This window comes from Pantoea sp. C1E2, from assembly GCF_056491465.1.
In genome coordinates this window covers 3,557,688-3,788,373 of record NZ_JBSZHT010000002.1, presented here as the reverse complement: position 1 = coordinate 3,788,373, position 230,686 = coordinate 3,557,688, and the positions used below count along the sequence as shown (strand labels likewise).

Below are 230,686 nucleotides of genomic sequence, written 5' to 3'. Positions count from 1 at the left end.
ATCCAGTGAGCGAATACTAACAATTAACCAGGTATTTCGCGCATGTCTTCACTCTTTCAGGGAATGACCCAGCAACGTCTGTTTAAAGTTGCCATTTTGTCTTCCGCTATTCACGCAGCTTGCAGCTACGCGGCCAGCGACAACACGACACTTGCTGTTTCTTCGGATAAATCTACTCGCAGCGAACCCACGCTGACCGTTACTGCGCCTAAACAGCAGGCGGGCAACAAAACCACCATCACCGCCAGTGAACTGCAAAAACGCGGCGCGAACGATTTCGGATCAATCATGCGTTATGAGCCGTTAATCAGCGCGACAGGTTCCAGCGGTGGCTCATCTTCCGGCAAAAGCGGTTTCGACCGTGCGGGTTACACCGGCTATAACATCCGTGGTCTGGAAAGTAACCGTGTGGGTATGGATATCGATGGTATTCCGATTCCCGATGCTACAGGTCGTCCATACGTCAGCCGTACCGGTAACAATACTTTTGGTATTGGCCGTGACTACATTGACCCTTACATGTTCGGTAGCGTTGATATCGAAAAGGGCGCCACCGCGGTGGATCAGCCAAACACCTCTATCGGGGGTAATGTCTCGTTCCACAATAAAACGGCTGATGATTATCTCAGCAACGTGAAAAATACCTACTTTGGTTATGAGAGCGGATACGACTCTTCGAACCGCAGCTGGCACAACGGTATCACTGCTGCAGCCGGTGATGACGAACTGCGTGGCCTGTTTGTCTACAGCCGCCGCGATGGTCAGGAAACCGAAAACAACAGCGGCGTGATTGATGCCTATCCGTCTAACTGGCACTCAGATGCTTTCATGACTTCAGGCATCTGGCAGCCAAACGATCAGCATAAATTCACTGCGACGTTTGACTACTACCACAAAACTAATCACAGCCATTACGATACCTGGGACTCCAGCGGTAACACCGTTTGGGGTACTGCGCAGCAGCAGAGCGATACTCGCCGTTGGGGCATCAACCTGGCCGATGAGTGGACGCCATACAATGACTTCATTGATACGCTGACCACTCGTGTTTACTGGCAGCAGACTCAGGCGCATGACAATACTTATCTGCCGACCAGCGCCAGCCAGTACGGTTACGTCTACTCTGATTTCAACGTTGATTCTTACGGCTTCGACACTCGCGGGACGAAAACGCTGGGTCGCCATGAGCTGAGCGCCGGTTTCAACGCGCGTCTGGATGACTCTGAGCGTCCATTCCGTCAGGAACCCGCGCCAAGCACCTTCAGTGTCATCACTCAGCCGCAGTCTGACAGCCGTTCCTATGCGGTGGCGGGTTACATTCAGGATAAAATTAATTTCGATTTGGACAGCCACAACTTCGCCATTATTCCAGGCGTACGTGTGATGTATCAAAACACCAAACCGAAAAACCTGGGCGACCTGACCAATGGCAGTGCGGTGTTAACCGCGGATCAGGTTGAAGCGTTGTACGGCAAAACGAACTCCGACACGCAGGTCTTGCCATCACTGACCTTCCAGTACGATCTGACTCCGGCGCTGACCACCTATCTGCAGTACAAGCGTGGTGTAGAATTCCCAACCACCAGCCAGCTGTATGGTTCATGGAACCTGGGTTCGAGCTATGCGGGTAGTGCGCAATATGCGCTGATTGGTAACACCGATCTTAAGACCGAAACCAGCAACAACTTCGAGTGGGGCCTGAAAGGGGAAGCCGTCGAAGGCGTAACGGTTAACACTTCTGTGTTCTACAACCAGTACAAAAACTTCATCGCCTACACGCGCTACAGCCGTGCCACCAGCCCGGCGATGTTCGTCAATGTGCCGAGCAATATCTACACCAGCTACCAGGCTGAAAACCGCGACAAGGCCTACATTTATGGTGCTGAGATTTCCACCAAAGTGAACTACGGCACCTGGTTCCCTGAAGTAGATGGTCTGAGCAGCACCTTCGCGCTGGGTTATAACCAGGGTAAATCTAAGTCCAGTTACTCCGGCGACAAGTACATTGATCTTGATAGCGTCTCGCCAATGAAAGCGATTGTGGGTCTGGCATGGGATGACGTCCAACGCGGCTACGGCGCGGCGCTGACGGCCACCTTCGTCAAAGGCAAGAAAGCCACGGCCACCAACCGTGAAAGCTACACCAACACCGGCAGCGCGCTCACGGATTCTTCTACGGATTACATGCGTGTCCCGGGTTACGGCATGGTGGACGCAACGGCTTACTGGCAGGCGACTAAGAACGTCAAACTGAGCGGCGGCATCTACAACATTACTGACCGTAAGTACTGGGATTACTCCAGCAGCCGTACGCTGACCGGTACCAATGCTCAGACGCGTAATGACATTAACCTGGCTGTGATGCCAGGCCGCACCTTCCAGCTCGGTGTGAACGTCGACTTCTAATCACTTTTTCGCCCTGCGTTCGCGCAGGGCCTTTTCATGGAGCAAGAGCAATGAACCCACGTTACGATCACTACCTGGCGCTGAAAGGCGAACATCCGAAAAAGTACGCACGCGATCTTGCCGCCCTGATGGGCATTGGCGAAGCGCAGCTGTGTGAAGCGCGCGTCGGCCAGGATGCGCAAGCGTTAAAAGCGGATTTCCCGGCGTTGCTTAAAGCACTGGCAGCCGTTGGCGAAACCAAAAGCATCACTCGCAACGAATATGCGGTGCATGAGCAGGTCGGCAAATATGAAAACCTGCACCTCGGCGAACATGCCGGTCTAATCCTCAATCCACGCGCGCTCGATCAGCGTCTGTTCCCGGCACAATGGCACAGCGCTTTCTTCCTGCGTGAGCAGACGGCACGCGGCGAGCGTCAAAGTATTCAGATTTTTGATCGCCACGCGGATGCGGTACTGAAAATCTACACCACTGACAACACCGAGATGGCGGCATGGGATGCGCTGATCGCTGAATTCACCGTTGAAGCCGCTGCGGCACTCGATCCACAGCCTGCCGCCGCGCCAGAACACAGCCGCACCATTGATGCCAGCAAAGTGGAAGCCGAATGGCGCGCCATCACCGATGTGCATCAGTTCTTTGGCTTACTGAAGCGTCATAATATCTCTCGCCAGCAGGCTTTCCATGCCGTACCAGACGATCTGGCGCGCCAGGTCAGCAACGATTCACTGGCTCAACTGCTGGAGCAGGCGCAGCAGGATGGCAACGAAATCATGATCTTTATCGGCAACCGTGGTTGCACGCAGATCTTCACCGGTGCGGTGGAGAAGCTGATGCCGATGGACAACTGGGTCAACATCTTCAACCCAACCTTCACGCTGCACCTGATGGAGGACCACATCGCCGAGAGCTGGGTGACGCGTAAACCGAGTGGCGATGGCTTTGTCACCAGCCTCGAACTGTTTGCCGCCGACGGCACGCAGATCGCGCAACTGTATGGTCAGCGTAGCGAAGGCACACCAGAACAGGCGCGCTGGCGTGAGCAGGTCACCGCGCTGGGAGCGACAGCATGAAACGTCTGACGCTATTACTACTGGGTGCTTTGGCGCTGCCAACGTTTGCCGCTGAACGGGTGATCTCGATCGGCGGTGATGTCACACAAATTATCTATGCGCTGGATGCACAGGCCGATCTGGTGGCGCGCGACAGCACCAGCCAGCATCCGGCGCAGGCCAACAAATTGCCGGATATCGGTTATATGCGCCAGTTGAATGCCGAAGGCATTCTGGCGATGAAGCCGACGCTGGTGCTCACCAGCGAGCTGGCGAAACCGTCACTGGTGTTGCAACAGGTTGAGAGCGCTGGCGTGAAAGTGGTGGATGTCACCGGAAAAACCAGTCTCGATGCCATCCCGGAAAAGATCGCCACCATCGGTAAAGCATTGCATCGTGATGCCGAAGCGAAGGCGCTGATTGAGAAAGTGAACAAGCAGCGCGCGCAGATTCCCCAGCAGCCGCTGCCGGTGAAGGTGCTGTTTGTGATGGCACACGGTGGCATGCGCACTCAGGCAGCAGGCAACCAAACCGGCGCTGACGCCGCAATCCGCAGTGCTGGCCTTGTCAACGCCATGGCGGCGATCCCGCATTATCAGCAGCTGTCACAGGAAGGCGTAGTCGCTGCCGCACCGGATCTGGTGGTGGTGGGTGAAGATGGTCTGCGCACGCTGGGCGGCGAAGAGAAAATCTGGTCGTTGCCGGGTCTGGCACTGACGCCAGCGGGTCAGCATCACGCCTTGCTGGTGGTCGATGAGATGGCGCTGCTGAGCTTTGGTCTCGATACACCGGAGACCATCGTTAAGCTGCGTAAAGCCGCCGAAGCGGTAAAACATGACTAACACCGCGGTGATGCGCTGGCTGTTATTGATGGGCATCAGCATGGTGGTTTGCATGCTGATGGCCGCCAATTTTGGTGCCATGCCGCTGTCAATGCGCACGCTGTTTCACGCACCGCTCAGCGATATGGCGTGGCAAATCTGGCTGAACATCCGCCTGCCGCGCGTGTTGCTGGCGGTGCTACTCGGTATGGCATTGGCGGTGTCGGGTGCGGTGATGCAGGGCCTGTTTCGCAATCCATTGGCCGATCCGGGTTTGCTCGGTATCAGCAGCGGAGCCGGACTGGCGGTAGCAGTTTCGATTGTGGTGCCGCTTAGCTTGCCGCCGCTACTGGCGCTATGGCTGCCATCGATAGCCGCTTTTATCGGTAGCCTGATCGTCACGCTGCTGATCTTTAGTTTCAGCCGTCTGGCGCTGGGGAATTTGTCGCGCCTGCTGCTAATCGGTATCGCCATCAACGCCTTGTGCGGCGCGGCGGTGGGCGTGCTCTCCTGGCTCAGCAATGACCAGCAGTTACGTCAGCTGGCGCTGTGGGGTATGGGCAGTTTGAGCGCCGCACAATGGCCGAGTCTGGCGGTGTGTGCTGTACTGATCCTTCCTGCGCTGATTGCCATCCAGACCCGTGCGCGTCGTCTTAACCTGCTGCAACTCGGTGAAGAAGATGCGCATTACATGGGCATTGATGTGAAGCGCACCCAGCGTGAGTTACTGGTGCTGAGTGCGCTGCTGGTGGGCACGGCGGTGTCGGTGAGCGGGATTATTGGCTTTGTCGGATTAGTGGTGCCGCACGTGATGCGGTTCTGCGTCGGTAGCGATCATCGCTGGATGCTGCCGGGTTCAGCACTGGCAGGAGCCATCTTGTTATTGCTGGCGGATACGCTGGCACGCACGGTGGTGATTCCCGCTGAGATGCCGGTGGGATTGATCACCAGCCTGATCGGTGGACCATGGTTTCTCTGGCTGATTCTGCGCCAGAAAAGGGGGATGAATGAGTGATTCAATGCAGGCTCGCGGCCTGCGCTTTAGTCATGGCACGCGTGCGCTGATTGATGATGTCTCTATCACCTTACAGCCAGGCGAGATGATTTCTCTGATCGGCCCAAATGGCGCGGGCAAATCCACGCTGTTGCGTCTGTTGACCGGATTTCTGACGCCAGAGGCCGGTGAGTGCTGGCTCGGCGATCGCCTTTTGAACGACTGGCCACGTGAACCCCTGGCGCAACGTCGTGCGGTGATGCGCCAGCAAAACAGTGTGACCTTCCCGCTGCCAGCTGAAGAAGTGGTGGCGATGGGGCGTGCGCCCTGGCCTGCCAGCAAATCCAAAGCGGTGATTGAAGAGGTGATGCACATCACCGGCAGTCTGGAACTGGCGAAGCGCGATTATCGTTCGCTCTCGGGCGGCGAGCAACAACGTGTGCAACTGGCGCGGGTGCTGGCGCAGTTATGGCACGACGATGGCCCGCGTGGCTGGCTGTTTCTCGATGAACCGACCTCCGCGCTGGATCTCTATTGGCAGCAGTACAGTTTGCGATTGCTGCATAAGCTGACGCGCAACGGTCGCTTTAGCGTCTGCACCGTGCTGCACGATCTCAATCTGGCATCGCTGTGGTCCGATCGTATTCTGCTACTGCATCAGGGCAAGCTGGTGGCACAAGGTTCACCGCAAGAAGTGATGACGGAAACGACGCTGACGCGCTGGTATCAGGCTGAGCTCCACGTGGTGATGCCGCCAGAGCAGGGCAGGCCGCAGATTCAGCTGCGGGCGTAGACGTATTGCCTGATGCGCATAAATGCGCACCCTACGAAAACCGCACCGAACCTCGTAGTGGCGCCATTTATGGCGCCCTGAACGTTACCGGCAATCTACAATCAGACGGCCACGGACTTCGCCCGCCAGCAAGGCTTCAGCACCTTCACGTGCTTCACTCAGTGGAATCACTTTGGTTAACTGCTCCAGCAGTGCGCCATCCACCAACTCGGCCAGACGCTGCCACGCTTGCTCACGCAACGGCTTAGCGCACATCACGCTATCCACACCGGCCAACACCACGCCGCGCAGAATAAACGGCGCCACGCTGGTGGGGAGATCCAGACCTTGCGCCATACCGCAGGCGGCGACCACACCATCACGCTTGATGCCTGCCAGCACGTTGGCCAGCGTATGGCTGCCGACGCTATCAATCGCCGCAGCCCAACGCTCTTTCGCCAGGGGTTTGCCGGGCGCACTCAGTTCAGCACGATCGATAATCGCGGAAGCGCCAAGGGTGTTAATCAGGTAATCGCTGTCGCTGGCGCGGCCGCTGGAGGCCACCACCTCATAACCTAAACGAGCCAGCAAACTGACGCTAAAGCTGCCCACGCCACCGCTGGCACCCGTCACCAGCACCGGGCCATGCTGCGGCGTGATGCCCTGTTTTTCCAGAGCCAATACGCACAGCATTGCGGTAAAACCGGCAGTGCCAATCGCCATGGTTTGCAACGGGCTTAAAGCCGCAGGCACTTTCACCAGCCAGTCACCGGAAACACTGGCCTTCTGCGCCAGTCCGCCCCAATGCTTTTCACCCACACCCCAACCGGTGAGCAGTGCCACATCGTCCTGCTGCCATTCCGGATGGCGGCTGCCGATCACCCGACCAACAAAATCGATGCCCGGCACCATCGGGAACTGACGCACAATCGGGCCTTTGTTGCAGATGGCGAGCGCGTCTTTGTAGTTGAGGGTGGAGTAGCTGACTTCGAGGGTGACATCCTGATCGGGCAACTGTTTTTCTGACAGATCCTGCAGGGAAGTGCGGTATCCCTGCTCATCATTTTCAATGACTAATGCCTTAAACATGCAGCCTCCGGCTGATTGAGGAAAGTGCGGGTCATATTACTCCTCTGGAAACAGGGAGCAACATGGGTGCGGACACACCTTGCATAAATTCGCATAACATAAAGATATTTAAGCGATTTTATCATGCGATAAATTAATAAAAACTTATTAATCAATTGGTTATAAATTGTTGCTTATGCGTGTCAATCGCGGTGCAACGGGTTGTTCCAGCAAAAAAAAGATGCCATTATTGCGCCCCAGTTAATGACCCATTTCCGCCACTCTGAGGACGCCGCCATGCTCGGTACAATGCGCTTTTGCACTTGTCTCCGTTCGCTTTACGATAAGCGGCCCTCCGTCATCTGTTGTTCGCATTTCTCGCTCACCATGCGGTGAGGCCAGCTTAACGCGCTATGCTGTTGGACATGACTAAAGACAGACGCGATCTGACTTTACTGATGTCTATCGGTTGCGGCGGTTGAACCGCCCGAAGACGTTATTCGCCGGGGAATTTTCCTCATTGCTGTGCCACTGGCACCCACTCATCCTTCATTACGGGGATTTGTGTTATGAATCCATTGAAAATCGCTGCCAGCGTTGCGGTAGCGCCAAGCCTGAGCCTGAACACCGCGCGTGATGTGGTGACGCTCGACAATACTGATTTTACCGATGTGGCGGCTGTGGTCGTCTCACTGGCGGATACACGCAGTGGCGTGCTAACGCTGTTGCGCCAGACCGGCTTTAATTTGCCCGTGTTCGTGGCCAACGCGTTTGATGAAGAAGTACTAAAGCTGCCGGGCGTGACCGGTGAAATCAATGGCGCGCCGGAAGAGTGGGACGCGCTGGAAACCGCCGCGCAGGAATATGAATCTGACCTGCTGCCGCCGTTCTTCGATACGCTGACGCGCTACGTTGATATGCAGAACAGCACCTTCGCCTGTCCAGGCCATCAGGGCGGGGCGTTCTTCCGTAAACATCCGGCCGGGCGTCAGTTCTATGAATTCTATGGCGAGAACGTGTTTCGTTCCGACATGTGCAACGCCGACGTCAAGTTGGGCGATTTGCTGATCCACGAAGGGTCGGCGAAAGATGCACAGAAGTACGCAGCGAAAGTGTTTAACGCCGATAAAACCTATTTCGTCCTAAACGGCACCTCCAGCGCCAACAAAGTGGTGACCAACGCCATGCTGACGCGCGGCGATCTGGTGCTGTTTGACCGCAACAACCACAAATCTAACCATCATGGTGCGCTGATTCAGGCGGGTGCTACGCCGGTGTATCTGGAAGCGGCACGTAATCCGTTCGGCTTTATCGGCGGCATTGATGCTCACTGCTTTGATGAGACCTATCTGCGCGAGCAAGTGCAGAAAGTCGCGCCGCACCGCGCCAAAGATCAGCGCCCGTTCCGTCTGGCGATCATCCAGCTCGGCACCTACGATGGCACCGTTTATAACGCGCGCCAGGTGGTGGATCGCATCGGCCACTTGTGTGATTACATCCTGTTTGATTCTGCCTGGCTGGGCTATGAGCAATTTATCCCGTTGATGGAAGGCTGCTCGCCACTGACGCTGGAGCTTAACGAGAACGATCCCGGCATTTTCGTCACCCAGTCGGTGCACAAACAGCTGGCGGGCTTCTCGCAGACCTCGCAGATTCACAAGAAAGACAACCATATCCGTGGCCAGAAGCGCTTCTGTCCGCACAAGCGTCTCAACAACGCCTTTATGCTGCACGCTTCAACCAGCCCGTTCTATCCGCTGTTTGCCGCGCTGGATATCAATGCGCGCATGCACAAAGGCGAAGCCGGGCGCAGCATGTGGCACGAATGCGTCACCATCGGCATTGATGCACGCAAAGCGATTCTGGAACGCTGCGAGATGATTCAGCCGTTCCTGCCGGAGAAAGTGCACGGCAAGCTGTGGCAGTCGGCGGAAACCGAGTTTATCGCCGCCGATCCGGCTTACTTCAGCCTTGCGCCAGGCGAGAAATGGCACGGCTTTGAAGGTTACGCCAGCGAGCAGTATCTGGTCGATCCCTGCAAGCTGTTGCTGACCACGCCAGGCATTGATGCCGCCAGCGGTGAGTACACCAGCTTCGGTATTCCGGCCACCATTCTGGCGAACTACCTGCGTGAAAACGGTATCGTGCCCGAGAAGTGCGATCTCAACTCCATCCTGTTCCTGCTGACGCCAGCGGAGAACCCGGAGAAGATGGCGCATCTGGTGGCAATGCTGGAGCAGTTTGAGCACCATGTGAAAGAAGATGCGCTGCTGGCTGAAGTGCTGCCGAGCGTCTATCGCAAAAACATGGAACGCTACAAAGGTTACACCCTGCGCCGCCTGTGTCAGGAAATGCACGATCTCTACGTCAGCTACGATGTGAAAGATCTGCAGAAGGCGATGTTCCGCGAGGCCTGTTTCCCGAAAGTGGAAGTGAATCCGCAGGACGCGCATCAGGCGTACATTCGTGGTGAGGTTGAGCTGGTAGCAATTGCGCAAGCAGAAGGGCGCATTGCTGCCGAAGGTGCGCTGCCGTATCCACCGGGCGTACTGTGCGTGGTGCCTGGCGAAGTGTGGGGCGGCGCGGTACAGCGTTACTTCCTCGCGCTGGAAGAGGGCATCAACTTGCTGCCGGGCTTCTCACCGGAGCTGCAAGGGGTTTACACCGAGGAAGATGACAGCGGTCGTAAACACTTAGTGGCGAACATGATGGTGCGCTAACCTGCCCGACGGCGTGTGGTGCAATCACCGCACGCCGTCAGCATCCTGTCAGTGGCGCACCACCTGAATTTTCTCTTTAGCCAGCCTTCCAGCGGGATAAGCTAACTGCTTGCGGCGTTTACCGGTGATGTAAACACCGACGCACAGCACCATAAACGTCACCATCAGCGTCATCAGACTCTCGTAGCGATACTGTGGCAGATAGAACATATAGCCCAGCACACTGACAATCATCAAAATGCTCAGCCAGGTCAGCCACGGGAACAACCACATTTTAAAATCAGGCGTAATGCCCTGTTTTTCCATCGCCGTGCGCATTCTCAGCTGTGAAACGGCAATCACCAGATAGACAATCAGCGCAATCGCTCCGGTGGTGGAGATCAGGAAGGCAAACACCTCTCCTGGAAAAGCGTAGTTGGCAATACAGGCTACGAATCCCGCCAACGTGGAAGCCAATACCGCCACGCGGGGTACGCCGCCGTTTGACACCGTGGCGCAAGAGGCCGGGGCATTGCCGCGTTTACCCAGGGAATAGAGCATGCGTGAAGCGGTATATAACCCGGAATTCATGCAGCTGCACACGGCAATCAGCACCACCAAATCCACCACCAGTTTGGCACCGGGGAAATTCAGCGTGGATAACACATACTGGAAAGTGCCCTGGGCTAACAGCTGCGGATCATTCCAGGCCACCAGTGACACCACGAGGAAAATAGACAGCAAATAAAATAACGCGATGCGGTAAACCACCAGATTAATCGCACGGCTGATTTTTTTACCGGGATCTTTAGATTCCACCGCGGCAATAGTGACAACCTCCGCACCAAAGAATGAAAAAATGGTCAGTAAGATACCGGTTAATACCGCGCCAAAACCGTGGGGCATAAAGCCGATGCTGTTATATAAATGTGCCACACCACTCACATTCGCCAGTGGCCAATATCCGGAAATCGCCAAAATGCCGATGCCAATAAATCCAATAATCGCCACCACTTTGATGATTGCGAACCAGAACTCAAAGGCACCAAAATTTTTAACGCTAAAAAGATTGGTGACGGTGAGCAACAGGATAATCGCGGTGGTAAATTGCCACGAGGCAATGGAAGGGAAATAAGCGTGCAGGATATCGGCACCGGCAATCGCTTCTACCGGGATCAGCAACACCCAAAACCACCAATATAACCAGCCGATGGTGAAACCGGCCCAGGGACCAATGGCTTTCGCGGCGTAGGTTGAAAAGGATCCCGAATCGGGTTGCAGCACGGCCATTTCACCCAGCATGCGCATCACCAGCAGCACCAGCACGCCGGTCATGGCATAGGAGAGCAACACAGCCGGGCCTGCCGTGGCGATGGCATTCGCGGAACCAACAAATAATCCAGCACCAATGATGCCAGCGATGGAGATCATACCAACCTGTCGATCCGACAGGCCGTCGCCTAACGAATCCTGTTTTGCGGGTGAATGGCTCATACATTTCCTCTTAGCAATTCAGGCATGACATTGGATATCCCACGGGACGCAAGCCTCCGTGTTGATGAGATAATGTTGATATGCCCGATGCGATGTTATTTTCCGCGATGAAGTGTGATCTTCATCGATATTTTAATTATGCAAATCAAGGTCAGAAATTATTAATAAGGTGATTCTGGTTGTTATTAATTTGTGTGTGGAGACGTGAAATAATCATTGCACCTTATTTAAAAAAGGGTCAATCAGGACGGAAATGCAGTGTGGGATAAAAAGTAAAGAATATAGAATATAAATGATCGGCAGGTCATCTGTGTTGTTGGAAAAACAAAGCGTTGCAATGGGCAAACTTTCACCATATTGATTTCTTATTTTTGTGAGGTCAGGCGAAATTTATCGACGAGGATTATATCTGCAAGGGTAATGAAAAAAGAGGCAGTCAGAGTCAATCAATTTCTCTCTGTCTGCCCCTAAAATAACTAATGCGTCATCACATCGGGGGATGATTAATACCGGTGATAACTACGCTGTGCCTGATTCACCTTATACAAATAACGGCGTGACTCGCCAGATGGATGGCTGGTGGTCAGCGTCTGATACACTTCATTCGGCGACATGTCGTTAATCTTCGCGAAGGCACGATCTTTATCGCTGGAGAACACGCGCAGTACGCTACCCGCGCCACCGTTGTAGGCGGTGATCACTGCGTAACGGCGTGACACCGGATCCTGAATCCCGCCTAAATAACTCTTCTGCAGCAGCGACAGATAGGCCGTACCCGCATCAATATTATTCTCCGGATCGAGCAGATAGCTGCGGCTTGGTTTGCCCCATTTGCCTTTCATGCGGAACACATCCACGCCAGCGGTATGCTGAACCACCTGCATCAAGCCCAGCGCATCGGAGTTACTGACCGCATAGGGGTTGAAGCTCGATTCGGTCTGCATAATTGCCAGAATCAGCGACGCATCCACGCCGTACTGTTCCGCCGATTTACGCACCAGCGGCAGATACTTGTGCGCACGTTTGTCGAGGTGGTTGGGCACCATCGGAATGGTCACCGACCAGATAACGTGCAGACCGGAAGTGCGTTTTTGCAGTTTGTTCTGAATCAGATAATCGGCAAAGCTGGCGGCGCGGCCCTGCCAGCGGATCGGCTGACCGGTGTTATCCAGTACCTGACCGTAAAGCAGTGGCTCTTTACTGATCTGAATATCGTTGGCATCGGAGTAGAGATCGACATTGCCCGGATCTTCACCAATCAGCAGCGTGGTGATGATCGCCTGGCGTAGGCTGGCCATCGGATCGGTGCCGGCAATGGTCTCAATGGTGATGCTACCGCTGTCGAAGTTGATGTGACTGCGGGTGTAATAGCTGTCGCTGTATTTGACGTAATCTTTCGGTCCGGCGATCAGAACCTCATTGATACCCCAAATATTTTCAATGTTAGCGGCGAACTGCCCCATCAGGATGTCGAAACCGTTGGTGTCCTTGACCCACTCTTCGTGATACTGCGATTTTTTTTGTCCGGAGCAGGAAACCAAAAGTGGAGCAATCACTAACAGCGCTATCAGTTTTTTATTCATTGTAAATGCGTGCCTGATTCGAAAAAGAGGGCCTCAAAGGAAGGCCCTGAACGATTATTTTTCTGGCGGGGTGAAACCTTCGATATGCACATCTTTGCCTTCGAACAGGAAATTGATCATCTCCTTCTCCAGCACTTTGCGATCTTCCGGGTTCATCATGTTGAGCTTTTTCTCGTTGATCAACATGGTCTGCTTGGACATCCACTGCTGCCAGGCTTCTTTGGAAATATCATTGTAGATGCGCTTACCGATCTCGCCTGGATAGAGCTGGAAATCCTGCCCTTCAGCGTCGCGTTGCAGAAACGTACAAAAAATGGTGCGGCTCATTACTCTTCCTCTTGGATCACGCGCGTGTGCAGTGCCAGTTGCTGGGGATGGCGCAATTCATGCAGTAAACGCTCTACTGGCGCAGCCAAACCCACTGACGGTGGTTGCGCTAAGTTATACCAGAGACCGCTCGCTTCATCCATCAGCGACCCGGCAGAAGGCCACGCCAGCCACATAGGCACAATGTCTAAGTGGAAATGGCTGAAGGTATGGCGAAACGCCGTCAGCTGCTGTGGTTTGGCGTGAATACCGCGCTCGGCCAGCCAGTCAGTTAGCGCTTGCTCACTGGTGAACTGCGGGAAGCAGAATAAGCCACCCCATAAGCCCACCGGCGGACGTTGTTCAAGGAACACGTCGTCGCCGTGCTGAATCATCAGGAACCAGCCGGTGCGCTCGGGAATGGTCACTTTCGGTTTCTTACCCGGATATTCAGCCCAGCTGCTGTTGGCGTAAGCCACGCAGCCGCTGCTGACCGGGCAAATCTCACACTTAGGACGTGAGCGAGTGCACACTAACGCACCGAGATCCATCATCGCCTGGTTAAACTGGCTAACGCCTTCAGCAGGTGTGACCTCTTCGCTGATTTGCCATAAACGTTTCTCAACGTCTTTTTTACCCGGCCATCCGCCGACCGCATAACAACGTGCCAGCACGCGCTTGACGTTGCCATCGAGAATCGGGAAGTGCAGGCCGAGCGACAGTGACAGCACCGCACCCGCGGTGGAGCGTCCGACGCCGGGCAGCGCGGCAACATCATCAAAATTGCGCGGGAATTCGCCGCCGTGCTTATCGACCACCTGTTTTGCCGCTTTATGCAAATTGCGCGCACGGGCGTAATAGCCGAGGCCGGTCCACAGATGCAGTACTTCGTCCAGCGGCGCAGCGGCCAGATCGGCAATCGTCGGGAAGCGCGCCATAAAGCGTTCAAAGTAAGGAATAACGGTGGCAACTTGCGTCTGCTGCAGCATCACTTCAGAGAGCCACACCTTATAAGGTGTCTTCTCCTGCTGCCATGGCAGAGTTTTACGGCCAAAGCGGTGATACCACTCCAGCACCTGTTGGCCGAACTGCGGCGCTTGCATCATTTGAAGGAAATATTCCGTGTTTGCTCTACAATCAGGCAGGAATTCCAGCACAGAGACATCGGGGTGTAAACCGGAAGATTGCAAAGGCTTGCTTCTGCTATCTAACTTTGCATAATGCCCGTTTCCCAGAAAAGGCTAACCAGCAGGCTTCAACATGATTAATGACGTCATCACCCCGGAATTTGATGAGAACGGGCGGCCATTACGCCGTATCCGCAGTTTTGTGCGCCGCCAGGGGCGCTTAACGAAAGGACAGCAGCTCGCGCTCGATAATTACTGGCCGGAGATGGGTGTCGAGTTCCAGCAGGAGCCGCTGGATTTGGCAGCACTGTTTGGTCGCGAAGCGCCAGTGGTGCTGGAAATCGGTTTTGGCATGGGCGCCTCACTGGTGACCATGGCGCAAAATAATCCACACCAGAACTTCCTCGGCCTTGAAGTGCATGCGCCGGGCGTCGGAGCTTGTCTGGCTTCTGCCAAAGAAGCGGGCGTGGAAAACCTGCGTGTCATGTGCCACGACGCAGTAGAAGTGTTGCAGCAGATGATTCCGGATAACTCACTGCGCATGGTCCAGCTGTTCTTCCCGGATCCATGGCATAAAGCGCGCCACAACAAACGTCGCATTGTGCAGGTACCGTTTGCCGAGCTGGTGATGCGCAAGCTGAAGCTGGGCGGCGTGTTCCATATGGCCACAGATTGGGAAGACTATGCGACACACATGCTGGAAATCATGAACAGCGTGGATGGGTATAAAAACCTGTCAGAAGGTAATGATTACGTGCCGCGTCCGGAAACGCGTCCGTTAACGAAATTTGAGCAGCGCGGGCAGCGACTGGGCCATGGCGTTTGGGATCTGATGTTTGAGAGGATTAAATAATGGCCGTACAGCGTAGCCGTCGTTTACGTAAGAAACTGCATATCGATGAGTTTCAGGAGTTAGGTTTCTCTGTTGCCTGGCGTTTTGCCGAAGGCACCACCGAGGAGCAGATTGATGCCACGCTGGATCAGTTTATTACTGAAGTGATTGATCCGAATGGCCTGGCGTATGACGGCAGTGGTTATCTGGTGTGGGAAGGTCTGGTTTGCCTGCAGGAAACCGGAAAGTGCACCGATGAGCACCGTGAGCTGGTGCGTAAGTGGCTGGAGAAACGCGAGCTGTCAGACGTTCAGGTGACTGAACTCTTTGACGTCTGGTGGGACTAAGTATTTAACTGGCCTGAGATATCACTTCAGGCTAGCTCACTTGCGCTTTTGGCACCGGGCAGTGTTCGCAATCCACACGTACTTTAGTACGCTCCGGTTGCTGTGCGCTGGCCGTCACCAAATTCGCTGCGCCGCCTACGCCTGACCTGTTCTAACAGTAAGGCGTGGGCGGCTTTTTATTTAAGGGAGATTTCATGATTCGTAAGGCGCTTCTAACCGCACTGCTGCTGGCTGCAGCGACACAGGCGCAGGCTGACTATCAGTGCAGCGTTAATCCTCAGGATGATGTGATCATCAAACCGCAGAGCGTGCAGGTGGTCGGCACCAACGGTAATCTTGAAATCTCACCGCAGGGCGACGTGACCTTCAACGGGCAGAAAGCCAACGTGGATAACGCCACGCGACAGAAAGCCATCGACTATCAGAATGCGTTACGCCGTGATCTGCCATGGGTTGATAACGGGGCCTCGACGCGTCTGGAACGCAGCCGTGTGGCGCTGGACAAAGTGATTGTGGAAAAGCTCGGTGCCAACAGCAACGTGCGCAATCGCCTGACCAAACTGGACGGACAGCTCAAGCAACAGATGAACCGTATTATTGAGCATCGCCCGGATGGTTTAACCTTCCACCATCAGGCGATTGACCAGGTGCGTGCTGACGGCGAGAAGTTGGTGCAAAGCACGCTGGGCGGTATCATGCAGGATAGCCTGAACGAGATGGGCAGCAGCCAGGCCGCTAGCGGTAGTAATCCATTGCAGGCGATTATGGGCAACCTTGGCGGCTTACAGCAGGCGGTTCAGGCGGAATGGAAAAACCAGGAACAAGACTTCCAGAACTTCGGTCATGAGGTGTGTAACCGGGTGACAGATCTGGAAGGGCAGCGTAAAGGTTTGATGCAGAACGTTAAGTAAGTTATGTCGCGGTGCATGAAGGTGCGCCGCTATGCACAGGCTGCTTAACCGCTATGATTACCAGGTTGCAAAGCCGTTTTGAATTAGCCGCCGCCTTGAATGTCAGGGACGGCAGCTAAGCCATTTTAAATGCTACGGGCGGCTCAACCTGGTGACTGCTCAGTGCCGCTTCGTACTGAAGTTTGAGCGTGTTGGCTTTGGCCTACATAAACAGTTCAAGCAGCGAATTCAGGAACAACTTCCCTTTATCCGTAATCTGCCACTGCTCTGCGGTTTCGACCACGTAACCCGCTTTGATCGCTGCATCCATCTGCCCACGAATCACTTGCTCATCCAACCCGGTATAGCGGCTGAAATCTGCACGCGGTGCGGCTTCCAGCAGACGGAAGCGGTTCATAAAGAACTCAAACGGCTTGTCATCCTTCTCCACGTCGTGCTGCTTGTCGAGGTACTTACCTTGCATAAAGCCGCGCGGATGACGGGTTTTCACCGTACGCACAATTCTGCCATCCGGCTGGGTCAGCTTACCGTGGGCACCACAGCCAATGCCGAGGTAATCACCGAAACGCCAGTAGTTGAGGTTGTGCTCACAGCGATAGCCCGGCTTGGCATAGGCCGAGGTTTCATACTGCTGATAACCGGCAGCACTCAGAAGCTCATGGCCTTGCTCATAGATGTCCCACAATGCATCGTCATCCGGCAACACCGGCGGACGCGAGCTGAACATCGTATTGGGCTCAATGGTCAGCTGATACCACGACAGGTGCGGTGGATTGAGTGCAATCGCCTGGCGCAAATCCTCCAGCGCCTCTTCCAGCGACTGATCGGGCAAACCATGCATCAGATCGAGGTTAAAGCTGCGCAGGCCAAGACCCGCCGCGAGATGGGCCGCACGTATCGCTTCTTCAGGGCCGTGAATGCGCCCTAAGCGCTCCAGTTTCTGCGGGCTGAAACTCTGCACGCCAATCGAAATACGGTTAATACCGGCTTTCTGGTAGCCGCTGAAGCGATCCGCTTCCACAGTGCCCGGATTGGCTTCCATGGTGATTTCCGCATCGGCCGCCAGCGGGAGGCGCGCACGCACGCCGTCCATCAGCATCTGCATCGCATTGCTGCTCAGCAGGCTCGGCGTACCGCCACCGATGAATATGGTGCGAACTTCGCGGCCTGCGGTGAGCGGCAGATCCTGTTCGAGATCGCTGAGCAGGTGCTGCACATACTCGATGTGCGGCACCTCGCCTTTTAACGCGTGAGAGTTGAAATCACAGTAAGGACACTTCTGCACACACCACGGAATGTGGATGTACAGGCTTAATGGAGGTAACTCAGGCATTGCGCATCGCATCCAGTAACAGCGTCAATGCTTTGCCACGGTGAGAAACAGCGCGCTTTTCATCTTTACTCAGCTCTGCTGCGGTTTTGCCCAGTTCAGGAACATAGAAAATCGGGTCGTAACCAAAACCGCCTTCACCTGCGGCCGCACGGGTGATTTCGCCCGCCCAGCTGCCGTGAAACACCAGCGGCGTCGGATCTTCAGCATGGCGCAGGTAAACCAGCACGCAGTGGAACTGGGCCTGACGTTGACCCTCTGGCACATTTTCCAGCGCCACCAGCAGATTATCGAGATTTTGCTGATCGCTGGCGTCTTCTCCGGCATAGCGCGCCGAGTAGATGCCTGGCGCGCCGCCGAGCGCATCCACCGCCAGACCTGAGTCATCGGCGATGGCCGGAAGACCGGTGATCTGCGCGGCATGACGCGCTTTGAGAATGGCATTTTCAATAAAGGTCAGGCCGGTTTCTTCCGCTGACTCAACGCCGAGCTCGGTTTGCGCCACGATATCGAGGCCGAAGGCCGCTAACAGATCGGCCAGTTCACGAACTTTGCCCGGATTACCGGTGGCGAGTACGACTTTTTGCATAACAGTTCCAGATTAACGAATTACAGCAAATACCAGAGACCTGGGAACAGGTCCATGCCGAGGAAATTCAGCGCGTACAGCACCAGAATCACAATCATGGCAGAAAAATCGATGCCGCCCATGGCAGGCAAAATACGACGAATCGGTGACATCAGCGGTTCAGTCAGCTGAATCAAAACGTGGTCAATCGGGCCGCGACCCTGACTGATCCAGCTCATCAGCGAACGAATGATAATTACCCAGAACACCAGATAACCGGCGGATTTCACCAGCGACAGCAGGCCTACCAGCAGGTTGGTTGGGTCAACCGAGAACACCCCGACCTGAATGAGCAACAGCACCGGATACTTCAATGTGGTCAGCACAAACGCCAGCACCAGCGAGGCGGTATCAATCGGCCCCAGCGCAGGCAATATGCGACGCAGCGGTTTAATAATAGGCTGCGTAATCTTCACCACGAATTGCGCCAGTGGGTTATAGAAGTCACAGCGTGCCCACTGCATCCAGATGCGCAACAGCAGTACCATCACGTACAGGTCGATCAGCGTTTTGACTAAAAACGTCATTGTTAACATGAGGTTCCTCAATTATTGTTGTGAAGGTCGCGCATAATCCCGCGCGCCAAAAACGGCGGTGCCAATGCGCACCATGGTGCTGCCTGCGGCGATTGCCGCATCCATATCGTCGCTCATTCCCAGAGAAAGCGTATCGACGTCAGGATAATCCTGTTTTAGAGCGTTAAACGCATCAGCCATCTGCTTACAGACCGCTAACTGACGCTCATATTCTGATTCGGGTGCCGGGATCGCCATCAATCCGCGCAAGCGCAGACGCGGCAGTGCGGCTATCTGCGCCGCCAGCGCCGGAATAGCCTCCAGCATGATGCCAGATTTGCTGTTCTCGTCACTGATATTTACCTGAATTAACACGTTAAGCGGCGGTAACGCATCAGGGCGTTGATCGTTCAGGCGTTGTGCAATGCGCTCACGATCCACGGTGTGGCACCAGGCAAAATTCTCCGCCACCAGACGACTTTTGTTGGATTGTAGTGGCCCAATAAAGTGCCATTGCAGTTCAGGATGTGCGGCCAGCTCAGCCACTTTTTCAACCCCTTCCTGCACGTAATTTTCACCGAATGCCTGCTGACCCGCAGCAATCGCTTCTGCGACTGCGCTCGCAGGTTTGGTTTTGCTCACTGCAAGCAGCGTAATTTCTTCTGGCGCGCGGCCGCAACGTGCGGCGGCAGCGGCGATACGCTCGCGCACTTGCTGTAAGTTGTGCTCAATGGAAGTCATAGTCAGGAGAAGTTAAATGGATTTGGATGAAGTTGTGGCGCTTAGTGTAAAGCATAACGCCGCCGATCTGCACCTTTGCAGCGGACATTTACCGCACTGGCGACGGCAGGGCGTGCTGGAGCCGATCCCACAGCAAACGGCACTGGATGGCGACTGGCTGGAAACCTTTATGCAACAGTGGCTCAGCGGCGTGCAACAGGATGAGCTGGAAGCGAGCGGGCACGTAGACTTTGCCATCACGCTACAAAGCGGCGTGCGACTGCGCGCCAACCTGTTTATGCAGCGCCACGGTTTATCGCTGGCGCTGCGCTTGATTGCCAGCCAGGCACCCGATATTGACCAATTGCAGCTGCCCGATGTGGTACAGCAGTTATTGCAGCTGGAAGAGGGGCTGATTTTAATCACTGGTGCCACTGGCAGCGGTAAATCCACCACGCTGGCCGCGCTGGTGGACAGCCTTAATCGCGAGCAGGCGCGCCACATTATTACGCTGGAAGATCCGATTGAGTTTGTGCATCACAGCCAGCGCTCGTTGATACAGCAGCGGGAAGTGGGAGCGCACACGGCGTCATTCCAGCACGGATTGAAAGCGGCGCTGCGTGAAGACCCGGATGTGATTCTTTTGGGTGAGCTACGTGACAGCGAGACCATCCGGCTGGCGTTGACGGCGGCAGAGACCGGGCATCTGGTGTTGGCAACGCTGCACACGCGAGGTGCCACGCAAGCGGTGGATCGCCTGGTGGATGTATTTCCCGCCGAGGAGAAAAACCTGGTGCGCACCCAGCTGGCGGGCAGTTTGAAAGCGGTGCTGGCGCAGCGTTTAGTGCCTGCAAAAAACGGCGGGCGGATTGGATTGTTCGAAGTACTGGTGGCGACGCCTGCGGTGGTGAATCTGATTCGCGAGGGCAAGATGCATCAACTGCCAGGCGTGCTGCAAACCGGGGCTCAGGCAGGCATGCAGACGTTCGCGCAGAGCGAGCAGGCGCGGCAAACGGCGGGAATGATTTGAGTGCTTGTGAGTCGTGATGAATGGCAAGACCACATTACCCGAGCGAGTCACAACCTCGTCTGGTGCATCAATCTGTCAGGTGCGCACTGAAGCGCACCTGAATTCATTCAGTGCGTATCGAACCAGTCTTCCAGAATGATCACCGCCGACTGCGAATCGACCTGGCCCTTCTGCAGTGCACGAAAGCCACCGCGTTCGAACAGATCGGCACGCGCTTCTACGGTGCTCAGACGCTCATCCTGCATCTCAACGCGCACGCCAAAACGGCCATGCAGGCGGTTAGCGAATTTGCGGGCACGTTCAGTTAATGGCTGCTCGGTGCCATCCATATTCAACGGCAAACCCACCACCACATAATCAGGCTGCCACTCTTTCAGCAGCTTCCCAATCAGGTTCCAGTCAGGGATGCCGTCTTGTGCTTTGAGCGCAGACAAAGCACGTGCGGTACCAGTCAGCTGCTGGCCGACCGCAACGCCGATGCTTTTGGTGCCGAAATCGAAGCCCAGCAAAGTTTCACTGGCCATCATGCGTGCCCTGCATCGCTGGTCATATTATGAATATCGATGCCCATGCTGCGTGCAGCTTCGCGCCAGCGCTCGGCTATTGGCGTCTGGAACAGAATGTTGCTGTTGGCGGGTGTGGTCAGCCAGGCATTTTCCAGCAGCTCGTTCTCCAGCTGATCTTTCTCCCAGGCGCAATACCCTAACGCCACCAGCACGTTATCAGGCTGCTCCGAGGTGCCGATCGCTTCCAGCACATCCCGTGAAGTGGTGATCACGGTATTGTCAGAAATACGGATGCTGGAAGAGTAAATTTTCTGGGCAGAGTGCAGGATAAAGCCGCGATCTTCCGCCAGCGGGCCACCGGCGAACACCGGTTTGTCCAGCTTGATGGCAGGGTCACGTTCTGATGGGCTGATTTTAAGTTTCTTCAGGATGCCTTCGACCGTCAGGTTTTCCATCGGTTTGTTTACGATCAAACCCATGGCGCCATCTTCATTGTGCTCGCAGATATACACCACCGAGCGTTTGAAAAGCGGGTCCTGCAGCGACGGCATCGCAATCAAAAAATGATGCTGTAAATTCATTCTCACTCGTATACCAAAAATAACCGGCGTGACCGCAGCCACGTCGGTTTTGGGTTCTCACGGCGCTTACACGCCGTTGACATCAGCCCAGGCGTTTCTCGATGGCATCCATGAGCATGCCGGTGATCGAGATCGGGAATGCAGCCTCGATTTCACGCACGCAGGTTGGGCTGGTTACGTTAACTTCGGTGAGTTTATCACCAATGATGTCCAGACCGACAAAAATCAGCCCTTTGGCTTTCAGCGTTGGGCCAACGCGGCGGGCAATTTCCCAGTCGCTGTCGCTCAGTGGACGTGCTTCGCCGCGGCCACCTGCAGCCAGGTTACCACGGGTTTCGCCGCCCTGTGGGATACGCGCCAGGCAGTAAGGCACCGGCTCGCCATCCACCACCAGCACGCGCTTATCGCCGTCTTTGATCGCCGGCAGATAGTTTTGCGCCATGCAGAAGTTCTGGCCGTGATTGGTTAGCGTTTCGGTGATGACGCCAAAGTTCGGGTCGTCCTGCTTCACGCGGAAGATGGATGCGCCGCCCATGCCGTCCAGCGGTTTCAGGATCACATCACCGTGCTCCTGCCAGAACGCACGCAGTTGCTCTTTATTACGTGTGACCAGCGTGTCTGGCGTCAGGTCGGCGAACCAGGCGGTGTACAGCTTCTCGTTGCAGTCGCGCAGGCTCTGCGGTTTGTTGACGATCAGCGTACCTTGCTCTTCCGCGCGTTCCAGCAGATAGGTGGCATAGATGAATTCGGTATCGAATGGCGGATCTTTACGCATCAGCACCACGTTGAGATCGGCCAGCGGAATCACCTGCTCACTGCCAAAGTTGTACCATTTGTCGTAGTTCTGCTCCACGCTCAGCAGGCGCGTGCGGGCGTAGGTGACGCCACCGCGCAGGGAGAGATCGCCCATCTCCATGTAATGAATTTCGTAACCACGGCGCTGTGCTTCCAGCAACATGGCGAAGCTGGTGTCTTTTTTAATGTTGATGGACGAAATTGGGTCCATAACGATGCCAAGCTTAATCATTATTCTCTCCTCAAAGGGGGAATTTATTGCCCCGTTCCGTGACAGCGCTGCGGCTTTTCACGTGCGTAGTTTTTAAAACCCTAAAAGTATCCCTTAACCCAGGTCACCAAACCTCACCTGAAGTGCCGTAATGGCCGTCAGTGCAGTAGTTTCTGTGCGTAGTACGCGTGGGCCCAACAAAATATCGGTGAAACCCTGCTGCGCGGTCATGGCAATTTCATCTGCGGACAAGCCGCCTTCCGGACCAATCAGCAGGCGAACACGTTCAACCGGCTGCGGCAGGGTATTAATACTGTGGCTGGCACGCGGATGCAGATTGAGCTTTAAACCGCTTTCCTGCTCGGCACACCAGGCTTCCAGCGTCATCGCTTCACGGATTTCCGGCACACGATTACGGCCGCACTGTTCACAGGCGGCAATCGCAATTTTTTGCCATTGCTGAATCTTCTTCGCCAGTCGTTCAGCATCCAGCTTTACGCCGCAGCGCTCCGAAAACAAGGGTGTAATCACGTTCACGCCGAGTTCGATCGATTTCTGGATGGTGAATTCCATCTTTTCGCCGCGCGACATCACCTGCCCAAGATGGAGATGGAGCGGTGATTCACGGTCATCAGACTGACTGGCAAGGACCCTTACTTTTACACGCTTTTTATCAGCCTGGGTGATTTCGGCGTTAAAAGTCAGATTACTGCCATCAAACAGCTCAATTTGTTGACCGGCGGTCATGCGCAGCACGCGCCCGACGTGGTTAGCGGCATCTTCTTCGAGGAAGACTTCACTGTTAACTTCAAGAGATTCGGGATGATAAATGCGAGGTATGCGCATGCGGTTCCTGCCAGCGTTATGCCGTGTCATCGGACACGGCCCAATCGGAAAAAAGCTAGTGTAGGGTAGCGCTTTTAGCGCTGGCAAGCCTGTTGTACATAGGGATTGTGATTTCCCTGTACCTGAGCGATGCGGTTATCGCGTTCACACTCCCACTGGCTCACCGGATATTGCTTGTTCCAGGCGGTAAACAGCTGGGTTTGCTGACGCGAAAGACGCAGCTGATACTGGTCTCGCATATAGAAGTAGGTGCGGGCAATGGCGCCGCGTGCACGCTCGGGTGGCTGGGCCAGCTTCTGCTTGAAATCGACTTTCATTGAGCACTGACCATATTGTGCGTCGCCGCCGTTCCACTGGCTGTACTGGAAGTTGTTGCGGTCGCCATTCACTTCACCAATCGCCGGTTGCAGGTTGTGCAGGTCGCTTTCAATGCGGCGGTAGTCGGCATCTTTACTGCAGTTTTTGCGTCCGCCGTTTTGCCAGCACTGGCGCTGGTGGCCGAACTCCCATGCGGGCATCACATGTTCCCACTCAATACGCTCTGCGCGATTGGCATTTTTACGCACGTTGTAGCCACAGCTACTGAGGTCAGGCACGCCTTTTTTGCCGTGCCAGCTGATTTTGCAGCCGCAGTAAAATTCGGCGGGCGCATCGGCATTGATCTGTGCGGCGACCACTTTGGCCTGCTGGAAGTTGTTCTGATTATAGTGAGTGATACTGAGGCTGAACGCGCTAATGGGTGCAACTAATAAGGAGAGTAACAACAGCGTTTTGCGAGACATATTCCAAAATTAACCTGGTGCGTAAAAAGGCGGCAGGGTAACAGAATGGAGCAGGGTGGGATATCAGATAAATGGATTAAGCTGCTGAAAATTCACCGGGTTGCAGCAACGTGCCACATTGCACACAACGATATTCACTCTCGCCGCGCAGCACACGATTGTGACGGCGCACGGTGAGCTGATGCTGCTGGCAGCGGCAGCGATATGGGAAGGTGTTGCTGCGCACCGAAGCGATTTCGAACTGATGGGTGCGACGTGCCGGAACGCCGAGCACGCTCTCCATCATCCATTTCCACTCTTTGCCGTGCGGCGGCACGCGGCCAAAGGTTTTCCAAACCAGCAGATGCGCCAGCTCATGCGGCACGACTTCATCCACAAATGCCTGCTGATTTTCCAGCAGCAGCACCGGGTTAATACGAATCTCCCATTTTTCCAGCCAAGCGGTACCGGCAGCCGTGCCACGCTGCTGATACACCAGCTTTGGCTCGTCATACTGACGCTCCAGCTTTTCATTGGCGAGCTGCAAATGCTGACGCAACGAGCGCATCACGGCTTGTTGCAGGGCGATGGGAAGACGAGGTGTTTTCATGGACGGCAGCATAAGATCTTGGGAACGGCGAATCAATTTATTGCGCACAAAAAAAGGGCCGCCAATCGGCAGCCCCTGTATCGCTTATCGACCTTACTGCTGGCCGATATCGCGCAATTTTTTGCCTTTCATCAGGTTGCGCTCGATGTGCTCCAGCGAGACGCTTTTGGTCTCCGGAATCAGCATAACAGTCAACAGGATAAAGAACACGTTCAGACCTGCATACACCCAGAAGGTCGGCGCATTGCCCAGCGTATTCAGCATAGTCAGGAAGGTGGCACCGACAATCATGTTCGCAATCCAGTTGGTTGCGGTAGACACGGTGATACCAAAATCGCGGCCTTTCAGCGGCTGAATCTCTGAACAAAGTACCCAGATCAGCGGACCGGCAGACATTGCGAAACCAACAATAAACATCAGCAGCATGCCGACGGCGAAGTACTGCGCCGAAGCAGAGTTGATGCCGATGTGCAGCATGGTACCAAGGATACCCATACCGGCTGCCATCACGATGAAGCCCAGCACCAGCGTAGGTTTACGGCCCCAGCGATCCACCAGACCGATAGCGATAAAGGTCGCCAGTACGTTCACCAGACCGACAATCACCGTGCCCCACATCTGCTGAGTGGTGTTGGCGAAACCGGCAATCTCAAAGATTTTTGGCGCGTAATACATGATGACGTTCATACCGGTGAACTGCTGCATCACCTGCAACAGTACGCCGAGGTAAACCGCACGACGGAAGTTACTGTTGCTCTGGAACAACTGCCAGCCAGACTGCTTGATCTTCAGGCTTTCACGAATCTCATCCAGTTCACGTTTAGCTTGTTCGCTGGTATCACGCAGGCGAGCCAGCACGCGTTCTGCACTGCGGAAATCGCCTTTCGCTGCCAGCCAGCGCGGGCTGTTTGGCAGGAAGAACACGCCCACCAGCAGCAGCACTGCCGGGATGGTGATGATGCCCAGCATCCAGCGCCATGCGCCTGCATCACTGAACGCGGTATCCGACAGATACGCGCCCAGGATGCCGATAGTGATCATCAGCTGATACAGAGAAATCATGCTGCCACGAATCTTTTCCGGTGCGATTTCAGAAAGATACAGAGGAGCCGTGTAAGACGCGACACCCACGGCCAGACCGAGCACCACACGTGCCGCAATCAGCATGTCCGGGCTAACCGCCATGGCTGACCACAATGAACCGATAACGAACAGAATCGCACCCGCCATCAGGCTCTTTTTACGGCCGAGTTTTGAAGACATCCAGCCGCTACCGATAGCACCGACAGCCGCACCGAACATCATGGAGCTGACAATCCACTCTTGCTGATGGGCAGTCACGTTAAAATCTTTTGCGATGAAGGGCAGGGCACCAGCGATAACGCCGATATCCAGACCAAACAGCAGGCCGGCCAGAGCCGCTAAAAAGCAGACAAACAAGGTCATCATCTTGTTCGATGTTCTGCTCTTATGAGTATTACCAGGCATAATGCCTCCGAAGTTTATCTATCGTTGTTTTTATCAATGTTATGAAACCTGCCGGCAGAAAAAAGTGAGGGCGATCACATCAGTGTAATCGGTTACACACGCTGAAACCCTGCAATCCAGCATTTTCCGCCTGAAATAGTTACGTAACCAGTAAGGTATAGCACCCTTTAAGTTTCTGACATCTCTCTAAATACCGGCTATCAGACGACGCTGAAAATAACGCATTTTCATACGAATAACTACGCTGAAAATTCTCTAAATTACAGATTACAAAAGGATTTCAAAATGTAATCGTTAACACTTTGTTGTAAACATAGAAAATGAAGTGTAGACGGCGGGAAAAAACGTGCTGGTCAAAGAATTTGTGAGAGATTAGATGGCTGGAATGACTTTCCACATGAGAGGGTCTGGAAAACCCAGTTCAGAGTAGAAGAGTCGACAGCATGGGTAAAAAAAGAAAAAATGCCAGTCAGATTTAACTGGCTGGCATTACGCAATAAGCGGCCCCAATGAAGTGAGCGGCGGGATTATCTAATTGAATAACTCAGGGAGTACGGGCCGGATTTGTTCTCAATACCGTAAATCTTACCGCTGTAATCAACATGTATCTTATCGCCATCGACCTCAACGGAGGATATTGTTCCACCCCCTGACAGGAATGGGAATTCTGCGTTTAGCTCCTTCACATCTGCGCCGCCGGTGTTATGAAAGTAATAACGGAAAACAGTTGGCACCGTTGCCCCACCATCATTGTTTTGCGTAGTGTAAAGCCATAATCCCGCACTGACTTGTCGCACACTCTGAAGTGAATTTTCCGTGCGGGGATCGGGTTGATGAGTAAACCAAACGAAAGCCAATAGCATAATAGTGATCAGCCAGTGGATAACATTAATAACCGTTCTGGTGCGCATAATTGATGCCCTCTCGAATAGCACGTTGGTCTTCAGGGTCATCACCATAAGGCGGCCCACCTCGCCAGTTTCCCCATTCAGGTCGTGAGGTTCCGGCACGGGACTGTGCCCATCCGGCCCCCATAAGTAAAATCTCAGCTAGAATACCCGCTGCAGTACCTGTCGCACCAAAGTTAAAGTTACCAAATGCGGCCCAGTACGGATCAAATTGTTTATAATCCCATGGCCCACGCCCACGCACCTTCTGGTAGAACCAGTAGTACGTTTGCGGCAACGCCATATTACATCCATAGCCGCGACTGCGAGCTTCTCTCATATTGTTATGTAAAATCTGAATTGCGCCGCTTGGGCCAATGCCAGGTGGTGATGCCATATCCAACTCCCTTTACAGTTTCCATGTGATTTGTATGGGATTATGAAACACATTGAAACAACTTAAAAGGTCGCCACGGGCTCAATTGCGAGTAGTTAAGGATTAGTTGAAAGAGAGACCCTGCACGTTCGAATAAGCATCACCGGGTTACATTTTAAATCGAAAAAATGACGTCTGGTCGATAGTTTGGATGATGAGGCTGCTGGGATGACAGCAACAAAAAAATGCCAGTCAGAATTAACTGACTGGCATTAAGCATGAAGCGGGTTCGCTAAACCGGGCTGGATTACAGGCCCGCTGCCTCGCGCAGTTGAGCAGCTTTATCAGTCTGCTCCCACGGGAAGTGTTCGCGACCAAAGTGACCGTAAGCGGCGGTCTCTTTGTAGATTGGCTTCAGCAGATCCATCATCTGAATCAGACCGTATGGACGCAGGTCGAAGAACTCGCGTACCAGCAGGGTCAGCTGTTCGGTAGAGACTTTCTCAGTACCGAAGGTTTCCACCATGATGGAAGTTGGCTCAGCCACACCAATCGCGTAAGAAACCTGGATTTCGCAACGGTCAGCCAGGCCAGCCGCTACGATGTTTTTCGCCACATAGCGTGCTGCGTAGGCAGCAGAGCGGTCAACTTTAGACGGGTCTTTACCAGAGAACGCTCCGCCACCGTGACGCGCCATGCCGCCGTAGGTATCAACGATAATTTTACGACCGGTCAGACCGCAGTCGCCCATTGGGCCGCCGATCACGAAGCGACCAGTTGGGTTGATGTGGTATTTGGTGCTGGCATTGACCCACTCAGCAGGCAGAACCGGCTTGATGATCTCTTCCATCACTGCTTCACGCAGGTCGGCTGTTGAAACTTCTTCAGCGTGCTGAGTCGACAGCACAACCGCATCGATGCCGACAATTTTGCCACCATCGTACTGGAAGGTGATCTGGCTTTTCGCATCCGGACGCAACCACGGCAGTGAACCGCTTTTACGCACTTCGGCCTGACGCTGAACCAGACGGTGCGCGTAGGTTACCGGAGCTGGCATCAGCACGTCGGTTTCGTTGGTGGCGTAGCCGAACATCAGGCCCTGGTCGCCCGCGCCCTGTTCCAGCGGATCGGTACGGTCAACACCCTGGTTGATGTCAGGAGACTGCTTGCCAATCGCGCTCAGTACGGCGCAAGAGTTCGCATCAAAGCCCATATCGGAATGGACATAGCCGATTTCACGGACGGTATTACGGGTGATCTCTTCGATATCAACCCAAGCGCTGGTGGTGATTTCACCGCCAACCAGCACCATACCGGTCTTAACGTAAGTTTCGCAGGCCACGCGTGCTTTAGGATCCTGTTCCAGGATCGCATCTAACACGGCATCGGAAATTTGGTCAGCGATTTTATCAGGATGTCCTTCTGATACGGACTCAGATGTAAATAGGTGTTTAGCCATTCTGTTCTTTACCTTACAAATGGTTTGAATTCGACTGCATAGCGTAAGTGGACCAGGCCGACTCGACGCCCCTTCAGGCAAAGCCGCGAGCAGTAGGGAGTGTTAACAGCGTGCGCCAACACCGCCTGGATGTTAATCAGTTTAGATGGACAACCATCTGGACGGCTATTCTAGGTCACTCAGTGAGCACTTTTCCAGTGCTTTTTCCGATTCCGCACGTTTACGCAAGCTGCCCACTGGAAGAAATTCCTGACACCTTCCACAGATCGTAGCTAAAGATTTTGCATTTTTCGCGGTCTGGCTGTATAAAACGCCGCTGCACAAAAAGGATGACGCCGTTATGCGTCGCGCCGTCAGAGCTGTTCTCTGACTTTCACCCAAGCCGTTTCTCGTTTGCTGCTGGCAGACGTTGGAGGTGATAAAAGTAATGAACCACATTTCTCTTCTTCCCGGTTCACTGCGCTCAATGGGCGCGCTGGCAATCCTTTCCCAATCCAGTTTTGTTCTTTTCTCTCGCCGAAGTTTTGTGCGTTGCGGTAATTATCCCGACACGAGCGCAGGCTAAGCTATTCCCACATTTCAGTTGCTGTGTTTCACTCGTCTTTGGCGGTGAAAAACGTTGGCTTTTGGCCCGTTTTTTACTCACTGCGGCGTGGTGTTTTACACTTAGAGTCAGCAACGTGCATGGTAACCCGATAAACGGAGCTCAGCAGGATGGGGAAATCTTTACCCGGACTCACAACAGCAAAACCCGGCAACGGTTTCATATTTCAACGGAAAATTGAGGTTCGCGATGTCTGACGACATGAAGAATATCAAGGGTTCGTCAGCTGGCGAACAGGGTGTACTCCGCTCCATGCAGGAGGTGGCGATGAACGATCAGGAAGCAAGCAGAATGCTGCGTACCTATAACATTGCCTGGTGGGGTAATAACTATTACGACGTCAACGAGCTGGGACACATCAGTGTGTGTCCGGATCCGGATCAGCCGGAAGTGCGCGTTGACCTGGCGAAGCTGGTGAAAGAGCGTGAAGCGGATGGCCAACGTCTGCCTGCGCTGTTCTGCTTCCCGCAGATTTTGCAGCATCGCCTGCGTTCGATTAACGCCGCCTTCAAACGCGCGCGTGAATCTTATGGCTATAAAGGTGACTACTTCCTGGTCTACCCGATCAAGGTTAACCAGCATAAGCGTGTCATCGAATCCCTGGTAAATTCTGGTGAGCCGCTGGGTCTGGAAGCCGGTTCGAAAGCCGAGCTGATGGCGGTGATCGCCCACGCCGGTAAAACCCGTTCGGTGATCGTCTGTAACGGCTATAAAGACCGTGAATACATCCGTCTGGCGCTGATTGGCGAGAAGCTGGGTCACAAGGTTTACCTGGTGATCGAGAAGATGACCGAAGTGCGCTTGGTACTGGAAGAGGCGGAGCGCCTGAACGTGATCCCACGTTTGGGTATCCGCGCGCGTCTGGCGTCGCAGGGCTCCGGCAAATGGCAGTCGAGCGGTGGCGAGAAGTCCAAATTCGGTCTGGCGGCATCCCAGGTGCTGCAGCTGGTGGACATTATGCGCAAGGCCGGTCGTCTCGATAGCCTGCAACTGCTGCACTTCCACCTCGGCTCGCAGATGTCCAACATTCGCGATATCGCCACCGGTGTACGTGAGTCGGCGCGCTTCTACGTTGAGCTGGCCAAACTGGGCGTGAACATCAAATGTTTCGATGTTGGTGGCGGTTTGGGCGTTGACTATGAAGGCACCCGTTCGCAGTCTGACTGCTCGGTAAACTACGGCCTGAACGAATACGCCAACAACGTGATTTGGGCGATTGGCGATGCCTGTGAAGAGAACGGTCTTGAGCATCCCACCGTCATCACCGAATCCGGTCGTGCGGTTACGGCGCACCATACTGTGCTGGTCTCCAACATCATTGGTGTTGAGCGCAATGAATTCAGTACGCCAGTGGCGCCGGATGCCGATTCACCGCGTCCTATTCAGAGCCTGTGGGATACCTGGCAGGAGATGCACGAGCCGAACGTTCGTCGTTCGTTGCGTGAATGGCTGCACGACAGCCAGATGGATTTGTTCGATATCCATACCGGCTACTCATCGGGCACTTACGATCTTGGCCAGCGTGCCTGGGCAGAGCAGCTCTATTTAAGCATCTGTCACTACATCCAGCAGCATCTGGACCCAAGCAACCGTGCGCACCGCCCGATCATTGATGAACTGCAGGAACGTATGGCGGATAAGATTTACGTCAACTTCTCGCTGTTCCAGTCAATGCCGGATGCGTGGGGTATCGATCAGCTGTTCCCGGTATTACCACTGGAAGGCCTGAACAAGATCCCACAACGTCGCGCCGTGCTGCTGGATATCACCTGTGACTCTGATGGCACCATCGATCACTACGTGGATGGTGACGGTATTGCCACCACCATGCCGATGCCTGAATACGATATTGATAACCCGCCGATGCTGGGCTTCTTTATGGTCGGTGCCTACCAGGAGATCCTCGGCAATATGCACAACCTGTTCGGTGATACCGAAGCGGTTGATGTATTCGCCTTCCCGGACGGCAGCGTAGAAGTGCAGTTGTCAGATGAAGGCGATACGGTGGCGGATATGCTGGAGTACGTGCAGTTGAATCCAAACGATTTAATGACACTCTTCCGCGATCAGGTTACTCAGCAAAAGGACATCGATGAAGAGCTGCGTGCGCAGTTCCTTGCCGAGTTTGAAAGCGGCTTGTACGGTTACACCTATCTTGAAGATGAGTAATCGTTAAAGCTTCCAATGGGCCCTGATCAGGGCCCATTTTATTTACCAGCCATTCTATTTTCTTATTTCCCCGTTTTTTATTTGAATTGTGATGAAGATCACTCTCAATAAATGTTAACCAGCCATTTATAACGCGTGCCTAAAATACGTGTTTTCTATCCCCTTCATTTTTATTCATAAAGCAAAAAATACGCTGTGCTTCAGGCCGTAATATCCCTGCATTAGTTACTGATTTTGTGAGGATTGGACAGGCAATCTGTTATGTTTTCTTATCGATGCATAATGAAAATTTAAACATTAAGGATTGAATAGTCTCCTTAAGAAACTATGTTTTTTGACGCCTTTTGGGATCATGCATTCCAGATCAAAAAAAATGAATTTTGCGATGTAATTATCTTTATCAGACAAATGTAGAAAAAATTATCCATTAAATTCAAATGATTCATTGTTTTTGAATCTGTCAAGATTGGCACTAACTTAAATTTTTCTAGGAATTATCTGATTATTTTGTGAAAGTAAAATAAATTTACTATGGAAATTGATAGATTTAAACGATTAAAGTGGGGTTAGGTCTTTACTGAAATCTATTTTGCAAACTGTAAGCTGTACGTTAGGCTTCAGTTAACGTGTTAAGTTTTATCGATGTTTCCCTTACATCTCACATGAGCAATCCTGACAGTTCAGGAGTATCAGTAAGTTGCGGAAGGGACCGTGAAATGAGCAATCAACCTGAATACATTTTCTTGCTGGAACCCGTTCACGGTAAAGCCGGCGAGTTGATTGCATGGGAATTGTTAACCCGATTCTCAGATGATGCAGATATTAATAATAAACGTAACCCATGCAGGGATGAAGGGTTCTTCAGTCGGCTTCATGCTGACGAGAAATGGCAGTTATTCCTCCACCAGATCGGAAAACTTATTCAGCTATACCAACAAGGGTTTGATCAGATAGTCAGTGTAAATGTGGATAGAGATATCGTCGCCGGTATTTTTGAAGATGATGAAATACAACAAAAACTGGCGAAATTGACGTTGCTGCGTTTAGAGATATCCGCCTTCTTTACCGCGCGATTTAACAGCGCAGACCTGATGATATTAAAAGGCGTCGCGAAAGTGACGCCCGCCCCTTTATGGCTTGATGACTTTGGTCCGGGTTATTCCAACCTGACCATGCTCGATAGCGGAATATTTGAAATCGTCAAGATTGACAAGAAGTTTTTTTGGCAATTTGGCGACGGTCACATTTTTGACACGCTGCTTAGCCACCTCAACCAATTATGCAACGGCGTGATTGTTGAAGGTGTTGAAAGCCAATCTCACCTCGATTTGCTGGCGCATAAAGCGATCTATGGTATGCAGGGCTATCACTGGCAGAGTGTCTATCTAAATGATTTTATTAAGCAATCCTGAGTTGGTTCGGGTTCGGCCACTACAATCGGGGGCAAAAAATGTCTAAAAATGGGTTCGTTGCATTCAATTTGATTTGTGCTCGCCCAATGGAAATTAAAGGCATTTCCCCCTTTGTTGCGCTGAAAAATAAACCCGGACCGTTTTCAGGATGGAGGCTTAACACGACTCAGCGCGATTTCATCATGAGTTTGTATGAGATCGACCAAGAGAAGAAGTGAATAGTCATCAGGATTATTCGCCATTGAAGCCGGTATCTAAAGATGCCGGGCGTTTTTATGGAATTTAATAACTGCGCGGGATTTCGATAACATGAATAATATCTCTATCACTCCTAAAGGTGGGACCGTCGCCTCTGAAGTTAGCGGCTCACAAGTCAATTTAACCGCGCCAAGTGTGGTTAAACTTCACCTTAATCAATCAGATATTAAGTCTTTCACACGCAATGGTAATGATTTAGTTGTCACCACAAAGTCTGGTGAAGTTGTTGTTATTCATAATTTTTACACCGCAGCAGGCGACAGTGATCTGGTGCTGCAGGACGACAAAGGTGCGCTGTGGTGGGTCGAAGATCCGGGCACTGATGGATTCCAGTACGTCAATATCGACAGTACCGAAGGGCTGTTAGCCGAGAACACCACCAATGACGGCACGATTGCAGCCTTCGGTATCGGTGGTGCGGCACTGGCGGGCTTGGGTGCGATGTTCGCTGGTTCGTCGGGCGGTGGCGGCGGTAATGCAGCGGTCGGCGATGGAAATACCGGCGGCGGCGACAATGGCGGCGGGAATAACGGCGGCGGCAACAACGGTGGGGGCAATAACGGCGGTGGTAACAATGGTGGTGGGGATACCACACCTCCAGCCGCAGTCACTAACCTGGTGGTCAGTGATAACGTCGGCCCCTATCAGGGCGCGATCACCACAGGTGCAGTCACCGATGACAACACACCAACCTTAAGTGGCAACGGCGAAGTCGGGGCCATTATTCGCGTTTATGACGGCACAACGCTGCTGGGCTCCACCGTGGTGGGTGCCAATGGCACATGGTCCTTCACCTCACCAGCGCTGGCGGACGGTTCGCATAGCCTGACCGTCACCGCGACCGATGCAGCTGGAAACACCAGCGCAGCCAGCGATCCGATTACTTTCACCGTTGACACTACTGCGCCAGAAGCGGTTACCGACTTGACCGTAGATAACAACGCTGGCTCAGTGGTGGTGCCAATCTCCAATGGTGGATCCACCAATGACACCACGCCACTGCTAAGCGGCAGAGGAGAGGTGGGAAGTATTATTACCATTCGTGATGGTGATACCGTTCTTGGCAGCGTCACCGTGGGCAGTAACGGCAGCTGGAGTTTCACCAGCCCGGTATTAGGTCAGGGTAGCCATACCATAAGCATTACCTCGACCGATGCGGCAGGTAACACCAGCCCGGCGACAACCATCACCTTCACCGTGGATACGCAAGCACCGGCCAGTGCCACGGGGCTGGCCTTAAGCGGGGATGCTGACGGCACTGCCACACCGGTGACCAGCGGCGGAACGACTGATGACAGCACACCAACCCTGAGCGGAAATGGTGAAGTAGGTGCGGTGATCAGTGTTTATGACAACAACACCCTGATTGGCACGGCGGTGGTCGGCAGCAATGGTACCTGGAGCTTCACCACGCCAGCCCTCAGCAACGGTGCGCACAGTCTGACCGTGACGCAGACCGATGCAGCCGGCAACGTCAGTTCCGTCTCAGATGCGTTTGATTTTAATGTGCAGGCTGGGCTGCCTCCAGCCACCACCTCACTGGAAATTACCGACGACTCCGGCAGCACTCTGGTTCAGCTGACTAACGGATCCAGCACTCATGACACTACGCCAACCCTGAGCGGCCTTGCCTTTGCTGGTGCAGTCATCACCTTGTACAACGGCACGACAGAAATTGGCAGTGTGGTGGCGGGCGCGGATGGACAGTGGAGCTTCACGCCAGCTGCGCTGGCGGATGGCACCTATAACTTCCACGCCTCCGTCACGGATACCGATGGCACCGTGACACAAACGCCAACCATCGTCATCACCATTGATACGGTGGTGCCGGATGCGGCGTCTGGCTTACAACTCAGTGACAACGATAACGGCACCGTTCAGCCGATTGCCTCTGGCGGTGCGACTAACACCACTCACCCAGTGCTCAGCGGAACAGCGGAACCAGGCAGCACGGTGACCGTTCGTGATGGTGATACCGTGCTGGGTACGGCGACGGTGGGCAGTAACGGCAGCTGGAGTTTCACTTCTCCAACGCTGTCCGAAGGAAGTCATAGCCTGACCACCACCGTTACTGATCCTGCCGGCAATATCAGTGCGGCTTCTGATCCTATCACCTTCACCGTGGACACACAGGCCCCTGCGGGTGCCAGCGATCTGGTGGTCAGCGATAACGTTGGCACCGTCACCGGCCCGTTGACAGCCGGATCCACCACTGACGACAGTACGCCAACCCTGAGCGGTAAAGCTGAAGCCAATGGCATCGTTAAGGTTTATGACGGTACCACGCTGCTGGGCAGTGTGGCTGCAGACAGTGCGGGCAACTGGAGCTTCACCACCCCAGCACTGAGTAATGGTGCACATACGCTGAGCGTGACGGTAACGGATGCTGCAGGCAACGTTAGTCCGGCAACCACCGGCTTTGGCTTGACGGTGAATGCGGGTGTGCCGCCAACCACCAGTACGCTGCAGGTGACCGACGATAGCGGCAGTACGCTGAAAGTTCTGCCTGATGGCTCAAGCACGCATGATAAAACACCGGTTCTGAGTGGCCTGGCGGCAGCCGGGGACATTATTACGCTGTACAACGGCACCACTTTGCTGGGCAGCACCACGGCAGGTTCCGACGGTCAGTGGAGCTTCACTCCCTCTACGTTGGCGGATGGTTCTTACTCCTTCCATGCCGTTGCCACTGACAGCACCGGCAATCCAACCAACTCTGTCACCATCAATATTACGATTGATAGCGTTGCGCCAGCGGCGGCAGGCGATCTGCAGCTGAGCAATAACAACGGCAGTACCGTTACGCCAATCGCGGCAGGCGGCACCACCAGTGATAACACCCCAGTACTGAGCGGCACGGCTGAACCTGGCAGCACCGTCACTGTGCGTGATGGCGACAATGTGTTGGGTACGGCAACCGTTGGCAGCGATGGTAACTGGAGCTTTACCTCGCCGGCACTCGGTGAAGGCAACCACAGCCTGACCACCACGGTGACCGATGCCGCGGGCAATACGGGCCCGGCATCTTCTCCGATTGCTGTGACCGTGGACACCACGCCACCTGCCGCAGTGAGTGGCCTCGTGGTCACCGATAACGTGGGTGATTCTCAGGGTGCACTGACTTCAGGGGCGATCACTGACGATAACACACCAACGCTGAGCGGCACCGGTGAGCCGAATGCGCTGCTGAGTATCTATGATGGCACCACACTGCTGGGTAACACCACCGTTGGCGTTGATGGCACATGGACCTTTACCACTCCGGCTCTGAGCGACGGCTCTCATAGTTTCACCATCACCGCCACAGATTCCGCAGGCAATGTCGGTCCTGCCAGCCCTCCGTTTATTGTTGATATCGAAGCAGATTTGCCTACAGCCAGTGATTCTCTGGAAGTGATCGATGATAACGGCAATACCGTTGAGCAACTGGTCGATGGATCCAGCACCAACGATCCTACGCCAGTGCTGATTGGTTCAGCCAGCCCAGGCAACATCATCACGTTGTATGACGGTGACCAAATTGTTGGCAGTACTACTGCCGGCGCAAACGGACAATGGTCGTTCAGAATGGGCACCCTGAGTGATGGCCCGCATGCGATTCATGGCACTATCACTGACGCAGCAGGGAACATCACTGATACGGTCACCATCAATATCACCGTGGATACGGTGGCACCTGATGCGGTGAGCGGCCTGCAGATCAATAACGATGCAGGCAGCACGTCAGTGCCTATTATCAATGGCAGCCTCACCAATGATGCAACGCCAGTCCTGAGCGGCAGCGCCGAAGCGGGTAGTGTGGTGACCATTCGTGATGGCAACACCGTACTGGGTACTGTGACTGTAGGTAGCACCGGTAACTGGAGCTTCACCACGCCTGCACTGGGTGATGGTAGCCACAGCCTGACGGCTACCGCCACCGATGCGGCAGGTAACAGCAGCCCGGCTACCACACCAGTGACATTCACCGTCGATACCACGGCTCCAGCGGTGGTCGGCGGCCTGGTGGTCACTGATGATGCAGGCACCAGCACCGGTGCGCTGACTTCCGGTGCGACCACCGATGACAGCACACCAACCCTGAGCGGCACCGCAGAAGTGGGCAGCATCGTTAAGGTTTACGATGGCACCACGCTGCTGGGATCGGCATCGGTGGGCACGGATGGCAACTGGAGCTTCACGCCAGCTTCGCCACTGACCAACGGCCAGCATAATCTCACCACTACGGTCACCGATGCCGCAGGTAACGTGAGCCCGGCATCACCGGCCTTTACCGTGAATATTGACGCAGGCGTGCCGACCACCAATGAACTCATTGTGGTAGCGGATGACAGCGGCAGCACTATCGTGCAGTTGACGGATAACTCCAGTACTCATGACAGCACGCCTGTGCTGAGTGGTCTGGCTGGCGCGGGTGATCTGATCACCATCTACAACGGCACCACCGTACTTGGCAGCGTCACGGCGGGCAGTAACGGGCAGTGGAACTTTACGCCAGCCGCGTTAACGGATGGCACCTATGCATTCCATGCCACCGCCACCAATCCAACCACCGGTGTGATCACCGATACCCCAACTATCAATGTCACCATTGATACCGTAGCACCTGCGGCACCAACGGGCGTTGGGCTGACCAATGAAGATGGCGATCCGATTCCATCGGGCAGCAGCACTAACACCACAACGCCGACTCTGGAAGGTAACGGTGAGCCTGGTGGTACTGTCACCATTACAGATGGCACCACCGTCATCGGGACGACAACAGTCGGCGGCGATGGCACCTGGACTTACACCACACCACCGCTGAGTGATGGCAACCACAGCCTGACGACCACAGTGACGGATCCGGCGGGTAACACCGGCCCGGCTTCAACGCCTGTGACCGTGACTGTGGATACGCAACCTCCAGCCGCGGCGGGCAACGTCCAGCTTAGCAATGATGGCGGCACACCAATCGCCTCTGGCGACAGCACCAACGACAGCACGCCAACCCTGAACGGCACCGCCGAACCAGGCAGTACGGTGACCGTTTCTGATGGCGGTACGGTACTGGGCACCACCACTACCGGCAGCGATGGCACCTGGAGCTATACCCCAACTACGCCGCTGGGTGATGGCAGCCATAGCCTGACCACCACAGTGACTGACCCGGCAGGCAACACCGGACCGGCCAGTTCACCTGTCACCGTGACGGTTGATACCACACCACCTGCAGCAGCAACGGGTGTGCAACTGAGCAATGACTCCAGCGGCACGGCAGTACCGATCACTGGCGGCACCACCAATGACACCACCCCGGTATTAACGGGTCGTGCAGAACCTGGCAGCACTGTCACGGTCTCTGACAATGGCAACGTCATTGGTACCACGACGGTCGGTAACGACGGTAACTGGAGCTTTACCCCATCTGCCCCGTTGGGTGATGGCAGCCACAGCCTGACCACCACCGTGACGGATAACGCGGGGAATACTGGTGATGCCACTGCGCCAATTACCGTAACAGTGGATACCACTATCCCAACTGCGCCGGGTAATGTGGCGCTAAGCAATGATGAGAGCGGCACTTCTATGCCGATTACCTCCGGCACGGCAACGAATGATGCCACTCCAGTTCTGAGCGGCTCCGCTGCGACAGGTAGCACTATCACCGTCTCTGATGGCGGCACAGTGCTGGGCACAGTGGTTGTCGGCGCGGGCGGCACCTGGAGTTTCACCCCAACCGATCCATTGGGTGAGGGCAACCACAGCATTACCGCAACTACCACCAGTCCAGCCGGTAACACCAGTGGTCCATCTACGCCGATTGTGATCACCGTAGATACCACACCACCGGCGATGGCTACGGGTCTGCAACTGAGCAACGACACTAGCGGTACCTCTGTGCCAATCACAGCGGGCGGCACCACGAACGACACCACGCCAGTGTTGAGCGGTAACGCAGAACCGGGCAGCACAGTCACCGTCTTTGATGGCGGCACTGAGTTGGGCACGGCAACGGTGGGTAGCAACGGTAGCTGGAGCTTCACCCCAACCACTCCGCTGGATTCAGGACCGCACTCACTTACCACCACGGTGACCGATCCGGCTGGAAACGTAGGTCAGGCCACTACGCCAATTATCGTGACGGTGGATACCACCCAACCTGCGGTAGCGGGCGATCTGGTACTGAGTAATGACAATAGCGGTACGCCAGTGCCTATCACCAATGGTGCGACTAATGACACCACGCCGGTATTAACCGGTACGGCGGATGCTGGCAGTATCGTTACCGTGCGAGATGGTGACACCTTACTGGGCTCTGTTCAGGTCGGTGGAGATGGCACCTGGAGCTTCACCACGCCAGCGCTGAGTCAGGGAAATCACAGCCTGACCACCACGGTTACCAGCCCAATTGGTAACGTCAGTGATGCTTCAACGCCAATCGTAGTCAATGTGGATACTCAGGCTCCGGCCTCAGCGGGCGGTCTGCAGTTCACCACTGACGATGGCACACCAATCGCCACCGGCGGTTCAACCAGCGATACTACACCAACCCTGAGCGGAACGGCTGAGGTAGGCAGTACAGTTACCATATCTGAAGGCACCATCGTGCTTGGCAGCGTGGTGGTAGGCAGCGGGGGTACCTGGAGCTTTACACCGACAACGCCGCTGGATGAAGGCAGTCACAGTCTAACCACTGTGGTTACTGACCCGGCAGGCAACAGCAGTGCGCCAACCTCTGAAGTGATTGTCATTGTCGATAGCACCTCTCCGGGTGAAGTCGGCAACCTACAGCTCAGCGATGACTCAACGGGTGTGGCGGTGCCTATTACCGCAGGCAGTGCCACTAACGACGCAACGCCAGTACTCAGCGGCACCGCAGAGGCGGGCAGTATTGTCACCGTGAGTGATAACGGTAGCGTATTAGGCACAGCTATAGTTGGCAGTGATGGTAACTGGAGCTTCACGCCGACAACGGCGTTAGGTGATGGCCCACACAGCCTGACCACCATCGTCACCGATGCAACCGGCAACGCCGGTCCTGCATCGCCAGCGTTTGAGTTCAGCGTGGATACCGTTGCACCAGAGTCTGCCAATGCGGTGGTGCTGAATAATAACAATGGCAATACCGACATACCGATCACCAACAATGGTGCCACCAATGACACCACGCCAGTACTGAGCGGTACGGCAGAAGAGGGCGCCATCATCACCGTGCGTGATGGTGATACCGTGCTCGGCAGTGTGCAGGTCGCTGATGGTGGCACATGGAGCTTCACTTCACCTGCGCTTAGTCAGGGTTCGCACAGCCTCACCGCAACCGTGACGGATGCAGCAGGCAATAGCAGTGCACCTTCTACGGCGATCACTTTTAGCGTCGATACTCAGGCACCAAATACCGCAGGTGCCGTGCAGCTGAGTAATGACACCAGCGGCACGGCTGTACCAATCACCGCTGGCAGTGTCACCAATGACAACACGCCAGTCCTGAGCGGTACGGCGGAAGTGGGCACGACGGTCACCATCCTGGATGGCAGTAATGTGCTGGGCACTGTGGTAGTAGGAACCGGCGGCACCTGGACCTTCACGCCTACATTGGCATTGGGTGAGGGGACGCACAGCATCACCACGACCGTTACCGATGCCGCTGGCAACGTCAGTGCGCCATCGGCGGCAATTGGCTTTACCGTGGACAGCACACCACCAGCGACACCGGTGGTGACCAGCCTCAGCAACAACAACGGCGGTACTGCCGTGGTGTTCACTGCGGGCAGCACCACCAATGACTCAACGCCTGTTATTCGCGGAACCGGCGAAGTGGGCGCTACCGTGACCATTCGTGATGGCAGTACGATTCTGGGTACGGCGATTGTCGGCACCAACGGCATCTGGCGCTTCGAGCCGACGACGGCGTTGGGCCAGGGCAGTCACACCCTGACTGCTACCGCAACGGATACCGCAGGCAACAGCAGTGCGCCTTCTGCGGGCATCACTTTCAGCGTGGATACCATCGCGCCTAACGCCATTAATGATTTGGTGGCGAAGGATGACAGCGGCAATACGCTGACGGGTGTAACCAACGACAGCACGCCAGCGCTGAGCGGTACGGCGGAAGCGGGCAGCATCATCAAAATTTATGATGGCTCAACCCTGATCGGTTCGACTCAGGCGGGCACTGGCGGTACCTGGAACTTCACTACTCAAACCCTGACCGATGGCGCTCACACGCTGACGGCCACGGCTACCGATGCCGCAGGCAACGTCAGTGCTGCGGGTAATGCGGTGACAGTGACGGTGGACACCTCGGTGCCGACAACGCCAGACTTCGTGGTCACCAACAACGATGCCTTGCCAACGGAGTCGGTGGCAAACAACGGTTACACCAACGACAACACGCCAGTGTTGAGCGGGACCGCGACGGCTAATAGCCTGGTGACCATTTATGATGGCAACACGGCAATTGGTAGCGTCACCACTAATGCGCAAGGCGTGTGGAGTTTCACGACGGAGACGCTGGATGATGGTGCGCATACACTGACCATTACGGTCACTGATACAGCAGGCAACGTTAGCCCGGCCTCTAACGTGTTCACGGTCAATGTTGATACTGAAATCCCTGATGTGGCGCAAGGCGTGACCGTCAACAACAACGAAGGCAGCACGCTGGTGCCTATTGTCGCTGATGGCTTTACCAACGACACTACGCCACAACTGACCGGCAGTGCCGAAGCGGGCAGTATCGTCAGAATTTATGACGGTGCTGGCGAAATCGGCTCGGTGCTGGTAGGCAGCAGTGGTAACTGGAGTTTCACCACCGCTACGCTGGATCAGGGTGAACACAATCTGAGTGTCACGGTGACGGATGCGGCAGGTAATACTAGTGCCAATTCCCCAACTCTGACCTTCACGGTAGACAGTGAAGTACCGGATGCAGCGGAAGGCCTGACGCTCGCCAATAACAACAGCGGCACAGAAGTGCCTGTCACGAGCGGCAGCACCACCAATGACAGTACACCAGTACTGCGCGGTACGGCGGAAGCCAACAGCACCATTATTATCTCTGATGGAAATACCGTTCTCGGTACGGTTATCGCGGATGGCAGTGGTGACTGGAGTTACTCACCAACTCTGACAGATGGCACCCATAATCTGAGCGTGGTGGTGCAGGATGCGGCCGGCAATACCAGCGCGATCAGCGACGTTGTGACCGTCACCATTGATACCGTGGCTCCGCCATCGGTCACCAACTTGGTGCTGACCAACAACATTGATGGTGCGATTAACATTCCAAACGGCGGCCTGACCAACGACAACACACCAGTACTGAGCGGTAACGGTGAGGTGGGCAGCATTATCACTATCTCCGATGCCAGTGGGATATTGGGATCCACAACCGTTATTACGGGGGGCACATGGAGCTTTACACCACCAACGGCGCTTGCGGATGGCTCTCATACCTTCAGCGTAACTGCCTCGGATACTGCAGGAAACGTGAGCGGTACCAGCACCATTAGTGCGGTGATTGATGCCACACCGCCTGCGGCACCGAGTGCGATTACGGCCAGCAATGACGACGGTACTACGCCAGTAGCAATTACCAGTGGAAGCACTACCAACGACAGCACGCCGTTCCTGAGCGGTAGCGGTGAAGCGGGTAGCATCATCCGGATCTTTGATGGTACTAACGAGTTGGGCAGTACGGCAGTGGGCATTAATGGCCAGTGGAGCTTTAGTGTGCCAGCGCTGGATGACGGTGCTTATACGCTGCGTGTGACGGCAACGGATGCGGCAGGTAACACCAGCCAGGCCGCAAACACCGTTGACTTCACCGTAGACGCCACTCCGCCAGCAACACCAACGCTGGTGGTGACCAACGACATCACATCTACGGTCGTGGCCAACAATGGATTAACCAATGACAACACGCCTTCATTGAGTGGTAGCGCCGAGGCGAACAGTCTGGTGACCATTTACGATGGCACCACGGTGATCGGCTCAACCACCGCGACCGACGTCGGCACCTGGACCTTTACTTCGCCAACGCTGACTGACGGTTCACATACTCTGACTGTCACCGTGACTGATGAAGTCGGTAACGTCAGTACCTCCGTTGCCACCATTGTGCTCATTGATGGCACACCGCCGCAGCCGGCGGGCGAACTGCTGTTGCAGAACAACAATGGAGCGCCAGAAACCACCATTCCAAGTGGCGGAACTACCAGCGACAACACTCCGGCAATCAGCGGCACGGCAGAGGCGAATGCTATCGTCCGTGTTTATGACGGCACCACGCTGGTAGGTTCTACCACGGCAGGTACAGACGGCAGCTGGAGCATTACCACTAGCGCGCTGTCGAACGCGACTCACACGCTCAATGTGACGGTAACGGATGCGGCGGGTAACGTGAGTGCGGAATCGTCGGTCTCGTTGACCGTGGATAACACCACGCCGGCGGAAGTCCTGACGTTCGCGATTTACAACAACGCCAATACCACGCCGGTACTGGTGGCGAATGATGGCTTCTCCAACGATAACACGCCTGTGTTGCGCGGAACCGGTGTGGCAGGCACCACTATCAATATCATCATTGATGGCGTGCAGGTTGCGACCACTACGGTGGCAAGTAACGGTGTCTGGCGATATGAAACCGCCGTTGAGGCAGATGGCCCGCACACTTACGCGGTGTCAGTGACCAACGCCGCAGGAACCACCGGGCCAGCAACCACGCCTATCGAAATCACCATTGATACCTCTACACCGGCAACGGTGAATACGAGTACGTTGGTGGTGACTGACGATGTGGGCGTTGTCGGCACGCTAAATACCGGTGATACCACAGATGACAATACGCCAACCTTTAGCGGAACAGTTGAAGCTAATAGCACGGTATCAATCTACGATGGTACGACGCTGCTTGGCACTGCAACGGCATCGGCAATAAATGGGGCATGGACCTTCACGCCACCGGAAGGACTGTCTAACGGTAACCATAGCTTCACCTTCACGGTGACGGATCAGGCTGGCAACATCAGCGCAGCCAGCACCCCGGCCTTCGCGTTGAACATCGAAGCCGGCTTACCAACGGCCAGCGGTACACTGGTTATCACTGATGATAGTGGCAGTATGCCTGTTACGCTGGCAGATGGTGCGAATACCAAAGACAACACGCTGGTGTTGACCGGTTCAGCGACTGCCAATGATGTGATTACCATTCATGACGGTAGCGGTACAGTTTTGGGCAGCGTAACCGTTGGCGCGAATGGACAGTGGAGCTTTATTACACCAACGCTGGCTGATGGTGCTCATGCTATTTACGTCACCAATATTGCGGGTACCGAATCCGACACGTTCAACATCAGAGTCGATACACTGGCACCAGTAGCCGTGACCGACCTGGCGGCGGCCAACAACAATAGCGGCGCACCGGTTGCCATTGCCAATAACGGCATCACCAACGACAGCACACCGCTGCTCACGGGTACGACGGAAAATAACGGCATTGTCACCATCTATGATGGCAACACCGTCATCGGCACAGCGATCGCCAGCGGCACCGGCGCGTGGAGCTTCACATCGCCTACTCTGAGTCAGGGCGCACATACTTTGAGCGTCACGGTAACGGATGCGGCGGGTAACGTTGGACCGCGTTCTTCTACTGTGAACTTCACCGTAGATAGCATTGCACCTAACGCCACTACGCTGGTGGTCACCAATGACGCCAACGGCAATGCGGTGGTGCCAAACAATGGCGCGACCAACGACAGCACCCCAACCCTGACGGGTACAGCAGAAGCGAATGGCATCGTCACGGTTTACGATGGGACGACGCTGCTGGGTTCGGTAATTGCCAGTGGAACCGGAGCATGGACCTTTACCTCTACAACGCTGACTCAGGGCTCACATACCCTCAATGTCACCGTCACGGATGCTGCAGGTAATATCAGCGGGACCACGTCGTCAACCCTGGTGGTCGATACCACACCACCGCTGGCTGTGGCCGGCCTCGCTGCCGCCAACAACAACGGCAGTACGCCGGTGGCAATTGCCGCAGGTAGCAGTACCAACGACAACACGCCAGCATTGAGCGGTACGGCAGAAGCGGGCAGCGTCGTCAAAATCTATGACGGCAGCAACTTGCTCGGCTCCGTCACCGCTAGCAGCACTGGCGCATGGAGTTACACCTCAACACAGCTGACGGACGGTAGCCACACCATCAACGTGACGGCGACCGATGCGGCGGGCAACATCAGCCCGAATGCATCGATTACCTTTACTGTGGTGACTGGCGCGCCGAACCCGGTTACTGGTCTGGTGGTGAACGACAACGTGGGTTCCTCACAGGGTCCGTTGACGAGTGGTGCATCTACCGATGACAACACGCCAACCCTGAGTGGTACGGCGACCGTGGGCAACATTGTGGTGATCTCTGAGGGGACGACCGTGCTTGGCTCGGTCGTCGTCGGAACCGGTGGCAGCTGGACCTTCACCACCGCAGCACTGAGTGAAGGATCGCATCCACTGAGTGTCACCGTCCGTGATGCGGCCGGTAACACCAGTACCGCCACCAACTTCACGGTGGTGGTGGATACCGTGGCACCGGCGACCACATCACTGGTGGTCACCAACGATATCTCCACTGCGGTAATACCAAACGGTGGCGCGTCCAACGACACCACACCAACGCTGAGCGGTGTGGCGGAAGCCAACGGTCGCGTCTCAATTTACGATGGTACTAACTTGCTGGGCACGGCGATTGCCAGCGGCACCGGGGCATGGACCTTCACTTCAACGGCGTTAACCACAGGCTCCCACACGCTGAACGTCACGGTGACCGATGCGGCAGGTAACGTCAGTGGTACCACATCTTCAGTCGTCGTGATCGACACCACGCCTCCGGCGGCGGTAGCGAGCCTGGCAGCGGCGAACAACAACGGCAGCACGCCGGTGGCGATTCTCGCAGGCAGCAGCACCAACGACAACACGCCAGCCATCAGCGGCACGGCGGAAGCGGGTAGCGTGGTGAGAGTCTACGATGGCGGAACCCTGCTCGGTTCTGTTATCGCGGGTAGCAACGGTGCCTGGAGTCTGACATCCACTACGCTGGCTGACGGTAGCCATACCATCAACGTGACGGCGACCGATGCGGCGGGCAACATCAGCCCGAATGCGTCAATCACCTTCAACGTGGACACCGCTGCACCAATTGCGGTGACCAACCTGGTGGTCACCAACGATGTCACCAATACCGCAGTGCCAAACGGTGGTTCAACCAATGACAACACGCCAACCCTTACCGGTACGGCTGAAGCGAATGCGGTTGTCACGGTGTATGACGGCACAACGGTATTGGGTTCCACTACTGCCAACGGCACCGGTGCATGGAGCTTCGTCAGTCCGGCATTAAGCAACGGTACGCACCCGCTGAGTGTCACAGTGAAAGATGCGGCAGGTAACGTTAGCCCGGCTTCGACCACGGTCTCCGTGATTGTCGATACCGTAGCGCCTAACGCTTCGACGCTGGTGATCACCAACGACAACACCAATACCACGGTGCCAAACGGTGGATCGACTAACGACAGCACGCCAACCCTGAGTGGATCGGCTGAGATTGGCAGCATCGTCAGGATTTACGATGGCAGCACGCTGCTGACCTCCATCACTGTCGGCGCTTCTGGTAACTGGACCTATACCACTGCGGTTCTGAGCCAGGGTTCACACCCGATCAGCGTCACGTCGACGGATGCGGCAGGTAACATCAGCGCAACCACCAGTGCGACGGTGAACGTCGATACCGTAATTCCGACTATCACTCTGGCGGCGGCCAATAACAACGGCAGTACTGCAGTAGCGATTGGCGCAGGGACCAGCACCAACGACAACACGCCAGCGTTCAGCGGCACGGCAGAAGCGAACAGCGTCGTTAAAATCTTCGACGGCGGTGTGCAGATCGGTTCTGTGACGGCCAGCAGTACGGGCGCGTGGAGTTGGACCTCTACTACCCTGACTGAGGGCGCGCACACCATCACGGCGACCGCGACCGATGCGGCGGGTAACGTCAGTCCTGTCGCTACCACCAACTTTACCGTGGATACGGTGGTGCCTAACACCGTCACCAACCTGGTGGTCACCAACGATGTCACCAGCACAGCGGTGCCAACCGGCGGTTCCACCAACGACAACACGCCAACCCTCACCGGTACGGCTGAGGCGAACGCGATTGTCACGGTGTATGACGGCACGACCGTACTGGGTTCCACTACCGCCAGCGGCACCGGCGCGTGGAGCTTCGTCAGCCCGGTATTGAGTAATGGTAGCCACCCACTGAGCGTGACGGTGAAAGATGCGGCGGGTAACGTTAGCCCATCTTCAACGCCGGTCACTATCACCGTGGATACCGTGGCGCCAAATACCTCAACGCTGGTAATCACCAACGATGTCACCAACACCGTGGTCGCCAGTGGTGGTTCCACCAATGACACCACGCCAACGCTGAGCGGTACGGCGGAAGCGGGCAGTCGTGTGACCATCTATGACGGTACAACGACGCTGGGCACTGCTATCGCCAACAGTTCGGGAGTTTGGACCTTCACCACCTCGGTACTGACGCAGGGCTCACACCCGATCAGCGTCTCGGTGACGGATGCGGCCGGTAACGTCAGCGGTAGAACCAACGCCACGGTGGTTATCGACACCACGCCTCCGGCAGCGGTGACTCTGGTGGCGGCCAACAACAACGGCAGCACGGCGGTGACTATCCCGAACAACGGGGTCACCAACGACAGCACGCCGCTGTTGAGCGGTACGGGTGAGGTCGGGGCTAAGGTCAGTATCTATGACGGTGCAAACCTGCTGGGTACCACCACGGTCGCCAGCAACGGCACCTGGAGCTTCATCTCCACCACACTGAGCAACGGCAGCCACACGTTGAATGTCACCCAGACAGATGCGGCGGGCAACATCAGCCCGAATGCATCGACAGTGATGACAATCGACACCGTGGCACCAAATGCCGTGACCAACCTGGTGATCACCGACGATGTCGGCGCGAGTCAGGGACCATTGGCCAATGGCGCAGTGACCGACGATGCGACACCGACCCTGAGCGGTACCGCAGAAGCGAATGCCATTGTTACCATCTATGACGGCACGACGGTGCTGGGTTCTGTGACCGCCGGTACTACCGGTGCATGGACCTTCACCACTGCCACGCTGAGCAACGGCACGCATCCACTGAGTGTCACCGTGACCGATGCAGCGGGTAACACCAGTGCGGCTTCCGCTACCGTGTCCATTACCGTGGATACCGTGGCACCAGCGGCATCAACTCTGGTGATTACCAACGACATCACCAACACCCCTGTGGCGAACGGCGGTTACACCAATGACACCACGCCAACCCTGAGTGGCACAGCGGAAGTGGGCAGCAAAGTGTCCATCTACGATGGCAGCACACTGCTCGGCACCCTCACCGTGGGCAGTGGTGGCAACTGGACCTACACCACGGCGGTATTGACGCAGGGTAGCCACCCGATCAACGTCACCGTGACGGATCCAGCGGGCAACGTCAGCGGCACCACGTCAGCCACAGTGATTGTCGATAGCGTGGCACCAGCGGCAGTGACCAGTCTGGTTGCGGCTAACAACAACGGCAGTACGGCGGTAACGATTCCGAACAACGGTGCCACCAATGACAGCACGCCACTCCTGACCGGTAACGGTGAAGTCGGTGCACGCGTCAATATTTACGATGGCACTACGCTGCTCGGCACGACCACAGTGGGCAGTAACGGCACCTGGAGCTTTATCTCCACCACGTTGAGCAACGGTACTCACACCATCAACGTATCGCAGACCGATGCGGCAGGTAACACCAGCCCAACGGCTTCGACCACGCTGCGTGTGGACACCGTGGCACCAACGGCGAGTACGCTGACCATTACCGACGATACCGGCACCACGCCGGTGACGCTGGCCAATGGCGCTTACACCAAAGACACCACGCCAACCTTGAGTGGTACGGCGGAAGTGGGTGCGATTGTCACTATCTATGATGGTGCGACCGTTCTCGGCTCGCTCACCGTAGGCAGTACCGGTGCCTGGACCTATACCACTGCGGTGCTGGCGAACGGCGCGCATCCATTGACCACTACCGTCACGGATGCGGCGGGTAACATCAGTACCGGCAACGCCACAGCCACGGTGAACATCGATAACGTGGCTCCGGTGGCGGTAACCAACCTGGCGATTAACTCGGCGGGTACTACCGTAACCGGTAATGGTGAAGTGGGCGATACGGTGACGGTGCGTGATGCCAACGGTAACTCGCTGGGTACCACGACCGTGGGCGCTGCGGGAACCTGGTCGGTGACCTTGAGTACCGCGCAGACTACGGGCGCTTCACTGTCGGTCATCCAGACTGACCGTGCGGGCAACGTCTCACCGTCCGCAGCGTTGACCGGGGTGATTCGTATTGTGGCCACGAACGATACCAATGAGGTGGACTACAGCACGACCACACAAACGGTGAATAACGGCACCACCAGCGTCTCACATGCGGCTCTGGCCACGGTGAACCTTGGCACATTGCTGGGCGTCGGCGTTCTGTCTAACGGTAACGCTTATACCTTCAACGTGGGCAGTGGTGATACCCGTACAGTGACCCTGCACGGTTCGGTCGGTGGTATTGCGCTGATATCGAGTTACTCGCTGTACCTCTATCAGCAGAACACAGATGGTACATGGACACTGAAGAGTGTGACATCGAACTATCTGGCGACAACATTACTGTCGATCGGTACACAGACCGGTGCCAACGTCACCTATAGCGGACTCGGCGCGGGTAACTATGCGGTGGTGATTGGTTCGAGTGGCGGTATTGCTCTGCTGCCAAGCACCACCATCACCACGGTGACGGATACCACGCTGGATGCAGTGACGGTTTCCTCAACGGTAACGGGCAATCTGCTGACAAACGACACCAGTTCAGTGGCGGGTACGGTACCAACCGGTACTGCGGTCACCACGGTGTCGGGCAGTGCAGTTGCCGCGACGGGTAACACGGTGATCAATACCACTTACGGTACTCTGACCATCGATTCGCACGGTAACTACACCTACGTGCTGAAGGCGGGACTGGATGCCGGTACCTTGCCAACCACGGACACCTTCACTTACTCGGTGAGGGATTCCAGTGGTGCGGTGACTTCTGCATCCCTGACGGTCACGTTGCATAACGGTGCGGCGACGTCGCTTACCGTGAACAGTCTGCTGGCGGAAACCACCTCAACCGGTGATCACGATGCCAGCGGCAGTATCTACGGTGACTCAACGACGCACACCGGAACCTTGAGTATCACTAATGAACACGGTGATGTCACAACGGTTCACAGCGTGGGCACGACGTCGATTGCCGGTGACTACGGTGTGCTGAGTATTGCCGCCAACGGTAGCTACACCTACAACCTGAATGCGAATGTGGATGGACAGAGCATTCTGCACAAAGAGGTGTTCAGTTATACGCTGGCCGCGACCGATGGCACCATCACCACGCACTCCTTCACCATCGACCTGCATCCGACCATCACTGGTACGGCAGGGGCTGACACCATTACCGGCGGTGCGTACAACGACACCATCACCACCGGTACCGGTGCAGACACCCTGGTGTATCACCTGTTGGCGAGTGCAGATTCAACGGGAGGGAACGGTCACGATACCTGGACCGACTTTAATGTTGCGCAAGGCGACAAAGTTGACATCAGTAACTTGCTAATTGGCTGGAATGATTCCACAAGTAATATTAATGATTTCGTGAAAGTGGATCATACTTCAGATGGCAGCACCGTACTTTCCATTGACCGTGATGGCACCGGAACGGGTTACAGCAGTACCCAGTTGATTACGCTGGAAGGCGTCAACGTTTCACTGGAGGAACTGCTGCAGCAACCGCACCAAAACACCACGGCTTAACGGTGTAAATCAAGCAGGGAAGCAGTATGGGCACAGGGATGTGCCCCTTTCTTTGTTACTGACTGGTGGATTATCGATGGATTTGATGCAATCAGGCGCTCCAACTCGCCGTTATTCTAAGCTCAGCGTCTTCTGTGCGGGCATCGCTTTATTTCATTGTTCTCAACTTATGGCTGCCAGTGATGCGCTCACCTCGGCCAGCCGAATCACCTCCGCAGGCCTGGCGCAACAGCAGCAGGATCTGCCCTCATTAACCGGCGAAGTGGCCGAACCCGCATTGGCCCACGTCCCGAACTCACTCACCATTAATCAGGCCGTTCAACGCGCCATTCAGTGGCATCCAGATATCGCGCAGGCGGTCGGAAAAATGCTGGAACAGGCCGATCAGGTGGATGTAGCGAAAGCCAAATACTATCCGCAGATCAGTGGCGGGATGAACAACGGCTATAGCAATGCCTATACCGAAAAGGGCTTCAGTCCATCGTTCGTGTTATCGGTTTCGCAGATGTTGTATGACTTTGGCAAAGTCAGTAGCTCTGTACGATCCGCTGAAGCCGGCGTGGCGATGGAACAAGCCAACGTGCTGGTGAGCATTGATACGGTGGCACATGACACGGCCTCCGCGCTGGTGGAAGTGCAGGGGTATCAGCAACTGGTCAAAATTGCTCAGCAGCAGCTCGATGCGCTGAGCAAAATTGGCGATCTGGCACGCCAGCGTAATGATGAAGGCGCGGCTTCGCTCTCCGATGCCACGCAAACCGATGCGCGTATTGAAGGCGCGCGCACCACACTTATTCAGTATCAAGCCAACCTCGATCGCTGGCGCGCTACGCTGGCGACCTATCTCGGTTGGCCGCTGGTTAAAAATGTGAATGATGATTTCCCGGTGAACCTGACGCGCTCCTGCGCGGTGGGAAAAGCGGATGACAAGCTCAATCCATCGGTGCTGTCGGCATGGGCGCAGGCGAGCCAGGCGCAGGCGAAGCTGGATAACGCTAACGCGCAGAACCTGCCGACCATCTCGCTTGAGCCGCAGGTAACGCACTATCTCAATAATCATTATTCCGGCAGTGAGACCCTCGATCGCACCCAGTATCAGGCTTTCGTCAATGTCCAGATGCCGATCTATCAGGGAGGCGGGATCACCGCCGCGCGTGACGCCGCCGCCAACGCCTTGCAGGCTGCCAACGCGGCCGTCAATTCGGCGCGTTTGAAAGCCCGTCAGCAACTCAGTGAATCGCAAAGTGCAGCACTCAGCTTGTCGCAGAGTCTGGCGATCATGGGGCGGCAACAGACGCTGGGCGAGAAAACCCAACAGCTCTATCAGGATCAGTATCTGCAGCTCGGCACCCGTCCGCTGCTGGACGTGCTTAACGCCGAGCAGGAAGTGTTCCAGACGCGCTTCACTCTGCAACAAACCATCAGCCAATTACGATCGTTGCAACTCGACTGCTTATACAGCACCGGGCATATCCGATCGGCGTTCGCTTTGAATAATCAGCGGATCCAGAATGTGGAGATCCAGCCATGACCCAATTACAAATTCCCGATGCCCCGAATGGTGATACCGGCAGTGGTGCAGACGGCAACGTACCGTTAAATGGATGGGCGACGGCGATCATTCAGATCGCGACCCATTATCGTTTGCCCTGTTCACCGGGCATGATCATGGCCGCCGCCGAATGGCAGGGTAAACAGACGCGCGACAAAGCGCTGCGCCATCTGGCTCGTCAGGCGGGGCTCTCGCTCCAGCTGTATGAAGAGAACAAATGGGAAATCACCAGCTGGCGTTTGCCGCTGGCGGTCGAGCTGGCCGACGGGCAGGTGGGTGTCATCACCAGCTTCGATGGTGAAGATGAAGTGCGCGTGCATTTCTCGGGGGATGAGCAACCTGCGCCCGTTGCACTGGAAACGCTGCTGCCGGAGATCAGTTTTGCCGCCGCACTGCGCCCGGTGACTGCCGCCAAAGACAGCCGCGTCGATCGCTATCTGGCCACGGTTAAGCCCGATTGGCTGCGCCGTTTGGTGCTGCACGATCTGCGGCCTTATAGCCATGTGATGCTGGGATCGTTCCTGATCAACCTGATGGCGATGGTTGGGATCATCTTCTCGATGCAGGTGTATGACCGCGTGATCCCGGCGCAATCCTACCCGACGCTGTATGTGCTCTATATCGGGGTCATTATCTCGGTGGTGTTCACCTACATCCTGCGTGTCGGGCGCGATCACGTTACCGATCTGCTCGGTAAACGTGCTGATATGCGCGTCTCAGATCGTGTGTTTGGGCATGCGCTGCGCCTGCGTAATAGTGCGGTGCCGCGTTCCACCGGTACCTTTATCTCGCAGCTGCGCGAGCTGGAATCGATCCGCGAAATGGTGACTTCCACCACCGTCTCCGCCATCGTCGATATGCCGTTCTTCCTGCTGTTTATGCTGGTGATGGCGATTATTGCGCCACAGCTGGCGTGGATCGCGCCGATCGCGGTGATCCTGATGGTGCTGCCTGGCATTCTCAGTCAGAAGAAGCTGGCAAAACTGGCACAGCAAAACCTGAAAGAATCGACGCTGCGTAATGCGGTGCTGGTGGAGAGCGTGCAAGGGCTGGAGGACATCAAGCTGATGCAGGCGGAAGATCGCTTCCTGCAGCAGTGGAACAGCTACATTCGAATTACCGCGCAATCCGGTGTCGAGATGCGCAAAGTGATGCATTCACTGATCAGCTGGGGTGTGACGGTTCAGGGATTGGTATACGCCAGCGTGATCGTGGTCGGTGCGCCGATGGTGATCAACGGTGATATCACTACTGGTGCGATTGTTGCGGCTTCGCTGCTCTCCTCACGCATGATTGCGCCGATGGCGACGCTGTGCGGTGTGCTGGCTCGCTGGCAGCAGGTGAAAGCCGCCAAAGGCAGTCTGGATGCGTTGATGAACCTGCCGGTGGAGAACAGCAAAGACGAGACGCGTATCCACTGTCCGGTGCTGTTTGGCCATTATCAATTCAATGATGCGATGTTCCGCTACTACACCGATTCCCTCACCGTCGCGCTGCGCATTAAAAGCCTGACCATCAAACCCGGTGAACGCATTGCCGTGCTGGGCCGTAACGGTTCCGGTAAATCCACCTTGCTGCAGGCGATGATCGGCGGCATGGATCTGGTGGGCGGCGAACTGCGTCTGGATAACCTCAGCCTGCCGCATATTGATGTCTCGGATGTACGTCGCAACGTCGGTTTGATGACGCAAAACGCGCGCCTGTTCCACGGCACGCTGCGTGAAAACCTCACCATGGGCGCGGCCCATGCGACTGACGATGCCATCTTCGGTGCGCTGACGGTCAGTGGCGGGGCGGATTTCATCCGTCGTCTGCCGCTGGGACTCGATCATCCGGTGATGGAAGGCGGGGTGGGATTATCGGGCGGCCAGCGCCAGTCAGTGCTGCTGGCGCGCATGCTGTTGCGCGATCCCAATATTATCCTGCTGGATGAGCCTACGGCAGCGCTGGATGATCATACCGAGAAAGAGTTTATCGAACGTCTGGGCGCGTGGCTGAATGGCCGCACGCTGATCGTGGCGACTCACCGTGCGGCGATCCTCGCGCTGGTGGATCGCGTCCTTGTGCTGAAGGATGGGCAACTGGTGATGGACAGCCCGAAAGAGAATGCGCTGCCGGCACCACGTGCGGGCGGTAATTCACCGGAGGTGCACCCATGATGAAGCAACTTCCCGGTAAACTGCGGTTGGTCACGGCGGCGGAAGTCGATTCCTCTGACGATCTGTTGGGGGAACTGAAATCTGAGACCCATTACACCGGTGCGGTACGTCTGATCACCATCAGCGCCGCGCTGATTCTGATATCGCTGGTGTGGGCCTGGTTTGGCGTACTGGATGAAGTCTCAACCGGCACGGGCAAAGTAATCCCAAGTTCTCGTGACCAGGTGCTGCAATCCTTAGAGGGCGGGATCCTCACCGAACTCTATGTGCACGAAGGCGATCGGGTGAAGGCGGGGCAGGTGGTGGCACGTCTTGATGCCACGCGCTCGCAATCCAGCGTTGGCGAAAGTGCGGCGCGCTATCGTGCGGCACTGGCGGCGGCATCGCGCCTGAGAGCCGAGGTTAACGATGATCCCCTCACGTTCCCGGATGAACTCAAAGCCTATCCCGATCTGATTGCCTCCGAGACACGGTTGTATAAAACCAAACGCGCCCAGCTCAATGACTCGACTAAACAGTTCAAAGAGTCGCTGGCGTTGGCCAACCAGGAGTTGGCTATCACTCAACGGCTAGCCAAAACTGGCGCCGCCAGTAGCGTCGAAGTGCTGCGTTTGCAGCGTGATAAGTCGGATCTGGAATTGAAACTCACTGACATGCGCTCGCAATACTATGTGCAGGCGCGTGAGGAGCTGGCGAAAGCCAGTGCCGAGGCCGACAGCCTGGCCGAAGTGATTAAAGGGCGCGAAGATACGGTGACGCGCCTGACCATTCGTTCACCGATGAACGGCATCGTGAAAAACATCAAAGTCTCTACCGTCGGAGGGGTGATTCCCCCCAACGGCGAACTGATGAACATCGTGCCACTCAACGACCGTCTGCTGATTGAGGCGCGCCTGTCACCGCGTGATATCGCCTTTATCCATCCGGGCCAGCGTGCGGTGGTGAAGATCTCAGCTTATGACTACGCGATTTATGGTGGCATGAACGGTGTGGTGGAAAGCATTTCACCGGATACCATACAGGATGAGGTGAAGCCGGAAATCTACTACTACCGAGTGTTTATTCGCACCGATAATGACTATGTGCAGAACAAAGCTGGTAAGCGTTACTCGATCAGTCCGGGGATGGTTTCTACGGTCGATATCAAGACTGGCGAGAAAACCATCATGGATTATCTGGTGAAACCGTTTAACAAAGCCAAAGAGGCGATGCGCGAACGTTAATCGCAATACTTCGATGTTTAAGAGCCGCCGTTGAGGAGTCAACGGCGGCTTTTTTTGTGTCTGCGAGTTTAGTGACTTAAAGGAAATTGATGTTTTGGTGGGGGCAGGCGGAGGGCGGTTTTTCGTAGTGGGGTCATTTTTATCCAGTATCAGCGTTTATCTTTTCGCCAAATTTACTGCTGAACGGATACAGCTAACAGAGGCAATTATCAGGAGGTTTTCTCGCTTTTCTTTGACCAGAAGGGTTGCAATGGTAATTACTGGAAGCTTTTTGACATTTTTAGAAAATTTTAGTGCGATTTAGTGATGAGTGTTGGGAATTTGATTTAAATGTTGGCTAACAAGATGAATTAAGGCGTTTTATGCCAGCAATGACTTTCAGGCGGTTAAGGATTGACCATTGTGATGGTAAGGGTTCAATAAGAATATGCTTAAAATTCTTGTACCGCCTGTTGCTGTATGTTACATAGAGTGTCGAATTTCTATCCCTTGCTCACTTCAGATTTTTCCGTGAGCGTCGCAGTGAAAAATAATAAAAAGAGCTTACCTCACTACCCGTTAAGCGGATGCCTATGCGCACGCTTTGGCTCGCCACTTATAGAGATAGCGCGATGAGGTTATTTAGGGGATAGAGCAAAATCGTTAATGCAATTTAGCTGCGCGTTCGACGTCTGGAAGCTTAGCGAGAGCATTTGCCAGATACATCATGCAAAGGAACTGACATGAAGCAGGTTGTTTTTCAGGAGCAGCAAAGCGGCAGCATTTGGCCGGGATTGATCCCTTCAGTTTCTACCTTGTTGGTTAAGTGGCATCCAGCGCTTAGCCTCAACTCACTGCATGATCCAATCGAATCTAAGAATCAGCAAATAGGGTGCAGAACCTTTGAGTCCCTGCGCTTTTGATTACCCGTTGACTGAATAAAAATAACCAGCCTTGTACAAATTTTCGGCTGACCATGGAGAAGTGGGTGTGAGAGATATCACCAAACCCGAATTGTAGTTTGGACACCCCAACAATAATTGATGACTGTTACATGTTGATGAAAGTGAAGTCCGCCGCATCCACGATGCGTTCGCGTATTCCTGCCATTTCACTGGCGGAAATCCAGAAGCACCTGGCGAAAATTATCATTCTGCTGCCGATGGCGCTGCTGCTGATCTATCTCGTGATTTTCAGCCAGCCGCGCTATATGAGCGAATCCAAAGTCGCGATTAAACGTTCAGACGATCTCACCAGCAGTAGCCTCAATTTTGGCTTGCTGTTGGGCGCCTCCAATCCCAGTTCCGCCGAAGATGCCCTCTACCTCAAGGAGTACATCAATTCACCGGACATGCTGAAAGTGCTGGATAAGCAGCTCGACTTCCATGAAGCCTTTAGCCATAGCGGGTTGGATTTCCTCAACCATCTGGCGAAGGAAGAAACCGCCGAGCGCTTCCTGCAGTATTACCGTGACCGCATTAGCATCTCTTACGACGACAAAACCGGCCTGCTGGATATCCAGACGCAAGGCTTCAGCCCGGAATTTGCGCTGAAGTTTAACCAGGCAGTATTGAAAGAATCTGAGCGCTTTATCAACGAACTGTCGCACCGCATCGCGCGCGATCAGCTCTCGTTTGCTGAAGCGGAAATGGAGAAATCACGCGCTCGACTGGATGCCAGCAAAAGTGAGTTGCTCTCTTATCAAAACAGCAACAACGTACTGGACCCGGAAGCGCAGGCGCTGGCCGCCAGCACCTTGGTTAACACCCTGATGGGCCAGAAAATCCAGATGGAAGCCGATCTGCGTAACCTGCTGACCTATCTGCGTGACGATGCGCCGCAGGTGGTGAGTGCGCAAAACGCGATCTCCTCCTTACAAGCACAGATTGACGCTGAAAAAGGCAAAATCACTGCGCCGCAGGGCCACAAGCTGAACCGCATGGCGGTGGATTTTGAAGAGATTAAATCGAAGGTGGCGTTTGATACCGAGCTGTACAAGCTGGCGCTGACTTCGATTGAGAAAACCCGCGTGGAAGCGGCGCGCAAGCTGAAAGTATTGTCGGTGATCAGCTCACCGCAGCAGCCGCAGGAATCCACTTTCCCCAATACCCCTTATTTAATCGCCTGCTGGTTGCTGGTGTGCTGCTTACTGTTCGGCACGCTGAAACTGCTGTTGGCTGTTGTTGAAGATCACCGGGATTAATTGAGTTCGTCATGAAATTATTGAAGTCACTGTTAATGCTTGCTGTCTGGCAAGCCACCTCCGCCAGTGCTGCGCTGGATATTAATGCCGATCCGAATCTGACCGGTGCGGCACCGTTGCCTTCGTTCCTCACCGGCCAGCAGAGTCAGGTGCAGAGCAGTGATGGGTTTGATAACACCCCGCGCCCGGTAGCACCGGCAATGATGAGCCGCATGTTTGGCGCTCAGCTGTTTAACGGCACCAGCGCTGATAGCGGTGCCACGGTCGGCTTCAACCCTGGCTATGTGCTCAATCCTGGCGACAGCATTCAGGTACGTTTGTGGGGTGCATTCACTTTTGATGGTGCACTGCAGGTCGATCCTAAAGGCAACATTTTCCTGCCAAATGTGGGACCTGTTCAGGTCGCAGGTGTTAGCAACAGCCAACTGAATACGCTGATCACTACCAAGGTGAAACAGGTTTATCAGGCCAACGTCAGCGTGTATGCCTCGCTGCTACAGGCGCAGCCGGTGAAGGTTTACGTGACCGGTTTTGTGCGCAGCCCTGGCCTGTATGGCGGCGTGACCTCTGATTCCCTGCTCAACTACCTGATTAAAGCGGGTGGCGTCGATCCCGATCGCGGTAGCTATGTCGATATCGTGGTGAAGCGTGGCAATCGCGTGCGTTCCAGCATCAACCTGTATGACTTCCTGCTCAACGGCAAGCTGGGCCTGTCACAGTTTGCCGATGGTGACACCATTGTGGTGGGGCCGCGTCAGCACACCTTTAGCGTGCAGGGTGATGTGTTCAACAGCTATGACTTTGAATTCCGTGACAGCAGCATTCCGGTGACGGAAGCACTGAGCTGGGCGCGTGCTAAGCCAGGCGCCACTAATATCACCATCATCCGCCAGCAGGGCTTGCAGAAACGTAGTGAGTACTACCCGATCAGCTCTGCGCCAGGCCGCATGTTGCAGGATGGCGATACGCTGATTGTCAGCACCGATCGCTATGCTGGCACTATTCAGGTTCGCATTGAAGGTGCGCACTCCGGCGAACATGCGATGGTGCTGCCATACGGTTCGAGCATGCGTGCGGTATTAGCGAAGGTTCGCACCAACACCATGTCGGAAATGAACGCCATCCAGCTTTATCGTCCGTCTGTGGCACAGCGTCAGAAAGAGATGCTGGATCTGTCCCTGCAGAAACTGGAAGAAGCTTCGCTTTCTGCCCAGTCCTCCACCAAAGAAGAAGCCAGCCTGCGTATGCAGGAAGCGCAGCTGATCAGTCGCTTCGTCAACAAAGCGCGCAACGTGGTGCCGAAGGGTGAAGTGATCCTCAACGAGAAGAACCTCGATTCGATTCTGCTGGAAGATGGTGACGTGATTAACATCCCGCAGAAAACCTCGCTGGTTATGGTGCATGGCGAAGTGCTATTCCCGAATGCGGTGAGCTGGGAAAAAGGCATGAGCCCGAAAGATTACATCGAGAAGTGTGGTGGTCTGACGCAGAAATCGGGTAACGCCAAGATTGTGGTGATTCGTCAGAACGGTGCTGCCGAGAACGGTGAAGATGTTGACACGCTGAACCCAGGCGACGAGCTGATGGTTCTGCCGAAGTATGAATCGAAGAACATCGAAGTGACACGCGGTATTTCCACCATCCTCTACCAGCTGGCGGTGGGTGCGAAAGTGATTCTGTCGATCTAAGGATAAAGAGACATGATTGGTATTTTCTCATCGGGTATTTGGCGTATTCCGCATCTGGACAATTTTCTGGCACAGCCGTGTCAGAAGCTTTCTCCGATGCGTCCAATACCCGCTGAGATTGATACTGTCGCAGTGTGGGGCCATCGCCCAAGCGCGCGCAAGCCGGTGGAACTAGCACAGGCGGCGGGTAAACCAATTCTCCGTCTCGAAGACGGTTTTATCCGCTCGCTAGATTTGGGGGTAAGCGGGGCACCGCCACTATCAATGGTGCTGGATGATGAAGGGATCTATTACGATGCCCGCCGACCAAGTGCGCTGGAGCGTTTGATCCATCAACGCGAAGAAAATCAGGTATTAGCCGCTGAAGCGAAAGAAGCGATCCACACCATCGTTACGGAAGATCTTTCCAAATATAACCAGGCTCCGGCATTCATCGCCGGGGAGAGTCTGACCAGTAACTTAGTATTGGTAGTGGATCAGACCTTCGGTGATATGTCAGTCACCTACGGTAACGCTGGACCAGACGATTTTATGGCGATGCTGGATGCGGCGATAAAAGAAAACCCGTCATCGACCATTTGGGTGAAAGTCCATCCTGATGTGTTAGAGGGTAAAAAGGCCGGGTACTACCATCAGCTGCAATCGACGCATCGCGTTCATCTGATGGCGGACAACGTCAGCCCGCAATCGTTGCTGCGGCATGTCTCACGCGTATATGTGATGACTTCACAATATGGTTTTGAAGCCTTGATGGCGGGCAAGCCGGTTACCTGCTTTGGTCAGCCCTGGTATGCAGGATGGGGGTTAACCGACGATCGCCATCCACAGGCGGAGCAACTTCGCCAGCGCCGTGGAAGCTCAACGTTGGAAGAGCTATTTGCCGCAGCTTATTTGCGTTACAGCCGGTATATCGATCCGTTGACGGGAGCAGCCGCAACACTGTTTGATGTGTTGGGCTGGATGCAGCTACAGCGACGTCATCAGCAGCAACGCAGTGGGCATCTCTGGGCACCAGGATTAACGCTGTGGAAATCCACCATCCTCAAACCGTTTTTACATACCACCGCCAATAAGCTGAGTTTTTCCCGCCATTGCCGTGCTGCTACTGCATGTGTGGTGTGGGGTGTGCGAGGGGAGCAACGTTGGCAGGAGAAGGCGAAATTACGCCAGCTGCCACTGTGGCGGATGGAAGATGGTTTCCTGCGCTCTTCTGGTTTGGGTTCTGACTTGTTACCGCCACTTTCTCTGGTACTGGATAAGCGTGGCATCTATTACGACGCCACGCGCACCAGCGATCTCGAAGTGATGCTAAACCATAGCGAACTGACGCTGGCACAACAGTTGCGAGCAGAGAAACTGCATCAGCGTTTGGTTGAGAGCAAACTGAGTAAATACAACTTAGGGGCGGATTTTGCCCTGCCGCAAGGTTCGCAGGGTAAGCGAATTCTGCTGGTGCCCGGCCAGGTTGAAGATGACGCCTCAATTCAAACGGGTACGCTTTCCATCAACACCAATTTGTCATTACTGCGCACGGTTCGTGAGCGTAATCCCGATGCCTTCATTATTTATAAGCCACACCCTGATGTGCTGGTAGGCAATCGCAAAGGGGATGTCCCAGCGGAAGTGGTGGCGCAACTGGCGGACTATCAGGCGCTGGATGCTGATGTTATTCAGTGCATCCAAATGGCAGATGAACTGCATACCATGACTTCACTCTCCGGTTTTGAAGCGTTAATGCATGGCAAGCAAGTACATTGCTATGGCCTGCCATTTTATGCCGGATGGGGGTTAACCAATGATGAGCATGTCTGTGCAAGGCGCAAACGCAAGTTGGGGCTTGCGGATGTGATCTACCAGGCATTGATTGCTTATCCGACGTATATCCATCCGCTGCGTTTAGCAGCAATCAGCGCGGAAGAAGCAGCAGAGTTTTTGATTCACGCACCGCGTGGACAGATGTTTGTCAATAAGAAGAAAGCGAGTTACCTCGTTAGGCATTATCGCAAGATGTTGATGTTTTTTAAGGTTAAATTCGGTTAGGAAAACCGATTCATAAAATAACAAAAAAAGAAGGTTGATGATGCACAGTAACGCTTTAAAAATGCTGCTGTCTGGGAAAAAGTATCTGCTATTACAGGGCCCGATGGGGCCGTTCTTCAATGATGTGGCCACATGGCTCGAATCACTGGAGCGTGAAGCTGTTAATGTAATATTTAACGGTGGGGATCGTTTTTACTGTCGCCAGCGTAAATATTTGCCTTACCTCAAAACCTCCAAAGAATTTCCATCATGGCTGCGCGATACGCATAAAGAATATGACTTCGATACGATTCTTTGCTTTGGCGATTGTCGTCCTATGCATCAGGCGGCGAAGCGCTGGGCACAGGCGAAAGGGATTCGCTTTATCGCATTTGAAGAGGGTTATTTGCGCCCACACTTCATTACGGTAGAAGAGGGCGGGGTGAATGCGTTCTCATCACTGCCGCGCGATCCTGAGTTCTATCGCCGTCTGCCAGAAATGCCGCCAATGGAAGTTGAGAAGCTTAAGCCCTCAGCCATGAAACGCATCGGTCATGCGACCTGGTATTACCTGGTCGGCTGGCGCTATCGGCATGAATTCCATGAGTATCGGCATCATAAATCTTTCTCGCCGTGGTATGAGGCACAGTGCTGGATTAGGGCTTACTGGCGCAAGCAATGGTACGGCTGGCGTCAGCGCAATGTGTTATCGCATTTGCAGAATAGCCTTGATCAGCGTTATTTTCTCGCTATCTTGCAGGTATATAACGATAGCCAGATCCGCAACCATAGCCCGTATGAAGATGTACGCGACTACATTAACGACGTAATCTTCTCATTTTCGAAGAAAGCACCGCGTAACGAGTTTTTGGTGATTAAGCATCATCCGATGGATCGCGGGCACCGTTTATATGGCCCCCTGATCAATAAACTCAGCAAAGAGTACGGCGTAAAAAATCGGGTAATTTATGTGCATGACGTGCCCATGCCTGAGTTATTAACCCATGCTAAAGCAGCAATCACGATTAACAGCACGGCGGGAATTTCAGCGCTGATCCACAACAAGCCATTAAAGGTGATGGGGAACGCGCTGTACGATATGAAGGGATTGACCTATCAAGGGCATCTTAATCAGTTCTGGACGGCGGACTTTAAGCCGGATATGAAGCTGTTTAAGAAATTTCGTGAGTATCTGCTGGAGAATACGCAGGTGAATGCGGTTTATTATAAATGTGACATTGATAACAAGCCAAATAAAAGTTACATTAAAAATAAGGTGTTATTGGGGGTGGAGTTATTAAAATGACTACCTCTTAAATAATGCATTTTCATCATTCAGATTCTGTAATTGATCGACGATCTTTTGAGATTTCAGATCATAATTATCACGGGTTCTTGCCCACGATATATTATCTTTAATAACCCTTGCAGGAACTCCTACAGCTAAACTAAAGCTACTAATTTCTTTAGTAACTGTTGACGTTGCACCTATTACAGAACCCTTGCCGATTGTTGAGCCGGGCATGACTGTTACTCTTCTACCAAGCCAGACATAAGGTCCAATTTTGGTAATTTTATCTCCGAAGTTGATAACTTTATTGGTATTGAGATCGACAATCGCATGAGCATCGTGCCCTTGAATAATCACTTCTTCTGAAATTAAGCAACGTCTACCAATATATATACCATTTCCGTGAACCTGTAGTCTGATGCCATGCGCTGTAGTGTCATCTCCAATTAACAGAAAAGAATTTCTATTGATTAACCTGGCTTCGGCACTTCCCTTGAAGTTATTTCCTAATACAATTATCCCGTCTGAAGAACGTGTTTTTATATGAATAGATCCAGTCCGACTGAGAATGATGATTTTTGTGTTTTCTAAAGGAGCCTTCTCCCAATTATGTAAGGAGAATGGTCTTTTCTTTAATGATTTAAAGTGATCAATGTCAGATTCTTTAATATAAACGTGATTGTTTTCTCCAATGTTGCCTGCTAAATCTAAAGCAGGGAAACTAATGACGTTAATTTTTACTAATTCTTCTTCAATCGTTTCTTTAGTAAAGTACTCTCTACTAATTAGAATGTTGTCGATAATGTCTGATATTTTCATTTTTGCATCCGAATTGCTATTCTGTCGAAAAAGTCTTTATATTCTGTGTTTTCAATTAACCATTCATTAGGTGCCAAAATTCCTTTTTCTATAAGCAAATCACAAACGTTGAGACAAAACTTTTTGTGATTTGGATATTTTTGGAACTGTAGTCCAAGAATCAAATCTTTTATTTTTTTTGAGTTATCGACTGAAATTGTAGATATGAAAAGGCTTAAAATATGTTCTTCAGTCGATGGGAAATTAGTAGTGAAGCGATTTATAATTGGTAAACTTTTCTGACTGAGGATTTTTAGGTCAACCTTTTTATAATTGATGCCATTTATATTATAAGATAAAGATTTTATTTTTGGAGTTGCCCATTTTAATTTAATAGAGAAGGGTGAAACCCCTGAAGTATTGATGGTGATTATTTTAGATAGTTCGTGTGATTCATTAATTAATAAATTCACCTTTATCTTGTTGCTAGTTGAATACCCTTCAATAACTCCAAAAAACCATCCGTTGTCAATGTCTATGTAGTCAATTGTCAGGTTGTCAACATTGGATAAATTTAGAGATGTTCTGATTTCTGATTTTTTTAGCTCAATTGTAGTATTGAGTTTGAATGCAAAGTTATTATATCTTGTTTGCGATGAATACTGCTCATATTCCTCGATGTCTCGAGAAACGATCCCTCCTCTATCTGCTTTAGGTAGTGATCTTCTTTTTATGAACTCCTCTTTTGATTTAGTATAATAGTGATAGATTATAGCTCCTTTTTCTGAATTATTAATTACCCAGTGCGGGTGCTTTTTATGCCATTCAGCAACATTAAGATCACCCGTTAAATAATCCCCATTGAGTAAGTCACAAACGTGTGTTCTCATATTTTGAGTGTGACTAGGCCTAAATATTGTTTTTACAACTGGAGATATTCGATTATCACAATGCTGGAATCTATTTATCAGATTATCAGCATGGTACGTGTTTTCTCCAGACGAGCCAAATATTAGCCACGGCACAGCGATGGCACCAACATTAGGGTGCAACTTTAAGACCTCAGTCAAGAATTCTTTTGCATTATATTCAGGTGTTAATAAAAATTCATCTATATCACAAATCAACACGAAGTCATAATTGTGAGCGTGATTATCAAGAAAATGTGCATAAGCGGAACGCTGTGGTGGGATGCCTTCAAGTCTTGGCCAAAAAATACGATTGATGACACCATTTTCATCATATTTTTGTAATAATTCTGATGTTCCATCATTACTGACATTATCGTAAATGTAAATTCCATCGAAGCCAGTAACTTTATAAAATGAGATCCATTCGTCTAAATATATTTTTTCATTCTTGCAGATAGCACATACAGCGATTTTCATTTATCAATTACCTGTTCTTTTTCTGTATCATTTAACAACTCCCAAGAGGCCGGTTCGGCTAATCTGCGGTTAAAAAATTCTTGTGTCTGATTTTTATAGTTTTCATCATTAGCGCTTCCATTGCCATCATTAAAGCACAATATTTTGTACTTGAAGCAATCCTTAGCTAATAAGTTTTTGATGTTTTCAGGGCGGACAATTAAGCTTGAAGTGTCAGATTTAATTGCATGTCCTTTTATGTTCGAAAAATGATGGTAAAGGAAAGATGTTAAATTTACGTCAGTGGGTGAACGTAACTTGGCATTTCTAGTTAATTTGAATTCTTCTGGATAAATTTCTTCTATTTCGATTAATACTGATTTTTTAAGGGAATAAGGGACGTGTTTGTGAAGATTCCTAGCATTATAATTCTTAAAGTCTTTTTTTAGAAGAATGTTGGAGTTTATTGCTGCAAGAAGATAGTCGGTTTCTGTGGTGTTTATTGAGCTTGGATTAACCATTCCATATGATTCGAAATAACTAATTGACCTACCAGTATCATCAAAGAAATCACTAGGTAAACATGGTTGGGAAAGAATAAAATCATCGTTCATATAGATGAATTTTTCTTGTAAACTAGGAATTCTATGAAGACAGCATTCAATTGCATGAGAGTTAAAAGTAGGTAGCATAGAATTGTCTGGAAAAATCTCTTGATGATCAACCCATACGATCTTATCAGATTCAGTTAACCAATTGGGCTTTTTGCAATTAGATACTATATAAATTTTGTTCAACCATGGTGCATATTTATTTAGTGAGCGTAAGGAATATTTTAACTCATCATTACTGGTGAAACGGTCAGGATCAAAATCATTGTCAGGGAAGGACTCTTGCCACATAGTTTGCCACTCAGAATCAGCCTGATTGACCCATGTATATACGGCATCGATTTTTTCTGAATTATTTTTTTCTAAGATGAATAATTTTTGTATTTCGGATGCTGGACATTTTCTAAGGATTGCTCGATTGGACCTGACTACACAGTTTCCCTCGGAATTAATATCATATAAATAGAAATGCAATACTTCAAGTTTTCCTGCTTTATTTGATAACTCAACAATAAAATCTGGTTTAGTTTGAAGTTTTCCAGTTATGCTTTTTATGTCCATGTTTGAATCAACTGACGAAGTAACGTTATACCCTCCTCCTAGAGTGTAGATTGTCAGATCCATAGACATAGCTGACTTGATGTTGGATATAAAATGTATTAAGCCATTCAAATAACCACTCCATATTAAAAGGCCATTTTTATCCTGACCATCTTCTGGAGCTACACCTCCACTTAAGTTGTTTCGTATATACTCTGATAGACCTAACCTATTAATTTGCATTATATCTATAAAGTTATTATTGTTTTCTTTTTCTTTTTGTATCGTTACTTTTTCTTGAACTGGATTGTTTATAAAAACTCTTTTTCTAAAAAAATCATAAAAAAACAGGTTTGGATTTTTTATAAGTTTGCTTATTTTTTTTGTGAAAATTACATTGTTCATTTAAATAAAAACCTCATCTTTTTACGGAATGTTTCATACCTGTCGATATGACCAGGTTTGTTATCAAAAAGAATGGAGTAGTCATGGATGCTCAATCCTTCTTTGATACAGATAGATACGAATTTTGTGACTAATGTGGGGTCCAATGGTTCGTTATTACTTAAACATCCTTTATATTGATTCGCGAGTTTTTTATAGTTTTCCAATCTTGCCTGATAGTATTTTTCATTGTTATCTTTTTCATGATAAAGATGAAAGGCCATGTCTTTTTCAAGTAATATATCTAAGCACAGTTCTCCAATATATCGTCTGAAGCCAACCGCAAATAAAGGCGATCGTGATGGTTTGTCAATAAGAAAGTCTGCTGGCGTATCAATTGATTTATAAATCGATCCTAGCCTGATTAAGAAATCGAAATCTTCATATCCATGACCTGTAAAAGACTCATCAAATCCTCCAGCTAATTCGTAGTCATGTTTTTTCATTATGGTTATTGATGAGGGGCTAGCCATATGGAGAAATTCTTTTCGGGAAAAATTAAAGTATTTATTCTTTAAACTATTAATTGATTCTTTTTTTCCTGTTAATAATTTTGTTCCATACTTAGTGAGATAAAGGCATGGGATGATATAAAAATAATTTTCATTTTTAATGATTCGGTCTAGATATTTTTTGAAAAGTTCAAAGTCAGGGAAGATATCAACATCGAGCAACATTATAAAATCAGTGTTAACGTTTTTACACGCTATGTTTCTTAATTTTGATGTGTTTATATCTTCGGACTGGCACTCGATGGATATTATAGTGGATGAAGATAATTTATTAATTTTTTTTATTAGTAACTTGTCGTATTTGGAATTCCTGTTATTATGTCCAAATATAACTTTTACATTGTTCTCTTGTGCTTTACTTGCCAAGAGTATCGCTTTATCGATAAGGTCAATCGGCCGCCTTTTTAGATCAATAGGAATGATTGCTGTTAACATAAATTAACCTATCTTTAAATTTTCTCATCTATTAAATACTGTTCAATTGCACAATTTACCTCTTTGTGAAAAAAAACATCATTGTTTCTACTAATGTATAAAGCAACATCACAAAAGTCTTTTAAAGAATTCAGGCTATGTGAAACCATAACGAAATTAGAGTTTTTATGACAAGCGTTAAATAGCTCTGAACATTTTTTCTTAAAGCGAGCATCACCTACGGCAGTAACTTCATCAACAAGATAATAATCAAATTTGAAAGCCATGCTCAAACCAAAACCTAAGCGAGATTTCATCCCGGATGAGTATGATTTAATTGGCATGTCAAAATATTTTCCAAGTTCAGAAAATTCCTCAACAAATGCTACTTTTTCTTTTAGCTCTGCTGACTTTGCATAGAGTCGAGCGACGAACTTTACATTTTCCCGCCCTGTCAAACTACCTTGGAAACCGCCTGATAAACCAACCGGCCAAGAGATTGTTTTATCGGTTATGATACTTCCGCTATCTGGGCGGTCTATGCCACCGATCATGCGTAGCAGTGTAGACTTACCAGCACCATTACGACCTATAAGCGCTACACTCTTTCCACTAGGAATCTCGATGTTTAGGTCCTTGAAAACATAATGGCGGCCTTGAGGCGTGCGGTATGATTTCGTTAAATTTTCTATTTTAATCATGAGGTAAGCATTGCCTCTTCACGATTTCGATATAACGCAAGGCCAGCAAATACCGTTACTAAGGTACAAATCGCGAGATAACTGAGACTCACGCCTTCACTCACATATCCAGGCATGACCGCTTCTCGACTAAGTTCAACCGCATGAACCAAAGGGTTCCACAGTAAATAAGGCCAATAATCTGTTGGAATAGAATGCAGTGGGAACATTATGCAGGAAACAAAATAGAGCGGTTTAAGTAGTATGGGTAAAAATTTTTGGGTTTCGGAAAAGGTTCTTCCTACCACCATAAAGATTAATCCAATCCCGCAAGAGAATAGAATTAGTAAGCTCCATGTCGTGACTAATTTCAGAAGGTTGGTGATTTCAAAGTATTCTCCAGCCATCCACACAACTACCATCAGCAGAACATAAACTGCAGTATAAATCAGCGTTTCTAACAGTGTGCGGGCAAGAATAGTGTCGATCGGTTTTACCGGCCGGTAATTGAAAAGTCCTTGGTTAGCTTCAATTGCTCCTATTGAGCGGTTTGTAATGTTACTGAAAATTAAGTACGGGATAATGCCGTTCAGCAGAAATACCGGGAACGAGATATCCGGCATGGTGCGATGCATAATGAAACCAAATATGCCTAGCAGCACCAGTAAATGCGCAGACGGTTCAAGAATTGCCCAAAAGTAACCCAGGCGAAACTTTCCAAAACGGGTGCGTATTTCACGTAAAAACAAGGCCTTAACGGCAGCTTGCTGGACTTCAAATCCACTTCTGGCCATTGATTTAACTCATTTGAATTGGGTGGGATTTTTACACGCTACCGCCCCTGGCTTAACAGCTACCAATGCACTGGACGCAATACGAGCGGTGTAGGGGCAGGTTTATAGTTTTTCAGACGGGGGAGCTGAATTAATTAGCATATTTTACGCAAATTCAAAAGATTAGAGCTGATGAATACGCGATAGGCGTGCTGCCATTTTGAACAATTAGATGGTTTGTCATTGATATGGATCCATCCACTTGAACAGCCGATCCCTGCTTGTCTGTAAGAATTTTCCCTAATTTTGACGACGTAAGTTACAGATCATGTCGAAATAATCCTAAACGTTTTCGTCTATTAATGTTTTGCAAATTATTTGTAAGGCCTATTGAACTAATTTGTTCGCCATTAACTCCATCAAGCAATTGAATGTAATGGTTTTAATTTATAATTATGTATCAGTTCTTGACCTGTAATTTTAGAGTGGAATCAACACTGCTAATCAATTCATTCACGAAAGAATCCACTGATTTTTACAAAAAGTAGTAGTTGTTACATTTGAAAGGTGATGATTGCAGGTCGTCTGATTCTTCGCGATAATCACGCATATCAAATCCCTTCCTCGTCGGGCCTAACGACGCGGAGGGGATTTTTTTCATCTATACCTTAGTGGCTAACCGACTCACGGATCTAAAGAGGACAAGTTATGTATAACACCCTGGGCAATCAGTACGATAACTCCCTGGTTTCTAACGCCTTCGGTTTCATGCGCTTCCCGGTGAACTTCCAACCCTACGACAGCGATGCTGAGTGGGTGATCACTGGTGTACCTTTCGATGCCGCAACTTCAGGTCGTCCGGGCAGCCGTTTAGGGCCAGGCGCGATTCGCCAGATATCCACTAATCTCGCATGGGAAGGTTGCCGCTGGCCGTGGGATTTTGACCTGCGTCAGCGCCTGAACGTGGTGGACTGCGGTGACCTCGTTTACGCATTCGGTGATTCACAGGATCTCTCTGACAAATTGCAGGCTCACGCTGAGAAATTGCTGGCCAACGGCAAGCGTATGCTTACCTTCGGGGGCGACCATTACGTCACGCTGCCGCTGCTGCGCGCGCACGCCAAGCACTTCGGTAAGATGGCACTGGTGCACTTTGATGCGCACACTGACACTTACTCTAACGGTCCAACCTTCGACCACGGCACTATGTTCTTTACCGCGCCAAAAGAAGGTCTGATCGATCCAAATCATTCTGTGCAGATTGGTATCCGTACTGAGTTCGACAAGAGCCTTGGCTTCAATGTGCTGGATGCGGCACAGGTTAACGATCGCAGCGTCGATGATATTCTGGCGGAAGTGAAACGCACCGTGGGCGATCTGCCGGTGTATCTGACCTTTGATATCGACTGTCTGGATCCGGCACATGCACCTGGCACCGGAACGCCAGTGATCGGCGGACTGACCAGCGATAAAGCTACCAAGCTGATTCGTGGCCTGCAGGGCATGAACATCGTCGGAATGGATCTGGTGGAAGTAGCGCCGGGTTATGACCACGCCGATCTGACTTCACTGGCAGCGGCTACGTTAGCGCTGGATATGCTGCACGTTCAGGCTGCGAACAAAGGTTAACCCAGATGAGGGCAGGGCGATGACCTTGTCCTCAACTTAATAGTCGTTGCTGATATCGTTGCTGGCTGAACGCACTACGGCGAATCCGGCAACCGCTAATAACGTCACTGCGCTAATGATGATAAGTGTCAGCATAAGTGGCTCCAGTCAGAGTCTTTGAACCACGCTACATTTTATTTATGACAGAAATCTTGCTTTGCCCGCTGATTCAGAATCATCCGTCCGGTAACAATCCTCGTTTCTGAACTTTCTCACTATTACTTCTGCTTTCCCGACCTTCGCACGAATTCGTCTACTGATGTTTATCGACCTATCTCGGCGAGCATTGATAGTAATGTTGTAGATCTGTGAAGTGGATTGGGATTTGCTTCGAACGGAGCTGAGTGATTAAGAAAGGGTGATAGCTGATGGGGCGATCCATTGCCCTCGACTTCCCCGGTTCCTAGTAATCGTCATTCACATCTTTGGCTGCGGAACGTATCACCAGATACGCGCCAATCAGCACAATCGCGATAACGACGGCGAGAATAATCAGAATGGTCAACATAGTATGTGGTGCTCCGGTGACTCTCTCTGATATCGCCTGAAAACAAACGGTCAGTGTAGACCATGCTCACTATGACATGGCCCCGTCTGGCGAGTTCAGACCATTGTCACGCTTCTCGCATCAACGGCTCAACAACTTAACGGTGACAATTCGTTATCGGCTCCGCATAGCTATACTTTGATGCGTACGTCATCAATCGCTTCGTTAATCACGGTTAGATAATCTTCGGAGGTCACCATGGGCTTTCTGGATGAATTAGTGGGTTCGCTGGGGAACGGCAACGGGCAGGGCAATCAGTTGGGTCAGTTGCAGGCAATCTGGAATTGGGTGCAGGAGCAGGGCGGTATCGAAGTGCTGCTGCAGAAGTTTCAACAAGGCGGGCTTGGCGAGGTGCTAGGTTCGTGGATCGGCACCGGCGGCAATCAGCAGGTCGGTGGCGGCGAGATTCAGAATGCTTTCGGGCAGGAGGAGTTGCAGTCGCTGGCCGATAAGCTTGGCACCGATGTGAATGGCGCTTCCGGCACGCTGGCGGCGCTGTTGCCGCAGTTGATCGATAAGATGTCACCGCAAGGTCAACTGGATGAGCAGAGTCTGCACAACAACCAGATGGATTTGGGTTCGATGGTGGATAATCTGTTTAAGCGGTAACTGCTGAAGCCGAAGAGAGGAGCGCACATGGCGCTCCTTTTTATTGCCGGTTATTTGCCATCCGCCGCAATGCGGTCGCGAATGTGCTGTGCGCGTGCTGCGGAATCCGGATGCGAATCAAACATCGAGCTTGATTGCCCTCCCTGCATTTTTGCCAGCTTCTCGAAACTGGTGGCTAAGCCGAGCGGATTAACACCGCGTTTCTTCAACAGATCATAAGAGTAATCATCTGCCTGCGATTCCTGGGTCTGCGAGAACTGCGCATTGACCAGCTTCTCACTCAGATCGCCCAACTGTGACTGCGACAGCTGACCAATCACGCCGCCAACCGAGGCCGCTGCAGTGCGTGCCGCCGTGGTGGCGTAGGCAACCTGCATCGCTTTGCGCGTATGGCCGAGCGCGACGTGGCCCATTTCGTGGCCGAGCACACCTTCCACTTCGTTGTCCGTCATCATGTCCATCAAGCCGCTGTAAACGCGGATACAGCCGTTGGCCATCGCCCACGCATTCACATCTTTGGTCAGATAGACTTTGTAGTTGGCCGGCACGCCATTGATGTTATCGCCCAGTGCAGCGGCGATTTTGTTCAGGCGCTGCTGGTATTCACTGTTAGCAGGTGCGAGCTGGTTGTCTTTGTCCATCTGGGCACAGGACTGATCGCTCAACTGCTTCACTTGTGAATCATTCAACGTGTAGGCCTGATAAGCCTGCGCGCCGGATTGCAGCAGCGCGTTATTGTCCATCCCTTCACAGCCGCTCAGCAGCGAAGCGATTCCCACAGCAAGTATCGTGGCGCGGATTTTCATTTAAGGGTCCTTTGCGTAACAAGGTAGAGAAAACAAACACCTGAAATTGAGATCGGTGTTCAAACGCTTTGTTTATAGCTCGCATCCTGTTCACTGGCTAGCAGACAAGCCCCGAATTGCAACCGTTTACCCGCTATTTAGCACGTCGACACATGTACTTTTGCCCCGATTTTCATGTACATTGATGTGCGACTTTTTTCACGCTTCGCCTTATAACTGATTAATTACAATACGTTAAGCGCGGCGGAGCATTAATCCGACCTGGAGTAGAAGATGCCCTCTCGTAAAGAGCTTGCCAACGCCATTCGCGCGTTAAGTATGGATGCAGTACAAAAAGCCAAATCGGGACATCCTGGTGCCCCTATGGGCATGGCGGACATCGCCGAAGTGCTGTGGCGTGAGTTCCTGAACCACAATCCGACTAACCCGCTGTGGGCAGATCGTGACCGCTTCGTGCTGTCTAACGGTCACGGCTCAATGCTGATTTACAGCCTGCTGCACCTCACCGGTTACGACCTGCCGATGAGCGAGCTGCAGAATTTCCGTCAGCTGCACTCTAAAACTCCAGGCCACCCAGAATACGGCTACACCGCTGGCGTTGAAACCACCACCGGTCCACTGGGCCAGGGCATCGCTAACGCGGTAGGCTTCGCCATCGCTGAGCGCACTTTGGCCGCACAGTTCAACCGTCCAGGCCATGACATCGTTGACCATAACACCTACGTGTTCATGGGCGACGGCTGCATGATGGAAGGTATCTCACACGAAGTGTGCTCCATCGCCGGTACCCTGAAACTGGGTAAACTGGTTGCCTTCTATGATGACAACGGCATCTCTATCGATGGTCACGTTGATGGCTGGTTCACTGACGATACCGCAGCTCGCTTTGAAGCTTATGGCTGGCACGTGGTGCGCGGCGTAGATGGTCACGATGCTGACGCTATCAAGAAAGCAGTCGAAGAAGCCAAAGCGGTTTCAGACAAGCCTTCACTGCTGATGTGCAAAACCATCATCGGTTTCGGTTCACCGAACAAAGCCGGTACCCACGATTCGCACGGCGCACCGCTGGGCGACGACGAAATCGCACTGACCCGTAAGCAACTGGGCTGGAACCACGCGCCGTTTGAAATTCCTTCAGACATCTACGCGCAGTGGGATGCCAAAGAAGCCGGTCAGGCGAAAGAATCTGCATGGGATAAGAAGTTTGCTGCTTATGCTGCTGCTCATCCTGAACTGGCTGCTGAGTTTAAGCGTCGTACCAACAACGAGCTGCCAGCTAACTGGGAAACTGAATCGCAGAAGTTCATCGAACAGCTGCAGGCTAACCCAGCTAAAATCGCCAGCCGTAAAGCTTCTCAGAACGCGATTGAAGCGTTTGGTAAGATCCTGCCGGAATACCTGGGTGGTTCTGCTGACCTGGCACCAAGCAACCTGACCATGTGGTCTGGTTCTAAGCCAATCAACGAAGATGCAGCCGGTAACTACATCCATTACGGCGTGCGCGAATTCGGTATGACCGCGATCGCTAACGGTCTGGCGCTGCACGGTGGTTTCCTGCCGTACACCGCAACCTTCCTGATGTTCGTAGAATACGCGCGTAACGCTGCACGTATGGCTGCACTGATGAAGATTCGTCAGATCATGGTCTATACCCATGACTCAATCGGTCTGGGTGAAGATGGTCCAACGCACCAGCCGGTTGAACAGATGGCGAGCCTGCGCGTGACACCAAACATGAGCCTGTGGCGTCCATGTGACCAGGTTGAATCTGCAGTTGCCTGGAAATACGCTATCGAGCGCGTTGATGGCCCATCTGTACTGGTGTTCTCTCGTCAGAACCTGGCGCAGCAGGATCGTACCGCTGAGCAGCTGGCTAACGTGGCACGCGGTGGTTATGTGCTGAAAGACAGCGAAGGCACCCCAGAGCTGATCCTGATCGCCACCGGTTCAGAAGTTGAACTGGCGGTTGCGGCTTATGACAAGCTGACCAGCGAAGGCCGTAAAGTACGCGTTGTTTCTATGCCTTCTACTGATGCCTTCGACAAGCAAGACGCGGCTTACCGTGAATCTGTGCTGCCGAAAGCGGTTGCAGCACGTGTGGCTATCGAAGCGGGTATCGCGGACTACTGGTTCAAGTACACCGGTCTGAACGGCGCTATCGTGGGCATGACCACTTTCGGTGAGTCTGCACCGGCAGAGCTGCTGTTCAAAGAGTTCGGCTTCACCGTTGAGAACGTGGTGAACACCGCGAAATCTATTCTGTAATCAGCGGTCGCCATGAATGGCGACCCTACAGATTCCGATATCGCTACACGGAGGGTGCGCAATTATGCGCACCTTTTTCATTTTACGCTCCGCCTCCCGCCTGAAACGCTTCAATTATTCCTGCAGTAATAATTTTTACATGCGAAATATGTGACGTAGATCCAATAATCAGCAGCGCAATTGATCGCAATCATTCCTGTTATTCCGTGCATGCTTTATTCTAGCTGAACCGTTTCAGTTGCAATTGAGTGGCATCATTTTGCAACGTTGAGCGGGCAATAATTCCCTGTACAAAACGCAGCGAAACGCTCAAGGTATTTGGCACGTTTTTTCGGGTGTTGTGGCAGGAAGTGAGATGACCGTTCGTATAGCAATTAATGGTTTTGGTCGTATTGGACGCAACGTAATGCGTGCTTTGTATGAAACCGGCCGCCGCGCTGAAATCACCGTAGTGGCGATTAACGAACTGGCTGAAGCAGCGGGTATGGCGCATTTGCTGAAGTACGATACCAGCCACGGCCGCTTTGCCTGGGATGTGCGTCAGGAACGCGACCAGCTATTTGTTGGCGACGATACCATCCGCATTCTGCATCTGGCCGACATTGATGCACTGCCATGGCAGGAGTTGAACGTCGATATCGTACTGGATTGCACCGGTGTTTACGGAAGTCGCGCAGATGGCGAAGCGCATCTGCAAGCGGGCGCGAAGAAGGTGTTGTTCTCGCATCCGGGCGGTAACGATTTAGATGCCACCGTGGTGTTCGGCGTAAACGAACAGGCTCTTAAACAAACTGACCGCATTGTCTCCAACGCATCTTGCACCACCAACTGCATTATTCCGGTGATCAAGTTGCTGGATGACGCCTTCGGCATTGAATCAGGCACCGTGACCACGATTCACTCGGCGATGCACGACCAGCAGGTGATTGACGCTTATCACAGCGACCTGCGTCGTACCCGTGCCGCCAGCCAATCGATCATTCCGGTGGATACGCGTCTTGCTGCTGGCATTACCCGTATTTTTCCGAAATTTAACGATCGCTTTGAAGCTATCGCTGTCCGTGTGCCCACCATCAACGTGACAGCCATTGATTTAAGCGTCTCAGTACGTGACGCAGTGAAGGCGTGTGAGGTCAATGCGTTGCTGCAAAACGCGTCAGAAGGGGCGTTTCGTGGTATAGTTGACTATACGGAATTACCGTTAGTCTCAGTAGATTTTAACCATGATCCGCACAGTGCCATAGTCGATGGCACGCAAACGCGGGTCAGTGGTCATCACCTGATCAAGACCTTGGTTTGGTGTGACAACGAATGGGGCTTTGCTAACCGCATGATCGACACCACGTTAGCAATGGCCGCAAGCGGTTTCAGGTAAGACGCGGACTGCGTCTGGCAAAACTTATGAGAATCAACGAGAGGGTTCACCATGTCTGTAATTAAGATGACCGATCTGGATCTTGCTGGTAAACGCGTTCTGATCCGTGCCGATCTCAACGTGCCAGTGAAAGAAGGGAAAGTGACGTCAGATGCACGTATCCGTGCTTCTCTGCCTACCATCGAAGCGGCGTTGAAACAGGGCGCGAAAGTGATGGTTACCTCTCACCTGGGTCGTCCGACCGAAGGTGAATACAACGAAGAGTTCTCGCTCCTGCCTGTTGTTAACTACCTGAAAGAAAAACTGAACGGCACCACCGTGACCCTGGCGAAAGACTACCTCGACGGCGTTGAAGTCGGCGCAGGCGAGCTGGTGGTTCTGGAAAACGTGCGCTTTAACAAAGGCGAGAAGAAAGACGAAGAGACCCTGTCGAAGAAATATGCCGCTCTGTGCGACGTATTCGTGATGGATGCTTTCGGTACTGCGCACCGCGCGCAGGCTTCTACCCACGGTGTGGGCAAGTTCGCACCAATCGCTTGTGCTGGCCCGCTGCTGTCTGCTGAGCTGGAAGCGCTGGGTAAAGTGATGAGCAACCCAGAACGTCCGCTGGTAGCAGTGGTGGGTGGTTCTAAAGTATCGACCAAGTTCGATGTGCTGCAATCTCTGGTGAAAATCGCTGACACCGTAATCGTCGGTGGCGGTATCGCTAACACCTTCGTGGCTATTGATAACAACGTCGGTAAATCACTGTACGAGCCAGACTTCGTTGAAGCAGCGAAAAAGCTGCGTGATGAGCACGGCATTCCGGTTCCAACCGACTCACGCGTAGGAACGGAATTCTCTGAAACTGCCCCGGCAACCGTGAAAAAGGTTTCCGAAGTCGCAGATAACGAAGAGATTATGGACTTCGGTGACGAAACCGCACAGGCGATGGCTGCGATTCTGAAAGGCGCAAAAACCATCCTGTGGAACGGTCCAGTCGGCGTGTTCGAATTCCCGAACTTCCGCAAAGGCACCGAAATCGTGGCTAACGCGATTGCAGACAGCGACGCGTTCTCTGTAGCGGGCGGCGGCGATACCCTGGCAGCGATTGACCTGTTCGGTATCGAAGACAAGATCTCCTACATCTCTACCGGCGGTGGCGCATTCCTCGAATTCGTGGAAGGCAAAAAACTGCCCGCTGTAGCGATGCTGGAAGAGCGCGCTAAGCAGTAATTTTTGGGGGCGGCGCTTCGGCGTCGTCTGAAGGCTGCCCATCCTGGGCAAAAATCGACGTCCCTTTGTGGGATGAACGGTAACGAAACAGGACACAACCATGTCTAAAATTTTTGATTTCGTAAAACCCGGCGTTGTCACTGGTGATGACGTTCAGAAAGTTTTCCAAGTAGCGAAAGAAAACAAATTCGCTCTGCCTGCAGTTAACTGCGTCGGCACGGACTCCATCAACGCGGTACTGGAAGCTGCGGCCAAAGTTAAAGCGCCGGTCATCGTTCAGTTCTCCAATGGTGGTGCTGCCTTCATCGCCGGTAAAGGTTTCAAAACCGACAAGCCACAGGGCGCAGCAATCTTCGGTGCAATCGCCGGTGCATACCATGTGCATCTGATGGCTGAACAGTACGGCGTGCCAGTTATCCTGCACACCGACCACTGCGCCAAGAAACTGCTGCCGTGGATCGACGGTCTGCTGGATGCGGGCGAAGAGCACTTCAAGAAAACCGGTAAGCCACTGTTCTCTTCTCACATGATTGACCTGTCAGAAGAATCACTGGAAGAAAACATCGAGATCTCTAGCAAATATCTGGCGCGCATGGCGAAACTGGATATGACTCTGGAAATCGAACTGGGTTGCACCGGTGGCGAAGAAGACGGCGTGGACAACAGCCACATGGACGCTTCTGCCCTGTACACCCAGCCAGAAGACGTTGATTACGCGTACACCGAGCTGAGCAAAATCAGCCCGCGTTTCACCATCGCGGCATCATTCGGTAACGTGCACGGCGTGTACAAGCCAGGCAACGTGAAACTGACGCCAACCATCCTGCGTGATTCTCAGGAATACGTGACCAAGAAACACAATCTGCCGCACAACGCGCTGGATTTCGTGTTCCACGGTGGTTCAGGTTCTTCTGCTGCAGAAATCGAAGAGTCAATTGGTTACGGCGTAATCAAGATGAACATCGATACCGATACCCAATGGGCGACCTGGGACGGCATCCTGCAGTACTACAAAAAGAACGAAGACTATCTGCAAGGCCAGTTGGGTAACCCAAATGGCGTAGATAGCCCGAACAAGAAATACTACGATCCACGCGTATGGCTGCGTTCTGCACAAGCTTCAATGGTTGTGCGTCTGGAGCAGGCTTTCAAAGAGCTTAACGCTGTCGACGTGCTGTAATTTTTCCTTACAGTACAAAAAAGGCCCGAAAGGGCCTTTTTTTATGCATTCGATTCGGAATAGTGAGTAAATTCAGCCCATCTTTGGCGCTTCATGCCATTTTTGTTTACCCTTGTACACGGGAGTGCCGGAGCTAATCTGGCCGTTTTTGCATTTTCCTGCGGGAAACTCAACAACAGGGCTAACAAATGGAAGACTTAAATGTCGTCGATGGCATTAACAGTGCTGGCGGCTGGCTGGTACGTAATCAGGCGCTGATCCTGAGCTACGCGGTGAATATCGTTGCGGCGATTATCACCATCATCATTGGTATGTTCATCGCACGTCTCATCTCTAATGCTGTGAATCGCGTGTTACTGGCACGTCACATTGATGCCACTGTGGCTGACTTCCTGTCGGCGCTGGTACGTTACGGTATTATCGCCTTTACCATCATTGCCGCGCTGGGACGTGTCGGTGTGCAGACCGCCTCGGTGATCGCTGTACTGGGTGCCGCTGGTTTGGCCGTAGGTCTGGCCTTGCAAGGTTCGCTGTCGAACCTCGCCGCGGGTGTGTTGCTGGTGACCTTCCGTCCGTTCAAAACCGGTGAGTTCGTTGACCTCGGCGGCGTGATGGGTACGGTGCAGAACGTGCAGATTTTCTCCACCACCATGAAAAGTGCCGACGGTAAAATTGTGGTGGTGCCAAACGGTAAAATCATCGCCGGTAACATCATCAACTACTCACGTGAGCCAATTCGTCGTAACGAATTTATTATCGGCGTGGCCTACGATGCGGATGTTGATAAGGTGATCGCGCTGTTCCAGGAAGTGGTTGAGGCTGACGAGCGCGTGCTGAAAGACATGGGCATTCAGATCGGCCTGAACGAACTGGCAGCTTCTTCGCTGAACTTTGTGGTGCGCTGCTGGAGCAAAAGCAGTGACCTGCAGAACGTTTACTGGGATCTGATGAAGAACTTCAAGCGTACGCTGGATGCCAACGGTATCGGTATCCCGTATCCGCAGATGGATGTGCATCTGCATCAGGTGAAAAGCGAGCAACAGCAACAGGCTGCGCAAGCCGAGTAATCACCCGGTGGCGTTGTGTTTTGCAGTGTAAATTGCGCAACATCATTTTAAGGTCGTCATTTATGACGACCTTATTATTTTCTCTAATGACTGATTAAATTTTTCAATTTCCACTAATATCCTCGCGTCACTATACTGCATCGCATTATCTCGTTATTCAGGACTATCATCGTGTTATCTGTTTACTTACAAGGGCTTGCGCTTGGCGCTGCACTGATTCTGCCGCTTGGCCCGCAAAACGCATTCGTAATGAATCAGGGCATCAAACGCCATTACCATCTGATGACGGCGGGACTCTGCACGCTCAGCGACATTTTGCTGATTTGCGGTGGTATCTTTGGCGGCAGTGCGCTGCTAAACCAGTCGCCTATCCTGCTAATGCTGATTACATGGGCTGGCGTGGCGTTTCTGCTGTGGTATGGCTGGGGCGCACTGCGTAGCGCGTGGCAGGGCGATGTGACGCTGGCCGATGATGCGGTGATGAAGCAAGGCCGCTGGCGCATTATTGCCACCATCGTGGCGGTGACGTGGCTCAACCCGCATGTCTATCTCGACACCTTTGTGGTGCTCGGCAGCCTCGGTAGCCAGTTGCCTTCTACAGCAGCGCGCCAGTGGTTCGCGTTGGGCACCGTGAGCGCTTCAATCATCTGGTTCTTTGGTCTGGCGCTGTTAGCCGCATGGCTGTCACCGCGACTGCGCACCGTGCGCGCCCAGCGCATCATCAATCTGCTGGTGGGCGGCGTGATGTGGTTTATTGCTATCCAATTAGCGCGTCAGGGCATTGCTGCCTTCTGATGCAGATGTAAGCCGTAGAGTGCGGGTAGTGCGCCCGCACTGGCAATCAGCTCTAAGCGTATCTGTCGGAAACTCACGCCCTGAGGTACGGCGTGATGGCACAGCGAGTGATGATTCTCCTGCACTTCTATCAACAACATCTCATCCAGCCATAACCGGTAATGCGTGGTGCAGTGTGGCGTCACTGCTTGTGCATGGCCCATCTGCACTGTTTCCATCGCGTGGTCGAAGTCATTATCGAACAGCAACGTGATGTGGCTGGCCTGTTGCGCCTGTTCCCAGCGCCATGTGACGGTAGGTTGCGCATCATCCAGCGCAGGCACCCAGCAGTTGGTGTGCTGTTCCGGGCGCAGCTTGCCGTTGATGAGATAGTCGCGATGCCAGAGTTTTAGCGGCGTCTCCAGCGTGAAGGCCAGCAGCACCTGATTGGGCGCGCGGCGCGGAAGCCAGAAATCAAACTCATCCACGCCGTAATCGCCATCGTTAATCTGTCGGGTGCGTTTGGCGACGCGCGGATTGAGGCTGTTGAACACCATCATGATGCCCGGCAAGCGCTGGCGCGTGAGGGCCACTTCAATCTCTGGCTGCTCTTCGAAGGCGATAAACAAGTAGCGATCGACATCAGTACGGTAATCAAAACTCAGGCGGTAGCTGCCCTGTTCGTTGACCGTGATTATCTGGCTGGCGATGTGCCGATCGCCGCAGGTGTTGGCCGGATTGTCACTGGTGAGCAGTGAAACCTTCAGCTTCTGCGTCTGTTTGGCTCGCAGTTGCACGGTAATCGCCGGTAAGCGTTCACCGGCTTTCAGTGGCAGCAGCAGCGCACAGCGTGACTGCAACGGCTGCCAACCGCCATCGGCGGGCAGGGCGCTGAGTTGCAGGGTGCTGCTGACCGCAATCTCCGCATCGCTTACCGGGTTCGCCAACTTCTGGCGTGGGATGTATGCCCCGGCGCGCAGCAGATGCTGCTGCAACTGAGTGACGCGCTCCGGCTGAGCTAACTGTGCTGGCGTGAGTTGCTGCTGATGACAGATCGCCGCCGCACGTCCCACCACTTCACCCAACACGCCGCAGGTGCACATCACGCGCGCGCTGCCAAAAGCAACGTGAGTGGCTGAAATCAAACGACCGGTAAGCAGCAGATTATCCAGCGACTGGCTGTAAAGCGCACGGAATGGAATGGTATAAGTGCCTTTACTGTGGAACTGGCGGCAGCCATCGTGTTCGCTGTAAACACCATCAGCCGGATGTAGATCAATCGACCAGCCACCGTAGGCGACGGCATCGTAATGGTCGCGCTGCTCAACGATGTCCTGCTGGCACAGCAAGGTATCGCCGAGGAAGCGACGGCTTTCGCGCTTACCGGGGATCAATCCGACCCACTCAATCGTTAGCGTGTCGGCATCCGGGAACTCGCCGGAGTTTTTGATGTAATCCCACACGCCCCAGACAATCTTCCACAACTCCCATTTGATGGTTTCACTTTCGTGCACCGTATCGAGTCTTCCTCCCCATTCCAGCCACCACAGGTCGCAGCCGTTAAGATCGGAGGTCAGGCGTTTATAGCGCGGGATGGCGGTAATCTCTTTCAATGCGAAAGAGGGCGGGACAAAGCGTACCGGCTGCGAGGTGCGTTTGGTGTAGAAGTAAATTGAGTGGCCGAGCTTGTGGCCAAAGTGCTCGCCTGGCGCCATCTTCTCGCCAAACTCTTCAATCGTTTCCGCGCCCACGCGATGCGCTGCGCCCGCCAGATAACCCAGCACGCCATCGCCGCTGGCATCAATAAACTGGCTGGCCTTGACGTGATAGCGCGTCTGGTTGATGGCGTTAAACGCCTCTACCGATTTCAAATGACGGTCAGATTTCTCGATATCGGTGACCACGGTGTTAAGCAGCAGTGTAAGACCCGGCTGAGACTGCACCAAATCCAGTAACACCATATCGAACAGCACCGGATTGCCCTCTTTGTTGCGCCACAGGTTCTCCTCCATGATCTCGCCCATGATGCCACCTTCGCGCGCCCAGCGGTTATTGTTGCCCATGTGCGATGTCGCACCGTTGGCCCACAAGCGCACTTCACTCGATGCGTTGCCGCCCAGCACCGGGCGATCCTGAATTAACACCACCTCTAATCCGTCACGCGCGGCGGCCAGTGCGGCACAGACGCCCGAAAGACCGCCGCCCGCTACCAGCAGATCGGCTTGTATCCGCTGTTCTGGGAAGTGGCGCGCACTTTGCGAAGAGTAAGTCTGCATCATTTGCTTCCTGTCATGCTGAAGCTAAGATTGGTGTTTTGAGCGCCACAGGGTGAACTATGTCTTCTCAACCCAACCAAAGCCTGATTGATGGGATTCGCTGCTTGCAGTATTTGGTTTCCAGCGATAAAGCCGTGGGCTGCCGTGAACTGGCGCGACAGATGGACATGAACAGCACGCGCGTGAACCGCCTGCTGATGACCATGGCCTCGATTGGTTTGACGATTCAGGATGAACATCGCCGCTATTTGCCCGGCCCGGGAATACATGCGCTGGCAGCACAGGCGATCCGCGGCTCCTCGCTGTTTGCCCAGGCGCTGCCGCAGCTGGAAGCCCATGCGCCGCGCGATATCGTGGTGGCACTCGGTGTGCTGTGGGAGGATCAGGTGATCTACATCTGGCACTCCGAGCCGGGTGAGCGCACCAACGCCAGCCAGGCGCTGGCGGGATTTCGTATGCTGCCGGCGTGGCAGTCGGTGATTGGCGTGTCGCTGCTGGCGGCAGAAAGTGATGAGCAGTTGCTTCCACGTTTCACCGATGAACAGTGGGCGCAGATTGCGCCACTGCTGGCGCGCAAGCGTGCAGCAGACCATTTGATCTGGCACCGTGATGACGGCGAAATCAGCATGGCGCAGCCGATCAACAACAACCGCGCCGCGCTGGCGTTCGCCAAAATCTGGCAGGCCGATGAGGCGCATCTGCAGCAACGCGTCACGCAGTTGCAGGCGCTGGCGCAGGAGCTGATCAGCGCGCGCTGACATGCTCGATTTTACCGACTACGAACAGATAGCTGCAAATACCTATCGCCGCCAGCACAGCAATAAAGCCGAGTGCCGGAGCGAAATTATCGCCATCGATCAACGCACCAATGGCGATCGGCACCACGATGGACGAGAGGGCGCCGGTAAAGTTGAACACGCCGCCTGCCAGACCAATCAAGTGGCGGGGGGCCAACGCGGTGACGAATACCCAGGTGATGGTCGCCAGCCCGTTGCCAAAGAACGCCAGCGACATAAACAGGATAATCAGCGTGGAGTCGTCAGTGTAATTGGCGCCAAGAATAAACAGCGTCAGGAACAGGCCGAGGATAACCGGCAGCTTTCGTGCCACGCTGGGTGACACGCCGCGCCGAATCATGCGGTCCGAAGCGAATCCCGCCAGCAATACGCCACAGAAGGCGGCGAAGTAGGGCACCGAAGCCACATAGCCGCTTTTGATGAATCCCATATGGCGATACTCCACCAGATAGGTTGGGAACCAGGTGAGGAAGAACCAAAAAGTGGCGGAGATGGTGAACTGGCCGATGTAGATGCCCACCAGTTTGCGGCTGCGGAACATCTGTGCCAGATCGGCCCAGCGGGCTTTCGGCTGCTGCGTCTGCTGGCGGCTCTCGAGTAAGGCACCGTTGCTGCGCAGATAGTTTAACTCGGCCTCTGATACGCCTTTATGCTCATGCGGTTCACGGTAAAGCAGATACCACACCAGCGCCCAGATCATCCCGGCCACGCCGGTAATCAGAAACAGGCCGCGCCAGCCAAAGGCATCCTGCACGTGGAATAGCAGCGGAGTCATGCAGGCGAGACCAACGAACTGGGCCGAAGAGTAAATGCCGATGGCGCTGGCACGCTCCTGTTCGGGAAACCAGCTGGAAATGACGCGGTTGTTCGAAGGCATCACCGGCGCTTCAAAAGCACCGACGCCCAGCCGCAGGCCAAACAGCGCGCCGAAGCTGTTCGCTAATGCGTGCAGTGCGGTGACCAGCGACCAGGCAAACAGCCCGATGCCATACACCAGACGGGCACCGAGACGATCGATCAGAAAACCACCGGGGATCTGCAGCGCGGCGTAGATCCAGCCAAATGCCGAGAAGATCAATCCCATCTCCATCGGCGTGAAGCGCAGTTCGCCGGCCATTTGCGTGGCGGCCACGGAGAGATTAGTGCGATCCATGTAGTTGATGATGATGTTGATGAACACCAGACCCAACATCAGGAATCGGGTACGTCCGGCGCGAACGGCAATGGCGCTATGGCTAAGGGGCTGTTCTGTCATAATACAACTCTCCCGGAAGCTAGAATTGTTTCTTTAATAGAAACATCAAGGCGAACTTTCAGCGAATCTGTCAGCATAGTTTTGCGATCGCGGATACGTTAAAACCGCAGCTATCCGAACTTTTTGGTGATTTCAAACTCAGACCATCACGCATAGTAATGTGTTTTAGGTTTAGCCATAGTGGCGACCTGTAAATTGAACCTTCAAGGAGGACTTTCGTGAAACTGAAAGCACTGGCGCTGGCCGCCGTAATGAGCACTGGCGTAATGTCAGCGATGGTACAAGCGGGTGAAGTCCCGAATGGCCCGCATGTCGTGACCTCGGGTCAGGCAAGCGTTGATGCCCGTCCTGATATCGCGACACTCTCCATCGTGGTGAATGTTTCTTCGAAAGATGCGGCAGACGCGAAAAAACAAGCTGATGACCGCGTGGCGCAATATTTCGATTTCCTGCAAAAGAACGGTATCGAAAAGAAAGATATTGATGCGGCAAACCTCAGTACGCAACCCGAGTATGACTACACCAAAGAAGGGAAGTCAGTACTGAAAGGTTATCGTGCGGTGCGTCAGGTGCAGGTGACCTTACGTCAGCTGGATAAACTGAATGAATTGCTGGATGGTGCGCTGAAATCTGGCCTGAACGAAATCCGTTCGGTGGAGCTGGGCGTAGCGAATGCTGATGCCTATAAAGATCAGGCGCGCAAAGCGGCGATTGCTAACGCCACTCAGCAGGCAGGTGCGCTGGCAGAAGGCTTCAACGCCAAGTTAGGCCCGGTGTACAGCATCCGCTATCACGTGGCGAACTATCAGCCAATGCCAATGGCGCGCATGTACAAAGCGGCCGCAGCCCCAGCGGATACCACCGCGCAGCAGACTTATGAGCAGCAGAGCATTCACTTTGACGATCAGGTCGATGTAGTGTTCGAGATCAAGCCGAATACGGCTCAGTAATCTGATGTGTTGAATCGTAGCGGCGTGATTTATGACGCTGAATGGCAGCGATACTGCTGTTCATTCACGCGATAAATCACGCCGCTACGCCAATCTGCAATTGGGATTAGGCTGTCGCCGTATCCTGGCGCAAGACGCGATGACCGTGTGCAATCAATGCATCCGTCACGCTGCGCATTAAGCGGCTCTCTGGCGCGAATCGGTGCCAGTAAAGCATGCGACGCTGGTAAAGACCTGGCGTCAAATCCACCAAATCCCCTTGTGCCAGTTCACGCTCAATCTGTAGGTGCGGGATCATACAGCACACCGAACCCTGACGCGCCAGCTGCACGAAGGCTTCCGACGAGTTAACGATGTGGCACGGTACGCTGCCCGGTGACAGATCAAAGTTCTGTTGTAAAAACGCCTGATGCATATCATCCAGATGGTCAAACGCCACCGCAGGCGCTTTCAGTAAAGCAGAGCGAGTCACGCCATTCGGGAAGTAGCGCGCGGCAAAATCCGGCGAGGCGCAGAACAGATAATCCAGTGCACCCAACTGATCCACTAAGCAGCTTGGCAGCGGCTGCGGCTGGATACTGACGGCGCCGACCACTTCACCGCGACGCAGGCGTTCCTGGGTGCGGGTTTCGTCTTCCACCTGCAAATTCAGGCGCACCGGCGAATCGGCCAGCACATCTTTCAGCGCAGGCAGCAGCCAGGTCGCCAGACTGTCGGCGTTGACCGCCAGCGACAGGAGTAATGGCGTGGTACCGCCGTTGTCATCACCCAGCCATTCTTCTTCCAGCAGCTCCACCTGATGCAACAGCGCCAGCAGTTTTTGTCCTTGCTCGGTCGGACGCGGCGGTACGGTGCGCACCAGCAGCGGCTGACCAAATAAATTTTCCAGCTGTTTGATACGCTGTGACACCGCAGACTGCGTGATGCAGAGTTTTTGGGCCGCACGCTCAAAACCGCGCTCGCGAATCACAGCATCCAGCGCCTGAAGCGTTCGATAATCCGGGCGTTTCATTGTTGTTCTCTCTCGTTCAGGATGGAAAGTACTATGCCACAAAACTGTCATATTGTGCTGCGGCGCTTTTTTGCGGGCTGGCTTCCAAAGGCTTAAATCGATGCGTTAACAGCCGCGCATTTTTACGACGCCTTGTTTTATACTACGCGCACTTCGATGTCGCACAGGTTTTAAACATACCATGACCCAGGATGAACTGAAAAAAGCGGTTGGTTGGGCAGCACTGCAATACGTGCAACCCGGCACCATTGTTGGCGTTGGCACCGGTTCAACAGCGGCGCATTTTATTGATGCGCTTGGCACCATGAAAGATCAAATTGAAGGCGCGGTTTCAAGTTCGGAAGCCTCGACGGAAAAACTCAAAGCTTTGGGGATTCCGGTTTTTGATCTGAATAACGTCGATGAGCTGTCGGTGTACGTTGATGGCGCAGACGAAATCAATCCACAGATGCAGATGATCAAAGGCGGCGGCGCAGCGCTGACGCGTGAGAAAATCGTCGCGGCGGTGGCGAAAAAGTTCATCTGCATTGCGGATGCCTCTAAAGAGGTGGACATTCTGGGCAACTTCCCGCTGCCTGTGGAAGTGATCCCGATGGCGCGCGCGTTTGTCGCGCGTGAACTGGTGAAGCTGGGCGGCCAACCTGAGTATCGTCAGAATGTGGTGACCGACAACGGCAACATTATTCTCGACGTACATAATCTGCGTATTCTCGACCCGATTGCATTGGAAAAAGCCATCAATGCGCTGCCGGGTGTGGTTACCGTGGGTTTGTTTGCTGCGCGTGGCGCTGATGTAGCGTTGATCGGCACCGCAGATGGCGTGAAAACCATCACTTATTGATCTGATAGCGTGCTTACCGGCGCGCGCGCTGCGCCGGTTATTTCCATCTGCAAAACATCTTTTCTTGCTGAGGTGAAATTTAGTGACTTATGTCACAAAAGATTCATCAACAGCAGGTTCGTACTTCGGCGCACTCGCATCCCACGATTTTGTACGGCTTTGTGCTGCCTCAACGTGGGCGCGTGCTGGCGGGCAGGCAATCGTTTGTATTGCCGCGCTCGAAATTTTTGATATTTTGGCAGAAGGCTACCTTATGGTAGTCCTCGTTGAATTCTGAATAGGGTCGGGAAATGGCAAAGGTATCACTGGAAAAAGACAAGATTAAGTTCCTGCTGGTGGAAGGCGTTCACCAGAGTGCACTGGATAATCTGCGTGCTGCGGGTTACACCAACATCGAATTCCACAAAGGGGCACTGGATGCGGAGTCGCTGAAGTCCTCCATTCGCGATGCGCACTTCATTGGTATCCGTTCCCGTACCCAACTGACCGAAGAGATCTTTGCGGCGGCTGAGAAGCTGGTCGCGGTAGGCTGCTTCTGCATCGGTACTAACCAGGTTGACCTGAATGCTGCCGCAAAACGCGGTGTGCCGGTCTTCAATGCGCCATTCTCTAACACCCGTTCGGTGGCTGAGCTGGTGATTGGTGAAATGCTGCTGATGCTGCGCGGCATTCCTGAAGCGAACGCTAAAGCGCACCGTGGCATCTGGAACAAAGTGGCAAACGGCTCGTTCGAAGCGCGCGGTAAGAAGCTGGGCATCATTGGTTACGGCCATATCGGGATGCAGCTGGGCGTGCTTGCGGAAGGCCTTGGCATGCACGTGTTCTTCTACGATATCGAAACCAAACTGCCGCTGGGTAATGCGACTCAGGTTCGCCACCTGTCCGATCTGCTGAACATGAGCGATGTGGTCAGCCTGCACGTACCAGAAAATGCCTCAACGCAGAACATGATTGGCGCTGAAGAGCTGGCGTTGATGAAGCCGGGTGCACTGCTGATCAACGCCGCACGTGGCACCGTGATTGATATCCCAGCCCTGTGCAACGCCCTGGCTAACAAGCATCTGTCCGGTGCGGCCATCGATGTCTTCCCGGTTGAGCCGGCGACCAACAGCGATCCGTTCAACTCACCGCTGTGCGAGTTTGATAACGTGATCCTGACGCCACACATCGGGGGGTCTACTCAGGAAGCGCAGGAAAACATCGGTCTGGAAGTCTTGGGCAAGCTGGCCAAGTATTCTGACAACGGTTCTACGCTGTCTGCGGTTAACTTCCCGGAAGTGTCTCTGCCGATGCACGCTGCAAGCGTCAGCCGTTTGCTGCACATCCATGAAAACCGTCCAGGTGTGCTGACCGCGATTAACCAGATCTTTGCCGAGCAGGGCATCAACATCGCTGCTCAGTATCTGCAAACTTCGCCTGTGATGGGTTATGTGGTTATCGATATCGATGCAGAAGAAGATGTGGCGGAAAAAGCGCTGCAGCTGATGAAAGCGATTCCGGGCACCATGCGCGCCCGTCTGCTGTACTGATGGCTCAGGGCACCCTGCGTGTCCGTTCAACATACTGATTGCAAGGGTGCCACTTAAGTTGGCACCCTTTGTTTTACAGTTCTTCGTTATCCCACTGCCACAGCTTTGACGGTGTCAGAATGGCAGGTAACGGCACATCCCACGCCGCCACCGGCAATGTCTCGACACGCTGGCAATCGTGCGCAATGCCCATTGGGTAAAAGCCATGCTGCTGCCAGTGCTGCAGCGTCCGATCGTAAAAACCTCCACCCATGCCCAATCGCTGCCCCTCGTGGTCAAACGCCACTAACGGCACCAGCATCACATCCAACTGATTGAGTGTGGCCATCTGCGTGATATCCAGCGGCGGTTCAGGGATGCGCAATTTGTTTGGCGTCAGAGAAGTTTCAGGCGTATAGCGCAGAAACAGCAGATGACCGGGTGCGAAGGGATGCAATACCGGCAGGTAAACCTGCTTTTTCTGCTGCCAAAGTTTGGCAATCAGCGGGCGAGTGTTGATTTCACCATCGACGGATAAAAACAGGGCGATGCGTTGTGCATTAGCGATAGGGGCGAAATTGATGGCGTGCTCGGCGAGCAGATCGGCAGCTTGTTCTTGCTGTTCTGGCGTGAGGTTGCGACGCAGATGGCGTACATGCTGACGGATATCTTGACGGTCGAGAAGGGAAGGTGTTTGCATGGTGCCCCCCGGCAAAGTCGGCGCTTAGCCAACTATATCATGTTCAAACGAACCGGGGGATAACAGGGTGAAACGAGTGGAGATCTCCGAGATGCCGCCGCAGGCTGTAACCCTTGAACCCATGGTTCAAGGTGAACATGCCGTCACAACTATTAGGCTTCTCGGACGGACCGAGCATGCGCACAAATTGTGGATCGTCACATTCTGTTGGTATTAAATATCGGCTCAGGGGACGGGCCCGCTTGCAAACATCTCAGAGAAAATTGACTTCACCGTGACTCTAACATGAGTACCATGAAGTGTTATTCGAATTTAGGGCCCTGGCGATCAGTTATGCGACCTTGCTCAAGTAATGCTTGTTCAATGGTCTGCTGCAGCATGCGGATACGTTGTTCCATATTTGCTGCATAATCGCGCGTCTTGCCTTTTTCCTGTGCCAGCTCGTGGCAAATGTTCAAGGCGGCGATGAACACCAGTTGCTCTGTATTGGTGACTCTAGTGCGAACTTTTAAATCTTGCAACCGTTGATTGAGATCCTCTGCAGCTAGATTAAGCGCATCTTGCTGTTCGGGCGGACAATTTACTCTCAATGAACGACCAAAAATCTGAATATCTACCGGTTGTGCAGACATGCCACCATCCTGACTGATTACTCTGTTCGCATCTCCCTTACCTGTCAATGGGTTGGGAGGTGCGCAACTATATAGAGCCGCGATATAAGTTACAACCCCTTTTCTGGAAACCCTGAGGCACCTGGTGGTAGCATAACACGAACTTATTCTGCCAACGACGACCAAAGCCTATGTCTTTACAGAACGAAACTCCTGGTTACAACGCGCTTGCCTCAGCCCTTTCTCAACAGGGTGTGGGCATGACGCCAGCCGAAATGCACGGATTACTGTCCGGCATTCTGTGTGGTGGCAACAAAGATGCCAGCTGGAAAACTAAAATTCACGACCTCGCCAACGACGGCATGGCGTTTTCGCAAAGCCTGTCGCAGCCGTTGCAGGCCCTGCATGAAAATCTGAGCAACACGCTGGAAGAAGAAGGTTTCATGTTCCAGCTGATGCTGCCGGAAGACGATGACATCACCGTCTTCGATCGCGCTGATGCGCTGGCGGGCTGGGTTAACCACTTCCTGCTCGGTTTAGGTGTAACGCAGCCGAAGCTGGATAAAGTGACTGGCGAAACCGGTGAAGCGATTGACGATCTGCGCACCATCGCGCAGCTCGGTTACGACGAAGATGAAGATCAGGAAGAGCTGGAGCAGTCGCTGGAAGAGGTGATTGAATACGTGCGTGTTGCCGCGTTGCTGTGCCACGAAACGTTCGCGCGCCAGCACACGCCAACGGCGCCGGAAGTGCAAAAGCCAACGTTACACTAAGTGCGTTATTGCGGGCGCATGGTGCCCGTTTCAACAGGGAGTGCAAACATGATTACACTGGATACTTTCCAGCAACGTCGTCAGGCGCTGATTGCCCGTATGGCACCTGGCAGCGCCGCTTTGATTTTCGCTGCACCTGAAGTGACCCGCAGCAACGACACGGAATACAACTTCCGCCAAAACAGTGATTTCTGGTATTTCACCGGGTTCAATGAGCCGCAGGCGCTGTTGGTGCTGATCAAAAGTGATGACAAGCATAACCACAGCGTGCTGTTCAATCGTGTTCGCGACCTCACCGCCGAGATCTGGTTTGGCCGTCGCCTCGGACAAGATGCCGCACCCGCGAAGCTCGGCGTTGACCGCGCTTTGCCATGGGATGACATCGGCGATCAATTGCATCAACTGCTCAACGGGTTGGACGTGGTTTATCACGCTCAGGGTGAGTACCCAGAAGCTGACCAACTGGTGTTCAGCGCCTTAGAGAAGCTGCGTCGTGGCTTCCGTCAGAATCTCAGCGCGCCTGCTACCGTCACCGACTGGCGTCCGTGGGTGCACGATATGCGCCTATTCAAAAGCGAAGCCGAGATTGAGATTCTGCGCCGGGCGGGAAAAATCAGTGCGCTGGCACATACCCGCGCGATGCAAACCTGCCGTCCAGGTATGTTTGAGTATCAGCTCGAAGGCGAAATTCATCATGAATTCAATCGCCACGGTGCACGTTTTCCCTCGTACAACACCATTGTTGGTTCGGGCGAAAACGGCTGCATCCTGCATTACACCGAAAACGAAAGTGAGATGCGCGATGGCGATTTGGTGCTGATTGATGCGGGCTGTGAGTTCCACGGTTATGCCGGTGATATCACCCGTACCTTCCCGGTAAATGGCAAATTCACTCAACCCCAGCGTGAGATTTACGACATCGTGCTGGCCTCGCTGTATAAGGCGCTGTCGATGTTCCGTCCAGGCATCAGCATCCACGACGTTAATGACGAAGTGGTGCACATCATGATTACCGGTCTGGTCGATCTCGGTATTCTGGAAGGCAATATCGATACGCTGTTCGAAGAGCAAGCGCATCGTCCGTTCTTTATGCACGGCTTAAGCCATTGGCTGGGTCTGGATGTGCATGATGTTGGCCATTACGGCACACCAAGCCGTGACCGCACTCTCGAGCCTGGCATGGTGCTGACGATTGAACCGGGCCTGTACATTGCGCCGGATGCCAAAGTCCCACCGCAGTATCGCGGCATTGGTATCCGTATCGAAGATGACATCGTGATCACCGCTGACGGCAACGAAAACCTGACCGACAGCGTAGTGAAAGATGCTGATGCGATTGAAGCCTTGATGGCAGCGGCACGCCACGCATGAGCATTTTGATTGCAGGCGGAGGCATGACGGGGGCAACTCTGGCGCTGGCGATTTCGCACCTGACGCAAGGCCAATTGCCCGTTACGCTGATCGAACGCAGTCTGCCGGATAGCCGCCAACATCCAGGCTTTGATGGCCGTGCGATTGCGTTAGCGGCGGGCACCTGTCAGCAGCTGGCGGATATCGATGTGTGGCGCTCGCTCGCAGATTGCGGCACGCCGATCACGGATATTCACGTCTCCGATCGTGGTCACACCGGCTTTGTGCAGCTTAAAGCGGATGATTATCAGGTTCCGGCGCTTGGCCAGGTGGTTGAGCTGTTTGATGTAGGGCAGCGTCTGTTCCAGCGTCTGAAAAGTGCGCCAGGTGTGACGCTGCGCTGTCCGGATTACGTCACGGCGGTGGAGCGCACAGCAGAGTCTGTTACCGTAACCCTCAACAGCGGTGAGGCATTACAGGGTGCATTACTGGTGGCTGCCGATGGCTCTCGTTCACCACTTGCCGCATCCTGTGGCATCAACTGGCAACGGGACGATTATCAGCAGCTCGCCGTCATTGCCAACGTCACCACGCAGCAGCCGCATCAGGGCCGTGCATTTGAACGTTTTACCGAGCACGGTCCGCTGGCGCTGTTACCGATGTCTGGTAATCGCATGTCGCTGGTGTGGTGTCATCCTGTTGAGGCAGAAGCGACGGTGAAACAATGGGATGATGCAACATTCCTGCGCGAGCTTCAGCAGGCGTTTGGCTGGCGCTTAGGGCGTTTCACCCATGTCGGCCAGCGCGAAGTCTATCCGCTGGCGCTGCAAACCGCCGAACGTCAGGTGGCGCATCGTCTGGCGCTGGTGGGCAATGCGGCGCAAACCCTGCATCCGATTGCCGGACAGGGCTTTAATCTGGGATTGCGCGATGTGATGTCGCTGGCGGAAACGTTGGCAGGCGCGCATCGTCAACAGCAAGATACAGGCAGCTATGGCGTGTTGCAGCACTTCGCTGCACGGCGTCAACCCGATCGCGCCGCGACAATTGGCGTGACCGATGGATTGGTGCGGCTGTTTGCCAACCGTTATACGCCCTTAGTGGCGGGAAGAAATCTTGGGCTGGTGGCAATGGACCATCTGCCATGGCTGCGAAACCCACTTGCCGCGCGTACGCTCGGCTGGGTAAAGCGTTAAGCATGAATTAAGGGGCAGCAATGCAAACATTTGATGTGGCCATCGCCGGTGGCGGCATGGTAGGTCTGGCCGTCGCCTGCGGATTGCAGGGCAGCGGCCTGCGCGTTGCCGTGCTGGAAAAAGCACCTGAGCCACAATTTGATCCGGCGAGCGCCGCGTCAATTCGCGTCTCGGCGATCAACGCTGCCAGCGAACGCCTGCTGCAAAAACTGGACGTCTGGTCCAGCATCCTGGCGTTGCGTGCCAGCGCCTATCACGGCATGGAAGTGTGGGATCAGGACAGCTTTGGTTCCATCAGCTTTGATGATGAGCAGCAAGGCTTATCCCATCTCGGCCATATTATTGAAAATGAGGTGATTCACAGCGCACTGTGGCAGCGCGCCAGCCAGTGCAGCGACATCACCTTATTCGCGCCTGCGCAGTTACAGCAGGTGGCCTTTGGCGACAATGAAGCCTTTGTCACGTTACAGGACGGCAGCATGATGAGTGCGCGCCTGCTGATTGCCGCTGATGGCGCAAACTCCTGGCTGCGTGATAAAGCCGATATCCCGATTACCTTCTGGGATTACGATCATCACGCGCTGGTCGCGAATATTCGCACCGATATGCCGCACGATGCGATTGCGCGTCAGGTGTTCCATGGCGACGGTATTCTGGCGTTCCTGCCGATGCAGGACCCGCACCTGTGTTCCATCGTCTGGTCGCTGTCGCCGCAGGAAGCGGCCCGCGTGCAGTCTATGCCTGAAGCGCTGTTCAACCAGCATCTGTCGGTTGCCTTCGATATGCGCCTTGGCTTGTGCCATGTGGAAAGCGAGCGCAAAACCTTCCCGTTGATGGCGCGCTATGCCCGTAACTTTGCCGCGCACCGCCTGGCACTAGTGGGCGACGCCGCGCACACCATTCACCCGCTGGCCGGGCAGGGCGTAAACCTTGGCTTTATGGATGCCGCTGAACTGATCGGTGAGATCCGCCGTCTGCATCAGGAAGGCAAAGATATCGGGCAGCACCTGTATCTGCGCCGTTATGAGCGCAGCCGCAAACACAGCGCAGCGATGATGCTGGCGGGGATGCAGGGATTTCGCGAGTTATTCGCCGGTACTCACCCAGCGAAAAAGCTGCTGCGCGATGTGGGATTGAAACTGGCCGACACATTGCCGGGTGTCAAACCGATGATGCTGAAGCAGGCCATGGGGCTCAATGATATGCCCAGCTGGATTCGTTAAATCCCGCTCATAAGGCGCCGATTCAGGCGCCGTTTTTTTTGCTTGATTCACTGCCCCGTCATACCTGAAATCCATCCTGGTATTGCTCATGTCGTGATTGCTGGGACACAGCGGGTCAGTTAAAAAAACCGTACTTAAACTGCTTTTAACCCCTATGCACTGCTCTGGTGCGCCTCTGCACCCAAATTGCGCCTCGTTTGATTTATTCTAATTTTACCCATTGATTCGCATTATTTTAACTAATGATGATATTGGCGGCTCGCCGAACCATTTATTCGTACTGAGGTGCGCATTCCATTATCTGGCTGTGTTTGTGGTTCTTAATTGTATTTTATGCGTGGTTAATCACAAAAATGCAGTGATTTGTGCTGGCATGGGTTTGAGGTGTGCTAAGGGGATGGTACTGTTTCGCCCTCGTTTTCCTTATGGTTAATCGCCGCATTCGGTGGTAACTTCAGCACAAAGAGAACGTTTGCGTCAGCCTGCACAGGCGACGCAGGCGCGTCACACTCACTTGTTTTCACAGGATGGTTATGACTCAGCAAACGCCTCTATTCGAACAGCATCAGGCATGCGGTGCGCGCATGGTGGACTTCCATGGCTGGATGATGCCCCTGCATTACGGCTCGCAAATGGATGAGCACCACGTGGTGCGTAACGATGCCGGTATGTTTGATGTTTCCCACATGACCATCGTCGATCTGCGCGGTGCCCGCACCCGTGAATTCCTGCGTTATCTGCTGGCCAACGATGTCGCCAAACTGACGCAGCCCGGTAAAGCCCTCTACACCGGCATGCTGAATGCTTCGGCTGGCGTCATTGATGATTTGATTGTTTACTTTATGACCGAAGACTTTTTCCGCTTAGTGGTGAACTCCGCAACGCGTGAAAAGGATTTGGCGTGGATCAAACAGCACGCACAGCCGTTTGGCGTTGAAATTACTGAACGCGACGATCTGGCATTGATTGCGGTACAAGGCCCGGAAGCGCAGCAAAAAGCGCAGACGCTGTTCACTGCTGCACAACGTGAAGCCGTTGCGGGCATGAAACCGTTTTTTGGTGTGCAAAGCGAAAACCTGTTTATCGCCACCACTGGCTACACCGGTGAAGCCGGCTACGAAATTGCGATGCCGAACAGTGAAGCGGCCGATTTCTGGCAGAAATTGTTAGCGGCAGGCGTCAAACCTGCTGGCCTCGGCGCACGTGACACGCTGCGTCTGGAAGCAGGGATGAATCTCTACGGTCAGGAAATGGATGAAGGCGTTTCACCGCTGGCGGCCAACATGGGTTGGACTGTGAGCTGGGAACCTGCCGATCGCGATTTCATCGGCCGCGAGGCGTTAGAAGCGCAACGTGAAAAAGGCACCGAGAAGCTGGTGGGTTTGATCATGACCGAAAAAGGGGTGTTGCGTAACGGGTTATCGGTACGTTTCACCGACGAACAAGGTCAGCCACAGCAGGGTATCATTACCAGTGGTTCTTTCTCCCCGACGCTGGGTTACAGCATCGCGCTGGCACGTGTGCCAGCGGGCATTGGTGAGCAAGCGATTGTAGAGATCCGCAATCGTGAAATGCCGGTAAAAGTCACCAAACCGATTTTTGTTCGCGCCGGCAAGCCGGTCGCTCAGTAATTTTTCAGGAGAAATGGCGATGAGCAATGTGCCTAATGAATTGAAATACCGGGATAGTCACGAGTGGGTACGTAAAGAAGCCGATGGCACCTTCACCGTGGGAATCACCGAACACGCGCAGGAACTGCTGGGCGATATGGTGTTTGTGGATCTGCCTGATGTGGGCGCTACTTTTGCTGCCGGTGATGACTGTGCCGTCGCGGAGTCCGTGAAAGCCGCCTCAGATATCTATGCGCCGCTGAGCGGTGAAATCGTTGCCGTGAACGAAGAGCTGGCCGACGCACCGGAGCTGGTTAACAGCGAACCGTACGCGGCAGGCTGGTTGTTCCGTATCAAAGCCAGCGACGTTTCAGAACTTGATTCGATGCTTGACGCCGATGCCTATAAAGGCGCTATCGACGAGTAACCGGTAGTCATCGAAGGTGCTGCACTGCAGCGCCTTCTTTTTTATCTGCCTGATTTAATGCCATTTTTGTAACCCAGCCCGATTCAGGATTTACTGCAAATGACCCAGACTCTCAGCCAGCTTGAACATAACGGTGCTTTCATTGAGCGCCATATCGGTCCTACACCCGCGCAGCAGGCCACCATGCTGGAAGCGATTGGTGCCAGCTCTCTGGAATCACTGATCAGCGCCATCGTGCCTGCTGACATCCAATTGCCAGGCCCGCCTGCGGTCGGTGATGCCGCGACCGAACAGCAAGCGCTGGCAGAGCTGAAAGCCATTGCCAGTCAGAACCATATCTACAAATCCTGGATCGGCATGGGCTACAGTGCCGTGATCACCCCACCGGTTATCCTGCGTAACATGCTGGAAAACCCAGGCTGGTACACGGCGTACACCCCGTATCAGCCAGAAGTGTCGCAGGGCCGCTTAGAAGCGCTGTTGAACTTCCAGACCCTGACGCTGGACTTAACCGGTCTGGATATCGCCTCCGCTTCACTGCTCGATGAAGCCACCGCAGCAGCCGAAGCCATGGCGATGGCGAAGCGCGTCAGCAAACTGAAAACTGCCGGTAAATTCTTTATCGCCGATGATATCCATCCGCAAACGCTGGATGTGGTGCGCACCCGTGCTGAAACCTTTGGTTTTGAACTGATCATCGACAGCGCCAGCAAAGCGCTGGATCACGACGATCTGTTTGGCGTGCTGCTGCAGCAAGTGGGTACCAGCGGTGAAGTGCACGATTACCGTTCACTGATTGTCGAGCTGAAAAGCCGCAAAGTGGTGGTGAGCGTGGCCGCTGATTTCATGGCGCTGGTGCAGTTAGAAGCACCAGGTAAACAGGGCGCAGACATTGTCTTCGGTTCTGCACAGCGCTTCGGTGTGCCAATGGGTTACGGTGGTCCACACGCTGCGTTCTTCGCCAGCCGTGATGAGCACAAACGTTCAATGCCGGGCCGTATCATTGGCGTCTCGCGCGATGCTGCAGGCAACACCGCACTGCGCATGGCCATGCAAACGCGTGAGCAGCATATCCGTCGTGAGAAAGCTAACTCCAACATCTGTACTTCACAGGTGCTGCTGGCGAACATCGCCGGCCTGTATGCGGTTTATCATGGTCCTGTGGGCCTGAAGCGTATTGCCTCACGCATTTATCGTCTGACCAGCATTCTGGCCGCTGGCCTGAAAAACGGTGGCCTGAAGCTGCGCCACAACAGCTGGTTCGATACCTTAACGGTTGAAGTCGCTGATAAAGCCGAAGTGCTGAATCGCGCGCTGAGCTTTGGCGTCAACCTGCGCAGTGATGTGCTTAACGGCGTGGGTATCACGCTGGATGAAACCACCTCACGCGAAGATGTGCAGACGCTGTTTGCCATTCTGCTGGGTGATGCGCACGGTCAGGAGATTGATGCCCTGGATGCCAGCGTCTCTGCTGAAAACAGCGCTATTCCGGCAGGCATGTCGCGTGAAAGCGAATTCCTGACCCATCCGGTGTTCAACCGCCATCACAGCGAAACCGAGATGATGCGTTACATGCACAGCCTGGAGAAAAAGGATCTGGCGCTAAACCAGGCGATGATCCCACTCGGTTCGTGCACCATGAAACTCAACGCCGCAGCCGAAATGATCCCGATCACCTGGCCAGAGTTTGCGGAACTGCATCCATTCTGCCCGGCAGAACAGGCTTCAGGTTATCTGCAGATGATTGGCCAGCTGTCACAGTGGCTGGTACAGCTGACCGGTTATGATGCGCTCTGCATGCAGCCAAACTCTGGCGCACAGGGTGAATATGCTGGCCTGCTGGCGATTCGTCGTTATCACGAGAGCCGCAACGAAGGTGGACGTAATGTCTGCCTGATCCCAAGCTCTGCACACGGTACCAACCCGGCTTCCGCACAGATGGCGGGCATGGCAGTGGTGGTGGTGGCCTGTGATAAACAAGGCAACATCGACCTCGGCGATCTGCGTGAGAAAGCCGCTCAGGTTGGCGATGAGCTGTCTTGCATCATGGTGACCTATCCTTCAACTCACGGCGTGTACGAAGAAACCATCCGTGAAGTGTGCCAGATCGTCCATCAGTACGGCGGCCAGGTTTATTTGGACGGTGCCAACATGAACGCCCAGGTGGGGATCACCACGCCTGGTTACATCGGCGCAGATGTCTCGCACCTTAACCTGCATAAAACCTTCTGCATTCCACACGGCGGTGGCGGTCCAGGCATGGGCCCAATCGGTGTGAAAGCGCATCTGGCTCCGTTTGTACCGGGTCACAGCGTGGTGCAAATCGATGGTGTGCTGACGCAGCAAGGCGCGGTATCCGCCGCACCATTCGGTAGTGCCTCGATTCTGCCAATCAGCTGGATGTACATCCGCATGATGGGCGCGGAAGGTCTGAAACAAGCGAGTTCGGTCGCGATTCTGAATGCCAACTACATTGCCAGCCGTCTGCAATCCGCTTATCCAATCCTGTATGCCGGTCGCGATGGCCGCGTGGCGCACGAATGTATCCTTGATATCCGTCCGCTGAAAGAGCAGACCGGTATCAGCGAGCTGGATATTGCCAAGCGTCTGATCGATTACGGATTCCATGCGCCGACCATGTCGTTCCCGGTGGCCGGAACGCTGATGGTTGAGCCGACTGAATCAGAAAGCAAAATCGAGCTGGATCGCTTTATCGATGCGATGTTGTCTATCCGCATGGAGATCGACCGCGTGGCCGACGGCGAATGGCCAGCCGACGATAACCCGCTGGTGAATTCACCGCATACCCAGATGGAGATCGTTGGCGAGTGGGCGCATCCGTACACCCGCGAACTGGCGGTGTTCCCGGCAGGCAGCGCCAACAAATACTGGCCAACCGTGAAACGTCTGGATGATGTGTTTGGTGACCGCAACGTTTTCTGCTCCTGTGTTCCAATGAGCGAATACCAATAATTGAGCCGCTATGCTCAGGGCCGCCGCTGTATTGGCGGCACTCATTCACCCAGGGCACAGACTTCTGTGAGCTTGCGGGAAGGGTGGGGGCCAGCTGCCTTGTGCGACTCAAATTATTTTGGCTAAACACTTTTTGACACCTATGCTGAGGGCCGAGAAATCGGCCCTTTTTCTATTTTGGAGGCAACATGGATCTGGCATTAATCACCGGCGCCAGCCGTGGCATTGGACGCGCAACAGCCTTGATGCTGGCGCAGGCGGGTTATTGTGTTGCGGTTAACTATCGTAAGCGCGCCACTGAAGCTCAGCAGGTTGTGACTGAGATCGAAGCACAGGGCGGCAGCGCCTTTGCCGTGCAGGCGGATATCGCCGATGAAGCTCAGGTCGTGCGCATGTTCCAACAGCTTGATCAGCATGCAGGCAGCCTGCGTGTACTGGTCAATAATGCTGGGATTTTGTTCACGCAGTGCCGGGTGGAAGATCTCGATGCGGAACGTATTCAGCGGGTGTTCGCCACCAATGTTACCGGTACGTTTATCTGCTGTCGTGAAGCGGTGAAGCGCATGAGCACCGATCACGGCGGGCAGGGCGGTTCGATTATCAATGTTTCTTCAGCGGCTGCACGTCTCGGTGCGCCGGGCGAGTATGTTGATTACGCGGCGTCAAAAGGGGCGATGGATACGTTAACCAAAGGCTTGTCACTGGAAGTGGCGGCGCAAGGCATTCGCGTCAATAGCGTGCGGCCGGGCTTAATTTATACCGAAATGCACGCCGATGGCGGTGAACCAGGCAGAGTCGATCGCGTGGCCAGCTCACTGCCGATGCAGCGCGGCGGTCAGGCTGAAGAGATCGCCGCCGCGATCATCTGGCTGGCAAGCGATGCTGCTTCTTACGTCACCGGCACCTTTATCGATGCCGCAGGTGGCCGCTAATCCTCTGATTTAATCATTGAAACTGATGCAGCGTTACCCAGAGCGCTGCTATCAGCCATTGGTCACACTCCTGTCACAATATTATTTTAGCGTACATGTGTACTCTGAAATTTTTCCCGGTTACTCTGATGTTCATAAAAAACACAGTTCTTACACCGTTATCCAGGAATGAAGCGCATGGCACAGAATCGAATTATCGCTCAGGGCTACTCGCTAGCCGAAGAGATCGCCAACAGCATTAGCCACGGAATTGGCTGCATTTTTGGCATTGTTGGTTTGGTATTGCTGTTAACACAAGCGGTTGAAATGCGTGCCGATGTCACCGCAATCACCAGTTACAGCCTGTATGGCGGCAGTATGATACTGCTGTTCCTCGCTTCAACGCTGTATCACGCCATTCCGCATCAGAAGGCCAAGCCCTGGCTAAAGAAATTTGACCACTGCGCTATCTATCTTTTGATAGCGGGCACCTACACGCCGTTCCTCATGGTTGGCTTGAAATCGCCACTGGCACAAGGGTTGATGGTGGTGATCTGGAGTCTGGCACTGCTTGGGATCATTTTTAAACTGACGATTGCCCACCGCTTTAAAGTGCTGTCATTGGTGACCTATCTCAGTATGGGCTGGCTATCGCTGGTGGTGATTTATCAGTTGGCGACCAGGCTGTCTGCGGGCGGCATCTGGCTGTTAGCTGCCGGTGGGATTGTCTATTCGCTGGGTGTGATTTTCTATGTCTCGCGCCGGATCCCTTATAACCACGCTATCTGGCATGGCTTTGTGCTGGGCGGCAGCGTTTTACACTTCTGTGCGATCTACTTTTATGTTGCCTAAGCATGTTGTCAGGTCGCCATGAATGGCGACCCTACGGGCGGGGGGGTGTCGGGTGCGCATTTATGCGCACCCGAAATACAAATCAATCGACCAGTGAATACGGCAGTGGCTGAATCGTCAGCTTCCCACCTTCATCGCCTTCTACGCGCAGCACGCTGTCCGGCTCCAGATCGTTATTCATCACTACCTGCACCCACACGCTGCCGTCATCCAGCTGCACGCCGCTCAATACGGTGCCGGTACGACGCCACTTATCACCCATCTGCAGCTCCATCGAGCCGCCCGCTTCCGGGACTTTGCTGGCGTTGCCCGCTAGCCAGTAAAGCGCACGCTTGTTGGCACCACGGAATTTGGCACGCGCCACCATCTCCTGACCGGTATAACAGCCTTTCTTGAAGCTGATGGCGTCAAGCGCCTGTAAGTTGGTTGCCTGCGGAATCAACTGCGCGCTGGTGGTCGTTTCAATAACAGGAATGCCAGCTTCAATATCCAATGCCAGCCATTGGATGCTGTCATTGAGCTGCGCTGCACCGGCTAACTTCTCTTTCAAAGCTTCAGCCTGCGCCAGCGTGGTGACCAGCAGGAAGCGTTCGGCAGGATGTTCAAACCACAACAACGTGCTTTCATCTTGCTGAACCACCGGCGTTTCTGCATCCGGCAAGGTGGCAAACACATCGGCCAGTGCCGCGCGCGCCTGGAAACCGGCCACGCCAAGCAGCACTGCATCATCATCGGGTGCGATGGTGACTTTAGCGAACACCGCGTATTTCTTCAGTTCGTTAAGCTGCTGTTCACGCAGGTTGCGGCGCACAATATAGGCGTAACCTTCGCCGCGGTGGAACAGACGCAGGTTGCTCCACATCTTACCTTTGGCGTCGCAATGGGCGGCCGGACGGTGTTGGGTCTCACCCATCGCCGCAACATCCAAAGTGACCTGACCCTGCAAATATGACGTGCTGTCTTTGCCCTGCACAGACACCAGCGCCCACTCGTCGAGAGAGACCAGGGTTAATGGCAGGCGTGACGATGCGGCAGGCTGGCGTGGCGGAAGGGTGAAAATCGGCATGTGTGCATCCTGATTAATTTTAATATTGCTTCCAATGTTAAAAGAGCAGTGCCGCATTGCAACCTCTTTACCGATTCTGGCGCACAAATCGCGTGATAACCCTGTAATAGGTAGCGCTGCTGTACGTCATATCACTCAGCATTTAGCGCTGCGCCTGCAGGCAGTGAAAAAAGCAGGTACACTGAGCGCCACTGTTTTCAGCCATGGAAAAAAGACACATGGAAATTCATGATAAAGCTCGCGTTCAGTGGGCGTGCCGTCGCGGCATGCTGGAGCTGGATGTCTCCATCATGCCGTTCTTCAAATACGAATATGACTCGCTCACTGACACCGATAAGCAGGTGTTTATTGCCCTGCTCAAGAGTGACGATCCTGACCTGTTCAACTGGTTGATGAACCACGGTGAACCCGCCGATCCAGAGTTCAAACGCATGGTGCAACTGATTCAGCAGCGCAACCGTGAACGCGGTCCAGTTCCAATGTGATGTGCAGCCGTCACGCAGCGCCCGGGCGCTCAATGTGACGCTGTTTTTGCTGGTTTCGGTTTGGCTGCTGAGCCTTGAGTGGCCCGATGGCTGGACGTGGGGCAAAATCCCACTGTTGGTTCTGATGCTGCTGGAGTGCGGGCGCAATGAGCGTCGTCTCAGGCAGCGCACAGGCCGCTTAATGCTGGATGAGCAGGGTGACTGGCACTGGGGTGGAACGCGCTGGCAATTAGCGCGGCAGGCAGACTGGTTGCCCTTCGGCGTACTGTTGACGTTGCAAAACCAGCAGGGCAAGCGCTGGCGGCTGTGGTTGATGATGGATAACCTGCCGCCCTATGCGTGGCGTACGCTACGCGCCTGCTGTTTTCTGCGAAATGGGGATGTGTCGCGCTAGAGCAGTGCAGCCGTTTCCGTCAAAATCTGTTCGCACCACTGTTCGACACGATCTTCACTCAGTTCAAACTGATTCACATCATCAAGAGCCAGGCCAACAAACTGTGTGCCGTCAGCCGTAAGTGGCTTTTTGCTGGCAAACTCATAGCCTTCCAGCGGCCAGTAACCGACAAACTGCACGCCCATCGGCTGCAGCAGTTCATGCAGCATGCCGAGTGCATCTAAGAACCATTCTGAATATTCGGCCTGATCGCCCATGCCGTACAGCGCGACGATTTTTCCCTGCAAATTCAGCGCGGGCAGTTGCTGCCACACCGCTTCCCAGTCTTCCTGCAACTCACCGAAATCCCAGGTGGGAATGCCGAGGATCAGCAAATCGTACTGCTCCATCAGCGAGGGATCCTCATCTTTGAGGTTGTGCAGCGTGACTAATTCTTCACCGATAAAATCGCGAATCTTCTCCGCCGTCATCTCGGTGTAACAGGTACTTGAACCGTAAAACAGACCGATATTCATGCAATTAATGCTCTGACTGAAACTCACTTTGGCGCAATTGTACCAGAAGCAGGTGACTTTCAGGCATAATGAGCACGATTTCACACGTGTTTGGGGGGAACCGTGCAGGATAGCGATCTGATTGAACAATTTCTGGATGCGCTCTGGATTGAGCGTAACCTGGCGCAAAATACCCTTGCGTCCTACCGCCAGGATTTGCAAACGCTCACCGGCTGGTTACACCACCACGAACGTACGCTGCTGACGCTGGAAGCGCTCGATCTGCAGCAATTTCTCGCCGAACGCGTCGAAGGCGGCTACAAGGCCACCAGTTCTGCGCGCACGCTCAGCGCGATGCGTCGCCTGTTTCAATATCTCTATCGCGAAAAGCTGCGCAGTGATGACCCCAGCGCACTGCTCTCCGCACCTAAACTGCCGCAGCGATTGCCAAAAGACCTCAGTGAAAACCAGGTAGAGCGTCTGCTGCAGGCTCCGAGTATTGATGTGCCGCTTGAGCTACGTGACAAGGCGATGCTGGAACTGCTGTATGCCACCGGTTTACGTGTTTCGGAGCTGGTAGGCTTAACCCTTAGCGACATCAGTTTGCGCCAGGGCGTGGTGCGCGTGATTGGTAAAGGTAACAAAGAGCGACTTGTGCCATTAGGTGAAGAAGCGATTTACTGGCTGGAGCACTATATGGCGCACGGTCGGCCGTGGTTGTTGAATGGGCAAACGCTGGATGTGATGTTCCCCAGTAACCGCGCGCAACAAATGACGCGTCAGACTTTCTGGCATCGCATCAAACACTATGCCACCCTTGCCGGTATCGACAGCGAAAAGCTATCACCACACGTGCTTCGTCACGCATTTGCCACACATTTACTGAACCACGGTGCGGATTTGCGCGTCGTACAGATGTTGCTGGGACACAGCGACCTCTCCACCACCCAAATTTATACGCACGTGGCCACTGAGCGCCTGCGTCAGTTACATCAACAGCATCATCCGCGTGCGTGAACCGCGGCAACAAGGAATTGAGATGAAAAAACAGTTAACGATGCTGGCATTACTGGTCAGCGCCTTTGCCGGTCTGGCTCACGCCGATGACAGCGACATTCAGCAAGCACTGAAAAAACTCGGTTTGCAGCAGACAGAGATTCAGCCTTCACCGCTGCCGGGCATGAAAACCGTGTTGACCGAAAGCGGCGTGCTGTACGTCTCTGAAGATGGTAAACACATGATTCAGGGCCCGTTGTACGATGTCAGCGGGGCACAACCGGTGAACGTCACCAATCAGCTGCTGGACAAAAAAATCACTGCGCTGGCGCCGGAAATGATCGTCTATAAAGCGCCGAAAGAGCAGCATGTGATTACCGTGTTTACCGACATCACCTGTGGCTACTGCCGTAAACTGCATGAGCAGATGGCCGACTACAACGCGCTGGGCATCACCGTGCGTTACCTCGCTTTCCCGCGTGAAGGTCTGCACGGCCAGGTGGAAAAAGCCATGCGCGCCATCTGGTGTAGCGCCGATCGCAACAAAGCCTTTGATGCGGCGATGAAAGGCGATGCGCCGCAGATGGATGCACCTGAAACCTGCAAAATCAATCTGGATAAGCACTATCAGCTGGGCATCCTGTACGGCATTCAGGGCACGCCAGCCATTCTTACCGATACTGGCGCCATGATCCCTGGCTATCAGGGGCCGCAGGAGCTGAAACAGGTTCTTGATGGCCAGAAGCGGGGCGGTTAATCCACAGTGATGCATTCTGTCGAACTGCGTCGGCGCGAAATCCAGGCCGACGCCAGCTTACCTGATACTTTACCGCCGCTACTGCGCCGCCTTTACCTGCAACGCGGTGTAAAAGAGGCCGCCGAACTTGAGCGTGGTGCCAAAAACCTGCTGCCGTGGCAAACGCTGGGTGGCATCGATCAAGCGGTAGCCTTGTTGCACCAGATGCTGGAAGCGGGCCGCCGTATTGTGGTGGTGGGTGATTTCGATGCCGATGGCGCGACCAGCACCGCATTGACGGTCTTAGCGCTGCGCAGCATGGGCGGCAACGTCGATTATCTGGTGCCCAACCGTTTTGAGGATGGCTACGGCCTGAGCCCTGAAGTGGTTGAGCAGGCGCACGCGCGCGGTGCAGAGATGATTCTCACCGTGGATAACGGCATCTCTTCCCATGCAGGCGTGGAGACTGCTCATCAGCACGGTATTCCGGTGCTGGTCACCGATCACCACCTGCCTGGCGAAACGTTGCCAGACGCGGAAGCGATCGTTAACCCTAATCTCAATGACAGCGCCTTCCCTTCGCGTTCGTTAGCGGGCGTGGGCGTGGCGTTTTATCTGATGCTGGCGCTGCGTGCGCATCTGCGTCAGCAAAACTGGTTTATCGAGGGCAGAACGGAACCCAACCTGGCGGAGTGGCTGGATTTGGTGGCGCTGGGCACTGTCGCTGACGTCGTGCCGCTGGATGCCAATAACCGCATTCTGGTGTGGCAGGGCTTAAGCCGCATCCGTGCCGGAAAATGTCGAGCCGGGATTCGCGCGCTGCTGGAGATCGCCAACCGCGATGCACGCCAGCTGGCGGCCAGCGATCTCGGTTTTGCCGTTGGGCCTCGCCTCAACGCGGCGGGTCGACTGGATGATATGTCGGTCGGCGTGGCACTGTTGCTCACCGAAGACATTGCGCAGGCGCGCATGCTCGCCAACGAGCTTGATGCGCTGAATCAAACGCGCAAAGAGATTGAGCAGGGCATGAAGAGTGAAGCGCTGGCGCTGTGCGATGAGCTGGAGCGTCAGCACACCGATTTGCCGCTGGGTCTGGCGTTCTACCATCCCGAGTGGCATCAGGGCGTAGTCGGCATTCTGGCCTCACGGCTGAAAGAGCGTTTCCATCGTCCGGTGATCGCCTTCGCGCCAGCTGGCGATGGCACGCTCAAAGGTTCAGGTCGTTCGATCGCTGGCTTGCACCTGCGCGATGCACTGGAGCGTCTCGACACGCTTTATCCCGGAATGATGATCAAGTTCGGTGGTCACGCGATGGCGGCGGGCTTGTCGCTGGAAACGGAGAAATACGATCTGTTCCGCGAGCGTTTTGCCGCGCTGATCGACGAATGGCTGGATGGCGAAGCCTTGCAGGGTGTCATCTGGTCCGATGGCGAACTGCATGCACAGGAGTTCACGCTGCACACCGCTGAAATGCTGCGTGAAGCGGGTCCCTGGGGCCAGGCGTTCCCGGAACCGGTGTTCGACGGTCACTTCAAACTGCTGCAACAGAAGTTGGTAGGCGAACGTCATCTCAAGGTGATGATTGAGCCACTGGGCGGCGGTCCGCTGCTGGATGGCATCGCGTTTAACGTCGACACCACCTTGTGGCCTGATACCAGCGTGCGTCAGGTAAAACTGGCCTACAAACTCGATATCAACGAATACCGTGGCAACCGCTCGGTTCAGCTGATCATTGACCATATCTGGCCGGTATAACCGCGCAATCTGTTGCGCTATCTCGCACACCTGCAATGCTACAAAGTACGCGCAGTTTCGGGTAAACTAGCGCGTTACTTTTTATCCCCTTTCACCGAATCGTCAAAAAAGACTGAAAAGCCATGTTTGAAATTAATCCGGTCAAAAATCGTATTCAAGACCTCACCGAGCGCAGCGACGTTCTTAGGGGGTATCTTTGACTATGATGCCAAGAAAGAACGCCTCGAAGAAGTAAACGCCGAGCTGGAACAGCCTGACGTCTGGAACGAACCTGAACGCGCGCAGGCGCTGGGTAAAGAACGCGCTTCCCTCGAAGCCGTGGTGGAAACCTTAGACCTGATGACTCAAGGCCTGGAAGATGTGCAGGGCTTGCTGGATCTGGCCGTTGAAGCCGACGACGAAGAGACTTTCAACGAAGCCGTTGCTGAACTGGATGTGCTCGAAGTGAAGCTGGGCGAACTCGAATTCCGTCGCATGTTCTCAGGCGAGTATGACAGCGCCGACTGCTACATGGATATTCAGGCTGGTTCTGGCGGTACTGAAGCGCAAGACTGGGCCAGCATGCTGCTGCGCATGTACCTGCGCTGGGCGGAAGCCAAAGGTTATAAAACCGAAATTATCGAAGAGTCAGACGGTGAAGTGGCTGGGACTAAATCCGCCACCATTAAAATCATCGGTGACTACGCGTTTGGCTGGCTGCGTACCGAAACCGGCGTCCATCGCCTGGTGCGTAAGAGTCCATTTGACTCCGGCGGCCGTCGTCATACCTCATTCAGTTCGGTGTTTATCTACCCGGAAGTGGATGACAATATCGATATCGACATCAATCCAGCCGATCTGCGTATCGACGTTTACCGTGCCTCGGGTGCGGGTGGTCAGCACGTTAACAAAACCGAGTCTGCGGTGCGTATTACCCACTTGCCGACCAACATTGTGGTGCAGTGCCAGAACGACCGTTCACAGCACAAGAACAAAGATCAGGCTTTCAAGCAGTTGCGTGCGAAGCTGTACGAATATGAGATGCAGAAGAAAAACGCTGACAAGCAGGCCGCGGAAGATAACAAATCCGATATCGGCTGGGGCAGTCAGATTCGCTCATACGTACTCGACGATTCACGTATCAAAGATCTGCGCACTGGCGTAGAGACGCGCAACACGCAAGCGGTACTGGATGGCGACATCGACCGCTTCATTGAAGCAAGTTTAAAAGCAGGGTTATAAGGAACCGACATGTCTGAACAACAACCGCAGAGCGCTGATGCCGCCCTTGAGTTAAACAACGAACTGAAAGCGCGTCGCGAAAAACTCAGCGCGCTGCGTGAAAAGGGCATCGCGTTTCCTAACGATTTCCGTCGCGATACCACGTCTGATCTGCTGCACGCCAGCTATGACGCCAAAGAGAACGAAGAGCTGGAAGCGCTCGGCGTTGAAGTGAGCGTAGCCGGTCGTATGATGACCCGTCGCATCATGGGTAAAGCCTCTTTTGCTACGCTGCAGGACGTTGGCGGCCAGATTCAGATCTACGTTTCACGTGACGATCTGCCAGAAGGCGTCTACAACGAGCAGTTCAAAAAGTGGGATCTGGGCGATATCCTCGGCGCACGCGGTAAGCTGTTCAAGACCAAAACCGGTGAGCTGTCGATCCACATCACCGAGCTGCGTCTGCTGACCAAAGCGCTGCGTCCACTGCCGGATAAATTCCACGGCCTGGCCGATCAGGAAACTCGTTACCGTCAGCGTTATCTGGATCTGATCTCTAACGATGATTCCCGTCACACCTTCAAAGTGCGTTCTAAAATCATGGCCGGCATCCGTCAGTTCATGGTTAACCGCGACTTTATGGAAGTGGAAACCCCAATGATGCAGGTGATCCCTGGCGGCGCGTCAGCCCGTCCGTTCATCACCCATCACAATGCGCTCGACATCGACATGTACCTGCGTATTGCACCAGAGCTGTACCTGAAGCGCTTGGTAGTGGGCGGTTTCGATCGCGTGTTCGAGATCAACCGTAACTTCCGTAACGAAGGTATTTCGCCACGTCATAACCCAGAGTTCACCATGATGGAACTCTATATGGCGTATGCGGATTACAAAGATCTGATCGAACTCACCGAAAGTCTGTTCCGCACCCTGGCGCAGGACGTGTTGGGCACCACAGAAGTGCCTTACGGTGACCACAGCTTCGATTTCGGCAAGCCGTTTGAGAAGCTCACCATGCGTGAAGCGATCAAGAAATACCGTCCGGAAACTGACCTGAGCGATCTGGAAGACTTTGATAAAGCAGTCGCGATTGCGCACTCGCTGCACATCAAAGTTGAGAAGAGCTGGGGTCTGGGCCGCGTAGTGACTGAGATCTTCGAAGAGACCGCCGAAGCGCACCTGATTCAGCCAACCTTCATCACCGAATACCCGGCTGAAGTGTCACCGCTGGCACGTCGTAACGACGAGAACCCGGAAATCACTGACCGCTTCGAGTTCTTTATCGGCGGCCGTGAAATCGGTAACGGCTTCTCCGAGCTGAACGATGCAGAAGATCAGGCTGAGCGTTTCCTGCAGCAGGTTAACGCCAAAGATGCAGGCGATGACGAAGCGATGTTCTACGACGAAGACTATGTCACCGCGCTGGAGCACGGCCTGCCGCCAACTGCGGGCCTGGGCATCGGTATCGACCGTATGGTGATGCTGTTCACCAACAGCCACACCATCCGTGATGTGATCCTGTTCCCGGCACTGCGTCCAACCAGCAAGTAAGGCAAATCGGTGCGCATAAATCCGCGCACTTTGCCGTAAGCCTTAGAGGTCGCTATTATGGCGGCCTTTTTTTATGGCGCTCCTTTTTACCCGGCGGCATTTTTCATTTCTGTTTGCCTGGCAAAATTCCTGATGACAACCCGGCACGCTCTGTGCAGGATAGTTTTTTTATTTTCAGGGAATCACCATGAGTGCAAAAGCGGCAACGTTAGAGGGCCGGATTCAACAGCACTGGGATCAACTCTCCAGCCACGAGCAGCGGCTGGCTGACGTGCTGCTGGCGGCACCCGGTCAGCTGGCGATGAACACTGCCACTGAGCTGGCGCAGAGCGCCGGCGTTTCCAAAGCCACCACCACGCGTTTTTTCCGTCATCTTGGCTACGAAAGCTATGAGGCCGCTCGCCGCCAGGCGCGTGAGATGCAGAGCAGCGGCTCACCGCTTTATCTGCAGGCCGTGCCAACCGCGTCACCACTCGCCAGCATCATGCAGCAGCACCTGGAAAAAGAGATCGCTAATCTGGTCAACAGCTACCGTACGCTGGACAGTGAACAGCTGCAGCAGGCGGTGAGCGCCATTGCGCAGTCACGCCGGGTGGTGGTGATGGGTTGGCGCCACAGCCAGACCATTGCACAGCTGATTTACCGCGATTTGGTGCATATCCATCCTGACGTGCGCCTGTTGCCGCGTCCCGGCGATTCGCTGGCGGAGCATCTCGCCGCGCTGAATCAACAGGATGTGGTGATTTGCGTGGGCCTGCGCCGCCGCATGCCTGCGCTGGAAGCGGCAATGAATGCGCTGGCAGAGCGCAACGTACCGATGCTGTATATCGCGGATGTGCTCTCCGGCAAACCGGCGCGTCACGCGCAGTGGGTGGTGCGGTGCCACACCGACAGTAGTTTGATATTCGATAGCACCGCCGCGCTCTCCGGCGTGTGCAATCTGCTCTGCTCACTGGTGGCCCGACAGATGGGCAAAACCAGCAATGACCATCTTGCGCAGGTTGAAGCGCTGCACCAGTCCCTCGACGAACTCGAATAACGCCCCGTTCTGGCGCACAGTGCGCCAGATATTGCCCCATAGCAGTGCGCACACTCCTCCGCTATCCCCGCCTGATTTCCTGCCGATGAAATCAAAGAAACTTTAAATTAAAATAAAGAAACAAATGTTTCTCACTGATTTTATTCAGTAATATCCCCTATACCTCAAAGGTGTTAGCTGGGTGGTGAAAAAACTGGCACAAAATATGCTCAGTAGAAAAAGACATTTCACCAACACCAGGGAAACACCATAATGAAAAAAACAGCACTGCTGATCGCCGCACTTCTCTCCGTTGGCACCATGGCGCAGGCGCAAGCCGACACCCTGAGTGACATCAAAAGCAGCGGAAAAATCACCGTTGGCATCGATCCAACCTTTCCTCCATACGAATACACCAATGACGCAGGTGAGATCACCGGCTACAGCGTGGCGATCATGCAATCCTTCGCCAAAGATCTCGGTGTGAAACTGGAATTTCAGAAAACCGCCTTCAGCGGCATTTTGCCGGGCCTGATCTCTGGCTCGTTCAACGCCGAAGGTTCTTCGCTTAACGTCACCGCCGAGCGCGCGAAGAAAGTGCTGTTCACCGTGCCTTACAGCAAAACCGTCAACGGCGTGATGGTGCGTGAAAGTGAAGCCAGCACCTTCAGCGGCAAAACGCTCAGCCCGGAAAGCTTGTCTGGCCTGCGCGGTGCGGTAAAAACCGCCAGCGTGCCCGAGCAGTTGCTGAAAGGCTTTAACGAGCAGCTGAAAAAAGAGGGTAAAAAACCGATCACCATCATCAACGTGGATTCGCTGGATCAGACCGTCAGCACTCTGATGACCAAACGCGCTGACTTCGTTTATGACGACATCTCCGTGCTGGCGCCGATCGCGAAAAAATACGCCGGTAAAGTGGCGCAGGTCGGTGAAGTTGGGCCTTCGCAGTGGATGGGTTGGGCAACACGCAAAGAAGACGGCAGCCTGAACAAAGCCATCAGCGACCACATTCTGGCGATGCAGAAAGATGGCGAACTGACCAAGCTGCAGCAGCAGTATCTCGGCACCACCTTTACCGTGCCCGCCAGCGATTTCATTCCCCAGGAGTAATTATGTGCCAGAGCAACCTGACGGTGCCTGCGGGCCATGGCAAAACCTTCCGCGTGCGTAAGGGCCAGTTTATTACCGTGATTGACAGTGAAGGGCAGCAGGCGGCGGATTTCGTCGCGGTCAATGCCGATGACCTGAATGAAAAGCTGTCGCCGGTGCATACCCGCCAGCATCTGCGCTCGCTGTTCTTCAAGCCCGGCGATGCGCTGTGGTCGAGTGAAAACCGCCCGATGCTGCGCATTCTGGCGGACAGTATCGGCATTCACGATGCCAACGTGCCGGCTTGCGATCGTACTCGCTTCAGCGTTGATTTCGGCGTTGAAGGACATCGCAACTGCGTCGATAACCTGCTGGAAGGCATGAAAGCCTTTGGCGTGACTTACTTCTCGCTGCCCGAGCCATTCAACCTGTTCCAGAACGGCCCGGTCACCGCCGATGGCCGTATGGAAGTGACTGATCCCAACAGTAAAGCGGGCGACAGCATTACCTTTGAAGCGCTGTGCGATCTGATTTGTTCAGTATCGTCCTGCCCGCAGGACATCATTCCCGGCAACGGTTTGCAGGTCACGCCGATTGATATCGTGGTGAGTGACGCGTTTCACGCAGAGGAGATGAATCATGCTGTTAATGCGTGAAAGTTATGAAGAGACCGCTGAGCGCACGCTGGCTCAGTCGGTCACGGTGGAACCGGGCAGCGTTGGGTCGATTAAAGTATTGCGCGGCCAGTTGCTGCGTATTACGGCCCAGGGCGACGGCGCGGTGGCTTCCCTGTTTGGGTTTAGCCTTGCCGATCCGGCGGTGTGGCTTTCCGTGCACCACACCCGCGTCTTCAGTAACAGCTATCTGCTGGGTTCTGGTATGCGTCTGGTGAACAACCGTCGCCGCCCGATGATGGTGCTGGGCAAAGACAGCGTGAAACGTCACGACCTGTTGCTGCCCGCCTCGACCCGCGCCTTTCTAACGGAAAAAGGTTATCAGGGTGAAGGTTGCCTGGAAGCGGTGAGCGGTGAGCTCGCGCGATTGGGGATGGTGGTGCCAAAGCTGCCGGACCCGATCAACCTGTTTATGCACGTCAAACTGACGCGGGCCGGTGACCTCCTGCCGGAGCCAAACCTGACCAAAGCAGGCGACAGCATTACCTGCCGCGTGGTGATGGACACGCAGTTTATCGTTTCCGCCTGCAACACCGGCATTGAGGGCAACGACCAACCGGCACCGCTGCTGCTGTCGGTGGCGGAAAACCTGCACGACTTTAACGCGGAGTAACGCATGGGGCTGGATCAACAGGTAGTGGCCGCGCTGCCGGAACTCGGACACGGCCTGCTGATGACGCTGGTACTTACCGTATTGGCATCGTTGGTCAGCGTGGTGATGGGGCAGCTTAGCTGCTTCCTGCAACTGCGCCGCGCCTGGATCTGGCGCGCCATCGGTCGGCTGTATGTCAGCCTGATGCGCGGCACTCCGGCCATCGTGCAACTGTTCGTGGTGTTTTTCACCTTGCCGCGCCTGGGACTGGGCGGTCAGCCGATGCTGGCCGCCGTGATTGCCATCGGCCTTAACAGCGGCGCTTACGTGGCGGAGATTTTGCGCGTGAACCGTTCGCTGGTGACACGCGGCCAGCTTGAAGCGGCACGCACGTTGGGGCTCAGCCGCTTCTTAACCTGGTGGTACGTGATCAATCCGCAGGTGATGCGCGCCAGTCTGCCGATGTTAGTCAATGAGTTCACCATCCTGCTGAAAACCACGCCGCTGGCCTCGGTAGTGGCGCTGACCGAACTGACCTATGCCGGGCAGATTGTGATTGCGCGCACCTATGAAGCTACGCAGGTTCTGCTGCTGGTGGCGGCCGGATATCTGCTGATCGCCATGCCGTTGATTGCCGCCGCCCGACGTCTGGAAGCTAAACGGAGGATCGCTTAATGGATTGGCAAGCCATTCTCACCTCTTTGCCTTCACTCGGTGACGGCATGATCGCCACGCTGCAACTGTGCATTGTCGCGGCACTCTGCTCGCTGGTGTGGGGCGGACTGATGGCGCTGCTGCTGATGCGTGCCTCGCCGTTCTGGTTGCGATTGCTCAATCTTTACAGCGGGTTAACTCTCGCACTGCCGCTGCTGGTGGTGATCTATTTGCTCTATTTCGTGCTGCCGGAATACGACATCACGCTGTCATCGCCAGTGGTGGGCGTGCTGGCCCTGACGCTCTATTACGCGCCCTACATTGCGCAAGTGATCCGTTCGGCCATCGAGGCGTTGCCTAAGGGGCAGTGGGAAGCGTGTCGCGTATTGGGTTTGAGCCGCAGTGAACAGCTGCGCGATGTGGTGTTGCCGCAAACCTTGCCGCAGATGCTGTCTCCGCTGGTCGGGCTGATGATTGGTTTGATTAAAGACTCTGCCCTGCTGTCGATCGTCTCGGTGCAGGAGTTTATGTACGCCGCCAAACAGGCGATTTCGGATACCTACGCGCCGCTGGAGATCTATCTCACCGTGGCGCTCTGTTACTGGCTGCTCAACAGTCTGATCGACTGGCTGGCACGCGGCCTTGAATCTCGCATGACGCGCTATCGTCGCGGCATGCAGCACTAATCAGGAGAACACTATGTCAGCTGAATATCAGCATCGTGAAGCAATTACCATTCCCGCGCGCTTCGGCAGAGCGGTGCGTTTGAAGAAAGGGGAAGCGGTGCAGGTGATCAATCTGCATGGCACCCAAGTGGTGGATTGCTGGGCATATAACGCCGAAGACGTCAGTGAATATATGTGTATGGAAGCGACGCGCGTGTGGAATCAGCGTCTCAATCCCAAGGTCGGTGACAGCTTTATCACCAGCCAGCGCCACCCGATTCTGACGCTGGTGGCGGATACCTCACCGGGCGTGCATGACTCCTTTATGGCGGCCTGCGATGCGCGTCGTTATGAGCTTCTGGGCTGCACTGAATATCACCGCAACTGTCACGACAACCTGTTCGAAGGCATGCGCGAATTAGGCGTCGAGCTGCCGCACGGTAACCTGGCGTCACTGAATATTTTCATGAACATTCAGGTGCAGCCGGACGGCATCACCCTGAAAACACTGCCGGTGGTGACCAAACCAGGTGACTACATTGTGCTGCGCGCCGAGATGGATTGCTTCGTGGCATTCTCTGCCTGTCCGCAGGATATTGTCAGCATTCAGGGGCAGGGCGACAACACCCCGCGCGATGCCGAACTGCGTATTCTGACTGCCGGTTTCCCGCAGGTGCTGTTGAAAGGAGCCTGGGTGCCAGCGTAATTACGACTTCACCACCTGATCCAGCCACGCCTGGAAGCGTGCATAGGGCACATACAGCGCCACATCCTTATACAAGGTCTTACCGCTCTTGTTGTCATCAATCGCGCTACTGTAGCCAACAATCACCCCCGCCAGCGTATCGTCGCTGGCGTTATACACCGCGCCGCCCGACATGCCTTTCACCACGCCCGCATTCGCGGCCACCACTACGCAACTCGGCTTATTCCAGTCATTGGCCAACGTGGTATTAATCAAATTCTTACCGCTCGACGCCACCGGCATGGCAGAAATAAAGCTGTAGCCATAGAGATTGACGTTGTCGCCAATATGGCTGTTGCGGAACGGTGGGGGAAGATTGGGTTCGGTGTTCTTGTGATACACCACGGCGATATCGCACTCAGGATGCCAGGCTTTCACCCGATACATCGAATATTTCGCCACGTGCGCGGCCGTTAAACTGTATTCGGGTGTCAGCGGAATGGTGGTGCCCAGCGCGCCAATACCCAGCACGGTAGGAATCCCGGTGACCGTCATATCGACGCGTTTCGCGGCTTCTTTGCTGTACTCGTAATGCCCAACGGAGCAGCCGCTCAGGCAACCCACTGTCAGTGCGATCAGCCATCGCATAGGTCATTCCCCCTGCATTTTTTGACACCGCATTACCGCGTAATTGGTTGAGGTATCGGCAATGCGCGCCCATCCTTTACTGATTGATTTAGCGCCAAAAGCTGAGCCGCTGTGACAGCGATCACATCTGTATCAAGCGTAGCGTGAAAACGTCGGTCTGTCTCAGTGGTCAGGCAGAGTCACTTTCCCGCGCGGGGATTATTGCGTTGCAAGCAAAAAAGCCTTGCAGCGTAGAGGCTGGTTGAGCTGCCAAGCCTGTGCTTTAATCAGAATGTGACGCAGTTCAAATATCTATAAGCGTCCGTTGTAACCGTACGGCGTTCGTTGTGCGGCCTGCCTGCAAAACATTTTAGGAGAGTGTGTTATGCCTGTTGCATTACTGGCGCTGGCGCTGAGTGCGTTCGCCATCGGCACCACGGAGTTCGTGATTATGGGATTACTGCCAGAAGTGGCGGGCGATCTGCAGGTGACGATTCCTTCAGCAGGATGGCTGATCAGCGGATATGCGCTGGGTGTGGCCATCGGTGCACCGATCATGGCGTTGCTGACGGCTAAACTGCCACGTAAACGTACTCTGGTTTTGTTGATGATCATCTTTATCATCGGCAATGTGCTGTGTGCGCTGGCGTACACCTACAACTTATTGATGCTGGCGCGAGTGGTTACCGCACTGTGTCACGGCGCCTTCTTCGGGATAGGTGCGGTGGTGGCGGCGAGTCTGGTGGCACCGAGCCGTCAGGCATCGGCGGTAGCGCTGATGTTCACCGGCTTAACCCTCGCCAATGTGCTGGGTGTACCACTCGGCACCTGGTTTGGTCAGCTGTTCGGCTGGCGCGCGACTTTCTGGGGCGTGGCGATTATCGGCATCTTTGCCTTTATCGCATTAATTGTCAGTCTGCCAACCAATAAAGAAGAGAAACCGGTGCATCTGGCGAGTGAAGTCAGTGCGCTGGCCAATGGCAAGCTGTGGCTGTCGCTGCTGATGACGGTGTTCTTTGCCGCCGCGATGTTTGCGCTGTTCAGCTACATTGCACCGCTGCTGTTGCAGGTGACCGGCATCACCGATCGCGGCGTGAGCTGGACGCTGTTCCTGATTGGCGCGGGCTTAACCGTCGGTAACATCCTCGGCGGCAAACTGGCCGACTGGAAAGTTTCCTTCAGCCTGATCCTCAGCTTTGTGCTGATCGCTGTATTCTCGCTGCTGTTCAGCTGGACCAGTCACGCGCTGTGGCTGGCAGAAATCACCCTGTTCCTGTGGGCGATGGCGACCTTTGCTACCGTGCCTGGCTTGCAGATCAACGTGGTGCGTCACGGTAAAGATGCACCCAATCTGGTCTCGACGCTGAATATCTCCGCCTTTAACGTCGGCAACGCGCTCGGTGCCTGGGTGGGCGGCGCGGTGATTGATAAAGGCTATGGCCTGACATCAGTGCCGGTGGCCGCCTCCGCACTGGCGGTGATGGGTCTGGTCATCTGCCTGATCACCTTCCGTAAATCGGGCGGCCAGGGTGAAACGGTACGCGCTTAAACCAGACGCTCGGCAATGCGTTGGGTAAAGGTGGCCACCTGCTGTTGCAGGTGGTCGCAGAAGTGATCAACCAGCGCTGATGCCGGGCGATGCTGTGGCCGCACCAGGCTCACGGTGAAGGGCACCGCGATACTGAACTTGCGCATCACCACACCGCTGTCGGCGTAATCCAGCGCCGTCAGCGGATTCACAATCGAAATCCCCACCCCCGCGCGCACCATCGCGCATACCGATGCCGCACTGTGCGTTTCCAGCACTAAACGGCGCTCCACCTGTTGCTCATGGAACAGCGAGTCCAGCAACTGACGATAGCTGTCACTGCGAGACAAGCTGACGTAATTCTCCCCCTGAAAATCCTGCGGCGTCAGCACCTCACGCTGGCACAGCGGATGGTTGGGCGGCAGCACGCACACTTCATCGCAGGTCAGCAGCGGCACGCGATCGGTGCCTGCTGGCGCATGTTGGGTTTCGGTCAGACCCAGATCGTAGCGCTGTGCAGAGAGCCACTCTTCCAGCAGCGGCGACTCCTGCGGAATGATGTTCAGGCTGACCTGAGGATAGCGCTGCAAAAAAGGTTGCAGCAGCGGCGGCAGCAGTGACTGTGAGAATACTGGTAAGCAGGCAATCGACAGCTCGCCCTGACGAAACTGGCGCAAGCCTTCCGCTGCATCCATGATGCGGTCTAAGCCGTACCAGGATCGCTGCACCTCTTCATACAGACGCAAACCCTGCACGGTGGGCTGCAATCGTCCGCGCACCCGCTCAAACAGTTCCAGACCGAGCTGCTGCTCAAGCCGCGCCAGCTCACGGCTGACAGTCGGCTGTGAAGTGTGCAGCAATGCGGCGGCCTGCGTCAGGTTGCCGCTGGTCATCACCGCATGGAAAATTTCGATATGTCGCCAGTTAATTTTTGCCATCACTCCTCCGCTAGCCCATATCATATTTGTATAGCTGACGCTAAAACAGATATTTTTATGAATTGAGTGGTTGTGGCTAAATAGTTACAAAGACACAGGAGAATTGAGATGCCACGTCCACTGAACAACACCGAAACGGCCCTGACCGCTGATAATTTACTGCCACTGGCACAGCGTTATGCTGGTCCATTCTGGGCTTACGATGCCTCCATTATCCAGCAGCGTATTGCCCAGCTGAGCGCATTTGACGTGGTGCGTTTCGCCCAGAAAGCCTGCTCGAATATTCATATTCTGCGCCTGATGCGTGCCGCGGGCGTCAAGGTCGACTCGGTGTCACTGGGTGAAATTGAGCGCGCCCTGGCCGCCGGTTTCCAGCCGGGTGGCGAAGATATCGTTTTCACCGCTGACGTTTTCGATCAGCCAACGCTGGCACGTATCGCCGAGCTAAAAGTGCCGGTCAACGCCGGTTCAGTGGATATGCTGCATCAGCTGGGTGCGGTTTCTGCGGGCCATAAAGTGTGGCTGCGTATTAACCCCGGTTTTGGCCACGGTCACAGCCAGAAAACCAATACCGGCGGCGAGAACAGCAAGCACGGCATCTGGCACAGCGATCTGCCACTGGCGCTGGCGGCGATTCAGCAGCACGGCCTGAAACTGGTGGGCCTGCATATGCATATCGGTTCGGGTGTTGATTACGGCCATCTGCAGCAGGTGTGTGACGCGATGGTCGATCAGGTGATCGAATTTGGTCAGGATCTGGAAGCGATTTCAGCCGGCGGTGGCTTGTCGATTCCTTACCGTTTCGGCGAAGAATCTATTGATACCCAGCACTATTTCGGTTTGTGGAGTGGCGCACGTGACCGCATTGCGGCGCATCTTGGCCATCCGGTGAAACTGGAGATTGAACCGGGTCGTTTCCTGGTGGCAGAGTCTGGCGTGCTGGTGTCGCAGGTGCGTGCGGTTAAAGATATGGGCAGCCGTCACTTCGTGCTGGTCGATGCGGGCTTCAGCGATCTGATGCGTCCATCGATGTACGGCAGCTATCACCATATTTCCGTGCTGCCAGCCGATGGCCGCGCGCTGAGTGATGCAACCGTTGAGAGCGTGGTGGCCGGTCCGCTGTGCGAGTCGGGCGATGTATTCACCCAACTGGAAGGCGGCAAAGTCGAAACCCGTGCGCTGCCTGCGACGCAGGTCGGTGATTATCTGGTGTTCCACGATACTGGCGCGTATGGCGCTTCGATGTCTTCCAACTACAACAGCCGTCCATTGATTCCGGAAGTGCTGTTTGAGAATGGCGCTCCGCGTGAAATTCGTCGTGCGCAGACGATTCAGGAGCTGCTGGCGCTGGAGCTGATGTGATCAAGATTGTTGCGCTCAGCGAGGTGCCGCATCACGCCAGCCATATCACCGACTGGTTGTGGCAGGCGTTTGGTGAAGGGACGTCGCGAGAGTTTTACGACAGCATTGTGCGCAGCAGCCTGAACGGTGCCGAATATCCGGTGACCTTTGTGGCGCTGGATGGCGATGTGCCGTTGGGCACGGTGGGGTTCTGGCGCTGTGATCTGATCAGCCGTCAGGATCTCTATCCGTGGATCGCCGCGCTGTATGTGGATGAACATGCGCGCGGCAATGGCTTGAGCGAAGCGTTACAGCAGCATGTGTTGAATTACGCCCGTGAGCGCGGACATGAAAAGTTGTGGCTGTGGTCAACGTTTGGCGGCTACTACGAGCGCTTTGGCTGGCAGTATCAGTGTGACGCGCTGGAGTTCCCGGATGTACGGGTGAAGGTCTATTCGCAGGCGTTATGACCCGGTGCGCATTAATGCGCACCTGGACATCAACCCGGCCCGCTTACCGAATGCCTTCTCACCAGCGTCGGGCTAAACATATTGGTCACCTCCGGCATTTCAGTGCCGTTGGCTAACGCCAGCGCCAGCTGTGCCGCCTGCTGCGCCATGGTGACAATCGGGTAGCGCACCGTGGTCAGACGTGGACGCACATAGCGTGACACCAGCACATCATCAAAACCAATCAGCGACATCTCTTCCGGCACGCGAATACCGTTATCACTTAACACCGCCAGCGCGCCAGCCGCCATTGAGTCGTTGTAACAGGCCACCGCCGTGAACTGCTTACCGCGCCCCATCAATTCGGTCATCGCCTGCTCACCACCGACTTCATCCGGCTCGCCCCACGCCACTAAACGGTCGTTGGACGGCAAACCGTGCTCTTTCAGCGCATCGTAATAGCCCTGCAGGCGGTCTTCGGAGTCAGAAATTGGGTGGGTTGAGCAGATAAACGCGATCTGGGTATGGCCTTGCTGAATCAGATGGCGTGTCGCCAGCCAGGCACCGTAACGGTCATCCAGCGCGATGCAGCGCGATTCAAAGCCTTTCAGCAGGCGATTCAGCAGCACCATGCCCGGCACCTGCTTCATCAGCACTTCCAGATCGGCGTCAGGAATTTTCTTGGCGTGCACCACCAGCGCATCACAGCGATGACGCATCAGCTGCTCAATCGCCTGACGCTCTTTTTGCTCGATATGGTAACCGTTACCAATCAGGAGAAAGTTACCGGTTGCGCCTGCGACTTCATCAACCGCTTTCACCATCGCGCCAAAAAACGGGTCGGAAACGTCACCCACCACCAGACCGAGGGTTTCGGTGGATTGCTGCGCCAGCGCGCGTGCATTGGCGTTCGGGTGATACTGTAACTGCTCCATTGCCTGGGTAACGGCGAGGCGTGAACTCTCGCTGGCTTTGGGCGAATTATTGATGACGCGGGAAACGGTCGCGACCGATACCCCTGCCATGCGGGCAACATCCTTAATGGTAGCCATGCGATTACTTGCATCCGGGAAAACGTTTACACATCTCACCAGTGTTACGGAAAACAGTACCTGTAGCAACCCGCGAGAATGCCAGCGCTGTCGCAAAAGCGCGGAAAATCAGACGCTCACAGCCAGACTTCAGCACACCAGGGCGGCATGTTATGCTGCCAGTACGATTCAGACCTGCCTGCCGGACCCAATAATCATGAAAACACGCGTGCCACACCTGGCGCACTGGGGCGCATTTACAGCCGTCACCGAAAACGACCGCCTGATTGGCTGCGAACCCTTCTTTGCTGATGCCGACCCATCGCCGATGCTCAATACCATCCCTGAGCTGGTCTATTCGGATAAGCGTATTCGCCAGCCGATGGTGCGCCGTTCGTGGTTGAAGTCGCGCGAAAACAGCGATCGCACCCTGCGTGGACGCGAAGATTTCGTCGCCGTGGATTGGGATACTGCGCTGGATCTGGTGGCAGAAGAGAACCGCCGCGTGCGCGATCGCTACGGCGCATCAGGCATTTTTAACGGCTCTTATGGCTGGTCTTCGGCGGGACGCGTTAACCATGCGCGTACCCTGATCCGTCGTTTCTATTTTCAGGGCGGCGGCGGGGTGGATCAGCAGGGCAACTACAGCTGGGGCGCGGCACAATTCTTCCTGCCGTATGTGATTGGCACCTATATGCCGCTCACTGGCCGCGTCACAGACTGGCCGAGTGTGGTGGAACATGCCGACATCTTTATCGCCTTCGGTGGACTGGCGCTGAAAAATGGCCAGGTAGCGTCGGGCGGTGCCGGACAGCACAGCCTGAAACCGGCGCTGGAGCAGCTCACGGCGAAGGGCACGCCGATCATCAACATCAGCCCGATGCGCGATGACTGCCCGGCGTTCGTGAATGCCGAGTGGATTCCGATTCGACCGAATACCGATGTGGCGCTGATGCTGGCACTTGGCTTCGAAATCACCCGTCGCCACGCGCTGGATGAAAGCTTCCTCGCCAGCCACTGCACCGGCTGGCCGCAGCTACGTGAATATCTGCTGGGCGAAAGCGATGGCATCGCCAAAACGCCGGAGTGGGCGAGTGCCATCACTGGCATTCCGGCGGCGCGTATCGCGTTACTGGCACAGCAGCTGATTGGCAAACGCAGCTTTATCACCTGTTCTTACTCGGTACAGCGTGCCCATCGCGGTGAGCAGCCGTACTGGATGATGATTGCGCTCTCTTCGATGCTCGGTCAGCCGGGCTTGCCAGGCGGCGGCTTCTCGTTTGGTCACGGGTCGATGAACAGCGTCGGCAACCCGCGTCAGGAAGGGCCCGCGCCGATGATGAGCACCGGACCGAATCCCGGCAACTTCTCGATTCCGGTCGCGCGCATCAGCGACATGCTGCTCAATCCCGGTCAGCCCTACAACTTCCAGGGCGAAACCCTGAATTATCCCGATATCCATCTGGTGCACTGGGCGGGTGGTAATCCGTTCCACCACCATCAGCAGCTCAACCGCTTAGTCGAAGGCTGGCAGCGCCCGAATACCGTGATCGTGCAGGATATCGTCTGGACGCCCGCGGCGCAGATGGCGGATATCGTGTTGCCCGCCACCACCACGCTGGAGCGCAACGACATCGGCGGATCTTCACGCGATCGCTTTGTGTTTGCGATGCATCAGGCGGTGAAACCGCAGCATCAGGCGCGTAACGATTTCGATATCTTTGCGGATATCGCCGATCGCCTCGGCTACCGTGAGGTGTTCACCGAAGGGCGCAACGAGATGCAGTGGATTGAGCACCTGTATCAGCAGTGTGCGGTGGCGCATGCGCGCAAAGATATCCACTTCCCGGAGTTTGGTGAATTTTGGGAGCGTGGCTTTGTTGAGATCCCGGAAGGCGGCAAGCCATATGTGTTTATGGATGACTTCCGCGCTAACCCGATCGCGCATCCGATCCAGACTGCCAGCGGCAAAATCGAGCTGTTCTGTCAGACCATCGCCGATTATCAGCTGGAGGATTTTGCCGGACACCCCGAGTGGCGCGAGCCGCAGGAGTGGCTGGGCGCGCCGCTGAGCGAGGCGTTCCCGCTGCATATGATCTCAATTCAGCCCTCCGATCGACTGCACAGCCAGATGGACGCCACCGCCACGGTGCAGGCAAATAAAACCGCCGGACGCGAAACCTTATATATGCATCCACAGGACGCTGAGGCTCGCCAAATCGTCGATGGCGATGAGATTGAAGTCAGTAACGCACGTGGCCGCATGTTGGCCGGTGTGCGTCTTACTGATGGCTTAACACCCGGCGTAGTGATCATCGCCACCGGTGCCTGGTTCGATCCCGGATTCGGCCGCGCCTGGCAGCCGTGGGATCGCGCAGGCAACCCCAATGTGCTGACGCTGGACATCGGCACCTCATCATTAACCCAGGGCCCTAACGCCATGAGTTGCCTGGTAGAAATCAAAAAACACCTGATGTGAATGGGGCGCTAACAATCTCACTGCTGGTTACATTTTGCGGGTAACTGTTGCGTTTGAGAGATGGTTTCCCATCGTGCCACCTTGCTACAGTCAGGGTCCCAGAGGTATTGATGGGTGAACATCAAAAAGTTTTCTTGATTACACCGACCTGCGCAGATGCGCAGGTTTTTTTTGCCCGCACGTTTCGCTAACGAACTGATACACAGTTTTCCTGTCATCGCGTCGTACCTTTCTTTATAACTGCAGTTAATAAGCCTGGATAACTCCTCTACCGCAGCGGAATGCTATGCCCCCGATTAAAAAATTTCTGGGAAAAGACCAGATTAAAGCCCCGTTTAACCCTTTTCGTTTTCGCCTGATTTGTCTGGGTGTGTTGAGCTGCATGGTGTTGTTGCTGATCTTCGTTGGCGACCTGCAACTGATTAAGCATCCGATGCTGGAACATGAGGCCGATCAGCGTTCGCTGCGTACCGTCACGCTGCCAACCAACCGTGGCACGTTACTCGATCGTGACGGCCAGGCCCTGGCGCTCAGCGTACCGGCGCGCGATATCATTGCGGACCCAATGCGCGTGCTGGAAGCCAATCCCGACTTTACTAACGCGAAATGGACTTATCTCGCTTCGGCGCTGAATATGCGCCCGGAAGATCTGCGCGCGCAGATCACTGCCAATCCGAAGAAACGCTTCCTCTACCTTGGGCGCAAAATCGAGCTGGGCATCGCCAAAGACATTGCTGAACTGCACCTCAAGGGCGTGAGTTCGGTGTACAACGACAGCCGCTTCTACCCCATGAGTGAAGCCGCTGCGCCGTTGATCGGCATTGTGGGTGCGGACAGCAATGGTCTGAACGGGCTGGAAAAAGGTTTTGATCATGTGCTGCAAGGCGAGCCGGGCAAAGAGGTTTACCGCCAGGACAAAGAGGGCAACATCGTAGCGATGCTGGATTACGATCCGCCGAAGCAGCCGCCAACGGTCCAGTTAAGTATCGATAAATTCGATCAATTCACGCTCTACAGTAAGCTGCGTGATGGCGTGCTGCTGAATAAAGCGGATTCCGGTGCGGCAGTTCTGATCAAGATCGATACCGGTGAAATTTTGGCGATGGCGTCTTATCCCTCGTTCAACCCGAACAATTATGAAAACGCCACGCCCGCCCAGATGCGTAACACGGCGATCAATGACAGCTACGAACCCGGCTCAACCGTTAAACCGCTGGTGGTACTGGAAGGATTGGAGCGTCATTTGATCCGCCCCGACTCGGTGCTGGATACCTCGCCTTATACGGTTAATGGTCATTTGATTCGCGACGTGGGTCACTGGCCGCGCCTGACCGTCACCGGCATCCTGCAAAAATCGAGTGATACCGGTGCTTCACACATTGCGTTAGCCATGCCCGCCGATGCGCTGGTGAAAACCTATCAGGCTTTTGGCCTCGGCAAACCGACCGGACTGGGTCTGACCGGTGAAAGCGTGGGGTATTTCCCGCTGCACCGTCAACGCTGGGCGGATATTGAACGTGCGACGTTTGCCTTTGGCTATGGTTTGCGTGTCACGCCGCTGCAGATCGCCCGTGAATACGCCACATTGGGCAGCTTCGGTGTTTACCGTCCGCTCTCCATCACCAAAGTGACACCGCCGGTGGTGGGCACCCAGGTGGCGAATCCGGTGACGGCTGAAACCGTGGTCCATATGATGGAGAGTGACGTACTGCCGGGGGGATCTGGCTTGCGTGCCAACGTGCCGGGCTACCGTCTGGCCACCAAAACCGGTACCGCTGAAAAGATGGGGCCAACCGGCAAATATGATGGCGGCTATGTGAACTACACCGCCGGTGTTGCGCCTGCCAGCCACCCGGAAGTGGCGCTGGTGGTGCTGGTTAACCATCCCACCGCGGGCGACCACTTCGGGGGTACGGTGGCGGCACCGATATTCGGTAATATCATGGGGCCAGTGCTGAAGCATATGAACATCGCGCCGGACGCCATTTACACGAAGCCACCTTCGGATAAATCTTAGTAAAATCAGGATGTAACTGTGCAGTCGTGCTTTTCACACCTCGTTGCATTTCGCCGAACTCGGTTGCGATTTGCGGCTGTTTTCTCGCCGGGCTTTCGGCGAGGATAAAAGTCCCAGAGGTATTGATTGGTGTGAAGATCGGCTGCTGCGGCAGCGATACCTGTTCTCAGGTATTCACCCTGTTCGGTTGCACCGACCCACGCAGATGCGTGGGTTTTTTTTGCCTGAAATTCAACACTCAGCGAACTCGCTCACACCTCTTGTCTGAGTCTTAACACTTCCCCGCCAACATAAAAATATCTTGCCGTGTAACCTGTATGTAACGCACCGCGATGCCGCATTCCATTTCGGTTCGCCAGCCCCTTGCCGTGTTGGTAGCGCGGCTTTGGGGCGTTTTTTATTGTCATCCGTTGAGGTTTGTCCCGATGCCAAAAACCAAAGACCGAACGCCAAAAGGCGAGGGCCGCTCCTCGGCATTTCAGTTGCGTATTCATCCGGAACTGCACGATCAACTGCGTGAAGTGACCGAGGATGAAAACATCACCTTATCCTGCTGGTTGAAAGATCTGGCGCGTCGCGAACTGCGTCGCCGGGGAATCGAACCGAAAGGATAATCCTGTCGCCATAAAGGGCGACCCTGCGTTTTTGTAGGGTGCGCATTGATGTGCACCATCGATAAAAACCCGCAAAAAGCTAAATTTCACAGCCATTTATGGCACGAAAGGTTTACCATTTTCCTTTGGAAAATATATTTTACGCAACCTTAACAACCGCCGCATAACTCCCTCCCTACAATGATTTTTTGAGTGTCATCACATCCGTGACTATCCCTCCTTCTATCCAGAGAAAAATTATGCGCCTGAAACTTCTTTCTGCCAGCGTGGTGTTTTTACTGGCAGCCTGTGACCAGGGTGGAGCCAAGCCCGCTGCATCCGCCACACCCCAGGTGGGTGTCATCGCCCTAAAATCTGAGCCCGTTACGCTGGTGACGCAGTTGCCCGGCCGCACCACGGCAGTACGTACCGCGCAGGTGCGTCCGCAGGTCAGCGGCGTGATCGAGAAAATTCTGTTTACCGAGGGTGGCGAAGTGAAAGCCGGCCAGCCGCTGTATCAGATTGATCCGGCGACATATAAAGCCGCTTATGATAAAGCCATGGCCACCTGGCAAAACGATGCGATGGTAGCGAAGCGCTATCAGCCGCTGGCATCCGCGCATGCCATCAGCCAGCAAACCTATGACGATGCTGTGGCCGCAGAACGTGAAGCGCAAGCCGATGTGGAAACCGCTAAGGTCAATCTGGATTACACGCTGGTGAAGGCGCCGATCTCAGGCCATATCAGCCGCTCAATCTATACCGCCGGTGCGTTGGTGACCAACGGCCAGACCGACTATCTCGCCACCATTACCCAGCTTGATCCGATCTATGTCGATGTCAGTGAATCCTCCACCGATCTGCTGCGCCTGCGCCGTGCGCTGGCCGACGGCAAGATCGCCAAAGTGGATGACAACACCGCTGCGGTCGGGCTCTCTCTGGAAGACAACAGCCAGTATGGCCAGCAGGGCAAGCTGGCGTTCTCGGAAGTGAACGTCGATACCGCCACCGGCACCGTGGTGCTGCGAGCGGTGTTCCCAAATCCTCATGACGAACTGCTGCCGGGCATGTATGTGCACGCCAGCTTCCCGCAGGGCATTCAGCAGCAGGGGATTCTGGTGCCGCAGGAGTCGATCATGCATGACTCAAAAGGCCAGCCGTATGTCTATGTGGTGAAAACTGACAACACCATTGAGCAGCGCAGTATTCAAACCGGCGAGATGATCAAAGGCGAGTGGCTGGTGACCTCCGGCTTGAGCGAAGGTGAAAACGTGGTGGTGAACAATCTGCAAAGCGTGCGCAATGGGGCGAAAGTCACCACCACCGCCGCGAATACCCATGACACGCCATCCGCGAGCGCGGTCAGTCTGTCGATGACTGATGCAGCGGCGCAATAGGGGGCGGCATGTCGAAGTTTTTTATTGAACGTCCCATCTTTGCATGGGTTATCGCGATTATCGTGATGCTGGTCGGCGGGATTGCCGCTATCAGCTTGCCCGTTAATCAGTATCCCAATATCTCGCCACCGGCGGTGTCGATCTCAGTCACCTATCCGGGTGCCAGCGCTGAAACCACTCAGAACACCGTGGTGCAGGTGATTGAGCAACAGCTGAACGGCCTGGATGGTTTGCGCTATCTGGAGTCGAGCAGCGCCTCGGACGGCAGTGCGCAGATCATCGCCACCTTTAACCAGGGCATCAATCCGGATATTGCTCAGGTGCAGGTGCAGGACCGCGTGTCGCTGGCGGAGTCGCAATTACCGACCGATGTGACGCAACAAGGTATCCGCATCCGTAAGTACCAGAAGAACTTCATGATGGTCATCGGGCTGATCTCCAAGGACGGCAAGCTGACCAACGGCGATCTGGCCGACATGCTGGTGTCGAAACTGGAAGACCCGATTTCCCGTACGCCGGGCGTTGGTGACTTTATGGTGCTGGGTTCGGAATACGCGATGCGCATCTGGCTCGATCCCGCCAAATTGTATAAGTACAACCTGATGCCGAGCGATGTCACTACCGCCATCGATAATCAAAACGTGCAGGTGTCATCCGGTTCACTCGGGGGGTTACCGACTATTCAGGGCGCAAAAACTCAGGCTACGGTGCTGGGGAAAACGCGTTTCACCACCGTGCAGCAGTTTGAGAATGTGCTGCTCAAGGTGAACAGCGACGGCTCCCAGATCCGCCTGAAAGACATCGCCAGCGTGGCGCTCGGTCCGCAGAGCTATGGCATTGACGCCACCATGAATGGTCAACCGGCGGCAGGTATCGCGCTGCGTCTGGCCACCGGCGCTAACGAACTGGATACCGCCAAAGCGGTGCGCCAGACCATTGCCGATCTCAAAGATTCGCTGCCGGATAACGTCGAAATTCAGTATCCGTATGACACCTCACCGGTGGTCAGTGCTTCGATTGAAGAAGTGGTAAAAACGCTGATTGAAGCGGTAGTGCTGGTGTTCTTTGTGATGCTGATCTTCCTGCAAAACCTGCGCGCCACGTTGATTACCACGCTGGTGGTGCCGGTGGTGCTGCTCGGGACGTTCGGCATCCTGTCGGCCTTCGGTTACAGCATCAATACCCTGACGATGTTCGGGATGGTGCTGGCGATAGGGCTATTGGTGGATGACGCCATTGTGGTGGTGGAGAACGTCGAGCGTGTGATGCATGAAGAGCACCTCGATCCGAAAACTGCCACCATCAAGTCGATGCAGCAAATTCAGGGCGCACTGTTTGGTATCGCGCTGGTGCTGTCGGCGGTGTTGCTGCCGATGGCGTTTTTCTCCGGCTCGACCGGGGTGATTTACCGCCAGTTTTCGATCACCATCGTTTCGGCGATGGCGCTGTCAGTGATCATGGCGCTGATTTTCACCCCTGCGCTGTGCGCCACCCTGCTCAAACCTGCCGCAGCGGAGCACAAGACCACCGGTTTTGCCGGTTGGTTTAACCGTAAGTTTGATAGCGGTGCGATGCACTACACGCGCGGCGTCAGCAAAGTCATTTCCCGTCGCGGCCTGTTCCTGGTGATCTACCTGGTGATCGTCGGCGTGACGGGCTTTTTGTTCACGCGTGTCCCGACCACTTTCCTGCCCGCAGAAGATCAGGGCTTGATGATGGTGCAGATGACGCTGCCGGTTAACTCCTCATCACAGCGTACCCAGCAGGTGATCAACGACCTGAATGCCTATCTGCAGAAGAACGAAGCCTCAGTGGTCACCACTACCTTTGGCGTGGCGGGCTTTAACTTTGCCGGTCGCGGCCAGAGTAACGCTATGGCCTTTGTGCGTCTGAAGGATTGGGGAGATCGTACCCACAGCGGACAGAGCGTGCAGGATCTGGCGAACCGGGTGATGGCGCACTTTGCTAACTACCAAAACGCCAAAATTTTCGCCATGGTGCCGCCAGCGGTGATGGAGTTGGGTAACGCCACCGGTTTTGACCTCTATCTGCAAGACACAGGCGCGCACACCCATCAGCAGATGATGGCTGCTACGCACCAGTTAATCGATCTGGCCAACAAAGATCCGCATCTGGCGCAGGTGCGCATGAACGGACTGGAGGATGAGCCGCAGTATCAGCTGGAGATCAATGACGAGAAGGCCAGCGCTTTGGGCCTGAGCATGACCGACATTAACAACACGCTGTCGGTGGCGTGGGGTTCCAGCTATATCGATCAGTTTATGTATAACGGCCGTGTGAAAGAGGTGTACCTGATGGGGAAAGCCGATTCACGCGTCACGCCGTCCGATCTCGATAAGTGGTACTTCCGTAACACCAGCGGCACCATGGTGCCATTCTCCGCCTTCGCCTCCGGCAAGTGGGTTTACGGCTCGCCACACTTCGAACGCTTCAACGGCCTGACTTCCGAAGAGATCCTCGGATCACCAGCGGCAGGGCAGAGTACCGGTGAAGCGATGAAAGCGGTGGAACAGCTGGCGAAGCAGTTGCCGAAAGGCTTCCGCGTGCAGTGGTACGGCATTTCCTATGAAGAGCAGGCGTCCGGCAACCAGACCACCCAGCTGTATCTGATCTCGATTCTGGTGGTGTTCCTGTGTCTGGCGGCGCTGTATGAGAGCTGGTCAATTCCGTTCTCGGTGATCATGGTGGTGCCGCTCGGCATCCTCGGCACTATCAGCGCGGTATTGCTGCGTGGCCTGCAGAACGATGTGTTCTTCCAGGTGGGCTTACTCACCACGGTCGGGCTGGCGGCGAAAAACGCCATCCTGATCGTCGAGTTCGCCAAAGAGCTGCACGAGCGTGAAGGCAAAACGCTGGTCGAGGCGGCGGTGGAAGCGGCGAGGCTGCGTATCCGCCCGATTATCATGACCTCGATGGCGTTTATCCTCGGCGTGCTGCCGCTCACCATCTCCAACGGCGCAGGTGCGGGTAGCCAGCACTCGATTGGTACGGCGGTGGCGGGCGGTATGATCACCGCCACCTTCCTCGCCATCTTCTTCGTCCCGATGTTCTATGTGGTGGTGTCGCAGTTTTTCGCGCGGAAGAAGAAAAGCGCGATAGTCGCCGAAGAGAAACCGTAAGCCGCTGATAGGTCGCCATAAATGGCGACCCTACATGTAGGGGGCGCATTTATGCGCACCTTGCCGATTACCGCAGAGAATAAACATGAACACTAAAACTTTCCGTGTGGCGCTGCTGCCGCTGGCCATGGTGCTGGCAGGTTGTACGCTGGCGCCGCACTATCAGCGCCCCGCGATGCCGGTGGACGCAAAATACGATCAGCCCACGCCAGTGGGCAACGTGGCCGATCTGCCGTGGCAGAACTTCTTTAGCGACGCCACGATGCGCAACCTGATTCAGCTGTCGCTCGATAATAACCGCGACCTGCGCGTTGCGGCATTGAATGTGCAGGAAGCGCAGCAGAGCGTCACGGTGCAGCGCGCCGCGTTAATGCCGTCGATTAACGCCACCGCCAGCCAGACCTCGGCGCATGAGCCGGCCAATCTCTACAACACCAAAACCACTGGTGCGGTGACCTATCACGAGCTCAACGCCGGACTGGGCGTCACCTCGTGGGAGCTGGATTTCTTTGGTCGCTTACAGAGCCTGCGTGATGAGGCACAGGAGACCTACCTGTCCACGGCGGCTACTGAACGCGCCACGCGCATCTCGCTGATTTCGGAAGTGGCAACCGCCTGGCTGACCTTGAGTTCGGATAACGATCTGCTGCACCTGGCGCAAAACACGGCTAAGAGCCAGCAGGAATCTTACCGTCTGACGCAGCTCAGTTATAACGGTGGCGCCAGCAGCGATCAGGATCTGGCACAGGCAGAGAGCACGGTACGTGCCGCTCAGGCGGATGTGGCGAGCTATACGCGTCAGGTACGTCAGGATGTGGATGCGCTGCGGCTGCTGGTGGGCACCGATCTGCCCGCCACCTTGCTGTCTCACGCCACGCTGGATGCTAACTGGCAGTTCCCGGCCACGCCGGCGGGCTTGCCGTCAGATCTGCTGACGCGCCGTCCGGATATCATGGCGGCGGAACATACGCTGAAAGCGGCGAATGCCAATATTGGCGCAGCGCGTGCGGCGTTCTTCCCGAGCATCACGCTGACGGCTTCCGGCGGATCGACCAGCAGCTCGCTCGGCAGTTTGCTTGGCGGCGGCACCGGTGCCTGGTCGTTCGTACCATCGATAAATCTGCCGATCTTTGACGGTGGCAAAAACGAGGCTAATCTCAACATCGCGCATATCGAGAAACGCATTGAAATTGCTGACTATGAGAAAGCGATTCAAACCGCGTTCAAAGAGGTGAATGATGCGCTGGCCGGTCAGGATACCTGGCAGGATCAGCTGACAGCGCTGCAACAGGAGGTCGGTGCCAATCAGCGCGATTACGACTATTCCGAAATGCGCTTTAAGCAAGGCGTAGACAATTATCTCAATGTATTAGTGGCCCAGCGATCGCTTTACAGTTCGCAGCAGTCGCTGATCAGTGCGCATCTGGGCCAGTTGAGCGAAAAAATCACCTTGTATAAAGCCTTAGGAGGCGGTTGGAAGGCCTGATTGCCTTAACGTTACCCTTACGGTTTCTCCATGGAAATTCCATGGCACTTCAGCTGATAATACAAGCAGTGATGATTTCCTTTGAAATAATCCCCTGCCATTGCAGGGGATTTTCCTTTTTCCTGTTTATCTGAAGAGTCCGATGACAATTAATTCTCCTCGCAGATCGCGTTTCCACTGGCTGAAATGGCTACTCATTTTACTTGTCGTATTGATTGTGGCTGGCGTGATTTGGCGCGTGGTGGGCGGACATAGCGGGGCGCCGGGTGGCATGCCGCCAGGTGGAGGAAAGGGCGGTCATCGCGGTGGCGCAGGTGGACCTCCGGGCATGGCGATGGCGGGCGGCAGTGCCACGCTGGTGCACAGCGGCATAGCTTCAACAGCCAATGTGCCAGTGTATCTCAATGCGCTGGGCACGGTGATCCCCAATGCCAGTGTTACCGTCACCAGCCGCGTAGCGGGCCAACTGGAAAAAGTGTTCTTTACCGAAGGGCAAAAAGTGGCAGCCGGTCAGCTGCTGGCGCAGATCGATCCGCGCAGCTATCAGGCCACGCTGGCGCAGTATCAGGGCGATCTCAATCAGAACCAGGCGTTGCTGAAAAGCGCCGAACTGACGCTGGCTCGCTACAAAAAGCTGGCGGCGCAGGACTCGCTGTCACGCCAGGATCTCGACACGCAAACCGCCACCGTTGGGCAGTATAAAGGCGCCGTGGCGGCCGATCAGGCGCAGATCGCCAGCGCGAAGCTGGACATTGAGTACGCGCGCATCACTTCGCCAGTCAGCGGTCGTGTCGGCCTGCGTCTGGTCGATCCGGGCAACATGGTGCAAACCACCGATACCACCGGCATTGTGGTGGTGACGCAAATGCAGCCTGCTGCTGTCACCTTCAGCGTGCCGCAGAGCAACATCTCACAGCTGACGAAAGCGCTGCATAGCGGGGAAAGTCTGCCCGCGGTAGCGTTCGATCAGGACAACAGCACCCAACTGGCTCAGGGTAAGGTGCAGTTCATCAGCAACCAGATCGATACCACTACCGGCACCATCGAGCTGAAAGCTACCTTCCCGAATGAAGATGAATCACTGTTTGCCAATCAGTTTGTGAATCTGCGTTTGCAAACTAACATCCTGAATAACGCCACGGTGATCCCGGCGCAGGCGCTGCAACTCAGCAGCGACGGCAGCTTTGTGTTTGTGATCAATAAAGACAATACGGTGACGCGCAAAGCCGTGACCACCGGCCCGGCGTTTGGTGAAGATCAGCAGTCGATCCTGAAAGGCGTCGAGCCGGGCGAGCGTCTGGTCACCGAAGGCATCGATCGTCTGACCAACGGCAGTAAAGTCTCTCTGGCCGATGACAGCAAAACTGCCACAGCGGCCAAAAAATGAATCCGTCTCGTCTGTTTATCCAGCGTCCCGTCGCCACCATCCTGCTGATGGTCGGCGTGCTGATTTCCGGGATCTTTGCCTACAAGTTCCTTTCCACCTCGGCGCTGCCGCAGGTGGATTACCCGACCATTCAGGTCACCACCCTGTATCCCGGCGCCAGTCCGGATGTAATGGCGTCGTCAGTGACCTCACCGCTGGAGCGCCAGCTGGGGCAGATGGCCGGTTTGAGCCAGATGACCTCCACCAGCTCCGGTGGCTCGTCGATCATCACGCTGAAGTTCAGCCTCGATCTGTCGCTGGATGTCGCCGAGCAGGAAGTGCAGGCGGCGATCAACGCGGCAAACAACCTGCTGCCGAGCGATCTGCCGAATCCGCCAACCTATAAAAAGGTCAACCCGGCGGACACGGCGGTGATTACGCTGGCCGCCAGTTCCGACAACCTGCCGCTGACCCAGGTGCAGGATCTGGTGAACACCCGTGTGGCGCTGAAGCTGTCGCAGATCAACGGTGTCGGTATGGTGACGCTGGCGGGCGGTCATCAGCCTGCTATCCGCGTGCAGATGGACCCGAAAGCGCTGGCGGCACACAAGCTGTCGCTGGAAGACGTGAATACGCTGATCAGCAACAACAACGTGAATGGCTCTAAAGGTGGCTTCGACGGCAAATACCATTCGGTCACCATCGATGCCAACGATCAGCTGCGCACCGCCGATGAGTACGGCAACCTGATCATCACCTATCAGAACGGTGCCGCGCTGCGTCTGAAAGATATCGCGCACATTGAACAGGGTCCGGAAAACAGCTTCCAGTCGGCGTGGGCCAATAATAGCCCGGCGATTGTGATCAGCGTGCAGCGCCAGCCCGGTGCCAACGTGATCCAGGTGGTGGACAGTATCAAAGCGCAGTTGCCGACCCTGCAGGCCGCGCTGCCCGATGGCGTGAAGATGAGCATCTTGTCGGATCGTACCCAAACCATCCGTGCATCCATCAGCGACGTGCAGTTTGAACTGATGCTGTCGGTGGCGCTGGTGGTGATGGTCACCTTCCTGTTCCTGCGCAATGTGGCGGCCACGCTAATCCCGAGCGTGGCGGTGCCGCTGTCGCTGATTGGCACCTTCGGCGTGATGTATCTGGCCGATTTCAGCCTCAATAACCTGTCGCTGATGGCGCTGACCATCGCCACCGGCTTCGTCATCGATGATGCGATTGTGGTGGTGGAGAACATTTCGCGTCGGCTGGAAGAGGGCGAAACGCCGATGCAGGCGGCGCTGAAAGGCTCGCAGCAGATCGGCTTCACCATCATCTCGCTGACCTTCTCGCTGATTGCAGTACTGATTCCACTGCTGTTTATGGGCGATGTCGTGGGGCGCTTGTTCCGCGAATTTGCCATCACGCTGGCGGTGTCGATTCTGGTGTCGATGGTGGTGTCACTGACGCTGACGCCCATGCTGTGCGCCTATCTGTTGCAGCATATCCCGGAAGAGAAGCAGTCGCGCTTCTCGCGTAAGGGCGGACAAATATTCGATAAGTTGGTGCGTGGCTATGACCGTCTTCTGACCGTGGTGCTGAACCATCAGAAGCTGACGCTGCTGGTGGCGCTGGCGACCTTCGCGCTGACGGCGCTGCTGTATATTGCTATCCCGAAAGGCTTCTTCCCGACGCAGGATACCGGTTTGATTCAAGGTATTACCGTGGCGTCGCAGGATGTGTCGTTTAGCGAGATGTCGAAGCGTCAGCAAGCGCTGGCGAAAGTGATTCTTCAGAACCCGTCAGTGGACAGCTTGTCATCCACCATTGGCATCGACGGCAGCAACACCAGCCTCAACAGTGGTCGCATCCAAATCAACCTTAAGTCGTTTGATGAGCGCGATGACAAAGCCGATGTGGTGATCAAGCAGTTGCAGCAGGCGGCGGAGCAGGTAGCGGGTATTCAGCTCTACTTGCAGCCGGCGCAGGATTTGACGGTCAACGATCAGGTCACGCCGAGCCAGTATCAGTTCACGCTTGATGATGCTGACAGTGAAAACCTGGTGAGCTGGACGCCGAAGATGGTGGCCGCCTTGCAGCAACGCCCGGAATTTAACGGTGTGGTGAGTAACCTGCAGGATCAGGGCCGTGTCGCTTACGTTGAACTGAACCGCGACAAAGCCGCGCGTTACGGTATCACCGCCTCGGATGTGGATACGGCGCTGTACAACAGTTTTGGTCAGCGTCTGGTTTCCACCATCTTTACCCAGGCCAACCAGTATCGCGTGGTGCTGGAAGTGGCGCCGCAGTATCAGCAGTCTCCGGCGTCGTTTGATGATGTCTATCTGCCGGTGAGCAGCAGTTCCAGCACCTCAACCAGCAGCAGTTCGGGCACCATATCCAGTAGCTCAGGTAGCAGCTCGACCACCAGCTCGGACAGCGACACCACCACCACGGGCATGGTGAAACTGACCTCGATTGCCACCATTCACCAGCGCACCGGTTCACTGATGCATATGCGTCTGAATCAGTTCCCGGCGGTGATGGTATCGTTCAACCTCAACAGCGGTTACTCGCTGGAGGATGGGCAGAAAGCGATTGCCGAAGTGACGCAGCAGTTGAATCTGCCGTCCAGCATAACGCTGCGCTATCAGGGGGAAACCTCAGCGTTCCAGAGCGCCACCGGCAACACGCTGTGGCTGATTCTGGCGGCGCTGGTCACCATGTATGTGGTGCTGGGCATCCTGTATGAGAGCTTTATTCATCCGGTGACCATTCTCTCGACGCTGCCGTCGGCGGCAGTCGGCGCACTGTTGACGCTGCTGCTGGCGGGCACTGAGTTCAGTTTGATTGCGCTGATCGGGGTGATCCTGCTGATCGGCATCGTGAAGAAGAACGCCATTATGATGATCGACTTCGCACTGGAAGCCGAAAACAAGCAGGGGATGAGCCCGCGTGATGCGATTCATCAGGCTTGTTTACTGCGCTTCCGTCCGATTCTGATGACCACCATGGCGGCGCTGCTCGGTGCGCTGCCGCTGATGCTGGCGTCGGGATCCGGTGCGGAACTGCGTCAGCCGCTCGGTCTGGTGATCGTTGGTGGCTTGATTTTCAGCCAGGTGCTGACGCTGTTCTCCACGCCGGTCATCTACCTGTGGTTCGATGGTATCGCGCAGCGCGGCAAGCGCTATATGCAGCGTAAACAGCAGCAGGCGCGGAGCGAGGAATGAACTTAACCAGGCTATTTATCTTCCGCCCGGTCACCACGTTGTTGTTAACGTTGTCGATCATGCTACTCGGTTTGCTGGGTTATCGGCTGCTGCCGGTGGCCCCGCTGCCGCAGGTGGATTTCCCGACCATCATGGTCAGTGCCAGCTTAGCCGGTGCCAGCCCGGAAACCATGGCGGCCACGGTGGCGACACCGCTGGAGCGCTCGCTCGGGCAGATCGCCGGCGTCACCGAAATGACCTCAACCAGCTCGCAGGGCTCCACCAGCGTCATTTTGCAGTTTGATCTCGACCGCGACATCAACGGGGCGGCGCGTGATGTGCAGGCGGCGATCAATGCCGCGCGCAGTCTGCTGCCGAGCGCCATGGAGTCGCTGCCGACCTATCGCAAAGCTAACCCGTCCGATGCGCCGATTGTGATGCTGGCGCTGACCTCCGCCACGCGCACGCCGGGTGAACTCTACGACCTCGCCGAGAGCAAAATCGAGCAGGCGATGGGGCAGGTTAAAGGTGTCGGTGAAGTGTCGCTGATGGGCAGTGCGCTGCCAGCGGTGCGTATCGATCTGCAACCGCTCAAGCTGGCGCAGTACGGCATCTCGCTGGATAAGGTACGTGAAGCCATCGCCAATAGCACCACCAACAAACCCAAAGGCATTCTGCAGGGCAGTCAGCAATCATGGGTGGTGGACAGCAATGGGCAGTTGGATAAAGCGGCGCAGTATCAGGATCTGATCGTCAGCTATAAAGACGGAAAAGCGGTGCGCCTGCACGATGTCGCCACCGTCTACGATTCGGTGGAAGATCAGTACCAGGCCGGTTTCCTTAACTCGCAGCCGTCGGTGATGGTGGGCATTAAGCGCCAGGCCGGCGCCAATATGCTCGACACCATTGATGCCATCAAAGCGCAGTTGCCGGCGCTGGAAAAAGATCTGCCCGCGGATACCCAACTGAAAGTGGTGGTGGACCGCTCGCCAACGGTGCGTGAATCTCTGTACGACACCGAAGAGACGCTGCTGATCGCCATGTTGCTGGTGATCGCGGTGGTGTTTGTGTTCCTGCGTAACGTGCAGGCGGTGGTGATCCCGGCGCTGGCGCTGCCAGTGTCGTTGATTGGCACCTGTGCGGTGATGTATCTGCTGGGCTATAGCCTCGATAACCTGTCGCTGATGGCGCTGATTATCGCCACGGGATTTGTCGTCGATGATGCCATCGTGGTGCTGGAAAACATCACCCGCCATATCGAAGAGGGCTTAAGTCCGCTGCGCGCGGCGCTGAAAGGCGCGCAGGAAGTGAGTTTCACCGTGCTGTCGATGACCATGTCGCTGATCGCGGTGTTTATCCCGATCCTGTTGATGGGCAGCATTGTCGGGCGTCTGTTCCGCGAGTTTGCGGTGACGCTCACCGTGTCGCTACTGATCTCGATGTTTGTTTCACTCAGCCTGACGCCGATGCTGTGCGCGCGTCTGCTGAAGCCGAAACCGAAAGTCAGTAAGCGGCCTCATCCGCTGTATCAGTTTATCGAAAACCAGCTGAATGGCTTGCTGGCAGCCTATTCGCGTGGGCTAACGTGGGTGATGGCGCACCAGAAGATCACCATGTTCAGCCTGGTGCTGACGGTGCTGCTCAATCTGTTTCTGTTCACCGTGGTGCAGAAAGGCTTCTTCCCCAATCAGGATACTGGCCTGCTGATGGGCGCACTGCGTGCTGACCAAAACATCTCGTTCCAGGCGATGAAGCCGAAGATGCTGGAGTTCACCAAGATCATCCAGTCGGATCCGGCGGTGGACAGCGTGATGTCGTCGATGGGCAGCGGCATGTTTGGCTCGCGTAACAGCGCCAACTTCTTTGTGCGCCTGAAAGATTTCAGTGACCGCGATGCCACAGCCACCGAAGTGGCTAACCGCCTGAGCCTGAAGACCAGCCATATCGCCGGGGCGCAGATGTTCCTGATGGCGGCGCAGGATCTGCATATTGGTGGGCGCAGCGCCAACGCCACCTATCAATACAGTTTGCAGGCGGACGATCTGGATGTGCTGCGCGAGTGGACGCCAAAAGTGCAGGCGGCGCTGGCGGCGATCCCACAACTCAACAGCGTGGACTCTGATTCACAAACCGGCGGCCAGGAAGTGGTGATCAATATCGATCGCGATCGCGCCCAACGGCTCGGCGTCAACGTGCAGATGCTGGATACCATGCTGAATAACGCCTTTAGCCAGCGCCAGGTGGCGACGCTGTATCACACGCTCAATCAGTATCACGTGGTGATGTCATTGCAGGACAGCTATACCCGCGATCCTGAGATCCTCAAAGAGCTGTATGTGATCAACGACAGCGGCGATCGTGTGCCGCTGGCGGCCTTCGCCAGCTTCAAAGGCGGTAATGCGCCGCTGTCGGTGGCGCATCAGGGGCAGTCGGCCACCAGCACTGTCGCCTTTAACCTGAATGATGGCGTGTCGCTGGAGCAGGCACAGGCGCTGATCAAGCAAGCAATGGCGCAGCTCGGCTTGCCGTCCACTATTCAGGCCGGATTTGCCGGTACCGCAGCCGCCTTCGCGCAGCTCACCGCCACCATGCCGTGGCTAATTATTGCCGCGCTGGCAGCGGTGTATATCGTGCTGGGCGTGCTGTACGAGAGTTATATCCATCCCATCACCATTCTCTCCACGCTGCCATCGGCCGGGGTGGGCGCGCTGCTGCTGCTGCTGCTCACCAACACTCAGCTGACGGTGATCGCCCTGATCGGCATCATTTTGCTGATCGGCATCGTGAAGAAGAACGCCATCATGATGATCGACTTTGCGATCCACGCTGAACGCACGCAGGGCATGTCGCCGAAACAGGCGATCACGCAAGCCTGCTTGATGCGTTTCCGTCCGATCATGATGACCACGCTGGCGGCCTTCTTTGGTGCCTTGCCGCTGGCATTAGGCAGCGGCGGCGATGCGGACTTGCGTAGTCCGCTCGGCATCGCGATTGCTGGTGGTTTGGCCCTCAGCCAGTTGTTAACCCTGTTTACCACGCCGGTTGTTTATCTCTGGCTCGATAGTTTAAGCCGCGCCACCAAACGTCAGTGGCAGCGCATGCGTCATGTGGAATCCTGATCGATGAAAAATGTTCTGAAATTTACCCCGATGGTGATGGCACTGGTGCTGGCGGGTTGCGCAGTGGGCCCGGATTATCAGCGCCCGACCATGGCGATGCCGACCCACTTTAAAGAAGCCAAAGGCTGGCAGCAGGCCACGCCGCAGGATGAGCAGAGCAAAGGCGACTGGTGGGCGGTGTATCACGATGCCACGCTGGATAGCCTGTTGCGTCAGGTGAGCATCTCCAACCAAAACGTGGCGAGCTATGCCGCGCAGTACCGTGAAGCACAGGCGCTGACCTCGCAGTCACGCGCGGCATTGTTCCCGTCAGTGAGCTACGACGCCAGCAGCACGCGCAGCGGCAGTCGCGCCAGTACCACTGGCCAGCGTAGCGTCAGCAATGCGCATGCCGCCGATCTCAGCGCCAGCTGGGAGCTGGATTTGTGGGGCAAACTGCGCCGCACGCTGGAGGAGAACAAGGCCAGTGCGCAGGCGAGTAAAGCCGAGCTGGCGAACATTACGCTAAGTGCCCAATCGGAGCTGGCGCAGGATTACTTCCAGCTGCGCATCCTCGATGAGAAAATTGCCCTGTATCAGCGCAGTATTGATGCCTATCAGCGCTATATGACGGTGATTCAGAACAAGTACTCGGCGGGCAGCGAATCGCGCGCCACGCTGGCACAGGCACAAATGCAGCTGGAGAGTGCACGCGCCTCAGCACAGGATTATCAGTGGCAGCGCGCGCAGTCGGAACACGCGATAGCCTTACTGATGGGCCGTGCACCGGCTGATTTCTCGCTGCCAGTGGCGAAGCTGGATGCCACGTTACCCGCGATTCCCAACAGTCTGCCTTCTGCGTTGCTGCAACGCCGTCCGGATATCGCTTATGCCGAACGTAACGTGGCATCGGCCAATGCGGCGGTGGGCGTAGCGATTGCCGGTTACTATCCCGATCTGACGTTAAGCGCCACGGGCGGCGTGAGTTCATCGGCCATCAACAGCCTGTTCTCACTGCCGAATCGCGTCTGGTCATTAGGGCCGGAGCTGAGCGGCACGCTGCTGGACTTCGGTGCCACCTCAGCCAAAGTGGAGCAGGCCCGCGCCGCCTATGACGCCAGCGTGGCCGATTATCGCCAGTCGGTGCTGACGGCGATGGGTGAAGTGGAAGATTATCTGGTACAGCTGAATACGCTGAAGGGCGAGATTGCTTCACAGCAGCTGGCGACCAGCGCCGCGCAGGAGTCAGCGCGGGTGACGCGTAACCAGTATGACGCCGGAATGATTGATTATCTCGATGTGGCGACCACGGAAAACAGCAGCCTGAGCGAGCAACAAAGCTTGCTGTCATTGCAAAGCACCCAGTGGCTGAGCAGCGTTGAGTTGATTGCGGCGCTGGGTGGGGGCTGGCAGGGGTGATGTTTTAAATCTGAGAGGTTGCCATTAATGGCAACCTCACGTTTTTGTAGGGTGCGCATTTATGCGCATCAAGATCCATCACGATAAATCACCGCGCCACTTGTCGAAAATCGCCAGATCCTGCAAGGTAAGCGCCATATTTTACCGCTGCTAAGGAGCTGGCATGCTATTCACTGTTCTGCGTTTCCTGTTTCGCCTGTTATGGCGGGTGGAACTGCGTGGCGATCTCACCGCCCTGCACAAAGAAAAAGTGCTGATCACCCCTAACCACATGTCATTCCTTGATGGCATTTTGGTGGCGCTGTTTCTGCCGATCAAACCGGTGTTCGCTGTATACTCCTCGATCAGCGATCAATGGTATATGCGGCTCCTGAAGCCGATCATCGATTTCGTGCCGCTCGATCCCACCAAACCGATGTCGATCAAACATCTGGTGCGCATGATCAACCAGGGCCGCCCGGTGGTGATCTTCCCTGAAGGGCGTATCACCGTCACCGGATCCTTGATGAAGATCTACAGCGGGGCGGGTTTTGTCGCGGCGAAATCGGGTGCCACCGTGGTTCCGATGCGCATTGAAGGTGCGGAATATACGCCGTTTGGTCGTCTGGCGGGCGTGTTCAAACGCCGCCTGTTCCCGCGCATCACCTTAAGCGTCTTACCGGCTACCGTCATTCCGATGCCGGAGGCGAAACGTGCGCGCGATCGCCGCATTCTGGCGGGTGAGCACTTACATCATGTGATGATGGAAGCGCGCATGGCGGTGCGTCCGCGTGAAACCCTGTTTGAAGCCTTCCTTAATGCGCGCCAGCGTTATGGCATCACCAAACCTTGCATCGAAGACATCAACTTCAAGCCGGACAGCTACACCGGGCTGCTGAAAAAATCACTCGGCGTGGGCCGTATTCTTGAGCGCTACAGCCAGCAGGGCGAATACGTTGGCCTGCTGCTGCCAAATGCCACCGTCACGGCGGCGGCGATCCTTGGTGCGTCACTGCGCGGTCGTATCCCGGCGATGCTTAACTACACCGCGGGTGTCAACGGCATGCGTGCGGCGCTCACCGCTTCGCAGGTCAAAACCGTTTTCACCTCACGCCAGTTCCTGGAAAAGGGCAACCTGTGGCAGTTGCCGCAGGGTTTAACCGAGGTGCAGTGGATCTATCTTGAAGACCTAAAAGATACCGTCACGTTGAAAGACAAACTGTGGATTGTGGCGCACCTGCTGATGCCGAGACGTGCCCAGGTGAAGCAGCAGCCGGAAGATGCCGCGATGGTGCTGTTCACTTCCGGTTCGGAAGGCAATCCGAAAGGTGTGGTGCACTCGCATAAAAGCCTGTTGGCGAACGTCGAGCAGATTCGTACCGTGGCGGATTTCACCCCGCGCGATCGCTTTATGTCGGCGCTGCCGCTGTTCCACGCTTTCGGTCTGACGGTCGGCCTGTTTACGCCGCTGCTGACCGGGGCGCAGATCTTCCTCTATCCGAGCCCGCTGCATTACCGCATTGTGCCGGAACTGGTGTATGACCGTAACTGCACCGTGCTGTTTGGCACCTCGACCTTCCTTGGTAACTACGCGCGCTTTGCCAGCCCGTATGATTTCGCACGTCTGCGTTACGTGGTCGCGGGTGCGGAGAAATTACAGGAAGGCACGCGTCAAATTTACGCCGAGAAGTACGGCATCCGTATTCTTGAAGGCTACGGCGTGACAGAGTGCGCGCCAGTGGTGGCAATCAACGTGCCGATGGCCGCGAAAACTCACACGGTGGGTCGTATTCTGCCGAGCATGGATTCACGTCTGATTTCGGTGCCAGGCATCGAGCAGGGCGGTCGCCTGCAACTGCGTGGTCCGAACGTAATGAACGGCTACCTGCGCGTGGAAAACCCTGGCGTGCTGGAGAAGCCGGTAGCCGATAACGGCGAAGGCGAGATGGAAGCCGGTTGGTACGACACCGGTGATATCGTCAGTTTCGACGAGGGGGGCTTCTGTCAAATTCAGGGCCGTGCCAAACGATTCGCCAAAATCGCCGGTGAGATGGTGTCGCTGGAGATCGTCGAGCAGATCGCGCTGAAAGCTTCGGGCGAGAAGCAGCATGCCGCGTCACTGCGCCCTGACGGTAATCGTGGTGAAGCTTTAGTGTTGTTCACTACTGACAGCGAACTGAGCCGTGACCGGTTGCAAAAAGCCGCTCGCGAAATCGGTGCACCAGAACTGGCGGTGCCGCGTGACATCCGCATGATGAAACAACTGCCGCTGTTGGGTAGCGGTAAACCAGACTACGTCAGCCTGAAACAGCTGGCCGAAGAGGAGCAGGCATGAGTCAGACGGTTAATCCTGATGCACCGTTAATGTCACGCAATATGATGGCGGTGATTGTGGCGCAGTTTTTCTCCGCCTTTGGCGACAATGCACTGCTGTTTGCTACCCTCGCGGTGCTGAAAAACCAGCTCTATCCCGACTGGAGCCAGCCGATTCTGCAGATGATGTTTGTGGCCACTTACATCTTGCTGGCGCCGTTTGTCGGGCAGATGGCCGACAGCTTTGCCAAAGGCCGGGTGATGATGTTTGCTAACAGTTTAAAACTGCTGGGTGCACTGGTTATCTGCTTTGGCTTCAATCCATTCCTCGGCTACACGCTGGTGGGCATAGGCGCGGCATCCTATTCACCGGCCAAGTACGGCATCCTTACTGAAATCACCAGCGGTGAACGACTGGTGAAGGCCAACGGTCTGATGGAGTCCTCTACTATTGCTGCAATCCTGCTGGGTTCAGTGGCGGGCGGCATTCTGGCGGACTGGAATCTGCTGGCGGCTCTCATTGTGTGTGCGCTCACTTACGCGCTGGCGGTGGTGGCGAATATCTTTATTCCTAAGCTGCTGGCGGCGCGACCGGGTCAAAGCTGGCAGTTTGGCGCCATGTTCCGCAGTTTCAAAGATTCCGCTTTGCTGTTGTGGCGTAACGGCGAGACGCGTTTTTCCCTGCTCGGCACCAGCATGTTCTGGGGCGCGGGCGTGACGCTGCGTTTCCTGCTGGTGCTGTGGGTGCCCGTGGCGCTCGGCATCACTGACAATAAAACGCCGACCACGCTGAATGCCATGGTGGCGATCGGCATTGTGATAGGTGCGGCGGCGGCGGCGAAACTGGTGACGCTGCAAACCGTGCGCCGTTGCATGCCAGCGGGTATTTTGATTGGCGTGATGGTGGTGGTGTTCTCCCTGCAAACCAGCTTGCTGAATGCCTATCTGGTGCTGATGGTGTTGGGTGCGCTCGGTGGCTTCTTCGTGGTGCCGCTCAATGCGCTGCTGCAGGAGCGTGGCAAGGATTCGGTGGGCGCGGGTAATGCGATTGCCGTGCAGAACTTTGGTGAAAACATCGCGATGTTGGTGATGTTGGGGCTGTACACCCTTGCCGTCAGATTGGGTGCGCCTGCAGTGGCAACGGGTATCGGGTTCGGTGGGATTTTCGCCGTGGCGATTGCGGTGCTGTGGTGGAAATCGCGCAAGTAACTAAAGCAAAATGCCGTAGCGGCACAATTTATTGCTTATCTGTTAGCGGCCATGCCGCTGCAGAAAAGCGCGATAAATCGCGCCGCTACGGTTAACTGCTTGTTAAGGTGCTGGATACGTGTACTGACGGTGAATCGCTTCCAGTTCTTCTAACACATCGGCATTTAGCGTCAGGTTGAAACTCTCCACGTTTGTCTTCAGCTGTTCCATCGTCGTCGCGCCCAGCAGGGTACTGGCAACAAACGGCTGTTGACGCACGTAAGCCAGTGCCATCTGCGACGGATCCAGATTGTGCTTCTTCGCCAAATCCACGTAAGCGGCAATCGCCTGATTCGACTGCTCACCGCTGTAGCGGGTGAAGCGACTGAACAGCGTGTTACGCGCACCGGCGGGTTTCGCGCCATTCAGATATTTGCCGCTCAGCGTACCAAACGCCAGGCTGGAATAAGCCAGCAGTTCAACGCCTTCGTGCTGGCTAATCTCGGCTAAGCCGACTTCAAAGCTGCGGTTCAGCAGGCTGTACGGGTTCTGAATGGTCACAATACGTGGCAGCTCGTGCTTTTCAGCCAGCTGCAGATAGCGCATCACGCCCCAGGCGGTTTCATTCGAGACGCCGATGTAGCGAATCTTACCTGCACGCACCTGCTCATTCAGCGCTTCCAGCGTCTCCAGCAGCGTCACGTTGGCGGTGGTTTCGCTGTATTGGTAGCCGAGTTTGCCAAAGTAGTTGGTCTGACGCTGCGGCCAGTGCAGCTGATAGAGATCGAGATAATCGGTATTCAGACGCTTCAGGCTGGCATCCAGCGCTTCACGAATGTTTTTGCGATCCAGCGCCTGGTGAGGACGAATCGACGCGTCTGCGCCGCGCACCGGGCCGGCAATTTTGCTGGCCAGAATGATCTTGTCACGGCTGCCGCGCTTTTTGAGCCAGCTGCCAATGTACTGTTCGGTTAATCCCTGGGTTTCCGGGCGCGGTGGCACCGGATACATTTCAGCGGTATCAATCAGGTTGATGCCACTGCTAATCGCGTAATCGAGTTGCGCGTGGGCGTCGGCTTCGCTGTTTTGCTCACCAAACGTCATAGTTCCTAACCCCAGTTGGCTGACTTCCAGCGTACTGTGGGGGATGCGGTGATAATGCATTGCCGGCTTCCTTTTTTCATTATGAAAGGGAATGTTGTGTCCTCTGGGACTATAGCCTGTGAAGCGGCGCGGAAGGAAGGGGGGAAAGTTCGGGAAATCGCCTGCACCGGGGAAAAAATCGTGCAGGCAATCGAATTTGGCACTTAACGCTCAATGATGGTGGAGACCTCGTCACCGTTGATCTGCATCACATGACCTTTGCCATCGGTGTACTGCACCAAACCGGTTTCTTTATCGATGGACGGTTTGCCATCCGTCTGAATCATGCGGCCATCTTTGGTCGCCATTACATAATTACTGCTGCAACCGCTCAACGTCAGCGCGACCAGCATAATCCCTACGACACTCACTAACCCTTTCATTCTTATCTCCCTCAACCCACTTCAACTGCAAAAGTGTAGTAATAAATGCTTTTGCTGGCTGACGTAATCGCATCATTCCTAAAATTAAAGGGCGAGATGCGCTCGCCCTTGACATCCTTAAGCCGCGCTTTTCTTGCCGCGCATGAGGTTCAGGCACTCCACCGCCATTGAGAAGAACATGGCAAAATAAATGTAACCTTTTGGTACATGGATGCCGAAACTCTCCAGAATCAGGGTAAAGCCGACCAGAATCAGGAACGCCAATGCCAGCATTTTCACCGAAGGATGACGCTCAACAAACTCACCAATGGCGCGTGCGGCAAACATCATCATCAGCACCGCAATGACCACGGCTGCCATCATGATGAACAGGTGATCGGACAAGCCGACGGCGGTAATCACTGAATCGAGGCTGAAAATAATGTCCAGCAACATGATCTGCACGATCGCGCCAAAGAAGGAGTGGACGTTGGTTTTGTGCTCACCTTCGGCGCCTTCGATGGTTTCATGAATCTCCATGCTGGATTTCCACAACAAGAACAGACCACCAAACAGCAGAATCAGATCGCGCGCAGAGAAGCTGTGATCCATCAGGGTAAACAGCGGGTTTGTGAGGCGCACAACCCAGGCGATAGACGCCAGCAGGCCCAGTCGCATCAGCATAGCGCCCATTAAACCGAGGCGGCGTGCTTTGTTTTGTTGGTGTTTCGGCAACTTAGCGACAACCAGCGACAGGAAGATGATGTTGTCGATACCCAAAACCACTTCCAGAATGGTCAATGTTCCCAGTGCCAGCCAGGCATTGGGATCAGCAATCCAGTCAAACATGAATCATTCAATCCTAAACGAAAATTAAACGACGATTATACACGTGATGCGTCAAGTTTCAGGTACGTTGGCCACGTTCATTTACCTCAGCCACTGACTTGGGACAGCGGCTGGAGGATGAGCGTGCTTGCCGCCTTGCTGCACCAAACGTCGGCCCGAATAAGGGAGCCGGGTTAAACGTGTCACGAGTCCAGTCATTTACAGTAAAAAATGGCGTGCCAGCAGCGGTCCGGTGAAGCTTTTCTTGAGATAGAAACCGCGCGGTAAGGTCATTATTGGCGCTCCATGCTCACCGATGGCTTCGGTCAGGGCTTTACTGTTGGCGGCTTTCGGGCGGATCTGCAGCCAGGCGCCGTGACGGGCAGTGATGCGTTCTACCTGACCCAGCACGATCATATCCATCAACTCTTCCCAATCTTCACGCAGTTGCCGATCTTCTTCCTCGCTCGGTTGCCATAACAGCGGTGATCCCACACGGCGATCCGCGAGCGGCAGGGCACGATCGCCTTCAATCGGGATCCACAACACGCGGGCCAGCTTATGGCGCACATGGCTGGATTCCCAGGTCACGCCGCTGTTACCGGTTAAGGGTGCGACACAAACGAAGGTGGTTTCCAGCGGTTTGCCCTGGGCATCAACGGGAATGGTCTTGAGTTCGATACCGAGATGCGCGAAATCCTGCTCCGCCTTGCTGCCTGCGCTGGCGCCAAGGTGCAGCTCAATCAGCATGCCAACCCAGCCTTTATCCCGTCGTAAATCGGCAGGCACCGGCAAGCCCAGCTGCGCTGCCAGTGCCGCAAAAGTCTGGCCTGCCAGCTGTTGTGCACGCTGCAGCAATTCCGCTTCATCATGTGGCGGTGTCGGCAATAAAACGGGGGAATTCATGGTAAAGCTCATATTGGTTAAAGGTTGTACAGCACGGGCGCATGCGAGTTTTCCACATGCAAACGGCGTGAATAACAATGATAATAGCATGATTAAACGTGCTTTTTTATTTGCATTGCCGGACGGTTGTGGATGCTATGACAAGGTTATCCCAGTTTGTTATCGACAATGAACAGGATCTCCAGACTACTTATCCACAGAAAGGTGGGATAACCCCCCTAACAGAGCACCCCTGTTTCGATTTACAGCCTTGACTTTAGTGATTTGAACGCTTTTTTTCCTTTCTTTGACCAGGTTTAGGGCATTCTCTGTGGATAAAAGCGACGGTGGTGGATCTTTGAGCAGATAATCAAACTTCAGGATATTGATAAAATGATCCGCACTGAAATAGTACTGTCATTTTTCGCTATCATCATGAAAAATAGTGTTTTTATTGCCATTCATTGTTAGGTGTATGAGAATTTTCTGAAGGGGTTATTCAACTCATTCCCGTGTTCTTCACAAAGCTATCCACAGAAAAGGTGAATAAGATCGTCCTGAAAACCGCTCTGCTGTTTATAACTTGGGTATTCTCTGTGAGTTATCCTGTTTTTATTCTGCTATCACCCCCTATATCCAGTGGTTTACCGCCTGTAAGGAGTGTGAAACAATCAGGCTATTCAAATTTAGCTTTGAGGTAGTCCAGTGATCGATGATGATGGCTACCGCCCGAATGTTGGTATCGTAATCTGTAACAGGCAAGGACAAGTGTTATGGGCCAGGCGCTTTGGACAGCACTCCTGGCAATTTCCTCAGGGAGGCATCAATCCGGGTGAAACCGCTGAACAGGCGATGTATCGCGAACTGTTCGAAGAAGTGGGTTTACACCGCAAAGATGTTCGAATACTTGCTTCAACCCGTAACTGGTTACGTTACAAGTTGCCAAAACGTTTGGTGCGTTGGGACACAAAGCCGGTGTGTATCGGCCAGAAACAAAAGTGGTTTCTTCTGCAGTTGATGTGTAGTGACGCGGAGATCAATGTGCAACACAGCAGCACGCCAGAATTTGATGGTTGGCGCTGGGTCAGCTTTTGGTATCCGGTACGTCAGGTCGTCTCTTTTAAGCGCGATGTCTATCGCCGCGTGATGAAAGAATTCGCTGGCGTGGTGATGTCTATGCAGGAGAGTGCGGGGCAGCGTAATAACAATGCCGCTCATCGACGTAAAAGAGGATAGGCCACGCCCTTTATGCTCACTCAGTTGCGCGAAATAGTAGAGAAAGTGGCGAGTGCTCCGCGTCTGAATGAAGCACTCGACATTCTGGTAAACGAAATTTGCCTTGCGATGGATACCGAGGTCTGCTCGGTTTATCTCGCAGATCACGATCGTCGTTGCTACTACCTGATGGCGACGCGCGGGCTGAAAAAGCCGCGCGGTCGCACTGTCACGCTGGCGTTTGATGAAGGTATTGTCGGGCTCGTCGGACGTTTAGCCGAGCCGATCAACCTTGCCGACGCGCAAAGCCATCCCAGCTTCAAATACATTCCCTCAGTAAAAGAAGAGCGCTATCGCTCTTTCCTCGGCGTGCCGATCATCAGCCGTCGCCAACTGCTTGGCGTGCTGGTGGTACAACAGCGCGAACATCGTCAATTCGACGAAAGCGAAGAATCTTTCCTGGTGACGCTTGCTACGCAGATGGCGGGCTTGCTGTCACAGTCGCAGCTCGGTCAACTGTTTGGCCAGTTCCGTCAGACGCGGGTGAAAGCCATTGCGGCGGCGCCTGGCGTGGCGGTCGCGCCCGGTTGGGTCGATGAAACTCAGCCCTTGCTGGATCAGGTCTCTGCGGCCTCGACGCTGGATGTGCAGCGTGAACGCGAGCGTCTGGTGCTGGCGATGGGCGAGGCGGGCAATGAATTCCGCCGCTTCAGTAAACGCTTTACCGCAAGCGTACAGAAAGAGAGTGCGGCGATCTTCGATCTCTACTCGCACCTGTTAACCGATGCCCGTTTGAAAAAAGATCTGTTTGCCGAGATCGATCGCGGATCGGTTGCTGAGTGGGCGGTCAAAACGGTGATCGAGAAGTTCGCCGAACAGTTTGCCAGTCTGCAGGATCAATATTTACGCGAGCGCGCGGGTGATTTGCGCGTGCTCGGACAACGTCTGCTGTTTCACCTCGACGATACGCTGGTCGGCACCAATGCCTGGCCCGAGCGCTTCGTGCTGGTGGCTGATGAACTCACCGCCACCACGCTGGCAGAGCTGCCACCGGAGCGTTTAGCCGGTGTGGTGGTACGCGACGGTGCAGCCAATTCCCATGCGGCCATTCTGACCCGCGCGATGGGCATCCCCACCGTCATGGGTGCGGATATCATCCCTGCGCAGCTCAACAAACGCCTGCTGATTGTCGATGGTTATCGCGGAGAAGTGCTGATCGATCCTGAACCGGTGCTGGTGCAGGAGTATCAACGCTTAATCACCGAAGAGAACGCGCTGAGCAAAATGGCGGAAGGCGTGGTCGAGCAACCCGGTGAGCTGAAAAGCGGCGAACGGGTGCAGGTGATGCTGAATGCGGGCCTGAGCCCTGAGCATGAACAGAAGCTGGATAACTGGGTGGATGGCATTGGCCTCTATCGCACAGAAATTCCGTTTATGCTGCACAACGGCTTCCCGTCGGAAGAGGAGCAGGTGGCGCAATATCAGGGCATGCTGCAACTGTTCTATAACAAGCCGGTGACGCTCCGTACGCTGGATGTCGGGGCCGATAAACAGCTGCCTTATATGCCGATCAGTGAAGAGAACCCTTGCCTCGGCTGGCGCGGCATCCGTTTGACGCTCGACCAGCCAGAAATCTTCCTGGTGCAGGTGCGCGCCATGCTCCGCGCCAACGTAGCCTCCGGCAATCTCAGTATTCTGCTGCCAATGATCAGCCACATCGATGAGATCGACGATGCACGTCGCCTGATCGATCGCGCCGGTCGTGAAGTGGAGGAGATGCTGGGCTATGTGATCCCGAAACCGCGGATTGGTGTCATGATCGAAGTGCCTTCCATGCTGTTTATGATTCCGCATCTGGCGGAACGTGTGGACTTTATTTCGGTGGGCACCAACGATCTGACGCAGTATCTGCTGGCGGTAGACCGCAACAACACGCGAGTCGCAAATCTGTACGATCCGCTGCATCCGGCGATGCTGCGTGCGCTGCAAAGCATTGCTCATGAAGCCCGCCTGGCCAAACTGGAACTCTGCCTGTGTGGTGAAATGGCCGGCGATCCAATGTGCGTGGCGCTGCTGGTGGGTATGGGTTATCACCACCTCAGCATGAACGGTAAAAACATTCCGCGCGTGAAGTATCTGTTGCGTCACCTCGATCACGAGGAAACGCAGAAGCTCAGTGAACATGGCGCAGCGGCACATACCGCGTCTGAAGTGCGCCATCTGGTGTCCGCGTTTATGGAGCGACGTGGCCTGGGCGGTTTGATTCGCGGCGGTCGTTAACGGCGTTTACATTTCCACGGCAATTGTGAAAAGCGGCTGTGCTATCATGCGCAGCCTTTTATGGCATGACCCCTTAGCCAGACCCGTTTCAGGGCAGAAAAAACGATGGTGAAAGATGACTAACGGCTACATTTCGTTTCCCCAATTCGATCCGGTAATTTTCTCCATCGGACCGATTTCGCTTCACTGGTACGGTTTGATGTATCTGGTGGGCTTTGTATTTGCTATGTGGCTGGCGGTACGCCGTGCCAACAAACCCGGCAGCGGCTGGAAAAAAGAAGAAGTGGAAAACCTGCTGTATGCGGGCTTCCTCGGCGTGTTCCTCGGTGGCCGTATCGGCTACGTGCTGTTCTATAACCTGCCGCTGTTCCTCGATAATCCACTCTATCTGTTCAAAGTCTGGGATGGCGGTATGTCGTTCCACGGTGGCTTGATCGGGGTGATCGTGGTGATGCTGGTGTTTGCGCGCCGTACTAAACGCACGTTCTTCCAGGTCTCTGATTTCATTGCACCGCTGATTCCGTTTGGTTTGGGAGCCGGTCGTCTCGGCAACTTCATCAACGGCGAGCTGTGGGGCCGTGTCGATCCTAACTTCAAATTCGCGATGCTGTTCCCGGGTTCGCGCAGTGAAGATATCGCGCTGGCGGCGAACAACCCGCAGTATCAGCAGCTGCTGAGCACCTACGGTGTGTTGCCGCGTCATCCTTCGCAGCTGTATGAACTGTTCCTCGAAGGTATCGTGCTGTTCATCATCCTCAATCTGTTTATTCGTAAGCCGCGTCCGATGGGCAGCGTCTCTGGCCTGTTCCTGATTGGCTATGGCGCTTTCCGCATCATCGTGGAGTTCTTCCGTCAGCCGGATGCCCAACTTGGCCTGTTTGAAGGCGGCATCAGCATGGGGCAGATTCTCTCGATCCCGATGATTCTGGCCGGTGTGATTATGATGATCTGGGCGTTTCGTCGTCGTCCGCAGCAACAAACTCGTGAGGTAAAATGAAACAGTATCTGGATTTAATGCAACATGTGCTGAATGAAGGCGCAGAGAAAGCCGACCGAACTGGCACCGGCACCCTGTCCATTTTCGGCCACCAGATGCGTTTCAATTTGCAGGACGGTTTTCCGCTGGTCACCACCAAGAAAGTGCACCTGCGCTCGATCATTCATGAGCTGCTGTGGTTCCTGAAAGGCGAAACCAATATCAGCTACCTGAAAGATAACAAGGTGACGATTTGGGACGAGTGGGCGGATGAGAATGGCGATTTAGGCCCGGTCTACGGTAAGCAGTGGCGCAGCTGGGGCAGTGCGTCAGGCGAAGAGATCGACCAGATTAGCAAAGTGATTGAGCAGTTGAAGCGCGATCCCGATTCACGCCGCATCATTGTATCGGCATGGAACGTGGGCGAGCTGGATCAGATGGCGCTGGCACCTTGCCATGCTTTCTTCCAGTTCTACGTGGCAAACGGCAAGCTCTCTTGCCAGCTCTATCAGCGCTCGTGCGATATCTTCCTTGGCCTGCCGTTCAATATCGCCAGCTATGCACTGCTGGTGCATATGGTGGCGCAGCAGTGCGATCTGGAAGTGGGTGACTTTGTCTGGACCGGTGGCGACACGCATCTGTACAGCAACCACCTGGAACAGGCACAGCTGCAGCTAACGCGCGAGCCGCGCCCGCTGCCGAAACTGGTGATCAAACGTAAGCCTGCTTCTATCTTCGATTACAACTTCGAAGATTTTGAGATTGAAAGCTACGACCCGCATCCAGCCATTAAAGCGCCGGTGGCAGTGTAAACGCACTCGTCATAACGCTGAAGCCCCGCCACTGTGCGGGGCTTTTTTAAATCTCTTTTTTATCCCCGTTATTTCTGAATCCGCTTCGCAAAAATCTGTATCGGGCTGTAGCGCGCAAAAATACCCTGCGCGACGCTTTCCATCCCGCCGCTTGATGCCTTGTTGCCTGTTCCCTTGAAGCGCACATTGGCTGCCATGAACAAACACGCAAACCTCGGTTTCACCTTGCCGGAGCTGCTATTGGTGATGGTAATCGCCGGCATACTCAGCCTCGGCGCCCTGCACAGTTGGCAGCGCTGGCAGCAGCATCAACAACTGCGCGATAGCGTGCAGCAGCTGCAGGGGTTTCTTTTAAGGCTGCGCGCCCATGCGAACTGGCATAACAGCGATCTCAATCTGTGGCTGATTCCCGGCGAACGCGGCTGCCTGGGAGTGGGCGTCAAGCCGGCGGAGGGCTGTGAACTGCCTTCACGTTGGTGGTTAGCACCGCCGCATGCCGGGGTGCGCTTCAGTGCCATCATCGGCGAGCCGGGTTTCTTTGGACGGCGTGACGTGGCGCGCCCTGGCAGCATTGAGATTGAAAGCGCGGCCGGTCGATGGCGAGTGATTATCTCTGCGCGAGCACGTATTCGCGCCTGCCAGACGGGAGACAAAGGGTGCGAGTAGCGGAGGCGGGTTTTAGCCTGCTGGAAATGCTGATTGCGCTGGCGGTGGGGGCGATATTAATGGTCAGCGTGGGGCGATTTTTGCCGCTGCTGCTGGAGCAAAACCTGCGCCTGCAGCAGCGCGTGCAGTTGCAACAGGAGCTACAGCAGCTTTCCCATACGCTGCAAAAGGCGTTACAGCGCGCGGGGTACTGTCGTGGGAAATGTACTGGCCCCGCGCTGACTCTGGCTACGAGTGGCAGTTGTGTGCTGCTGCGCTGGGATGAAAACAGCAATGGGCGCTGGGAAGGCGTGGGCAGCAGTGACAGCGACTTTTACGGTTATCGGTTGCGCAGCGGGCAGCTGGAAATGCAGCGCGCGGTGGATAACTGCAATGGCAACGGTTGGGAACGCCTTACCGATCCCGCTTTCCTCACCATCGAGAATTTTAGCGTCGTGCGGCAGGGCACCCGGTTAATGCTTCATTTGACAGGGCGAGCGGGTGCACAAAGTCTGCAGGTTGAGCATTGGATTGAAGGACGCAACTTATGAGCCAGCACGGCAACAGCACACTAGGCATGGTGTTGATGCTACTGCTGCTCGGCAGCCTGACGCTGCATGCCACGCGCACGCAGTTATCACAGGGCATGGTGCTGGTGGCCGATACGCAGCAGCATCATAAGGATTTTGCGCAGGCACAGGCTGCGCTGCAATGGGGGCTGATGCAGAGTTGGCCGGCCGCGTCCGGCTGGCAATGTCAGCCAATGCCCGCGCACCAGTGGTTAAGCTGCTTACTGCAGATGGAGGAGGGCGATGCGCTGTTATCGGGTCAGGATGAAAAGAGTGATCTCCGCCTCTGGCAATGGGTCTCACCACGTAGCCAGCGGCTGCAACCCGAGGCGCACGGCTGGATTGACTACTGTCCGCTGGCAAAACCGGAGCACTGCCAGCCGCATGAGGAATCAACAGGGTTTTAGCCTGGCAGAAACGCTGGTGGCGATGCTGCTGCTGGCGATGACCATCAGCACGCTGTTGCAATATCATCGGGCGCTGGCCCTGGGATTTAGTCAACAGTGGCAGCAGCGTCAGGCGTGGCAGGTTGCAGGACAAGCGTTGCTCGGACGCGAGGTGGCGGGTTGGCAGATTGAGCGCCAGCAACAGAATGTAGGCATAGGGTGCACGCTGGAGCGCGTCACGGTGACGGGCTCGCAACAGCGCAGCGCCAGTCTGGCCCAGCTCAATTGTCACTAAGGTGACCTCGGTGATAGGCATCGTTAACGATACAGGGTAGAGTGACCAGGCTGCGCTGTTTTCCCTCTCAAGGAGATTTATGTTCCGGGTTTACCACTCCAATCAGCTCGATCTGTTGAAAAATCTGGCAGGCATTCTGATTGAAAACCAGCCGCTCAACGATGCGCTCGCGGCCGAACAGGTGCTGGTGCAGAGCCCCGGCATGGCGCAGTGGCTACAGATGGAACTGGCAAACAGTTTTGGTATCGCAGCAAATATCGACTTTCCACTGCCTGCGACCTTTATCTGGAACATGTTTGTCAAAGTGCTGCCCGGTATTCCAGAGGAGAGCGCTTTCACTAAAGCCAGCATGAGCTGGAAATTGATGCATCGCTTGCCCACTTTGCTGGAGCAGGATGCGTTCCAGCCATTGCGTCACTACCTCAATGATGACGATGACAAGCGTAAGCTGTATCAGCTCAGTGCACGTGTTGCCGACCTGTTTGACCAGTATCTGGTGTATCGTTCTGACTGGCTCAACAGCTGGGAGCGCGGAGAACTCATTGACGGCCTGAGCGATGCTCAGCAGTGGCAGGCGCCGCTGTGGCGCGATCTGGTCGCGTTCACCGAGCAATTGGGCCAGCCGATGTGGCACCGCGCCAACCTCTATGCGCGCTTTATCCATGCGCTGGAGCAGGCCGAAACGCCACCGGCGGGATTGCCACAGCGCGTGTTTATTTGTGGTATCTCCGCGCTGCCGCCCGTGTATTTGCAGGCGCTGGAAGCGCTCGGTCGTCACATCGATATTCATCTGCTGTTTACCAATCCCTGCCGCCACTATTGGGGCGATATCCAGGATTACGCTTTCCTCGCCAAATTGCAGAGCCGCAAGCGTCGCCGCATTCAGTCTGAAGAGACACAGCCGTTGTTTCGCGATCCTGAAGCGGCCCCGGCACTGTTCAACGAACTCGGCGAGCAGCAACTCACCAATCCATTATTGGCCTCCTGGGGCAAACTTGGGCGCGATAACCTGTTTCTGCTCAGTCAGATGGAATCCGCCGCCAACGACATTGATGCTTTTGTTGAAATGCCGCAGGACACCTTGCTGCACAGCCTGCAAGCCGATTTGCTCAACCTTGATGACAACGCAGTGATCGGTTTGCACGCCGATGAACTGGGCAACAGCAGCAAGAAGCGTCAGCTCGATCCCCACGACCGTACGATCACGCTGCAGGTGTGTCATAGCGCTCAGCGTGAAGTGGAAGTGTTACAGGATCATCTGCTGGCGCTGATGGAGGCCGATCCCGACCTGAAGCCGCGCGACATTATCGTGATGGTGGCGGATATCGACAGCTATGCGCCTTTCATTCAGGCGGCGTTCGCCAGTGCGCCTGCGGATCGTTATCTGCCGTTTGCCATCTCGGATCGCCGCGCCAGTCAGGCCCATCCGGCGATTCTGGCTCTGTTGAGCTTGCTGGCATTGCCAGAGAGCCGCTTTGCTTCCGAGGAGGTGCTGGCACTGCTGGAAGTGCCTGCTCTGGCGCAGCGCTTCTCGGTGGATGAAAGCGGTCTTCGCCTGCTGCGCCGCTGGGTGATGGAATCCGGCATTCGCTGGGGGCTGGATGATGCCAGCGTCGAAGCATTGGCGCTGCCCGCTACCGGCCAACACACCTGGCGCTTCGGCCTGCAGCGCATGCTATTGGGCTATGCGCTGGAAAGCCGCAATGGTGACTGGCAGGGCATTCTGCCCTACGACGAATCCAGCGGATTAATTGCCGAACTGGCCGGTCATCTGGCCGAATTACTCTCTCGTCTCGAAGCATGGCGTACCCGCCTGGCCGGCGAGCGTACGCTGCCGGATTGGCTGCCGCTGTGCCGCGAGCTGATCGACAGCTTCTTCAAGGGCGATGCCGAAAGTGACGCGGCGTTACTGCTGGTTGAAACGCAGTGGAAACAGATTATTGAGCAGGGTATGCAGGCGGATTATCAACAGCCGATTCCCGTTACCTTACTGCGTGATGAGCTACGCTCGCGCCTCGATCAGCAGCGTATCAGTCAGCGTTTCCTCGCCGGGCCGATAAACTTCTGCACCCTGATGCCCATGCGTTCGATTCCGTTCAAAGTGGTCTGTTTGCTGGGGATGAACGATGGCGTCTATCCACGTACGCTGGCACCGCTCGGCTTTGACCTGATGCAGCAGCAGGCGCGCAAAGGCGACCGCAGCCGCCGTGATGATGACCGCTATCTGTTCCTTGAAGCACTGATTTCGGCACAGCATCAACTCTATATCAGCTATATCGGCCGCGCGATCCAGGACAACACCGAGCGTTATCCCTCGGTGCTGGTGACGGAATTGGTGGATTATCTTGGTCAGAGTTTTTGCCTGCCGGGCGACGAAGTGTGCGAACCCGATGTCAGCGAGCAGCGCGTACGTGAGCATTTACAGAAGCTGCACAGCCGCATGCCGTTTGCGGCAGAAAATTTCCGCCCTGACGCATATGGCCAGAGCTTTGCGGCGGAGTGGTTGCCTGCTGCTACCGCCAGTGGTGTGGCACAGCCAGACTTTGTGCAACGGTTGCCGCACCTGCCGCTGGAAACGCTCTCGCTTGAGCAACTGCTGCGCTTCTGGCGCCATCCGGTACGTGCCTGGTTCCAGCAGCGGCTGGGCGTTGCTTTCTGGATGGAAGAGAGCGAACTGCCGGACAGCGAGCCCTTTGCCCCGGATAGTCTGGAACGTTATCAAATCAATGCGCAGCTACTGAATACCCTGGTGAACGGTGAGGATCCCGTACAGCTTTATGCGCGTCATCGTGCTGCAGGCAATCTGCCCTATGGTGCTTTTGGGGAACTTTTCTGGCAGAGCCAGACCGAAGAGATGCAGGAAGTGGCCGCGGAAGTGAGTGGACAGCGCCAGTCCGCAGAGAGCTTGGAGATCAATCTGCCGCTTAACGGGGTGCAGTTGACCGGCTGGTTGCCCCAGGTACAAGCTGATGGGTTATTACGCTGGCGTCCGGGCGTGCTGAATATGAACGATGGCCTGCTATTGTGGCTGGAGCATCTGGTGTATTGCGCGCGGGGCGGCAAGGGGGAAAGCCGTATGTATGGGCGCAAACAGAGCCACTGGCGTTTTAAAGCCATCGACGCCGAGCTCGCGTTGACACTGTTAAGCGAATACGTGACGGCTTATCAGGTTGGGATGGCGGAACCGTTGATGTTGCTGAACAAATCGGGTGGCGCCTGGCTGGATGCCAGTTTTGATCGCAAATCCCGCCAGCTGCTGGACGATGAAGCCACGCAGAAAAAGGCATTTAACAAATTGCTGCAAGCCTGGCAGGGTGGTTTTCAAGTGGAGGGCGAAGGCAGCGATCCTTATCTGCAACGCCTGAGTCGTACGCTGGATGATGAGGCGGTAGAGTTAATTATTGCCGCCGCTCGCCAGTGGTATTTACCGGTGCGCCTCGCGCATCAAGATGATGAATAGCCATCGGGTAACGCCGCCTTTGCGGATGTTCCCAAAAACATAAAAAGTTTTTGCGCCGCTGGGCACACAGCCAGCGGTAAAGGGTAAAGAAAGGGGTTTAAATGCGGATTTACGCACGCTGGATGGGAGCGCTGCTGCTGAGCATGCTGGCGCTGAATGCCTTTGCCGATAGCGATCGCGGCTGGCAGCCCATTAATGAAACGATTCGAAAAAGCGATCACGATCCGCGCAGTTATCAGGCCATCACGCTTAACAACGGTATGACGGTGTTGCTGGTGTCTGATAAGGAAGCACCGAAATCACTGGCCGCACTGACGTTGCCCATTGGCTCACTGGACGATCCCAATCAACAGCTTGGGCTGGCACACTACACCGAACATATGGTGTTGATGGGCTCAAAACGTTATCCGCAGCCGGATAACCTGGCCGAGTTTCTGAAAAAACACGGTGGCAGTCACAATGCCAGCACCGCGTCTTATCGTACCGCTTTCTATCTGGAAGTGGAGAATGATGCGCTGCAACCGGCGGTGGATCGCCTGGCCGATGCCATTGCTGAACCTTTACTCGATCCGGTCAATGCCGATCGTGAACGTCATGCGGTCAATGCAGAACTGACTATGGCGCGTTCGCGTGACGGGCTGCGTATGGCGCAGGTCGGGGCTGAGACCCTGAATCCCGCGCATCCGGCTTCCCGCTACTCGGGCGGCAACCTCGATACGCTGCGCGATAAGCCCGACAGCAATCTGCATCAGGCGCTGACCGATTTTTATCACAGCCACTATTCTGCCAATCTGATGAAAGCGGTGATTTACAGCAACAAATCGCTGCCGGAAATGGCCGACATTGCGGTCCAGACTTTTGGACGAGTGGCTAACCATCAGGCCATGGTGCCGAAAATCGAAGTGCCGGTGGTGACCGATGCACAAAAAGGCATCATCATTCACTATGTGCCCGCCCAGCCGCGTAAACAGCTTAAAGTTGAATTTCGCATCGCCAACAACAGCGACCAGTTCCGCAGCAAAACCGACACGTTAATCAGCTACATCCTGGGCAACCGCAGTAAAAACACCCTTAACGACTGGCTGCAAAAACAGGGACTGGCCGACGGCGTGAATGCGGGTGCTGACCCAATGACGGACCGCAACAGCGGCGTGTTTGCCATCACGGTCTCGCTAACTGACAAAGGTTTGGCTCAGCGTGATGAAGTGGTGGCGGCGATCTTTAGCTATCTCGATATGCTGCGTAATAAAGGCATTGATAAGGGCTATTTCGATGAGGTTTCGCATGTGCTGGCGCTGGATTTCCGCTATCCGTCGATCACCCGCGACATGGATTACATTGAATGGTTAGTGGATACCATGCTGCGCGTGCCGGTGGATCACACGCTGGATGCACCGTACCTCGCGGATAACTTCGATCCCGCGGCGATAAAATCTCGTCTGGATGAGATGACGCCGCAAAATGCCCGCATCTGGTACATCAGCCCGAATGAGCCGCACAACAAAGAAGCCTACTTTGTGAATGCGCCTTACCAGGTTGATAAGATCAGTGATGCGCAGTTCAGTGACTGGCAGCAGCGTGGCACACAGATTCAGCTGTCAATGCCGACGCTGAATCCGTATATCCCTTCCGATTTCTCCATCATCCCTGGCGATAGTAAAACCTATACGCATCCGGTGGAGCTGACCGGTGGCGACAGCATGCGTATTTACTGGATGCCGAGCCAGTTCTACGCCAGCGAACCTAAAGCCGCCATCACCCTGGCGCTGCGTAATAAAGCCGCCATCAATGATGCGCGTCAGCAGGTGCTATTTGGTCTGAATGATTATCTCTCCAGCGTGGCGCTGGATGAGTTGAACTCGCAAGCATCAGTGGGCGGCATCAGTTTCTCCACCGGTGAAGATGACGGCATCGTGTTCAGCGCCAGTGGTTTTACCCAGCGTCTGCCGGAACTGCTGAAAAAACTGGTTGAGGGCTACGCCAGCTTCCAACCGGATGCACAGCAACTGGAACAGGCAAAATCCTGGTATCTGGATCGACTGGAAGCGGCCGAGAAGGGCAAAGCTTTTGAGCAGGCTATTCAGCCGATGCAGATGTTATCGCAACTGCCATACACCCAGCGTGAAACACGTCGTAAGTTGGTGAAAGACCTGACGCTGAAAGACGTGACGGATTACCGTGATGCGCTATTGCGCAACGCCACGCCGGAAATGATGGTGGTGGGCAACCTCTCAGCCGATCGCGTAAAACAGCTGAGCACAGATTTGCAGCAGCAGTTGCACAGCGATGGTCACAGTTACTGGCACAGCGATTACGTGGTAATCGATAAAGCCATGAAGGCTAACCTGCAAACCGCAGGAAGCAGCACCGATTCTGCACTGGCAGCGCTGTACGTGCCACTGGGTTACGACGAGTATCAAAGCATGGCCAACAGCACCATGTTGAGCCAGATTGTCCAACCCTGGTTTTATAACCAACTGCGCACCCAGGAACAGCTGGGCTATGCGGTGTTCTCGTATCAGATGCCGATTGGCCGCCAGTGGGGAATTGGTTTCCTGCTGCAAAGTAACAGCAAGCAGCCGGCGTATCTGATGCAGCGCTTTGAGGCGTTTTATCCGCAGGCTGAGCAACGCCTGCGTGACATGAAGCCGGAAGATTTTGCCCAGTATCAGCAGGCGCTGATCAACGATTTAAAACAGCGCCCGCAAACCCTGGATGAAGAAGCGAATCGCTATAGCCGTGACTTCAACCGACAGAATTTTGCATTCGATACCCGCGAAAAGGCCATCGAGCAGATTCAGAAACTCACGCCGCAGGGCCTGGCCGATTTCTTCCATAAAGCGGTGCTGGAACAGCAGGGGATGGCGATGATTTCCCAGATTGGCGGCAGCCACGATGGCGCCACCAAAGATGATTACGCGCCTCTGCCTGGCTTCACGACCTGGGATCAGGTGGAGAAGCTACAGCAATCCCTGTCGGTTAAGAGCGACGCGCAATGAGTCTGATCCAGCCGCCAGAGCCGCTCAATCCGCTCACGTTGCCGTTGCGTGGAGAGCGGCTGATTGAGGCGTCTGCCGGAACCGGCAAAACCTTCACCATTGGTCTGCTTTATCTGCGGCTGTTATTGGGGCTGGGCGGGCAACATGCTTATACCCGGCCACTTTCAGTCGAAGAAATTCTGGTGGTGACCTTTACCGAGGCAGCCACCGCAGAGCTGCGCGGACGTATCCGCGCCAATATTCATGAGCTGCGGCTGGCCTGCATTCGAGGCACCAGCCGCAATCCCATGCTAAAGCAATTGCTACAGGAGATGCCGCATCCTGGTGAGGCGGCATCGCTGCTGCTGGCGGCAGAGCGGCAGATGGATGAAGCGGCGATCTTTACCATCCACGGCTTCTGTCAGCGCATGCTCAATCTCAACGCCTTTGAATCAGGCATGCTATTTGAACAGCAACTGATTGAAGATGAACATCAGTTGCTGCGTCAGGCGACCGCTGATTTTTGGCGTCGTCACTGTTATCCCCTCTCGCTGGACATCGCCCGCGTGATTGTCAGCGAGTGGAGTGGACCAGAGCAGTTGCTGGCCACCCTGCGGCCGTGGCTGCAGGGTGAATCCCCCAACCTGCGTTTGCCGCCCGCTGACGACGAAACACTGACGACGCGCCACAACGAAAACCTGGCGCGTATCAACGCGATCAAAGCCGAATGGTGCGCAGTGGGTGAAGAGGTGCTGACGCTGGTAGGTCAGTCCGACGTGGACAAACGTAGTTACAGCAGTAAAAACCTCCCGGTGTGGGTGAATAAGGTCAGTCTTTGGGCACAGAGTGAAACTCAGGATTATCAGGTTCCCGCAGAGCTGGCGCGTTTTGGTCAACAGGTGCTGGAGGAGAAAACCAAAAAAGGGAATCCTCCGCACCATGCTTTATTTGCGGCCATTGACTCGTTCCTGGCTCAGCCAATTTCACTGCGCGATTTGGTGATTGCACGCGCGCTGGTGGACGTTCGTGCTGCCGTGCGTAAAGAGAAACGCCAGCAGGCGCTGCTGGGTTTTGATGATCTCCTGAGCCGACTGGACGATGCCCTGCAGCAACCTGCTGGGGAAATGCTGGCGCAGGCAATTCGTCAGCGTTTCCCGGTGGCGTTAATCGATGAGTTCCAGGATACCGATCCGCAGCAATACCGAATTTTCCGCACGCTCTACGGCAATCAGCCTGACCATGCATTGCTGTTGATTGGCGATCCCAAGCAGGCGATCTACGCCTTTCGTGGCGCTGACATTTTTACCTATATCCGCGCGCGCAATGAAGTGAGTGCGCATTACACCCTCGATACCAACTGGCGCTCTTCGCCAGCGATGGTGGAGAGTGTCAATCAGCTGTTTAGTCGGCTTGATGCACCTTTTGTCTTTGATGCCATCCCTTTCTTGCCGGTGCACTTCGCTGAGCCGAATCAGACGTTGTCTCTCACCCTCGATCAGCAGGAGCAGGCGGCATTACGTTTCTGGCTGCTGCCGGGCGACGGGTGCAGCGTCGGCGATTATCAGCAGGCGTTAGCGCGACAGTGTGCGGCTGATATCAGCCACTGGTTACAGGCGGGTCAGCAACAGCGTGCGCTGCTGGGCAAAGCGACAGCACAACGCCCGGTACAGGCATCGGATATCACGGTGCTGGTGCGTAGCCGTAACGAAGCCAATCTGATCCGTGAAGCACTTAACCAGCTTGGCATTCCCTCGGTTTATTTATCGAACCGCGACAGCGTCTACACCACGCCAGAAGCGCGCGAGTTGCTGTGGTTATTGCAAGCGATACTGGCACCTGAGCAGGAGCGCATGCTGCGTACGGCACTGGCTACCTCGCTGTTTGCCTTTGATGCAGCACAGCTGGATGCTCTGGATCAGGATGCACGTGGCTGGGATGAGCTGGTAGACACCTTTGCCCGCTGGCAATTGTTGTGGCAGCAGCGAGGTGTATTACCGATGCTGCGCCAGCTGATTCAGGAACGCCAACTGGCGGAAAACCTGCTCGCCTCAGAAAATGGGGAACGCCGCCTGACCGATTTGCTGCATCTGGGTGAACTGATGCAGGAAGCGGCGGCGCAGCTCGACAGCCCGCACGCGCTGGTGCGCTATCTGGCGCAGCAGATTGCCAGCCCGGATAGCCAGTCGTCAAGCCAGCAGTTGCGTCTGGAAAGCGATCGCCATTTGGTGCAAATCGTCACCATCCACAAGTCCAAAGGGCTGCAATATCCACTGGTGTGGCTGCCGTTTGCCGCCGGATTCCGTGAGGCGGATACGGCGCTGTATCACGATCGTGACAACTTTGAGGCGGTGCTGGATCTGCAGGCCGATGACGCGAGTCTGGCGATGGCCGAGCAGGAGCGTTTAGCCGAAGATTTACGCCTGCTGTACGTGGCGCTCACTCGTTCGGTCTATCACTGCAGCGTAGGTGTGGCACCGCTGTTTCGCGGCACGCGCAAAAAAGAGGGCGAGAGCGATCTGCATAAAAGCGCGCTGGGCCATCTTCTGCAGCGCGGGGAACCGGCGACAGCGGAACAGCTGGCGGCTTTGCTCAATCAGGTCACTGTTGCGGGTACCGAAGTGATGCGCGTACAGGATCTGGATGCCGAACGCTGGCAGGCGCCTGATGCGCCTCATGACGCGCTGGCTGCCCGCACCGTGAGCCGCACGCTGGTCGAGCCCTGGCGTGTCACCAGCTACTCCGGTTTGCAGCAACACGGCAGCCAGCGGCTGCTGGATGTGATGCCGAGTTTTGACCTGGAAGCTGCGGGCGAAGAACAGCAGGAAGAGTTCGCTGAAGCCGCACTCACGCCGCACCATTTCCCGCGCGGTGCCGCGCCGGGAACTTTTCTGCATGAACTGTTCGAATCTCTCGATTTCCCTCAGCCCCCCACTGCGGCATTGCTGGAGCAACATCTGCAGCAGAATGGCTATCCATTGCACTGGCAGCCGATGCTGACGGATTGGATTGCGCGTGTGGTGAGCACGCCGCTCAACGATCAGGGGATACAGCTGGGTAAGGTTCAGGCCAGCGATCGACTGGTGGAGATGGGCTTCTATTTGCCGATTGACGGCTTACTGACCGCCAATGATCTGGATGCGCTGATCCGTCAGGATGCTTTATCGTCCGATGCGCCGCCGCTCGATTTCCGTCAGGTGCAGGGCATGCTAAAAGGCTTTATCGATTTGGTGTTCCGCTGGCAGGGCAAATATTACCTGCTGGATTACAAATCCAACTGGCTGGGCGACAACCATGAGGCTTATACGCCAGCGGCGATGAAACAGGCGATGATCGACCACCGCTATGATCTGCAATATCAGCTCTACACGCTGGCGTTGCATCGCTATCTGCAACATCGCCTGACAGATTATGATTACGAGCAGCACTTCGGTGGCGTGTTTTATCTGTTCCTGCGTGGCATGGATGGCACTTCACCGGCCAACGGCGTGTTCCACACACGGCCAACTCTCGAATTTGTTTCACAACTGGATAGCCTGTTTCGCGGGCAGGGAGCCTCGGCATGAGTGGCATTACAGCGCTACTACAACAGGCGGTTGAGCTGCGTTTGCTGCGCTCACTGGATGTTCAGTTCGCCCTGTTGCTGGCGGATGACACACAGCCGGCGCGCCTCCTTGCAGCTGCTTTTCTCAGCGCGGAAGCGGGTGAAGGGCACGTCTGTTTACCGCTGTCACAGCTGAGCCGTGAAGGGTTATTCAATGGCCGCTATCCTGAACTGGCGCAGGCTATCTGGCTGGCGGCGGGTGAACCGCAGGACTGGATGCAGGTGATGGCTGGCTGGCCTGCTCTGATTAACAGCAACAGCAGCGAGAAGGTTGCACCGATAGTTCTTAGCGATGGGCGTCTTTATCTGCATCGTCTCTGGCACAATGAAGGGCAGGTGGCACATTTCTTTCAGGCGCAGTCTGCAACTCAGCAGTTTGCCAGTGAAACAGTGCGCGAAGTGCTGGATAACCTGTTTGGTACTGAACCCGATGACTGGCAAAAAATCGCGGCGGCGGTGTCGCTAACGCAGAAAACAGCAGTCATTTCCGGCGGTCCAGGCACCGGGAAAACCACCACCGTGGCAAAACTATTGGCGGCATTGATTCGCCTGAGTCATGGCACGCTGCGCATTCAGCTGGCAGCCCCGACCGGCAAAGCGGCGGCGCGTTTAACCGAATCGCTCGGCAAGGCGCTACAAAAACTGCCGGTCAGCGACATTGAACGCCAGCGTTTCCCGGCGGAGGCCACCACGCTGCACCGTTTGCTCGGTGCACAGCCAGAAACCCAGCGCCTGCGCTATCACGCCGGTAACTTACTGCACCTGGATGTGCTGGTGGTGGATGAAGCCTCAATGGTCGATCTCGGCATGATGGCCAACCTGATCGCCGCACTGCCACCCCAGGCGCGCGTGATTTTCCTTGGTGACCGCGATCAGCTGGCCTCAGTAGAAGCCGGTGCGGTACTGGGTGATATTTGCCGCTGTGCGGAAGCGGGATACAGCGTCGCGCGTGCAGCACAGTTGAGTGCATTAACCGGTTGCCATGTTGAAGGCCATGATGATGCCAGCGCGCCTGCCGTGCGCGATGCCATTTGCTTACTGCGCAAGAGTTACCGCTTCGATGCAAACTCGGGCATCGGCAAGCTGGCGGCTGCGGTCAATGCAGGCGAGCCAAAGGCAGTCGAAGCGGCATTTAACGCGGGCTTTAGTGATATTTCTCGCCAGTCACTCAATGATGGCGAGGCATATCAGGCGATGCTGAGTGAGATCGCGGAGGGCTATCGTCCGTTTCTGCGGCTGGTGAACCAGCGTGCGCAGCCCGCAGATATCCTTCACGCATTTGGGCGTTATCAGTTGCTGTGCGCTCTGCGCGAAGGGCCGTTTGGCGTGCAGGGATTAAATCAGCGTATTGAGCAAAAACTGATTCAGATGCAGCTGATTCGTCGTCCGCAGGGCGGCAGCCGCTGGTATCAGGGCCGCCCGGTGATGGTGACACGCAATGACAGCGCGCTCGGGCTGTTTAACGGCGATATCGGCATTACCTTGTTTGATGACGAAGGGCTGCTGAAAGTTTTCTTCCCGTTGCCAGATGGCAGCATCAAAGCCGTACAGCCGAGTCGGCTACCGGCACATGATACGGCATGGGCGATGACGGTGCATAAATCGCAGGGATCGGAGTTCGATCATACGGCGCTGGTAATGCCGGCACAGTTTTTACCGGTGCTTACCCGCGAACTGATTTACACCGCCATTACGCGAGCGCGAAAACAATTAACCCTGTACAGCGATGAAGGCGTTTTTCGCCGTGCGGTGCAATTACGCACGCAGCGCCGCAGTGGATTGCTGGATCGGTTGGGCGGGGAAGTCATTCTGAGCGAGAGTTGAGGTCGGTAAAGAAACCGACCTCAGGTCAATGCAGATGTTTTATTGGATGCGCATGGATGCGCATCCTAACAACGTTATCAGTCAAATACGTTGGGCAATTCCAGGCCATTTAGCGCGGCCTGACATTCGCTGCTCTTCTGCCGCATTCACCGCCGTTAGCGCAAATCCGCCATCAGCACTTTAGAACGGCGCTGATAGTTATACATCTGCTTCTTACTCTCCGGCAGTGACTCAATATCCACCGGCGTAAAGCCACGTTCCTGGAACCAGTGAATGCTGCGGGTGGTCAGTACGAACAGCTTCTTCAGCCCCATCTGGCGAGCCTGCAGTGCCACACGCTCTAGCAGCAGTTCACCGCGCGAGGAACTGCGATAATCGGGATGTACTGCCACGCAAGCCATCTCACCAATCTGCTCATCCGGGAAAGGATAGAGGGCTGCACAGGCGATGGTCAGGCTATCACGCTGAATAATGGTGAATTTGTCGATCTCCATTTCCAGCTGCTCACGTGAACGACGCACCAGAATGCCTTGCTGCTCCAGCGGGCGAATCAGTTCGAGAATGCCGCCAATATCGTTGATGGTGGCGCGACGAATCTGCTCAGCGGACTCCATCACAATCTGCGTACCAATACCGTCGCGTGAGAACAGCTCCTGAATCAGTGCGCCATCTTCCTGATAGCTGATCAGGTGGCTACGACGCACGCCGCTGCGGCAGGCTTTCACCGCACCACGCAGGAAACGCACCGTGCCCGACAGGAAATCGCCGTCGTTTTCCATCTCATCGATACGCGTCTGCGCTTCGTTGGGGAACAGCTCAGAGATAATGGTGCCTTCGCGGTTGGTGACACCCTGTTCGGAGCAGAAGCCAATCATTTTCTCGGCTTTCAGCTTGATCGCCAACTGCGTGGCCACTTCTTCTGACGTCAGGTTAAAACTTTCACCGGTCACCGACACCGCGACCGGGCCGAGCAGCACAATGGCATCATTATCCAGCTGACGATGGATCGCTTCTTCATCTATGCGACGAATACGGCCGCTGTGGCAGTAGTCCACACCATCATCGACGCCCAGCGGTTGGGCAATAATAAAGTTACCGCTCACTACGTTGATGTGCGCGCCCTGCAGAGGGGTGTTATTCAGGCTCATCGACAGACGTGCGGTGATATCCAGCTGCAAACGTCCGGCGGCCTGCTTCACCAGTTCCAGTGATTGGGCATCGGTAACGCGCGTATGTTTATGGTAAATCGGTTCCAGCTGTTGCTGGGCCATGCTGGCATCGATCTGCGGACGGGCGCCGTAAACAACCACCAGGCGAATGCCAAGACTATGCAACAATCCGATGTCATTAACGATGCTGGAGAAGTTCTCATGCTCGATGGCTTCACCGCCCAGCATGATGACAAAGGTCTTGTCACGGTGGGCATTTATATAGGGAACGGTATGGCGAAAACCCTGAACCAGTTCAGTACTACGTTCCTTCACGGCAAACCCTCTGTGAATGTTTATTCGTAATTTGTGTATTTTTATGCTCTTTTGGCCGCTATTGCAAGCGCCGGGCCTGACGTTACTTTACGATTTTCCTGATGCAACCCTCGCTAACAGCCTGCATTATCTGGTTTTTCTGGCAAAACACGATACGGCTTGCTAAGCAAAGTTTTCGCCTTCCACTCGTCGATTGACGATATTTTAGACATTACACAGCAGTTGGAGCGGCATGTCCGAAGCTTTTACACGACGACGATTATTACAGGGTGCGGGCGCGTTAGTCCTCCTGAGCGTAACGCGAACCGGACTGGCAGCCAGCCAGCACATTGTGGCGGTGCGCATCTGGCCCTCATCGACCTACTCCCGCGTCACCCTGGAGTCGAATGTTCCCCTCAAATATAAACAGTTCGCCCTGAGCAACCCCGACCGCCTGGTGATCGACATTGAGAACCTGCATATCAATCCGGTCCTGAAAGGGGTGGATAAGCAAGTACGCGTTGACGATCCCTTTATTAAAAATGCGCGTGTTGGCCAGTTTGATGCCAACACGGTGCGCGTGGTGCTGGAACTGAAGCGCAACGTCGCGCCGAAGATCTTCACACTGGCACCTGTGGCGGGCATCAAACATCGCTTAGTGGTCGATCTCTATCCGAGCCAGCCCTCGCGGGAAGAGGATCCGCTACTGGCGTTACTGAACGATTACAACCAGGGCGACCTGGAGCGCGATCAACCGGCGCAAGCCCCTTTACCGGGTAAAGCGGGGCGCGATCGTCCAATCATCATCATGATCGATCCCGGCCACGGCGGCGAAGATCCCGGCGCACATGGCAAATACAAAACGCGCGAAAAAGACATTGTGTTGAAGATTGGCCGCTACCTGAAGGCGCTGATCGACAAAGAGCGCAACATGAAAGCCTATATGACGCGCAACGAGGATGTGTTTATCCCGCTGCGCGTGCGGGTGGCAAAAGCGCGTAAGCAGCGCGCCGATCTGTTTGTCTCGATTCACGCCGATGCCTTTACCAGCCGTGCGGCGCGCGGTTCGTCGGTGTTTGCGCTCTCGACTAGCGGCGCTACCTCGACCGCAGCTCGCTTCCTGGCGCAGACTCAGAACGAATCGGATTTGATTGGAGGCGTCAGCATGAGCGGCGACCGCTATCTGGATCACACCATGTTCGATATGGTGCAGCGGCAGACCATCAGCGACAGCCTGAAATTTGGCAAAGAAGTGTTATCGCGCATGGGCCACATCAATCACCTGCATAAACGCACGGTGGACCAGGCGGGTTTTGCGGTGCTAAAAGCCCCGGATATTCCATCGATTCTGGTGGAAACGGCGTTTATCAGTAATGTGGAGGAGGAGCGTAAGCTGCGCACGCCGCGTTATCAGCATCAGGTGGCTGAGGCGATTCTGCATGGGATTAAAGCGTATTTCGATAAGGGGGCGGTGCTGGCGCGTCGCTAAGAGGAGGGCGGCCACAGTGCCGCTTTTTTTTACTGGAGGCCAAAAACAAAAAAACACCCGTTAAGGTGCTTATCTGTAATTGGTTGCGGGGGCCGGATTCGAACCGACGACCTTCGGGTTATGAGCCCGACGAGCTACCAGGCTGCTCCACCCCGCGTCCGTCTGCCGCATTAAGCGACTTTTCACATTGTATTCTTCTTAAGACAATTGGTTGCGGGGGCCGGATTCGAACCGACGACCTTCGGGTTATGAGCCCGACGAGCTACCAGGCTGCTCCACCCCGCGTCCGTCTGACGCGTTACACGACTTTCAAATTGTCTCTTCACTTAAGAAGAATTGGTTGCGGGGGCCGGATTCGAACCGACGACCTTCGGGTTATGAGCCCGACGAGCTACCAGGCTGCTCCACCCCGCGTCCGTGGATGCGCACTATACTCTGGACGCGCGGCGATGCAACCCCTTTTTGTGTTAAAGCCTTAAATTTACAGCCAGTTGGTGAATAATAGTGCCATTGGGCGATTAATTGTACAGATGTGAGCGCGGTAGCCCGAGGCGGATTTCATTCTCTCTGCCCCTTTGCTATCGTCGCGGTGCAAACAACCGAGAAAAAGAGAAAGTGATGAAAGGATATTGGGCGAAGTATGCACTTACTGGCGCGTTTCTCGCGCTGTTAGCGGGTTGTAGTTCGAAACCGACTGACCGAGGTCAGCAATATATAGATGGCAAGCTGGAGCAACCGCTCGGGCTGGTCAATGAACCGAATGCTAAAGGGCGTCCCGTTAACGGCCGCGATTTTGGCGTGCAGGTGCAACAGATTCAGGGTGCATCATCCGGGTTGTATAGCCGCAACACCGGGACTTACAGCGCCATCCAGAACTGGCTACTCTCCGGTGCCGATACTCGTCAGCTGAGTCAGTTCGGCCTTAACGCTTATCAGATGGAAGGCACCGATAATTACGGTAACGTGCAGTTTACCGGCTATTACACACCCGTGGTGGAAGCTCGCTATACCCGCCAGGGCGAGTTCCAGTATCCGATTTACCGCATGCCGCCGCGTACGCGCGGTCAGAAACTGCCGAGCCGTGCTTCTATATATAGTGGCGGACTCGACGATCGTTACGTGATTGCCTGGAGCAACTCGTTGATCGACAACTTTATGATGGACGTGCAGGGCAGCGGCTACGTTGATTTCGGGGACGGCCGCCCGATGCGCTTCTTTGGTTACGGCGGCAAGAATGGCTGGGCCTACCACAGTATCGGTAAAGAACTGATCGATCGTGGCGAAGTGAAGCGCGAAGATATGTCGATGCAGGCGATCCGTCAGTGGGCGCAGGAGCATTCGCCGGAGCAGGTACGTAATGTACTGGAAACCAATCAATCCTTCGTGTTCTTTAAGCCAGAAGAGTATGTGCCGGTGCGCGGTGCCAGCGCGGTGCCTTTGATTGCCAAAGCGTCTGTCGCATCCGACCGTTCATTGATTCCCGCAGGTACGGCGCTGTTAGCCGAAGTGCCGCAGTTGAACGAGAAGGGCAAATTTAACGGCAAGTATGAGATGCGCCTGATGGTGGCACTGGATGTGGGTGGGGCAATTAAAGGCCAGCACTTCGACATCTATCAAGGTGTGGGGCCCGATGCCGCGCACCTGGCCGGATTCTATAACCACTATGGCCGTGTTTGGGTGTTGAAAGCCGCGCCGGGTGCTGGGCAGCCGCTGTTCAGCAATCCGCAAAATGGCAATAATGGTTCACTGATTATTGGGGCGAATTGATATTCTTCCCTGCGGTAAATCAGCCGGATGATTCAGCTGATTTGTCATGGGTCGCCAGTCATCGCGATCCAATACGTCCATCACTGTTTCTGTAGGGTGCGCATTTATGCGCACCGCATCAAAAGGTTTGATATGAAAGTAGTCAGCGATGCCTGGCGGCAACGTTTTGGCGGTACGGCACGTCTGTATGGGGAAGAGGCACTGCAACGTTTTGCCGACGCCCATTTTTGTGTGATTGGTATTGGCGGCGTCGGTTCGTGGTCCGCTGAAGCGTTAGCGCGCACCGGAATTGGCAAAATCACGCTGATCGATATGGACGACGTTTGCATTACCAATACCAATCGCCAGATCCATGCCCTGCAAGGCAAAGTGGGACAGGCGAAAACAGAGGTGATGGCGGAGCGTATTCGCGCTATCAATCCGGAGTGCGAAGTGATCTGCATTGATGATTTCATCACGCCGGATAACACCGCTGAAATGCTGTCAGCCGGTTTTCATTACGTGATTGATGCGATTGACAGTGTGCGTCCTAAAGCGGCGCTGATTGCGTGGTGTCGTCGTAACAAGATCCCGCTGATCACCACCGGCGGTGCGGGCGGGCAAATCGATCCGACACAGATTCAGGTCAGCGATTTAGCCAAAACCATTCAGGATCCGCTGGCGGCAAAACTGCGTGAGCGCTTGAAAGGCGACTTTGGTGTGGTGAAGAACAGCAAAGGCAAGTTAGGAATTGATTGCGTGTTTTCCACCGAGGCGCTGGTGTATCCGCAGCTGGATGGCAGTGTTTGTACGTCCAAAAGCACCGCTGAAGGCCCGAAACGTATGGATTGTGCGGCGGGCTTCGGGGCGGCCACCATGGTGACCGCCACCTTCGGGTTTATCGCGGTGTCGCATGCATTGAAGAAATTCCTCGCGCGTGCGGCGCGTCAGGCTGTTTGATGCGCCTGTGCCGCACGTTGCACTGCATCCGCCAACGCTTTTAAGCCACTGCTGCGTGAGGCGCTAAGCTGCGCACGCAGGCCTAAGGTATCAAACAACGCCAGCGGATCTTGTGCTAACAGATCGGCTGGCGTTTTGCTTTCCACCGCCGTCAGCAGCACTGCCAGCAAACCGCGCACGATGCGGCCTTCGCTGTCACCGTAAAAGTGCAGCGTGCCATTTGGCAGCAGCTGGCTGCTCAGCCAGACACGATTCTCGCAACCGCTCAGCTCGATCTCTGCCGTCTTCACCTCATCTTCCAGAGCAGGCAGCAGGCGGCTGAGTTGGATCAGCTGGCGATAACGATCCTCCCACTGATGAAAATGAGTAAATTTTTCGGTCAGGCTGGCTTCAGTAATCACATCGCCAAACGGATGCGGGCCGATCAGGGTGGTCATAGGGTTATTCACTCAACAGGTCTACGGCATGATGCATGGCGCGCACCAGCGCATCCACGTCCTGCAAATTATTATAGGGGGCGAACGACACACGCAAGGTGCCGCTGACACCCAGTGCCGCCATTAATGGCTGGGCACAATGCTGTCCGGCGCGCAGTGCGATGTCTTGTTCTGCCAGCAGCGTGACAATATCGCTGTGGTGAATACCCGCGATATCAAACGCCAGCAGACTGGCATTGCCACAACGAAAACTGCGGAAGCCGGGAATCTCACCTAATTGCTCTTCGGCCAGACTGGCGAGCTGCTGGCTCCACATCTCGGCTTTTTCTGCGTGATGATGTGATAGCCACTCCAGCGCGGCGCTCAGGCCCACCACGCCCGCAACATTAGGCGTGCCGGCTTCAAATCGCCACGGCACTGCCTGCTGCGTGAAGCCATCAAAGTCGACGTGCGATAACATCTTGCCGCCGCCTTGCCACGCATCCATCTCTTCCAGCAGCCCGGCTTTGCCATACAGCGCGCCGATGCCCATCGGGCCATACAGCTTGTGCGCGGAGAAGGCGTAGAAGTCGATGTCCAGCGCCTGAACATTGGGAGGCGCATGCACCACACCTTGTGCGCCATCTACCATTACCTTTGCGCCAACATGGTGTGCCAGTGCAATCGCCTGCGCCAGATCCGGGCAGCCGCCGGTGACATTCGACATCTGCCCAATTGCGAGCAACTTAGTGCGTGCGTTGAGTAAATCAGGCAGTAAACGCATATCTGGCAAACGATCCGCGCCAATCGGCCATTTCACCACTTTCGCACCTGCGGCTTTCGCCACCATCAACCACGGCACCAGATTGGCGTGATGCTCGGCTTCGCTCACCACGATTTCATCGCCGGGTTGTAGGCGCGGAGCCAGCCAGCTGTTAGCCACCAGATTGATGGCTTCTGTGGTTCCACGCGTCCAGACAATCTGACGGTCATCGCCGGCATGAAGCCATCCAGCAACCCGGCCACGCGCCTGCTCATACTGCTCCGTCAGCGCGCGTGCCGCTTTGAACTGGCTGCGATGCACGGTTCCTGCACTCAAGCTGTAAAACTGCGCCGTAGCATCAACCACCGCCTGAGGCTTCAGCGTAGTGGCTGCGCTATCGAGATATACGCCCGCATCGCTTAACGCAGGAAACTGCGCACGGAAGGCAGTTGGGGAGAAGATGGTCATACGAAACCCACTGTATTCAATTTTAGGACCAGGCTGAAACCCGGCCGGTTGGCTGGCAAAGCTGGAAAAGCGCGTTATGCTAATTATTGCAAGGTTTGAACCGAAACCCGCATAACGAATCGACCTTAACCAGTCGATTTCACTTTTTGCTGCCTCTGGTCAGCGTTGCGGGTGGTTTAATGCAATCAATCTGCAAGGAGATAGAAGATGAAAAAACTCGCCGCAGTGCTGGCCGTGTGTACCATGGCCTTTACCCTGGCTGCTTGTTCCAGCAATTATGTCATGCATACCAATGATGGTCGCACCATTGTAGCGGACGGGAAACCGAAAGTTGACGATGAAACCGGTATGATCAGCTATAAAGATGCCAATGGCAACGAGCAGCAGATCAATCGCACGGATGTGAAAGAGATGGTTGAGATGGGTCAGTAAGCAGCAAGCAAAAAAAAGCACCGCAATTTGCGGTGCTACTTAAAATCACTTGGACAGACAGGGTAAATCTACAGGAATTAAAAGCTTGATCTGCAATCGTCAGATCAAAATGCAAACACAACATCACGACCACAAGCCAAAAGCTCTCCAAAAGTCTGCGATCTCTCGCACGTTTCCAGAAATCTTTTCGTTCCGGCTCAGGAAGTGCGGCAACTATAGGTATTTGCTGGAGCTTCCTCAACGGACAAATTATAATGTCTCGGATTAAAATAACTAATACGTAACGACCTTGTATAAGTTGGACTGTTACCTTGTGAATCCGCAGATGGAAAACCATGTCAAAACGCCTTCCACCGCTTAATGCTTTACGCGTCTTCGATGCTGCAGCCCGCCATTTAAGCTTTACTAAAGCCGCTGAAGAGCTGTTTGTCACCCAGGCAGCTGTTAGCCACCAGATTAAATCTCTGGAAGATTTCCTCGGTCTTAAGCTATTTCGACGGAGGAATCGTTCGCTTTTACTGACAGAAGAAGGTCAAAGCTACTATCTGGATATCAAAGAGATCTTCTCTGCTATCAACGATGCAACGCGTAAACTTCAGGCGCGCAGCGCGAAGGGCGCTTTAACCGTCAGCCTGCTGCCCAGTTTTGCCATTCAGTGGCTGGTGCCACGTCTATCCAGCTTTAATATGGCTTATCCGGGCATTGATGTGCGCATCCAGGCGGTCGACCGTGATGAAGAGAAACTGGCCGATGATGTCGACGTGGCGATTTTTTATGGTCGCGGCAACTGGCCAGGTTTGCGCGTTGAGAAACTGTACGCCGAATATTTGCTGCCGGTCTGCTCGCCAATGTGCCTGACTGGCGACCATCCGCTCAAGACACCAGCCGATCTGGCGCACTTTACGCTGCTGCATGATGCCTCGCGCCGCGACTGGCAATCCTATATTCGTCAATTAGGATTGCAGCACATTAATGTGCAGCAGGGGCCGATTTTCAGCCACAGCGCGATGGTGCTGCAGGCGGCGATTCACGGACAGGGCGTGGCGCTGGCCAATAATGTGATGGCGCAGAGTGAAATTGAAGCCGGACGGCTGGTCTGTCCATTTAATGACGTGTTAGTCAGTAAAAACGCTTTTTATCTGGTTTGTCATGACAGCCAGGCAGAACTGGGTAAAATAGCCGCCTTTCGTCAGTGGATCCTGGAAAAAGCCGCAGCTGAACAAGAAAAATTCCGCTTTCGCTACGATCACTAATGCGTTGAATGCTGCACAGTGATGTGCAGTTTCATCTTGAGGAAGAAAGAATGTCCAGTCGTGCCATGTTTGTGTTTGCCGCCATTAGCGGATTCCTGCTGGTGGCATTTGGTGCTTTTGGAGCACATGTGCTGAGCAAATCGCTCGGCCCGGCCGAAATGGCGTGGATCCATACCGGTCTGGAATATCAGGCCTATCACACATTGGCGGTGATTGGTCTGGGTGCGGCGATGCTGCGTCGCGCCAATATCTGGTTTTACTGGAGCAGCGCCGCGCTGGCGCTTGGCACCGTGTTGTTCAGTGGCAGCCTATATTGCTTAGCGCTGTCGCACTTAAAGTTTTGGGTTTTTGTTACGCCAGTAGGAGGATTGTTCTTCCTGATTGGCTGGTTCTTGATGTTGATTGGCGCATTGCGTCTTAAACGAAAGGCGGATCGCCATGAATAAAGTTTTGCTCTATTGCCGTCCTGGCTTCGAGAAAGAGTGCGCGGCAGAAATCAGTGCCAAAGCCGCAGAGCGTGAGGTTTACGGTTTTGCGCGCGTTAAAGATGATTCCGGCTACGTGCTTTATGAGTGCTATCAGCAGGAAGATGCTGAAAAGCTGATTCAAACGCTGCCGTTTGCCGAGCTGATCTTTGCACGTCAGATGCTGGTGGTGGGCGAACTGCTGCGCGACTTGCCGCCAGAAGATCGTATTACCCCGATTGTCGGCATGTTAACCGGTGTGGTGGAGAAGGGCGGTGAGCTGCGTGTTGAAGTGCCGGATACCAATGAAGCGAAAGAACTGACCAAGTTCTGCCGTAAGTTAACCGTGCCGCTGCGCGCCAACCTGCGTGAGAGCAAAATCCTGCTCAACTACGAATCACCGAAACGTCCGGTGGTGCATGTGTTCTTTATTGCACCGGGTACCTGCTATGTCGGTTACTCGCTGCCAGAGAATAACTCACCGTTCTATATGGGTATCCCGCGCCTCAAGTTCCCGTCGGATGCGCCAAGCCGCTCAACGCTGAAGCTGGAAGAGGCGTTTCACGTCTTCATCCCGGCTGACGAATGGGATGAGCGCTTGGGCAGCGGCATGTATGCCGTGGATCTGGGAGCCTGCCCCGGCGGCTGGACCTATCAACTGGTGAAACGCAGCATGTGGGTGTTCGCCGTAGATAACGGTCCGATGGCGCCAAGCCTGATGGACACCGGGCAAGTCACGCACTGTCGTGAAGACGGTTTCAAATACCGCCCGTCGCGCAGTAACATCAGTTGGCTGGTGTGTGACATGGTGGAAAAACCGGTGCGTGTGGCCAGTTTGATGACGGAGTGGCTGGTTAACGGCTGGTGCCGTGAAGCGATCTTCAACCTCAAGCTGCCGATGAAAAAGCGTTATGAAGAGGTTACGCAAAATCTGGCCATGATCGATGAGGCGTTGAAAGAAAAGGGCATCAATGCTCAGATCCAGGCACGCCAGCTGTATCACGACCGGGAAGAGATTACCGTGCATGTGCGCCGGCTTTGGGCGGCTGTGGGCGGCCGTCGCGACGAACGCTAAATTTCCCGTCATACTTCGCGCCACAGGTGCGTTGGCTACGTTTATACGCCCCAGTCACATACTGATGTATGCTCCTGGGGACTTAATAAACTTGCCGCCTTCCTGTGACACGAATTATTTAGGGAAATTCTGCGCACTATTATAATTCTTCCTGATCTTCCGTCATACTTTGCGCCACTGATGCGTTGGCTGCACTTGCCGCCTTGCTGTAGCACAAATTATTTCGCAGGATGCATTTCCCGTCATACTTCGCGCCACAGGTGCGTTGGCTACGTTTATACGCCCCAGTCACATACTGATGTATGCTCCTGGGGACTTAATAAACTTGCCGCCTTCCCGTGACACGAATTATTTAGGGAAATTCTGCGCACTCTTTTAATTCTTCCTGATCTTCCGTCATACTTCGCGCCACTGATGCGTTGGCTGCACTTGCCGCCTTGCTGCAACAAATTATTTCGCAGGATCTCTCGCGTTATACTCGTAGCAGAACAATTTTTTGCACCTACCACCTATCAAGATATTCGCGTGTTTATGTGGCAGAGGGTGCTGCACCTGCCATTCACGGCTTATACCGCAATGTATTTAAATTCCCCTGCAGGACCAAATCGCGTTTTAACGTTGAGACCTGGCGGCAAATCTCAGCTATCTGCTGGTGATCGCGCAGTTTCTTTTGCCACTTTTCCGGGACCTGGTCGAACTGCTGATACAGGGCTTCCAGGGTGCCGAACTGCGTGAGTAAATCGCGGGCGCTTTTAGGGCCGATGCCGGTAACGCCGGGGATTTTGCTGCTGCTAATGCCGCACAGTCCCCAGTAATCGGGTAATTGTGCGGGCGTGACGCCAAACTCATGCTCAATAAAGGGCACGTCCAGCCAGCGTTTCTGGAAATAATCGCGGATGCGGATATTGGGTGCCAGCAACTGGCAATAGCCTTTGTCGGTGGAGACGATCGTCGCCTGATGTCCGGCATCGGCCATTTTCACTGCCAGCGTGGCGGCAAGATCGTCGGCCTCATCCAAATCAGCGACCCAGCAAGGCACGCCAACAGCCTCGAAGGCCTGCTGGATAACGGGCATCTCCATTTGCAAATCATCCGGCATCGGTGGACGGCCCGCTTTGTAATCGGGCAGCAGCTGATGTCGCCAGCCAGGGTGACGATCGTGGCTATCGAATACCGCCACAACGTGCGTCGGTTGCGTGTGGCCTAATAGCTGATGCAGCGCGGCGACGCAGGCTTCGCGGCAGGGTGTGCCTTGCACGGCATGCAAACGGCGGATCAGGTTCAGCGCATCAATAATCAGAAGATGAAACGACATAGTGATAGCGGCAGCCCGCAGGCTGCCTTCCTGGTGGGTTATTTAATGATTTCGTAGCAGGGGATGTAGGCGCTGCCCGGCAGCTTCATACGCTGTTGTGCGACGAAGCCCTGCAGTAGCTCATCCATGCGATGCATGATGTCCGCGTCACCCTGAAGCTGGTAGGGGCCTTTCTCACGAATTTCGCGGATACCCACTTCCTTGACGTTTCCAGCAACGATACCAGAGAAGGCGCGACGCAAATCTGCCGCCAGTTTCTCCGCAGGCTGGTTGGGGAACAGTTTCAAATTGGCCATATTTTCGTGCGTGGGCAGGAAGGGAACCTGCAACTCTGGCGCGATGCGAATCGACCAGTTAAAGCTGTAGGCATCGCCGGTTTCACGACGATACTCTTTCACCTGCGGCATCGCTTTCTTCATCAGACGCGCCACTTCAGCCGCATCATCAATGATGATTTTGTAGTGCTTACGTGTAGTTTCGCCCAGCGTATTGACGATGAAATCATCCAGTACGCGGAAGTAGTCGGCACTCTCTTTGGGTCCGGTCAGAATCAGCGGCATTACCTGATCGCTGTTGTGTGGATTCATCAGAATGCCCAGCAGATACAGCAGCTCTTCCGCCGTACCGACGCCGCCAGGGAAAATCACAATACCATGGGCGATGCGTACAAAGGCTTCGAGGCGTTTTTCGATATCCGGCATGATGATCAGTTCATTCACCAGCGGATTAGGTGGCTCAGCCGCGATGATGGACGGCTCAGTCAGACCAATAAAACGGCTGTCGTGATAGCGCTGCTGAGCATGGCCCACCGCTGCACCTTTCATCGGCGCTTCCATTACGCCAGGCCCGCAGCCAGTACAGATGTTCAGCTCGCGCAGGCCCATTTGCGTGCCGACATTACGGCAATACTGATATTCCACGGCGTTAATCGAGTGGCCACCCCAGCACACCACGGTGTTGGGATATTCGCCGATGTGCAGCGCACGCGCGTTACGCAGGATTGAGAACACCTGATTGGTAATGTGCGCGGAATCATCAGCGTTCTGCTGATCGCTGCGCTCAAGCTGGCCATTCACAAACAGGATATCGCGCAGCACCGCAAACAGGTTGGCCTGCAATGAGCGGATGATACGGCCATCGACAAAGGCTTCTTCCGGCGGATTAATCAGTTCGAGCTTTACGCCACGCTCACGGCGCAGCACGTTGATATCAAAGCTTTCAAAGCGGGAGAGCAGTTCCTGACTACTGTCGGTCTGGCTGCCGGAGTTGAGCACCGCTAATGAGCAGTTGCGAAAAAGCTGGTAAAGGTCGCTGCTGGCCGTTTGCTTCAGCATGTCGACTTCCAACTGGGAGAGCAGATCCATTGAGCCAAGCGGGCTGATATGTGTAATCAAGAGAACTCCTTTACACGCAAATGCGTGACGGGTGACGCTGCGCTTAACCTGCTGAACGCAGTGACGAAAATCCTTCGGGACGCAGGTCTAAACCTTAGCGCCTTTGACAGAGTAACGTTGTCCGCAGTGAATGCTCAAGTGGAACCGCGCATCCGTGCTGCGGCCTGCGAGGCGTCTCGCAATCTGTTACTGACGAACCAGACGGGAAAATCCTGGAGAGAAGGGAACGTTGCTGCGCCACGGGTTGATATCCAGCCCACCACGGCGCGTGTAGCGTGCGTAGACGGTCAGGGTTTCTGGTTGGCAAAAGCGTTGGATGTCGTTGAAAATGCGCTCCACGCACTGTTCGTGGAATTCATTGTGCTGACGGAAGGAGATCAAATAACGCAGCAGGGCTTCGCGATCGATACGTGGGCCTTTATAGCGAATCATCACTGAACCCCAATCGGGCTGATGAGTGATCAGACAGTTGGATTTCAGCAAATGGCTCACCAGCGTTTCTTCAACCACTTCACTGCCCGCAGCCTGCGCTAAATAATCGGCATTGAAAGCATAGTCGTGGATCTCGATATCCTGCTCGTCGATGACATCGCCGTTGAAATGGCCGATCGGCTGACCTTCTACTTCACCCAGACGGAACAGCGCCACGCTGACCTCGCCATTGGCGCAGGCGCCTAGATCACGCTCCAGTGTCTGTCGCACTTCGCCCCAGTCAGCGAAACGCGTCTGGTTAAAACTGTTAAGATAGAGCTTAAAGCTCTTGGACTCGATCAGGTTTTCGCTGTCCGCGCGCAGCACCACTTCGCCCACCGCCACTTGCGGCACGCCTTTGCTGTTTAGCCAGGAGAGTTCGTACAGCGTCCAGATATCTGCGCCCTGAAACGGCAGGTTATCTGGGTAAAGCCCAAGCGGTTCACGATTCAGGCTGCGCGGCACCGATTGCAGCAGCGTGTTATCGTAGCGATCAACATAAGCCGTGGGCTTACCTAACGTCAGGCCGCTTAACGCCTGATCGCGGTTTTCAGAAGACATATCGGTTACCACTAAATTCCATCAAAGTGGCTAAGTGTAACCGATCACAAGCGAGAAGATGAATGATGCAGCAAACCGCAGATGCCCTGCGTGAGTTTACCGCCCGTTATGTGCAACATTGGCAGCAGCAGGCAGGACATCTGCCCGCCAGTGAGGATCTGCTGGGTGTGCCATCCCCCTGTGTTGTCAGCACGCTGGATGATCGTGTTCTGTGGCAACCACAGCCGTTTACCTTGCCAGCGACCCTGGAAGCCGTGGAGCGAGCGCTGGAAATTCAGCTGCATTCTGATATCAATGCCTTTTACACCTCGCAATTTGCCGGTGATATGACCGCGACCTTTCAACAGCAGCCGGTTACTTTGTTACAGGTGTGGAGCGAATCAGACTTTACCCGCTTGCAGGAGAATCTGATTGGCCATCTGGTAATGAAGCGCCGCTTAAAACAGAGTCCAACATTATTTATTGCTACTACTGAATCGGAGCAGGATGTGATTGCTCTGTGTAACCTTTCAGGTGAAGTTATTCTTGAACAGCCTGGTAGTAAAAAGCGTCAGGTACTGGCCACGAGCATTCAGACATTTCTTAATGATTTACAACCGGTTAGTACCTGAGTGGCAGATTTCGCAGGTTGGGTTTGTAAGAGATCTCTCACATTAGGTGTGAGAGATCGCTAGATCGTCTTGCAGCCATCCGGAAGATAAAGATGTAAAAATATTGTGAATCATAAGCTTATGGCATCACTCCTAAAATTAGTAGTGTGAGAAATCTATTAACGCGTCTTACTAACTTGTTATTGCGATGGTTTCTGACAGAATAGTCACCACTGGCAGGATGCTGGGGATAAAGAGACGTTCAGGAGAATGTCAGCCAGGAGGCAGGAACGTAACGGAGTTTACGGCACATGGAAGGCTTCAGGATGAAGCAGGACACTCAGGATTGAGTCAGGGACACCTCCAGGACGGAGAATGAGAGCCACGTGGATGGTGGTGGGCCAGGATGCTAAGGATAACTGTCACGATGACAGGCAATGGAAAGCAGAGGAAGAGTTGTCATGGATGAGCAGGGAGCACAGCGGTGGCGGGAATGCTGCGAACGAAACCGGGAGCACTGTAATCACAGTGCTCCCTTTTTTTATGCCTTTTTTGCAGCGTGAACGACTAATGGTATGCTTGCCGCCCAATTTTTCTCTGGAGGTGGCGTATGTCGTCGCAAATGATTATTCAACAGCTGCAGCAGATCGAAGCGGTGATGCGCGAACACGGCCACTGGCAGACGCAATCCCCTGAGGCGGCAGCCTTCGCCAGCACCGAGCCTTTCTGTCTCAATACCATGGAGCCGCTAGAGTGGCTGCAATGGGTGCTCATCCCACGCTTTTCTGCGCTAATCGAAGCTGGCGCGCCACTGCCGCAGAATTTCTCTGTGACGCCTTACTATGAAGTCGCGTTACCAGCCACCACGTCAGGCCATGCAGTCCTGTTGCTGACATTAGGGCAGTTTGACGCGCTTTTTCAGGATCCGACCTCTTAATGTTAGAAATCCTTTATCAAGATGAGTGGCTGGTCGCCGTCAATAAACCCTCAGGTTGGCTAGTGCATCGTAGCTGGCTCGATCGCGACGAGAAAGTGGTGGTGATGCAAACGGTACGCGATCAAATTGGTCAGCACGTATTTACCGTACATCGTCTCGATCGCCCCACCTCCGGCGTGCTGTTAATGGCGCTCTCCAGCGAAGTGGCGCATTTGCTGTCACAGCAGTTCGAGCAGCATAAAATGCAGAAGACCTATCACGCAGTGCTGCGTGGTTGGCTGGATGGCAGCGCGACGCTCGACTACCCGCTGATCGAAGAGCTGGATAAAATTGCCGATAAGTTCGCGACTCAGGAACGTATCGCACAGGAAGCCGTCACCGACTATCGCTCGCTGGCACAGGTGGAAATGCCTGTGGCGATCAGCCGTTACGACAGCGCGCGTTATACCCTGGTGGAGATGTCACCGCATACCGGCCGCAAACATCAGCTGCGTCGCCATATGGTGCACCTGCGCCATCCGATTATTGGCGATAGCGCCCATGGCGATTTGCGGCAGAACCGCGGTGCAGCAGAACATTTTGGTATGAATCGATTGATGCTGCATGCCAGTGCGCTGAGCCTCACGCATCCGGTGACCGGAGAACCTTTGGTGATCCGCGCGGGGTTGGATCGCGTCTGGCAAGGCATGCTGCAACAGTTTGGCTGGCAGGATCAGATCCCTGACGTTCCCAGGGTTGAGTTTGCCGACGAGGCAGTCCAGGATAAGCCAACAGAATAAAGGAGCGGCAAGATGGCAAAGATTGGCATTTTTACAGGTACGGTTTACGGCAATGCATTGCTGGTAGCGGAAGAAGCGCAGCCGGTACTGGAAGAGCAAGGCCACGAAGTGAAAGTCTTTGAAGATCCGTCACTGGCGGATTGGCAGGCTTACAGCAAGGATGTGGTGCTGATTGTCACTTCCACCACCGGCCAGGGTGATTTCCCGGACAATATTGCTCGTTTGTATGTGCAGGTACGCGATGAAGTCGGTTACCAGCCGGAGTTGCGTTATGGCGTGATTGCGTTGGGTGACAGCAGCTATGACAACTTCTGCGGTGCGGGCAAAACCTTTGATGCCACCTTGCAGGAACAGAGTGCCAAACGCATCGGTGATGTATTACTGGTGGATGCCACAGAAGATCCAGAGCCTGAGTCAGTGACCACACCGTGGGTTGAGAACTGGGGTAAACTGCTGTAATTCTGCCTTCGCGTTGGCTCTTGCAAGCGACCATAGGCAATCTAAAGGGCCTGAAAATGAGGTGATGATTTTCAGGCCCCCCAGATTATTCCCCTCTCCGATGTTGGGAGAGGGGCTGATGACCATCAGGTCACCGGTGCCGGATTAAACACCGCCAGCTGATTGCGAATTCCCCAGCGATCGGACCAGGTTTGTTTGCGACCACTGGCAATCTCCAGAATCAACTCAAACAACCGCCAGCCCACCTGCTCAATACTCTCCTCGCCGGTAGCAATGGTGCCCGCATTGATATCCATCAGATCGTGCCAGCGCTCAGCCAGCGCATTGCGTGTCGCCATCTTAATTACCGGAATCGCAGCCAGACCATATGGCGTGCCGCGGCCGGTGGTGAACACCTGCAAGGTGATCCCGGATGCCATCTGCTGGGTGCCGCAGACAAAATCACTGGCCGGTGTTGCCGCATAGATCAAACCGCGCTTTGTCGGGCGCTGACCGGGTGATAGCACTTCCACAATCGGGCTGCGGCCTGATTTGGCTATCGAACCGAGCGCTTTCTCCACCACGTTCGCCAGTCCACCTTTCTTATTCCCCGGCGAAGGGTTCGCGCTGCGATCGGTTTGTCCCTGGCTGAGATAATCGTCATACCACGCCATCTCTTCCAGCAGACGTTGACCGACGTTTTCATCGACCACGCGCGGCGTTAGCAGATGTATCGCATCGCGTACTTCGGTCACCTCAGAGAACATCACCGTAGCACCGCAGCGCACTAGCAAATCAGAGGCGAAGCCGACAGCCGGGTTGGCGGTGACGCCGGAAAACGCATCGCTGCCGCCGCATTGCGTGCCAATCACCAATTCTGATGCCGGGCACGTTTCGCGCTGGCGCAGGTTCAGTTTTTTCAGATGGCGTTCGGCGACTTGAAGAATCTCATCCACCATCGCGCCGAAACCGACATGCCGTTCATCCTGCAAACGCACAATGTCATGATCATCCAGCGAAATCGCCTGTACATCCGGCGTGCCGGTTAGCAGACGCTCTGGCTGTAACTTCTCGCAGCCGAGACTGACGATCATCACTTCGCCACCAAAGTTAGGATTGAGCGCGAGGTTATGAATGGTGCGAATTGGCACCACCGCAGCGGGCGCGTTGATCGCCACACCACAGCCATAAAGATGGTTCAGTGCCACCACGCCATCGACGTTGGGATAACGCGGCAGCAGATCACGTTCAATGATTTGCACTACGTAATCCACTACGCCAGCCACACAGTGCACGCTGGTGGTAATACCGAGCAGATTGCGCGTTCCCACGCTGCCATCGGCGTTGCGATAACCCTCAAAGGTGTAACCTTCGAGCGGTGGCAGATCGGGGGGAACATTGTTCGCCAGGGGTAAACTGTTGAGCGGAGGCGCTTCAGGGAGCGCCACCAGGGATTCTTCAATCCAGCTGCCTTGTGCAATCGAGCGCAACGCGGTGCCGATCACTTCGCCGTAGCGCAGGATGGCGCCGTTCTTAGGAATATCCACCAGCGCCACTTTATGTCCCTGCGGCACGTGTTCCGTGAGCTGCAAGCCATCTTCAAAGAGGGTGCCAGCGGGTAACCCCTGATTGTTGACCACGATCGCCACGTTGTCGGCATCGTGTACTTTTATATAAAGCGGTTTCTCTGTTAGCGGTCGGTTCATTGCTCACCTTCCAGTGCGTCGCGCTGTACATGGCAGCGCGTTGTAAATGCTTCCGTCACGTCATCATTTTTTGCCAGCCTCAGTATATGCAGGGGTATTGGCCAGCGCATTGTGCAACTGACTGGCTTTTAGCGGTTTTAATCGCGGAGTTTGGTTCGTTTATCCAAATACAAGTGAACAGACTCACAAAGCGCACGTTGGCTGGCTGCTTCTTAATCAATCCATGGGTGAAAAATCAGGTTCCGTGAGCTACGCCGCAGGGATATGTGCAATTGCCATAAAATCCGTATCAATCACCGCTCATCATCATGCGTTCTTCCAATGCCTCGTGGTGGGGCTGTTCCTATACTGATTCTCGTTCTTCAACGTTTGGTTATTTGTCACGACGCATCATCGTTTTGCCATAACAACAATCGCCGTGTTTAACCCGACATCATTCTGATACCCAACGCGATGTGTATGCAGTCAGAGTGAATGTAGCGTTCGCTATATTTCAGGAGTGCATCATGAATAGTTTCAGCCAGACAGCGGAAGCGGTGCAAAAACGCACCAACGCCCGTTACTGGATTGTGGTGATGTTATTTATCGTCACTTCATTCAACTACGGTGACCGTGCAACCATTTCGATTGCCGGTTCCGCAATGTCTAAAGATATCGGCCTCGATTCGGTCGGTCTCGGCTATATCTTCTCCGCCTTCTCATGGGCTTACGTTATTGGACAAATTCCTGGCGGCTGGCTGCTCGACCGCTTTGGCTCAAAACGCGTCTACTTCTGGAGTATTTTCCTCTGGTCGCTGTTCACCCTGCTGCAGGGCTTTGTCGATCTGTTCAGCGGCTTCGGCATCGTGGTTTCACTGTTCCTGCTGCGCTTTATGGTCGGCCTGGCTGAGGCCCCGTCGTTCCCGGGTAACAGCCGAATTGTTGCGGCCTGGTTCCCGGCACAAGAGCGTGGGACTGCCGTGGCGATTTTTAACTCGGCGCAGTATTTCGCCACGGTGATCTTCGCACCGATCATGGGTTGGCTGGTGGCCGAAGTAGGCTGGGCGCATGTGTTCTGGTTTATGGGCGGACTGGGCATCATCCTGAGCTTCGTCTGGTTGAAGTTCATGCACGACCCGAACAACCATCCGGGCGTCAACAAAGCCGAGCTGGAGTACATGGAACAGGGCGGTGCGCTGATCAATATGGATGCCAAAAAGGCGGAGCGCAAAGTGAGCTGGGACGAGAAGTGGTTCCAAATCAAGCAGCTGCTGGCAACTCGCATGATGTGGGGCATCTACCTCGGACAGTACTGCGTGAACGCGCTGACCTACTTCTTTATCACCTGGTTCCCAGTGTATCTGGTGCAGGCACGCGGCATGTCGATTCTGAAAGCAGGCATGATCGCCTCGATTCCCGCCATCTGCGGCTTCCTGGGCGGCGTGTTAGGTGGCGTGATTTCCGATTACCTGATGCGCAAAACCGGTTCGCTGAACATTGCGCGTAAGACGCCAATTGTGGTCGGCATGCTGCTCTCCATCAGCATGGTGATGTGTAACTACACCGAAACCGAATGGGTGGTGGTGCTGTTTATGGCAATGGCGTTCTTCGGCAAGGGCATTGGCGCGCTGGGCTGGGCAGTGATGGCGGATACCGCACCGAAAGAGATCAGTGGTTTGAGCGGCGGCTTGTTCAACATGTTCGGCAACTTCTCCGGCATCGTGACGCCAATTGCTATCGGCTACATCATCGCCGCTTCCGGTTCTTTCGAAGGTGCGCTGATTTATGTGGGGATTCACGCCTTTGTCGCTGCATTTAGCTTCCTGTTCATTACGGGCGATATCAAACGTATTGAACTGAAACACCGAGCATAAGGACGAGATATGAATACGCAAAGTAGCCCGGTGATCACCGATATGCAGGTGATTCCGGTTGCCGGTTACGACAGCATGCTGCTGAACATTGGCGGTGCGCACAGTGCCTGCTTCACCCGCAACATTGTGGTGTTGACCGACAGCGATGGTCACACTGGCGTCGGTGAAGCACCGGGCGGCGAGACCATCTATCAAACGCTGATGGAGGCGATTCCGCAGGTCAAAGGCCAACAGGTGGCACGCATGAACCGTCTGGTGCAGCAGGTGCACAAAGGCAATCAGTCGGCGGATTTCGATACCTTCGGTAAAGGTGCTTGGACCTTCGAACTGCGCGTCAACGCGGTCGCCGCGCTGGAAGCGGCACTGCTGGATTTGCTGGGCCAATGCCTCGGCGTGCCGGTGGCGGAATTGCTCGGTCCGGGCCAGCAGCGTGATGAAGTGACGGTACTCGGTTATCTGTTCTATCTCGGCGATCGTCGTAAAACCGATTTGCCCTACCTGACCGGCGAAGGTGCCAGCCATGACTGGTATCACCTGCGGCATCAGGAAGCACTGACGCCAGAAGCGGTGGTGCGTTTGGCGGAAGCGGCACAGGACAAATACGGTTTCAAAGATTTCAAACTGAAGGGCGGCGTATTGCCGGGCGAGCAGGAGATTGAATCCGCTGCCGCACTGAAAAAACGCTTCCCGGATGCACGCATCACCGTCGATCCCAATGGTGCCTGGACGCTGGATGAAGCGATCGGCTTGTGCAAAGGCATGGGCGATGTGCTGACCTATGCAGAAGATCCGTGTGGGGCCGAACAGGGCTATTCCGGCCGCGAAGTGATGGCAGAGTTCCGCCGCGCCACCGGATTGCCGGTCGCCACCAATATGATTGCCACCAACTGGCGTGAGATGAATCACGCGGTGATGCTTAACTCAGTCGATATCCCGCTGGCCGATCCGCACTTCTGGACGCTGAGCGGTGCGGTACGCGTGGCGCAACTGTGCGACGACTGGGGCTTAACCTGGGGTTGCCACTCCAACAACCACTTCGATATTTCGCTGGCGATGTTCACCCACGTTGGCGCGGCGGCACCGGGCAAACCCACCGCTATCGATACCCACTGGATCTGGCAGGAAGGCGATCAGCGCCTGACCAAAGAGCCGCTGCAAATCCGCAACGGCAAGATTGCCGTGCCGGATAAGCCAGGCCTCGGCGTCGAGCTGGATTGGGATCGCCTGCATCAGGCCAATGCCCTGTACAAATCACTGCCGGCGGGATCGCGTAACGACGCCACGGCGATGCAGTATCTGGTTCCCGGTTGGTCATTCGACCGTAAGCGTCCGGCCTTCGGTCGCCGTCATGCATAAGGAGCAGGAAATGAGTCAGACACCAAAAATCACATTACTGCAGGTCATTCCGGTGGCCGGTCACGACAGCATGTTGCTGAATCTGAGCGGTGCCCATTCGCCGTTCTTCACCCGTAACATTGTCATCATCAAGGATAACGCCGGCCACACCGGCGTGGGTGAAATTCCCGGCGGCGAGAAAATTCGTCAGACGCTGGAAGATGCGGCGGCGCTGGTGGTGCAGAAAACCGTGGGTGAGTACAAGAACATCCTCAATCTGGTGCGCAGTACTTTTGCCGACCGCGATTCCAGCGGACGCGGTAATCAGACCTTTGACCTGCGCACCACCATCCATGTGGTGACCGGCATTGAAGCGGCGCTGCTGGATCTGCTCGGTCAGCATCTGGGCGTCAACGTTGCCTCGCTGCTTGGCGATGGCCAGCAGCGTGACCGCGTGGAGATGCTGGGTTACCTGTTCTACGTTGGCGACCGCACCAAAACCTCGCTGCCGTATCAGAGCCAGGAGACGGACAAGTGCGATTGGTATCGCCTGCGCCATGAAGAGGCGCTGACGCCGGATACCGTGGTGCGTCTGGCCGAAGCCGCGTATGAGAAATATGGCTTCAACGATTTCAAACTGAAAGGCGGCGTGCTGCGCGGTGGCGAAGAAGCCGAAGCGGTGACGGCGCTGGCCAAACGCTTCCCACAGGCGCGCGTCACGCTCGATCCCAACGGTGCCTGGTCGCTGAATGAAGCGATCATCCTTGGTAAGCAACTCAAAGGCGTGCTGGCCTACGCGGAAGATCCGTGCGGCGCCGAGCAGGGCTACTCTGGCCGCGAAGTGATGGCGGAATTCCGTCGCGCGACCGGTATGCCGACTGCCACCAATATGATCGCTACCGACTGGCGTCAAATGGGCCACACGCTGTCACTGCAATCGGTGGACATCCCGCTGGCCGATCCGCATTTCTGGACCATGCAGGGCTCGGTGCGCGTGGCGCAGATGTGCCACGACTTCGGCCTGACCTGGGGTTCGCACTCCAACAACCACTTCGATATCTCGCTGGCGATGTTCACCCACGTGGCGGCAGCTGCGCCGGGCGCGATTACCGCCATCGATACCCACTGGATCTGGCAGGAGGGCAATCAGCGCCTGACCAAAGAGCCGTTCCAGATCAAAGGCGGCATGGTACAGGTACCGCAAAAACCGGGTCTTGGCGTCGAGCTGGATATGGATCAGGTGATGCAGGCCAACGCGCTGTATCAGAAACACGGTTTGGGCGCGCGCGACGATGCGCAGGCGATGCAGTTCCTTGTGCCGAACTGGACATTCGATAACAAGCGTCCGTGCCTCGTGCGCTAACGTTTCCGGCGCCCCATGCGGGCGCCTGTTGTAACAGACAGGAGTAAAGACAATGAGCAATGCCTGGCCGAACCATTTTCGTCGTCGTTTGCAGGCAGGGGAAACCCTGATTGGTAGCTGGTGTGCGCTTGCCAGCCCGATTTCCACCGAAGTTCTGGGGCTGGCAGGCTTTGACTGGCTGGTACTGGATGGTGAACATGCGCCGAACGACATCACCACCTTTATCCCGCAGTTGATGGCGCTGAAAGGCAGCCACAGCGCGCCGGTGGTGCGTCCGCCGTGCAACGAACCGATCATCATCAAGCGCCTGCTAGATATTGGCTTCTATAACTTCCTGGTGCCGTTTGTGGAGACCGAGGAAGAGGCGATTCGCGCCGTGGCCTCAACGCGCTATCCGCCAGCGGGCATTCGCGGCGTGTCGGTTTCGCATCGCAGCAATATGTACGGCACGCTGCCGGATTACAACGCCACCATCAATGACAACATCACGGTGCTGGTGCAGATCGAAACGCAGCAGGCCGTGGATAACATCGATGCGATTGCTGCTGTTGACGGCGTCGACGGCATCTTTGTCGGACCGGGCGATCTCTCGGCGGCGATGGGCTATCTCGGCCAGCCGGCACATCCTGAAGTGCTGAAGGTGATCAAACATATCTTTGAACGTGCCAAAGCGGCGGGCAAGCCGAGCGGGATTCTGGCGCCGGTGGAAGCCGACGCGCGCCGTTATCTCGAATGGGGCGCCACATTCGTTGCCGTGGGCAGCGATCTCGGTGTTTTCCGCAACGCCACTCAGGCGCTGTGCGACAAATTTAAGAAATAACTGACGAAGAGGAAAGGCAATGAAAATTGGATTTATCGGCCTCGGTATTATGGGCAAACCGATGAGTAAAAACCTGGTGAAAGCCGGTTATTCACTGGTCGTTCGCGATCACAACGTCAGCAATGAAGCCGAACTGGTGGAGCTGGGTGCTACCGTGGCGAAAACGCCAAAAGAGGTGGCTGAGCAGGTCGATGTGCTGATCACCATGGTGCCGAATTCACCACAGGTGAAGGAAGTGTGCCTCGGCGCCAACGGCATTATCGAAGGCGCGAAGCCGGGTCTGATCGTCATCGACATGAGTTCCATCGCGCCGCTGGCCAGCCGTGAAGTGCACGATGCGCTGGCAGAGAAAGGTATCAAGATGCTCGATGCGCCGGTCAGCGGCGGCGAGCCGAAAGCCATTGAGGGCACGCTGTCCGTGATGGTCGGTGGTGATAAAGCGGTGTTCGATCAGTGCTACGACATCATGAAAGCCATGGCGGGATCGGTGGTGCATACCGGTGATATCGGTGCAGGCAACGTCACCAAGCTTGCGAACCAGGTGATTGTGGCGCTGAATATCGCGGCGATGTCTGAAGCGCTGTCGCTGGCAACCAAAGCGGGCGTGAATCCGGAGCTGGTATATCAGGCCATTCGTGGCGGACTGGCAGGCAGCACGGTGCTGGACGCCAAAGCACCGATGGTACTGGACCGTAACTTCAAGCCAGGCTTCCGTATTGACCTGCATATCAAAGACCTGGCGAATGCGCTGGATACCTCACACGGCATTGGCGCGCATCTGCCGCTGACTGCTGCGGTGATGGAAATGATGCAGGCGCTGAAAGTCGACGGCAAGGGCACATCTGACCATAGTGCGCTGGCTTGCTATTATGAAAAATTAGCTCAGGTCGAGATCACCCGGTAGTTTGCCTGTCCGGCGTCTGCGGATGCCGGACGGCTTACTGCATTAGCAGGACGGAACTCCGTCACCCATCGCGCTCGGATTGCCTATGAAAATTGTCATCGCACCGGATTCATATAAAGAGAGTTTGTCCGCCCTGGAAGTGGCTGCGGCGATTGAAGCGGGATTTAGCGAAATTTTTCCCGACGCCGAATACGTGAAAATACCGGTCGCCGACGGTGGTGAAGGCACGGTAGAAGCCATGGTGGCGGCGACGCAGGGAAGTATTGTCAGATTAACCGTGACCGGACCGCTCGGCGCGCCGGTTGAGGCCTTTTACGGATTATCGGGTGATGAGCGCAGCGCCTTTATTGAAATGGCGGCAGCCAGCGGTCTGGAACTGGTGCCGGCCGCGCAGCGTGACCCGCTGATCACCAACTCTTATGGCACTGGCGAGCTGATTAAAAACGCGCTCGACCGCGGTGTTGAACATATCATTATTGGCATTGGCGGCAGCGCCACCAATGATGGTGGATCCGGCATGATGCAGGCGCTGGGTGCCCGTTTGCTGGACCAACAGGGCAATGAGATTGCCTTTGGCGGCGGTGCGTTACCCCAGTTAGCGCGCATCGAAATCGACCAGCTGGATAAGCGCATTCAGCAGTGCCGCATCGAAGTGGCTTGCGATGTGACTAACCCCCTGACCGGTGAAGAGGGCGCCTCGGCGATCTTTGGCCCACAAAAAGGGGCCACGCCGGAGCTGGTAAAGCAACTGGATAAAGCGCTGGCGCATTACGCTGAGATTATCCATCGCGATTTAGATATCGATGTAATGCACATCGCCGGCGGCGGTGCAGCGGGTGGTATGGGCGCGGCGCTGCATGCGTTTTGTCAGGCCGAGCTGCGTCGTGGTATTGAGATCGTGACCGAAGCCCTGGGATTAGCCGATCAGGTGAAAGATGCCGATCTGGTGATCACCGGCGAAGGGCGCATTGATAGCCAGACGATTAACGGTAAAGTGCCGATTGGCGTGGCGAAAGTGGCGAAGCAGTTCAATAAGCCGGTGATTGGTATCGCCGGGAGTTTAACCGCAGATGTTGGCGTGGTGCATCAGCACGGGCTGGACGCGGTGTTTAGCGTGCTGTTTAGCATAGGCTCGCTGGAAGATGCGCTGGCCAATGCGGCACAAAACGTGCGCCTGACTGCGCGTAATGTGGCGGCGACGATCAAGGTAGGGCAAGAACTGTAACCCCCAGCGCGAACCGTAGCGGCGCGATGTATCGCGCGTGTTAACCGGATGTGGCGCAGTGCCGCTTCAGGTAACGCACGATAAATCGCGCCGCACCAAGTCTGTAAACTCCATCACATGACGCCCAACACCTTCCGCGCTTCACGCGCCACGTTCGCCATCTCATCACTCAATTCAAGCAATTCCGGCTCCAGCGCTTCAATATCGCTCTCCTGATGCAGGCTCTTCTCTAGCTGCTGGCACAGCTGTTTCAATCGTGGCACGCCGCTGTAGCTGGCGCTGCCGTGCAGCTTATGGATGATCTCGCGCAGGCCAACAACATCGTTACTGGCCATGCAACTCTCCACGCGCTCTTCCACTTCCGGCAGGAAATCCAGCAGCATTTGCAGCAGATCGCGCGCCAGATCCGGTTTATTGGCGGCCTGGCGCAGCGCCAGTGTCCAGTCGAGCGACGGCGCAACATCGGGCAACAGTGTCGCTGTAGCCGTGGGGTTCGGAGCATAACGCTGCAACAGTTGACTCAATTTGCCTTCATCAATCGGCTTCGCCAGATAATCATTCATTCCGGCGCCAATTAGCTGCTGACGTTCGCCATCCAGTGCATGTGCGGTGACCGCGACAATCGGTGTATTCGCATGCAGCGGCAGGCTGCGGATAATTTCACTGGCGCGAATGCCATCGATATCCGGCATCTGGATATCCATCAAAATCACATCCAGCTTATGTAACCGCGCCTGTCGGATGGCTTGTTCCGCGTTATCACACAGAATGATGTGCTGAACCTGCTCCTCCAGCAGAGCGCCAATTAATTTCAGATTGGCAGGATTGTCATCCACCGCCATCACCGTCAGCGGCTGGCGGGTACTGTGCGGTAAGGCATCGTTATGCAGACTGTGCAAATCCAGCAGCATCGGCAGCAGGCGTGTCAGTGAAACCGGTTTGGCAATACAGCCCGCAATGCCCCGCGCGCGCAGATCGTCGGCAAACAGCATCATCTCGCTCGGAAGTGCCAGCAGCACCGAGTCGGCATGCGCGCGCAGGCGCTGAATCAAAGCATCCGGTAGCGTCGCGGGATGCGGATCGCTCACCGGTAATCCCATTAACAGCAGTGGGAAGCGGGTATCCGGCAACTCTTCCAGCGAAGCGAAATGCTGCACTTGCAGCGGCGTGATGCTGAGCATCTCCTGAACCGCTTTCGCTACCGCAGCATGCGGTTCGATATAGGCTAATGGGGTGGCACGCAGATCTTCCAGCATGCGCGGGATCGGTGGCGCGTTGGGATTGAGATCGAGATGGACGTGCACCCAGAAAGTGGATCCCTGATTCTGACGGCTGTGGAAGGCAATCTCACCGCCCATTTCAGACACCAGTTTTTGCGTAATCACCAGGCCTAATCCGGTGCCGCCATGGCGCCGCGAAATACTCGCATCCGCCTGACGGAAAGCCTGGAAAAGCTGCGACTGCTGCTGCTCGGAAATACCAATGCCGGTGTCGTGAATCTGAATTTCCAGCCCGACGCGCGTATTGCTCAGGCTGCGCAACTCGACGCGCAAATCGATATGGCCCGTTTCGGTAAACTTAATCGCATTGCCAATCAGATTGATCATGATCTGCTGTAACCGCAGCGGGTCACCAATCACATTATCCGGCACCTGTTTTTCCAGGCAGACGGTGATCTCTAATCCCTTGTCATGTGCTGAAGGTGCCAGCAGCACCAGGGTTTCATCCAGCGTGGCGCGCAGCGGGAACGGGATCGATTCCAGCACCAGCTTGCCTGCTTCGAGCTTCGAGAAATCCAGCACATCGTTGATGATGCTCAGCAGGTTGTTGGCCGAGCGCTCAATGGTGCTCATATAATCGCGCTGGTTGGTGCTTAACCCGGTTTTCAGCATCTGGCGGGTAAAGCCAATTACTCCGTTAAGCGGTGTCCGCAACTCGTGCGACATATTGGCGAGGAACTCTGATTTGATACGTGCGGCTTCCTGCGCGCGCTTCTTCGCCAAATCCAGTTCGACGTTTTGAATCTCCAACTGCTCCAGCGTTTCACGCAGATCGTAAGTGGCCTGATCAATATTCTGCTGCATCTCTTCATGGTAAGCGGTGAGCGACATCGCCATGGCGTTGATGCCGTTTTTCAAAATACTCAGCTCACCCAGCATATAGCCATCAACGCGGCTGTCGAGCTGGCCACGGCGGATGCGGTCTACCGTGGAAACCATATTGCGAATCGGCCCGGTGACATCGCGCATCAGGCGATAGGCAAACAGCATGGCGATACACAAGCAGAACAGCAGCAGCAAGGTGGCCACAAACACCTCTTTGTACTGCTCCAGTCGTACTGATTGCAGATCCAGTTCAATGGCCACATAACCCAGCGGATTGCCGGCCGGCTTGGCATCTTCTCCTGGCAGTTCATCCACCGAATAGCGTTCGGAGATGATTGGCGTGCGCAGCACCATCAAATTGCCGTGGCGCTCGACGGAAACGCCATCTTCCAGCGTCGAGATATCTTCTTTCTGCAATAACGCCAGATTTTGGTTGTTGTTCGAGGTGACGTAGATGTGATTGTTGTTGTCGAAAATAGTAATGGCACGGACAATATCGGAATGACGACGATGCAGCAGGCTGACCAGCTCGCGAATCGCATCACGGTTGTGCCAGGTCATGCCGTATTCGCTGGATACCGCCAGCGGTTCGATAATGTTCGATCCGGCATCGCGCACCTGATGCTGTAACTCGTTATAGCGGTGCACCACGAAGAAGGTACTGAGCAACAGACCAATCATTAAGGTTGGCGCCAGTATCAAAATCATCATTCGCGCCCGCAGGCTATATTTGGTCATAATTGTGGCCTGGCAATTCCTGGCATTTATCCCTGTGCACTCACCTTGCGCGGCGGCACACCCAATTCCTCACACTATGGCGCAATTTTACTCCGCAAAACAGCATGTAGCGACTCCGTGGGGTGGAATTGGCATGGCGCCCCATTTTGGTGCCCAAACGTGAGGCGTGATAACCGCTGTTGCACCACTGTCTCAATATCTTTCAGACGTTGAGAAGCCCAGCGCTCTTATTCTGGCGGATAAGGGAGCGCCGCTGGCGCTGCGTCATCCTGATGCAGTGCCTGTAAAGGATCTTGCAAAACTGGAACGTTTTTCGCATGAGCACAAGCGCTCGGATGCGCGAGGGGTTTGCGGCAGGGTCATCAGCCAGCCTGTAGGAAAGTTCGTACAAATTTCTTTGGGTGTGGAGGGTGTTGCAGCATTAGTCCGACAGGCAGCGTATAATGCTCAGCTGAATAATCTTAAAAATGTCCGCTTTTTCCCGCACAACCTGGAAGAAGACGTTGCCCACCAGCCGTGGGCAGCACAGGGATTTAACAAGGTGTTACGGGATCCAGCACGCGCTGGAGCCGCGGGTGTGATGTCGCATATCGTTAAACTTGCGCCGCAACGCGTGGTCTATGTTTCCTGTAACCCAACAACACTTGCGCGCGACAGTCAGGCATTACTGTCGGCGGGCTACCATTTGGAAAGGGTCGCGATGCTGGTTATGTTCCCACATACCCGTCATCTCGAATCCATGGTGCTGTTTAGCAAAACATAAGCGGCGTTTTCGTCGTTATGGCAGGAGAGGATATGGTTGCGGTTAGAAGTGCGCATTTAAATACGGAAGGGGAGTTTGCCCTTGACCAGTGGATCGCCAGTTTAAATATCAATAATCCGCAATCCTGTCAGCGATTGGCGGACACCTGGCGCTACTGTGAAACCGAAACGCACAACCATCCAGATCAGGCTCTGCTGCTATGGCGCGGTATTGAGATGGTGGAAATTCTCACCATGCTCAGTATGGATAACGACAGCCTGCGCGCTGCTCTGCTGTTCCCGCTGGCTAACGCCGATGTGGCCAGTGAAGAAGAGCTGGAAGAGTCTTTCGGCAAAGGCATTGTGTCGCTGGTGCACGGCGTGCGCGATATGGATGCGATTCGCCAGCTGAAAGCCATCCACAATGATTCGATGGCTTCCGAGCAGGTGGATAACGTACGTCGCATGTTGTTGGCGATGGTGGAAGATTTCCGCTGCGTCGTCATCAAGCTGGCGGAGCGCATCGCCCACCTGCGTGAAATGAAGGACGCGCCAGAAGACGAACGCGTCCTCGCCGCCAAAGAAAGCACCAACATCTATGCGCCGTTAGCCAACCGTCTGGGGATCGGCCAGCTCAAATGGGAGCTGGAAGATTACTGCTTCCGCTATCTGCATCCTGATGAATACAAACGCATCGCTAAATTGCTGCATGAACGTCGCATTGACCGCGAAGGTTACATCGATAACTTCGTCAGTAATCTGCGCTCGGAGATGCAGAAAGAGGGCGTGCGCGCCGAAGTGTATGGCCGCCCGAAACATATCTACAGCATCTGGCGCAAGATGCAGAAAAAGTCGCTGGCGTTTGACGAACTGTTCGATGTGCGTGCGGTGCGCATCGTCGCAGAACGTTTGCAGGATTGCTACGGCGCGCTGGGCACCGTGCACACGCTGTATCGCCATCTTCCCAGTGAGTTTGACGACTACGTTGCCAATCCAAAGCCCAATGGTTATCAATCGATTCACACCGTGGTGCTCGGTCCGCAGGGCAAGACGGTAGAGATCCAGATTCGTACTCGCCAGATGCATGAAGATGCAGAATTAGGCGTTGCCGCGCACTGGAAGTACAAAGAAGGCCCAACCTCCAGCAACGCGCGTGGTGCCGCAGGGCACGAAGAACGCATTGCGTGGCTGCGTAAGCTGATTACCTGGCAGGAAGAGATGTCCGATTCTGGCGAGATGCTGGAAGAGGTGCGCAGCCAGGTATTTGACGATCGGGTGTACGTGTTTACCCCGAAAGGCGACGTGGTCGATCTGCCATCCGGTTCAACGCCACTCGACTTCGCTTATCACATTCACAGCGACATTGGCCATCGCTGCATTGGTGCCAAGATCAGCGGCCGTATCGTGCCGTTCACCTATCAGTTGCAAATGGGCGATCAGATTGAAGTGATCACCCAGAAGCAGCCGAATCCGAGCCGCGACTGGCTGAACCCGAACCTCGGCTACATCACCACCAGCCGTGGTCGTTCGAAGATTCACGCCTGGTTCCGCAAACAGGATCGCGACAAGAACATTGTGGCTGGCCGACAGATTCTTGAAAGCGAGTTGAGCCAGCTGGATATTAGTTTCCGTGATGCAGAAAAAATTCTGCTGCCGCGTTATAACGTCAGCTCGCAGGATGAGCTGTTGGCAATGATTGGCGGCGGCGATATTCGCCTCAATCAGATGGTTAACTTCCTGCAGGCCAAGCTCAACAAGCCGAGTGCTGAAGAGGAAGATCGCGAAGCGCTGCGTCAACTGACACAGAAATCACATCACCCTTCTTCTGCTCGCAAAGAAAGCGGACGTGTGGTGGTGGAAGGCGTGGGCAATCTGCTGCACCACATCGCACGCTGCTGCCAGCCGATTCCTGGCGACGATATCGTGGGCTTTATTACGCAAGGGCGCGGCATTTCTATTCACCGTGCCGATTGTGATCAGCTAAGCGAGCTCATCTCTCATGCACCGGAACGAATAGTCGATGCGGTGTGGGGTGAAGATTACTCCAGCGGTTATTCGCTGGTGGTGCGCGTGACGGCCAACGATCGCAGCGGGTTACTGCGCGATATCACCACGATTCTGGCGAATGAGAAGGTTAACGTGCTTGGGGTTTCCAGCCGCAGCGACACCAAAAAGCAGCTGGCGACCATTGATATGGATATCGAAATTTACAACCAGCAGGTGCTGGGCCGCGTGCTGGCGCGTCTTAATCAGGTGCCGGATATCATCGACGCGCGCCGTTTGAACTGACGTTGCCAGGTTCAGGTCGCCATAAATAGCGACCCTACAGTGTTTCGGTGCGCCACAGGGTCGCCATTTATGGCGGCCTTTTCCATTTTTAACTCCTAAGGATTTCCCCATGACAGCCCTGAATCGCCTGCTCACCATTATGCAAACCCTGCGCGACCCGGAACGCGGCTGCCCGTGGGATCGTCAGCAGACCTTCGCTTCCATCGCGCCTTACACGCTGGAAGAAACTTACGAAGTGATCGATGCCATTCAGCGTGAAGACTTTGACGATCTACGCGGTGAGCTCGGAGACCTGTTGTTCCAGGTGGTGTTTTACGCGCAGATGGCCGATGAGCAGCAGCGTTTTAACTTCGATGATATTTGCAACGCCATCAGCGACAAACTTGAGCGCCGCCATCCGCACATCTTCGGAGATGTGCAGGCTGAGACCACGCAGGAAGTACTGAAAAACTGGGAAGCGATCAAACACAGCGAGCGTGCCGAGAAGTCACAGCACTCAGCGTTGGATGACATACCTAAAGCTTTGCCTGCACTGATGCGCGCGCACAAAATTCAGAAGCGCTGTAGCACGGTGGGATTCGACTGGAATAACCTCGGGCCGGTGCTCGACAAAGTGCATGAAGAGATCGATGAAGTGATGCACGAAGCGCAGCAGGCGGTGGTCGATAACGACAAGCTGGAAGAGGAGATTGGCGATCTGCTGTTCGCCACCGTCAACCTTTCTCGTCATCTTGGTAGCAAAGCCGAAATCGCCTTGCAGAAAGCCAACGACAAATTTGAGCGCCGTTTCCGTCAGGTTGAAAAGATCATCACGGATCAGGGACTGGCGATGACCGATGCCACCCTGGATCAAATGGAAGCCGCCTGGCAGCAGGTGAAAGTCAGTGAGAACAAAGACTCAGCGATTATTCCATAAATTGCCGATTATTCCTGCGTTGTGCATAATTTGTCCGCTTGCGCTTACTCGATTCAGCCAAGCGGCAACTTTGTGACGCACGTCAACATTTCAACCCCACCTATCCGCTATGTTATCGGCAACAATGCGTGGGGGATGGTGTGATTCATCAATTGTGGCTTAAGACGACTTCGGGTATACTATTTTCCCGTCTTGGTTATTCCACCGTCTTTAAACCTAAACTCTCAGGTTCAGCATGACAACGAATTATATTTTTGTGACCGGCGGGGTCGTATCCTCTCTGGGCAAAGGCATTGCCGCAGCCTCCCTCGCAGCCATTCTTGAAGCACGTGGTCTGAATGTGACCATCATGAAACTCGATCCGTATATCAACGTCGATCCGGGTACCATGAGCCCAACGCAGCACGGTGAAGTGTTTGTTACCGATGATGGGGCCGAAACCGATCTGGACTTGGGTCACTACGAGCGCTTCATCCGTACCAAAATGTCGCGCCGCAACAACTTTACGACCGGTCGTATCTACTCAGAAGTGCTGCGCAAAGAGCGTCGCGGTGACTATCTGGGTGCCACGATTCAGGTCATCCCACACATCACCAACGCCATCAAAGAACGCATTATTGAAGGCGGCGAAGGTCATGATGTCGTGCTGGTGGAAATCGGCGGTACTGTAGGTGATATCGAATCCCTGCCGTTCCTCGAAGCGATTCGCCAGATGGCTGTCGATGTGGGCCGTGAACACACCATGTATATGCACCTGACGCTGGTGCCGTATATGGCGGCTGCAGGCGAAGTGAAAACCAAGCCAACCCAGCATTCAGTGAAAGAGCTGTTGTCGATCGGTATCCAGCCAGATGTGCTGATTTGCCGTTCTGACCGTGCCGTGCCGGCTAACGAACGTGCGAAGATCGCGCTGTTCTGTAACGTGCCGGAAAAAGCGGTTATTTCCCTGAAAGATGTGGATTCCATCTACAAGATTCCTGGCATGTTGAAATCACAGGGCCTGGATGACTATATCTGCAAGCGTTTCAATCTGAGCGCACCGGAAGCGAACCTGGCCGAATGGGAACAGGTGATTTACGAAGAAGCCAATCCGGGCGGCGAAGTGACTATCGGTATGGTCGGCAAATATGTCGAGCTGCCTGATGCGTACAAATCGGTGATTGAAGCGTTGAAGCACGGTGGCCTGAAAAATCGTGTGACCGTGAATATCAAGCTGATCGACTCGCAGGATGTGGAATCTCGCGGTGTCGAAATTCTGAAAGATCTGGATGCTATCCTGATCCCTGGTGGCTTCGGCTACCGTGGTGTGGAAGGCAAAATGCTCACCGCGCAGTATGCACGTGAGAACAATATCCCTTACCTGGGTATCTGCCTCGGTATGCAGATTGCGCTGATGGAATTCGCGCGCAACGTGGCTGGGATGGCTGACGCCAACTCAACGGAATTTGTGCCAGACTGTAAGTACCCAGTGGTTGCACTGATCACTGAATGGCGTGATGAAGAAGGTAACGTTGAGCAGCGTACAGAGCAGAGCGATCTGGGCGGCACCATGCGTCTGGGTAGCCAGCAGTGCCAGCTGACGCCGGAAAGCAAGGTGCGCCAGCTGTACGGTACTGACGTGATTACTGAACGTCACCGCCATCGTTATGAAGTGAACAATCTGCTGTTGAAGCCGATTGAAGCGGCGGGTCTGCATATTGCGGGCCGTTCCGGCGACGACCAGCTGGTGGAGATCATCGAACTCCCGAACCATCCGTGGTTTGTAGCTTGTCAGTTCCACCCGGAATTCACGTCGACCCCGCGTGATGGTCATCCGCTGTTCGCTGGCTTTGTAAAAGCCGCGCAGGAGCACCAGAAGCGGTTAGCGAAGTAAGAGTTTAACGAACAGCGCGCGAACTTTTCGCGCGTTGTTTGTCTTAGGATTGACTAACTTGTACTGAGGAAAATCGAATGTCCAAAATCGTAAAAGTCATCGGTCGCGAAATCATCGACTCCCGTGGCAACCCGACTGTAGAAGCAGAAGTGCATCTGGAAGGCGGTTTCGTTGGTCTGGCTGCAGCGCCATCAGGTGCTTCAACCGGTTCTCGCGAAGCACTGGAGCTGCGTGACGGTGACAAATCTCGTTTCCTGGGCAAAGGTGTAACCAAAGCGGTTGCAGCTGTTAACGGTCCTATCGCTGGTGCGGTAACCGGTAAAGATGCCAAAGACCAGGCGAACATCGATAAGATCATGATCGAGCTGGACGGTACTGAGAACAAATCCAACTTCGGCGCTAACGCCATTCTGGCGGTTTCTCTGGCAGCAGCTAAAGCGGCTGCGGCTTCTAAAGGCCTGCCACTGTACGCGCACATCGCTGAACTGAACGGCACCCCAGGCAAATACTCTATGCCACTGCCAATGATGAACATCATCAACGGTGGTGAGCACGCCGACAACAACGTCGACATCCAGGAATTCATGATTCAGCCTGTGGGCGCGAAAAACGTGAAAGAAGCCATCCGTATGGGTTCTGAAGTTTTCCACAACCTGGCAAAAGTTCTGAAAGCCAAAGGCATGAGCACTGCGGTAGGTGACGAAGGTGGCTACGCGCCAAACCTGGGTTCTAACGCTGAAGCACTGGCTGTTATCGCTGAAGCGGTAAAAGCAGCAGGTTACGAGCTGGGCAAAGACATCACCCTGGCGATGGACTGTGCGGCTTCTGAATTCTATAAAGACGGCAAATATGTGCTGGCTGGCGAAGGCAACAAAGCGTTCACCTCTGAAGAGTTCACCCACTTCCTGGAAGATCTGACCAAACAGTACCCAATCGTTTCTATCGAAGATGGTCTTGATGAGTCTGACTGGGCGGGCTTCGCTTACCAGACTAAAGTTCTGGGCGACAAAATTCAGCTGGTAGGTGACGACCTGTTCGTCACCAACACCAAGATCCTGAAAGAAGGTATCGATAAAGGCATCGCTAACTCCATCCTGATCAAATTCAACCAGATCGGTTCTCTGACCGAAACCCTGGCTGCAATCAAGATGGCAAAAGACGCGGGCTACACTGCGGTGATCTCACACCGTTCAGGTGAAACCGAAGATGCTACCATCGCTGACCTGGCGGTAGGTACTGCAGCGGGCCAGATCAAAACCGGTTCAATGAGCCGTTCTGATCGCGTAGCTAAGTACAACCAACTGATTCGTATCGAAGAAGCGCTGGGCGACAAAGCCCCGTTCAACGGTCTGAAAGAAGTTAAAGGCCAGTAATGGTCTGTTGATGTGGCCTCAGGGGCCGCATCATCGCTGATAAAGCCCCGCCTCGTGCGGGGCTTTTGTTTTTTTGACACGAAGCAGCTGTGAACGCACCGCGAAAATCTGCCATAATCCCCGCCTCGAAATTTAGACGTGAGTGAAAAATGTTCTACCCGATTAACGAAATGTTCCAGACCCTGCAGGGTGAAGGTTTTTACACCGGTGTTCCGGCGCTGTTCATCCGCTTACAGGGATGTCCAGTGGGCTGTAGCTGGTGTGATACCAAGCATACCTGGGAAAAGCTGGCCGATCGGGAGACTTCGCTGGGCGATATTTTGGTGAAAACCGTGGAGAGTGACGCCTGGGGCAGTGCCGATGCGGCAATGCTGATCGAGACCATTCAACGTCAGGGCTGGACCGCGCGCCATGTGGTGATCACTGGCGGTGAACCGGCTATTTTTGATTTGCGTCCATTGACTGAGGCGCTGGAAGTGGCCGGTTTTGAGTGCCAGATTGAGACCAGCGGTACCCATGAAGTGCACTGTTCTGACGCCACCTGGGTGACGGTTTCACCGAAGGTGAATATGCGCGGCGGTTATGACGTGTTGCCGCAGGCGTTGCAGCGTGCGGATGAGATTAAACATCCTGTGGCACGTGAGCGTGATGTCGAAGCGTTGGATGTGTTACTGGCAGGCTTGCACGATGACAAGAAGCGCATCGTGGCGCTGCAACCGATCAGTCGTGGCGATGCGGCCACCAAACTGTGCATTGATACCTGCATTGCGCGTAACTGGCGTCTTTCGATGCAGACGCATAAGTATTTGAATATTGCCTGATTAATTCGGTGCGCATCAATGCGCACCCTACAAAAAATTGCACAGGCACCGTAGGGTCGCCATTCATGGCGACCTTGCCCATGACCGCACCGGTCCAGCCATCTGTTTTACTGCTTGGCTTTATAAGCGTCGAAGGCCTGTTTGATCTCAGTTTTGGCTTTCGCCGCATCTTCAAAACCATTCAGTTCGACTTTCTTACGGCCATCTGGCAACTGCTTATACACGCGGAAGAACGCCTGCAGACGCTCCTGCTCCATTTTTGGCAGATCGCTCATCTCTTTAATGTCATCGTAAGTCGGGTCGATTTTGCTGGTCGGAACCGCAACAATCTTGTCGTCCACTTCGCCGCCATCGATCATTTTCAGTACGCCGATCGGACGCAGTTTGATCAGCGTCCCCGGTTGTAGTGGCGCGCGGGTGTAGAAGATCACGTCCAGCGGATCCTTATCACCACCCAGAGACTGAGTCAGTGAACCATAGTTAGCCGGGTAGGCAACCGGCATCGACTGGAAACGGTCAGCGACGATAAAACCGGTTTTCGCGTCGGTTTCATATTTGATCATGCCGCCAGCGGGAATTTCAGTCACGGCATAGAACTCATCCGGGACATTTTCTGGCTGCGGAAAATCCAGTACGTTTTGCGCCTGAACGGTGGCAGAGGCGGAAACCAGCAAAGCGATAACAGAAAGGCGTTTAAAGAAGTTCATTGTTGATTCTCTTGATCTTTAATGAAGGAGACAACAACGTAGAGGGGGCGGATGACAGGGAGATGAAGTGAACGTAAAGAAGCGTATAGCTGAAAGTCAGGCTGCACTGCGGCAGCCCGTCAACAGTGATTAACCTTTATAAGTACAACCTGCGGTACAGGTTTCTTTGATCATCACTGCGCTCAGTTCTGGCAGGATCGGCTTCATCTGATCCCAAATCCATTTTGCCAGCACTTCACTGGTCGGATTTTCCAGGCCTGGAATATCATTCAGATAGTGATGATCGAGACGATCATAAATCGGCATAAACGCCGCCTTCAGTTCGGCAAAATCCATTACCCAACCGGTATGCGCATCCACTTCACCGGTAATTTCTAATCGAACCAAAAACGAATGGCCGTGCAGACGACCACACTTATGCCCTTCAGGCACATGCGGCAGGCGGTGAGCAGATTCGAACTGGAACTCTTTAAACAGCGTGGTAGACATAATGGCTCTCAGACTTAAAAACCGCCGAATTCTACCTGAATCACAGATTTTTCGCACCCGCTTACGATGAAAAGGGCATTTTGCGCTCTCTATGGCCTGAAAGGCTTAATTAACTGATTGAATAACCGTGCCTTTATTTACCACTTTTGCCGATTACAATTACCCGAAAAACCACTTAGTCATTTTGGTTATTAATTATGTCGAAGGCTTATTTAATCGTTAATATACAGCCCGGTAACCTACCCACTCTTCCGCCATTTATCGGTCCGGACTTCAGACACTGGAATTTTTAACGCGATGACGACTCAGGCACCAGGTTCAATGCTCCCGCTTAATCCGGAGCAACTCGCGCGCTTACAGGCAGCGACCACGGATTTTAATACCACGCAGATGGCCTGGCTCTCCGGCTACTTCTGGGGCATGGTCAATCAGACGCCGGGCGCTGTTGCTGCACCTGCGCCAGTGCAGGCCGAGGTGCCAACCATCACGCTGATTTCTGCTTCGCAAACCGGTAATGCTCGTCGCCTGGCGGAACAGTTGCGCGATGATCTGCTGGCCGCCAAGTTAAGCGTTAATCTGGTCAACGCCGGTGACTACAAGTTCAAGCAAATCGGCCAGGAGAAATTACTGGTCGTAGTCACTTCTACTCAAGGTGAAGGTGAGCCACCGGAAGAAGCGGTCGCTCTGCATAAATTCCTGCTGTCTAAGAAGGCGCCGAAATTTGCGGCCGGCTCCGCGTTTGCGGTGTTTGGCCTCGGTGACACCTCTTATGAATTCTTCAGCAAAGCCGGTAAAGACTTTGATGAGCGTCTGGCGGAACTGGGTGCAGAACGTCTGCTGGATCGTGTTGATGCCGACGTGGAGTATAAAGAGCAAGCCACGGCCTGGCGTCAGCAGCTGACTGAAATCCTGAAAGCGCGTGTGCCGAGTGAACCTTCTGTGGTGGCGGCTGTGACGGCTTCTGGCGTGGTGAACGACATCCACAGCAGCCCGTACAGCAAAGAAGCGCCACTGACCGCCAGCTTTGCCGCTAATCAAAAAATCACCGGTCGTGATTCCGATAAAGACGTGCGCCATATCGAAATTGATTTAGGCGAGTCAGGACTGCGTTACCAGCCGGGCGATGCGCTGGGCGTATGGTTTGAGAACGATGCCGAACTGGTGCAGGAGTTATTGCAACTGGTGTGGCTGAAAGGTGATGAGTCCGTTGAAGTGAAGGGCGAAACCTTGCCGCTGACTGAGGCACTGCAAAAACATTATGAGCTGACGGTGAATACCCCGCAGATTGTTGAGCAGTATGCGGTGCTGTCGCGCAATGATGCACTGCTGGCGCTGGCGGGCGATAAACCGAAGCTGCAGAGCTATGCGCAGAGCTTCCCGATTGTCGATATGATGCGCCAGGCACCGACCGAATTGAATGCCGAACAGTTGACGGGTTTGCTGCGACCACTGACGCCGCGTCTTTACTCTATCGCTTCATCACAAGCGGAAACCGACACCGAAGTGCATATCACTGTCGGCGCGGTGCGCTACGAGATTGATGGCCGTCAGCGTGGCGGTGGTGCTTCAACCTGGCTGGCGGATCGCATCGAAGAAGACGGCGAGATCCGCGTGTTCATCGAACACAACGACAACTTCCGTCTGCCGGCGAATCCGGAGACCCCGGTGATCATGGTGGGCCCAGGCACCGGTATCGCGCCGTTCCGTTCCTTTATGCAGCAGCGTGATAACGATGGCGCAGGCGGCAAAAACTGGCTGTTCTTTGGTAACCCGCACTTCACTGATGATTTCCTTTATCAGGTGGAATGGCAGAAATACGTGAAAGACGGTTTGCTGACCAACATTGATTTAGCGTGGTCGCGCGACCAGGCTGAGAAAATATACGTACAAGATAAAATCCGCGCTAAAGGGGCGGAAGTGTGGCGCTGGATTGAAGAGGGCGCACACCTTTACGTCTGCGGCGACGCCAATCGCATGGCGAAAGACGTTGAGCAGGCATTACTGGATGTGGTGGTCGAACACGGCGGCATGGATCGTGAAACGGCTGACGAATTTTTAAGTGAGCTGCGCATTGAGCGCCGTTATCAGCGAGACGTTTACTAATGAGCGAAAAACATCCTGGACCGCTGGTCGTTGAAGGCAAGCTGGTCGACGCTGAGCGTCTGAAAAAACAGAGTAACTACCTGCGTGGCACCATCCTCGAGGATCTCGATGAGGGGCTGACCGGCGGCTTCAGCGGCGATAACTTCCTGCTGATCCGTTTCCACGGCATGTACCAGCAGGACGACCGCGATATTCGTGCGGAGCGTGCGGCGCAGAAACTCGAACCGCGCCACGCGATGATGCTGCGTTGCCGTCTGCCGGGCGGCATCATTACGCCAACGCAGTGGCTGGCGATTGATAAGTTCGCTACCGATAAAACTATTTATGGCAGCATCCGTCTGACCAACCGTCAGACCTTCCAGTTTCACGGCATTCTGAAGAAGAACGTGAAGCCGACACACCAGATGCTGCATGAAGTCGGTCTCGACGCGCTGGCGACTGCCAACGACGTGAACCGTAACGTGCTGTGTACCTCGAATCCAGTGGAGTCGGAGTTGCATCAGGAAGCCTACGAGTGGGCGAAAAAGCTCTCCGAGCACCTGCTGCCGCAAACCCGCGCTTACGCGGAGATTTGGTGGGATAAAGAGAAGGTTGCTACCACGGATAAAGAGCCGATCCTGGGTGAGACCTATCTGCCGCGTAAATTCAAAACCACCGTGGTGGTGCCGCCGCATAACGATGTCGATCTGCATGCCAACGATCTGAACTTCATCGCTATTGCTGAGAATGGCAAGCTGATTGGCTTTAACCTGCTGGTCGGCGGTGGTTTGTCGATCGATCACGGTAACAAAGCGACTTATGCGCGTACCGCCAGCGAGTTTGGTTATCTGCCGGTGGAGAAGATCCTTGATGTCGCCGCCGCGGTGGTCACCACGCAGCGCGACTGGGGCAACCGTACCGATCGTAAAAATGCCAAAACCAAATACACGCTGGAGCGTGTTGGCGTTGATACCTTCAAAGCCGAAGTGGAAAAGCGTGCCGGCCTGACGTTTGAACCGATTCGTCCTTACGCGTTTACCACGCGTGGAGACCGCGTGGGTTGGGTGAAAGGCATTGATAAGAAATGGCACCTGACGCTGTTTATCGAAAACGGCCGTCTGATGGATTATCCGGGCCGTCCACTGAAGCGCGGCATTGCCGAAATCGCTAAAATTCATCAGGGCGATTTCCGTTTGACCGCCAATCAGAACCTGATCGTCGCCGGTGTACCAGAGAAGCAAAAAGCGCAGATCGAAGCCATCGCCCGTGAACACGGTTTGATGGAAGCGGTAACGCCGCAGCGCGAGAATTCAATGGCCTGCGTGGCCTTCCCGACCTGCCCATTAGCGATGGCCGAAGCCGAGCGCTTCCTGCCTTCGTTTGTGACCAGGGTGGAAGAGATCATGCATAAGCACGGCGTGGGTGAAGAGCACATAGTGCTACGCGTTACCGGTTGCCCGAACGGCTGTGGCCGTGCTTTGCTGGCAGAGTTAGGTCTGGTGGGTAAAGCACCTGGCCGCTACAACCTACACATTGGCGGCAACCGCATGGGTACGCGCATTCCACGCATGTACCGCGAGAACATCAACGAAGGCGAAATTCTGGCCAGCATCGATGAGCTGGTGGCGCGCTGGGCAACCGAGCGCCAGGCCGATGAAGGCTTCGGTGACTTCGTGATCCGCGCTGGCATCATCAAAGCCGTGTTGGATCCCGCCCGTGATTTTTGGGACTCGGAGGCAGTATGACGGTACTTGATCTCGCAGCACTGAATAGTGGCAGCAAAGTCGATCGCATCATGGCACTGGCTGAAAGCAACGTGCAGCTGGAGAAACTCTCCGCTGAGCAGCGCGTAAGCTGGGCGCTGGAGAATATGCCGGGCGCGTTTGTGCTGTCTTCCAGCTTTGGTATTCAGGCGGCGGTTCTGCTGCATATGGTGACGCAGCAGAAACCGGATACGCCGGTGATCCTGACCGATACCGGCTATCTGTTCCCGGAAACTTACCGTTTTATTGATGAGTTAACCGGGAAGCTCAATCTCAATCTGCAAATCTTCCGTGCCGAGACCTCGGCGGCGTGGCAGGAAGCGCGCTATGGCAAACTGTGGGAGCAGGGCGTCGAAGGGATTGAGCAGTACAACCAGATTAATAAAGTTGAGCCAATGAACCGTGCGCTGGAAACACTGGGCGCGCAAACCTGGTTCGCCGGTTTACGCCGTGACCAGTCTGGCAGCCGTGCCAGTTTGCCGGTGCTGGCGGTGCAGCGTGGCGTGTTCAAGATTTTGCCAATCATTGACTGGGATAACCGTCAGGTGCATCAGTACCTGAAGCAGCATGGCCTGAAGTACCATCCGCTGTGGGACGAAGGTTATCTGTCAGTGGGCGATACGCACACCACCAAAAAATGGGAACCGGGCATGGCAGAAGAAGAAACACGCTTCTTTGGCTTAAAGCGCGAGTGCGGATTGCACGAGGGCTGATGCAGAAAACGGCTGAAAATCGTAGCGGCGTGATTTATCGCGCCTACCTTTAGCGCCTCTAACGCTGTCAGGCGCACGATAAATCGTGCCGCTACGACTTGAACCTTAGATTCCTTTCAAGCCTGCAAACGCATCCGCTGCGCGCGTCACGTTCACTTTTGTTACCTCATAGTGAGCCACGGCGACAAACGGATCTTCTGCCAGAATCACATCCAGTTGGGCACGATCCATATCCTTCACCAGCACCATACCGCCAGTGCGCGGATCTTTACGGCCTGCTGCAATAAAGTCACCGCTGTCAAAGTAACGATCCAGCCACTCAATGTGCGGCGCCAGCAGCGCATCCGCTTCTTCTGCAGGACGGAAATAGTTGAGATACACCACGTACATAGCAAATCCTTAAGTTGTTGGGTTAGCCAGCTCGGTGACCAGCGGCAGTAAGATCTTCACGCTGTCACGCGTGCGTTGCGTAATCCGGCCCGGTAGCCAGCGATCCAGATAATTGAGGTTATCGCGATCGGTTTGATGGCGTACATTGCCCTCCGGGAAGTGGCTACTGTGCGCCCGCTGCTGCTGTCCGTCTTTATTACCCAGCGCCCAGTTGGCGGCGGTGACATCCAGCAGCGGCATGCCGGCTTTATCAAACGGATTGACCCCAGGATAGTCGCGTGCCGTCAGCGTATGGCTGGCGGCGGAAATACCGTAGCGATGCGCTAGCTGCACGGCGCGCGAGCTGGTCTGCTTGCGGACTGCGGAGGGGGTATTGGCGCCACTGTTAAAGTAGAGGTGATCGCCGACGATCAGGCTGTTGAGATCAATCACCAGCAGGGTATTTTTCTTTTCCTGAGCACTCATGCGCGACAGGTAATCATCCATTCCATGCAGTCCGGCCTCACCGGCACTCAGCGCGACAAAGCGTACGCCATAATGCAGTGGCGTTTTACTCAGCTGTTGTGCCAGTTCAAGCATGACACCCAGACCGGACGCATTGTCGTCCACACCTTGTAAACGCAGGCCGCCCAGATTGTTATCCGCTTCATGGCGGCTGAGGGGCGTCCAGGTATCGAGATGGGTGACGATCAGAATCTCTTGCGGCACCGCGCCGCTGCGCGCGGCGATCACCGAAGTGGCGGATACCTTACGCGGGCGCGTCTCGCCCTTGCGCTCTGACCAGTTATAGCTGGTATTGAACTGGCGGGTATTACTCTTATACCCCAGCTCGGTGAATTGCTGCTGCAGGTAATCGGCCGTCATCAGCTCGGCCGGGCTGCCGCTCATGCGGCCGGGGAAATAGGTAGCGATATGGCGTAGCTGCTGTTCAGCAAAATGCCCGGGCGCGTAAGTTGTTGCATGGGCAAATAAAGGCAAACCGTCCGCGATCAGTGCGGCCAGCACGGTGCGGCGGAGAGTGGCAAACATAGTTAGGGTCCTTTTCTGACATCCCGTCATGCTAAAAAAATTCCGAGTTAGTATGAAACTGTGACCGCGATTGCACAATTTGAATTGCTCCGAAACATCAGCAATATCATTTGTTAAGCACAAATTGTTATCAGCATTCCTGGGGCGTTATTCCATTCGGTAACTACTAATGCCAATTCGTAATTTCATCTGCCAGAAGGCGGGGACGTATAGTCGCGTTAACTTATTGTAAAACTAGCAAGGTTAACGTGGATTATCTGCCTCTCTTTGCCGATCTCAAAAACCGTCCGGTGCTGGTTGTCGGCGGTGGTGAAATCGCTGCGCGTAAAATCGAACTGCTGCGACGTGCCGGTGCGCGCGTATTGGTAGCAGCGCGCGACCTCGGCCATGAGTTGCAGGCGCTGCTGGAGATTGACGCGATAGAATGGATCGCGCACCGCTTCGAACCCGCACAGTTGGATGGCGTGTTTTTAGTGATCGCTGCCACTGATGATAACGCGCTCAATGCGCAGGTGTTTGATGCCGCCAACGCACGCCACAAGCTGGTCAACGTGGTCGACGACCAGCCCAAGTGCAGCTTTATCTTCCCTTCTATTGTTGATCGCTCTCCATTGGTGGTGGCGATCTCTTCCAGTGGCACCGCGCCGGTTCTCGCGCGTTTACTGCGTGAAAAAATCGAGGCGCTGCTGCCTGCTAACTTAGGCCAGATGGCCGAAGTCGCAGGACAGTGGCGTGACAAGGTTAAACAGCGTTATCACAACATGTCGGAACGTCGTCGTTTCTGGGAGCGCGCTTTTAATGGTCTGTTTGCCAGCCAGATGTCGGCTGGCAACGTCAACGAAGCGCGCCGTACGCTGGATCATGAGTTAGAGAACGACAGCGACAACCAGGGTGAAATCACCTTAGTGGGAGCCGGCCCGGGAGATAGCGGTTTGCTGACGCTGCGTGGCTTACAGGTCATGCAGCTGGCGGATGTGGTGCTGTATGACCATCTGGTGAGCGACGAAGTGCTGGAGCTGGTACGCCGCGATGCCGATCGCATCTGCGTCGGCAAGCGTGCGGGCGCGCACTCCGTTTCTCAGGAAGAGACCAATGCAATGCTGGTCGAGCTGGCGCAGCAGGGCAAGCGCGTGGTGCGTTTGAAAGGCGGCGATCCCTTTATCTTTGGTCGCGGCGGCGAAGAGCTGCAGGCGGCGAAAGCAGCGGGCATTCCGTTCCAGGTGGTGCCGGGCATTACCGCGGCAGCGGGTGCCACTGCCTATGCCGGGATTCCGTTAACCCATCGCGATCACGCGCAGAGCGTGCTGTTTGTCACCGGCCACTTACGCAGTGATAGCGAAGGCATTGACTGGCCAACGCTGGCGCGTGCGCGTCAGACGTTAGCGATTTACATGGGCACGTTGAAAGCGGCAGAAATTGCGGCGGGCCTTATCGAACATGGACGCGCGGCTTCAACGCCGGTAGCCGTAATTGGCTGCGGCACGCGTCAGAATCAACAAGTGCTGACCGGTACCTTAGATCAGCTTGAGGCGCTGGCGGTTGCCGCGCCCACACCGGCCCTGATTGTGGTGGGTGAAGTGGTGAATTTGCACGGGCAATTAGCCTGGTTCCAACATTCGGCACAGCAGGGGGCTCGCGAGTCCGCCGTTGTCAATTTGGCTTGAGGAAAAATTATGGACCAAAATCGTCTTACTCATCTGCGCCAGCTGGAGGCAGAGAGTATCCATATCATCCGCGAGGTGGCGGCCGAGTTCAGCAATCCGGTGATGATGTACTCCATCGGCAAAGACTCCTCGGTGATGCTGCATCTGGCGCGTAAAGCCTTCTATCCGGGCACGCTGCCATTTCCGCTGCTGCACGTTGATACCGGCTGGAAATTCCGCGAAATGTACGAGTTCCGCGATCGCACGGTAAAAAATATGGGTGCCGAGTTGCTGGTGCACCGCAATCCGGAAGGCGTGGCGATGGGCATCAACCCGTTCGTCCACGGTAGCGCCAAACACACCGACATCATGAAAACCGAGGGCCTGAAGCAGGCGCTGAATAAGTACGGTTTTGATGCCGCCTTCGGTGGCGCGCGTCGTGACGAAGAGAAGTCGCGTGCCAAAGAGCGTATTTATTCGTTCCGCGATCGTTTCCATCGCTGGGATCCGAAAAATCAGCGTCCTGAGCTGTGGCATAACTACAACGGCCAGATTAACAAAGGCGAAAGCATTCGCGTGTTCCCGCTCTCCAACTGGACCGAGCTGGATATCTGGCAGTACATCTTCCTGGAAAACATCGAGATCGTTCCGCTGTACCTCGCGGCGCCACGTCCGGTGCTGGAGCGTGATGGCATGCTGATGATGATCGATGATGACCGTATCGATCTGCAACCTGGTGAAGTGATCAAACAGCGTATGGTGCGTTTCCGTACCCTCGGCTGCTGGCCGCTGACCGGCGCGGTGGAATCCGAAGCGCAGACGCTGCCGGAAATTATTGAAGAGATGCTGGTCTCCACCACCAGTGAACGCCAGGGCCGCATGATTGACCGCGACCAGGCCGGTTCGATGGAAATGAAGAAACGTCAGGGTTATTTCTAAGGAGACGCAGATGAATACCGTAATTGCACAACAGATTGCCGATCAGGGTGGCGTAGAAGCCTGGCTGACCGCGCAACAACACAAAAGCCTGCTGCGTTTCCTGACCTGCGGTAGCGTCGACGACGGCAAAAGTACGCTGATTGGTCGTCTGCTGCATGACACCCGTCAGATTTATGAAGATCAGCTCTCCTCGCTGCACAACGACAGCAAGCGTCACGGCACCCAGGGCGAAAAGCTCGATCTGGCCTTGCTGGTGGATGGCCTGCAAGCCGAGCGTGAGCAGGGCATTACCATTGATGTGGCATATCGCTATTTCTCCACCGAGAAGCGCAAATTTATCATCGCCGACACGCCGGGGCATGAGCAGTACACCCGCAACATGGCGACCGGTGCGTCGACTTGTGATTTGGCGATTCTGCTGATTGATGCGCGTAAAGGCGTGCTGGATCAAACCCGTCGCCACAGCTTTATCTCCACGCTGCTGGGCATCAAGCACCTGGTGGTCGCCATCAACAAGATGGATCTGGTGGATTACAAGCAGGAGACCTACGAGCAGATCAAACAGTCTTACCTCGATTTCGCCGGCCAGCTGCCGGAAGATCTCGATATCCGCTTTGTGCCGATGTCTGCACTGGAAGGGGATAACGTCGCCACGCCGAGTGTGACCATGCCATGGTATAGCGGCCCAACGCTGCTCGATGTGCTGGAAACCGTAGAGCTGAAGCGCGTGGTGGATCACCAGCCGATGCGTTTCCCGGTGCAGTATGTGAACCGTCCGAACCTCGATTTCCGTGGCTATGCCGGTACGCTGGCGTCGGGCACGGTGCAGGTGGGTCAGCGCGTCAAGGTGCTGCCGTCCGGTGTCGAGTCAACCATTTCGCGCATTGTGACCTTTGACGGTGACCTGCAGGAAGCGTCAGCGGGTGAGGCCATTACGCTGGTGCTGAAAGATGAGATCGACATCAGCCGTGGCGATCTGCTGGTCGATGCCGCCGCCGAGTTGCAAGCGGTGCAGTCTGCCACCGTTGATGTGGTGTGGATGGCAGAACAGCCGCTGCAGCCGGGTCAGAGCTATGAAGTGAAGATCGCCGGTAAGAAAGCGCGTGGTCGTATCGAGAAGATCATCCATCAGGTTGAGATCAACACGCTGGAGAAACGCGCGGTGGAAAGCCTGCCGCTGAACGGCATTGGGCTGGTTGAAATCACCTTTGATGAGCCGATGGTGCTGGATGCGTATCAGCAAAACCCGGTGACTGGCGGCATGATCTTTATCGATCGTCTGAGCAATGTCACGGTCGGTGCAGGTATGATCAATCAGCCACTGACGGATGTGCGTGGGCAAGCTGGTCAGTTTAGTGATTTCGAACTGGAGTTGAATGCGCTGGTGCGTCGTCACTTCCCACACTGGAATGCGCGCGACCTGCTGGGTGGCAAGTAATGGCCCAACACGACGACAATGTGGTGTGGCATGACCATCCGGTGACGCGTGATGAGCGCGAACAGCAGCACGGCCATCAGGGCGTGGTGCTGTGGTTTACCGGGCTGTCAGGCTCGGGTAAATCCACGGTGGCCGGCGCGCTGGAGCAGGTGCTGCATCGCGCGGGCGTCAGCACCTATCTGCTGGATGGTGACAATGTGCGTCACGGCCTGTGCCGTGACCTCGGCTTCAGCGATGATGATCGTAAAGAGAATATTCGTCGCGTGGGTGAAGTGGCGAAACTGATGGTGGATGCCGGTTTAGTGGTATTGACCGCCTTTATCTCGCCGCATCGCGCGGAACGCCAGATGGTGCGTGACTTACTGGGTGCCGGGCAGTTTATCGAGGTGTTTGTCGATACGCCGCTGGCCGTGTGTGAAGCGCGCGATCCCAAAGGTTTGTACAAAAAAGCCCGAGCCGGTGAGCTGCGTAATTTCACTGGTATCGACAGTGTTTATGAGGCGCCAGACGCGCCGGAAATCCATCTTGATGGCGAACAATTGGTTACAAAACTGAGTGCCCAATTGTTAGACCTCCTGCGCCACCGCGATATCATCAGATCCTGAACCGACAGCGGCAAATCTCATCAGGTTTGCCGCGTTTAAGCGTCAACAGGATCTCTATGCAGAACGTTACCCCCATGCTGGCACGCAAAGATGAACGCACCCCGGATGAGTCTCGCTCATCATTACCGGGCGGCGTGATTGGCTTTCTCTCGTACTGGTGCGCGCTGGCGATTCCGTTCATGCTTTACGGCTCCAACACGCTGTTCTTTTTCCTCTACACGTGGCCATTCTTTCTCGCGCTGTTACCGGTTTCGGTGCTGATTGGCATCGTTCTGAGCTTAATGATTCGCGGGCGCCTGTTCTGGAGTGGGGTACTTACCACTATCGTGGTGGTGTGTCTGTTCTGGATGCTGTTCTCATTTCTCTCCGGTTGGTAATCCGATCCTGATGTGCAAACGCATCGGCAGGTTACAAAACTTTACCTGCCGTCCCGCTTTTAACCTTGCTGTTTTTTGTACAGACAATCGTCTGCTGGGAGCATTTTCGCTGTCACTGTGGAGTCCTGTGCGAAGTTATGGGATGATTGGGCCGTTTTTCAGGGGGCGGGGATGGGTAAACTGACGCTACTGTTGCTCGTGCTGCTGGGATGGCTCCAATATTCCTTGTGGCTGGGTAAGAACGGTATTCATGACTATACGCGCGTCAACGAAGACGTCGCGTCGCAGCAGGCGAATAACGCCAAACTCAAAGCACGTAACGATCAGTTGTTTGCCGAAATTGATGACCTCAATGGCGGTTCAGAAGCAATTGAGGAACGTGCACGTAATGAACTGGGCATGATTAAGCCCGGTGAGACTTTCTATCGTCTGGTGCCAGACCAGAACAAACGTAACGCGCAACAAGCTGCGCAAAATCAACAACGATAAACCATGAACAACCTCTCTTCCCTTGCGGATGTGATTGCCGTGGTACCTGCCGCAGGCGTGGGCAGCCGTATGCAGGCTGCCTGCCCAAAACAGTATCTGACCATCGGTCAATTTACCCTTCTTGAACACAGCGTCGCGCGCTTACTGTCGCATCCTGCTGTTAAGCAAGTGATCGTGCCAATCAGTCCTGATGACGGTTGGTTTGATTCGCTGCCACTGGCACAGGATCCACGCGTGTTGCGCGTGACGGGTGGTGATACGCGTGCCGAGTCAGTGCTGGCAGGACTTCAGGCAATTCGACACAGTGAATGGGTGCTGGTGCACGATGCCGCGCGTCCATGCTTGCATCCGGATGACCTGGCACGACTGCTGGCAGTGCGCGAGCACAGCAAAGTCGGGGCGATTCTGGCAGCGCCGGTGCGCGACACCATGAAGCGCGCTGAGCCCGGTAAAGCGGCGATTGCTCACACTGTGGAGCGTGAGGATTTGTGGCACGCGCTGACGCCGCAATTTTTCCCGCATCAGTTACTCACGGCGTGCCTGACGCGCGCACTCCACGAAGGCGCTACCATTACTGATGAAGCATCGGCGCTGGAGTATTGCGGTTACCATCCCGAGTTAGTCAGCGGACGCAGCGACAATATCAAGGTGACGCGGCCAGAAGATCTGGCGCTGGCGGCCTTCTATCTAACCCAGATTCAGTTAAAGGAGAGCGCATGATGCGTATCGGCCACGGTTTTGACGTTCACGCGTTTGGCGGCGAAGGTCCGTTGGTGATTGGCGGGGTGCGTATTCCCTTCGAACACGGTTTTATCGCCCATTCGGATGGCGACGTGGCGCTGCATGCGCTGACGGATGCGCTGCTGGGTGCGGTGGCGATGGGTGATATCGGCAAGCTGTTCCCGGACACCGAACCGGCCTTTAAAGGGGCTGACAGCCGTGGCTTGCTGCGCGAAGCCTGGCGTCGTATCCAGCTGAAAGGCTATCGCATTGGTAACGTTGACGTGACCATCATCGCGCAGGCGCCGAAAATGCTGCCGCATGTGCCGCAGATGCGCGTCAACATCGCAGAAGATCTGGGTTGCCATATGGATGATGTCAACGTGAAAGCCACCACCACGGAAAAGCTCGGCTTTACGGGCCGTGGCGAAGGCATTGCCTGTGAAGCGGTGGCGTTACTGGTGAAGGCCGATAACGCATGAGTGAGTTGCTCTACCTGCACGGCGTGCCAACCGCAACGGGCGTCATCAAAGCCAATCCTGAAGACTTCGTGGTCATCGAAGACCTCGGCTATCCCTATGATGGCGAGGGCGAACAGGTACTGGTGCGCATTCGGAAAATTGGCTGTAACACGCGTTTCGTCGCTGAGGCTATCGCTAAATTCCTCGGCGTACATCAGCGCGATATGAGTTATGCCGGCATGAAGGATCGCCATGCGGTGACCGAGCAGACGCTGTGTTTCCGCGTGCCGGGAAACGCAATGCCAAATCTGGCGGGCTTCCAGCTGGAAGGCGTGGAAATTCTGCAGGTGATTCGCCACAAGCGTAAATTACGCACCGGTGCGCTGGCGGGAAATGCGTTCCGTTTGATCGTACGTCAGATTTCCGATCGTGATGAAGTAGAAGGGCGGTTGCAGCGCATTCAGCAAAGCGGCGTGCCTAACTACTTTGGTGAACAACGTTTTGGCCGTGGCGGCAACAACCTGACGCAGGCAAAGCTGTGGGCTGAAGAGAAATTCCGCCCGCGCGACCGCAGCATGAAAGGTATTTTGCTGTCCGCTGCGCGCAGCCAACTGTTTAATCAGGTCACCAGCGCGCGTTTGCAGCGCGATGGGGTGTTGGATCAGGTGCAGGCGGGTGATGCACTGCAGTTGGCCGGTCGCGGCAGTTGGTTTGTGGCGCAGGCGGAAGAGCTGGCGGAATTGCAGCAGCGTGTGAATCACCATGAATTGCGCATCACCGCGCCGCTCGCCGGGCGAGGTGATCTGGGTCCTCAGGGAGATGCGTTGGCCTTTGAGCAGGCTAATCTGTCACCTGCTGCGGATTTGCTGGCGCTGCTGGAACGTGAGCGCGTTGATGCGGCGCGCCGCGCCATGCTGGTGTTGCCAAAAGATCTATGCTGGAACTGGTGGGATGACGTGACGCTGGAGATGCAGTTCTGGCTGCCAGCCGGGAGTTTCGCCACCAGCGTGGTGCGTGAACTGTTGAGTAACGGTGCCGCTGCGCCTATCAACGATGAATAACCCTACTTTACCCGGCCTCAACGCCGGGTAAATATCTGCTCCGGCTGCATAATGTTGCGGCAAACGCCGGAAGTTCCGTGATTTACGCCTACCACTTCCCGCGCCTCACCGCTAGAATGCAAACATCTTCGTCTCGCCAGATCTTCTTTATTCGGCACCCCAACAGCGGATGCCAGGCGAGCTGAGGGCCAGTTGAATGAACAAAGGTCAGGAACAGATGCGGATATTGCTCAGCAACGACGATGGAATTCATGCCCCCGGCATTCAGACGCTGGCTCGCGCACTGCGTGAGTTTGCGGAGGTGCAGGTTGTCGCGCCCGATCGCAATCGAAGTGGCGCATCAAATTCCCTGACGTTAGAAACCCCGCTGCGTACTTTTACCCATGAGAATGGTGACATCGCCGTCCAGATGGGCACGCCGACGGATTGTGTGTTTCTCGGGGTCAACAAACTGATGCAGCCGCGTCCGGATATTGTGGTTTCAGGCATTAACGCCGGCCCCAATCTGGGTGATGACGTGATCTACTCTGGCACCGTGGCTGCCGCGATGGAAGGGCGTCATCTCGGACTGCCCGCGCTGGCAGTTTCACTCAACGGCCATCAACACTACGCCACCGCCGCGGCGGTGGCCTGCACGCTGTTGCGTGCATTGTCCCGCGCACCGCTGCGCACCGGGCGTATCCTGAATATTAATGTGCCCGATTTACCGCTAGCGGAAATCAAAGGTTTTCGCGTAACGCGTTGCGGCAGCCGCCATCCGGCCGATCAGGTGATTTGTACGGAAGATCCGCGTGGCCATACGCTGTACTGGATTGGCCCGCCGGGTGAAAAATTGGATGCAGGCCCTGATACCGATTTCGCTGCGGTAGATGCAGGTTACGTATCGCTGACGGCATTGCATGTCGATCTCACTGCACATGCGGCGCAGGAAGTTTTAAGTGACTGGTTGGTCGAGGCTGAGGTAAATCTCGCATGGTGAACCGACGCATCGAAGCGCTGTTAGAGCAACTGCGTGCGCAGGGTATTCACGATGAGCACCTGTTAAAAGCTATCGCCGATGTCCCGCGTGAACGCTTTATCGATGAGGCGTTTGAACATAAAGCCTGGGAAAACGTTGCGCTGCCCATTGGCAGTGGCCAGACGATTTCACAGCCCTATATGGTGGCGCGGATGACCGCGTTACTTGAACTGAACCCGGAATCGCGCGTGCTGGAAATCGGCACCGGTTCGGGCTATCAGACCGCTATTCTGGCCCATTTGGTCAATCACGTTTATTCCGTTGAGCGCATTAAAGGGTTGCAATGGCAGGCCAAGCGCCGCCTGAAACAACTCGACTTGCACAATATTTCGACTCGTCATGGCGACGGTTGGCAAGGTTGGGCGGCACGTGGCCCGTTTGATGCCATCATTGTCACCGCTGCACCCCCTGAAATTCCGACTGCGCTGATAGCGCAATTAGGTGAGGGTGGCAAAATGGTGCTGCCAGTAGGCGAAGATCAGCAGGTTTTAAAGCGTTTACGTCGTCAGGGTGGTGAATTGATTGAAGAAATCATCGAACCCGTCCGCTTCGTTCCGTTAGTTCAGGGCGATCTGGCCTGAGCCATTGCTACGTAAATCTTCACAACTGTTACATGGCATGGCGCAGTTGATATTGTTACTATCCTTGTTAATCAATGTGAAAGACCGTATTCCGCCTGTTGCGCAGTGAATAATGCGGTCACAACCATGAAACAGTTACATCCAGGATTGCCATAACGGGGGATCAATGAGCACGGGAAGCACAGTATTTCAATTACGCCGTTTGGCGGCACTTTCACTGGTAGGTTTTTGGCTGGCGGGTTGTAGCTCAGGCGACAACACGCAGGCTCCGATTAGCCAGATTGGCGGCGGCGGGGACAGCGGCATGGCGTCCGCACCCAGCGGTGGCATGGGCTCTGCACCGAGCGGTGGCATGATGTCCTCACAGAACAGCACCGTGCCGGCTATGCCGCGCGGCGGAATGTTAAGCGGTGGTACACCATCGGCTGCGCCGTCCGGTGGAATGGTTAGTGGTAATAATAATGTGGTTACCGAAAATGGTCGCATTGTGTACAACCGCAATTATGGGAATATTCCGAAAGGCAGTTACGGCGGTGAGACCTATACCGTCAAACGTGGCGATACCCTGTTCTATATTGCCTGGATTACCGGCAATGACTTCCGCGACCTGGCGCAACGCAACAACGTCGCGGCCCCGTATGGCCTGGAAGCCGGGCAAGTGCTGCAGGTTGGCAACGGTAATGGCCAGACCATCACCGGTGGCAACGCGATAACCGCAGCGGATGCGACGCAGGGCGGCGTGCCGGTAGCGGCTAACCAGACGCAAATAAAATCAGCCCCTGTTGCACAGCAACCTGTTATTACGTATTCTGATGATTCGGGTTCGACAGGCGGTAAAATGCTGCCGTCGAAAGGGGCAAATAATGTGGCAACGACCACAGCTCCGGTTACCGCACCGCCTACAGTCAGCAGCACGACGAATAGCACAACTCCAGTGGGAAGCTGGCGTTGGCCGACTGATGGGAAGATCATCGATAACTTCTCCGCTGCGGAAGGCGGAAATAAAGGGGTCGATATCGCCGGTTCGCGTGGACAACCTGTTATAGCCACTGCATCAGGAAGAGTGGTTTACGCAGGCAACGCGCTCCGTGGGTACGGTAATTTAATCATCATCAAACACAACGATGATTACCTGAGTGCTTACGCCCATAACGATTCCATGCTGGTTCGGGAACAACAGGAAGTTAAGGCGGGGCAAAAAATAGCTACCATGGGTAGCACCGGAACCAGTTCGGTAAGATTACATTTTGAAATTCGTTACAAGGGGAAATCCGTAAACCCGTTGCGTTATTTACCGCAGCGATAATCCGGCAGAACCTTGGTGTTCTGCCCTTGGATCACGGGTAGGAGCCGCTTATGAACCAGAATACGCTGAAAGTTAACGAGTTACATGAAGATGCGGAATTCGAGGAGAACGGAGCTGAGGTTTTTGATGAGAAGGCTCTCGTTGAGAACGAACCTGGTGATAGCGAAGTAGCTGAAGAAGAGCTGTTGTCACAGGGTGCGACGCAACGCGTTTTGGATGCGACGCAGCTTTACCTCGGAGAGATTGGTTACTCTCCACTGTTAACAGCGGAAGAAGAAGTCTTCTTCGCCCGTCGTGCATTGCGAGGTGACATTCCTTCTCGTCGCCGCATGATTGAAAGTAATTTACGCCTGGTGGTGAAAATTGCCCGTCGTTATAGCAATCGTGGTCTGGCACTGCTGGATCTGATTGAAGAGGGTAATCTCGGCCTGATTCGTGCCGTAGAGAAGTTTGACCCAGAACGTGGGTTCCGTTTCTCAACATACGCCACCTGGTGGATTCGTCAGACTATTGAACGGGCGATCATGAATCAAACCCGTACCATTCGTCTGCCGATCCACATCGTTAAAGAGTTGAATGTTTACCTGCGTACCGCGCGTGAACTTTCGCACAAGCTTGACCATGAGCCGAGTGCAGAAGAGATTGCCGAGCAGTTAGACAAGCCAGTTGATGACGTAAGCCGTATGCTGCGTCTCAATGAGCGTATTACCTCGGTTGACACACCGCTGGGTGGAGATTCCGAAAAAGCGCTGCTGGATATCCTGGCCGATGAAAAAGACAACGGCCCGGAAGACACCACGCAGGACGATGATATGAAACAAAGCATCGTTAAGTGGTTGTTTGAATTGAATGCCAAGCAGCGTGAAGTGCTGGCGCGTCGTTTCGGCCTGTTAGGTTATGAAGCGGCAACGCTGGAAGATGTGGGCCGTGAGATCGGGTTGACCCGTGAACGTGTCCGTCAGATTCAGGTTGAAGGTCTGCGTCGTCTGCGTGAAATCTTGCAGACTCAGGGCCTCAACATCGAAGCACTATTTCGCGAATAAGCCGTAACTGGCAACAAGAACGGTGATCCTTGGGTCACCGTTTTTTTATGTCAGAAATCTGCCAGTACTTATCGCTGGAATCTGGCAGTACCTGCCAAAGGAAAGCGGCGCATCAGCACCGCCATTCCGTATGATTACACCAGCGTTTTAAGACGATAAATCCACTCCAGCGCCTGTTTTGGTGTAAGGCTATCAGGATCCAGCGCTTCTAACGCATCTACAGCTGGCGATGTTTCTGCTACCAGCAGCTGCATTTGCGATCCTTCTACCGTAGATGCCGCTGAACTGCCGGAGAGCGCTTCCAGCTCTTTTAGCTTGTTGCGCGCGCGTTTGATCACATCTTTCGGTACACCCGCTAATGCAGCAACCGCCAGACCATAACTTTTACTGGCTGCGCCATCCTGTACGCTGTGCATGAATGCAATGGTATCGCCATGCTCTACAGCATCGAGATGCACATTCACTACGCCTTCCATTTTTTCCGGCAGGGTGGTGAGTTCAAAGTAGTGGGTGGCAAACAACGTCATCGCTTTGATGCGATTCGCCAGGCTTTCCGCACAGGCCCACGCCAGCGACAACCCATCGTAGGTTGATGTGCCGCGACCGATTTCATCCATCAACACCAGACTGTTCTCCGTGGCGTTGTGCAGGATATTGGCCGTCTCGGTCATCTCGACCATAAAGGTTGAGCGGCCTGACGCCAGGTCATCAGCCGCACCGACACGCGTGAAGATGCGATCGATAGGACCAATCACGGTCTCTTCGGCTGGCACATAGCTGCCAATCCACGCCATCAGCGCAATCAATGCAGTCTGACGCATATAGGTACTTTTACCGCCCATGTTGGGACCGGTAATGATCAGCATGCGGCGCTGATTTGATAGCGACAGCGGGTTAGCAATGAACGGCTCTTTCAGCACCTGCTCCACGACAGGATGGCGGCCAGCGGTGATGCGAATGCCGGCTTTCTCCTGCAGCACCGGGCGGCAGTAATTCAGCGTCCAGGCACGTTCCGCCAGGTTAGCCAACACATCCAGTTCAGCCAGCGCCGCCGCACTGATCTGCAGTGCTTCAAGATGAGGCAGTAAGCTATCGAGTAACGCTTCGTACAGGCCTTTTTCCAGCGCCAGGGCTTTGCCTTTTGAGGTCAGTACTTTGTCTTCATACTCTTTCAATTCGGGAATAATGTAGCGCTCGGCGTTTTTCAACGTCTGGCGGCGGACATAGTGAATCGGCACCTGATGGCTTTGGCCGCGGCTGACCTGAATGTAGTAACCATGAATCGCGTTAAAACCGACCTTTAAGGTATCCAGACCTAACTTCTCTCGCTCACGAATTTCGAGGCGGTCGAGATAATCCGTAGCGCCGTCAGCCAGCGCGCGCCATTCATCTAATTCGGCGTTATAGCCAGGCGCAATCACACCACCGTCACGCACCAGCACGGGAGGGGATTCAATGACGGCTTGTTCCAGCAGCTCGCGCAGTTCAGCAAACTCACCCATCTGCGAACGCAAATTGACTAGCTGGATCGCCTCAACACCTTGCAACTGCTGATTCAGTTCCGGCAGTTGCTGGAAGGCATGTCGCATGCGAGCCAAATCACGCGGGCGCGCAGTGCGCAGTGCCAGGCGTGCCAGGATGCGTTCCAAATCGCCCACCTGGCGCAGTACCGGCTGCAATGCTTCACTCAGTGATTGCAGTTCGGCAATGGATTCCTGGCGCCGACCAATGGTGGTGACATCGCGCAGCGGCATGTGCAGCCAGCGCTTCAGCATACGGCTGCCCATCGGGGTGACGGTTTTATCCAGCACCGCTGCCAGGGTATTGTCGAGACCTCCAGCCAGGTTCTGCGTGATTTCCAGGTTGCGGCGGGTGGCTGCATCCATGATTACGCTGTCCTGCTGGCGCTCCATACTTAACGAGCGAATATGTGGCAGGGAGGTGCGTTGGGTGTCCTTAACATATTGAAGCAGGCAACCCGCTGCGCGCAGCCCCAGATGGGCCTGTTCAACACCAAAGCCGCTGAGATCACGCGTGCCAAATTGCAGGTTTAATTGCTGGCGTGCGGTGTCGATTTCATATTCCCACAGCGGACGACGGCGCAGACCACGACGCTGATCAATCAGCGCCATCGCCTGGAAATCTTCTGGGTAGAGCAGTTCGGCAGGGTTAGTACGCTGCAGTTCTGCCGCCATGGTCTCCTGATCGGCTGGTTCGCTCAGGCGAAAACGGCCCGAGCTGATATCGAGAGTGGCATAACCAAAACCGCGCGGGCTCTGGAAGATTGCCGCCAGCAAGTTATCCTGACGTTCCTGCAACAGCGCTTCATCACTGATGGTGCCGGGGGTCACAATGCGGACGACCTTACGTTCGACTGGGCCTTTGCTCAGTGCCGGATCGCCAATCTGTTCACAGATCGCCACGGATTCACCGAGCTGGACCAGTTTCGCCAGGTAACCTTCAACAGCATGATAAGGCACGCCCGCCATCGGGATGGGTTCACCCGCTGACGCGCCGCGTTTCGTGAGTGAAATCTCCAGCAGTTGCGAGGCTCGCCTGGCGTCGTCGTAGAACAGCTCGTAAAAATCGCCCATGCGATAAAACAGCAGGATTTCGGGATGGTCAGCCTTCAGGCGCAGGTATTGCTGCATCATGGGCGTGTGGCCAGTAAAGTCCATTTGCGCTGCTCCTTTCATCTCGTTTTCGCTCAAAATTCACTCGTTCGATCATGGCTGCCCGACATGAGCAGGCCAGCGTGGTGCGTTATCCTACAGATGGATAACCAAAGCGCAGATATTAACATTTTGCCCTGCGCGCATCATCCGCTCGCAATGGATTCTGGCTGCCGACCTTAACAAATTGCGACAAGCAGTAAAAAGCAAAATCTGGTGTTAAAGATAAAGTGTGGATCCGTTCCGCAAATTTTCGCTGCAACCCACTGAAACCAGGGAAAAGCAGCGTAAATTTAAGATATTGCTCTGTATCCCGCTTTGATGAACGATTACCATGTTGGCTTCCGGTTTCATCTGGCTTATGGATATCTAATGCGTTTTAAGGTTGCTTTTCTTCCACTTATCGCCTTGCTTGCTGCCTGCAGCAGTAAGCCTGCAACCCAGCAGCAAACCGCCGTTGTGCCTGCACCAAAAGGTGGTTTTTTACTGGAACCTTCACACGCCGTTCAGCCGATGTTTGGTGATTTCGCGGGAAATCCCGCGGCTGAGCAATTTATTGATCAAATGGTGGCAAAACACGGTTTTAACCGCGATCAACTGCATGCCGTGATTGGCCAGGCGAAGCGTCTTGATTACGTGCTGCGCTTGATGGATCAACAAGCGCCAAGCTACACGCCGCCGACGGGACCAAACGGTGCCTGGATCCGCTATCGCAATAAATTCATCACGCCAGATAATGTGCAAAATGGTGTGGCGTTCTGGGATCAATATCAGGACGCGCTGCAACGCGCTCAACAGGTTTATGGTGTGCCGCCAGAGATCATTGTCGGGATCATTGGCGTGGAAACACGTTGGGGTCGGGTCATGGGCAAAACGCGTCTGCTGGATGCGCTGGCCACCTTATCCTTTAGCTATCCGCGTCGCGCGGCCTACTTCAGCAGCGAACTGGAAACCTTCCTGTTGATGGCGCGTACTGAACAGGACGACCCGCTGGATCTGCGCGGTTCCTTCGCGGGTGCAATGGGTTACGGTCAGTTTATGCCGTCTTCTTATAAGCAGTATGCGGTCGACTTCAATGGTGATGGCCACATTAACCTGTGGGATCCGGTGGATGCGATTGGCAGCGTAGCAAATTACTTCAAAGAGCACGGCTGGCGCGCGGGGCAGAATGTTGCCGTACCGGCAAGCGGTCAGGCTCCTGCGCTGGAAAATGGGTTTAAAACGCTTTATCCGGTGAATACGCTGATGGCGAGCGGCCTCACGCCGCAAGGATCGCTGGATGGTAACAACCAGGCGAGTCTGCTGCGCTTTGATCTGGGTACCAGTTATCAATATTGGTATGGTCTGCCTAACTTCTATGTCATCACGCGCTATAACCACAGTACGCACTATGCGATGGCGGTGTGGCAGTTGGGCCAGGCAGTGGCGAAAGCGCGTCAGGGCAACATGCTTTAATGCTGTCCTTATAAAGAGTGAGGGTATAAGATGGCGCCCCTTTTGCGGTGCCATCTTTACCGCCTTTCGACTTCTGAGGAACGCTAATGACAACGTTACCTGCTTGCCCTGTGTGTCAGGCTGATTATACCTGGCAGGATGGTGAAAACCTGAACTGCCCATCTTGTGGTCATATCTGGTCACCTAGTGCTGATGCAGCATCGGATAGCCTGGTGGTGCGTGATGCCAATGGCAATCTGCTCGCCGATGGCGACAGCGTTACTGTGGTCAAAGATCTCAAGGTGAAAGGGAGCTCCTCAACCCTGAAGATTGGCACCAAAGTGAAAAGCATTCGCCTGGTTGAAGGCGACCATAACATTGATTGCAAAATTGATGGTTTTGGTCCGATGAAACTCAAATCTGAATTTGTGAAAAAGAACTGAGAACAGGACGGCTGCCCGGCCGTCCCGTGTTGTGTTCACATCAGTAAGCGATCCAGCTCCGCGCACTGCTCAGCCGTAAGTTCACCGCCATAATTGCGTGAATGGCTGCTCATAGAATCATATTTGCGCGCCACTGCGGTTTTGATGGTCGTGACAAAGTCATCGCCAATGGTGTAGATCGCCATTAGCTTACCAATGCGCTGCTGAATCTGAGCCAACTGCGCTAAATCTCCCGCACGCCAGGCGCGCATCGCCCCGGCAAACAACTCCGGCACAATGTTGTTTAAGCCGGAAATCACCCCGGCACCGCCTGCCAGTAAATTGGGCAGCAGATATTCGTCATATCCGGAAAGCACCGTGAAATCAGGGCGTACCTTTTGAGTTTCTTCAATCAGGGCACGATTGTGCGACAGGCAATCCATGGTGTCTTTAATACCGATAAACTGCGGCAGTTCAGCCGCTAACTCTGCCACCAATGCGGGCGTCAAATCGCAGCCGGTACGCGCCGGGAAATTATAGGCAAACCACTTGCCACCTAACTGTTTATCCAGCGCTTTAAAGTAGCTCAACAGCTGTTTCTGCGTTTGCCCATAATAGTAGGGCGGCAAAACCATCACGGCGTCATACCCGTTTTGCCAGGCAGCTTCAGCGAGCTGCAACGTATCCGGAACACAGGTACTTGAGACATTCGCAACCATGGTCAGTGGCGAAAGCTGACGTGCTTCGCTAATCAGCATCAGTCTTTCCTGCTGGGTTAACGATGCAAACTCTCCGATACTGCCCATCAGTAACAGCGTATCAATCCCCGAGGTGCTCAGGCGCGCAAAGTGGCGGCCCAGCGCATCAATATCGAGTCGGTTATGTTGATCGAAAGGGGTAACTGAAGGACACCAGACGCCCGTTAATTCAGGTTGTGCAGCCATAACATCATCCTCAATTTTCATGAAATGAAACGTTGTTTTAACTTAGTGCTCGTGACTGACATTAACCAGTGACAAAGGGTAAAAAGGTGAGACATCGCACTTTTCTCTTCGCTCCGCGATTAAGAAAACAGGTAGTGTGATGCTCTTCAGCCAGACAGGAGCGTTGCCATGCAAGACTGGAATCCACAGCTGTATCGTCAATTTGAATCGGAGCGCACGCGTCCTGCGCGTGAACTGTTAGAACGTATTCCTCTTACCGACGTGCATTTCGCTACAGACCTAGGATGCGGGCCTGGCAACAGCACAGAGCTGCTGGCGCAAGCGTGGCCAGGCGCGGTGATTACGGGCCTCGACAGTTCAGCAGCCATGCTGGAACAAGCGCATGAGCGTTTACCTTCCTGCACTTTTTTGCAGGCGGATATCCGTACCTGGCAGGCTAATCAGCCACAGCAGGTCATCTATGCGAACGCTTCGCTTCAGTGGCTAACCGATCATCACACGCTGCTGCCGCATCTGGTTGAACAGCTGGATATCGGTGGCGCTCTGGCGATTCAGATGCCGGACAATCTTGAAGAGGCCTCCCACCGCTTAATGCGTGAAGTGGCGGCAGGTGAGCGCTGGCAGGCGCATATCTCGCCACAGGCTGCGGATCGCAAACGTCTGCTGACCACGGAACAATATTATGATTTGCTGAGTGATGCGGGTTGTCAGGTGGATATCTGGCGTACCACTTACTATCACCCGATGGCCGATGCGCAGGGCATCATTACCTGGCTCCGTGCCACGGGCTTGCGTCCTTTCCTCGCGGGATTGA

The 230,686-nt window shown here is 54.8% G+C and carries 181 protein-coding genes, 3 tRNA genes, 1 other RNA gene and 2 pseudogenes (1 of these 187 running past the window's edge); 127 read left to right on the top strand and 60 right to left on the bottom strand.

Features of this window, described 5'->3' with window-relative positions; all coding sequences use genetic code 11:
• Positions 1-42: 42 nt before the first annotated feature.
• From ACXI0A_RS17950 to ACXI0A_RS17930, 5 genes are read left to right on the top strand one after another with little or no spacing between them, the layout of a single operon-like run.
• Entirely contained in the window at positions 43-2,406 is a 2,364-nt protein-coding gene (locus ACXI0A_RS17950) for a TonB-dependent receptor domain-containing protein (protein WP_476147399.1), read from the top strand.
• A gap of 50 nt (positions 2,407-2,456) precedes the next feature.
• The gene (locus ACXI0A_RS17945; RefSeq protein WP_476147400.1) at positions 2,457-3,479 is read left to right on the top strand and encodes a ChuX/HutX family heme-like substrate-binding protein; all 1,023 of its coding nucleotides are present in this window, start codon (positions 2,457-2,459) and stop codon (positions 3,477-3,479) included.
• The gene (locus tag ACXI0A_RS17940; protein WP_436359393.1) at positions 3,476-4,300 is read left to right on the top strand and encodes a heme/hemin ABC transporter substrate-binding protein; all 825 of its coding nucleotides are present in this window, start codon (positions 3,476-3,478) and stop codon (positions 4,298-4,300) included. Before ACXI0A_RS17945 ends, ACXI0A_RS17940 begins: the two co-directional genes overlap by 4 nt.
• Complete coding sequence (locus tag ACXI0A_RS17935; RefSeq protein WP_224933521.1) at positions 4,293-5,294, top strand: FecCD family ABC transporter permease; 1,002 nt, start codon at positions 4,293-4,295, stop codon at positions 5,292-5,294. The genes ACXI0A_RS17940 and ACXI0A_RS17935 overlap by 8 nt, the downstream gene beginning before the upstream one ends.
• On the top strand, positions 5,287-6,066 hold the full coding sequence (locus tag ACXI0A_RS17930) for a heme ABC transporter ATP-binding protein (protein WP_476147401.1): 780 nt from the start codon (positions 5,287-5,289) through the stop codon (positions 6,064-6,066). Before ACXI0A_RS17935 ends, ACXI0A_RS17930 begins: the two co-directional genes overlap by 8 nt.
• An 84-nt stretch (positions 6,067-6,150) precedes the next feature.
• Here the strand turns inward: ACXI0A_RS17930 and acuI are convergent, their stop codons facing one another.
• The gene (gene acuI, locus ACXI0A_RS17925; protein ID WP_476147402.1) at positions 6,151-7,134 is read right to left on the bottom strand and encodes an acrylyl-CoA reductase (NADPH); all 984 of its coding nucleotides are present in this window, start codon (positions 7,132-7,134) and stop codon (positions 6,151-6,153) included.
• Positions 7,135-7,682: 548 nt separating this feature from the next.
• On the opposite strand from acuI, the gene ACXI0A_RS17920 reads away from it, so the two are divergent.
• The gene (locus ACXI0A_RS17920; RefSeq protein WP_476147403.1) at positions 7,683-9,833 is read left to right on the top strand and encodes an ornithine decarboxylase; all 2,151 of its coding nucleotides are present in this window, start codon (positions 7,683-7,685) and stop codon (positions 9,831-9,833) included.
• A 48-nt stretch (positions 9,834-9,881) separates the two neighbouring features.
• Here the strand turns inward: ACXI0A_RS17920 and ACXI0A_RS17915 are convergent, their stop codons facing one another.
• The 4 genes from ACXI0A_RS17915 to mutY form a co-directional block, all read right to left on the bottom strand.
• Positions 9,882-11,306, bottom strand: coding sequence for an amino acid permease (locus ACXI0A_RS17915; RefSeq protein WP_476147404.1), 1,425 nt, complete (start codon positions 11,304-11,306; stop codon positions 9,882-9,884).
• Positions 11,307-11,809: 503 nt separating this feature from the next.
• Positions 11,810-12,889, bottom strand: coding sequence for a membrane-bound lytic murein transglycosylase MltC (mltC, locus tag ACXI0A_RS17910; protein ID WP_476147405.1), 1,080 nt, complete (start codon positions 12,887-12,889; stop codon positions 11,810-11,812).
• Between the two features lie 54 nt (positions 12,890-12,943).
• Positions 12,944-13,216 (bottom strand): oxidative damage protection protein, encoded by a 273-nt coding sequence (locus ACXI0A_RS17905; protein WP_038644892.1) that lies wholly within the window; start codon positions 13,214-13,216, stop codon positions 12,944-12,946.
• On the bottom strand, positions 13,216-14,301 hold the full coding sequence (mutY, locus tag ACXI0A_RS17900) for an A/G-specific adenine glycosylase (RefSeq protein WP_476147406.1): 1,086 nt from the start codon (positions 14,299-14,301) through the stop codon (positions 13,216-13,218). The genes ACXI0A_RS17905 and mutY overlap by 1 nt, the downstream gene beginning before the upstream one ends.
• A gap of 154 nt (positions 14,302-14,455) precedes the next feature.
• On the opposite strand from mutY, the gene trmB reads away from it, so the two are divergent.
• The 3 genes from trmB to ACXI0A_RS17885 all read left to right on the top strand — a co-directional run bounded on the left by trmB (position 14,456) and on the right by ACXI0A_RS17885 (position 16,412).
• A complete protein-coding gene (gene trmB / locus ACXI0A_RS17895) occupies positions 14,456-15,175 on the top strand; it encodes a tRNA (guanosine(46)-N7)-methyltransferase TrmB (RefSeq protein ID WP_034823276.1) in 720 nt (239 codons plus the stop codon).
• Positions 15,175-15,501 carry a YggL family protein gene (locus ACXI0A_RS17890; protein WP_034823275.1) on the top strand — a complete coding sequence of 109 codons (327 nt, stop codon included), beginning with the start codon at positions 15,175-15,177 and terminating at the stop codon, positions 15,499-15,501. The genes trmB and ACXI0A_RS17890 overlap by 1 nt, the downstream gene beginning before the upstream one ends.
• 194 nt (positions 15,502-15,695) lie before the next feature.
• Positions 15,696-16,412 (top strand): DUF2884 family protein, encoded by a 717-nt coding sequence (locus tag ACXI0A_RS17885; protein ID WP_476147407.1) that lies wholly within the window; start codon positions 15,696-15,698, stop codon positions 16,410-16,412.
• Between the two features lie 202 nt (positions 16,413-16,614).
• Here ACXI0A_RS17885 and hemW read toward each other — a convergent pair whose 3' ends face one another.
• The 4 genes from hemW to ACXI0A_RS17865 are packed head-to-tail and all read right to left on the bottom strand — an operon-like array spanning position 16,615 to position 19,626.
• Entirely contained in the window at positions 16,615-17,745 is a 1,131-nt protein-coding gene (gene hemW, locus ACXI0A_RS17880) for a radical SAM family heme chaperone HemW (protein WP_476147408.1), read from the bottom strand.
• Entirely contained in the window at positions 17,738-18,331 is a 594-nt protein-coding gene (locus tag ACXI0A_RS17875; RefSeq protein WP_476147409.1) for an XTP/dITP diphosphatase, read from the bottom strand. The genes hemW and ACXI0A_RS17875 overlap by 8 nt, the downstream gene beginning before the upstream one ends.
• Positions 18,332-18,351: 20 nt before the next feature.
• Positions 18,352-18,906 (bottom strand): YggT family protein, encoded by a 555-nt coding sequence (locus ACXI0A_RS17870; protein ID WP_100703498.1) that lies wholly within the window; start codon positions 18,904-18,906, stop codon positions 18,352-18,354.
• Between the two features lie 12 nt (positions 18,907-18,918).
• Positions 18,919-19,626 (bottom strand): YggS family pyridoxal phosphate-dependent enzyme, encoded by a 708-nt coding sequence (locus tag ACXI0A_RS17865; RefSeq protein WP_476147411.1) that lies wholly within the window; start codon positions 19,624-19,626, stop codon positions 18,919-18,921.
• A gap of 16 nt (positions 19,627-19,642) precedes the next feature.
• Between ACXI0A_RS17865 and ACXI0A_RS17860 the strand changes: the two genes are divergently transcribed.
• A complete protein-coding gene (locus tag ACXI0A_RS17860) occupies positions 19,643-20,635 on the top strand; it encodes a PilT/PilU family type 4a pilus ATPase (RefSeq protein WP_476147413.1) in 993 nt (330 codons plus the stop codon).
• A gap of 107 nt (positions 20,636-20,742) precedes the next feature.
• On the opposite strand, the gene ruvX is transcribed toward ACXI0A_RS17860, so the two are convergent.
• The 10 genes from ruvX to metK all read right to left on the bottom strand — a co-directional run bounded on the left by ruvX (position 20,743) and on the right by metK (position 29,155).
• Entirely contained in the window at positions 20,743-21,159 is a 417-nt protein-coding gene (gene ruvX, locus ACXI0A_RS17855) for a Holliday junction resolvase RuvX (RefSeq protein WP_476151006.1), read from the bottom strand.
• Positions 21,159-21,722, bottom strand: a complete 564-nt coding sequence (locus ACXI0A_RS17850; protein WP_034823267.1) for a YqgE/AlgH family protein — start codon at positions 21,720-21,722, stop codon at positions 21,159-21,161. The genes ruvX and ACXI0A_RS17850 overlap by 1 nt, the downstream gene beginning before the upstream one ends.
• An 82-nt stretch (positions 21,723-21,804) precedes the next feature.
• Complete coding sequence (gshB, locus tag ACXI0A_RS17845; RefSeq protein WP_476147415.1) at positions 21,805-22,749, bottom strand: glutathione synthase; 945 nt, start codon at positions 22,747-22,749, stop codon at positions 21,805-21,807.
• Between the two features lie 93 nt (positions 22,750-22,842).
• On the bottom strand, positions 22,843-23,574 hold the full coding sequence (gene rsmE, locus ACXI0A_RS17840) for a 16S rRNA (uracil(1498)-N(3))-methyltransferase (protein ID WP_476147416.1): 732 nt from the start codon (positions 23,572-23,574) through the stop codon (positions 22,843-22,845).
• 74 nt (positions 23,575-23,648) lie between these two features.
• Entirely contained in the window at positions 23,649-24,356 is a 708-nt protein-coding gene (gene endA, locus ACXI0A_RS17835; protein ID WP_476147418.1) for a deoxyribonuclease I, read from the bottom strand.
• Between the two features lie 76 nt (positions 24,357-24,432).
• Positions 24,433-24,945 carry a SprT family zinc-dependent metalloprotease gene (locus ACXI0A_RS17830; RefSeq protein WP_224933506.1) on the bottom strand — a complete coding sequence of 171 codons (513 nt, stop codon included), beginning with the start codon at positions 24,943-24,945 and terminating at the stop codon, positions 24,433-24,435.
• A 93-nt stretch (positions 24,946-25,038) separates the two neighbouring features.
• Positions 25,039-26,433: a sugar porter family MFS transporter gene (locus ACXI0A_RS17825; RefSeq protein WP_476147419.1), complete on the bottom strand. Its 1,395-nt coding sequence runs from the start codon at positions 26,431-26,433 to the stop codon at positions 25,039-25,041.
• A gap of 527 nt (positions 26,434-26,960) precedes the next feature.
• Positions 26,961-27,344: a hypothetical protein gene (locus ACXI0A_RS17820; protein WP_476147421.1), complete on the bottom strand. Its 384-nt coding sequence runs from the start codon at positions 27,342-27,344 to the stop codon at positions 26,961-26,963.
• Positions 27,322-27,717, bottom strand: coding sequence for a polymorphic toxin type 44 domain-containing protein (locus tag ACXI0A_RS17815; RefSeq protein WP_476147423.1), 396 nt, complete (start codon positions 27,715-27,717; stop codon positions 27,322-27,324). Before ACXI0A_RS17815 ends, ACXI0A_RS17820 begins: the two co-directional genes overlap by 23 nt.
• Before the next feature lie 286 nt (positions 27,718-28,003).
• Positions 28,004-29,155 carry a methionine adenosyltransferase gene (gene metK / locus ACXI0A_RS17810; protein ID WP_084936574.1) on the bottom strand — a complete coding sequence of 384 codons (1,152 nt, stop codon included), beginning with the start codon at positions 29,153-29,155 and terminating at the stop codon, positions 28,004-28,006.
• A gap of 793 nt (positions 29,156-29,948) precedes the next feature.
• On the opposite strand from metK, the gene speA reads away from it, so the two are divergent.
• The 12 genes from speA to ACXI0A_RS17750 all read left to right on the top strand — a co-directional run bounded on the left by speA (position 29,949) and on the right by ACXI0A_RS17750 (position 63,676).
• A complete protein-coding gene (gene speA, locus ACXI0A_RS17805; RefSeq protein WP_224933504.1) occupies positions 29,949-31,928 on the top strand; it encodes a biosynthetic arginine decarboxylase in 1,980 nt (659 codons plus the stop codon).
• Positions 31,929-32,644: 716 nt separating this feature from the next.
• Positions 32,645-33,340 (top strand): EAL domain-containing protein, encoded by a 696-nt coding sequence (locus ACXI0A_RS17800; RefSeq protein ID WP_476147426.1) that lies wholly within the window; start codon positions 32,645-32,647, stop codon positions 33,338-33,340.
• A gap of 38 nt (positions 33,341-33,378) precedes the next feature.
• Positions 33,379-33,558 (top strand): hypothetical protein, encoded by a 180-nt coding sequence (locus tag ACXI0A_RS17795; RefSeq protein ID WP_476147428.1) that lies wholly within the window; start codon positions 33,379-33,381, stop codon positions 33,556-33,558.
• Between the two features lie 91 nt (positions 33,559-33,649).
• Positions 33,650-51,547 (top strand): Ig-like domain-containing protein, encoded by a 17,898-nt coding sequence (locus tag ACXI0A_RS17790; protein WP_476147430.1) that lies wholly within the window; start codon positions 33,650-33,652, stop codon positions 51,545-51,547.
• 169 nt (positions 51,548-51,716) lie between these two features.
• Entirely contained in the window at positions 51,717-53,078 is a 1,362-nt protein-coding gene (locus tag ACXI0A_RS17785) for a TolC family outer membrane protein (RefSeq protein WP_476147432.1), read from the top strand.
• Positions 53,075-55,258 carry a type I secretion system permease/ATPase gene (locus tag ACXI0A_RS17780; protein WP_476147434.1) on the top strand — a complete coding sequence of 728 codons (2,184 nt, stop codon included), beginning with the start codon at positions 53,075-53,077 and terminating at the stop codon, positions 55,256-55,258. Before ACXI0A_RS17785 ends, ACXI0A_RS17780 begins: the two co-directional genes overlap by 4 nt.
• On the top strand, positions 55,258-56,481 hold the full coding sequence (locus ACXI0A_RS17775; protein ID WP_476151007.1) for an HlyD family type I secretion periplasmic adaptor subunit: 1,224 nt from the start codon (positions 55,258-55,260) through the stop codon (positions 56,479-56,481). The genes ACXI0A_RS17780 and ACXI0A_RS17775 overlap by 1 nt, the downstream gene beginning before the upstream one ends.
• A gap of 722 nt (positions 56,482-57,203) precedes the next feature.
• A complete protein-coding gene (locus ACXI0A_RS17770; RefSeq protein ID WP_476147436.1) occupies positions 57,204-57,383 on the top strand; it encodes a hypothetical protein in 180 nt (59 codons plus the stop codon).
• 131 nt (positions 57,384-57,514) lie between these two features.
• Positions 57,515-58,663, top strand: a complete 1,149-nt coding sequence (locus ACXI0A_RS17765; protein ID WP_476147437.1) for a capsule biosynthesis protein — start codon at positions 57,515-57,517, stop codon at positions 58,661-58,663.
• A gap of 11 nt (positions 58,664-58,674) precedes the next feature.
• Complete coding sequence (locus ACXI0A_RS17760) at positions 58,675-60,351, top strand: polysaccharide biosynthesis/export family protein (protein WP_476147438.1); 1,677 nt, start codon at positions 58,675-58,677, stop codon at positions 60,349-60,351.
• 12 nt (positions 60,352-60,363) lie between these two features.
• The gene (locus tag ACXI0A_RS17755) at positions 60,364-62,391 is read left to right on the top strand and encodes a capsular polysaccharide export protein, LipB/KpsS family (RefSeq protein WP_476147439.1); all 2,028 of its coding nucleotides are present in this window, start codon (positions 60,364-60,366) and stop codon (positions 62,389-62,391) included.
• A gap of 40 nt (positions 62,392-62,431) precedes the next feature.
• Positions 62,432-63,676, top strand: coding sequence for a capsular polysaccharide export protein, LipB/KpsS family (locus ACXI0A_RS17750; protein ID WP_476151009.1), 1,245 nt, complete (start codon positions 62,432-62,434; stop codon positions 63,674-63,676).
• Here ACXI0A_RS17750 and ACXI0A_RS17745 read toward each other — a convergent pair whose 3' ends face one another.
• Genes ACXI0A_RS17745 through ACXI0A_RS17720 form a run of 6 tightly spaced genes read right to left on the bottom strand, consistent with a single transcriptional unit; the run spans position 63,677 to position 69,821 of the window.
• Positions 63,677-64,480, bottom strand: a complete 804-nt coding sequence (locus ACXI0A_RS17745; protein WP_476147440.1) for an acyltransferase — start codon at positions 64,478-64,480, stop codon at positions 63,677-63,679.
• Positions 64,477-65,847: a glycosyltransferase family 2 protein gene (locus ACXI0A_RS17740; RefSeq protein ID WP_476147442.1), complete on the bottom strand. Its 1,371-nt coding sequence runs from the start codon at positions 65,845-65,847 to the stop codon at positions 64,477-64,479. The genes ACXI0A_RS17745 and ACXI0A_RS17740 overlap by 4 nt, the downstream gene beginning before the upstream one ends.
• Positions 65,844-67,382, bottom strand: coding sequence for a stealth conserved region 3 domain-containing protein (locus ACXI0A_RS17735; RefSeq protein ID WP_476147444.1), 1,539 nt, complete (start codon positions 67,380-67,382; stop codon positions 65,844-65,846). The genes ACXI0A_RS17740 and ACXI0A_RS17735 overlap by 4 nt, the downstream gene beginning before the upstream one ends.
• Entirely contained in the window at positions 67,379-68,368 is a 990-nt protein-coding gene (locus ACXI0A_RS17730; protein ID WP_476147446.1) for a galactosyltransferase-related protein, read from the bottom strand. Before ACXI0A_RS17730 ends, ACXI0A_RS17735 begins: the two co-directional genes overlap by 4 nt.
• 14 nt (positions 68,369-68,382) lie before the next feature.
• The gene (locus ACXI0A_RS17725; protein ID WP_476147448.1) at positions 68,383-69,048 is read right to left on the bottom strand and encodes an ATP-binding cassette domain-containing protein; all 666 of its coding nucleotides are present in this window, start codon (positions 69,046-69,048) and stop codon (positions 68,383-68,385) included.
• Positions 69,045-69,821, bottom strand: a complete 777-nt coding sequence (locus ACXI0A_RS17720) for an ABC transporter permease (RefSeq protein ID WP_476147449.1) — start codon at positions 69,819-69,821, stop codon at positions 69,045-69,047. The genes ACXI0A_RS17725 and ACXI0A_RS17720 overlap by 4 nt, the downstream gene beginning before the upstream one ends.
• A 687-nt stretch (positions 69,822-70,508) precedes the next feature.
• Here ACXI0A_RS17720 and speB point away from each other — a divergent pair.
• Positions 70,509-71,429: an agmatinase gene (speB, locus tag ACXI0A_RS17715; RefSeq protein ID WP_034823229.1), complete on the top strand. Its 921-nt coding sequence runs from the start codon at positions 70,509-70,511 to the stop codon at positions 71,427-71,429.
• A gap of 784 nt (positions 71,430-72,213) precedes the next feature.
• Positions 72,214-72,624: a YidB family protein gene (locus tag ACXI0A_RS17710; protein WP_224933487.1), complete on the top strand. Its 411-nt coding sequence runs from the start codon at positions 72,214-72,216 to the stop codon at positions 72,622-72,624.
• 50 nt (positions 72,625-72,674) lie between these two features.
• Here ACXI0A_RS17710 and loiP read toward each other — a convergent pair whose 3' ends face one another.
• Complete coding sequence (gene loiP, locus ACXI0A_RS17705; protein WP_224933486.1) at positions 72,675-73,430, bottom strand: metalloprotease LoiP; 756 nt, start codon at positions 73,428-73,430, stop codon at positions 72,675-72,677.
• Between the two features lie 273 nt (positions 73,431-73,703).
• Here loiP and tkt point away from each other — a divergent pair, with 273 nt between their 5' ends.
• From tkt to argO, 6 genes are all read left to right on the top strand, one after another.
• Positions 73,704-75,695 carry a transketolase gene (gene tkt, locus ACXI0A_RS17700; RefSeq protein ID WP_224933485.1) on the top strand — a complete coding sequence of 664 codons (1,992 nt, stop codon included), beginning with the start codon at positions 73,704-73,706 and terminating at the stop codon, positions 75,693-75,695.
• Positions 75,696-76,050: 355 nt separating this feature from the next.
• Complete coding sequence (gene epd, locus ACXI0A_RS17695; protein ID WP_476147452.1) at positions 76,051-77,070, top strand: erythrose-4-phosphate dehydrogenase; 1,020 nt, start codon at positions 76,051-76,053, stop codon at positions 77,068-77,070.
• Positions 77,071-77,121: 51 nt separating this feature from the next.
• Positions 77,122-78,285, top strand: a complete 1,164-nt coding sequence (pgk, locus tag ACXI0A_RS17690) for a phosphoglycerate kinase (RefSeq protein WP_476147453.1) — start codon at positions 77,122-77,124, stop codon at positions 78,283-78,285.
• A 100-nt stretch (positions 78,286-78,385) separates the two neighbouring features.
• Complete coding sequence (fbaA, locus tag ACXI0A_RS17685) at positions 78,386-79,465, top strand: class II fructose-bisphosphate aldolase (RefSeq protein ID WP_084936597.1); 1,080 nt, start codon at positions 78,386-78,388, stop codon at positions 79,463-79,465.
• 188 nt (positions 79,466-79,653) lie between these two features.
• Positions 79,654-80,532, top strand: a complete 879-nt coding sequence (mscS, locus tag ACXI0A_RS17680; RefSeq protein ID WP_476147455.1) for a small-conductance mechanosensitive channel MscS — start codon at positions 79,654-79,656, stop codon at positions 80,530-80,532.
• Positions 80,533-80,703: 171 nt separating this feature from the next.
• Positions 80,704-81,327, top strand: a complete 624-nt coding sequence (argO, locus tag ACXI0A_RS17675) for an arginine exporter ArgO (RefSeq protein ID WP_476147456.1) — start codon at positions 80,704-80,706, stop codon at positions 81,325-81,327.
• Here argO and ACXI0A_RS17670 read toward each other — a convergent pair.
• A complete protein-coding gene (locus ACXI0A_RS17670) occupies positions 81,306-83,582 on the bottom strand; it encodes an FAD-dependent oxidoreductase (RefSeq protein WP_476151011.1) in 2,277 nt (758 codons plus the stop codon). The two genes, argO and ACXI0A_RS17670, sit on opposite strands and share 22 nt — an antisense overlap.
• Before the next feature lie 59 nt (positions 83,583-83,641).
• Between ACXI0A_RS17670 and ACXI0A_RS17665 the strand changes: the two genes are divergently transcribed.
• Positions 83,642-84,340 (top strand): IclR family transcriptional regulator, encoded by a 699-nt coding sequence (locus tag ACXI0A_RS17665; RefSeq protein ID WP_476147458.1) that lies wholly within the window; start codon positions 83,642-83,644, stop codon positions 84,338-84,340.
• Here ACXI0A_RS17665 and ACXI0A_RS17660 read toward each other — a convergent pair.
• Positions 84,327-85,634 carry an MFS transporter gene (locus ACXI0A_RS17660; protein WP_224933478.1) on the bottom strand — a complete coding sequence of 436 codons (1,308 nt, stop codon included), beginning with the start codon at positions 85,632-85,634 and terminating at the stop codon, positions 84,327-84,329. The genes ACXI0A_RS17665 and ACXI0A_RS17660 overlap by 14 nt on opposite strands.
• 218 nt (positions 85,635-85,852) lie before the next feature.
• Between ACXI0A_RS17660 and ACXI0A_RS17655 the strand changes: the two genes are divergently transcribed.
• Positions 85,853-86,584: an oxidative stress defense protein gene (locus ACXI0A_RS17655; RefSeq protein WP_045814671.1), complete on the top strand. Its 732-nt coding sequence runs from the start codon at positions 85,853-85,855 to the stop codon at positions 86,582-86,584.
• 106 nt (positions 86,585-86,690) lie between these two features.
• Here the strand turns inward: ACXI0A_RS17655 and ACXI0A_RS17650 are convergent, their stop codons facing one another.
• Complete coding sequence (locus ACXI0A_RS17650) at positions 86,691-87,596, bottom strand: LysR family transcriptional regulator ArgP (RefSeq protein WP_034823211.1); 906 nt, start codon at positions 87,594-87,596, stop codon at positions 86,691-86,693.
• 181 nt (positions 87,597-87,777) lie between these two features.
• Here ACXI0A_RS17650 and rpiA point away from each other — a divergent pair, with 181 nt between their 5' ends.
• From rpiA to serA, 3 genes are all read left to right on the top strand, one after another.
• The gene (rpiA, locus tag ACXI0A_RS17645; RefSeq protein ID WP_100703537.1) at positions 87,778-88,437 is read left to right on the top strand and encodes a ribose-5-phosphate isomerase RpiA; all 660 of its coding nucleotides are present in this window, start codon (positions 87,778-87,780) and stop codon (positions 88,435-88,437) included.
• 82 nt (positions 88,438-88,519) lie between these two features.
• Positions 88,520-88,714: a hypothetical protein gene (locus tag ACXI0A_RS17640; RefSeq protein ID WP_155287966.1), complete on the top strand. Its 195-nt coding sequence runs from the start codon at positions 88,520-88,522 to the stop codon at positions 88,712-88,714.
• Positions 88,715-88,727: 13 nt separating this feature from the next.
• Positions 88,728-89,966: a phosphoglycerate dehydrogenase gene (gene serA / locus ACXI0A_RS17635; RefSeq protein WP_479485267.1), complete on the top strand. Its 1,239-nt coding sequence runs from the start codon at positions 88,728-88,730 to the stop codon at positions 89,964-89,966.
• Positions 89,967-90,039: 73 nt separating this feature from the next.
• Here the strand turns inward: serA and ACXI0A_RS17630 are convergent, their stop codons facing one another.
• From ACXI0A_RS17630 to zapA, 3 genes are all read right to left on the bottom strand, one after another.
• Entirely contained in the window at positions 90,040-90,645 is a 606-nt protein-coding gene (locus ACXI0A_RS17630) for a 5-formyltetrahydrofolate cyclo-ligase (protein ID WP_476147460.1), read from the bottom strand.
• Positions 90,646-90,724: 79 nt separating this feature from the next.
• Positions 90,725-90,908: non-coding RNA, 6S RNA (gene ssrS / locus ACXI0A_RS17625), on the bottom strand.
• A gap of 39 nt (positions 90,909-90,947) precedes the next feature.
• A complete protein-coding gene (gene zapA / locus ACXI0A_RS17620) occupies positions 90,948-91,277 on the bottom strand; it encodes a cell division protein ZapA (protein WP_224933475.1) in 330 nt (109 codons plus the stop codon).
• Between the two features lie 170 nt (positions 91,278-91,447).
• On the opposite strand from zapA, the gene ACXI0A_RS17615 reads away from it, so the two are divergent.
• From ACXI0A_RS17615 to trhA, 9 genes are all read left to right on the top strand, one after another.
• A complete protein-coding gene (locus tag ACXI0A_RS17615; RefSeq protein WP_224933474.1) occupies positions 91,448-92,029 on the top strand; it encodes a YecA/YgfB family protein in 582 nt (193 codons plus the stop codon).
• A 48-nt stretch (positions 92,030-92,077) separates the two neighbouring features.
• Positions 92,078-93,400, top strand: a complete 1,323-nt coding sequence (gene pepP, locus ACXI0A_RS17610) for a Xaa-Pro aminopeptidase (protein ID WP_476147461.1) — start codon at positions 92,078-92,080, stop codon at positions 93,398-93,400.
• Positions 93,397-94,575, top strand: a complete 1,179-nt coding sequence (gene ubiH / locus ACXI0A_RS17605; RefSeq protein WP_476147463.1) for a 2-octaprenyl-6-methoxyphenyl hydroxylase — start codon at positions 93,397-93,399, stop codon at positions 94,573-94,575. Before pepP ends, ubiH begins: the two co-directional genes overlap by 4 nt.
• A gap of 20 nt (positions 94,576-94,595) precedes the next feature.
• Complete coding sequence (gene ubiI, locus ACXI0A_RS17600) at positions 94,596-95,798, top strand: FAD-dependent 2-octaprenylphenol hydroxylase (protein ID WP_160833073.1); 1,203 nt, start codon at positions 94,596-94,598, stop codon at positions 95,796-95,798.
• A 533-nt stretch (positions 95,799-96,331) separates the two neighbouring features.
• Positions 96,332-97,429, top strand: a complete 1,098-nt coding sequence (gene gcvT, locus ACXI0A_RS17595; RefSeq protein WP_476147464.1) for a glycine cleavage system aminomethyltransferase GcvT — start codon at positions 96,332-96,334, stop codon at positions 97,427-97,429.
• 19 nt (positions 97,430-97,448) lie between these two features.
• Positions 97,449-97,835: a glycine cleavage system protein GcvH gene (gene gcvH, locus ACXI0A_RS17590; protein ID WP_034823193.1), complete on the top strand. Its 387-nt coding sequence runs from the start codon at positions 97,449-97,451 to the stop codon at positions 97,833-97,835.
• Between the two features lie 99 nt (positions 97,836-97,934).
• A complete protein-coding gene (gene gcvP, locus ACXI0A_RS17585) occupies positions 97,935-100,808 on the top strand; it encodes an aminomethyl-transferring glycine dehydrogenase (protein WP_476147467.1) in 2,874 nt (957 codons plus the stop codon).
• A gap of 188 nt (positions 100,809-100,996) precedes the next feature.
• Positions 100,997-101,740: an SDR family oxidoreductase gene (locus tag ACXI0A_RS17580; protein ID WP_476147469.1), complete on the top strand. Its 744-nt coding sequence runs from the start codon at positions 100,997-100,999 to the stop codon at positions 101,738-101,740.
• A 177-nt stretch (positions 101,741-101,917) separates the two neighbouring features.
• On the top strand, positions 101,918-102,571 hold the full coding sequence (gene trhA, locus ACXI0A_RS17575) for a PAQR family membrane homeostasis protein TrhA (RefSeq protein ID WP_476147471.1): 654 nt from the start codon (positions 101,918-101,920) through the stop codon (positions 102,569-102,571).
• An 82-nt stretch (positions 102,572-102,653) separates the two neighbouring features.
• Here trhA and ygfZ read toward each other — a convergent pair whose 3' ends face one another.
• A complete protein-coding gene (gene ygfZ / locus ACXI0A_RS17570) occupies positions 102,654-103,637 on the bottom strand; it encodes a tRNA-modifying protein YgfZ (protein ID WP_224933467.1) in 984 nt (327 codons plus the stop codon).
• 218 nt (positions 103,638-103,855) lie between these two features.
• Here ygfZ and sdhE point away from each other — a divergent pair, with 218 nt between their 5' ends.
• Positions 103,856-104,122 (top strand): FAD assembly factor SdhE, encoded by a 267-nt coding sequence (gene sdhE / locus ACXI0A_RS17565; protein WP_038645011.1) that lies wholly within the window; start codon positions 103,856-103,858, stop codon positions 104,120-104,122.
• A complete protein-coding gene (locus ACXI0A_RS17560; protein ID WP_476147473.1) occupies positions 104,097-104,516 on the top strand; it encodes a protein YgfX in 420 nt (139 codons plus the stop codon). The genes sdhE and ACXI0A_RS17560 overlap by 26 nt, the downstream gene beginning before the upstream one ends.
• On the opposite strand, the gene fldB is transcribed toward ACXI0A_RS17560, so the two are convergent.
• Positions 104,513-105,031 (bottom strand): flavodoxin FldB, encoded by a 519-nt coding sequence (gene fldB, locus ACXI0A_RS17555; protein WP_058961908.1) that lies wholly within the window; start codon positions 105,029-105,031, stop codon positions 104,513-104,515. The two genes, ACXI0A_RS17560 and fldB, sit on opposite strands and share 4 nt — an antisense overlap.
• Positions 105,032-105,133: 102 nt before the next feature.
• Here fldB and xerD point away from each other — a divergent pair, with 102 nt between their 5' ends.
• The 12 genes from xerD (at position 105,134) to ACXI0A_RS17495 (ending at position 116,646) form a co-directional block, all read left to right on the top strand.
• Complete coding sequence (xerD, locus tag ACXI0A_RS17550) at positions 105,134-106,027, top strand: site-specific tyrosine recombinase XerD (protein WP_034823182.1); 894 nt, start codon at positions 105,134-105,136, stop codon at positions 106,025-106,027.
• A gap of 22 nt (positions 106,028-106,049) precedes the next feature.
• The gene (gene dsbC / locus ACXI0A_RS17545; RefSeq protein WP_224933465.1) at positions 106,050-106,763 is read left to right on the top strand and encodes a bifunctional protein-disulfide isomerase/oxidoreductase DsbC; all 714 of its coding nucleotides are present in this window, start codon (positions 106,050-106,052) and stop codon (positions 106,761-106,763) included.
• A 9-nt stretch (positions 106,764-106,772) separates the two neighbouring features.
• Positions 106,773-108,497 (top strand): single-stranded-DNA-specific exonuclease RecJ, encoded by a 1,725-nt coding sequence (recJ, locus tag ACXI0A_RS17540; protein ID WP_476147475.1) that lies wholly within the window; start codon positions 106,773-106,775, stop codon positions 108,495-108,497.
• A gap of 122 nt (positions 108,498-108,619) precedes the next feature.
• Positions 108,620-109,718, top strand: a protein-coding gene (gene prfB / locus ACXI0A_RS17535; protein WP_224933463.1) for a peptide chain release factor 2 whose coding sequence is annotated in 2 segments (ribosomal slippage) — positions 108,620-108,694 and positions 108,696-109,718 — 1,098 coding nt in all. Because the reading frame shifts where the segments join, the coding sequence is not laid out codon by codon here.
• A gap of 9 nt (positions 109,719-109,727) precedes the next feature.
• Entirely contained in the window at positions 109,728-111,248 is a 1,521-nt protein-coding gene (gene lysS / locus ACXI0A_RS17530) for a lysine--tRNA ligase (RefSeq protein WP_224933462.1), read from the top strand.
• Positions 111,249-111,435: 187 nt separating this feature from the next.
• On the top strand, positions 111,436-112,287 hold the full coding sequence (locus tag ACXI0A_RS17525) for a MurR/RpiR family transcriptional regulator (protein ID WP_224933461.1): 852 nt from the start codon (positions 111,436-111,438) through the stop codon (positions 112,285-112,287).
• Between the two features lie 252 nt (positions 112,288-112,539).
• Positions 112,540-113,376, top strand: coding sequence for a transporter substrate-binding domain-containing protein (locus ACXI0A_RS17520; RefSeq protein ID WP_476147478.1), 837 nt, complete (start codon positions 112,540-112,542; stop codon positions 113,374-113,376).
• A gap of 2 nt (positions 113,377-113,378) precedes the next feature.
• Positions 113,379-114,011 carry a DUF1989 domain-containing protein gene (locus tag ACXI0A_RS17515; protein ID WP_224933459.1) on the top strand — a complete coding sequence of 211 codons (633 nt, stop codon included), beginning with the start codon at positions 113,379-113,381 and terminating at the stop codon, positions 114,009-114,011.
• Positions 113,995-114,642: a DUF1989 domain-containing protein gene (locus ACXI0A_RS17510; protein WP_476147479.1), complete on the top strand. Its 648-nt coding sequence runs from the start codon at positions 113,995-113,997 to the stop codon at positions 114,640-114,642. Before ACXI0A_RS17515 ends, ACXI0A_RS17510 begins: the two co-directional genes overlap by 17 nt.
• 3 nt (positions 114,643-114,645) lie before the next feature.
• On the top strand, positions 114,646-115,296 hold the full coding sequence (locus tag ACXI0A_RS17505; protein ID WP_476147481.1) for an ABC transporter permease subunit: 651 nt from the start codon (positions 114,646-114,648) through the stop codon (positions 115,294-115,296).
• Positions 115,296-115,961: an amino acid ABC transporter permease gene (locus tag ACXI0A_RS17500; protein ID WP_224933457.1), complete on the top strand. Its 666-nt coding sequence runs from the start codon at positions 115,296-115,298 to the stop codon at positions 115,959-115,961. Before ACXI0A_RS17505 ends, ACXI0A_RS17500 begins: the two co-directional genes overlap by 1 nt.
• Positions 115,962-115,974: 13 nt before the next feature.
• Complete coding sequence (locus ACXI0A_RS17495) at positions 115,975-116,646, top strand: DUF1989 domain-containing protein (protein ID WP_476147483.1); 672 nt, start codon at positions 115,975-115,977, stop codon at positions 116,644-116,646.
• Here the strand turns inward: ACXI0A_RS17495 and ACXI0A_RS17490 are convergent, their stop codons facing one another.
• On the bottom strand, positions 116,647-117,273 hold the full coding sequence (locus tag ACXI0A_RS17490; protein ID WP_476147484.1) for a serine protease: 627 nt from the start codon (positions 117,271-117,273) through the stop codon (positions 116,647-116,649).
• 364 nt (positions 117,274-117,637) lie between these two features.
• Between ACXI0A_RS17490 and ACXI0A_RS17485 the strand changes: the two genes are divergently transcribed.
• Complete coding sequence (locus ACXI0A_RS17485; protein ID WP_224933447.1) at positions 117,638-118,801, top strand: MFS transporter; 1,164 nt, start codon at positions 117,638-117,640, stop codon at positions 118,799-118,801.
• On the opposite strand, the gene ACXI0A_RS17480 is transcribed toward ACXI0A_RS17485, so the two are convergent.
• Positions 118,798-119,718: a LysR family transcriptional regulator gene (locus ACXI0A_RS17480; RefSeq protein ID WP_476147486.1), complete on the bottom strand. Its 921-nt coding sequence runs from the start codon at positions 119,716-119,718 to the stop codon at positions 118,798-118,800. The genes ACXI0A_RS17485 and ACXI0A_RS17480 overlap by 4 nt on opposite strands.
• A gap of 108 nt (positions 119,719-119,826) precedes the next feature.
• Here ACXI0A_RS17480 and lysA point away from each other — a divergent pair, with 108 nt between their 5' ends.
• Together lysA and ACXI0A_RS17470 are read left to right on the top strand one after the other, a co-directional pair.
• Positions 119,827-121,080: a diaminopimelate decarboxylase gene (lysA, locus tag ACXI0A_RS17475; RefSeq protein WP_476147487.1), complete on the top strand. Its 1,254-nt coding sequence runs from the start codon at positions 119,827-119,829 to the stop codon at positions 121,078-121,080.
• Positions 121,077-121,529 (top strand): GNAT family N-acetyltransferase, encoded by a 453-nt coding sequence (locus ACXI0A_RS17470; protein WP_476147489.1) that lies wholly within the window; start codon positions 121,077-121,079, stop codon positions 121,527-121,529. Before lysA ends, ACXI0A_RS17470 begins: the two co-directional genes overlap by 4 nt.
• Positions 121,530-121,558: 29 nt before the next feature.
• On the opposite strand, the gene galR is transcribed toward ACXI0A_RS17470, so the two are convergent.
• Entirely contained in the window at positions 121,559-122,560 is a 1,002-nt protein-coding gene (gene galR, locus ACXI0A_RS17465; RefSeq protein ID WP_200578263.1) for an HTH-type transcriptional regulator GalR, read from the bottom strand.
• Positions 122,561-122,756: 196 nt separating this feature from the next.
• Between galR and ACXI0A_RS17460 the strand changes: the two genes are divergently transcribed.
• The 12 genes from ACXI0A_RS17460 (at position 122,757) to lplT (ending at position 146,232) form a co-directional block, all read left to right on the top strand.
• On the top strand, positions 122,757-125,018 hold the full coding sequence (locus ACXI0A_RS17460; RefSeq protein WP_476147491.1) for a molybdopterin-dependent oxidoreductase: 2,262 nt from the start codon (positions 122,757-122,759) through the stop codon (positions 125,016-125,018).
• 286 nt (positions 125,019-125,304) lie between these two features.
• Positions 125,305-127,035 carry a penicillin-binding transpeptidase domain-containing protein gene (locus ACXI0A_RS17455; RefSeq protein WP_224933443.1) on the top strand — a complete coding sequence of 577 codons (1,731 nt, stop codon included), beginning with the start codon at positions 125,305-125,307 and terminating at the stop codon, positions 127,033-127,035.
• 425 nt (positions 127,036-127,460) lie between these two features.
• Entirely contained in the window at positions 127,461-127,649 is a 189-nt protein-coding gene (locus tag ACXI0A_RS17450) for a hypothetical protein (RefSeq protein WP_038645063.1), read from the top strand.
• A 239-nt stretch (positions 127,650-127,888) separates the two neighbouring features.
• The gene (locus ACXI0A_RS17445) at positions 127,889-129,025 is read left to right on the top strand and encodes an efflux RND transporter periplasmic adaptor subunit (protein WP_476147492.1); all 1,137 of its coding nucleotides are present in this window, start codon (positions 127,889-127,891) and stop codon (positions 129,023-129,025) included.
• An 8-nt stretch (positions 129,026-129,033) separates the two neighbouring features.
• Positions 129,034-132,165 (top strand): efflux RND transporter permease subunit, encoded by a 3,132-nt coding sequence (locus ACXI0A_RS17440; protein WP_476147494.1) that lies wholly within the window; start codon positions 129,034-129,036, stop codon positions 132,163-132,165.
• A gap of 85 nt (positions 132,166-132,250) precedes the next feature.
• The gene (locus ACXI0A_RS17435) at positions 132,251-133,651 is read left to right on the top strand and encodes an efflux transporter outer membrane subunit (protein WP_476147496.1); all 1,401 of its coding nucleotides are present in this window, start codon (positions 132,251-132,253) and stop codon (positions 133,649-133,651) included.
• A 142-nt stretch (positions 133,652-133,793) separates the two neighbouring features.
• On the top strand, positions 133,794-135,038 hold the full coding sequence (locus ACXI0A_RS17430; protein ID WP_476147497.1) for an MdtA/MuxA family multidrug efflux RND transporter periplasmic adaptor subunit: 1,245 nt from the start codon (positions 133,794-133,796) through the stop codon (positions 135,036-135,038).
• Positions 135,035-138,235, top strand: a complete 3,201-nt coding sequence (locus tag ACXI0A_RS17425; RefSeq protein WP_476147499.1) for an efflux RND transporter permease subunit — start codon at positions 135,035-135,037, stop codon at positions 138,233-138,235. The genes ACXI0A_RS17430 and ACXI0A_RS17425 overlap by 4 nt, the downstream gene beginning before the upstream one ends.
• Positions 138,232-141,333: an efflux RND transporter permease subunit gene (locus ACXI0A_RS17420; protein WP_476147501.1), complete on the top strand. Its 3,102-nt coding sequence runs from the start codon at positions 138,232-138,234 to the stop codon at positions 141,331-141,333. Before ACXI0A_RS17425 ends, ACXI0A_RS17420 begins: the two co-directional genes overlap by 4 nt.
• Positions 141,334-141,336: 3 nt before the next feature.
• Positions 141,337-142,731 carry an efflux transporter outer membrane subunit gene (locus ACXI0A_RS17415; RefSeq protein WP_476147503.1) on the top strand — a complete coding sequence of 465 codons (1,395 nt, stop codon included), beginning with the start codon at positions 141,337-141,339 and terminating at the stop codon, positions 142,729-142,731.
• 163 nt (positions 142,732-142,894) lie between these two features.
• A complete protein-coding gene (aas, locus tag ACXI0A_RS17410) occupies positions 142,895-145,045 on the top strand; it encodes a bifunctional acyl-ACP--phospholipid O-acyltransferase/long-chain-fatty-acid--ACP ligase (RefSeq protein ID WP_476147504.1) in 2,151 nt (716 codons plus the stop codon).
• Positions 145,042-146,232: a lysophospholipid transporter LplT gene (lplT, locus tag ACXI0A_RS17405; protein ID WP_476147506.1), complete on the top strand. Its 1,191-nt coding sequence runs from the start codon at positions 145,042-145,044 to the stop codon at positions 146,230-146,232. The genes aas and lplT overlap by 4 nt, the downstream gene beginning before the upstream one ends.
• Before the next feature lie 102 nt (positions 146,233-146,334).
• On the opposite strand, the gene ACXI0A_RS17400 is transcribed toward lplT, so the two are convergent.
• The 4 genes from ACXI0A_RS17400 to mutH all read right to left on the bottom strand — a co-directional run bounded on the left by ACXI0A_RS17400 (position 146,335) and on the right by mutH (position 149,450).
• On the bottom strand, positions 146,335-147,375 hold the full coding sequence (locus tag ACXI0A_RS17400) for an NADP(H)-dependent aldo-keto reductase (RefSeq protein ID WP_224933433.1): 1,041 nt from the start codon (positions 147,373-147,375) through the stop codon (positions 146,335-146,337).
• Positions 147,376-147,518: 143 nt separating this feature from the next.
• Positions 147,519-147,737, bottom strand: coding sequence for a YgdI/YgdR family lipoprotein (locus tag ACXI0A_RS17395; RefSeq protein ID WP_224933432.1), 219 nt, complete (start codon positions 147,735-147,737; stop codon positions 147,519-147,521).
• A gap of 117 nt (positions 147,738-147,854) precedes the next feature.
• The gene (locus ACXI0A_RS17390) at positions 147,855-148,565 is read right to left on the bottom strand and encodes a TerC family protein (RefSeq protein ID WP_224933431.1); all 711 of its coding nucleotides are present in this window, start codon (positions 148,563-148,565) and stop codon (positions 147,855-147,857) included.
• A 198-nt stretch (positions 148,566-148,763) separates the two neighbouring features.
• Positions 148,764-149,450, bottom strand: a complete 687-nt coding sequence (mutH, locus tag ACXI0A_RS17385) for a DNA mismatch repair endonuclease MutH (protein WP_224933430.1) — start codon at positions 149,448-149,450, stop codon at positions 148,764-148,766.
• 684 nt (positions 149,451-150,134) lie between these two features.
• Between mutH and rppH the strand changes: the two genes are divergently transcribed.
• The 4 genes from rppH to thyA all read left to right on the top strand — a co-directional run bounded on the left by rppH (position 150,135) and on the right by thyA (position 154,712).
• On the top strand, positions 150,135-150,665 hold the full coding sequence (rppH, locus tag ACXI0A_RS17380; protein ID WP_034823115.1) for an RNA pyrophosphohydrolase: 531 nt from the start codon (positions 150,135-150,137) through the stop codon (positions 150,663-150,665).
• Positions 150,666-150,677: 12 nt separating this feature from the next.
• The gene (gene ptsP / locus ACXI0A_RS17375) at positions 150,678-152,924 is read left to right on the top strand and encodes a phosphoenolpyruvate--protein phosphotransferase (protein ID WP_224933429.1); all 2,247 of its coding nucleotides are present in this window, start codon (positions 150,678-150,680) and stop codon (positions 152,922-152,924) included.
• A 115-nt stretch (positions 152,925-153,039) separates the two neighbouring features.
• A complete protein-coding gene (gene lgt / locus ACXI0A_RS17370) occupies positions 153,040-153,921 on the top strand; it encodes a prolipoprotein diacylglyceryl transferase (RefSeq protein WP_034823111.1) in 882 nt (293 codons plus the stop codon).
• The gene (gene thyA, locus ACXI0A_RS17365; protein WP_476147508.1) at positions 153,918-154,712 is read left to right on the top strand and encodes a thymidylate synthase; all 795 of its coding nucleotides are present in this window, start codon (positions 153,918-153,920) and stop codon (positions 154,710-154,712) included. Before lgt ends, thyA begins: the two co-directional genes overlap by 4 nt.
• Positions 154,713-154,780: 68 nt before the next feature.
• Here thyA and ACXI0A_RS17360 read toward each other — a convergent pair whose 3' ends face one another.
• Positions 154,781-154,909 (bottom strand): hypothetical protein, encoded by a 129-nt coding sequence (locus ACXI0A_RS17360; RefSeq protein ID WP_476147510.1) that lies wholly within the window; start codon positions 154,907-154,909, stop codon positions 154,781-154,783.
• Between ACXI0A_RS17360 and ACXI0A_RS17355 the strand changes: the two genes are divergently transcribed.
• The 8 genes from ACXI0A_RS17355 (at position 154,908) to recD (ending at position 168,470) form a co-directional block, all read left to right on the top strand.
• The gene (locus ACXI0A_RS17355) at positions 154,908-155,378 is read left to right on the top strand and encodes a prepilin-type N-terminal cleavage/methylation domain-containing protein (RefSeq protein ID WP_476147512.1); all 471 of its coding nucleotides are present in this window, start codon (positions 154,908-154,910) and stop codon (positions 155,376-155,378) included. The genes ACXI0A_RS17360 and ACXI0A_RS17355 overlap by 2 nt on opposite strands.
• Positions 155,369-155,908: a prepilin peptidase-dependent protein gene (locus ACXI0A_RS17350; RefSeq protein WP_476147513.1), complete on the top strand. Its 540-nt coding sequence runs from the start codon at positions 155,369-155,371 to the stop codon at positions 155,906-155,908. The genes ACXI0A_RS17355 and ACXI0A_RS17350 overlap by 10 nt, the downstream gene beginning before the upstream one ends.
• Positions 155,905-156,333: a DUF2509 family protein gene (locus ACXI0A_RS17345; protein WP_476147515.1), complete on the top strand. Its 429-nt coding sequence runs from the start codon at positions 155,905-155,907 to the stop codon at positions 156,331-156,333. Before ACXI0A_RS17350 ends, ACXI0A_RS17345 begins: the two co-directional genes overlap by 4 nt.
• Complete coding sequence (locus ACXI0A_RS17340) at positions 156,311-156,607, top strand: prepilin-type N-terminal cleavage/methylation domain-containing protein (protein ID WP_476147516.1); 297 nt, start codon at positions 156,311-156,313, stop codon at positions 156,605-156,607. The genes ACXI0A_RS17345 and ACXI0A_RS17340 overlap by 23 nt, the downstream gene beginning before the upstream one ends.
• A 79-nt stretch (positions 156,608-156,686) precedes the next feature.
• Positions 156,687-160,067, top strand: a complete 3,381-nt coding sequence (gene recC, locus ACXI0A_RS17335; RefSeq protein WP_476147518.1) for an exodeoxyribonuclease V subunit gamma — start codon at positions 156,687-156,689, stop codon at positions 160,065-160,067.
• Positions 160,068-160,168: 101 nt separating this feature from the next.
• On the top strand, positions 160,169-163,066 hold the full coding sequence (gene ptrA / locus ACXI0A_RS17330) for a pitrilysin (RefSeq protein ID WP_476147519.1): 2,898 nt from the start codon (positions 160,169-160,171) through the stop codon (positions 163,064-163,066).
• Positions 163,063-166,608: an exodeoxyribonuclease V subunit beta gene (recB, locus tag ACXI0A_RS17325; protein ID WP_476147521.1), complete on the top strand. Its 3,546-nt coding sequence runs from the start codon at positions 163,063-163,065 to the stop codon at positions 166,606-166,608. Before ptrA ends, recB begins: the two co-directional genes overlap by 4 nt.
• Positions 166,605-168,470 (top strand): exodeoxyribonuclease V subunit alpha, encoded by a 1,866-nt coding sequence (recD, locus tag ACXI0A_RS17320; protein ID WP_476147522.1) that lies wholly within the window; start codon positions 166,605-166,607, stop codon positions 168,468-168,470. Before recB ends, recD begins: the two co-directional genes overlap by 4 nt.
• A 155-nt stretch (positions 168,471-168,625) precedes the next feature.
• Here the strand turns inward: recD and argA are convergent, their stop codons facing one another.
• A complete protein-coding gene (gene argA, locus ACXI0A_RS17315; protein WP_224933420.1) occupies positions 168,626-169,954 on the bottom strand; it encodes an amino-acid N-acetyltransferase in 1,329 nt (442 codons plus the stop codon).
• Between the two features lie 232 nt (positions 169,955-170,186).
• Here argA and amiC point away from each other — a divergent pair, with 232 nt between their 5' ends.
• A complete protein-coding gene (gene amiC, locus ACXI0A_RS17310) occupies positions 170,187-171,422 on the top strand; it encodes an N-acetylmuramoyl-L-alanine amidase AmiC (RefSeq protein WP_476147525.1) in 1,236 nt (411 codons plus the stop codon).
• 80 nt (positions 171,423-171,502) lie between these two features.
• Here the strand turns inward: amiC and ACXI0A_RS17305 are convergent.
• From ACXI0A_RS17305 to ACXI0A_RS17295, 3 genes are all read right to left on the bottom strand, one after another.
• Positions 171,503-171,579, bottom strand: a tRNA-Met gene (locus ACXI0A_RS17305).
• A gap of 51 nt (positions 171,580-171,630) precedes the next feature.
• Positions 171,631-171,707, bottom strand: a tRNA-Met gene (locus ACXI0A_RS17300).
• A gap of 52 nt (positions 171,708-171,759) precedes the next feature.
• Positions 171,760-171,836: transfer RNA gene (locus ACXI0A_RS17295), tRNA-Met, on the bottom strand.
• A gap of 204 nt (positions 171,837-172,040) precedes the next feature.
• Between ACXI0A_RS17295 and mltA the strand changes: the two genes are divergently transcribed.
• Together mltA and tcdA are read left to right on the top strand one after the other, a co-directional pair.
• Positions 172,041-173,189, top strand: coding sequence for a murein transglycosylase A (gene mltA, locus ACXI0A_RS17290; RefSeq protein ID WP_224933418.1), 1,149 nt, complete (start codon positions 172,041-172,043; stop codon positions 173,187-173,189).
• A gap of 132 nt (positions 173,190-173,321) precedes the next feature.
• Positions 173,322-174,128, top strand: coding sequence for a tRNA cyclic N6-threonylcarbamoyladenosine(37) synthase TcdA (tcdA, locus tag ACXI0A_RS17285; RefSeq protein ID WP_476147526.1), 807 nt, complete (start codon positions 173,322-173,324; stop codon positions 174,126-174,128).
• On the opposite strand, the gene csdE is transcribed toward tcdA, so the two are convergent.
• A complete protein-coding gene (gene csdE, locus ACXI0A_RS17280; protein ID WP_476147527.1) occupies positions 174,116-174,565 on the bottom strand; it encodes a cysteine desulfurase sulfur acceptor subunit CsdE in 450 nt (149 codons plus the stop codon). The two genes, tcdA and csdE, sit on opposite strands and share 13 nt — an antisense overlap.
• 4 nt (positions 174,566-174,569) lie before the next feature.
• A complete protein-coding gene (csdA, locus tag ACXI0A_RS17275) occupies positions 174,570-175,775 on the bottom strand; it encodes a cysteine desulfurase CsdA (protein ID WP_476147529.1) in 1,206 nt (401 codons plus the stop codon).
• A gap of 207 nt (positions 175,776-175,982) precedes the next feature.
• Here csdA and ACXI0A_RS17270 point away from each other — a divergent pair, with 207 nt between their 5' ends.
• The 4 genes from ACXI0A_RS17270 (at position 175,983) to rlmM (ending at position 178,999) form a co-directional block, all read left to right on the top strand.
• Positions 175,983-176,207 (top strand): YgdI/YgdR family lipoprotein, encoded by a 225-nt coding sequence (locus ACXI0A_RS17270; RefSeq protein WP_034823084.1) that lies wholly within the window; start codon positions 175,983-175,985, stop codon positions 176,205-176,207.
• A 335-nt stretch (positions 176,208-176,542) separates the two neighbouring features.
• Positions 176,543-177,460 (top strand): transcriptional regulator GcvA, encoded by a 918-nt coding sequence (locus ACXI0A_RS17265; protein ID WP_476147531.1) that lies wholly within the window; start codon positions 176,543-176,545, stop codon positions 177,458-177,460.
• A 50-nt stretch (positions 177,461-177,510) separates the two neighbouring features.
• A complete protein-coding gene (locus ACXI0A_RS17260; RefSeq protein WP_034823080.1) occupies positions 177,511-177,906 on the top strand; it encodes a DUF423 domain-containing protein in 396 nt (131 codons plus the stop codon).
• A complete protein-coding gene (gene rlmM, locus ACXI0A_RS17255) occupies positions 177,899-178,999 on the top strand; it encodes a 23S rRNA (cytidine(2498)-2'-O)-methyltransferase RlmM (protein WP_476147533.1) in 1,101 nt (366 codons plus the stop codon). Before ACXI0A_RS17260 ends, rlmM begins: the two co-directional genes overlap by 8 nt.
• Positions 179,000-179,558: 559 nt before the next feature.
• Here rlmM and xni read toward each other — a convergent pair.
• The 3 genes from xni to queF form a co-directional block, all read right to left on the bottom strand.
• The gene (gene xni / locus ACXI0A_RS17250; RefSeq protein WP_476147534.1) at positions 179,559-180,314 is read right to left on the bottom strand and encodes a flap endonuclease Xni; all 756 of its coding nucleotides are present in this window, start codon (positions 180,312-180,314) and stop codon (positions 179,559-179,561) included.
• 38 nt (positions 180,315-180,352) lie between these two features.
• Complete coding sequence (ppnN, locus tag ACXI0A_RS17245; protein ID WP_476147536.1) at positions 180,353-181,708, bottom strand: nucleotide 5'-monophosphate nucleosidase PpnN; 1,356 nt, start codon at positions 181,706-181,708, stop codon at positions 180,353-180,355.
• 186 nt (positions 181,709-181,894) lie between these two features.
• On the bottom strand, positions 181,895-182,740 hold the full coding sequence (gene queF / locus ACXI0A_RS17240; RefSeq protein WP_476147538.1) for an NADPH-dependent 7-cyano-7-deazaguanine reductase QueF: 846 nt from the start codon (positions 182,738-182,740) through the stop codon (positions 181,895-181,897).
• A 62-nt stretch (positions 182,741-182,802) separates the two neighbouring features.
• Between queF and syd the strand changes: the two genes are divergently transcribed.
• From syd to ACXI0A_RS17220, 4 genes are all read left to right on the top strand, one after another.
• The gene (gene syd / locus ACXI0A_RS17235; protein WP_224933409.1) at positions 182,803-183,351 is read left to right on the top strand and encodes a SecY-interacting protein; all 549 of its coding nucleotides are present in this window, start codon (positions 182,803-182,805) and stop codon (positions 183,349-183,351) included.
• A 589-nt stretch (positions 183,352-183,940) separates the two neighbouring features.
• On the top strand, positions 183,941-184,267 hold the full coding sequence (locus tag ACXI0A_RS17230; protein ID WP_224933408.1) for a YqcC family protein: 327 nt from the start codon (positions 183,941-183,943) through the stop codon (positions 184,265-184,267).
• A complete protein-coding gene (gene truC / locus ACXI0A_RS17225) occupies positions 184,267-185,046 on the top strand; it encodes a tRNA pseudouridine(65) synthase TruC (protein WP_476147539.1) in 780 nt (259 codons plus the stop codon). Before ACXI0A_RS17230 ends, truC begins: the two co-directional genes overlap by 1 nt.
• A 12-nt stretch (positions 185,047-185,058) precedes the next feature.
• A complete protein-coding gene (locus tag ACXI0A_RS17220; RefSeq protein ID WP_224933406.1) occupies positions 185,059-185,505 on the top strand; it encodes a flavodoxin in 447 nt (148 codons plus the stop codon).
• 125 nt (positions 185,506-185,630) lie between these two features.
• Here ACXI0A_RS17220 and garD read toward each other — a convergent pair whose 3' ends face one another.
• Together garD and ACXI0A_RS17210 are read right to left on the bottom strand one after the other, a co-directional pair.
• Entirely contained in the window at positions 185,631-187,190 is a 1,560-nt protein-coding gene (gene garD / locus ACXI0A_RS17215) for a galactarate dehydratase (protein WP_476147540.1), read from the bottom strand.
• A 289-nt stretch (positions 187,191-187,479) separates the two neighbouring features.
• A pseudogene (locus ACXI0A_RS17210) lies at positions 187,480-187,527 on the bottom strand (LEPR-XLL domain-containing protein); the annotation flags it as partial.
• Between the two features lie 169 nt (positions 187,528-187,696).
• On the opposite strand from ACXI0A_RS17210, the gene ACXI0A_RS17205 reads away from it, so the two are divergent.
• The 6 genes from ACXI0A_RS17205 to ACXI0A_RS17180 all read left to right on the top strand — a co-directional run bounded on the left by ACXI0A_RS17205 (position 187,697) and on the right by ACXI0A_RS17180 (position 194,690).
• Positions 187,697-189,043, top strand: a complete 1,347-nt coding sequence (locus ACXI0A_RS17205; RefSeq protein WP_476147542.1) for a D-galactonate transporter — start codon at positions 187,697-187,699, stop codon at positions 189,041-189,043.
• A gap of 9 nt (positions 189,044-189,052) precedes the next feature.
• Positions 189,053-190,399 carry an enolase C-terminal domain-like protein gene (locus tag ACXI0A_RS17200; RefSeq protein ID WP_476147543.1) on the top strand — a complete coding sequence of 449 codons (1,347 nt, stop codon included), beginning with the start codon at positions 189,053-189,055 and terminating at the stop codon, positions 190,397-190,399.
• A 10-nt stretch (positions 190,400-190,409) separates the two neighbouring features.
• Positions 190,410-191,741, top strand: coding sequence for a glucarate dehydratase (gene gudD, locus ACXI0A_RS17195; protein ID WP_476147544.1), 1,332 nt, complete (start codon positions 190,410-190,412; stop codon positions 191,739-191,741).
• A gap of 52 nt (positions 191,742-191,793) precedes the next feature.
• A complete protein-coding gene (gene garL, locus ACXI0A_RS17190) occupies positions 191,794-192,561 on the top strand; it encodes a 2-dehydro-3-deoxyglucarate aldolase (protein WP_097117971.1) in 768 nt (255 codons plus the stop codon).
• Between the two features lie 19 nt (positions 192,562-192,580).
• Entirely contained in the window at positions 192,581-193,465 is an 885-nt protein-coding gene (gene garR / locus ACXI0A_RS17185; RefSeq protein ID WP_476147546.1) for a 2-hydroxy-3-oxopropionate reductase, read from the top strand.
• A gap of 85 nt (positions 193,466-193,550) precedes the next feature.
• Positions 193,551-194,690: a glycerate kinase gene (locus ACXI0A_RS17180; protein WP_476147547.1), complete on the top strand. Its 1,140-nt coding sequence runs from the start codon at positions 193,551-193,553 to the stop codon at positions 194,688-194,690.
• Between the two features lie 113 nt (positions 194,691-194,803).
• On the opposite strand, the gene barA is transcribed toward ACXI0A_RS17180, so the two are convergent.
• Positions 194,804-197,533 (bottom strand): two-component sensor histidine kinase BarA, encoded by a 2,730-nt coding sequence (gene barA / locus ACXI0A_RS17175; RefSeq protein WP_476147548.1) that lies wholly within the window; start codon positions 197,531-197,533, stop codon positions 194,804-194,806.
• 226 nt (positions 197,534-197,759) lie between these two features.
• Here barA and ACXI0A_RS17170 point away from each other — a divergent pair.
• From ACXI0A_RS17170 to queE, 6 genes and pseudogenes are all read left to right on the top strand, one after another.
• A pseudogene (locus tag ACXI0A_RS17170) lies at positions 197,760-198,296 on the top strand (class I SAM-dependent RNA methyltransferase family protein); the annotation flags it as partial.
• Between the two features lie 32 nt (positions 198,297-198,328).
• Entirely contained in the window at positions 198,329-200,563 is a 2,235-nt protein-coding gene (relA, locus tag ACXI0A_RS17165; protein ID WP_476147550.1) for a GTP diphosphokinase, read from the top strand.
• Between the two features lie 109 nt (positions 200,564-200,672).
• Entirely contained in the window at positions 200,673-201,479 is an 807-nt protein-coding gene (mazG, locus tag ACXI0A_RS17160) for a nucleoside triphosphate pyrophosphohydrolase (RefSeq protein ID WP_476147552.1), read from the top strand.
• 235 nt (positions 201,480-201,714) lie between these two features.
• Positions 201,715-203,352, top strand: a complete 1,638-nt coding sequence (gene pyrG, locus ACXI0A_RS17155) for a glutamine hydrolyzing CTP synthase (RefSeq protein ID WP_224933395.1) — start codon at positions 201,715-201,717, stop codon at positions 203,350-203,352.
• A gap of 77 nt (positions 203,353-203,429) precedes the next feature.
• The gene (gene eno / locus ACXI0A_RS17150) at positions 203,430-204,725 is read left to right on the top strand and encodes a phosphopyruvate hydratase (protein WP_084936397.1); all 1,296 of its coding nucleotides are present in this window, start codon (positions 203,430-203,432) and stop codon (positions 204,723-204,725) included.
• 149 nt (positions 204,726-204,874) lie between these two features.
• Positions 204,875-205,546 (top strand): 7-carboxy-7-deazaguanine synthase QueE, encoded by a 672-nt coding sequence (gene queE, locus ACXI0A_RS17145; RefSeq protein WP_224933394.1) that lies wholly within the window; start codon positions 204,875-204,877, stop codon positions 205,544-205,546.
• A gap of 107 nt (positions 205,547-205,653) precedes the next feature.
• Here the strand turns inward: queE and ACXI0A_RS17140 are convergent, their stop codons facing one another.
• Together ACXI0A_RS17140 and queD are read right to left on the bottom strand one after the other, a co-directional pair.
• Entirely contained in the window at positions 205,654-206,253 is a 600-nt protein-coding gene (locus ACXI0A_RS17140; protein WP_476147554.1) for an inorganic diphosphatase, read from the bottom strand.
• A gap of 129 nt (positions 206,254-206,382) precedes the next feature.
• The gene (gene queD, locus ACXI0A_RS17135) at positions 206,383-206,745 is read right to left on the bottom strand and encodes a 6-carboxytetrahydropterin synthase QueD (RefSeq protein ID WP_176505758.1); all 363 of its coding nucleotides are present in this window, start codon (positions 206,743-206,745) and stop codon (positions 206,383-206,385) included.
• A gap of 294 nt (positions 206,746-207,039) precedes the next feature.
• On the opposite strand from queD, the gene cysJ reads away from it, so the two are divergent.
• From cysJ to ACXI0A_RS17120, 3 genes are read left to right on the top strand one after another with little or no spacing between them, the layout of a single operon-like run.
• Complete coding sequence (gene cysJ / locus ACXI0A_RS17130) at positions 207,040-208,845, top strand: NADPH-dependent assimilatory sulfite reductase flavoprotein subunit (protein WP_476147556.1); 1,806 nt, start codon at positions 207,040-207,042, stop codon at positions 208,843-208,845.
• A complete protein-coding gene (gene cysI / locus ACXI0A_RS17125) occupies positions 208,845-210,569 on the top strand; it encodes an assimilatory sulfite reductase (NADPH) hemoprotein subunit (protein ID WP_476147557.1) in 1,725 nt (574 codons plus the stop codon). The genes cysJ and cysI overlap by 1 nt, the downstream gene beginning before the upstream one ends.
• Complete coding sequence (locus tag ACXI0A_RS17120) at positions 210,566-211,300, top strand: phosphoadenylyl-sulfate reductase (RefSeq protein WP_224933390.1); 735 nt, start codon at positions 210,566-210,568, stop codon at positions 211,298-211,300. Before cysI ends, ACXI0A_RS17120 begins: the two co-directional genes overlap by 4 nt.
• A gap of 105 nt (positions 211,301-211,405) precedes the next feature.
• Here ACXI0A_RS17120 and ACXI0A_RS17115 read toward each other — a convergent pair whose 3' ends face one another.
• The gene (locus tag ACXI0A_RS17115) at positions 211,406-211,690 is read right to left on the bottom strand and encodes a YciI family protein (RefSeq protein WP_224933389.1); all 285 of its coding nucleotides are present in this window, start codon (positions 211,688-211,690) and stop codon (positions 211,406-211,408) included.
• Between the two features lie 9 nt (positions 211,691-211,699).
• On the bottom strand, positions 211,700-212,719 hold the full coding sequence (locus tag ACXI0A_RS17110; protein WP_476147560.1) for an aminopeptidase: 1,020 nt from the start codon (positions 212,717-212,719) through the stop codon (positions 211,700-211,702).
• A 248-nt stretch (positions 212,720-212,967) separates the two neighbouring features.
• Here ACXI0A_RS17110 and cysG point away from each other — a divergent pair, with 248 nt between their 5' ends.
• The 13 genes from cysG to rpoS all read left to right on the top strand — a co-directional run bounded on the left by cysG (position 212,968) and on the right by rpoS (position 224,400).
• Positions 212,968-214,383: a siroheme synthase CysG gene (gene cysG / locus ACXI0A_RS17105; RefSeq protein WP_476147562.1), complete on the top strand. Its 1,416-nt coding sequence runs from the start codon at positions 212,968-212,970 to the stop codon at positions 214,381-214,383.
• Positions 214,384-214,392: 9 nt separating this feature from the next.
• The gene (gene cysD / locus ACXI0A_RS17100; RefSeq protein ID WP_100703628.1) at positions 214,393-215,301 is read left to right on the top strand and encodes a sulfate adenylyltransferase subunit CysD; all 909 of its coding nucleotides are present in this window, start codon (positions 214,393-214,395) and stop codon (positions 215,299-215,301) included.
• Between the two features lie 10 nt (positions 215,302-215,311).
• Complete coding sequence (gene cysN, locus ACXI0A_RS17095; RefSeq protein WP_476147563.1) at positions 215,312-216,739, top strand: sulfate adenylyltransferase subunit CysN; 1,428 nt, start codon at positions 215,312-215,314, stop codon at positions 216,737-216,739.
• Complete coding sequence (gene cysC / locus ACXI0A_RS17090) at positions 216,739-217,344, top strand: adenylyl-sulfate kinase (protein WP_224933385.1); 606 nt, start codon at positions 216,739-216,741, stop codon at positions 217,342-217,344. Before cysN ends, cysC begins: the two co-directional genes overlap by 1 nt.
• Positions 217,345-217,400: 56 nt before the next feature.
• The gene (locus ACXI0A_RS17085; RefSeq protein WP_224933384.1) at positions 217,401-217,721 is read left to right on the top strand and encodes a DUF3561 family protein; all 321 of its coding nucleotides are present in this window, start codon (positions 217,401-217,403) and stop codon (positions 217,719-217,721) included.
• 171 nt (positions 217,722-217,892) lie between these two features.
• The gene (gene ftsB, locus ACXI0A_RS17080) at positions 217,893-218,210 is read left to right on the top strand and encodes a cell division protein FtsB (RefSeq protein ID WP_007893240.1); all 318 of its coding nucleotides are present in this window, start codon (positions 217,893-217,895) and stop codon (positions 218,208-218,210) included.
• Positions 218,211-218,213: 3 nt separating this feature from the next.
• Positions 218,214-218,930 (top strand): 2-C-methyl-D-erythritol 4-phosphate cytidylyltransferase, encoded by a 717-nt coding sequence (gene ispD, locus ACXI0A_RS17075; protein WP_476147564.1) that lies wholly within the window; start codon positions 218,214-218,216, stop codon positions 218,928-218,930.
• Positions 218,930-219,412 carry a 2-C-methyl-D-erythritol 2,4-cyclodiphosphate synthase gene (gene ispF / locus ACXI0A_RS17070; RefSeq protein ID WP_476151014.1) on the top strand — a complete coding sequence of 161 codons (483 nt, stop codon included), beginning with the start codon at positions 218,930-218,932 and terminating at the stop codon, positions 219,410-219,412. Before ispD ends, ispF begins: the two co-directional genes overlap by 1 nt.
• Complete coding sequence (gene truD, locus ACXI0A_RS17065; protein WP_476147565.1) at positions 219,409-220,452, top strand: tRNA pseudouridine(13) synthase TruD; 1,044 nt, start codon at positions 219,409-219,411, stop codon at positions 220,450-220,452. Before ispF ends, truD begins: the two co-directional genes overlap by 4 nt.
• Before the next feature lie 217 nt (positions 220,453-220,669).
• Positions 220,670-221,431, top strand: coding sequence for a 5'/3'-nucleotidase SurE (gene surE, locus ACXI0A_RS17060; protein ID WP_476151015.1), 762 nt, complete (start codon positions 220,670-220,672; stop codon positions 221,429-221,431).
• On the top strand, positions 221,425-222,051 hold the full coding sequence (locus ACXI0A_RS17055) for a protein-L-isoaspartate(D-aspartate) O-methyltransferase (protein ID WP_476147567.1): 627 nt from the start codon (positions 221,425-221,427) through the stop codon (positions 222,049-222,051). Before surE ends, ACXI0A_RS17055 begins: the two co-directional genes overlap by 7 nt.
• A gap of 166 nt (positions 222,052-222,217) precedes the next feature.
• Positions 222,218-223,357, top strand: a complete 1,140-nt coding sequence (nlpD, locus tag ACXI0A_RS17050) for a murein hydrolase activator NlpD (protein ID WP_224933380.1) — start codon at positions 222,218-222,220, stop codon at positions 223,355-223,357.
• Positions 223,358-223,407: 50 nt separating this feature from the next.
• Positions 223,408-224,400, top strand: coding sequence for an RNA polymerase sigma factor RpoS (gene rpoS / locus ACXI0A_RS17045; RefSeq protein WP_039330767.1), 993 nt, complete (start codon positions 223,408-223,410; stop codon positions 224,398-224,400).
• Between the two features lie 134 nt (positions 224,401-224,534).
• Here the strand turns inward: rpoS and mutS are convergent, their stop codons facing one another.
• A complete protein-coding gene (mutS, locus tag ACXI0A_RS17040) occupies positions 224,535-227,096 on the bottom strand; it encodes a DNA mismatch repair protein MutS (RefSeq protein WP_476147571.1) in 2,562 nt (853 codons plus the stop codon).
• A 348-nt stretch (positions 227,097-227,444) separates the two neighbouring features.
• Here mutS and mltB point away from each other — a divergent pair, with 348 nt between their 5' ends.
• On the top strand, positions 227,445-228,527 hold the full coding sequence (gene mltB, locus ACXI0A_RS17035) for a lytic murein transglycosylase B (protein WP_224933378.1): 1,083 nt from the start codon (positions 227,445-227,447) through the stop codon (positions 228,525-228,527).
• Between the two features lie 86 nt (positions 228,528-228,613).
• On the top strand, positions 228,614-228,949 hold the full coding sequence (locus ACXI0A_RS17030) for a zinc ribbon domain-containing protein YjdM (protein WP_224933377.1): 336 nt from the start codon (positions 228,614-228,616) through the stop codon (positions 228,947-228,949).
• 35 nt (positions 228,950-228,984) lie between these two features.
• Here ACXI0A_RS17030 and ACXI0A_RS17025 read toward each other — a convergent pair whose 3' ends face one another.
• On the bottom strand, positions 228,985-229,872 hold the full coding sequence (locus ACXI0A_RS17025) for a dihydrodipicolinate synthase family protein (RefSeq protein WP_476147573.1): 888 nt from the start codon (positions 229,870-229,872) through the stop codon (positions 228,985-228,987).
• A gap of 168 nt (positions 229,873-230,040) precedes the next feature.
• Between ACXI0A_RS17025 and tam the strand changes: the two genes are divergently transcribed.
• Positions 230,041-230,686, top strand: the 5' portion of a protein-coding gene (gene tam, locus ACXI0A_RS17020) for a trans-aconitate 2-methyltransferase (RefSeq protein ID WP_476147575.1). 131 nt of this gene lie beyond the right edge of the window; only the first 646 of its 777 coding nucleotides appear in the window; the start codon lies at positions 230,041-230,043; its stop codon lies off the right edge, out of view.

Excerpts from the sequence above, each read along its gene's own strand:
- ACXI0A_RS17950 (WP_476147399.1), top strand. The coding sequence starts at position 43 with ATGTCTTCACTCTTTCAGGGAATGACCCAGCAACGTCTGTTTAAAGTT.
- ACXI0A_RS17945 (WP_476147400.1), top strand. The coding sequence starts at position 2,457 with ATGAACCCACGTTACGATCACTACCTGGCGCTGAAAGGCGAACATCCG.
- ACXI0A_RS17940 (WP_436359393.1), top strand. The coding sequence starts at position 3,476 with ATGAAACGTCTGACGCTATTACTACTGGGTGCTTTGGCGCTGCCAACG.
- ACXI0A_RS17935 (WP_224933521.1), top strand. The coding sequence starts at position 4,293 with ATGACTAACACCGCGGTGATGCGCTGGCTGTTATTGATGGGCATCAGC.
- ACXI0A_RS17930 (WP_476147401.1), top strand. The coding sequence starts at position 5,287 with ATGAGTGATTCAATGCAGGCTCGCGGCCTGCGCTTTAGTCATGGCACG.
- acuI (WP_476147402.1), bottom strand. The coding sequence starts at position 7,134 with ATGTTTAAGGCATTAGTCATTGAAAATGATGAGCAGGGATACCGCACT.
- ACXI0A_RS17920 (WP_476147403.1), top strand. The coding sequence starts at position 7,683 with ATGAATCCATTGAAAATCGCTGCCAGCGTTGCGGTAGCGCCAAGCCTG.
- ACXI0A_RS17915 (WP_476147404.1), bottom strand. The coding sequence starts at position 11,306 with ATGAGCCATTCACCCGCAAAACAGGATTCGTTAGGCGACGGCCTGTCG.
- mltC (WP_476147405.1), bottom strand. The coding sequence starts at position 12,889 with ATGAATAAAAAACTGATAGCGCTGTTAGTGATTGCTCCACTTTTGGTT.
- ACXI0A_RS17905 (WP_038644892.1), bottom strand. The coding sequence starts at position 13,216 with ATGAGCCGCACCATTTTTTGTACGTTTCTGCAACGCGACGCTGAAGGG.
- mutY (WP_476147406.1), bottom strand. The coding sequence starts at position 14,301 with ATGATGCAAGCGCCGCAGTTCGGCCAACAGGTGCTGGAGTGGTATCAC.
- trmB (WP_034823276.1), top strand. The coding sequence starts at position 14,456 with ATGATTAATGACGTCATCACCCCGGAATTTGATGAGAACGGGCGGCCA.
- ACXI0A_RS17890 (WP_034823275.1), top strand. The coding sequence starts at position 15,175 with ATGGCCGTACAGCGTAGCCGTCGTTTACGTAAGAAACTGCATATCGAT.
- ACXI0A_RS17885 (WP_476147407.1), top strand. The coding sequence starts at position 15,696 with ATGATTCGTAAGGCGCTTCTAACCGCACTGCTGCTGGCTGCAGCGACA.
- hemW (WP_476147408.1), bottom strand. The coding sequence starts at position 17,745 with ATGCCTGAGTTACCTCCATTAAGCCTGTACATCCACATTCCGTGGTGT.
- ACXI0A_RS17875 (WP_476147409.1), bottom strand. The coding sequence starts at position 18,331 with ATGCAAAAAGTCGTACTCGCCACCGGTAATCCGGGCAAAGTTCGTGAA.
- ACXI0A_RS17870 (WP_100703498.1), bottom strand. The coding sequence starts at position 18,906 with ATGTTAACAATGACGTTTTTAGTCAAAACGCTGATCGACCTGTACGTG.
- ACXI0A_RS17865 (WP_476147411.1), bottom strand. The coding sequence starts at position 19,626 with ATGACTTCCATTGAGCACAACTTACAGCAAGTGCGCGAGCGTATCGCC.
- ACXI0A_RS17860 (WP_476147413.1), top strand. The coding sequence starts at position 19,643 with ATGGATTTGGATGAAGTTGTGGCGCTTAGTGTAAAGCATAACGCCGCC.
- ruvX (WP_476151006.1), bottom strand. The coding sequence starts at position 21,159 with ATGGCCAGTGAAACTTTGCTGGGCTTCGATTTCGGCACCAAAAGCATC.
- ACXI0A_RS17850 (WP_034823267.1), bottom strand. The coding sequence starts at position 21,722 with ATGAATTTACAGCATCATTTTTTGATTGCGATGCCGTCGCTGCAGGAC.
- gshB (WP_476147415.1), bottom strand. The coding sequence starts at position 22,749 with ATGATTAAGCTTGGCATCGTTATGGACCCAATTTCGTCCATCAACATT.
- rsmE (WP_476147416.1), bottom strand. The coding sequence starts at position 23,574 with ATGCGCATACCTCGCATTTATCATCCCGAATCTCTTGAAGTTAACAGT.
- endA (WP_476147418.1), bottom strand. The coding sequence starts at position 24,356 with ATGTCTCGCAAAACGCTGTTGTTACTCTCCTTATTAGTTGCACCCATT.
- ACXI0A_RS17830 (WP_224933506.1), bottom strand. The coding sequence starts at position 24,945 with ATGAAAACACCTCGTCTTCCCATCGCCCTGCAACAAGCCGTGATGCGC.
- ACXI0A_RS17825 (WP_476147419.1), bottom strand. The coding sequence starts at position 26,433 with ATGCCTGGTAATACTCATAAGAGCAGAACATCGAACAAGATGATGACC.
- ACXI0A_RS17820 (WP_476147421.1), bottom strand. The coding sequence starts at position 27,344 with ATGCGCACCAGAACGGTTATTAATGTTATCCACTGGCTGATCACTATT.
- ACXI0A_RS17815 (WP_476147423.1), bottom strand. The coding sequence starts at position 27,717 with ATGGCATCACCACCTGGCATTGGCCCAAGCGGCGCAATTCAGATTTTA.
- metK (WP_084936574.1), bottom strand. The coding sequence starts at position 29,155 with ATGGCTAAACACCTATTTACATCTGAGTCCGTATCAGAAGGACATCCT.
- speA (WP_224933504.1), top strand. The coding sequence starts at position 29,949 with ATGTCTGACGACATGAAGAATATCAAGGGTTCGTCAGCTGGCGAACAG.
- ACXI0A_RS17800 (WP_476147426.1), top strand. The coding sequence starts at position 32,645 with ATGAGCAATCAACCTGAATACATTTTCTTGCTGGAACCCGTTCACGGT.
- ACXI0A_RS17795 (WP_476147428.1), top strand. The coding sequence starts at position 33,379 with ATGTCTAAAAATGGGTTCGTTGCATTCAATTTGATTTGTGCTCGCCCA.
- ACXI0A_RS17790 (WP_476147430.1), top strand. The coding sequence starts at position 33,650 with ATGAATAATATCTCTATCACTCCTAAAGGTGGGACCGTCGCCTCTGAA.
- ACXI0A_RS17785 (WP_476147432.1), top strand. The coding sequence starts at position 51,717 with ATGGCTGCCAGTGATGCGCTCACCTCGGCCAGCCGAATCACCTCCGCA.
- ACXI0A_RS17780 (WP_476147434.1), top strand. The coding sequence starts at position 53,075 with ATGACCCAATTACAAATTCCCGATGCCCCGAATGGTGATACCGGCAGT.
- ACXI0A_RS17775 (WP_476151007.1), top strand. The coding sequence starts at position 55,258 with ATGAAGCAACTTCCCGGTAAACTGCGGTTGGTCACGGCGGCGGAAGTC.
- ACXI0A_RS17770 (WP_476147436.1), top strand. The coding sequence starts at position 57,204 with ATGAAGCAGGTTGTTTTTCAGGAGCAGCAAAGCGGCAGCATTTGGCCG.
- ACXI0A_RS17765 (WP_476147437.1), top strand. The coding sequence starts at position 57,515 with ATGTTGATGAAAGTGAAGTCCGCCGCATCCACGATGCGTTCGCGTATT.
- ACXI0A_RS17760 (WP_476147438.1), top strand. The coding sequence starts at position 58,675 with ATGAAATTATTGAAGTCACTGTTAATGCTTGCTGTCTGGCAAGCCACC.
- ACXI0A_RS17755 (WP_476147439.1), top strand. The coding sequence starts at position 60,364 with ATGATTGGTATTTTCTCATCGGGTATTTGGCGTATTCCGCATCTGGAC.
- ACXI0A_RS17750 (WP_476151009.1), top strand. The coding sequence starts at position 62,432 with ATGCACAGTAACGCTTTAAAAATGCTGCTGTCTGGGAAAAAGTATCTG.
- ACXI0A_RS17745 (WP_476147440.1), bottom strand. The coding sequence starts at position 64,480 with ATGAAAATATCAGACATTATCGACAACATTCTAATTAGTAGAGAGTAC.
- ACXI0A_RS17740 (WP_476147442.1), bottom strand. The coding sequence starts at position 65,847 with ATGAAAATCGCTGTATGTGCTATCTGCAAGAATGAAAAAATATATTTA.
- ACXI0A_RS17735 (WP_476147444.1), bottom strand. The coding sequence starts at position 67,382 with ATGAACAATGTAATTTTCACAAAAAAAATAAGCAAACTTATAAAAAAT.
- ACXI0A_RS17730 (WP_476147446.1), bottom strand. The coding sequence starts at position 68,368 with ATGTTAACAGCAATCATTCCTATTGATCTAAAAAGGCGGCCGATTGAC.
- ACXI0A_RS17725 (WP_476147448.1), bottom strand. The coding sequence starts at position 69,048 with ATGATTAAAATAGAAAATTTAACGAAATCATACCGCACGCCTCAAGGC.
- ACXI0A_RS17720 (WP_476147449.1), bottom strand. The coding sequence starts at position 69,821 with ATGGCCAGAAGTGGATTTGAAGTCCAGCAAGCTGCCGTTAAGGCCTTG.
- speB (WP_034823229.1), top strand. The coding sequence starts at position 70,509 with ATGTATAACACCCTGGGCAATCAGTACGATAACTCCCTGGTTTCTAAC.
- ACXI0A_RS17710 (WP_224933487.1), top strand. The coding sequence starts at position 72,214 with ATGGGCTTTCTGGATGAATTAGTGGGTTCGCTGGGGAACGGCAACGGG.
- loiP (WP_224933486.1), bottom strand. The coding sequence starts at position 73,430 with ATGAAAATCCGCGCCACGATACTTGCTGTGGGAATCGCTTCGCTGCTG.
- tkt (WP_224933485.1), top strand. The coding sequence starts at position 73,704 with ATGCCCTCTCGTAAAGAGCTTGCCAACGCCATTCGCGCGTTAAGTATG.
- epd (WP_476147452.1), top strand. The coding sequence starts at position 76,051 with ATGACCGTTCGTATAGCAATTAATGGTTTTGGTCGTATTGGACGCAAC.
- pgk (WP_476147453.1), top strand. The coding sequence starts at position 77,122 with ATGTCTGTAATTAAGATGACCGATCTGGATCTTGCTGGTAAACGCGTT.
- fbaA (WP_084936597.1), top strand. The coding sequence starts at position 78,386 with ATGTCTAAAATTTTTGATTTCGTAAAACCCGGCGTTGTCACTGGTGAT.
- mscS (WP_476147455.1), top strand. The coding sequence starts at position 79,654 with ATGGAAGACTTAAATGTCGTCGATGGCATTAACAGTGCTGGCGGCTGG.
- ACXI0A_RS17670 (WP_476151011.1), bottom strand. The coding sequence starts at position 83,582 with ATGCAGACTTACTCTTCGCAAAGTGCGCGCCACTTCCCAGAACAGCGG.
- ACXI0A_RS17665 (WP_476147458.1), top strand. The coding sequence starts at position 83,642 with ATGTCTTCTCAACCCAACCAAAGCCTGATTGATGGGATTCGCTGCTTG.
- ACXI0A_RS17660 (WP_224933478.1), bottom strand. The coding sequence starts at position 85,634 with ATGACAGAACAGCCCCTTAGCCATAGCGCCATTGCCGTTCGCGCCGGA.
- ACXI0A_RS17650 (WP_034823211.1), bottom strand. The coding sequence starts at position 87,596 with ATGAAACGCCCGGATTATCGAACGCTTCAGGCGCTGGATGCTGTGATT.
- rpiA (WP_100703537.1), top strand. The coding sequence starts at position 87,778 with ATGACCCAGGATGAACTGAAAAAAGCGGTTGGTTGGGCAGCACTGCAA.
- serA (WP_479485267.1), top strand. The coding sequence starts at position 88,728 with ATGGCAAAGGTATCACTGGAAAAAGACAAGATTAAGTTCCTGCTGGTG.
- ACXI0A_RS17630 (WP_476147460.1), bottom strand. The coding sequence starts at position 90,645 with ATGCAAACACCTTCCCTTCTCGACCGTCAAGATATCCGTCAGCATGTA.
- zapA (WP_224933475.1), bottom strand. The coding sequence starts at position 91,277 with ATGTCTGCACAACCGGTAGATATTCAGATTTTTGGTCGTTCATTGAGA.
- ACXI0A_RS17615 (WP_224933474.1), top strand. The coding sequence starts at position 91,448 with ATGTCTTTACAGAACGAAACTCCTGGTTACAACGCGCTTGCCTCAGCC.
- pepP (WP_476147461.1), top strand. The coding sequence starts at position 92,078 with ATGATTACACTGGATACTTTCCAGCAACGTCGTCAGGCGCTGATTGCC.
- ubiH (WP_476147463.1), top strand. The coding sequence starts at position 93,397 with ATGAGCATTTTGATTGCAGGCGGAGGCATGACGGGGGCAACTCTGGCG.
- ubiI (WP_160833073.1), top strand. The coding sequence starts at position 94,596 with ATGCAAACATTTGATGTGGCCATCGCCGGTGGCGGCATGGTAGGTCTG.
- gcvT (WP_476147464.1), top strand. The coding sequence starts at position 96,332 with ATGACTCAGCAAACGCCTCTATTCGAACAGCATCAGGCATGCGGTGCG.
- gcvH (WP_034823193.1), top strand. The coding sequence starts at position 97,449 with ATGAGCAATGTGCCTAATGAATTGAAATACCGGGATAGTCACGAGTGG.
- gcvP (WP_476147467.1), top strand. The coding sequence starts at position 97,935 with ATGACCCAGACTCTCAGCCAGCTTGAACATAACGGTGCTTTCATTGAG.
- ACXI0A_RS17580 (WP_476147469.1), top strand. The coding sequence starts at position 100,997 with ATGGATCTGGCATTAATCACCGGCGCCAGCCGTGGCATTGGACGCGCA.
- trhA (WP_476147471.1), top strand. The coding sequence starts at position 101,918 with ATGGCACAGAATCGAATTATCGCTCAGGGCTACTCGCTAGCCGAAGAG.
- ygfZ (WP_224933467.1), bottom strand. The coding sequence starts at position 103,637 with ATGCCGATTTTCACCCTTCCGCCACGCCAGCCTGCCGCATCGTCACGC.
- sdhE (WP_038645011.1), top strand. The coding sequence starts at position 103,856 with ATGGAAATTCATGATAAAGCTCGCGTTCAGTGGGCGTGCCGTCGCGGC.
- fldB (WP_058961908.1), bottom strand. The coding sequence starts at position 105,031 with ATGAATATCGGTCTGTTTTACGGTTCAAGTACCTGTTACACCGAGATG.
- dsbC (WP_224933465.1), top strand. The coding sequence starts at position 106,050 with ATGAAAAAACAGTTAACGATGCTGGCATTACTGGTCAGCGCCTTTGCC.
- recJ (WP_476147475.1), top strand. The coding sequence starts at position 106,773 with ATGCATTCTGTCGAACTGCGTCGGCGCGAAATCCAGGCCGACGCCAGC.
- lysS (WP_224933462.1), top strand. The coding sequence starts at position 109,728 with ATGTCTGAACAACAACCGCAGAGCGCTGATGCCGCCCTTGAGTTAAAC.
- ACXI0A_RS17525 (WP_224933461.1), top strand. The coding sequence starts at position 111,436 with ATGAGTGCAAAAGCGGCAACGTTAGAGGGCCGGATTCAACAGCACTGG.
- ACXI0A_RS17520 (WP_476147478.1), top strand. The coding sequence starts at position 112,540 with ATGAAAAAAACAGCACTGCTGATCGCCGCACTTCTCTCCGTTGGCACC.
- ACXI0A_RS17515 (WP_224933459.1), top strand. The coding sequence starts at position 113,379 with ATGTGCCAGAGCAACCTGACGGTGCCTGCGGGCCATGGCAAAACCTTC.
- ACXI0A_RS17510 (WP_476147479.1), top strand. The coding sequence starts at position 113,995 with ATGCTGTTAATGCGTGAAAGTTATGAAGAGACCGCTGAGCGCACGCTG.
- ACXI0A_RS17505 (WP_476147481.1), top strand. The coding sequence starts at position 114,646 with ATGGGGCTGGATCAACAGGTAGTGGCCGCGCTGCCGGAACTCGGACAC.
- ACXI0A_RS17500 (WP_224933457.1), top strand. The coding sequence starts at position 115,296 with ATGGATTGGCAAGCCATTCTCACCTCTTTGCCTTCACTCGGTGACGGC.
- ACXI0A_RS17495 (WP_476147483.1), top strand. The coding sequence starts at position 115,975 with ATGTCAGCTGAATATCAGCATCGTGAAGCAATTACCATTCCCGCGCGC.
- ACXI0A_RS17490 (WP_476147484.1), bottom strand. The coding sequence starts at position 117,273 with ATGCGATGGCTGATCGCACTGACAGTGGGTTGCCTGAGCGGCTGCTCC.
- ACXI0A_RS17485 (WP_224933447.1), top strand. The coding sequence starts at position 117,638 with ATGCCTGTTGCATTACTGGCGCTGGCGCTGAGTGCGTTCGCCATCGGC.
- ACXI0A_RS17480 (WP_476147486.1), bottom strand. The coding sequence starts at position 119,718 with ATGGCAAAAATTAACTGGCGACATATCGAAATTTTCCATGCGGTGATG.
- lysA (WP_476147487.1), top strand. The coding sequence starts at position 119,827 with ATGCCACGTCCACTGAACAACACCGAAACGGCCCTGACCGCTGATAAT.
- galR (WP_200578263.1), bottom strand. The coding sequence starts at position 122,560 with ATGGCTACCATTAAGGATGTTGCCCGCATGGCAGGGGTATCGGTCGCG.
- ACXI0A_RS17460 (WP_476147491.1), top strand. The coding sequence starts at position 122,757 with ATGAAAACACGCGTGCCACACCTGGCGCACTGGGGCGCATTTACAGCC.
- ACXI0A_RS17455 (WP_224933443.1), top strand. The coding sequence starts at position 125,305 with ATGCCCCCGATTAAAAAATTTCTGGGAAAAGACCAGATTAAAGCCCCG.
- ACXI0A_RS17450 (WP_038645063.1), top strand. The coding sequence starts at position 127,461 with ATGCCAAAAACCAAAGACCGAACGCCAAAAGGCGAGGGCCGCTCCTCG.
- ACXI0A_RS17445 (WP_476147492.1), top strand. The coding sequence starts at position 127,889 with ATGCGCCTGAAACTTCTTTCTGCCAGCGTGGTGTTTTTACTGGCAGCC.
- ACXI0A_RS17440 (WP_476147494.1), top strand. The coding sequence starts at position 129,034 with ATGTCGAAGTTTTTTATTGAACGTCCCATCTTTGCATGGGTTATCGCG.
- ACXI0A_RS17435 (WP_476147496.1), top strand. The coding sequence starts at position 132,251 with ATGAACACTAAAACTTTCCGTGTGGCGCTGCTGCCGCTGGCCATGGTG.
- ACXI0A_RS17430 (WP_476147497.1), top strand. The coding sequence starts at position 133,794 with ATGACAATTAATTCTCCTCGCAGATCGCGTTTCCACTGGCTGAAATGG.
- ACXI0A_RS17425 (WP_476147499.1), top strand. The coding sequence starts at position 135,035 with ATGAATCCGTCTCGTCTGTTTATCCAGCGTCCCGTCGCCACCATCCTG.
- ACXI0A_RS17420 (WP_476147501.1), top strand. The coding sequence starts at position 138,232 with ATGAACTTAACCAGGCTATTTATCTTCCGCCCGGTCACCACGTTGTTG.
- ACXI0A_RS17415 (WP_476147503.1), top strand. The coding sequence starts at position 141,337 with ATGAAAAATGTTCTGAAATTTACCCCGATGGTGATGGCACTGGTGCTG.
- aas (WP_476147504.1), top strand. The coding sequence starts at position 142,895 with ATGCTATTCACTGTTCTGCGTTTCCTGTTTCGCCTGTTATGGCGGGTG.
- lplT (WP_476147506.1), top strand. The coding sequence starts at position 145,042 with ATGAGTCAGACGGTTAATCCTGATGCACCGTTAATGTCACGCAATATG.
- ACXI0A_RS17400 (WP_224933433.1), bottom strand. The coding sequence starts at position 147,375 with ATGCATTATCACCGCATCCCCCACAGTACGCTGGAAGTCAGCCAACTG.
- ACXI0A_RS17395 (WP_224933432.1), bottom strand. The coding sequence starts at position 147,737 with ATGAAAGGGTTAGTGAGTGTCGTAGGGATTATGCTGGTCGCGCTGACG.
- ACXI0A_RS17390 (WP_224933431.1), bottom strand. The coding sequence starts at position 148,565 with ATGTTTGACTGGATTGCTGATCCCAATGCCTGGCTGGCACTGGGAACA.
- mutH (WP_224933430.1), bottom strand. The coding sequence starts at position 149,450 with ATGAATTCCCCCGTTTTATTGCCGACACCGCCACATGATGAAGCGGAA.
- ptsP (WP_224933429.1), top strand. The coding sequence starts at position 150,678 with ATGCTCACTCAGTTGCGCGAAATAGTAGAGAAAGTGGCGAGTGCTCCG.
- lgt (WP_034823111.1), top strand. The coding sequence starts at position 153,040 with ATGACTAACGGCTACATTTCGTTTCCCCAATTCGATCCGGTAATTTTC.
- thyA (WP_476147508.1), top strand. The coding sequence starts at position 153,918 with ATGAAACAGTATCTGGATTTAATGCAACATGTGCTGAATGAAGGCGCA.
- ACXI0A_RS17355 (WP_476147512.1), top strand. The coding sequence starts at position 154,908 with ATGAACAAACACGCAAACCTCGGTTTCACCTTGCCGGAGCTGCTATTG.
- ACXI0A_RS17360 (WP_476147510.1), bottom strand. The coding sequence starts at position 154,909 with ATGGCAGCCAATGTGCGCTTCAAGGGAACAGGCAACAAGGCATCAAGC.
- ACXI0A_RS17345 (WP_476147515.1), top strand. The coding sequence starts at position 155,905 with ATGAGCCAGCACGGCAACAGCACACTAGGCATGGTGTTGATGCTACTG.
- ACXI0A_RS17340 (WP_476147516.1), top strand. The coding sequence starts at position 156,311 with ATGAGGAATCAACAGGGTTTTAGCCTGGCAGAAACGCTGGTGGCGATG.
- recC (WP_476147518.1), top strand. The coding sequence starts at position 156,687 with ATGTTCCGGGTTTACCACTCCAATCAGCTCGATCTGTTGAAAAATCTG.
- ptrA (WP_476147519.1), top strand. The coding sequence starts at position 160,169 with ATGCGGATTTACGCACGCTGGATGGGAGCGCTGCTGCTGAGCATGCTG.
- recB (WP_476147521.1), top strand. The coding sequence starts at position 163,063 with ATGAGTCTGATCCAGCCGCCAGAGCCGCTCAATCCGCTCACGTTGCCG.
- recD (WP_476147522.1), top strand. The coding sequence starts at position 166,605 with ATGAGTGGCATTACAGCGCTACTACAACAGGCGGTTGAGCTGCGTTTG.
- amiC (WP_476147525.1), top strand. The coding sequence starts at position 170,187 with ATGTCCGAAGCTTTTACACGACGACGATTATTACAGGGTGCGGGCGCG.
- mltA (WP_224933418.1), top strand. The coding sequence starts at position 172,041 with ATGAAAGGATATTGGGCGAAGTATGCACTTACTGGCGCGTTTCTCGCG.
- tcdA (WP_476147526.1), top strand. The coding sequence starts at position 173,322 with ATGAAAGTAGTCAGCGATGCCTGGCGGCAACGTTTTGGCGGTACGGCA.
- csdE (WP_476147527.1), bottom strand. The coding sequence starts at position 174,565 with ATGACCACCCTGATCGGCCCGCATCCGTTTGGCGATGTGATTACTGAA.
- csdA (WP_476147529.1), bottom strand. The coding sequence starts at position 175,775 with ATGACCATCTTCTCCCCAACTGCCTTCCGTGCGCAGTTTCCTGCGTTA.
- ACXI0A_RS17270 (WP_034823084.1), top strand. The coding sequence starts at position 175,983 with ATGAAAAAACTCGCCGCAGTGCTGGCCGTGTGTACCATGGCCTTTACC.
- ACXI0A_RS17265 (WP_476147531.1), top strand. The coding sequence starts at position 176,543 with ATGTCAAAACGCCTTCCACCGCTTAATGCTTTACGCGTCTTCGATGCT.
- ACXI0A_RS17260 (WP_034823080.1), top strand. The coding sequence starts at position 177,511 with ATGTCCAGTCGTGCCATGTTTGTGTTTGCCGCCATTAGCGGATTCCTG.
- rlmM (WP_476147533.1), top strand. The coding sequence starts at position 177,899 with ATGAATAAAGTTTTGCTCTATTGCCGTCCTGGCTTCGAGAAAGAGTGC.
- xni (WP_476147534.1), bottom strand. The coding sequence starts at position 180,314 with ATGTCGTTTCATCTTCTGATTATTGATGCGCTGAACCTGATCCGCCGT.
- queF (WP_476147538.1), bottom strand. The coding sequence starts at position 182,740 with ATGTCTTCTGAAAACCGCGATCAGGCGTTAAGCGGCCTGACGTTAGGT.
- syd (WP_224933409.1), top strand. The coding sequence starts at position 182,803 with ATGATGCAGCAAACCGCAGATGCCCTGCGTGAGTTTACCGCCCGTTAT.
- ACXI0A_RS17230 (WP_224933408.1), top strand. The coding sequence starts at position 183,941 with ATGTCGTCGCAAATGATTATTCAACAGCTGCAGCAGATCGAAGCGGTG.
- truC (WP_476147539.1), top strand. The coding sequence starts at position 184,267 with ATGTTAGAAATCCTTTATCAAGATGAGTGGCTGGTCGCCGTCAATAAA.
- ACXI0A_RS17220 (WP_224933406.1), top strand. The coding sequence starts at position 185,059 with ATGGCAAAGATTGGCATTTTTACAGGTACGGTTTACGGCAATGCATTG.
- garD (WP_476147540.1), bottom strand. The coding sequence starts at position 187,190 with ATGAACCGACCGCTAACAGAGAAACCGCTTTATATAAAAGTACACGAT.
- ACXI0A_RS17205 (WP_476147542.1), top strand. The coding sequence starts at position 187,697 with ATGAATAGTTTCAGCCAGACAGCGGAAGCGGTGCAAAAACGCACCAAC.
- ACXI0A_RS17200 (WP_476147543.1), top strand. The coding sequence starts at position 189,053 with ATGAATACGCAAAGTAGCCCGGTGATCACCGATATGCAGGTGATTCCG.
- gudD (WP_476147544.1), top strand. The coding sequence starts at position 190,410 with ATGAGTCAGACACCAAAAATCACATTACTGCAGGTCATTCCGGTGGCC.
- garL (WP_097117971.1), top strand. The coding sequence starts at position 191,794 with ATGAGCAATGCCTGGCCGAACCATTTTCGTCGTCGTTTGCAGGCAGGG.
- garR (WP_476147546.1), top strand. The coding sequence starts at position 192,581 with ATGAAAATTGGATTTATCGGCCTCGGTATTATGGGCAAACCGATGAGT.
- ACXI0A_RS17180 (WP_476147547.1), top strand. The coding sequence starts at position 193,551 with ATGAAAATTGTCATCGCACCGGATTCATATAAAGAGAGTTTGTCCGCC.
- barA (WP_476147548.1), bottom strand. The coding sequence starts at position 197,533 with ATGACCAAATATAGCCTGCGGGCGCGAATGATGATTTTGATACTGGCG.
- relA (WP_476147550.1), top strand. The coding sequence starts at position 198,329 with ATGGTTGCGGTTAGAAGTGCGCATTTAAATACGGAAGGGGAGTTTGCC.
- mazG (WP_476147552.1), top strand. The coding sequence starts at position 200,673 with ATGACAGCCCTGAATCGCCTGCTCACCATTATGCAAACCCTGCGCGAC.
- pyrG (WP_224933395.1), top strand. The coding sequence starts at position 201,715 with ATGACAACGAATTATATTTTTGTGACCGGCGGGGTCGTATCCTCTCTG.
- eno (WP_084936397.1), top strand. The coding sequence starts at position 203,430 with ATGTCCAAAATCGTAAAAGTCATCGGTCGCGAAATCATCGACTCCCGT.
- queE (WP_224933394.1), top strand. The coding sequence starts at position 204,875 with ATGTTCTACCCGATTAACGAAATGTTCCAGACCCTGCAGGGTGAAGGT.
- ACXI0A_RS17140 (WP_476147554.1), bottom strand. The coding sequence starts at position 206,253 with ATGAACTTCTTTAAACGCCTTTCTGTTATCGCTTTGCTGGTTTCCGCC.
- cysJ (WP_476147556.1), top strand. The coding sequence starts at position 207,040 with ATGACGACTCAGGCACCAGGTTCAATGCTCCCGCTTAATCCGGAGCAA.
- cysI (WP_476147557.1), top strand. The coding sequence starts at position 208,845 with ATGAGCGAAAAACATCCTGGACCGCTGGTCGTTGAAGGCAAGCTGGTC.
- ACXI0A_RS17120 (WP_224933390.1), top strand. The coding sequence starts at position 210,566 with ATGACGGTACTTGATCTCGCAGCACTGAATAGTGGCAGCAAAGTCGAT.
- ACXI0A_RS17115 (WP_224933389.1), bottom strand. The coding sequence starts at position 211,690 with ATGTACGTGGTGTATCTCAACTATTTCCGTCCTGCAGAAGAAGCGGAT.
- ACXI0A_RS17110 (WP_476147560.1), bottom strand. The coding sequence starts at position 212,719 with ATGTTTGCCACTCTCCGCCGCACCGTGCTGGCCGCACTGATCGCGGAC.
- cysD (WP_100703628.1), top strand. The coding sequence starts at position 214,393 with ATGGACCAAAATCGTCTTACTCATCTGCGCCAGCTGGAGGCAGAGAGT.
- cysN (WP_476147563.1), top strand. The coding sequence starts at position 215,312 with ATGAATACCGTAATTGCACAACAGATTGCCGATCAGGGTGGCGTAGAA.
- cysC (WP_224933385.1), top strand. The coding sequence starts at position 216,739 with ATGGCCCAACACGACGACAATGTGGTGTGGCATGACCATCCGGTGACG.
- ACXI0A_RS17085 (WP_224933384.1), top strand. The coding sequence starts at position 217,401 with ATGCAGAACGTTACCCCCATGCTGGCACGCAAAGATGAACGCACCCCG.
- ftsB (WP_007893240.1), top strand. The coding sequence starts at position 217,893 with ATGGGTAAACTGACGCTACTGTTGCTCGTGCTGCTGGGATGGCTCCAA.
- ispD (WP_476147564.1), top strand. The coding sequence starts at position 218,214 with ATGAACAACCTCTCTTCCCTTGCGGATGTGATTGCCGTGGTACCTGCC.
- ispF (WP_476151014.1), top strand. The coding sequence starts at position 218,930 with ATGCGTATCGGCCACGGTTTTGACGTTCACGCGTTTGGCGGCGAAGGT.
- truD (WP_476147565.1), top strand. The coding sequence starts at position 219,409 with ATGAGTGAGTTGCTCTACCTGCACGGCGTGCCAACCGCAACGGGCGTC.
- surE (WP_476151015.1), top strand. The coding sequence starts at position 220,670 with ATGCGGATATTGCTCAGCAACGACGATGGAATTCATGCCCCCGGCATT.
- ACXI0A_RS17055 (WP_476147567.1), top strand. The coding sequence starts at position 221,425 with ATGGTGAACCGACGCATCGAAGCGCTGTTAGAGCAACTGCGTGCGCAG.
- nlpD (WP_224933380.1), top strand. The coding sequence starts at position 222,218 with ATGAGCACGGGAAGCACAGTATTTCAATTACGCCGTTTGGCGGCACTT.
- rpoS (WP_039330767.1), top strand. The coding sequence starts at position 223,408 with ATGAACCAGAATACGCTGAAAGTTAACGAGTTACATGAAGATGCGGAA.
- mutS (WP_476147571.1), bottom strand. The coding sequence starts at position 227,096 with ATGAAAGGAGCAGCGCAAATGGACTTTACTGGCCACACGCCCATGATG.
- mltB (WP_224933378.1), top strand. The coding sequence starts at position 227,445 with ATGCGTTTTAAGGTTGCTTTTCTTCCACTTATCGCCTTGCTTGCTGCC.
- ACXI0A_RS17030 (WP_224933377.1), top strand. The coding sequence starts at position 228,614 with ATGACAACGTTACCTGCTTGCCCTGTGTGTCAGGCTGATTATACCTGG.
- ACXI0A_RS17025 (WP_476147573.1), bottom strand. The coding sequence starts at position 229,872 with ATGGCTGCACAACCTGAATTAACGGGCGTCTGGTGTCCTTCAGTTACC.